This is a genomic window from Methanobrevibacter ruminantium M1 (genome assembly GCF_000024185.1).
Lineage (GTDB): Archaea > Methanobacteriota > Methanobacteria > Methanobacteriales > Methanobacteriaceae > Methanobrevibacter > Methanobrevibacter ruminantium.
Genome location: NC_013790.1, coordinates 1,286,543 through 1,517,228 on the forward strand (window position 1 = coordinate 1,286,543; position 230,686 = coordinate 1,517,228).

At 31.2% G+C, this 230,686-nt stretch carries 168 protein-coding genes and 1 pseudogene (1 of these 169 only partly in view); 105 read left to right on the forward strand and 64 right to left on the reverse strand.

Annotated elements, in window-relative coordinates; genetic code table 11:
- From MRU_RS04930 to npdG, 14 genes are all read left to right on the forward strand, one after another.
- Nucleotides 1-340, forward strand: the final stretch of a protein-coding gene (locus MRU_RS04930) for an Ig-like domain repeat protein (protein WP_012955781.1). It extends 8,414 nt beyond the left edge of the window; the window shows 340 of its 8,754 coding nt (coding positions 8,415-8,754); the start codon falls outside the window, past its left edge; the stop codon is at nt 338-340.
- A gap of 903 nt (nt 341-1,243) precedes the next feature.
- Nucleotides 1,244-2,086: a hypothetical protein gene (locus MRU_RS04935; RefSeq protein WP_012955782.1), complete on the forward strand. Its 843-nt coding sequence runs from the start codon at nt 1,244-1,246 to the stop codon at nt 2,084-2,086.
- A gap of 953 nt (nt 2,087-3,039) precedes the next feature.
- On the forward strand, nt 3,040-6,414 hold the full coding sequence (locus MRU_RS04945; RefSeq protein WP_012955783.1) for a helicase C-terminal domain-containing protein: 3,375 nt from the start codon (nt 3,040-3,042) through the stop codon (nt 6,412-6,414).
- Between the two features lie 551 nt (nt 6,415-6,965).
- The gene (locus MRU_RS12250; protein ID WP_083777669.1) at nt 6,966-7,043 is read left to right on the forward strand and encodes a zinc ribbon domain-containing protein; all 78 of its coding nucleotides are present in this window, start codon (nt 6,966-6,968) and stop codon (nt 7,041-7,043) included.
- A 186-nt stretch (nt 7,044-7,229) separates the two neighbouring features.
- On the forward strand, nt 7,230-7,727 hold the full coding sequence (locus tag MRU_RS04950) for a hypothetical protein (protein ID WP_012955784.1): 498 nt from the start codon (nt 7,230-7,232) through the stop codon (nt 7,725-7,727).
- 76 nt (nt 7,728-7,803) lie between these two features.
- Nucleotides 7,804-7,968, forward strand: coding sequence for a DUF2080 family transposase-associated protein (locus MRU_RS12255; RefSeq protein WP_012955785.1), 165 nt, complete (start codon nt 7,804-7,806; stop codon nt 7,966-7,968).
- 109 nt (nt 7,969-8,077) lie between these two features.
- The gene (locus MRU_RS04955) at nt 8,078-8,680 is read left to right on the forward strand and encodes a hypothetical protein (protein WP_012955786.1); all 603 of its coding nucleotides are present in this window, start codon (nt 8,078-8,080) and stop codon (nt 8,678-8,680) included.
- Nucleotides 8,681-9,103: 423 nt separating this feature from the next.
- Nucleotides 9,104-9,520, forward strand: coding sequence for a hypothetical protein (locus MRU_RS04960; protein ID WP_012955787.1), 417 nt, complete (start codon nt 9,104-9,106; stop codon nt 9,518-9,520).
- Between the two features lie 257 nt (nt 9,521-9,777).
- Entirely contained in the window at nt 9,778-11,034 is a 1,257-nt protein-coding gene (sstT, locus tag MRU_RS04965) for a serine/threonine transporter SstT (RefSeq protein ID WP_012955788.1), read from the forward strand.
- A 244-nt stretch (nt 11,035-11,278) separates the two neighbouring features.
- Nucleotides 11,279-12,751: a CCA tRNA nucleotidyltransferase gene (cca, locus tag MRU_RS04970; protein ID WP_012955789.1), complete on the forward strand. Its 1,473-nt coding sequence runs from the start codon at nt 11,279-11,281 to the stop codon at nt 12,749-12,751.
- Between the two features lie 238 nt (nt 12,752-12,989).
- Nucleotides 12,990-13,454: a MarR family winged helix-turn-helix transcriptional regulator gene (locus MRU_RS04975; protein WP_012955790.1), complete on the forward strand. Its 465-nt coding sequence runs from the start codon at nt 12,990-12,992 to the stop codon at nt 13,452-13,454.
- A gap of 181 nt (nt 13,455-13,635) precedes the next feature.
- Entirely contained in the window at nt 13,636-14,049 is a 414-nt protein-coding gene (locus MRU_RS04980; protein WP_012955791.1) for a hypothetical protein, read from the forward strand.
- A gap of 306 nt (nt 14,050-14,355) precedes the next feature.
- Nucleotides 14,356-15,294: a 3-hydroxyacyl-CoA dehydrogenase gene (locus MRU_RS04985; RefSeq protein WP_012955792.1), complete on the forward strand. Its 939-nt coding sequence runs from the start codon at nt 14,356-14,358 to the stop codon at nt 15,292-15,294.
- A 643-nt stretch (nt 15,295-15,937) separates the two neighbouring features.
- Complete coding sequence (gene npdG / locus MRU_RS04990) at nt 15,938-16,621, forward strand: NADPH-dependent F420 reductase (protein WP_012955793.1); 684 nt, start codon at nt 15,938-15,940, stop codon at nt 16,619-16,621.
- 167 nt (nt 16,622-16,788) lie between these two features.
- On the opposite strand, the gene MRU_RS04995 is transcribed toward npdG, so the two are convergent.
- Nucleotides 16,789-18,285, reverse strand: coding sequence for a transposase (locus tag MRU_RS04995; RefSeq protein ID WP_012954927.1), 1,497 nt, complete (start codon nt 18,283-18,285; stop codon nt 16,789-16,791).
- A 352-nt stretch (nt 18,286-18,637) separates the two neighbouring features.
- On the opposite strand from MRU_RS04995, the gene MRU_RS05000 reads away from it, so the two are divergent.
- The 3 genes from MRU_RS05000 to MRU_RS05010 all read left to right on the forward strand — a co-directional run bounded on the left by MRU_RS05000 (nt 18,638) and on the right by MRU_RS05010 (nt 20,732).
- Nucleotides 18,638-19,540: an SLAC1 family transporter gene (locus MRU_RS05000; RefSeq protein ID WP_012955794.1), complete on the forward strand. Its 903-nt coding sequence runs from the start codon at nt 18,638-18,640 to the stop codon at nt 19,538-19,540.
- A gap of 95 nt (nt 19,541-19,635) precedes the next feature.
- On the forward strand, nt 19,636-20,145 hold the full coding sequence (locus MRU_RS05005) for a nitroreductase family protein (protein WP_012955795.1): 510 nt from the start codon (nt 19,636-19,638) through the stop codon (nt 20,143-20,145).
- 65 nt (nt 20,146-20,210) lie between these two features.
- Nucleotides 20,211-20,732 (forward strand): nitroreductase family protein, encoded by a 522-nt coding sequence (locus tag MRU_RS05010; RefSeq protein WP_012955796.1) that lies wholly within the window; start codon nt 20,211-20,213, stop codon nt 20,730-20,732.
- A gap of 93 nt (nt 20,733-20,825) precedes the next feature.
- On the opposite strand, the gene thpR is transcribed toward MRU_RS05010, so the two are convergent.
- The gene (gene thpR, locus MRU_RS05015; protein ID WP_012955797.1) at nt 20,826-21,401 is read right to left on the reverse strand and encodes an RNA 2',3'-cyclic phosphodiesterase; all 576 of its coding nucleotides are present in this window, start codon (nt 21,399-21,401) and stop codon (nt 20,826-20,828) included.
- Between the two features lie 952 nt (nt 21,402-22,353).
- Between thpR and MRU_RS05020 the strand changes: the two genes are divergently transcribed.
- From MRU_RS05020 to MRU_RS11930, 12 genes are all read left to right on the forward strand, one after another.
- Entirely contained in the window at nt 22,354-23,154 is an 801-nt protein-coding gene (locus MRU_RS05020; protein ID WP_012955798.1) for a 2-amino-3,7-dideoxy-D-threo-hept-6-ulosonate synthase, read from the forward strand.
- Nucleotides 23,155-23,328: 174 nt separating this feature from the next.
- Entirely contained in the window at nt 23,329-24,459 is a 1,131-nt protein-coding gene (locus MRU_RS05025; RefSeq protein ID WP_083777638.1) for a 3-dehydroquinate synthase II, read from the forward strand.
- Nucleotides 24,460-24,826: 367 nt separating this feature from the next.
- Entirely contained in the window at nt 24,827-26,092 is a 1,266-nt protein-coding gene (gene hemL, locus MRU_RS05030; protein ID WP_012955800.1) for a glutamate-1-semialdehyde 2,1-aminomutase, read from the forward strand.
- Between the two features lie 254 nt (nt 26,093-26,346).
- A complete protein-coding gene (locus tag MRU_RS05035) occupies nt 26,347-27,060 on the forward strand; it encodes a DUF4012 domain-containing protein (protein WP_012955801.1) in 714 nt (237 codons plus the stop codon).
- Nucleotides 27,061-27,220: 160 nt separating this feature from the next.
- Nucleotides 27,221-27,859, forward strand: coding sequence for a class I SAM-dependent methyltransferase (locus tag MRU_RS05040; protein ID WP_012955802.1), 639 nt, complete (start codon nt 27,221-27,223; stop codon nt 27,857-27,859).
- A gap of 206 nt (nt 27,860-28,065) precedes the next feature.
- The gene (locus MRU_RS05045; RefSeq protein WP_012955803.1) at nt 28,066-29,304 is read left to right on the forward strand and encodes an MFS transporter; all 1,239 of its coding nucleotides are present in this window, start codon (nt 28,066-28,068) and stop codon (nt 29,302-29,304) included.
- Between the two features lie 234 nt (nt 29,305-29,538).
- Entirely contained in the window at nt 29,539-30,081 is a 543-nt protein-coding gene (locus tag MRU_RS05050; RefSeq protein WP_012955804.1) for a flavodoxin family protein, read from the forward strand.
- 241 nt (nt 30,082-30,322) lie between these two features.
- Nucleotides 30,323-31,111: a methanogenesis marker protein Mmp4/MtxX gene (gene mtxX, locus MRU_RS05055; RefSeq protein WP_012955805.1), complete on the forward strand. Its 789-nt coding sequence runs from the start codon at nt 30,323-30,325 to the stop codon at nt 31,109-31,111.
- A gap of 400 nt (nt 31,112-31,511) precedes the next feature.
- Complete coding sequence (uppS, locus tag MRU_RS05060) at nt 31,512-32,234, forward strand: polyprenyl diphosphate synthase (RefSeq protein WP_048812606.1); 723 nt, start codon at nt 31,512-31,514, stop codon at nt 32,232-32,234.
- 216 nt (nt 32,235-32,450) lie between these two features.
- Nucleotides 32,451-33,212 (forward strand): TatD family hydrolase, encoded by a 762-nt coding sequence (locus MRU_RS05065; protein WP_012955807.1) that lies wholly within the window; start codon nt 32,451-32,453, stop codon nt 33,210-33,212.
- 133 nt (nt 33,213-33,345) lie between these two features.
- Nucleotides 33,346-34,026, forward strand: a complete 681-nt coding sequence (locus MRU_RS05070) for a 2,5-diamino-6-(ribosylamino)-4(3H)-pyrimidinone 5'-phosphate reductase (RefSeq protein ID WP_012955808.1) — start codon at nt 33,346-33,348, stop codon at nt 34,024-34,026.
- 1,627 nt (nt 34,027-35,653) lie between these two features.
- On the forward strand, nt 35,654-35,800 hold the full coding sequence (locus MRU_RS11930; protein WP_012955809.1) for a hypothetical protein: 147 nt from the start codon (nt 35,654-35,656) through the stop codon (nt 35,798-35,800).
- A gap of 126 nt (nt 35,801-35,926) precedes the next feature.
- Here the strand turns inward: MRU_RS11930 and MRU_RS05075 are convergent, their stop codons facing one another.
- The gene (locus MRU_RS05075) at nt 35,927-36,598 is read right to left on the reverse strand and encodes a histidinol phosphate phosphatase domain-containing protein (protein ID WP_265101246.1); all 672 of its coding nucleotides are present in this window, start codon (nt 36,596-36,598) and stop codon (nt 35,927-35,929) included.
- A 429-nt stretch (nt 36,599-37,027) separates the two neighbouring features.
- On the opposite strand from MRU_RS05075, the gene MRU_RS05080 reads away from it, so the two are divergent.
- The 3 genes from MRU_RS05080 to MRU_RS05090 all read left to right on the forward strand — a co-directional run bounded on the left by MRU_RS05080 (nt 37,028) and on the right by MRU_RS05090 (nt 39,818).
- On the forward strand, nt 37,028-38,086 hold the full coding sequence (locus MRU_RS05080) for a pantoate kinase (protein WP_012955811.1): 1,059 nt from the start codon (nt 37,028-37,030) through the stop codon (nt 38,084-38,086).
- Nucleotides 38,087-38,169: 83 nt separating this feature from the next.
- Complete coding sequence (locus MRU_RS05085) at nt 38,170-38,703, forward strand: SAM-dependent methyltransferase (protein WP_012955812.1); 534 nt, start codon at nt 38,170-38,172, stop codon at nt 38,701-38,703.
- A gap of 398 nt (nt 38,704-39,101) precedes the next feature.
- Nucleotides 39,102-39,818, forward strand: coding sequence for a DUF4012 domain-containing protein (locus MRU_RS05090; protein ID WP_012955813.1), 717 nt, complete (start codon nt 39,102-39,104; stop codon nt 39,816-39,818).
- Between the two features lie 266 nt (nt 39,819-40,084).
- Here the strand turns inward: MRU_RS05090 and MRU_RS05095 are convergent, their stop codons facing one another.
- From MRU_RS05095 to hisD, 3 genes are all read right to left on the reverse strand, one after another.
- A complete protein-coding gene (locus tag MRU_RS05095; RefSeq protein ID WP_012955814.1) occupies nt 40,085-41,413 on the reverse strand; it encodes a BaiN/RdsA family NAD(P)/FAD-dependent oxidoreductase in 1,329 nt (442 codons plus the stop codon).
- Between the two features lie 318 nt (nt 41,414-41,731).
- Nucleotides 41,732-43,054 carry an aspartate--tRNA(Asn) ligase gene (gene aspS / locus MRU_RS05100; RefSeq protein ID WP_012955815.1) on the reverse strand — a complete coding sequence of 441 codons (1,323 nt, stop codon included), beginning with the start codon at nt 43,052-43,054 and terminating at the stop codon, nt 41,732-41,734.
- A 215-nt stretch (nt 43,055-43,269) separates the two neighbouring features.
- Complete coding sequence (hisD, locus tag MRU_RS05105) at nt 43,270-44,550, reverse strand: histidinol dehydrogenase (protein ID WP_012955816.1); 1,281 nt, start codon at nt 44,548-44,550, stop codon at nt 43,270-43,272.
- 726 nt (nt 44,551-45,276) lie between these two features.
- Here hisD and MRU_RS05110 point away from each other — a divergent pair.
- The 3 genes from MRU_RS05110 (at nt 45,277) to MRU_RS05120 (ending at nt 48,695) form a co-directional block, all read left to right on the forward strand.
- On the forward strand, nt 45,277-45,582 hold the full coding sequence (locus MRU_RS05110; protein ID WP_012955817.1) for a UPF0058 family protein: 306 nt from the start codon (nt 45,277-45,279) through the stop codon (nt 45,580-45,582).
- A gap of 492 nt (nt 45,583-46,074) precedes the next feature.
- Nucleotides 46,075-47,466 carry a 2,3-diphosphoglycerate synthetase gene (locus MRU_RS05115; RefSeq protein WP_048812425.1) on the forward strand — a complete coding sequence of 464 codons (1,392 nt, stop codon included), beginning with the start codon at nt 46,075-46,077 and terminating at the stop codon, nt 47,464-47,466.
- A 170-nt stretch (nt 47,467-47,636) separates the two neighbouring features.
- Entirely contained in the window at nt 47,637-48,695 is a 1,059-nt protein-coding gene (locus MRU_RS05120) for a tetratricopeptide repeat protein (RefSeq protein WP_048812426.1), read from the forward strand.
- Nucleotides 48,696-48,723: 28 nt separating this feature from the next.
- On the opposite strand, the gene MRU_RS05125 is transcribed toward MRU_RS05120, so the two are convergent.
- Entirely contained in the window at nt 48,724-49,164 is a 441-nt protein-coding gene (locus MRU_RS05125) for a C-GCAxxG-C-C family protein (RefSeq protein ID WP_012955820.1), read from the reverse strand.
- A gap of 458 nt (nt 49,165-49,622) precedes the next feature.
- Between MRU_RS05125 and MRU_RS05130 the strand changes: the two genes are divergently transcribed.
- The 5 genes from MRU_RS05130 to MRU_RS05150 all read left to right on the forward strand — a co-directional run bounded on the left by MRU_RS05130 (nt 49,623) and on the right by MRU_RS05150 (nt 55,550).
- Nucleotides 49,623-50,690, forward strand: coding sequence for an NYN domain-containing protein (locus MRU_RS05130; protein WP_048812427.1), 1,068 nt, complete (start codon nt 49,623-49,625; stop codon nt 50,688-50,690).
- A gap of 258 nt (nt 50,691-50,948) precedes the next feature.
- Entirely contained in the window at nt 50,949-52,151 is a 1,203-nt protein-coding gene (locus MRU_RS05135) for a hypothetical protein (RefSeq protein ID WP_012955822.1), read from the forward strand.
- Between the two features lie 181 nt (nt 52,152-52,332).
- Nucleotides 52,333-52,638, forward strand: coding sequence for a hypothetical protein (locus tag MRU_RS05140; RefSeq protein WP_012955823.1), 306 nt, complete (start codon nt 52,333-52,335; stop codon nt 52,636-52,638).
- Between the two features lie 293 nt (nt 52,639-52,931).
- Nucleotides 52,932-54,125, forward strand: coding sequence for a bifunctional ornithine acetyltransferase/N-acetylglutamate synthase (gene argJ, locus MRU_RS05145; RefSeq protein ID WP_012955824.1), 1,194 nt, complete (start codon nt 52,932-52,934; stop codon nt 54,123-54,125).
- 783 nt (nt 54,126-54,908) lie between these two features.
- Nucleotides 54,909-55,550 (forward strand): hypothetical protein, encoded by a 642-nt coding sequence (locus tag MRU_RS05150; RefSeq protein ID WP_012955825.1) that lies wholly within the window; start codon nt 54,909-54,911, stop codon nt 55,548-55,550.
- 379 nt (nt 55,551-55,929) lie between these two features.
- Here MRU_RS05150 and MRU_RS05155 read toward each other — a convergent pair whose 3' ends face one another.
- Nucleotides 55,930-57,114, reverse strand: a complete 1,185-nt coding sequence (locus MRU_RS05155) for an RNA ligase family protein (RefSeq protein ID WP_012955826.1) — start codon at nt 57,112-57,114, stop codon at nt 55,930-55,932.
- A gap of 349 nt (nt 57,115-57,463) precedes the next feature.
- On the opposite strand from MRU_RS05155, the gene MRU_RS05160 reads away from it, so the two are divergent.
- Complete coding sequence (locus tag MRU_RS05160; protein ID WP_012955827.1) at nt 57,464-58,075, forward strand: class I SAM-dependent methyltransferase; 612 nt, start codon at nt 57,464-57,466, stop codon at nt 58,073-58,075.
- A gap of 284 nt (nt 58,076-58,359) precedes the next feature.
- Here the strand turns inward: MRU_RS05160 and MRU_RS05165 are convergent, their stop codons facing one another.
- Together MRU_RS05165 and MRU_RS05170 are read right to left on the reverse strand one after the other, a co-directional pair.
- Entirely contained in the window at nt 58,360-58,749 is a 390-nt protein-coding gene (locus tag MRU_RS05165) for a hypothetical protein (protein ID WP_012955828.1), read from the reverse strand.
- Nucleotides 58,750-58,910: 161 nt separating this feature from the next.
- A complete protein-coding gene (locus MRU_RS05170) occupies nt 58,911-59,939 on the reverse strand; it encodes a cysteine peptidase family C39 domain-containing protein (protein WP_012955829.1) in 1,029 nt (342 codons plus the stop codon).
- Between the two features lie 947 nt (nt 59,940-60,886).
- Between MRU_RS05170 and argB the strand changes: the two genes are divergently transcribed.
- Nucleotides 60,887-61,765 (forward strand): acetylglutamate kinase, encoded by an 879-nt coding sequence (gene argB, locus MRU_RS05175; protein WP_012955830.1) that lies wholly within the window; start codon nt 60,887-60,889, stop codon nt 61,763-61,765.
- A gap of 223 nt (nt 61,766-61,988) precedes the next feature.
- Here argB and MRU_RS05180 read toward each other — a convergent pair whose 3' ends face one another.
- The 4 genes from MRU_RS05180 to aksF all read right to left on the reverse strand — a co-directional run bounded on the left by MRU_RS05180 (nt 61,989) and on the right by aksF (nt 66,823).
- Nucleotides 61,989-62,723, reverse strand: coding sequence for a DUF4013 domain-containing protein (locus MRU_RS05180; protein ID WP_012955831.1), 735 nt, complete (start codon nt 62,721-62,723; stop codon nt 61,989-61,991).
- 258 nt (nt 62,724-62,981) lie between these two features.
- Complete coding sequence (locus MRU_RS05185) at nt 62,982-63,725, reverse strand: SDR family NAD(P)-dependent oxidoreductase (RefSeq protein ID WP_012955832.1); 744 nt, start codon at nt 63,723-63,725, stop codon at nt 62,982-62,984.
- A 397-nt stretch (nt 63,726-64,122) separates the two neighbouring features.
- A complete protein-coding gene (locus MRU_RS05190; RefSeq protein WP_012955833.1) occupies nt 64,123-65,607 on the reverse strand; it encodes a class I adenylate-forming enzyme family protein in 1,485 nt (494 codons plus the stop codon).
- A 217-nt stretch (nt 65,608-65,824) separates the two neighbouring features.
- Entirely contained in the window at nt 65,825-66,823 is a 999-nt protein-coding gene (gene aksF / locus MRU_RS05195) for a homoisocitrate dehydrogenase (RefSeq protein WP_012955834.1), read from the reverse strand.
- 1,119 nt (nt 66,824-67,942) lie between these two features.
- Between aksF and MRU_RS05200 the strand changes: the two genes are divergently transcribed.
- A complete protein-coding gene (locus MRU_RS05200) occupies nt 67,943-68,410 on the forward strand; it encodes a HEAT repeat domain-containing protein (protein WP_012955835.1) in 468 nt (155 codons plus the stop codon).
- Nucleotides 68,411-69,910: 1,500 nt separating this feature from the next.
- Nucleotides 69,911-70,273 (forward strand): hypothetical protein, encoded by a 363-nt coding sequence (locus tag MRU_RS05205; protein ID WP_012955836.1) that lies wholly within the window; start codon nt 69,911-69,913, stop codon nt 70,271-70,273.
- Between the two features lie 111 nt (nt 70,274-70,384).
- Here the strand turns inward: MRU_RS05205 and MRU_RS05210 are convergent, their stop codons facing one another.
- Nucleotides 70,385-71,176 carry an alpha/beta fold hydrolase gene (locus MRU_RS05210; RefSeq protein WP_012955837.1) on the reverse strand — a complete coding sequence of 264 codons (792 nt, stop codon included), beginning with the start codon at nt 71,174-71,176 and terminating at the stop codon, nt 70,385-70,387.
- A gap of 292 nt (nt 71,177-71,468) precedes the next feature.
- Between MRU_RS05210 and nikR the strand changes: the two genes are divergently transcribed.
- The 8 genes from nikR (at nt 71,469) to MRU_RS05250 (ending at nt 81,131) form a co-directional block, all read left to right on the forward strand.
- The gene (gene nikR, locus MRU_RS05215) at nt 71,469-71,966 is read left to right on the forward strand and encodes a nickel-responsive transcriptional regulator NikR (RefSeq protein ID WP_048812429.1); all 498 of its coding nucleotides are present in this window, start codon (nt 71,469-71,471) and stop codon (nt 71,964-71,966) included.
- 180 nt (nt 71,967-72,146) lie between these two features.
- Nucleotides 72,147-73,082: a methyltransferase domain-containing protein gene (locus MRU_RS05220; RefSeq protein WP_012955839.1), complete on the forward strand. Its 936-nt coding sequence runs from the start codon at nt 72,147-72,149 to the stop codon at nt 73,080-73,082.
- A 59-nt stretch (nt 73,083-73,141) separates the two neighbouring features.
- Nucleotides 73,142-73,666, forward strand: a complete 525-nt coding sequence (hycI, locus tag MRU_RS05225; RefSeq protein WP_012955840.1) for a hydrogenase maturation peptidase HycI — start codon at nt 73,142-73,144, stop codon at nt 73,664-73,666.
- A 252-nt stretch (nt 73,667-73,918) separates the two neighbouring features.
- Nucleotides 73,919-75,058 (forward strand): ATP-grasp domain-containing protein, encoded by a 1,140-nt coding sequence (locus MRU_RS05230; RefSeq protein ID WP_012955841.1) that lies wholly within the window; start codon nt 73,919-73,921, stop codon nt 75,056-75,058.
- Between the two features lie 476 nt (nt 75,059-75,534).
- Complete coding sequence (locus MRU_RS05235) at nt 75,535-76,608, forward strand: glycosyltransferase family 4 protein (protein WP_012955842.1); 1,074 nt, start codon at nt 75,535-75,537, stop codon at nt 76,606-76,608.
- A gap of 261 nt (nt 76,609-76,869) precedes the next feature.
- Entirely contained in the window at nt 76,870-78,489 is a 1,620-nt protein-coding gene (locus MRU_RS05240) for a Mur ligase family protein (protein WP_012955843.1), read from the forward strand.
- 121 nt (nt 78,490-78,610) lie between these two features.
- The gene (locus MRU_RS05245) at nt 78,611-80,464 is read left to right on the forward strand and encodes a hypothetical protein (RefSeq protein ID WP_012955844.1); all 1,854 of its coding nucleotides are present in this window, start codon (nt 78,611-78,613) and stop codon (nt 80,462-80,464) included.
- Nucleotides 80,465-80,534: 70 nt separating this feature from the next.
- The gene (locus MRU_RS05250; protein ID WP_143714310.1) at nt 80,535-81,131 is read left to right on the forward strand and encodes a hypothetical protein; all 597 of its coding nucleotides are present in this window, start codon (nt 80,535-80,537) and stop codon (nt 81,129-81,131) included.
- A gap of 161 nt (nt 81,132-81,292) precedes the next feature.
- On the opposite strand, the gene dmpI is transcribed toward MRU_RS05250, so the two are convergent.
- Nucleotides 81,293-81,481, reverse strand: a complete 189-nt coding sequence (gene dmpI / locus MRU_RS05255; RefSeq protein WP_012955846.1) for a 4-oxalocrotonate tautomerase DmpI — start codon at nt 81,479-81,481, stop codon at nt 81,293-81,295.
- A 411-nt stretch (nt 81,482-81,892) separates the two neighbouring features.
- On the opposite strand from dmpI, the gene MRU_RS05260 reads away from it, so the two are divergent.
- The 8 genes from MRU_RS05260 (at nt 81,893) to MRU_RS05295 (ending at nt 91,006) form a co-directional block, all read left to right on the forward strand.
- Nucleotides 81,893-82,729: a hypothetical protein gene (locus MRU_RS05260; RefSeq protein WP_012955847.1), complete on the forward strand. Its 837-nt coding sequence runs from the start codon at nt 81,893-81,895 to the stop codon at nt 82,727-82,729.
- A gap of 118 nt (nt 82,730-82,847) precedes the next feature.
- Nucleotides 82,848-83,966 carry a CapA family protein gene (locus tag MRU_RS05265; RefSeq protein WP_048812430.1) on the forward strand — a complete coding sequence of 373 codons (1,119 nt, stop codon included), beginning with the start codon at nt 82,848-82,850 and terminating at the stop codon, nt 83,964-83,966.
- A 131-nt stretch (nt 83,967-84,097) separates the two neighbouring features.
- Nucleotides 84,098-84,556, forward strand: coding sequence for a dCTP deaminase (locus tag MRU_RS05270; protein ID WP_012955849.1), 459 nt, complete (start codon nt 84,098-84,100; stop codon nt 84,554-84,556).
- Nucleotides 84,557-84,636: 80 nt separating this feature from the next.
- On the forward strand, nt 84,637-85,782 hold the full coding sequence (locus MRU_RS05275; protein WP_012955850.1) for a glycosyltransferase family 2 protein: 1,146 nt from the start codon (nt 84,637-84,639) through the stop codon (nt 85,780-85,782).
- Nucleotides 85,783-86,098: 316 nt separating this feature from the next.
- A complete protein-coding gene (gene hisG, locus MRU_RS05280; protein WP_012955851.1) occupies nt 86,099-87,085 on the forward strand; it encodes an ATP phosphoribosyltransferase in 987 nt (328 codons plus the stop codon).
- A gap of 199 nt (nt 87,086-87,284) precedes the next feature.
- On the forward strand, nt 87,285-88,508 hold the full coding sequence (locus MRU_RS05285) for a nucleotide sugar dehydrogenase (RefSeq protein WP_012955852.1): 1,224 nt from the start codon (nt 87,285-87,287) through the stop codon (nt 88,506-88,508).
- 375 nt (nt 88,509-88,883) lie between these two features.
- Nucleotides 88,884-89,810 (forward strand): CBS domain-containing protein, encoded by a 927-nt coding sequence (locus tag MRU_RS05290; protein WP_012955853.1) that lies wholly within the window; start codon nt 88,884-88,886, stop codon nt 89,808-89,810.
- Between the two features lie 260 nt (nt 89,811-90,070).
- The gene (locus MRU_RS05295) at nt 90,071-91,006 is read left to right on the forward strand and encodes a deoxyhypusine synthase (protein WP_012955854.1); all 936 of its coding nucleotides are present in this window, start codon (nt 90,071-90,073) and stop codon (nt 91,004-91,006) included.
- 136 nt (nt 91,007-91,142) lie between these two features.
- Here the strand turns inward: MRU_RS05295 and MRU_RS05300 are convergent, their stop codons facing one another.
- Complete coding sequence (locus tag MRU_RS05300; protein ID WP_012955855.1) at nt 91,143-91,682, reverse strand: hypothetical protein; 540 nt, start codon at nt 91,680-91,682, stop codon at nt 91,143-91,145.
- 180 nt (nt 91,683-91,862) lie between these two features.
- Nucleotides 91,863-92,510: an orotidine-5'-phosphate decarboxylase gene (gene pyrF, locus MRU_RS05305; RefSeq protein ID WP_012955856.1), complete on the reverse strand. Its 648-nt coding sequence runs from the start codon at nt 92,508-92,510 to the stop codon at nt 91,863-91,865.
- A gap of 342 nt (nt 92,511-92,852) precedes the next feature.
- Here pyrF and MRU_RS05310 point away from each other — a divergent pair, with 342 nt between their 5' ends.
- From MRU_RS05310 to MRU_RS05320, 3 genes are all read left to right on the forward strand, one after another.
- On the forward strand, nt 92,853-93,623 hold the full coding sequence (locus tag MRU_RS05310; RefSeq protein WP_012955857.1) for an IspD/TarI family cytidylyltransferase: 771 nt from the start codon (nt 92,853-92,855) through the stop codon (nt 93,621-93,623).
- A gap of 132 nt (nt 93,624-93,755) precedes the next feature.
- On the forward strand, nt 93,756-94,778 hold the full coding sequence (locus MRU_RS05315) for an alcohol dehydrogenase catalytic domain-containing protein (protein ID WP_012955858.1): 1,023 nt from the start codon (nt 93,756-93,758) through the stop codon (nt 94,776-94,778).
- Between the two features lie 227 nt (nt 94,779-95,005).
- Nucleotides 95,006-96,016 carry a glycosyltransferase family 2 protein gene (locus MRU_RS05320; protein WP_012955859.1) on the forward strand — a complete coding sequence of 337 codons (1,011 nt, stop codon included), beginning with the start codon at nt 95,006-95,008 and terminating at the stop codon, nt 96,014-96,016.
- Nucleotides 96,017-96,272: 256 nt separating this feature from the next.
- On the opposite strand, the gene MRU_RS05325 is transcribed toward MRU_RS05320, so the two are convergent.
- The 6 genes from MRU_RS05325 to MRU_RS11405 form a co-directional block, all read right to left on the reverse strand.
- Nucleotides 96,273-96,599, reverse strand: a complete 327-nt coding sequence (locus tag MRU_RS05325; protein ID WP_048812431.1) for a hypothetical protein — start codon at nt 96,597-96,599, stop codon at nt 96,273-96,275.
- A 30-nt stretch (nt 96,600-96,629) separates the two neighbouring features.
- A complete protein-coding gene (locus tag MRU_RS05330) occupies nt 96,630-96,815 on the reverse strand; it encodes a hypothetical protein (protein WP_143714311.1) in 186 nt (61 codons plus the stop codon).
- 133 nt (nt 96,816-96,948) lie between these two features.
- On the reverse strand, nt 96,949-97,956 hold the full coding sequence (gene rfbB, locus MRU_RS05335; RefSeq protein ID WP_012955861.1) for a dTDP-glucose 4,6-dehydratase: 1,008 nt from the start codon (nt 97,954-97,956) through the stop codon (nt 96,949-96,951).
- A 25-nt stretch (nt 97,957-97,981) separates the two neighbouring features.
- Nucleotides 97,982-98,545, reverse strand: coding sequence for a dTDP-4-dehydrorhamnose 3,5-epimerase (gene rfbC, locus MRU_RS05340; RefSeq protein WP_012955862.1), 564 nt, complete (start codon nt 98,543-98,545; stop codon nt 97,982-97,984).
- A 146-nt stretch (nt 98,546-98,691) separates the two neighbouring features.
- Nucleotides 98,692-99,564 carry a glucose-1-phosphate thymidylyltransferase RfbA gene (rfbA, locus tag MRU_RS05345; protein ID WP_012955863.1) on the reverse strand — a complete coding sequence of 291 codons (873 nt, stop codon included), beginning with the start codon at nt 99,562-99,564 and terminating at the stop codon, nt 98,692-98,694.
- Nucleotides 99,565-99,583: 19 nt separating this feature from the next.
- A complete protein-coding gene (locus MRU_RS11405) occupies nt 99,584-101,065 on the reverse strand; it encodes a class I SAM-dependent methyltransferase (protein ID WP_012955864.1) in 1,482 nt (493 codons plus the stop codon).
- 135 nt (nt 101,066-101,200) lie between these two features.
- Here MRU_RS11405 and MRU_RS05355 point away from each other — a divergent pair, with 135 nt between their 5' ends.
- A complete protein-coding gene (locus MRU_RS05355) occupies nt 101,201-102,721 on the forward strand; it encodes a glycosyltransferase family 2 protein (protein WP_012955865.1) in 1,521 nt (506 codons plus the stop codon).
- Between the two features lie 175 nt (nt 102,722-102,896).
- Here the strand turns inward: MRU_RS05355 and MRU_RS05360 are convergent, their stop codons facing one another.
- Nucleotides 102,897-104,600 carry a CDP-glycerol glycerophosphotransferase family protein gene (locus tag MRU_RS05360; protein WP_012955866.1) on the reverse strand — a complete coding sequence of 568 codons (1,704 nt, stop codon included), beginning with the start codon at nt 104,598-104,600 and terminating at the stop codon, nt 102,897-102,899.
- A gap of 308 nt (nt 104,601-104,908) precedes the next feature.
- Between MRU_RS05360 and MRU_RS05365 the strand changes: the two genes are divergently transcribed.
- A complete protein-coding gene (locus MRU_RS05365) occupies nt 104,909-107,947 on the forward strand; it encodes a glycosyltransferase (protein WP_012955867.1) in 3,039 nt (1,012 codons plus the stop codon).
- A gap of 332 nt (nt 107,948-108,279) precedes the next feature.
- Here MRU_RS05365 and MRU_RS05370 read toward each other — a convergent pair whose 3' ends face one another.
- From MRU_RS05370 to MRU_RS05380, 3 genes are all read right to left on the reverse strand, one after another.
- Nucleotides 108,280-109,080 carry an acyltransferase gene (locus tag MRU_RS05370; protein ID WP_012955868.1) on the reverse strand — a complete coding sequence of 267 codons (801 nt, stop codon included), beginning with the start codon at nt 109,078-109,080 and terminating at the stop codon, nt 108,280-108,282.
- A gap of 240 nt (nt 109,081-109,320) precedes the next feature.
- Complete coding sequence (locus MRU_RS05375) at nt 109,321-110,646, reverse strand: glycosyltransferase (protein ID WP_012955869.1); 1,326 nt, start codon at nt 110,644-110,646, stop codon at nt 109,321-109,323.
- 227 nt (nt 110,647-110,873) lie between these two features.
- Nucleotides 110,874-112,880 carry a glycosyltransferase family 2 protein gene (locus MRU_RS05380; protein WP_012955870.1) on the reverse strand — a complete coding sequence of 669 codons (2,007 nt, stop codon included), beginning with the start codon at nt 112,878-112,880 and terminating at the stop codon, nt 110,874-110,876.
- Between the two features lie 471 nt (nt 112,881-113,351).
- Between MRU_RS05380 and MRU_RS05385 the strand changes: the two genes are divergently transcribed.
- From MRU_RS05385 to MRU_RS05395, 3 genes and pseudogenes are all read left to right on the forward strand, one after another.
- Nucleotides 113,352-114,122, forward strand: a complete 771-nt coding sequence (locus tag MRU_RS05385; RefSeq protein WP_012955871.1) for an ABC transporter permease — start codon at nt 113,352-113,354, stop codon at nt 114,120-114,122.
- 584 nt (nt 114,123-114,706) lie between these two features.
- Nucleotides 114,707-115,603: pseudogene (locus MRU_RS12235) on the forward strand (ABC transporter ATP-binding protein); the annotation flags it as partial.
- Between the two features lie 725 nt (nt 115,604-116,328).
- Nucleotides 116,329-118,782, forward strand: a complete 2,454-nt coding sequence (locus MRU_RS05395; RefSeq protein ID WP_012955873.1) for a glycosyltransferase — start codon at nt 116,329-116,331, stop codon at nt 118,780-118,782.
- 341 nt (nt 118,783-119,123) lie between these two features.
- Here the strand turns inward: MRU_RS05395 and MRU_RS05400 are convergent, their stop codons facing one another.
- The gene (locus tag MRU_RS05400; protein WP_012955874.1) at nt 119,124-120,722 is read right to left on the reverse strand and encodes a glycosyltransferase; all 1,599 of its coding nucleotides are present in this window, start codon (nt 120,720-120,722) and stop codon (nt 119,124-119,126) included.
- Between the two features lie 680 nt (nt 120,723-121,402).
- Here MRU_RS05400 and MRU_RS05405 point away from each other — a divergent pair.
- A complete protein-coding gene (locus MRU_RS05405) occupies nt 121,403-122,665 on the forward strand; it encodes a glycosyltransferase family 2 protein (RefSeq protein ID WP_048812433.1) in 1,263 nt (420 codons plus the stop codon).
- 248 nt (nt 122,666-122,913) lie between these two features.
- On the opposite strand, the gene MRU_RS05410 is transcribed toward MRU_RS05405, so the two are convergent.
- A complete protein-coding gene (locus MRU_RS05410; protein ID WP_012955876.1) occupies nt 122,914-124,137 on the reverse strand; it encodes a nucleotide sugar dehydrogenase in 1,224 nt (407 codons plus the stop codon).
- Between the two features lie 809 nt (nt 124,138-124,946).
- On the opposite strand from MRU_RS05410, the gene MRU_RS05415 reads away from it, so the two are divergent.
- From MRU_RS05415 to MRU_RS05445, 7 genes are all read left to right on the forward strand, one after another.
- On the forward strand, nt 124,947-127,628 hold the full coding sequence (locus tag MRU_RS05415) for an Ig-like domain-containing protein (RefSeq protein ID WP_012955877.1): 2,682 nt from the start codon (nt 124,947-124,949) through the stop codon (nt 127,626-127,628).
- Between the two features lie 427 nt (nt 127,629-128,055).
- The gene (locus tag MRU_RS05420) at nt 128,056-130,329 is read left to right on the forward strand and encodes an Ig-like domain-containing protein (protein WP_012955878.1); all 2,274 of its coding nucleotides are present in this window, start codon (nt 128,056-128,058) and stop codon (nt 130,327-130,329) included.
- Nucleotides 130,330-130,664: 335 nt separating this feature from the next.
- Nucleotides 130,665-134,546 carry a CDP-glycerol glycerophosphotransferase family protein gene (locus MRU_RS11195; protein WP_052292137.1) on the forward strand — a complete coding sequence of 1,294 codons (3,882 nt, stop codon included), beginning with the start codon at nt 130,665-130,667 and terminating at the stop codon, nt 134,544-134,546.
- A 213-nt stretch (nt 134,547-134,759) separates the two neighbouring features.
- Nucleotides 134,760-135,860: a CDP-glycerol glycerophosphotransferase family protein gene (locus MRU_RS05430; protein WP_338036736.1), complete on the forward strand. Its 1,101-nt coding sequence runs from the start codon at nt 134,760-134,762 to the stop codon at nt 135,858-135,860.
- Between the two features lie 393 nt (nt 135,861-136,253).
- A complete protein-coding gene (locus MRU_RS05435; protein WP_048812434.1) occupies nt 136,254-136,586 on the forward strand; it encodes a DUF2149 domain-containing protein in 333 nt (110 codons plus the stop codon).
- Nucleotides 136,587-136,644: 58 nt separating this feature from the next.
- The gene (locus MRU_RS05440) at nt 136,645-137,376 is read left to right on the forward strand and encodes a DUF2162 domain-containing protein (RefSeq protein WP_012955882.1); all 732 of its coding nucleotides are present in this window, start codon (nt 136,645-136,647) and stop codon (nt 137,374-137,376) included.
- A 132-nt stretch (nt 137,377-137,508) separates the two neighbouring features.
- Nucleotides 137,509-138,150: a MotA/TolQ/ExbB proton channel family protein gene (locus MRU_RS05445; RefSeq protein ID WP_012955883.1), complete on the forward strand. Its 642-nt coding sequence runs from the start codon at nt 137,509-137,511 to the stop codon at nt 138,148-138,150.
- An 88-nt stretch (nt 138,151-138,238) separates the two neighbouring features.
- On the opposite strand, the gene MRU_RS05450 is transcribed toward MRU_RS05445, so the two are convergent.
- A complete protein-coding gene (locus tag MRU_RS05450) occupies nt 138,239-139,120 on the reverse strand; it encodes a potassium channel family protein (RefSeq protein WP_012955884.1) in 882 nt (293 codons plus the stop codon).
- 348 nt (nt 139,121-139,468) lie between these two features.
- Here MRU_RS05450 and MRU_RS05455 point away from each other — a divergent pair, with 348 nt between their 5' ends.
- The 3 genes from MRU_RS05455 (at nt 139,469) to MRU_RS05465 (ending at nt 141,453) form a co-directional block, all read left to right on the forward strand.
- The gene (locus MRU_RS05455) at nt 139,469-140,308 is read left to right on the forward strand and encodes a hypothetical protein (RefSeq protein ID WP_012955885.1); all 840 of its coding nucleotides are present in this window, start codon (nt 139,469-139,471) and stop codon (nt 140,306-140,308) included.
- A gap of 78 nt (nt 140,309-140,386) precedes the next feature.
- Entirely contained in the window at nt 140,387-140,746 is a 360-nt protein-coding gene (locus MRU_RS05460; RefSeq protein WP_012955886.1) for a hypothetical protein, read from the forward strand.
- A 233-nt stretch (nt 140,747-140,979) separates the two neighbouring features.
- Nucleotides 140,980-141,453 carry a tetratricopeptide repeat protein gene (locus MRU_RS05465; RefSeq protein WP_012955887.1) on the forward strand — a complete coding sequence of 158 codons (474 nt, stop codon included), beginning with the start codon at nt 140,980-140,982 and terminating at the stop codon, nt 141,451-141,453.
- Nucleotides 141,454-141,796: 343 nt separating this feature from the next.
- Here MRU_RS05465 and uvrB read toward each other — a convergent pair whose 3' ends face one another.
- Nucleotides 141,797-143,752 (reverse strand): excinuclease ABC subunit UvrB, encoded by a 1,956-nt coding sequence (uvrB, locus tag MRU_RS05470; protein WP_012955888.1) that lies wholly within the window; start codon nt 143,750-143,752, stop codon nt 141,797-141,799.
- 610 nt (nt 143,753-144,362) lie between these two features.
- Here uvrB and MRU_RS05475 point away from each other — a divergent pair.
- Nucleotides 144,363-146,279 carry a hypothetical protein gene (locus tag MRU_RS05475; protein ID WP_012955889.1) on the forward strand — a complete coding sequence of 639 codons (1,917 nt, stop codon included), beginning with the start codon at nt 144,363-144,365 and terminating at the stop codon, nt 146,277-146,279.
- A gap of 205 nt (nt 146,280-146,484) precedes the next feature.
- On the opposite strand, the gene aroD is transcribed toward MRU_RS05475, so the two are convergent.
- Entirely contained in the window at nt 146,485-147,177 is a 693-nt protein-coding gene (gene aroD / locus MRU_RS05480) for a type I 3-dehydroquinate dehydratase (protein WP_012955890.1), read from the reverse strand.
- 240 nt (nt 147,178-147,417) lie between these two features.
- Here aroD and MRU_RS05485 point away from each other — a divergent pair, with 240 nt between their 5' ends.
- The 16 genes from MRU_RS05485 to MRU_RS05555 all read left to right on the forward strand — a co-directional run bounded on the left by MRU_RS05485 (nt 147,418) and on the right by MRU_RS05555 (nt 164,424).
- Entirely contained in the window at nt 147,418-148,143 is a 726-nt protein-coding gene (locus tag MRU_RS05485; RefSeq protein ID WP_012955891.1) for a hypothetical protein, read from the forward strand.
- 560 nt (nt 148,144-148,703) lie between these two features.
- Nucleotides 148,704-149,573, forward strand: a complete 870-nt coding sequence (sucD, locus tag MRU_RS05490) for a succinate--CoA ligase subunit alpha (protein ID WP_012955892.1) — start codon at nt 148,704-148,706, stop codon at nt 149,571-149,573.
- A gap of 131 nt (nt 149,574-149,704) precedes the next feature.
- Entirely contained in the window at nt 149,705-150,907 is a 1,203-nt protein-coding gene (gene hmgA / locus MRU_RS05495; protein ID WP_012955893.1) for a hydroxymethylglutaryl-CoA reductase (NADPH), read from the forward strand.
- A 144-nt stretch (nt 150,908-151,051) separates the two neighbouring features.
- Nucleotides 151,052-151,456: a hypothetical protein gene (locus tag MRU_RS12065; protein WP_012955894.1), complete on the forward strand. Its 405-nt coding sequence runs from the start codon at nt 151,052-151,054 to the stop codon at nt 151,454-151,456.
- A gap of 132 nt (nt 151,457-151,588) precedes the next feature.
- The gene (locus tag MRU_RS11715) at nt 151,589-151,744 is read left to right on the forward strand and encodes a hypothetical protein (RefSeq protein WP_012955895.1); all 156 of its coding nucleotides are present in this window, start codon (nt 151,589-151,591) and stop codon (nt 151,742-151,744) included.
- Between the two features lie 119 nt (nt 151,745-151,863).
- Entirely contained in the window at nt 151,864-152,328 is a 465-nt protein-coding gene (locus MRU_RS05505; RefSeq protein ID WP_048812435.1) for a hypothetical protein, read from the forward strand.
- A gap of 56 nt (nt 152,329-152,384) precedes the next feature.
- Nucleotides 152,385-153,098: a DUF116 domain-containing protein gene (locus tag MRU_RS05510; protein WP_012955897.1), complete on the forward strand. Its 714-nt coding sequence runs from the start codon at nt 152,385-152,387 to the stop codon at nt 153,096-153,098.
- A 378-nt stretch (nt 153,099-153,476) separates the two neighbouring features.
- Nucleotides 153,477-153,866, forward strand: coding sequence for a hypothetical protein (locus MRU_RS05515; RefSeq protein WP_012955898.1), 390 nt, complete (start codon nt 153,477-153,479; stop codon nt 153,864-153,866).
- 230 nt (nt 153,867-154,096) lie between these two features.
- Entirely contained in the window at nt 154,097-154,768 is a 672-nt protein-coding gene (locus MRU_RS05520) for a hypothetical protein (RefSeq protein WP_012955899.1), read from the forward strand.
- 180 nt (nt 154,769-154,948) lie between these two features.
- The gene (locus tag MRU_RS05525) at nt 154,949-155,467 is read left to right on the forward strand and encodes a DUF367 family protein (RefSeq protein WP_012955900.1); all 519 of its coding nucleotides are present in this window, start codon (nt 154,949-154,951) and stop codon (nt 155,465-155,467) included.
- A gap of 264 nt (nt 155,468-155,731) precedes the next feature.
- A complete protein-coding gene (locus MRU_RS05530; protein ID WP_048812436.1) occupies nt 155,732-155,878 on the forward strand; it encodes a 50S ribosomal protein L40e in 147 nt (48 codons plus the stop codon).
- Nucleotides 155,879-156,318: 440 nt separating this feature from the next.
- On the forward strand, nt 156,319-157,068 hold the full coding sequence (locus MRU_RS05535) for a geranylgeranylglyceryl/heptaprenylglyceryl phosphate synthase (RefSeq protein ID WP_012955903.1): 750 nt from the start codon (nt 156,319-156,321) through the stop codon (nt 157,066-157,068).
- 327 nt (nt 157,069-157,395) lie between these two features.
- Nucleotides 157,396-158,481, forward strand: coding sequence for a DNA double-strand break repair nuclease NurA (locus MRU_RS05540; RefSeq protein ID WP_012955904.1), 1,086 nt, complete (start codon nt 157,396-157,398; stop codon nt 158,479-158,481).
- Between the two features lie 93 nt (nt 158,482-158,574).
- Nucleotides 158,575-160,083 (forward strand): helicase HerA-like domain-containing protein, encoded by a 1,509-nt coding sequence (locus MRU_RS05545; RefSeq protein ID WP_012955905.1) that lies wholly within the window; start codon nt 158,575-158,577, stop codon nt 160,081-160,083.
- A 138-nt stretch (nt 160,084-160,221) separates the two neighbouring features.
- Nucleotides 160,222-161,613, forward strand: coding sequence for a metallophosphoesterase family protein (locus MRU_RS05550; RefSeq protein ID WP_012955906.1), 1,392 nt, complete (start codon nt 160,222-160,224; stop codon nt 161,611-161,613).
- 12 nt (nt 161,614-161,625) lie between these two features.
- A complete protein-coding gene (locus MRU_RS05555; protein ID WP_012955907.1) occupies nt 161,626-164,424 on the forward strand; it encodes an AAA family ATPase in 2,799 nt (932 codons plus the stop codon).
- Nucleotides 164,425-164,638: 214 nt separating this feature from the next.
- Here MRU_RS05555 and MRU_RS05560 read toward each other — a convergent pair whose 3' ends face one another.
- The 4 genes from MRU_RS05560 to MRU_RS05575 all read right to left on the reverse strand — a co-directional run bounded on the left by MRU_RS05560 (nt 164,639) and on the right by MRU_RS05575 (nt 170,070).
- Nucleotides 164,639-165,064 carry a hypothetical protein gene (locus tag MRU_RS05560; RefSeq protein WP_012955908.1) on the reverse strand — a complete coding sequence of 142 codons (426 nt, stop codon included), beginning with the start codon at nt 165,062-165,064 and terminating at the stop codon, nt 164,639-164,641.
- 715 nt (nt 165,065-165,779) lie between these two features.
- On the reverse strand, nt 165,780-166,853 hold the full coding sequence (locus MRU_RS05565) for a ribonuclease H-like domain-containing protein (protein WP_012955909.1): 1,074 nt from the start codon (nt 166,851-166,853) through the stop codon (nt 165,780-165,782).
- A 47-nt stretch (nt 166,854-166,900) separates the two neighbouring features.
- Nucleotides 166,901-167,209, reverse strand: coding sequence for a hypothetical protein (locus MRU_RS05570; RefSeq protein ID WP_012955910.1), 309 nt, complete (start codon nt 167,207-167,209; stop codon nt 166,901-166,903).
- A gap of 104 nt (nt 167,210-167,313) precedes the next feature.
- Nucleotides 167,314-170,070, reverse strand: coding sequence for a DEAD/DEAH box helicase (locus MRU_RS05575; RefSeq protein WP_012955911.1), 2,757 nt, complete (start codon nt 170,068-170,070; stop codon nt 167,314-167,316).
- 534 nt (nt 170,071-170,604) lie between these two features.
- On the opposite strand from MRU_RS05575, the gene MRU_RS05580 reads away from it, so the two are divergent.
- Nucleotides 170,605-173,172, forward strand: a complete 2,568-nt coding sequence (locus MRU_RS05580) for an ATP-dependent helicase (RefSeq protein WP_012955912.1) — start codon at nt 170,605-170,607, stop codon at nt 173,170-173,172.
- A gap of 349 nt (nt 173,173-173,521) precedes the next feature.
- Nucleotides 173,522-174,931, forward strand: a complete 1,410-nt coding sequence (locus MRU_RS05585) for a PD-(D/E)XK nuclease family protein (RefSeq protein WP_012955913.1) — start codon at nt 173,522-173,524, stop codon at nt 174,929-174,931.
- 151 nt (nt 174,932-175,082) lie between these two features.
- Here the strand turns inward: MRU_RS05585 and MRU_RS05590 are convergent, their stop codons facing one another.
- Nucleotides 175,083-175,763, reverse strand: coding sequence for a DUF169 domain-containing protein (locus MRU_RS05590; protein WP_012955914.1), 681 nt, complete (start codon nt 175,761-175,763; stop codon nt 175,083-175,085).
- Between the two features lie 442 nt (nt 175,764-176,205).
- Between MRU_RS05590 and MRU_RS05595 the strand changes: the two genes are divergently transcribed.
- The gene (locus MRU_RS05595; protein ID WP_012955915.1) at nt 176,206-176,946 is read left to right on the forward strand and encodes an exodeoxyribonuclease III; all 741 of its coding nucleotides are present in this window, start codon (nt 176,206-176,208) and stop codon (nt 176,944-176,946) included.
- Nucleotides 176,947-177,383: 437 nt separating this feature from the next.
- On the opposite strand, the gene MRU_RS05600 is transcribed toward MRU_RS05595, so the two are convergent.
- From MRU_RS05600 to MRU_RS05610, 3 genes are all read right to left on the reverse strand, one after another.
- On the reverse strand, nt 177,384-178,040 hold the full coding sequence (locus tag MRU_RS05600; protein ID WP_012955916.1) for a nucleotidyltransferase family protein: 657 nt from the start codon (nt 178,038-178,040) through the stop codon (nt 177,384-177,386).
- A gap of 143 nt (nt 178,041-178,183) precedes the next feature.
- Nucleotides 178,184-179,332 carry a hypothetical protein gene (locus tag MRU_RS05605; protein ID WP_143714313.1) on the reverse strand — a complete coding sequence of 383 codons (1,149 nt, stop codon included), beginning with the start codon at nt 179,330-179,332 and terminating at the stop codon, nt 178,184-178,186.
- Nucleotides 179,333-179,678: 346 nt separating this feature from the next.
- Nucleotides 179,679-181,010, reverse strand: a complete 1,332-nt coding sequence (locus tag MRU_RS05610) for a Mur ligase family protein (RefSeq protein ID WP_012955918.1) — start codon at nt 181,008-181,010, stop codon at nt 179,679-179,681.
- 371 nt (nt 181,011-181,381) lie between these two features.
- Between MRU_RS05610 and MRU_RS05615 the strand changes: the two genes are divergently transcribed.
- Nucleotides 181,382-182,470 (forward strand): M42 family metallopeptidase, encoded by a 1,089-nt coding sequence (locus tag MRU_RS05615; protein ID WP_048812437.1) that lies wholly within the window; start codon nt 181,382-181,384, stop codon nt 182,468-182,470.
- Between the two features lie 210 nt (nt 182,471-182,680).
- Here MRU_RS05615 and MRU_RS05620 read toward each other — a convergent pair whose 3' ends face one another.
- The gene (locus MRU_RS05620; RefSeq protein WP_048812438.1) at nt 182,681-183,823 is read right to left on the reverse strand and encodes an aldo/keto reductase; all 1,143 of its coding nucleotides are present in this window, start codon (nt 183,821-183,823) and stop codon (nt 182,681-182,683) included.
- 486 nt (nt 183,824-184,309) lie between these two features.
- Between MRU_RS05620 and MRU_RS05625 the strand changes: the two genes are divergently transcribed.
- Nucleotides 184,310-192,208 (forward strand): DUF3320 domain-containing protein, encoded by a 7,899-nt coding sequence (locus tag MRU_RS05625; RefSeq protein ID WP_012955921.1) that lies wholly within the window; start codon nt 184,310-184,312, stop codon nt 192,206-192,208.
- 1,926 nt (nt 192,209-194,134) lie between these two features.
- Here MRU_RS05625 and MRU_RS05630 read toward each other — a convergent pair.
- The 3 genes from MRU_RS05630 to MRU_RS05640 form a co-directional block, all read right to left on the reverse strand.
- On the reverse strand, nt 194,135-194,422 hold the full coding sequence (locus MRU_RS05630; protein ID WP_012955922.1) for a hypothetical protein: 288 nt from the start codon (nt 194,420-194,422) through the stop codon (nt 194,135-194,137).
- Between the two features lie 24 nt (nt 194,423-194,446).
- Nucleotides 194,447-194,626 carry a hypothetical protein gene (locus MRU_RS05635; RefSeq protein ID WP_012955923.1) on the reverse strand — a complete coding sequence of 60 codons (180 nt, stop codon included), beginning with the start codon at nt 194,624-194,626 and terminating at the stop codon, nt 194,447-194,449.
- Nucleotides 194,627-195,013: 387 nt separating this feature from the next.
- Entirely contained in the window at nt 195,014-197,083 is a 2,070-nt protein-coding gene (locus MRU_RS05640; RefSeq protein WP_012955924.1) for a hypothetical protein, read from the reverse strand.
- Between the two features lie 606 nt (nt 197,084-197,689).
- Between MRU_RS05640 and MRU_RS05645 the strand changes: the two genes are divergently transcribed.
- A complete protein-coding gene (locus MRU_RS05645; protein WP_048812614.1) occupies nt 197,690-198,490 on the forward strand; it encodes a DUF368 domain-containing protein in 801 nt (266 codons plus the stop codon).
- A gap of 110 nt (nt 198,491-198,600) precedes the next feature.
- Nucleotides 198,601-200,496 (forward strand): HEAT repeat domain-containing protein, encoded by a 1,896-nt coding sequence (locus MRU_RS05650; protein WP_012955926.1) that lies wholly within the window; start codon nt 198,601-198,603, stop codon nt 200,494-200,496.
- 343 nt (nt 200,497-200,839) lie between these two features.
- Here MRU_RS05650 and uvrA read toward each other — a convergent pair whose 3' ends face one another.
- From uvrA to MRU_RS05690, 8 genes are all read right to left on the reverse strand, one after another.
- Nucleotides 200,840-203,746 (reverse strand): excinuclease ABC subunit UvrA, encoded by a 2,907-nt coding sequence (gene uvrA / locus MRU_RS05655; protein ID WP_012955927.1) that lies wholly within the window; start codon nt 203,744-203,746, stop codon nt 200,840-200,842.
- A gap of 390 nt (nt 203,747-204,136) precedes the next feature.
- A complete protein-coding gene (locus tag MRU_RS05660) occupies nt 204,137-205,105 on the reverse strand; it encodes a zinc metalloprotease HtpX (protein ID WP_012955928.1) in 969 nt (322 codons plus the stop codon).
- Between the two features lie 269 nt (nt 205,106-205,374).
- Nucleotides 205,375-206,967 (reverse strand): replication factor C large subunit, encoded by a 1,593-nt coding sequence (locus MRU_RS05665; protein WP_012955929.1) that lies wholly within the window; start codon nt 206,965-206,967, stop codon nt 205,375-205,377.
- 65 nt (nt 206,968-207,032) lie between these two features.
- Nucleotides 207,033-207,977, reverse strand: a complete 945-nt coding sequence (locus tag MRU_RS05670; RefSeq protein ID WP_012955930.1) for a replication factor C small subunit — start codon at nt 207,975-207,977, stop codon at nt 207,033-207,035.
- A 558-nt stretch (nt 207,978-208,535) separates the two neighbouring features.
- Nucleotides 208,536-210,017 carry a zinc-ribbon domain-containing protein gene (locus MRU_RS05675; protein ID WP_012955931.1) on the reverse strand — a complete coding sequence of 494 codons (1,482 nt, stop codon included), beginning with the start codon at nt 210,015-210,017 and terminating at the stop codon, nt 208,536-208,538.
- Between the two features lie 313 nt (nt 210,018-210,330).
- A complete protein-coding gene (locus MRU_RS05680; protein WP_012955932.1) occupies nt 210,331-210,804 on the reverse strand; it encodes a hypothetical protein in 474 nt (157 codons plus the stop codon).
- A 375-nt stretch (nt 210,805-211,179) separates the two neighbouring features.
- Nucleotides 211,180-211,956, reverse strand: coding sequence for an ImmA/IrrE family metallo-endopeptidase (locus tag MRU_RS05685; protein ID WP_012955933.1), 777 nt, complete (start codon nt 211,954-211,956; stop codon nt 211,180-211,182).
- Between the two features lie 121 nt (nt 211,957-212,077).
- A complete protein-coding gene (locus tag MRU_RS05690; protein ID WP_012955934.1) occupies nt 212,078-212,419 on the reverse strand; it encodes a helix-turn-helix domain-containing protein in 342 nt (113 codons plus the stop codon).
- Nucleotides 212,420-213,153: 734 nt separating this feature from the next.
- Here MRU_RS05690 and MRU_RS05695 point away from each other — a divergent pair.
- Nucleotides 213,154-213,888, forward strand: coding sequence for a winged helix-turn-helix domain-containing protein (locus MRU_RS05695; protein ID WP_012955935.1), 735 nt, complete (start codon nt 213,154-213,156; stop codon nt 213,886-213,888).
- A 111-nt stretch (nt 213,889-213,999) separates the two neighbouring features.
- Here the strand turns inward: MRU_RS05695 and MRU_RS05700 are convergent, their stop codons facing one another.
- From MRU_RS05700 to MRU_RS11200, 8 genes are all read right to left on the reverse strand, one after another.
- Complete coding sequence (locus tag MRU_RS05700) at nt 214,000-215,199, reverse strand: tetratricopeptide repeat protein (protein ID WP_012955936.1); 1,200 nt, start codon at nt 215,197-215,199, stop codon at nt 214,000-214,002.
- Between the two features lie 98 nt (nt 215,200-215,297).
- On the reverse strand, nt 215,298-216,494 hold the full coding sequence (locus MRU_RS05705; protein WP_012955937.1) for a hypothetical protein: 1,197 nt from the start codon (nt 216,492-216,494) through the stop codon (nt 215,298-215,300).
- A gap of 263 nt (nt 216,495-216,757) precedes the next feature.
- The gene (locus MRU_RS05710; protein WP_012955938.1) at nt 216,758-221,398 is read right to left on the reverse strand and encodes a UvrD-helicase domain-containing protein; all 4,641 of its coding nucleotides are present in this window, start codon (nt 221,396-221,398) and stop codon (nt 216,758-216,760) included.
- 101 nt (nt 221,399-221,499) lie between these two features.
- On the reverse strand, nt 221,500-222,708 hold the full coding sequence (locus tag MRU_RS05715; RefSeq protein WP_012955939.1) for a cofactor-independent phosphoglycerate mutase: 1,209 nt from the start codon (nt 222,706-222,708) through the stop codon (nt 221,500-221,502).
- A gap of 378 nt (nt 222,709-223,086) precedes the next feature.
- A complete protein-coding gene (locus MRU_RS05720) occupies nt 223,087-224,103 on the reverse strand; it encodes a homoserine dehydrogenase (protein WP_012955940.1) in 1,017 nt (338 codons plus the stop codon).
- A gap of 11 nt (nt 224,104-224,114) precedes the next feature.
- Nucleotides 224,115-224,600, reverse strand: coding sequence for an amino acid-binding protein (locus MRU_RS05725; RefSeq protein WP_012955941.1), 486 nt, complete (start codon nt 224,598-224,600; stop codon nt 224,115-224,117).
- A gap of 102 nt (nt 224,601-224,702) precedes the next feature.
- The gene (gene gatC, locus MRU_RS05730) at nt 224,703-224,918 is read right to left on the reverse strand and encodes an Asp-tRNA(Asn) amidotransferase subunit GatC (RefSeq protein WP_012955942.1); all 216 of its coding nucleotides are present in this window, start codon (nt 224,916-224,918) and stop codon (nt 224,703-224,705) included.
- 285 nt (nt 224,919-225,203) lie between these two features.
- Nucleotides 225,204-227,015, reverse strand: a complete 1,812-nt coding sequence (locus MRU_RS11200) for an asparagine synthase-related protein (RefSeq protein ID WP_012955943.1) — start codon at nt 227,013-227,015, stop codon at nt 225,204-225,206.
- Nucleotides 227,016-227,436: 421 nt separating this feature from the next.
- Here MRU_RS11200 and MRU_RS05740 point away from each other — a divergent pair, with 421 nt between their 5' ends.
- Entirely contained in the window at nt 227,437-227,676 is a 240-nt protein-coding gene (locus MRU_RS05740) for a hypothetical protein (RefSeq protein ID WP_143714315.1), read from the forward strand.
- A gap of 442 nt (nt 227,677-228,118) precedes the next feature.
- Here the strand turns inward: MRU_RS05740 and MRU_RS05745 are convergent, their stop codons facing one another.
- The 3 genes from MRU_RS05745 to MRU_RS05755 form a co-directional block, all read right to left on the reverse strand.
- Nucleotides 228,119-229,255, reverse strand: a complete 1,137-nt coding sequence (locus MRU_RS05745) for a toxic anion resistance protein (protein WP_012955945.1) — start codon at nt 229,253-229,255, stop codon at nt 228,119-228,121.
- A gap of 114 nt (nt 229,256-229,369) precedes the next feature.
- Nucleotides 229,370-229,822 (reverse strand): hypothetical protein, encoded by a 453-nt coding sequence (locus MRU_RS05750; protein WP_012955946.1) that lies wholly within the window; start codon nt 229,820-229,822, stop codon nt 229,370-229,372.
- Nucleotides 229,823-229,900: 78 nt separating this feature from the next.
- Complete coding sequence (locus MRU_RS05755) at nt 229,901-230,410, reverse strand: zinc ribbon domain-containing protein (RefSeq protein ID WP_012955947.1); 510 nt, start codon at nt 230,408-230,410, stop codon at nt 229,901-229,903.
- Nucleotides 230,411-230,686: the final 276 nt, after the last annotated feature.

Consider the following 230,686-nt stretch of genomic DNA (forward strand, 5'->3'; position numbering starts at 1 on the left):
CCTCGGAGACGACAACTACACCGGAGCATTCGAAGTGGCAAAGATCACAGTCAATCTACAGACTCCAAAACTAAGCACTTCATCTAAAACCTATAAGGCAAGCGCTAAGACAAAAGCCTTAACTGCAACCCTTAAGACAGTAAACGGAAACGGAATAAGCAACAAGAAAATAAGCTTCACCGTAAACGGAAAAACCTACAGCGGAACAACCAACGACAAGGGAGTCGCTACTGTAAAGGTAAGCCTTTCCACAAAAGGAACCTACAGCTTCACAGCCAAATTCGCAGGCGACGACCAATTCGCTAAAGTGACTGCAAACGGAAAATTAACAATAAAATAGATTAATTGACAAGTTTGTAGATTTTAGACCAATGTCTAAAATCTACTGTCAATCTTGTAAATGAGGATGTTTTATTTGGATGATTTTCTAGGAATTTTTAAAAAACAAGTTCTTTTTTAGAAGGTGATTGGTGATTATAGATTGCCTTCTTATTTTTTTATTTTATTTTAATAAATTTTAAGCTTTTAAATGTATTAATTGATTTAACTATTTTTAGAGTATTTATTCTATTTATAATCTATTTTGGACTTTTTTTAGACTATTTAATTATTTTTAATACTTTTTCAACAATTTTTTGCACTGTTTTTCATTCACCCCTCCCTAGAACTATTTTTTCCAATTTTAAATTTTTTCACCATATTTTCTCAGTTTTTCAGCTATTTTTAGGACTCTCTTTTCCAATTTTCAATCATTTTAAAAAATTTTACAATATTTTTCCCTAATTTTTAAGCTGTTTTTTTTTCAAAGATTTTTACACCAAATCATAATCAATTTGCAAAATTTCCATCATTTTTCACCATATAAAAAAATCAGCATTTTATCATCCAATTATTATTTTAATTCATTTAATAAAATAAATCAAATTTTGCCTTTTATATTAACTTAAAACAATCAATATTCAATACCCAATCAATACATCACTTCTAAACAGCCATTCCACTTTTAAGTCAATATTGTTTTCATATCAAAACAATTTACTACTTTCAAGTCAATTTCATATCCTTAGGTCAATTTCACATTATCACATCAATATTGTTTTGATTTCGCTATAATTTACTATTTTCAAGTAAATTTTGATTTAACTGTGTTAAAGTTGTTTGATTTAAGAATAGATAGGTTTAAATACTTATTTGTACAAAATAAGATTACTTGAAAATTTTTGAAAAATATGGAGTCAATAAAATGTCTAAAGGATATCCCAATTTTTATGATAGGATGATGAAGAATATAGCATCCTATGATTTGAAATCATTCTTTTTATTCTTTGGACTGGATTGCATTCCATATTTTTCAATAGCCAATGAGGTAGTTGACGGAGGTTTGAATCTAAGCTTATTGGATTTGCCTGTTTGCACTTCAAAAGGAATTGTAAATTTTGAATTTCAATTTGATAGGGATGAGGCGGATGATAGGAGATTTATAAGATATGGCGTTCAATTATATGAGAAATATGGATTTCCAGTTATGTCTGTAGTGATAGACTTTAAAGCCCAAGAGGATGAGCCTTTTCCAATTGAAATAAGCAAGGGATGCGTGTTTACTATATATGTCAAATCGTTAAACGAAAGAAATCCGGACATAGTTTTAAATAATATAAATGATAAACTCGCAATTAATGAAAAACCTTTAGGTAAAGATCTCACAGGTCTAAAATTGCTTCCTTTTTTGGATTTGGATAGAAAAATAGAATTGTTGGATAAGGCTACTGAAGTCTTATTTTCCTTAGATAAGAATTTAGTTGGCTTACGTGAGATAAAACATCTTATGAGGGTTATAATGTTTTATTCCCATCAATGGAATTATGAGGAGAATTTGGATAGATTAGGGAGATGGTCAATAATGGTTGATGATTTAAGTCAGGATGCTGTTGTTCATTTTGGTAAAGTTAATAGAAAGAAAGGTAGAGAAGAAAGGTCTTATGAAGTTGCAAGATATATGATTGATGATGGCTTTTCAGCAGAGGATGTTTCTAAATATAGTCGTTTGGATCTATCAATTGTAAACCAGCTAATGCTAATGAAATAACTTTTCTATTCCTTTATCTTTTTAAAATCATTTTTTTTTTAATTTTTCTAATTTAATCTTTTTTTATAATGCCCTTCTTTTTTTTAATTGTAATATACAATAATTTTTATTTATTTTTAATAAAAATTATAATTTATGATTTATTTTATTTTAACATACATTAAGATAATTTAAATAAATAATAATTAATTAATAATAATTATTTCTATTTTTAATACATTTTAATCTATTTTATTAAATCATATCCTTATCATAAATTTTAATATGTAATAATTTTATAGAAAGATTTATATAATATTATTACAATAATATAAATTGTAGCTTGAATCGAAAGATTCAAACTCAAAACATATGTAATGGGTGACGTAAAGAGGGTGAATATGTATTGATTATATATTTAGTCTCTTGACTAGGCTTTTAATTTTCATGAGAGTTATATTTAGAATAAAAAACTTCATTTTGTTCTTTATAATTAAGTTTAAATATCCAACCCCCCCCCACTTATTATTTAAATTTAATATAATCTCATGAAGATTATTAGTTTTATTTATTACAAAATGCATTTTTTTATAGAAAAGATTATTTTTACTCAAACTTTAGTCTTTTCATATCTAATTTCTTCATCACATCATCATTTCAATTCAATTCATTGGCTGAGCATAATTTTTTCGTATCTAATTTCTTCATCATCATTTAAAATTCACATATTTTCATAAAAAATATTAGTTTGCTAATGCTCTCTCACTTCATTTATATATGAAAACTATTATAACATAATATAATCAAAAGTTCATTAATTTTTAACACACTTATTTGTCTAAACATATCAAATAATTAATCGCACTTTTAAATAAATCAATAGAAAAAAGTCATTATTTTATTAAGAAAAATTTTAGGCATAAAAGAGTCAAGATAATTATCAAATCAACATTAATTTTAAATAAATAAGAGTCATGTCAAGAAAAAGCAAAGAGAAATATGAGTGGGACTACAGCACCTACTCAAAGGTGGATCCTAAGGTAAGAAGCTACTTTCCGTTTGCCAAGGCTAGGCCTCAGCAGCTTGAGACAATCTCAGAAATCCATGAGGCCATAGAGAAAGGATACAAGTACATAGTACTTGAGGCTGGAACAGGTACCGGAAAGTCTGCAATTGCAGCCACCCTTGCCATGTGCTACGGCGATGCCTACATACTCACCATGACCAAGCAGCTTCAGAGGCAATATACAAAGGACTTTGAGGATTATGACTTTGCCCTTGTGAAGGGCAGAAGCAACTTCGATTGCCTGAAGTATATGGAAGAGGCAATAGAGGAAAGCTGTGACATGGGAAGATGCGTCCTTGAGGGGCATAAGTGCAGCTATAAGGTGAATCAGTTCAATCTCTATAAGAAAGACCCTGGGGAATGCTGCCCATACTTCCATCAAAGGGCGATAGCCCTGAATTCAGACATAGTCATCACAAACTATTCCTATCTCTTTGCCGAGCTTAACTTCAACAACGACTTCAAGGCCAAGAGGCTTCTCATATGCGACGAGGCACATAACCTTGAAAGCAAGATAATGGATCTGATTTCCCTTGAGTTCACAAGACGCCAGCTAAAGGATGAGGTTGGAATAAATCTCTCTAAGGAGACTCTGAAGGACCTTGATGAGAAGGGCTACACATCCTGGCTGCAGTTTATAAAGAGGGTCTGTGAAAGGTATGGGGATAAGAGCAAGGAAACAAAGAAGGCATTAGGCAAGCGAAAAAGCCTAACCCTTCACAGAAGGTCTGAAAACCTAAAAAGAAGACTTGAGGACTTTAAGAGGTTTTCAAATTACATTGCAATAGACCCGGACAATTGGATTATGGATTATGACCCCCACAGCCAAAAGCTTTCATTCAAGCCGATAAGGATTGACAAGTATGCAAGCGAGGTCCTCCTTAAGCATGCAGATGTCTGCATCTTCATGAGCGGAACCATCCTTAACCATCACCAGTTTGCAAAATGGCTTGGAATCGAGGAGGATGAAATCTATCCCATACGTAGAAAGTCTCCATTTGATATTAGAAGAAACCCAATCAGAACATACTCAGGCTTTGACATGACCTATAGGAACCTTGGATCATCTGCAAAAAGGTCAGTTCCTGTGATAAGGGAGATATTGGAAAGGCATAATGGGGAGAAGGGAATAATCCATACCGTCAGCTATCAGTGCAAGGAGTTTCTAAAGAAGGAACTCAACAATCCCAGACTTTTGGACCATGAGACAAAAGACAGGGAAAAGGTTTTGGAAAAGTTTAAAAAGTCAGATGAGCCTTTGGTATTAATAAGCCCATCCATGAACGAGGGAGTTGACCTGCCGGGAGACCTGTGCAGGTTCCAGATAATCTATAAGATACCATATCCTAACATTTCAGACAAGCAGACTAATATAAGAAGAAAGAAGGAAAAGATTTGGTATGACTATCAGACTGCAATCAATCTTGTGCAGACCTATGGCAGGGGAATGAGGTCAGAGGATGACTATTGTACTACATACTTCATTGACAGCAGGATAAAGAGTTATTTGAAGAGGGACAGCATTAGGAATAATCTGATTCCAGACTTCTTTAAGGAGGCTGTTGATGTGGAGGCAGCTGAGATTGAGAAAAATCCAATTAGAAAGGCTTCTGATGCCTCTGCTATTGCTAAATATGAGGGGTCAGAATTTTCTGATGGTTCTGATAATGATAAAAATTTAAAAATAGATGATTCCACTTCTAAATCTCAAAAGGACAGTAAAAACACTTTCAAAAAGTCTGATGTGAGAACAAAATATGCTTTAATGAAAAAGGGAAAAGACCTGGCAAGAACAAACAAGAAGGAAGCAATCGCATTTTACAAATCCCTATTAATGCATAAATGCTTTAAGAATGATTATTATCCATATAGAAAGCTTGTTGTCCTTTATGACAAGACAAAGGACTATAAAAACGAATTGGGACTAATCAAATTCTTCTTCAATAGGGGAATCCACTGTCCAAGACTCTACTATTTCTGGTTTTTAAACAAGCTTTTAAAGCTATCTGAAAGAGGATTGATTACTAAAGAGGAAATTAAAGAGCTTGAAAAAGAGTATATGTCAAAGGGATTTAAGAACAAATCCGTCCAAAGCAGCTCTATGATAATTGCAGATAGAATCGAACATTACTATGGAGATACATATGTGCTCTCAGAGCATAAGTTCAACAATAAGTTAAAGTCTAAGGAGATTATAGAAGAGGGAAAATACTTTGAGAGAACCGGAAACTACCAAAAGGCAATTGACTTATATTCAGAGGCAATATTCGACAGGCATTTCAATAATTACTCATTCTATCAAAGGATATGCTTCTCTTTGGAAGAGCTGGAGGATTATGAAAGGGAATTGGAATACATTAATTCTTATTTTGACAATGATAGTATCAAAAAGTCTGAAACCAGTGAAAAGTGGTTTAATAAGAGATTGGATAAGGTCAATGGGCTTTTGGAACTTAAGAATAATGAGAAAAACATATCTTCTGAGGTTAAATCTTCCGATGAAGATTCAATTTTAAACCCATCCAATATTGATTTAATGGAATACGATGATTCATTAAGTCTGGAAGACAATATCCAAAGAAAGATGGAACTTAAAGAGCATGCAATGGAACTTAGGAGAAATAAGAATTATTCAGAATTAATCTCTTTTTTAAATGCACTGACTAAAAACTCCTATTTTGAAAACGACTATTATCCATTCAGGCATCTATGTTCAATATATGAGCAAATCAAGCATTACTCTTCAATGAAGGATTCAATTAAGGACATGCTTTATGCAGATGTTTATTTAACTGACTATCAGCTAGTATGGCTAAAGAGCAAAAGGGAAATAGTTGATGCTCAGATAGGCCTTGATGATGTCCTATTCAATCAATGGATAGACCACTACAAGAGCCATGGGGCAAGAAACAAGTCAAAGGCCAACTCTCCAGTGCCTCTTGCAGACAGACTAATCAAAAAAGATGAAAATTACAATGTTTCAACTTCTGAGGAATTCGATTTCACCCAGAAGAAATATGAATTGACTGAAAAGGGAAGATCTTTAGAGAGAAAGGGAAGATATGAAGAGGCTGCTGAGTTTTATATGGATATAATTAAAGAGAAGAAGTATCACCATTATGACTTTTATAAAAGGCTTTGCTTCTCCTTGGATGAGATACCTGATTATGAAAGGGAATTGAAGGCAATCAAGTTGTATTATACCTGCCCTCCAATCTTTACAGATGATACCAGTGACAGATGGTTTGAAAAGAGGTTGGAAAAGGTCAATTCTAAAATCTAGACTTCAATTTTGAAGACTAATGTTTTTTTCTTCTGATTTTTCATCTGAAATTTTTAAGGGAATAATTGATTTTTTTATTTTTTTTATTAAATTTACTTGTTCTAAATTTTTAGAACACAAAGTTTATATACTTTGATACATATAATATAATTGTGGATAAAAAGTGTATGAAATTAATTTTAACTATATTTTCATATGTCTTTTTTAGAAAAAAATAAATAAAAACTTTCAATTTAAAATTTTATCAATAATTTAACAATAATTTTCATTTTTGGATAAATTTTTATTGATTAAATTTTTATGGTTTTTATTATATTTTTTTCAATAACAAATTAAAAATGTCATTGTCCAATGAAGAAAGAACAAGTTTATATACTATGAAGTTCAATATAATATTGTATAAGAAAATTAAAATTTAGGAATAAAAATTATTTGGATTGATTGTATAGAAAAATTAAATTTCCGAATAAAAATAATTAAAATTTCAAAATATCAATAGAGTAAAAGCAATTAAAGTTTCAAATACGATTTAAGATCAATGGTGTGATAAGATGTTTTGTCCGAATTGCGGTGGCTGGATTGATGAAGGGGATGTGATCTGTCCCCACTGTGGAATCCAGGTTCGCTAATATCAATTTCATAAAGGGGGTTAGTTTTATAAATTATCTTATATTCTAAGGGGGTGGAATATAATTTAATTTATAAAATTTTAATTACATCCATAATAATTTTCATTGTATCATATTTTCATTCTTGGAAGGTCCATTCATTTTTATGAGTGGATTTTCCCAAAAAAACAATTGAGGGGGTTTAAGATGGGAAAGATAACAAATAGAAAAGAGGCATTAAGCAAGAGAGACCAGATAGAAAAGCTTCAAGGGGAATCTTTTGAAGGTGACGACAACATTGACTGGTTTGGCAGAATCGAGGAGATAGTGATTGATGACGATTACTGCATCTATCAAATCGGCAAATATTCAAAATTATCTAATTATTACTATGATGACTTTGAGGAATATTCTAAAGAGTATGGCCAAGAGAATCCATTGAATCTTTGCTTTGAGGAAATAATTTCCTATTTGTCTAAGATCGTTCTCGGCGACTTTGGAGACAACGTCAAAGCCGAATGCATTGGCAAGGGAGGGATAGTTGAAGTGAATGGATTGAACTTCCATCCTGTTTCCCGGATAGACATTGCTGATTTGAATGGAGAAAGCTTTGTATATCTTTATGATGACAATGATCTCATTGCAAGAATTCCATTCTTTGACATAACCAGCTATAAGATAACTGCTCCTGAAGAGAGCGTTTAAATCATTTTATGGATTTTTCAGGGGAAAAAGTCTTAAATTATGATTATAAATTAAAATTATTCAAAATAAAACGAAATTGGGGGTTAATTGCATTAGAGTTGTAATAGACAATGCAGAAGAAAGTATAACAAAGGTGGCTAAGGCCCATGGAAATGGGGCTTTGGTGTTGGTTCCAAAACGATGGATCGGCAGGAAGGTACAGATAACCTTGCTGGAGGAAGAGGACAAACTGATGTTTTAATTAAAAACAAATTGATGTTTTAACTAAAAAAATATTCTAAAACAATAAAATAATTATTTGATCTCAAATATCCTTTTAAAGGAAAAAATTATAAGAGGGGGAATTTATTATGAACAGTTGTGCTGTTGATGTAAAAGAAAATAGTATTGAATCCGCAATGGGCATCAATACAAGTGAAAGCGATAGCTTTCAATTAAACACTATCAGTTCCGTTGATATTGGAGATAAATTCAAATCAAGCGGAGCAACAAACTATCTTGAAAGCATTAAAGCTTGGAAAAACATTGAAAAGATTATCGATTGCTTAGTCCCATCTGATTTGGAGGAAGTGTTTTCAATCTCTTCAAATAATAATTTCAAGATCAATTGGGATGAAAAGGCATTATATGATGTATTATACACAAATGAATCTTCCATATTTGTCCCATTAGGCTGTATGGAACAAGTAGGCAATGGATATTATATCATGAACCATAAGGATATGGTCTATTCTAATCCAGATGACTTCATCCATGAAAATGGTGTTTATGGATTGATTATCAGATTCGACAATAATATGATTCAATCCGAATATGCATATTGCGAATATAATTCCGGACTTTCCTTAGACGGAGAAAATTGTGACTTCGTTAAAATGGACTTTATATCAGGGGAAGACACCGTAGAAAATTATATTTTCGATTCTTTGAATGGATTTAATCTTTTTAATTAACTTTTTATTTTTTTAATTCTCATTCATTTTTAATTCTTGTTTTTTATTTAAATTATTTTTAATTTTAACACTTATTTTTCATTTTAACTTCATAAAATCTTATTTTATAAATTCAACTCTTTTTATTAATTCTATATTAATTTAAACAATAATTCATAATATTTCTATTTAAATAACAATTCTCCTAATGGTTTACTATTTATTATAAATATAAAAACGATTTTCCTTACGGTTTACTATTTATTAACAATGGTAAACCGTTTATATATGGTAATATATTGTAAACTCTTTTTATAGAGAATTTAGACAATTTTTCATAGTTAATTTTATATATAAAGAAATCTAAATAATAATTTACGAATTAATTGATAAAATGAATTGAAATTAAAAGGGTCGATAAGTAATTGAAAAAGGTGTATTTCTATGTATTATTATAAATTAGAGTCTTTTGACTATGATGAGCATTGGACGGCATTCTATGTTTCAAATAAAAAGTATTCCGACGATGAATTCAAAAAGATAGTTAAGGATGCTTATATTGAAACTTGCAAGCATATTTCAGAAAATCAAAAGCCAGTATCAAAATTTAACTATATGATTGATTCTGTCATTTTTGATATCTTGCAGGAAAGCGATAAAGATAAGAGTCAGCCATGCCACTATTTCAATAGGATATTAAAAGACAGGCACGATTTAATTAATTTGGACGATTGTTTAGATTCTAAATTGGAATTTGTTGAACAAAATGGCGGTAATGATAATTTGAGGGAGTTTTATGACAAAAGAAGTGAGTATATTCTTGTGGGTATATCAGATGATGATAATAAGGGATACATATAATGAATAATCCTTTATTATTTTTCCTTATCTGGAGCAATTTTAAAAATATCTAATTTAAATAAAGTTTAGGGGCATTAAACTTATTTAAAGCTAAAATAACATTTATTAATTCAAATAAATCCAGACTTTCTAATGTCCAATTAACAAATTCTTAAAATAAAAATTTTAATTATATATATTATGAAAAATAAAAATTTAATTAACTTAATTAATTAAATCTCATTATTAATTAGAATTATTTTTATTTGAGGAATTTTATGAACAAATATATTAAAAAATGGACAGAATCAAGTCTGATTTTAAAGATCATCGGTGGTTTGATTATCGGATCCGTATTAGGAATCCTTGTACCTCAATATAAGTTAATTGGACTTCCAGGAGAGCTATTTGTAACTGCTTTAAAGGCTATTGCTCCTATTCTTGTATTTATTTTAGTGGCTTCAGCTCTATCTAGGGCAAGCGAAGGAATAGGCAGTCGTTTTAAAACAGTAATTGTTTTATATTTATTTTCAACTTTCCTATCTGCTATGGTAGCTGTAACTGGAAGCTATCTCTTCCCAGTTGGCATGCATTTGACAGACGCTAGTGATGTGGCAGCACCTGGCGGATTGGGGGAAGTCATAAGTTCCATGCTTCTTAAGATCTTTGCAAATCCTTTGCAATCCTTATCTCAAGGGGATTATTTGGGAATTCTCTTTTGGGCTATTGTAATAGGACTATGCTTAAAGAAAATTGCTAGCGACAGCACATTGGATGTTTTCTCCGACTTGGCAGATGCAACCAGCTTGGCTGTTAGGGGAATTATTCAATTTGCCCCTATAGGTATTATGGGGCTTGTATTTAGTGCTGTATCCGAAAGTGGATTAAGCATTTTCATCCAATACGGTCAATTGGTCTTATTGCTTGTTGGATGTATTGCAACGGTTGCATTTGTAACAGACCCTATCATTGCAGCATTTGCCTTAAGGCGCAATCCTTATCCTCTTGTTTTGACTTGTCTTAAGGAAAGCGGAATAACTGCATTCTTTACAAGAAGCTCAGCAGCAAACATTCCTGTAAATATGAGGCTTTGTGAAAGATTAGGCCTTGACAAGGACTTCTATTCAATAAGTATTCCTCTAGGTTCCACAATCAATATGGAAGGTGCTGCTGTTACAATCACAGTTATGACCTTGGCAGTATGCCATACTTTAGGAATCAGCGTTGACTTGCCTACAACAATTGTTCTATGTATCATTTCCACTTTGGCGGCTTGCGGTTCCTCTGGTGTAGCAGGAGGTTCTTTGCTCCTTATTCCAATGGCATGTTCCCTATTTGGAATACCTTCAGACATTTCAATGCAGGCCATAGCAGTGGGATTCATCATTGGAGTTGTTCAGGACTCATGTGAAACTGCCCTTAACTCAAGCGGAGATGCATTATTCTCTGCAACAGCAGAATATCATGACAGAGTCAAAAGAGGGGAAGATATGAACTTCCTAGGTGAATTTGCTAAAGATAAGGCAAAACAATAAAATTTAACCTTTTTTATTTTTTTATCCATTTTTCTATTTTTAATCGTTTTTTATTTAATTAAAGAGTTTTATGATTGTTTTAATTATAATAAAATTAGAACAGCAACTATTCCACTTATACATAAAATAATGAATTACTTATCTTTAGAACAATAAATCTCTTAATTTTTATAAGAATTTTTCTAAAATTATAAAACTAATAAGAATCATAATTTAAACTAGATAAACTAAAGGAAAAATTACAATGAACTATGAATTTATACTAAATGATTTAAGGCCATCTCAAGAGGAGATTGATGCAGTAAACAAGACAACAGAAAAAGTGATAAGCTTTTTAAATAAGACCTGCAAAGAGGAAAATATTCCAGCACAGGCTTTTGCAGTAGGTTCAGTTGCTAAAAACACTTGGTTGAGTGGCAAATCAGATATAGACATATTCATACGTTTTCCTTTAAAAACTGATGAGGCAGTGCTTAAGGAAAAGGGCCTATATCTTGGATATAAAACAAATGATGCATTAAAAGGAAAGGCATCAGAGCATTATGCCTCACATCCTTATCTGACCTGTTTAATAGATGGAATCGAAGTGGATATAGTTCCTTGCTATTGGATTGAAGATGGTAGCCAACTTAAATCAGCAGTGGATAGAACCATCCTCCACACCAGATATATACAGAAACACTTAAAGAAGTCCCAAGAGGATGAAGTATTGCTTTTAAAGAAATTCATGGATGCCGTTGGCACATATGGCTCTGAATTCAAGACAGGTGGTTTTGCAGGCTATCTATGCGAATTGCTCATTCTAAAATACAGCACCTTTGAAGAGACCCTTAGACAGGCTCAGGATTGGAAGTTCCATACCAAAATCGATTTGGAAAACTATGGAACCTCAGACAATAAGCTCTTTAAAAATGACCCTCTTGTTTTCATTGACCCAACAGACAAAAACCGTAATGTAGCTGCAGCTTTAAGAATAGAGAGAATGCTTGATTTTATAATAGCCTCTAGAAACTACATCAATCTAATTGACAGCTTAGAGGATGCCGATGAGAACATAATAAAAGAAAAAGTCTTAAAATACTTCAGCCCACTTCTTAAGGAGAGATTCCAGGACAAATCAGTTAAAGAAATATCAGATGACATATTGGATGAGTTTAAAGACCGAGAAACTCAAACTTTAGTCATCAGTTTCCCAATTCCAGAAATGAATGCAGATGCTCTTCATCCTCAGCTTTTAAAGACAGTTGAATCAATATCCCATAAGCTGGAATCTGAAGACTTTTCAGTTTATAGCTATGACTATTGGACTGATGAAAAAAATCTCGTCATCTTCATAATTGAGCTAAATGTATTCAAGCAAAGCAAATATTACGTTCATGAAGGTCCTAAGGTTTGGAATAAGCTTGCATTTAATAACTTTTCAGCCAAATGGTCCCAAGAGTCTCTATATCATAAAGGGGAATTCATTGTCTTTGACAGGGAGCGTCAATTCGTTACAGCTAAGGAATTGGTTAAACACTTGCTTGAAAAGGATAATATTCATGAGATTAAGGTTGGAAAGAATTTAAGAAAAGCTATTAGCAGCACCCATACCCTTTGTGAGATTGATGAGTTTTTAGAAAATATTGATCAATTCATTTGTGATGAAGCAGATCAAAGGGAGTTTTTAAATACTTTAGATGATTTATTAAGGCCAGGCCAGTATCTTAAAAGGTAATCAGTCTTAAATGTTTTTTTTTTAAATTCAATGGCTTTTAAATATCTTTTAAAGTCTATTTAACCCATATTCTTTTTTTTAATCTAATCTTTTAAAGTCTATTTATCTTTTTTAAGTTTAAATCTTTAAATTTCTCTTTTATTTTCCCTTTTTTATCTTTTTTTAAGCATCTTTTTTATTTTCATCTAAGTTCTTAAATGAGTTATTTTTAAATAATTGATTAAATATATATTAATTGATGAATACTGAAAAAGAATTTAATACGACTGTTTATAATTATGACCGTTTAGGAGACCTTTTGTTTATTTTTCAAAAGAACCATAAGACCTATCTTAATAATCTCTTGGCAGAGTATGACTTAAATTTGATACAGGTATTGTGCATTTTAAAAATAGATAGTGAAGAGAATCTTAATCAAAAGGACTTATCAGATAGTTTATATCTAACAAAAGGAGCCATAACCAAAGCCATAAAGAAATTAGAATCTAATGGCATAGTCATAAGGGAGAAATCCCCTATCGATAAAAGGCATAATGTGCTTGCTTTATCAAAGAAAGGAGAGGATCTTATTCCAATCATAAATGACATAAATCAAGATTGGGAAAAGAGAATGGGTTTGGATGAGCTTTCTCCTGAGTTTTTAAAGACTTTTAAGGCCTTGGCTTTTAAATCAGCTGAGTTGAATAATGAAAAATTAGTTTAAATATTTCCTTCTTCATTTCAGTTTATTTTTGATTTTTAACGATATTTTTATTCTTTTTAATTATCTTATAATTTATATCCTTTTTTTAATTAATTATTAAATTAATACTTAACGAAATTTAGAAATGTTTATTTTTTAGTTTATTTAAAAATAGTACTATAATAATTAAGGAGGAAAATCAATGAAATTTAACAAGAGTTTAATTGCAATTTTTGTAATTTTGATTGTTGCTTTCAGTTCCATATCTGTCATTGCAGCGGAAGATGCAGAAGATGACAATCCTTATCATAATGGTGCTGTAATGAATGAACAGGAACCTGGATCTGGTGAAGATGATGACAATCCTTATCATAATGGTGCTGTAATGAATCCACAGGAACCTGAATCTGAGGATGATGACAATCCTTATCACCACGGTGCTCTTATGAATCCACAGGAACCTGGTTCAACAGATGATTCTCAAGCAGCAGGTTCATCTCAAGCAGATAGTTCAAATAAAGTAGCTCTTAGCAAATATCCTACTGGAAATCCATTAGTAGTTTTATTAATGTCCCTTTCCATCATTGGACTTGGTACTTTAAGAGTTAGAAAATAGGTTTATAATCTTTTAAATCTATTTTTTTTTATTTTTTTTTATCTTTTTTTGATTTTATCTTATTTTTCTGTTTTTTTTCTATTTTGAATATAACTTATTTTAATTCAATTTCAATTTTAATTCTTAAGTCTTTTTTTTAGCATATAATATGTTCATTTAGTTTTTTCAAATATTTATCTAATTTTATTCAATTATTTTAAAATTATTTAATAAGATTTAAATATTTTAATCAATAAAATAGTATACAAGTAAACTAATATATTTTAATAAATAGCATAGTTTATTATTGATTTTCTGGTGATTTAAATGAGCATAAAAAAAGTAGTTGTAGCTGGTGGAGGAGTATTAGGCAGTCAAATTGCTTATCAATCTGCATTCTGTGGATTTGATGTAACAGTTTGGCTTAGAAGCGAAGGTTCAATCGAAAGGGCAAAACCTAAGTTTGAAAGGCTCTTGAACATCTATTTAAGTACACTTGAAGCAATGAAGACTGATAAGTCTGCATATTGCAGAGGTTTAAGCAAAACAGCAGACCTAAGTGATGAGGAAATTGACAGCTTAAAGGAGCAGGCTCAAAAGGCTTTTGATAGCTTGACACTTACTACAAGCTATGAAGAAGCAGCTGATGATGCAGACCTTGTCATTGAAGCAATTGCAGAAGACCCTAATCAAAAGATAGCCTTCTATGAGGAATTGAGAAAATACCTTCCAGAAAAGACAATTCTGGTAACAAACTCATCTACCTTGCTTCCAAGCATGTTTGCTGAACACACAGGACGTCCTGAAAAGTATCTTGCATTCCACTTTGCAAATAACATCTGGGCTCAAAACACTGCTGAAGTGATGCCTCATCCTGGAACCAAACAGGAATACTTCGATGCAATTGTTGAATTTGCAGAGGACATCAATATGGTTCCGATTAAGGTATTGAAGGAACAGCCAGGCTATGTATTGAACTCTTTGCTGGTTCCATTCCTATCTGCAGGTCAGGCATTATGGGCAAATGAGGTTGCAGATCCTGAAACAATCGACTTGACTTGGAGGCTTGCTACAGGTGCACCTAACGGTCCTTTCCAAATATTGGATGTCGTTGGGCTTGTAACAGCATATAATATTGTAATTATGGATCCTAGGTCAAATGACCCTGAGACAACCCAGGGAAAAATAGCTGCAAAGCTTAAAGAGAAAATAGATGCTGGTGAAACAGGTATCAATGCAGGAAAAGGTTTCTACGAGTATGGATAGGCCTTTTTATTAATTTTTTCTTTTTTTTAATTCTCTTTTTTTATAATTTTTTTCTTATTTTTTTTTCAATTCTTTTTTTCCTTTTTTTAATTCTCTTTTTTTATAATTTTTTTCTTATTTTTCTAATTCTCTTTTTTTATAATTTTTTTCTTATTTTTTTAATTCTCTTTTTTTATAATTTTTTTTCTTATTTTTTTAATTCTCTTTTTTTATAATTTTTTTCTTATTTTTTTAATTCTTTTTTTTTAATTTTTTTCAATTCTCATTTTTTATAATTTTTCTTCTTAATTTTTATTCTTTTTATATTTTTTTAAATAATTATTACTCATTTGTTTAAACTATTGATGATTTTTATTCTATTGGGATTTTGCTAATAATTATATCGATTTTATTAAACTGTCCTATTTTTTTCTAATTTAATGACTATATTATTTTTTTTCAAATATTAAATTTTACAAAATTATATAAAATTAATAAAATATTAATCAAATGTTCATTAAAACTTATTTTTTACTAAACATTACAAAGTTAAACAATAAAAAATTTAAATAAAAAGAAAGATTTATAAATATTTTCTTATATAAATAAGAATAACGAATTTTTATAGATTTTATATAAATTCTGATATTTTAGGAGATATACTATGATAGTTAGTGTAATTGGTGGAACTGGTCCACAAGGTTTAGGAATTGCTCTTAGATTAGCAATTGAAGGTGTAGAAGTTATTGTTGGTTCTCGTAAAGAAGAAAAAGCATTAGATGTTGTTGCAGAAGCAAAAGAAAAATATGCAGACTATGACTTAAACATAAAAGGTTTAGCTAACGAAGATGCAGCTAAAGAAGGTGACATCTTAATCCTTACAGTACCTCTTGCAGCACAAAAGCCAACTGTTGAAGGAATTAAGGAATTTTGTACTGACAAGATTGTATTAGATGCTACTGTACCTTTAGAAACTGCAATCGGAGGTAAACCATTCAGATTCATAGACCTAATGGAAGGTTCCGCAGCAGAACGTACTGCAAGCATTCTTGATGGAACCGGAGCAAAAGTTATCTGCGCATTCTGTAACATAAGTAACTCTCACTTATCCAACATTCCAGAAGACATTGACTGTGACTGTTTGATTGCCGGAGATGACAAGGAAGCTAAGGAAATTGCAGCAGAGCTCATCAACAAGATTCCAGGTGTCAGAACAATCGACACAGGAATTTTAGAAAAATCCAGAATCATTGAAAAGATCACTCCACTTTTAATTGGATTAAACATAAAATACAAATCCCATTACGGTGGTCTTAGAATTACTGGAATTCCTAAATTGGATGAATAAGTCAAACTTTTAAAAAAAGTTTGATTAAAATTTTTATTTATTCATTCTTTTAATTTCTTTTTTTTTATTCATTTTTTTTATATTTTAATTTACAGGTCTAATTTTCATAATCAGTCTTTTTTTCTTAATTATGGGTGTCCGCCAAAATAAAATTTTGACAACACCAGTTAAAATATGGTTGCTCTGACCTCTAATTTCTCTTGGACAGAAATTTTCTCACAGAAATCAACTATATCTTCTTTATCATTTTTTATTTCTTGTTCTAAGTTAAATAATCGTATTAAATTATAAGCCACGGCATCTAATAGTATTCTTTCTTCTGTCTTTGTTTTTCCTATCACTACTTCGCTTTCTATATGGAATTGTTCCTTTAAAATGCCAAAAGGTCCTTCGACAGATGACCTTTTTGCATATTCTTCCTTATATTCCTCTGTTTCCATTTTTTCCCACATTGCTTTCTTTAAACTTCCGCCATATTCGGTGATTGTTCTGTGGGTTTGGGTGGATGAAAGGCAGTTTTCACGGCAATTGCAAGCCTTACAAGCACCATAATTGGAATATAAACGCTTAATTTTGTCTGGCTTGTCCAAATCATCATTTTTTTCAGTGTATTTGTTGAAAAAATACATTATTTGGCCTTCTGGACATTCAAATGCATCAATTTCAGGGAAGTATTTGAAGTGATCCTTGTGATATGGGTTCTTGTTCAATCTTCCGATTTTTTCCTTGGATTGCTTTCTATCTGGTATAACTCCATTTATTTGATTATCTGCAAGATATGATAAGCTTTCTTCATTCAGATAGATTGTATCTGCCAATACGAATCTTGGTATTACGTTTGTGTTGTTTATTGCCTTATCTACGATTTTTGGCAATTGGTAATGGTCTGTAGGGGCTTGTACGACGTTTATTGCACAAATCATTTTTGTATCGTAATCGACTGCAGATTGGATATTATAGCTTATTTGTGAGTTTCCTTTCTTGCTTTTCATCCAACGTGCTTCTATGTCGGTTACTGGCACTGATTTTTGACCAGACAGTGTGAATTGTGTTTTAATGTCATCCAAGAGGTATAATTTTTCTTGGTTGCTGATTTTTTTATTTTCAAGAATCTCTCGGGCCGGTTTATGGAGTTTATCTAGCTCTTCCTGACTTACACGGCCTCCTTCGAAGTAACGGGTTAATATTTCAGTTTCTTTTTCTGTGATCACTTTATTTTTTGAATTGTATGCTTTTTTGATGGTTCCGTCAATGGAAACTTCGTTGAAATCAGTGTAATCCACATCTGAAGCTTTTTTTAAGGTTGCTTTTAACAATTCATTGTAATATTTGCCGTATTTTTCTCTGTATCGTTGTAATGATCGTTCTGAAGGACAAATTCCATTTCCAACGAATTTATATACGTCATGATATTTTACCATGTCTGCTAAGAATCTCATACTATCAATATGCTCGATTTTAGCATAAATAAGCAATTTTAACATCTCTTTCACAGGAAAACTGTCACGCCCTTTCTTCTTTTTATTTTCTTTGATTCCTAAAAGAGGATAATATTCGTCAATGAAATCCACAACAAAACGAGAAATATGATCCTCTGGAATGTTAAAATCTAAAGTTCTAATGCCTAATTTTATTTGTTCTTCATCAGGAATTCTTTTAACCATAAATAACACCAAAATATTAACCCTTTGTTGATATTATTTATGTTTAAAGTAGTATATAAAGTTTACTATAATATTATTGCTTTATTTCATATTTAAAGAATAATTAACAAGTAAAAAATTTTTTCAAGGTGCAAGCACCAAAATTAAAAGAAAACAATAGAAAAAACATCGAATTTTAAAAAAATAACTAAAATAAATAACTTAAAAAATTGAAAATTTTAAACTTTTTTAAAAAAATAGCTTTTTGGCGGACCCTCTTATTTTTTGTTTTTTAGGTTTTAATCTATTACAGATTCAAGGATTCATTAATTTATTCAAAACTTTTATTATCCTCTTTTCTTAAACTAATATTATGAATATTATAAAAAATCTGCCTTTGGCAATAACCGGATTGATATTGGCCATTCTTTCACTTGGAAAGATATTCGCTGATTTCAGCGCCATATTCTTCATAATCGGCTCTATTTTAATATTTATGGTATTGCTAAAGCTTGTTTTTCATTTCAATGACTTTTTCAATGAGCTGAACAATCTGATTCCATTAAGCACATTCGGTACATTCTCAATGGCTCTTATGCTTTGGAGCACATATCTAAAGCCCTTATTCCTGCCATTGTCACAAGATATTGCCTTTGTGATATGGATTTTAGGAATAATAATTCACCTATCCATTATTTTGTTCTTTACAAACAACTATGTGCTTAACAATTTCAATATTGAAGATGTCTATGCAACTTGGTGGATCGTCTATATTGGAATTACCATGGCTGCAATTACAGCTCCAGCCCATGGCCTCTCAAAATATGGATTCATTTTCTTTGGAATAGGATTTATATTGATGATACCAACATTGGTTCTGGTCTCCTACAGATACATTAATTTTAAACAAATAGACGATCAAAATAAGCCATTCATTTGCATTTATGCTGCAATTTTATCAATCCTTATTGTAGGATACGTGAATGCTATGACAATAAACGGCACTTTTCTAAGCATTATCTACATAGGGGCAGTTATTTTTTATATTTTTGCAATAATTCAAGCATTCAAGTTTATAATAATTGAAAGATTGAAGTTTATGCCAAGCTTTTCAGCCTTTACATTTCCATTTGTAATAAGCGCAATAGCTACAGGGGAGGCCTATAAGTTCTTTGGACTTGATATTTTGAATTATCTCTTTTATATTCAAGCGTTTATAGCTTTGATTTTAGTAATATTTGTATTGTATAATTATTTGAAGTTTTTAATGAACTAGGAGAGTTAAAATAAATAAAATAAATAAAATAAGTTAAAAGTTAAATTAACAAAACAAGGGCTATTATTTCTTTGATAAAATTTTAGGGTGTTTAAATGAATGCAATATTTAAAAGAAAAAGCATAAGAAAGTTTTTAGATAAGCCAATAGAAGATGAAAAGATAGAAAGGCTTCTAAGGGCAGGAATGCAGGCTCCATCTGCCATCAATTCACAGCCATGGGAATTTATTGTGGTCCGGGATAAGGATTCCATAAAGACAATAGAGAATATGAGCCTCTATTCAAAGCCTGCCAAAACATCAACCTGCTGCATAATCACATTATTCAACAAAAAATACACTGATAAGTTTGATGATTACTGTTGGGTTGAGCAGGATATGGGAGCATGCACTGAGAATATACTATTGCAGGCAGTTGAAGAAGGCCTTGGGGCTGTATGGCTTGGAACATATCCTAATGAGGAAAGGGTGAATTATCTTAAAGAGCATTTTGATATTCCAGATAATGTTTATCCTTACTCTGTCATTGTTTTAGGATATCCTACAGAGGATTATCATGGAGAAAGTCGTTTTGATGAAAGCAGAATACATTATGAGACTTATTGATGGTTTGTTTATTTTTAATAGCTTATTTTAAGAAAATAATTTTATTTTATAATTAAGGTGATTTTATGGATTTATTAGATGTGATGCTTAAAAGAAGAAGTGTAAGAAGATATACAGATGAAGAGATTCCGGAAGAAAAGCTAAATAAAATATTGCAGGCAGGTATGCTTGCTCCAACAAGCAGAAACAGAAAGCCTTGCAGTTTTCTTCTTATAAATGATAAGGATTCCTTGGTGGAATTGGCAAATTCTAAAGAGCATGGTGCAGAGCTCTTAAAGGGTGCAAAGCAAGCTATAGCAGTAATTGCCAATCCAAATGTATCAGACACTTGGATTGAGGACTCCTCCATTGCACTTGCATTCATGCATCTAATGGCTGCAGAGCAGGATGTCGGAAGCTGCTGGGTTCAGATGCATCTTAGAAAGTCTAAGGATGGCCAGTGGTCTGAGGAACTTGCAAGAGAGATTCTTGGGCTTGACGACTACTTTAGAATAGTTGGCATATTGGCTCTTGGAATGGCTGATGGCCAGCCTAAGCCACATAGCCTTGATGAAATTGACTTAAATGATGTGCATATCTTGCATTAAAATTAAAAATTATGTTATTAGATGAAAATAAAGTAAATTTTGACTTTTTCCAAGTCATCTTTTATTTTTTAACAGATTTAAATTTAAATTGACTTATTCCAAGTCAAACACTCTTATATTCTCATAAATAGGTCCTTGAGGTGTCAATGTGCTCTTTTTAAGACATACCCTATTCACTGTCATGGATCCTATTTTTATATTCTTATTCTTTTCAATCACATCCCTTATCTCATTCTTGTTTTTAGGGCTTTTTACCCTTCCTATTGTAAGATGTGAAATGTAGTTTCTCTCCTTTTTGAATCCAAGCTTTTTAAACTCTTTATCAAGCTCCTTTTGAAGGTCTGTTATCTTGGAATCCTTATCTATTCCAAGCCAGAGAACCTTTATTACCTTCTGATTTGGAAAGCATCCGCAGTTTTCTATCTTAAGTTCAAATGAAGAATAGTTCTTTATTATCTTTTCAACTGCACCACTTATGTCCTCTACTATATCCTCATCGATGTTTCCAAAGAACTTTAATGTAAAATGCATGTTTTCAGCGGGAACATACTTGATCTTGGTGTCTGTCTTTTTAAAATCCCCTTGAACGTCTAATATTGGTGGCACTAGGCTTTCGTCAAGTTCAATTGCTAAAAAGCTTCTGATTGTCTCTTTTTCATTTGCTTTCATCAAATTCCTCATTTTTCTTTTTAGATATCTATATGTTTGTTTTAGTTTAATAATCTATATGTTTTGTTTATCGTATTTTTTCTTTTTTAATCTTGATTTTCCTTTAAAATTATTTTGAACAAATATTTTTATATGATTTCTAATTTCTTTTTATATTTTATCTTTTTTTCTTAAAAAGCGAATATTTATATATAATAGAAGAGAAATAAAAAATCAAAGGAGAGAATTAGTCTCTCCATTTGATTTGGAGATACAAACTAATTGTGCTTATCATCAATGAGATAATAGGCATTAGAGTTTGTATCTCTTTCTCCGCTATAATATATATCACCCCCTATAACAGTTTTAGGATAAATTCCTTGGAAAGTTCCCTTTAGGATTTAATCCCTTAGGAAAGATTCTTCAGAAAAAATCCATTCTAAACTTGCTACAATATTATTCTGTTTTTTTCTTTATATATGGATTTTGAGAGCATTTGAAAAGTATTATTGGCTAATTTTAATGTATAGTTTACTATTTAAAATTTTAAGTGTTTTGGTTTACTATTTATAATATATAGTTAATTTACTGCCTTTTTTTAATCATTTTTTTACTATTTATTCCATATGGTTTACTTTGGTTTTGGTTGGTTTACTATTTATTTTATATAGTTTACTTGGATTAGGGTCAGTTTATTATTTATTTCATAGGGTTTACTTTAATTTGAATAATTTTTTTCTTTTTCCATCATTAGATTTATATAATAAAAACTATAAATTATATTCATAGCATAAAAAAATACAACAATGTATAAAAATATACATCAGATAACATTTTTTTATAGTTTTATCACCGGTTTTAAAATAAAAAACCGGATAAAACAATAGTTTTAATAAAGATTATCTATATAATTTAAAATGTTATAAAAATTTTAATATAATTATTTTATAAAAAAATATAGGAGACTAATCTTATGACAACAAATATAGGTAAAAGAATTCGTTTAGAAAGAATTTTCAATAGAAAAACCGGAAGAACCGTAATTGCTCCTATGGACCATGGAGTGTCCAGCGGACCAATCAAAGGTATCATAAATATGGATAAGACCATTGAAGAAATCTCCCAAGGTGGAGCCAATGCAGTATTGATGCATAAGGGTATTGTAGAGCAAGGACACAGAGGATACGGAAAGGACATAGGACTTATTGTCCACTTGTCAGCAAGTACCTCCCTCAGCCCTGATCCAAACAATAAGGTAACTGTAACAACTGTTGAAAAGGCAATTCAGCTTGGAGCAGATGCAGTGAGCGTACACGTTAACATAGGCTCTGAAAACGAACCTGAAATGCTAATGGAACTTGGAGAAATCTCTGAAACCTGCAGCTACTGGGGAATTCCTCTTCTTGCAATGATGTACCCAAGGGGACAGAAGGTAGAGAACGAACACGATGTTGAAATGGTAAAGCATGCTGCACGTGTAGGCTCTGAACTTGGCGTAGACATTGTCAAGACCAATTACACCGGTGACCCAGACTCATTTAGGGAAGTTGTGGAAGGAGCATTGGTTCCTGTAGTAATTGCTGGGGGTCCTAAGATAGACACTGATAGGGAACTTTTAGAAATGGTAAGAGATTCTCTTGAAGTGGGAGGAGCAGGTGTAGCATTCGGAAGAAACCTTTTCCAAGCTCAAGAACCTGGAAAGATCACTAAAGCAATTTCTGAAGTAGTTCACAATGATATGGATGTAGAAGAAGCTTTAAAAATCCTCAAATAAATTTATGGATTGAAATTAAATTTAGATTTTAAAATTTCAAAAATTTATGGATTGAAATTAATTTAATTTTTTATTTTAAAACTTCTTAAATAATTTTAAGACTGAAATTTAGTCTTTATGGAATTAGAAATTAATTTATATTTATTTTTTATAAAAATCAAAGGAGATTAACCATTGCCAAATAAATTCGCTTGGATTATGTCCCCGAAAACATCATGGGACGATAAGAAAGAATTAATCACAACTGCACTTGAATCAGGAATAGACCATGTTCTTGACCTTGAAGACAGTGAAAACATTAGAAAGGTAGGTAACTTTAACATCATTTCCACAGAGGAAGACGCTGATGTATATTTAGTTGGAATAGACGGTGAAGGAGACGGCACCCTTGAGCTTAAAGACAATCTAAATGAGTCATCAGACTTAGCAAAAGCAAAGGAAGCTAAAAACAGTGGAAAGACAGTATGTGCCTATATAATCATTACAGACAAGCTCCATGAGCAATTGGCTGTAGTCTTAGGTAAGGTTGTTGATTATATAATCCTTGTTGGAACAGACTGGACTGTAATTCCTCTTGAAAATATCATAGCAGATCTTCAGAAGGAAGACGTCAAGCTTCTTGCTGCTGTTAGCAATGCAGATGACGCTCAAGTTGCAATGGAAACATTGGAAGTGGGCACTGACGGTGTCATATTTGAAGCACGTGACTTTGCACAGATAAAGGACATTGCAGGTCTGATAGACGAGCTTTCAACTGAAAGCTATGAATTAAAGGACTTGACAATAACCAATGTTGAGCCTGTAGGCTCTGGCGATAGGGTCTGCATCGATACAACAACCATGATGAGACCTGGAGAGGGAATGCTTATCGGCTCATATTCAAAGGCTATGTTCTTCATCCATAGCGAAAGCCTTGAAAGCGAATATGTGGCATCAAGGCCTTTCAGAGTGAATGCAGGTCCTGTGCAAGCTTATGTTATGGTTCCAGGTAACAAGACACGTTATCTCTCTGAGCTTGTAACTGGCGATGAAGTCTTAATCGTTGATAAGGATGGAAAGACCAAGACATCAATTGTCGGCAGATCCAAGATAGAAAAAAGACCTTTGCTCCTTTTGGAAGCGGAATATGATGGCATGAAGATAAAGTCATTAGTTCAGAATGCTGAAACCATAAGATTAGTCGATGAGAATGGAGAGCCTATTTCTGTTTCTAATTTGGAGAAGGGAATGAAAGTCAAAGGATTTATTGACGACAGCGCCAGACATTTTGGTATGGCGATTGATGAGCAGATTATTGAGCAATAAACTCAAGCTTTTCCGGGCCTTCGGCCGCAAACCTTGACCAAAATTTTTATCTCTACTTTGCTTTATATCGTCTTTTCTTTTTTTAAAACTTTATTAGAACTTATTTTTTTTAAATATCTATTTTATTTTTTCTTTTTTTATTTAACTTTATTATAACTTATTTTTTTAAATATCTATTTTATTTTTTCTTTTTTTATTTAACTTTATTATAACTTATTTTTTTCATAGGTTTGCCCTCTTTTTCTTTTTTTATAACTATTTTTATGTATACGAACAAAATATGCCACAATTAATTAAAAAATATATAAATCAATAAAACTAAAAATAAGATTAATTAAAACTAAATTAAATTAAAGGACTAAATATCATGAATCCTAAAGAATTATTTGCTGAATCTAAAACTATTATTCCAGGAGGGGTTAACTCTCCAGTGCGTGCATTTGAACCTTATCCATTTTTTGTAAAAGAAGCTAAAGGCTCTCATATCATCGATACAGAAGGAAACGACTATGTAGACCACTGTTTGGCATATGGGCCTATTCTATTGGGCCATAGCGACGATGATGTGATGGCAGACGTATATAATCAGATGAAGATGGGAACCGCTTACGGAGCTCCAACTGAAAATGAGGTCAAATTGGCTAAGGAAGTTATCGACAGGGTTCCATGTGCCGAGATGGTTCGTTTTGTAAACTCAGGGACTGAAGCCACAATGGCAGCCATTCGCCTTGCAAGAGGATTTACAGGCAGAAATAAGATTGTCAAGTTCGAAGGGTCATATCATGGTGCTCATGACTATGTCCTTGTAAAGTCTGGTTCAGGCGCTGCATGTCTTCCTGATTCAGCAGGAATTCCAGAGGACACCACTAAAAACACCCTTTCAGTTCCATTCAATGATGTTGAGGCATTAACAAAGCTTATTGATGAAGAAGGGGAAAACATAGCTTGTATTATTGTAGAGCCTGTAATGGGAAATATCGGCTGTGTAGAGCCTAATGTTAAATATTTAAAGTTCCTAAGGGAAATCACTGAAGAAAACGACATCCTTTTAATATTTGATGAGGTCATCACAGGATTCAGGGTCTCCCGCGGAGGGGCTCAAGAGTATTATGGAGTAAAGCCAGACCTCGTTACCTTTGCTAAGGTTCTTGGCGGAGGATTCCCTATCGGCGCATATGCAGGTAAAAAGGAAATCATGAGCTTGATTGCACCTGCAGGGCCAGTCTATCAGGCAGGAACCTTCAGTGGAAACCCTATATCCATTCAAGCAGGTCTTTCCACCCTTAATAAACTGGATTATGAGTTCTATGGAAACCTTGCTCGAAAGGGAGATTATTTAAGAACAAACATATCAGATATTGTTGAAGACTTGAATCTTGACCTTCAGGTAGTGGGGCTTGCTTCAATGTTCCAGATCTATTTCAATCCAGAGCCTGTAGTCAATTATGAGATAGCTAAAAAGTCAGATGCAAAGAGATTTCTGGTTTACTTCAGAGAACTTTTAAAGAATGGCGTATTTATCCCACCTAGTCAGTTTGAGTGCAATTTCATATCAGGTGCTCACACAGAGGAGGATTTGGATAAGACTGCTCAAGGGATAGAAAATGCGTTGAAGGTTGCTTGGCAACTATAACCAAGCTTTTTTGGCCTTCGGCCAAAAACCTTGACCAAAATTTTTTTTTATTCTATGCTTGTAACAGGATATATATTACAAGTGGTTAAATCTTAATTAAGTCCTTTTTTTCAAATTTAAGCTAATGGAAAATAATATATTGAATAAATTTTAAATATAAAAACAGTAATATTTTTGATATACATTTTAATGTATAATTTTTTTATGAATCATATTTATTGTTCATATTCTTAAAATTAACAAAGGGAGAGATTATGAATCGAAGATCAAAGTTAATAATTGCGATTTTAATAGTTATCATAATAGGTATTGCCGTTATTCTTTTCGGCAGTATGTTTGGTGGTGAAAAATTATCATCAGGTGATAAAGACATTTTAGTTTGTGCAATTGACGAAAGTGAGCCTCGACCAGGAATGGGGGCAGTTGATATGGCCTTTTTAGTACATATGAATGATGGAGGAATTACTAATTATACTCCGATTTATCCGCATGGAATGGTCCATCCGTCTATAGCCGAACCGGAAGAGTATCAGGCTATGGGTGCAGGGGAAAAACTGCTCTTGCACGATTGCTTCTATTGGGAAGACAAACAGCAGTGCATGCAATATGCAAAGGAGATTCTTGAATATAATACAAATTATTCCTGTGATGCAGTTATTGCAGTTAACAGTCAGGCCATTGATAACATCATCTCAGCTGCAGGTACCTTAAAGTATAACGGTGAGGAAGTCAATGCATCCGGTATTGATTTCATCAGGGAAGAGCAGAATACCATGGGAATGACCAGAGGAGACTCTGTAATGGTTATTGTAAATGCATTGATGCAAGCGGCTAAAGACCCTGATAAAAGGGATAAGATGATTAATGCTGCTGTAAGCGAATATACAGCCGGAAATATTGCAATGTATCCTGAAGGGTCTTTTATGGAATTGCTCGCTTCTAAAGGCTTGCAAGCCATGTTTGGGTAATCTGATTATTTAGATTGCTCATAACTTTTTTTTTTATTTTTTATTCCATGTCTAATTTTATTTTTTTATTATTTGAACTGATTTTTTTATACATTTTTTAATTATTCTCATATAATATTTTTAATTTTAAAAAATTATTACTTAAATTAGGATTGATTTAATGAACCAAAAGGACTATTGGAACAGCATAGCAGATAAAAAGGAATTTACAACTCCATTTCATCCTGAAATATTGGAAAATTATCTAAATAAAGATGATTTTATTGTGGATATAGGCTGCGGCTATGGCAGAACCTTAAGGGAGCTAAAGGATAACGGATATAGAAATCTTAGAGGCTATGACATTTCAGAAAAGATGATAGAAAGGGGAAAGAATGAAAATCCTGATTTGGATTTGAGAATAAAAGATCCCGACACAATCGATCTTGATGATGACAGCGTAGATGGAATCATTCTATTTGCAGTTCTAACTGCAATTATAGATGATGAAGAGCAAAAGGCTCTCATTGATGAAATATATAGGGTATTGAAGCCTGGAGGCATATTATATCTGAATGATTTCCTATTGAATGATGATGAAAGGAATCTGAAGAGATATGATGAATATAAAGATGAATTGGGAGTTTATGGTGCTTTCAAGCTTCCAGAAGGAGCTACTTTACGCCATTTCGATGAATCTTATATCTTTAAGCTATTTGACTCATTTGAAAAAAGGGAATATGAGCGTCAGATATATCCTACAATGAATGGACATACTTCCAATGGCTTTTATTATATTGGAGAAAAGAATATAGGTTAATATTCTCATCCAATAGTTTTTTTTTTTTAATCAGCATGAAAAAATTTTTTAGTTATTCAATTTCTTTATTTCTATTTTTCTAAATTTTATTTATTTTCAATAATGAATAATCATTCTTTAATTTGAATAAAAATAAATAATACATTTTACTAAAATATACATAGTAATAATCTTTTTTTTAATTTTTAAACTATAGGTGTAAAATTATGTTAATGAATGAACAGACAAAGCTTTCTAAGGATCATTATATGATTTTTGGCTTAAGTTGGGCCGGTTGGGTCTTTGATTTCTATGACCTTGTCCTATTTACCTTTTTGATTTCACAGCTTCAATCCAGCTTACATATAAATGCCGAAATGCTTGCATTATGCTTAGGATTGTCCCTATTTGCTACAGGATTAGGGGGAATCATTTTTGGAGCATTAGGTGATAAGTATGGTCGTAAGAAGGTATTGGAATGGACAATTCTTGTCTATTCGATAGGGACACTGCTATGTGCATTCTCATGGTCATTCTATTCTCTGGTTCTATTCAGATTCATCACTGGATTGGGAGTCGGAGGAGAATGGGCTACAGGCCAAATCTATATAAGCGAGACATTCCCTGATAATCTAAGGGCCAAGTTTGGAGCTTTCATGCAATCAGGAGCTCCTGTTGGAGTCATATTGGCTTCAATAGTAGGTGGAATGATAAGCCCTATTATTGGCTGGAGAATGACATTTTTGGTTTCCATCATTCCGGCAATCACCATTATCCTTATTCGAAGATATCTTAAGGAATCCGATGTCTGGATTAAAAATAAGGATGATTTTGTAAACAAGAACATATTTCAGGAGTTCAAGCAACTTGTTTCAAAGGAATACAGAAAGATATTCCTTATATCCTTGGTATTGTGCATATTCGGTATGTCTGCATATTGGTTTACCTATTCCTGGCTTCCAACCTATCTGGCAGAGGAGAGGGGCCTTGCAATGGTTACAACCTCCCTTGGAATCATACTGATTCAGTGCGGTGACTTTACAGGATACACAACATTTGGTTTTGTAGCTGAAAGAATAGGAAGGCGTCCTGCATTCACTATCTACAGTTTCATCATGGGAATAAGCATTGCAATGATAACAATATGCTGGAATCAGATAGATAAGGTCCCAGACCTTATAATGGTATTCATGTTCCTTACAGGATTCGGAACAGGATTCTTTGGAGGATTCGGTTCTCTATTCTCAGAGCTATTCCCTACAAAGATAAGAAATACTGGAGTTGGAACTGTGTTTAACCTTGCAAGGGGAGTTCAATTCATCACTCCTATGATAATCACTTTCGTTGGGGCCTACTATGACTTAAGTTATGGAATCGCAATAGCGGCAATATTCGCGTTCCTTGTTGGAATTTGGATATGGGTATTCCCTGAAACCAAGGGAACAGCCATCAATGATTTGGATTAGCTGATACTGAATAAAGAAAATGATATTTTTTCTTGAAAGAAAGTTATTTTGAATGGTGGTGAAAGTAGTTATTTTAACTATTATTAACCCCTAATTAAACTTAGCTCGTTTAAAAATGTTTTAAGTTTTGAAAAGACTTATAAATAAGCTAAAATAAATATTATAATAGTTATTTAAATAATAGATTATTTTTTTCATTATTTAAATATTATTTTACGTTTTGGAGGATTAAAAATGAAAATTATAGCATTATTGGCAAGTCCACGTAAAGGTGGAAACTGTGACGTCCTTATGGATGAAATGATTAGAGGAGCAGAGGAAAACGGTCATGAAGTAGTTAAATACTTCCTTGAAAAATGTGACATCGCTCCATGTAAGGCATGCATGTTCTGTGCTGAAAACCCTGACTGCGTACGTGAAGACGACGGAAATGAAATAATCAACGCATTGGTAGATGCAGATGGCGTAATCTTTGCAACCCCTATCTACTATGGTCAAATGTCCGCTCAAGGAAAACTCATTATCGATCGTTTCTATGCAATCGGACAAAACCCTGATAAGAGTCTTGGAGGCAAAGCAGCACTTATCTTCACTGAAAACCAACCTGAAGGCACTTACAAAGACTATATTGAATTAACCAAATTCTCCCCATTCACCTTTATGGGATATGATGTCATCGGTCATGTAGATGCTGGAAGCGCTGGCCCTGCAGGTATAGTCGCTGAAGAGCAAAAAGACAAATTAGAAGAAGCTTATGAGTTAGGTAAGCTCTTCTAGCAAGCTTTTTTGGCCTTCGGCCAAAAAACCTTAGACCAAAATTTTTATTTAGGTAATGCTTTACCTAAAATCTATTTTTTTCTTTCTATTTATTATTTAATCATTCTTTTAATTAAATCTCTTATTTCTTTATTTTTATTTATTGTTAAATCATTTTTCTTTAAATAATTCTTATTTTCAATTATCAGTTTCTAATTATTTTCATAAAACTATAAATCAAATAATAAATAAATCAACTATTATGATTAATATAGTAGCAGGCTTAGGTGAAAATGAAAACATCATATTGGCCTCAAGGCAACTGGAATCAATAGATGACTTAAATATCCAACTTGTAGACAATGAGGATGACTTATTTGATGCATTTAAAGATTCTAATGTTGGTGCGGTGGTAAGAGGCTCTCTAAAGGCTTCAAAAGTAATCAAATTAATAAAGCAATATAAGTCTGACTGTGAAGTAAACAGAGCCACTTATGTAAACACATCCAATGACCCTAACTTTAATGACTCCTATGAGTTTTTGCTTTCTCCTGTTGGAATAGATGAAGGCAAAAACATAGATGAGAAGATCACTTTAGCCATCCAGTCTGCCAATTTTATTCAATCTCTTGGAAAGACTCCAAAGATAGCTGTTCTTGCTGAAGGGAGAAAGGATGACTATGGAAGAAGCGAGAGAATAGATAAAAGCCTGAAGGAGTCTGAAGAGCTCACTCGACTTTTAGAGGAAAGATTCAATTCCCTTGACAATTTTGACAACAGCAGCGAGGATGTTTCTAAAAACTACCAGATAAAAAACTATTATATTCTCCTTGAGCAGGCAATCAATGATAAGTTCAACATACTCCTAGCAGGTGATGGGATTTTTGGAAATATAATGTTCAGGGCTCTTGTTCTTCTTGATAAATGGCCTAGCTATGGCGCTGTAACACTTGGAATAGATGAGATATTTATTGATACAAGTCGTGATCAGACTGTTGAAGGCTATAAAAGGAGTTTGGAGTTGGCATATAATCTTGCTAAATTAAAATAGTCTGTTCAGTGATTTAAATCATTAGATTTATAATCTTTTTTTAGTAATTTTTTATTCTTAGTTCACATTATATCTATAATCTTTTTTTAGTAATTTTTATTCTTAGTTCACATTATATCCTTCATCTTTTTTTAAATAATTTTTAATTTTAATTTCTTCTTAATCTATCGAATACTTTAATTTTTCAAAAGAAATATAAAACTATTTAAATTTATTTGTCTATATATATTATTAATAAAAATATTTGATTGGGAAAAAATTAACAATCAATCGAAATATAATAAGAACTGTCCTAATCAAGTAATATCTAATAAAATCAAATAAGAATTTAATAAATCAATTTTTTCGAGGAATCATTGTGCCACCACAATTTTTATATAAGATTTATGAAAAGCGCCTAATGAATGAGCTGGATCCAGATAGAATGCCTAGGCATGTAGCTATCATTATGGATGGAAACAGAAGATATTCCAGAATGAAAGGTGATATGGAAGTTATCAAAGGCCATGAATTAGGAGCAGACACTTTAGAGAAGGTTTTGGACTGGAGCATAGATTTGGGAATAGAGATAGTCACTGCATATGCCTTTTCAACTGAAAACTTTAACAGGCCAGAGCATGAAGTGGAAGGCCTTATGAGGCTTTTTGTTGAAAACTTCAAAAAGATCGTAGACCATGAAAAGATTCACAAGCATAAGGTCCGCGTCAAGGTTGTAGGCAGAATTGAGCTATTGCCAGATGATGTTCGAGAAGCGATTAAGGAAGCTGAAGATTCCACTAAGCAGTATAATGAAAGACTGTTCAACTTGGCAATCGGCTATGACGGCCGTCTGGAGATAGTTGATGCAATCAAGAAGATCTATAAGAAAGTGGAGGATGGAGAGATTTCCATTGACGATATAGATGAGAATCTTGTCAGCGAAAACCTATACACTGCAGGTCTTGAAGACCCTAGCCTTATCATAAGGACAAGCGGAGAGGAAAGGCTTAGCGGTTTCCTCTTATGGCAATCATCTTATTCAGAGCTTTATTTCTGTGATAGCCTATGGCCTGAGCTTAGGAAGGTAGATTATCTTAGGGCCATCAGGGACTATCAGGAAAGGGATAGGAGGTTTGGTGTATAGCTCAAGCTTTTTTCGCCTTCGGCGAAAAAACCTTGACCAAAATCTTATTTTTGAACTCTTGTAATAGGATATTTAAAGTTTTTTAGACTTTTTTTTAAATTTTTTCACTAGTTTTCAATGCATTTTTTTTAAAAATAACGAGTAAAAACTATTTTTTCTTATAGTTTGGGATAAAGAATCAGATATTATTATTTTACAGCTTAAAGGGATGAAATTATGATAGATACCCATTGTCATATAGATTTTGAAGAATTCGACGAAGATAGGGAAGAGCTAATCAAAAGGGCTCAAGACAAGCTTAATGCAGTAATCAACTCAGGATACAGTGTGGAAAGCAACAATAAGGTTCTAGAACTTTCAAAGGAATATAAGGATTTCATCTATCCTACATTTGGCTTTCATCCGGTTTCCTCTCAAAATTCTCCTGAAGAGGAGATAAGTGCAGCCCATAATCAGATCGTCACCCATCTGGATGATATTCTTGCTGTTGGAGAGGTTGGAATGGACTTCTATTACTGTACAGACAAGGCCCTTAGGGCTCGCCAGCAAGAGATATTCATGGGATTTGTAGAGATTGCAAATGAATATAATGTTCCTCTATTAATCCATGGACGGGACTGTGAGAGAAAAATCTTCAATCTCCTAAATGACTATGATGACATTCCTAAAGTAATTTTTCACTGTTATGGAGGCAGTCTGAAGGTAGCAAAGAGAATATTGGATAAGGATGACTATTATATGAGCTGTTCAACCATGGTATGCTATAGCAAGCATCATCAGGAGCTTTTTAAAAACATTCCTCTAGAGAGGATTCTTACAGAGACAGACAGCCCTTACCTTGCAATGACAAAGGAGGAGAGAAACGAGCCTGCCAATGTTGTCTATGCAGTTGAGAAATTAGCAGAACTTCATGAAACTGATGTAAGTGAGGTAGATGAACAGACTGAAAAGAATGCAAGATATGTGTTTGATATATAATTTTAAAGTAAGGATTAATTAAATTGATAAGTGTTAATTATAATTAATTTATTTACCTCTGAAATTAAGAATTGGTATATGATTTTTTGTTTATTTTTTTCTACGGATTAACAGATATTTAAGGCATGATAATATGAAACCTTATGTGATTTTAAATGCGGCTATGACATTGGATGGAAAGATAGCCACAAAGACAGGCAGCTCTGAGATTTCAGGCAAAGAGGACCTTGAGAGAGTTCACGAGATAAGAAAGAAAGTTGATGGAATAATGGTAGGGATAGGAACTGTCCTTGCAGATGACCCAAGGCTTACAGTCCATAAGATTAATGCAAGAAAGGAAGATAATCCAATCAGGATAGTTGTGGACAATAAGGCAAGGACTCCATTGAACTTCAGAATCTTGAATGATGATGCAGAGACTATCATTGCAGTGTCTTCCATTTGTGATGAGAGAAATGAAAATTGTGATGAAGAGGCTGTAAAAAGAGCTAAAGAGCTTGAAAAAAGAGTGAATGTATTTTATTCTACAGGGGAAACTGTTGATTTGGTAGAATTTATGGAATATCTCTATGATTATGGAATCAAGTCAATAATGCTGGAGGGAGGATCCACCCTTAACTTTTCAATGATTCGTGATGGTTTGATAGATGAAGTTAAGATATGCATTGCTCCTATGATTGTTGGAGGAAAGGATTCTAAAACTTTCTTTGATGGAGATGGCTTTGATTATATGAAAGACGCTGTACAATTGGAATTGATTAACAGCTTTCCATTAGGCAAGGACTTTATTATGGAGTATAAGGTTTTAAAATAAGTAAAAAGTCTATTGTTAATTTTAATGAAGTATAAGGTTTTAAAATAAGTAAAAAGTCTATTGCTTAATTTTAATGAAGTATAAAGCCTTAAAATAAGTAAAATGTCTACTTTATTAATTAATGAAGTATAAAGCCTTAAAATAAGTAAAATGTCTACTTTATTAATTAATGAAGTATAAAGCCTTAAAATAAGTAAAATTTTAAAAAATTGTGATAAAATTAGTAAAATAAGTAAATAGTAAATAATAAAAATAAAATTACGATTTTTAAGGTAAAAGCAAACAGTATTGTGTGTTGTGTTTGCATTTTACCCTTTTTTGATTTTTTGATTTTTTAATTGAGGTATCGTTGATTTACTTTTGATTTTTTCACCTCTAATCTTTTTTTCGATTTGATAGATTTTTTTCTTTTTTTTGATTTGTTTAAACTAGATTGAGAGATTTTTATTTGATTTGTTAATTTTAGCAATGTTTTGAAAAAGATGATTTTAGTTTAATTGTCCATGCTAAAATATTTTTTTTTTAAATATTCTCAAATCTTTTTATTAATTTTCAGACTAAATATTGTTTATTTAATCAATATCAAAATTCGACTGCTTAATTAATTAGATTAGGGCTAACTAATACCTTGTTTTTTTATCGCTTTTTTATCTTTTTTATTTACCTCCTATTTGGAGATATTTAGGAATTTTTTTCTTTTTTTCTTTGGGTCGATAGTATTCATTTTTTACGAGTCGATTTTCGACGCGTGAGTTATCCTAAATATCAGTTGATTTATTATTTGTTTTAATAGTATATAACTGTTTTGATATATTCAAACATTTTTATATTATACTAACATTTAGGCACACCTAAACATTTATATATGATAAAAACATACTATATGTAAAGATATTTAGGTATGCCTAAATTTTTAATAAGTCGGAAAAAAATCAAAAAATAAAATAAGAATACTGTCATTAATCACTCCAAAACAAGGGCTTATTAGATTGCTGCTTAAATAGTCTTTTTAAATAATCTCGGAGGTGAATGTTTGGGAAGAAGCAAAAGTGGTATTTGTGGAAAGAAACAAATTAAACCCAACAAACGCGAAAGAAAAAGAGATCCTAAAGTAGTTTCCTTTAGGAGATGAACTTTTACTGTCCTCTAAATAAAATAAAATATTAAGTATCTTCAGAACAAATCAAATCAAATCAAATCACAACACACATTATCCAAAATTTATTCACTATGTATTAGACCAAATCTAATTAGAGGAAAAGTTGAGTTTTTATTCAAATCAAATCAAAATTAATCAGGCCAATCAAAAAGAATCGTTTCTTTTTGGTTGCTGTCATTGATTATTAGATATTTTTTATAATTTTTACTAATTTTATAATTTTTACTAATTTTACAATTTTGTACTGTTTATTATAATTTTAATTAATTATTTTATGATTTTAGTCATAATGCAATGATTTAAATAATTTAAGAATCATATATTATTACATATTACATATATATTTAGGAATACATAACTTTTAGATGGCTATTTTTAGTCTATTTTAAATTATTATTATGATAATCATTAGTTCTAATTATTATCCGATTAAAAAAAAAGAATTCTTTTAACAATCAAGGTGAAACTATGGGAAATATGGCTGAAGCAAGAAGAAAGATGCATGAAAGAGATGAGAGAATAAAAAAAGAAAATAAGTCTGATGTCAAGAAGATTAGAAATTTCTTCTTCGGATGTTGTGATAATAAAGAAAAAAAGAAAGTAAAAGAGCATTAAATTAAACTGAATTAGCTATTTTTTCAAAAACAATTAATTTATCTCTTTTTTAATAAAAAAATAGTGTTTTTCTTTTTTTTTAAAAATTATTCTTGTTTTAGTAAAAAAGAAAGTAAAATGGCTTAATTAAATTTCAATGCCATTTCTCTTTAATATTTTTCTTGGATTGTCAATAGTTGCTTTTAGAATTTCCTCTTTGGTCATTCCAGCTCCTAATCCTATTTCAATTGATCTCTCAAAGGTAATAATGTCATCTGGAGAATGTGTGTCTGTATCTATGACAAGGTCATTTCCAACTTCCCTTGCAATGTTTGCAACATGACCGTTTCCAAGGCAGTGGCCTTTTCTTGCACTTATCTCTAAAGCCACATCGTTTTTCTTGGCTAACTCTGCTTCTTCTTTTGTTATGAGTCCTGGATGGCCTAAAATATCAATTTCCTTACAGTTTACTGCTGCAAAGTTGGTCCCTTCAACAACAGGCTCATTCAATGTCTCACCGTGGACTACAACTATCTTTGCACCAAGCTCACGAGCCTTCTCAGCAAGTGCAGGGATTGATTCGGTAGGTGCATGGGTTATTTCAGCTCCTAAAACAACGGTAATATCCCAATTTGAATTTATGTCATCAATTGCAGCGCTGATTTCAGGGATTGTGTTAATGTTTGAATAGTCAACATGATCTGTTATTGCAATTGCTTCATGTCCAAGTACTAAAGCTCTTCTAGCAAGTTCAGATGGCAATAGCTCTCCATCACTGAATAAACTGTGCATATGTAAGTCAATTCTTTTATGAGTCACTTATATTTCTCCTAAAGTATTTTTAATCTGTAAAATCTTTATTTAATAATCTTAAATTATTATTTTATTTTAATTTTCATTTCTAAAGATTGATTTGAAAATGGTCTTTTTTTTTAAAAAAAATTTTCATTTTAAAAAATTTGATTCGAAAATTATCTTTTTTTTTTAAAAATTTTTAAATAAAACCAAATTTATATTAGAAATAAGTTAAATATAGTTTATTAGTTAAATAATATAATTTTTATTCTTATAATTAATAAATTTATTTTATTACTAATTAAATTAGTTAAAAAATTTATTTATTCATTAATTAAATGAGTTAAAAAATTTAAAAATCTTTTATTGATAATCGTAGAAAAGTTTATAGAGAATTGTTATAAAAGTCTAAAAGAATTGTATAATTCTATAAAAATTGTTAGAAGTGTTAAAATGATTTCCGTATTTGTTCCGTCACATATCACTGGCTTTTTTAGTATTCATGACAATCCAGATCCTTTATTGAAGGGTTCCTTAGGTGCAGGTGTCCTATTGGATAAGGGGGTAATTACAGAGATTGATTTTAAAGAGAATTTTGATTTAGGCGGTGTAAATGATAATGATTTGAATCTTGACTCTTTGAATTCAGATGAGTTATTAATTATAATCAATGGCAAAAGGGACGAATATAATGAAGTAATCATTCTAAAAACCATACATCTAATGAAAAAAGCATTGGATAAAGAAGATATTTCCTTGTCCGGTGTGGTCATAAACCAAATAATCCAGGTTCCTATAGGATGCGGATTTGGAACTTCAGCGGCTTCAGCACTTGGTGTGGCGATTTCAATCAATGAACTATTTGATTTGGGGCTTTCTCTTGAAGAGTGCGGCCAATTTGCCCATTTGGCTGAAGTTGAACTTGGAACTGGCCTTGGGGATGTCATTGCAGAGCTGTCAAAGGGAATTGTCCTTAGAACAACGCCAGGGGCTCCAGGATATGGGGAGGCAAAATCCATAGTTCCTCATGAGAAGACTGGCTTTGGAGTCTTTGAATCATTAAATGCTGATTTTTATATAATCACAAAGTCTTTAGGTGAAATTTCAACAGCCTCTATCATAAGTGATCCTAAGCATAAGAAGCTCATTACTCAAGTGGGTGAGAAAACTGCTGAAGAGTTTAATAAAAAGGATGATGGAATTGTCATAGGTTCCAAATTTAAAAATAAGTTCAATGTAGCTGTTGACAGCGAATTCAATGAAGAAGAAACCATTAAAAAGTTTATGAAATCTTCTCTTTTCTTTGCTCGAAAGACAGGTTTAATCAGTGATGAGCTATTGGAATTGGTTCACAATCTCCATGGAAAGGTCATAGGAAGTTCTATGGCAATGTTAGGGAATACATTATTTGCAATTGCTACAGAAGAGCAGAAATTAAAGCTTGAAGCGGAATATTATGGGGAATTTGATTTCTATAAATTAGAAACCGAAGGAATTCGTATAATCAAATAATAAATCTGGAGAATTTGATTTTTATAGGTGTAAACTGAGAAATTTATGTTATTAAGAAATAATAATTTATTTGGGGTGAAATGATGATAAGATTAAGTTATGATATGCAGGTCTATAGAAAAGACTTAAGAGAAGTCCTAAAAAGAACAGACAATGTAGTTGAATTGGGATGTCATGTAGGCAAGACCAGTGAGCTTATTTTATACAAATTAACCACTGGCTCTCTTATTGGAATAGACAATAGTCCTGAAGCTGTTCAGCCTTTGGAAAGGCTTTCATTCCATCATGAAAACTTTACTCACATTATAGGGGATGTTCGCCGTCATGAGGTCTTAAAGGAAGTTACCGAACTCATAGGCCAATGTGATGTATTGTCCATTGATTTAGGTGGAGGATATCATCCAGACACTGTCTTTAAAGTCTATTATATTTGGGCGTCTACCTTAAAGCCAAGGGATGTCTTGATTAGAAATCAGGGATTGATTGACTTTGTCAATTCAGCAATAACTACAGAAGATATGATTTCAGAGCATGGCTGGCTTGAATCATGTGGAGATCAAGGAATTCCTCCTCAAATTAAGGAGTTCAGCTTATGGACAGATAAGTTGGATGACTGAACATTTATTTTGGTAAACTGTTTTTTAATCCTTTTTAAGATAATAATTTTAAATTATTATTTTTTTTAATCAGCCCATTTTTTTATTCAGCTCATATTTTTTTTAATTTTTTTTTTTAATCAAGATACTATTTTTTTTAATTTTTTATTTAACCCAATCTTAATTTTTTCAATGATTTTTAAAGTTTTTTGCTAAAAAAGGTCAAAATAATAAATACTTTTATAAATTAGAAACTATATATAATTATTTAATATATATTTTAATAATTTTTAAAATTAGTATTTTAAATATTTTAAATCGTTCAAAATGTCTGATTTTTAAAATATTTTATAATTAAATTACAAATAAGGTAATTTTTAATTATTCATTTATTTATGATTTTTATTAAGAGGATTAGCATGAAAAGATCAAAAAAATTAATTATAGCAATTCTTGTTGTAATCCTTTTGGGATTACTATTGGCAATTGCAGGATACTTCGTTGGTGGTCCTGACTTGTCACAAGAAAATAAAACCATTTTAGTCTTAGCTGCTGATAAATACGAGCAACCTAATGGTGGTTGTGATATGGCATACCTAGTTCGTTTAGAAAATGGTAGTTTAGCTAATTACACTCCTGTTTATCCTGGTGGAATGTATCACCCTTCACAATCAGCTCCTGGAAACCTTCAGGGCAATATGCTGCTTCACGATTGTCTGTGGAACGGAGTTGAAGACGGTATGCAATATGCTAAGGAGATTGTGGCATTCCATACCGGCGTTGAAGCTGATGCTGTTGTAGTCCTTTATGACGAGGGAGTGGACAATGTATTGGATTCCATCAGACCTATTGAGATTGATGGAGAGCCAACCAACCTAAGCGCAACTGACATCATTCGTGAAAACGATAATTATGCAGGTTATAAGGGTAACGAAGGTGTAACCGGAACCATGTCTAGGGCAGATGCTGTTATGGTATTGGTTAAAGCGGTTTCCAAACAAGCTAAAGATCCTGCTAAAAAGAGCGCCATGTTGCATGCAGCTTTAGATGAGTACACTAAAGGAAATATTGTAATGACTCCTAAAGGTTCTTTCACTCGTTTGCTTGCTACAAAAGGATTGGAAAGCTTTGCATAGTTATTATAATTCTTTAAAGAGTTTTTAATTCTTTAAAGAACCTTTTTTATTTTTTATTATTTCTATTATTTAATTATCAACTTTTTTTATTAATTTTTATTATTTTTGATTTTCTGTTTTTCTTATTTTATTTAGTTTCTTATAATACGAACTAATTTATCCTTTAAAAAAATTAAGATACTATTTTTAAATGGTTTAAATAGTATCTTTAGGGGTTATTTAATTTATTTTTTGCTTAAATGATGAATGTCTGTTTTTGATTATTTTTATTCGTTTTTTAAGCTATTAGCAGCCTCTTGACCTGCTAAGTATCCAGTTGAAAATGCTATCTGTAGGTTATATCCTCCAGTAGGTCCAGCTACTTCAAGAACTTCTCCTGCAAAGTATAATCCTTCCACATACTTGGATTCAAGTGTCTTTGCATCTATCTCCTTTGATTTGACTCCTCCAATGGTAACCTTTGCCAGGTCCATCTCAAGGGATTCTATCTCAAAGACATGCCTTTTAAGGTTTTCAGCCAATTTGTTCTTATCCTTTTTAGTAATGTTTGCCATAGTCTTCTTCGGATTGATGTCTATCTTCATTAGGAAATAATCAATAAAGTTATTTGGAAGGTATTTCTTCATATAGTTCTTTATTGCCATCTTTCCATTCTTCGGGCTGTCCTTTGTTATCTGGTTCTTTATATCTTCCTCTGTTAGATCTGGAGTAAAGTCGATTGTAATCCTGTTTGTAAAGAGTTCCAATTCCTCTATTTCATCTCTGCTCTTTAGGTTTAACTTGTCGTCAAGGACAGTTAAATCGGATTTTTCAAGCAATCTGTTGGACAAATCAATAATTGCAGGGCCTGTAAGGCCAAAGTGGCTAATCAAGATATCCCCTTTTACAGATATCTTTTTCTTCTTATCCTTAAATGAGACTTCAACATTCTCTAAAGTGAGTCCGGATAAGGTCTTAAGCAGAAAGTCATCAATATTGAATGAGACAAGTCCCGGCTTGATGTCTGTAATTGTATGATTCATGTGAGATGCTATTTTATATCCATCTCCATCGGAACCTGTATTTGGATAGGTGATGCCTCCTGTAGATACTATAATCTTTGATGCATTTAATGATATCTTTTCATTTTCTATTTCAAATACCGGTTCCATCCTTTCATTTAATTCATGCTCTATGTCTTGAGCATTTATTGGAGTATTGTTATACACATCTACCCCTAACTCTTCAAGATATTCCTCTAAAATGTCCAGTATGTCATGGGCATCTTCGCTGTCTGGGAAGACCCTTTTATTGTCCTCTTGGTGAAATTCAAGGTCTTTCTCTTCAAAGATGGCAAGTAGCTTGTCTTGTGGAAGTGTGTATAATGAGTGCTTTAGGAAGTTTTTGTTTTTATTGTAATAGTTAAGCTGATCGTGGATTGGAGTGTTGTTTGTTATGTTGCAACGGCCTCCTCCTGTTAAAAGAAGCTTTTTTCCTAAGCTTTCATTCTTCTCTAGAATGCATACTGCATTTGGGCCTAATATTTCTGCGGCTCTTATTGCAGCTATCATTCCTGCTGGCCCTCCTCCTATAATTGCTATCTTGTATTCTTTCATGTTATTACCTTGAATTTAGTCTTAATTTTTTAATTTTAATTTTTTTGTTTTTATAATTGAATAAGTATGATTGATTTTTATTATTTCATTGAAAATAAGAAAAATAGAATTGTTTTAATATGTTTTTAGTTTTAAAAAAAGAAAAATAATAAATAAAGAGTTTATCTTTATTTATTTAATTTTAATTGCTTTTGCAATTGTTTTTAAATTGTTTTTTTTTTTCCGATTAATTTAATTTAATTGCTTTTGCAATTTTTTTTTGATTGTTTTTACAATTGTTTTGTTTTAATTGCTTTTACAATTATTTGCTCAAATCAACTAAGGAGTTAATCTGTGTCTGTCTCTTGGGAAGAGAACAGTTTCTCTAATGTTTTCAACACCGGTTAAAACCATAGCCAATCTGTCTGCACCTACACCCCAACCTGCGTGAGGGGCCATACCATATTCAAATGCCTTGAGATAGCTTCCGAATCCATCTGGGTTTAAGTCCCTTTCAATCATCTGCTTTACTAAAAGGTCATATTGGTGAACCCTGATTGAACCTGAGGAGATCTCTAGGTTCTTATACATCAAGTCGAAAGCATGGCTGATTTCAGGTCTGTCTTCATAAGGCATTGCATAGAATGGCTTGATTGCTGATGGCCAATCGGTTAAGAAGTAGAAACCTTCTTGAGTGTCTCCTAAAGCTTTTTCAGCTTCTCTGGATAAGTCTTCTCCCCATTCCATATCGATTCCTTTAGAGTTGATGATGTCTACAGCATCGTCATATTTGACTTCTGGGAATGGTCCTTCAGGGATAGCGCTTAAGTCGTATTCTAAGGTTTCAAGCTCTTTTGCACAGTTTTCCTTAGTGGATTGGAGAACTCTGGTAATCATGCCGTCCAATACGTTCATGACATCCACATCATCTGCAAAGGAGATTTCACAGTCGATTGAGACTGCTTCATTCAAGTGTCTAAGGGTGTCGTGCTCTTCTGCCCTAAATATTTGTCCGATTTCAAATACCTTGTCGAATCCAGCTCCCATCATCATTTGCTTGTATAATTGAGGGGATTGGCCTAAGAAAGCTTCCTTTTCAAAGTATGTGATTGGGAAAAGCTCTGTTCCTCCTTCGGTTGCAGAAGCTACAAGCTTAGGGGTGTTGATTTCAATCATGCCCTGTTCGTCGAAGTATTGGCGAACTGCCTTAAACATGTTTGCCTTTATCTTGAAGATTGAGCTTACGTTTGCTTTTCTTAAGTCAAGGAATCTTGAGTTTAGTCTGGTATCGATTTCAGCCTTGACCTTTTCGGTTGGATCCATTGGCAATGGCTGTTTTGCAGGGTTTAGGATAGTTGTCTTGATTGGAATGATTTCCACGCCGTTTGGTGCTTTTCCTGCCTCTTGAACAGTTCCTTTGATTGCAACTACAGACTCTTTTCTAAGTGCCCTTAGCTCTTCAAGGATTTCTGCATCTACTTTCTTGCTTGGTGCGGTAATCTGTACCAATCCGTCTCTGTCTCTGATGATTACAAAGATGATTCCGCCTAAGTCTCTGATTTCATGTACCCAACCCATTATAATAACTTCTTCACCGCTGATGTCTGGGTTTACGTCTTTGGAATAATGAGTTCTTCTTAAATCGCGTAATAAGTAATCCACTTTATCGCCTCTAATTATTATAGTTTTTTAAATATCTTTTTAATTATAATCTTATTTTAAATAAGTATTTTAAAAAAGTTATTTTAAATAAATTTTAAATAAATATTTTAAATAAGTATTTCAAATAAGTATAATTGTAATTTTTATTAGTTTCTATTATTTTAATTATTATTTTAAAAAAATAATAATTTATTCTAGTTCGTTTTTGCTTATAACTATTCGTTTTTATCTAATCTTACTTTCACTGAATTTGCATGAGCATAAAAGCCTTCATATTCTGCAATTGGAATGACTGTCTTGGATAGCTCTTCAATACCCTCTTTTGTTATGGTCTGAACGGTAGGCTTTTTGATGAATGATTCGGTTGAAAGGCCTGAATACATCTTAGCTCCACCGCTTGTGGGAAGAACATGGTTTGTTCCAGAGCCATAGTCACCTGCTGCCACTGGAGAGTATTTTCCTAAGAATATGGATCCTGCATTTTTGATTTTATCAAGGATTGCATTGTCATCTTCAGTTGATATGATCAAATGCTCTGGAGCATAGGTATTTGTAAATTCAATGGCCTCTTCCATATCTTTGCAGAGAATTATATGTCCGTGCTTTTCCAAGGACTCTTGAATTATCTCTTTTCTTACAGCTTCCTTAGTGAATCTTTCTATAAGGTCGTTGGATTCTTCTGCTATTTTTTCATCATCAGTCACTAAAAAGCATGATGCTTCAGGGTCATGCTCTGCCTGTGATAGGAAGTCATGGGCAAGATATTCTGGAATTGCAGTCTTATCTGCAAGAATCAATACCTCTGAAGGGCCTGCTGGAAACTCAATGTCCACATCACCATAGACAAGCTTTTTAGCTCCTGTAACAAAGACATTCCCTGGACCTACAATCTTTTCAACCTTTTGGATTGATTCTGTTCCAAATGCCATTGCAGCGATTGCCTGTGCGCCTCCGCACTTGTAGATTTCATCTGCTCCCGCCAAGTCTGCCGCTACAAGTATTGCATCCAATATTCTTCCGTCGGCTCCTGGAGGGGTGCAGCATATGATTCTTTCCACTCCTGCAATCTTAGCCGGAATCACTTCCATTAATATGGATGATGGATAGGCAGCTCTTCCTCCTGGAATATAGCAGCCGACGCTATTGATCGGTCTGATTATCTGCCCTGCTGTGATACCTTTTGCCACTTCCATAGACCATTCCTCTGGAATTTGGGCCTTATGGAACTTTTCAATGTTTTGGGAAGCCCTTTTAAGGGCATCTATAAGATCAGTATCTAGATTATCATAAGCATTCTTGATTTCTTCGTCGGAAACTTGCAAATCATCTAATTCGCATCTGTCAAACTTTGCAGTGTATCTTTTAACCGCTTCATCCTTGTTTTCCTTTACGTCGGATAGGATGTCTTGAACGATGTTTAATATTTCATTGATGTCTGCCTGTGACCTTTTGATTAGCTCATCTGCAGTTTCTCTCTCATATCTTAAAATTTCCATCGAATCACTCTTGGATAATAAGTACTGTCAAATAAAAATTATTTAATAAACAATTAAAATTATATGCTGATTGCTTTTATCTTATCTTCTCTTAAGTTTTGATTTGATATGCTGATTGCTTTTATCTTATCTTTTCTTAAGTTTTGTTTTGATATGATAAAATTCCTTTTATTATAATATCTTATATTGTTTATTATGAATATTTTTATACATTATTAATTTTAACATTCATATTTTATATAGATATTGTTCAAAATAGGGTTCATATTAGTTTTTATCTCTAAAAACTTTTTTAAGAATATTAAAATTTTAACTAGTTTAACAAAAAGATTTATATTTAAATTCTTACAAAGAATAAAATATAAAAATTTATATAGTAAAGGGTAAATTTTAAATATAATTTTGATTAAAATAGTAATAGCAAAATCAAAAAGGCCAGGTATCTTAATTGGGATAAGTAGTATGGATTTTTAAAAGTTATTAAACTCAATTTGCACCATCCAATAAGTGAGAGGTAAAAGGATTATTGGATAGGCTGTTTGTTTTAGGGTATTTGGGTTTTGTTTTGTTGTATTGTTTTAAATTTTAATTTATCTGTTATTTTAATTCTAATTAAGCAGCATTTGTTTAATTTTTCATAATTAAGCTACATTTGTTTAATTTTTTAATTAAATAACTTATTATTTATTTTTATTAGAAATTTTAAAATATAGGGTAAGGTATTATATGTATAAAGATGAAATGATTCAATTACATCAATTTTTAGTATATGTTTTAAAATATTTAGACACAGATAATAATGCTCATGAATATATTGAGGAGTATCTTGCGCTTAACATAAGCCCTCATCATATTCACAGAACAAAAGCGGAGCATAAACAGGCAATCTTCGTTCTTTCAAACACTATTTCAGAAGTGATCTTGCATAAGGAAGAAGGTTCCATACCACCAAATGTATCAAATGCATTAAGGGATCTTGTTAGAAGATCTAAAAAGGAATTAAAGGCTGCTGAAGCAGCTCAATCAAAATAATTCTTTCTTTTTTTTATTTAAACTATTTTTTCTTTTTTACTTAATTTTTATTTCTATTTTTAGTTTTTTAGTTATTCTGTATTATCCTCTTTTTTCAGTATTTTTTCTAGAATAATTAGTTTATGATTAATACATTAATTTTTTTATAAGGTCATGATTAATTCATAAAATTTTTTATACGTTCATGATTAATTCATTAAATTTTTTTTATAAATCTTTACTTAGAATCATCTAAACTTAATTAAATTAATTATTATGGCTTCTTTCAATATCAAGTCAATTTAACACTTTCATATCAATTTTGATGGGAGTTAAATTGGATTTTATCAAAAAAAGCAAAATAATTTATATTAAAAAGTTTAACTAATATATATAATTTGAGGAAGTTTGTTTTAAAAGTTTAATTTTGTAGTTTTTAAACGATATTTTGAATATTACCATAAATCTATTGAGATAATGTGATTTAAAAATAGTTAATTAATAAGGAGAATAATTATGTCTACTCGTAAAGTTGTTTGTTTAGTGGATGGAGAGCATTACCTTCCGGTGACCCGTTCTGCTGTAAATTCCATTAATAGCATTGACCATATTGAAGTTGTGGCTCTTGTTTTTATAGGCGGAACTGAAAAGCTTAAATTAGGTGATGAGGAAGAGTATAGCGAACTTTTAGACACTCCCGTTTACTTTGGAAAGGATAAAAACCAGATTCCATATAAATTGATTGAAGATGTCATCAAAAAGCATAATGCAAATATTGTGATGGACTTAAGCGATGAGCCTGTTCTTGATTATGACAAGCGCTTTAAGATAGCTTCTGTTGTACTGTCCTGTGGAGTAATTTACAAGGGGGCTGATTTTGAATTTGAGCCTTTGACTCAATATGAAATAATGAAAAAGCCTTCCCTAAAGATTTTAGGAACTGGAAAGCGCATAGGAAAGACTGCAGTTTCAGGCTATGCTGCTCGATTGATTGACAAGAATAACTATAATCCATGCATTGTTGCTATGGGTCGCGGAGGTCCTGAAGAACCTGAAGTAGTTCATGGAAATGAGATTGAAATTAATCCGGAGTATTTGCTTGAGCAATCCAATAAGGGAATTCATGCAGCAAGCGATCACTGGGAAGATGCCCTTATGAGCCGTGTATTGACAATCGGCTCCAGACGCTGTGGAGGCGGAATGGCCGGCGATGTCTTTGTCACAAATATGGATAAGGCAGCTAAAAAGGCAAATAAGCAGGATGCTAAATTTGTTATCTTTGAAGGAAGCGGTGCAGCCATTCCTCCGATTAAGACAGACAAATCCATTGTTCTGGTAGGTGCAAACCAGCCAATAGGAAATATTCTCGGATACTTTGGTCCTTATCGCATAATGTTAGGGGATTTGGTTATCCTGACAATGTGTGAGGAACCGATGGCAAGCAAGGAAAAGATAAAGGAAATCGAAGACTTCATCCATAAGATCAAACCTGATGTTGATGTGATATCTACAGTCTTTAGGCCTAAGCCATTGTCAGATATTAATGGCAAAAAAGTTTTATTTGTTACCACAGCTCCTGAAGCGGTTAGGGATGTTTTATCAAGCTATCTTGAAGAGACTTATTCCTGTGAGATAGTTGGATTAAGCTCTCATCTTTCAAACAGGCCTCTTCTTCAGGAGGATATTGAAAAATACAAGGATGATGTCGATTGCATAGTGACTGAGCTTAAGGCAGCTGCAGTTGATATTGTCACTAAGGAGGCAATAGAATCTGGAATAGAGCTTGTATACTGTGATAATATTCCGGTTCCTATAAGCGATGACTATCCTGACCTTTCAGAGTCTATTCTAAAGGTGGTTGATGGGGCAATTGAAGAGTTCTCCTTTAATATGCTTTTAGATTAATTAACTCTTTAATTTCTATTAAAGATGTTTAAATGTTAATCATAACTTTTCTATTTCAATTATTTGGTGAAATGGGGTCTAAGATTCTTAATTATTTGGTGAAATGGGGTCTAAGATTCTTAATTATTTGGTGAAATGGGGTCTAAGATTCTTAATTATTTGGTGAAATGATGTCTCAAGATTCAAACAAAAATGATATAAATTCATACGATTTTCCATCAAGGGTGGAAAAGGCTTTAAAATTGATTCATACAGATTCTTTCAAAGCATTGGATTATTTTAATGAAATTCTGGATGATTTTTTCAAGTTCACACCTGATGAAATCAAGGAAAATAACTTATCTTCCCTTATAATAAATTCATTGAATGGAAAGGGTTCCATTTTAAATGCATTTGATAAAATCGATGAGGCTGAAGAATGTTTTGATATGGTTTTAAATGATTTTGACAGCCAAGATTTCACTTCCCTAATTAATAAGGCATTGATTTTAAGAAAAAAGGGACATTTGGAAGAATCTTTGGATTATTACGATGAGATAGCCAAATACTATCCTGATAAGAAAGAGCTTATTTTAGCTATGAAAAGTGAAGTTTATGGTGAATTGAAAATTAAGCTCTCTGATACCGATTTGGATGATTATAGCATTGAAGCAAAGGACTTAATTGGGAGGGGTCTTGCATCCCATGAGAATAAGATTGTTTTAGAAGCCTTGGATTATTATCAAAAAGCGATTAAAGCAGATTCAAGCTGTAAATATTTGGTCTTAAGCCTTATGGATGATGTTAAAAGGGAATTTTTTAAGCTCTTTCTCTATGAGGATATAGACATTGAAAAGGACGAGATTTCAAAGAAAAAAGGAGCTGTTTTGCATTACCTTTTCATTCAAAACAATCTATTCTATGCTTATATGCTAAATGAAGAGATCCTTGAAGAAAATAAGAATGACTTGTTTGCATTGAATGCAATGGGAATGATATTCTTCTATTTGGATGACTGTGACTTGTCTATTAGGTATTTCGACAGATGTAACACTATTGATGAGAAATATCTTTACCCATATCTTAATAAGGCCATTGCATTGGCTAGGGCTAAAAGATTTGATGAAGCTAAAGAGTCCTTTGGAAAAATTAAGGGATTGCCTAATCTGATTCGGGATCCAAATGAGGAAGAGTTGGACATTTTTAAAAGAACAATCATTTCAAACAGCATCTATTCCTTAGGATTTTAGTTTAAATCATTAATTCTTTTTATATGTCCTATTCTTCTTTTAATATTTTTTCAACTATCAATGTTGCAGATTCTACGAATTTTGGACAAAATTCGATAAAAAGATTATTCTCTTTAGCATAATTAACTCCTTTTTCAGTTCTTATATCACACCCTAATAATTCATTGCAAATATAAGAACCATTTGCTCTTTCAAATTCCTCTAAAAAGTCAGTGCACTTCTTATCAGATTTCAGTTTGCTATCTCTATCTCCAAGTTCGCTCTGACCATATTTTAAACCTAAAACCATCAATGCTCCACTACAAGCTCCGCAGACTTCGCCTTTACGCATACCGCTACCAAAACAAGCGGCTATTTTTAATGCTTGTTTCTCATCAAGGCCAAATTCTTTTGAAAAACTGCAAAAAACTGATTGGGCACAATTAAATTTAGCTTCAAATAATTCTAATGACTTTTCAACATGTGACATAAAAATCCCTCGAATTTTATTTTTTTAATTATTTATTTAGATTTTATATTATTTAATTTTTAATAAATCTTATTTTATCAGTTATTTTGTTAAAAATTAATATTTGCTTAAAATTAAGAATTTTGCTTAAATTTTTTCAATATTTGAGATTTTATTCAATAGATTTAAATATAGTATTAACTCATATTATTATTATAATATAATATAAACTAAGATTTTTAATATTTGCTCAAAAATGGGTCAAATATCTTATTAAAATAATGAATTAAATTCCAGAAGATTTTTTCAATGAAATTTATGGAATTAATGCTTGCAAATTTTAATATAGTAAAATCAAATGAAAAAATATTTAATTTATAACCATAAATTATTAAAATGATAAAAATATTTAATTTATAAATAAATTATTAAACTGATAAAAAATACAAATATCTAAAGAACTTTTAATGGGTGATAGTTTGAAAGTTATTATAGATGCAGCTAATGTGGCTCATTATCAAAAAGGGGAAAATTCAAAGGCTAAATTAAAGAACATTACCTTGGCTGTTAAGGCATTGGAACAGGGGCATCATGATTTTTTAATTATAGCAGATGCATCATTGCGTCATAATATTGATGATAAGGACACTTTTGTAAGGCTTGTTGAAGATGGAATCATCGATGAGGTTCCTATCGGAAATGTGGCAGATCACTATATCCTTGACTTGGCTTATGATGAAAATGCAAAGATTCTATCCAACGATAAGTTTAGGGACTTCATGTCTGAATTTCCAGATATCAACAGCATGAGGATTCCTTTTTCAATAAAGGACAATGAGTTAATATTAGGTAAGACAAAGAAACCTAAGAAGGTTAAAAATCTCTTGCAGAACATCTGTGATGAAATCTTAAATGAGCTTGAGCGCAAGCGTTGGGTTGTTTATAAGGGAAAGGAGACAACTAAGTTCACACCTTTGAATGTTGCAAAACAAGCCATTTTGATTTTAGACCAATCTGAAAGGGATGATATGTCCTCTAAAATCGAAGGAATATTTTCAAAGCTTCCTATGTTTGACAAGGTCATGGAAATGGTTGATGACGTAGAGACCTCTGTCCCTTATGTTATTTTTGTTCTTGTCCATCCTAAGGATTATAAGGCTGCAGTAAAGGATGCAGGTAATATTTCAGTCACTGTGGCAGATAGGTTAAGATTGGTTCATAAGCCTTTGATTGCAGTTAGAAATGACCTCTTTATTAAGCCAGGATATTTCGGATTGAATATTGTCCTTACAGATGAGGTGGAAGATATTCCTCCATTCAATATTGAGATTCAGACAAACACCTATGATGAGGTATTTATCAAGAAGAATTCCAGAAATATAGCAAGTACAATTGCTGGCAGATTAGGTTCCTGGAAGTTTCCATTTGTTTCAGTTAAGCCTAATATGATTTTGGAAAAACCTGGTGAGTTTGAAATCTATTTAGAGAAGAATTCTAAAAAGAAAAAGAAAGATAAATCTAAAGATAAGGATAAGAAGAAAAAATAGTTCCTTATTGGGAAGATAGTTAGAAAAGAATTCTTTAAAAATATCTTTTTAGGAAATAAATATTTTAATTATTTTTTAATTAATCTATTTATTCTATATTTTATTAATTTTATTTTAAATCATATTTATAAACAAGGAATGTTAATTTATATCATTTAAATAAGACATTTAAATAAGAAAAATTTGTTTAAATCATTTAATTTATCAGAAATTAATTTATATCTAATCATTTACTTATAACTGGAAGGAGGTTAGAAAATGGCTAATAATAGTGTATTAAGACGTATTGTTTCTCTAATTACCAAGCATAACATACTTAGTATAGGAACTAAGTATTTTCCTACTACAGAGCTTGAAACAGAGTATGTAGATATGTTCAATTATACTCAAACAATGCTTATGGAAATCGATAAAGCGAATATTACTACAGAAAGTATCTTCACTAATCTAGTTAGAGATGTTGGCCGTGAAAATATTCCAGAAAATCATAGCTTTTATGAATTGCTTCCCGCTCAAAACAAGATAGATGAATATGCCTTAGTAAGCAAGATCATCATGGGAAGTGACAGATACATGTATGTTGAGCTTTCAGAGCCTTCCTATATCATAGATTACTTCACAGACATTATCTTAAGGGAAAATGGGGAGATTATTGAAAGAAGCGAAACAGAGATTGTTTCAAGATTGATGTCTAAAAACGATGCAATAAGAATAGCCATCAAGCTTGTAGGGATTGGATTGGATAATAACATTCGTGTAAGGGCAGCAGCAGGAATGACTGGCGCTGCAGCCATTGAAAGATCAATCAAGTTCAATAAGGAAGTTGGAGATGTTCCAGGTGTGGCATTCACCAAATTAGGAGGGGAATATGCCCTTGTTTTAGACACTCCATTTAAATTGGGACAATCTGAACATGCAGAATATCAGCATTATCTATTCATTGACATAGTGGATTCCACTAATTTCATATCAAAGCATGGTAAAAACAAGCTTGTAGAGCTTATGACCAGCGTCAAGGAGTTTATGGAAAACTGTGAAGGTCATATTGAAGGCTACCGTGAAGGTGGAGATGACCTTATTGCTCGTTTCCCAAGTAAGGGAGTGGCAATTCGTGCAGGCCTTGACTGTGCATGGTTCATTCTAAATAATGGCGCAAAGGTCAAGATAGGTATTGGAAGAAGCAGAAGAGAGGCAGGAGAACGTGCAAACATTGCAGAGGGTATTAAAGGATTTGGGGCATTGACTCTAATCGTATTTGATTTGGCAAACGGATTGTATGCATATTATGTTCCATCAGACTTTTCAAGAACCTTGTGTGAGCTTTTCACTACCAAGAAAGGCAAGTTGGTAACTGCATTCCTGTTGGTATTTATTTTATGCTATTTATTGGCTGTTTTAGGCTTTGGCCTTTATGGAATTTTGGTATTTATTATTGTAGTGGCTTATTATACTTTAAAGTAGTTTGATTTTTTTTAATAAATGATTTTAGATTATGCTTAATTTAAAATGGGGTTTTATTTAATTTAGAATGGCTTTTTAGTTTAATAAGATAAATTTTAGGGTTTATTTAATTTAGAATAGACTTTAGATAGATTTAGTGATTAATTTTATAATTAATTTAAGAAATTGGATTGGTGAATTTATGGCAAATGAAGGTGGAGGACATTTAAAGACTATTTTGATGATTATAATCTTAATAGCTTTTATTTGTGGTCTTGCATTAGGAGTTTCAGTTATAATGGGAGGGGATGATAACTCTCAAACTGAATCTGAAGGTGTGCACTATGTTAATGTGACAAAAAACATTACTGAATATAATGAAAGCGGGAATCTTATTGAAACCGAAGATGGCACACATATAGAATTTTCTTCTTACAGCGACAATGTAACTGAAGGAGAAAACGTTACAGCCTATAATTCTTCAACAGATGCAGGGAATTTGTTTTAAATCCTTGCGTTTATTTTATTTTAAATTTTAAACCTATTTAATATATTAAATGATTTGTTTTAAATTTTAAATCTATTTAATTTCTTAAATATCATTTATTTTAAATTTTAAATCTATTTTATTTCTTAAATATCATTTGTTTTAATTTTATTATTCATTCATTTGATTATTTATTTTTAATATATTTTTTAATTTGATTTTTAAGACTTTTTACTATTTTAAAAAATAATTTTTTAGCTCCTAGAGGGAAGATATCATGGTCTAATATTAAAGGTTATTTGAAGGGAGGAAATATGTGCCTGGTTAATGGAGTTAGGGCTGCAGGTAGCCGCCAAGGCAAATACGGCCTAGCAGTTATAGAATCTAAAGACAGCAATGCCTCTGCCGTATTTACATCAAATAAGGTAGTGGCAGCTCCAGTTATTCATACAAAGGAAATGATTAAAGGCGGTAAAATATCTTTAGTCGTTGCAAACAGTGGAAATGCAAACTGCTTTACTGGTGAGGATGGAATAGTTGACTGTGATAAGACAATTGATTTTGCGTCAGGTATCACTGGAATCTCAAGATCTGAGATTGCAACAGCATCTACCGGTGTTATTGGTCGTAAGATGCCTATGGATATTATATTGCCATTGGTGGAAGAGTCCATTTCTAAATTAGAGCATTCAAATGAAGCATCTACAGATGCTGCAAAATCATTAATGACAACTGACACCTATCATAAGCAATTTGCTGTAGAGACAAGTATTGATGGGAAAAAGGTCACAATTGGTGGTGTAACCAAAGGAGTGGGCATGATTGCACCTAATATGGGAACCATGCTTTGTTTCTTGGCTACTGACGCTTCAATATCTGCTGAATATATCAATAAGGCCTTAAAAACAGCAGTTAATAAAAGCTTTAACATGATTGTAGTTGATGGTGATGAAAGTACCAACGACACAGCTATCCTGATGGCAAACGGCAAATCAGGTGTTGAAGTTGTAAATGATGGCGAGATTAACCCTGATTTCCAGGAAGCATTAGACTTCATCTGCATTAGCTTAGCTAAAATGATGGCTCGTGACGGCGAAGGAGCCACCAAGTTTATCGAATGTAAGGTGAATGGGGCTAAGGATGAAAATGATGCCATTTTAGCTTCTAAATCAGTCATAAGTTCTTCTCTTGTTAAGTCAGCTATTTTTGGCGGAGACCCTAATTGGGGAAGGATAGTTGCAGCAGTGGGATATTCCGGCTGTGAAATGGACCAGAATATGATAACTGTGATTATAAGTGATGACAATGGAAAAGAAGCCATTTTGGTAGATAAAGGTAAAATCCTTGCATTTGAAGGTACCCCTAACCTTGACTTGGCAGAAAAAATCATGCAGGAGAAAAATATAAACATACTTGTTGATTTATATCAAGGGGACGCATCTGCAACCGCTTGGGGCTGTGATCTTACCTATGATTATGTTAAAATAAATGCAGAGTACACTACTTAATCTGATTTATTTTTTCTTTTTTTTTATTTTTTAATCAATTTTGATTAATTTTTATTATATCCTTTTTTTATCAATTTTGACTAATTTTTATCATATCCTTTATCAAAAATATTGGCTTTTTATTGAAATTTCTTTTTCAAGTCCAAAAGATTGCTTAAATAGGGAAAAGATTTATAAAGGTTAAAAATAAATATATTATTAAGTTATTTTATTTAGTGTTGTTTATAAAAAATTAATGGATTCTATTAATTTTTTTTATTAAAAACTAATAATAATTTAATTTGAGATTTAAATATTTTTAATCAGACGATTAAAAGTTTTAAGTTTAAATTTATGCTTATTAATTAATACAACTAAAAAGGAGGATTATCATGGCTAAAGTTAAAGGTACTAACAAAAGAACCAGACCTAAAAGATCTTACAAAAAACCTGGTAGTAAAAAAGGAAGAGGAGTTAGACAAACCTGGAAAAAATAATTTTCCAGTTTAACTGTTTTCCTTATTTTTATTTAAATCTATAAGATTTCATCTATTTTTATTCTATTTAGTAAATTATACTATATACTTTTTTTTAAAAATTTTTTTAATTAAATTAATTAGGAGGTTTTATTTTGACTGAAGATGATAAAAATCCAAAAGAAAAATCAAAAAACCTTCTAAAAAGTTACTTTATATTTTAATCATACTTATTGTTATTCTTGCTGAGTGCTTTATCATCTACTATGACTATACTAGGAATGCCGATGACAATCTAATCACTGATGTTGGCCAGCAGATTCCATTTGTGAATGATTACTTAAACAATTCCGATACTAATGACGCTCTTGTAAAATTGCCTGCAAAGCAAATAGGAAAGAATGAGATTGGAACTGTGTCAATAGAAGGTCCTTATGGAAATACAAGCTCTCCTGTTAAAGTGGCATATATTCTAGGGCAGCATCCAAGGGAATTCAGCGCTCATGATGCAATTTATTACGCTTTACAAAACAACTCAAATGAACTTAATTATTCATATTATGTTTATAGAATCAATGTAACCAATGAAACAGCCGACTTTGAGCAGAGCAGGATGAATGGTCAATTGTTGGCTCAGGAGTTTGTAGTAAACGATTCAATTAACAAGAGCTATGACCTGGTTATTGACATTCACTCTTCAAATGGAGGATATATACAGGACCCTTATATATTCGCTCCTGTCTCTAGCGATCTTTTAGCATATGATGCTGCAAATAACATTACAAAGGCATTGCCTTATGTTACTTATTATGAGCCTGCTAGCTATACAAGTCCACAGTATTCTACAATTCCTCTTGAAGAGGGTGGAATTGCCTCTATCATATTTGAAATGAGAGGAAATCCGGACAATAGTTTAGAGCATCAGGCTGATGACTTTGTTAAGGCAGTGGATAAATTGGTTTTAAATTAGTTTAATTGGTTTTATATAATTTTTAACCATTTTTTATGCTTTAATTTTTTTTTATTATTTTTGCTATTTTTAATTTATTTTACTTATTTTTATTTATTTTATCTTTTTTCACTTATTTTTAGTTATTTTTAGTATTTTTTAGTTATTTTTTCTTATTTAACTTATTTTATCCTCTTTTAACTTTTTTGATTATTCAGTTCTTTATTTAATTTATTCGTTATTATGTGAATTATAATTTATTTTATAAAAAAAGCGGAGATTACTCTCCGCTGTTTTTATTATAAATTGATGTTTCTGCTTATTTAAAAGATATCTATTTTAATTAATGTTTTTTTTAGCTATTTTAAATAGTGTTTTTTACTTATCTAAATAAGCGTTTTTATTCACCAATCTTTAATAAGTACTTTCTAGACACGTTCTTGAAACTGAAGTTAGGATCAGTTGTCTTGTAGTAAACGAATCCTTCTCTTCTGCATTTCTTCTGTCCTTCACAAACCTCAGGGTCGTAGAACCCATCTGCAGTTAGCTTGAATTCTTCAAAGTCATCTGGAAGGATGTATTCTTCCTCATCAATAGGAACTGATTCTATTTCGTATTCGTCCCATAGCTCTTTAGCTTCACGGATGTCAAACATGCCCTTTTCGCTGTCAATCATATGGAAACAGAATAAATGGTTTTCGCTTAGCTTATGAGGGTTGTTTTGAATACTTGGTCCGCAGACTTCTCCTTGCCATGCTACATAAGAGCAGTCCTTATGCTTTTCAAGATAATCCTTAAGCTTGTTTTCAATGTCGTATTTAACTGCAACATCCCAAAAGTCAGTGTTTTCATCCTCAAAGACTCTTAAGTTACGTGAGCATACGTAAAACTCGTATTCCCTTTTTCCAAGTCTGCTGTTTGTAAGCTCAAGAATGAATGTTCCAGATGATCCTTCACATTTTTGTGTACGGATGAATGGAGTCTTGTCCTTTAGGACATCAGGCATGTTTTCGCAACGTTCTTGGTCGGTTTTGTGAACGTATTCAAACTTCTTAGGGAAGCTTTTGGAACCGTCCTTCTCATTACCGAAGATGAAAAACATTAGTCTCTTACCCCATTCTCTTTTCATAAGCCATTTGGCCCAAGGCTTTCTGAATAATGCCTTTCTGCGTCTAGCCATCTCTTCGTATTTGTTTGGACCATCGCTTTTACGCTTGATGTCCTTGGGGTTGGAGTAGGTAATCTCAAGAAGCTCTGTTACATCTGTTCCCACTTTTTTAGGGATTTCCACATCAAACTTGTCAAGAGGTAATGCAAGACCTTGAGAGATAACCTTGAACTTTCCAAGTCTCATTGTCTTGATTTTGAATTTTTTAGCTCTAAGGAACTCGGACCATTCCTTTTCAGGTACCTTTGAATCGATTTCAATGTATACGCAATGGTCACCTTCCTTAAATTCACCAATCTTTGCAATGCATGTCCATCCAAGGACTCCGATAAGCCCAATATTGTCTGCTCCTTCAATTGGCTTAATCCAAGCTACTTTCTCTACATGTGCTAAGGAACGTTTTCCATTGATAATCATTTTTCTCACCTTCTACTTTTTTTTAATCTTAGTTTATTTTAAAAGCATATAAATGGTCTAAAGCTTTTCCTTTATGGAAGGCTTTTGCAAAATTTATAATTAAATTGCTTTTATTGAATTATTAAATTGTTTGCTTTGAATTATTGTATTGCTTGATTGAATTATTTTTTGTCTTTTCCATTTTTGAATAATGATCATTTTTCGTTATGAAAACTATTATATATCAGTTAAAATAAATGTATATTTGGTGATTTAATAATCTAAATTATATTTTGCTTATTAAATTTAATCGATGTTAAATTATTTTATAGTTTGGTAATTAAACTACTCATTTAATTGGAGGAATATTATGGGAAATAAAACTGGACTTTTACCTGCTAATGGACATCGCATTCAGGGTAGGTCAAGCGAGTCATTTTTAGACGCTCGTGAAATTATTATGGAACTTGGACTTGAAGGAAATGAAGTTTTTATGGATGCAGGATGTGGAGACGGACATGCTGCAATAGAAGCTGTAGATATTTTGGATGATGATGCAACAATCTATGCAGTTGACATTTATGAACCGTCTATTGAAGACCTTCAGAAATTTGCAGTTGAAAAGGGTTATGATAATCTAATTCCTATATGTGCAGATATTCCTGATTATATTGATATTGATGATGATACTGTGGATATGATATTGCTTATTAATGTATGGCATGGATTCAAGGCAACCAGGAGAATGGATGAGGCTATTGAAGAGCTTAAGAGAATCTTAAAGCCTGGAGGCAAGATTGCAATCATGGACTATAAGAAGCAGGAAGCTAAACATGGTCCTCCTATAACTGTAAGAAGCAGTCCAGAAGATCTTGAAGAGGTCTTTAAAGAACATGGCATGTGTTTGTTCTCTTTAAATCCAGATACTGGAGAGGACATTCCTCAAGGCAAGTCACATTATTTGATTATATTTCAAAAATAGTTATTTTAACTATTTTTGTCTTTTTTTACTAATTATTCTTTTTTTATCATTTTTTTTATCGAGTACTCATTTTTTATCACTTTTATCTAGTTATTCTTTTTTCATCACTTTTTATCCAGTTATTCTTTTTTGCTGCTGTTTTTCTCTAATCATTATTATTTTTAGTTTATTCTTCTTCTAAAATTTCTTGTCCTTTTATATTATTTTTTAAATAAAAAAAAAGAAAAAAGAAAAAAATAGAGGAATAATAAGTTAAAATTTGAATAAAAAATTTCAACGATTTTTTATATTTCAGTAGCCTTTGTCACATTATAATAAAATTCATCAGGTTCTCCTTCGAGCCTTTGAGTGAATTTTAAATTGAATGAACCGTCTTTAGTGCTATTTATAGTGCTGGTATGCTTATCTAAGGATTTTCCATCGTTATACATCAATATATCGATGGTGATGTCCTTATAGTCTTTACCGTTTGCACTGCTGATGTTCTGATTAAAGGAATATTCCTTTTTAGAATCATCCCAAGTTGTCATAGGTTCCATGGAATAGTCAAAACTTTCAGTAAGCGGAGACAGTTGATTTACAACATTATTGCTTTCATTAATGAATGAAAAGCCAATGACAGCCACTAAAACGATTATTGCAAGTGCAATGCCTGCTTTGATTTTATTATCCATATATTTGCTCCCTTTTAGAAATTGTTTCAGTTAATCATTAAGCAATTTGCATTGGTGAAATTACTTTATTTGCTTGTTTAGCTTCTTATTAAGCAATTTGCATTGGTGAAATTACTTAAATCATAACTGATTTTAAGGAAATATAGATTTTATTTAATCAATTATTTCTTTCCTTTTACCTCATATTGGTTTTTGATGTACTTGTATTTGTAGATAGGTACTTTGACCTTATATTTTCCCCAACTAAGATGTTTTACCTTTACATATTCCCATGCAGAATAGGATACATGTCCATTGATGACTTTTGGTCTTAGCACCCATGAATAGGTGTTGATTAAGCCGTATCTCCATTCGGTCTTATAACCTACAAGCACTCTAACCCATCCTTTTCCTTTAACGTTTAAGCATTGGGATTGATCTAAAACCTTAATGTTTTTGTTGGATATCACATTTGAAACATTGGTTTTGTTCAATTCAGATAATAGGATTGCCTTTCCGCTAAAGAGGGAGTTGAATTCATCAATGCTCATATTGATGTTTCCCCTTGTTGAGTCAGCTAAAAAGACACTTTCTTCAGTTACTTTGCTTACTACAGTCCAGTGTTCTGCTCCATCAATATCCAAATGGACTATGGAGTTTTCAGCTAAGTCTTTAGATTGGATTTCAACTCCAACTGCAGAGAAATTGTAGTATCCTGCAGCATCGATTAAGGATTGCATATTGGTTCCATCCTTGCTGGTGTTGGTATGCTGGGATACTTCAGATAGGCTAAGGTTTAAGCCAAGCCTGTTTAATGCAGTTGCAAGGGATGCGGGTCCGCAGCTGTAGCTGTCTCCAGCCATCACTACACCTTCGGTGTCTTTAGCTTCCTCTTCAATAATCTCGCTTTCTCCATCATTATTATCTAAATCATTGTCTTTTAAGTTAGAGGAGGTTTGATTCTGACTTATTGAAGTCTTGTCATAGTTTGACTTATCATCTAAGCCATTAGAGTTTAGAGAGGAATCTGAATGCATGCCATTTGAATCTTGGAGGGAGTCAAGATAACTGGCATCAAGATTGTAGTTTTCATCAACTGAATTAATATCTCTTATGCTTAAGCCATTAGAGTCTGCAGCGCTAGCTTGTGAAACTAATAGGAAAAGGGATACTAAACAAACGATTAATATGCTTTTGCTTACTTTAAACATCTTTTCACTCCTTGTTTTTTTAACTCAAATCCATTCAATAGGGTCCTTAGAAAATAATGCTTTGATAGGATTTTTTTAATTTAAGTCTTGATTTAAGCCCCTTTAGAATTAAATCTTTTAGTCCAATCCTTTTTCGTGATTGTTCTTTTTAAGAATCAGATTTTTTTTATTGATCCTTTCGTGAATTTATTCTCTTAAAGAACCAAACTCTTAAGATTTAAGTTTCAAAAAGAATTTAAACTTTTAAGAATTAAATCTATTATTTTCTAATGAATAAAAATTCTTCAGGTCAAATATGATTATTTTATCAATAATCAAATCTTATTTTAGGATTTTTTCAAATCAATTTTTTTTTAAGAAATTTTTCCTTTGAAATGAACCCAAGTCAATTTTTAATTTTTTCATTTTCATATTTAAATTTAAGCATTTAGAGGCTTTATTTTAACAAGTCCATACAACTTTCACACTTTCGCACAATTTTACGAGATGACATCAATTTTTACTTCATTTAAGAATTAATAAATAGTTTAAATATGTAAATTTTGGCCTATTTTTTAGGGTGATTTTTATGTATAGTTTATTATACATTAATTGTTCTTATTTTATAAAATGGTTTGTTTGATTTGAAACTAAAATTTTTAATTTTTTTAATTCCTGAGTGAAAAATTTGTTCCTATAATTTAAAACTAGTATTCTTAAGGAGTTTTGTTTTTCATAATTGTAAAGATTTCATTATTTTTGCCTTGATTTTAAGTCATATATTTATACTATTATTAACAAATTTAGATAGTGATATTTGAATTGTGTAAAAATAGATAAATATTTCCTATCATTGATTTATGATATTTTTAAAACGGTTAATGAATCATACTTTAAATCGTTTAATTCCAATTTAAATTATTCTAATTAATTAAAAACAATCAAAAAAATTATAATTATGTGATAAAATGGAAAGCATTAATCTTTTGGTAGAAGCGCTACCTTACATTAAGAAATTTTACAATAAAAAAGTTATGATTAAGTATGGAGGCCATGCAATGGTAGATGCTGATGCAATGGCTTCTACAGCTCGTGATACTGTGCTCTTAAAATATGTAGGCATGCAGCCTATTGTTGTTCATGGAGGCGGTCCTGAAATTACCCGTTCCATGGAAAAATTAGGAAAAGAGCCTAAATTCATCAAAGGCCTTCGTGTAACTGATGAAGAGACAATAGACATTGTAAAGATGGTTCTTGTAGGTAGCATCAATACAGATATCGTATCTCAGATATGTCATCATGACGGAAAAGGAGCAGGATTGTCCGGTAAAGACAATAAGCTTATTCAGGCCTCTAAGACCATGCATGAGATTAAGGATGACGATACCGGTGAAATCGAGCAGATTGATTTGGGATTAGTCGGTAAGGTGGATAAGATTAACCCTGAAATCCTTGAGATGTATACTGAAAATGATTATATTCCTGTTATTGTCCCTATTGGAATTGCAGAAAATTCTAAAACTTTGAATCTCAATGCAGATACTGTTGCAGGTGCAATTGCTAGTGAAGTTGATGCAGAAAAACTTATAATTTTAACAGATGTTCCAGGTGTCTTAAGGGACCCTAATGACCCATCAACTCTCATTCAAAAGATCCATATTGATGAGGTTCCTCAGCTTATTGAAGAGGGAATAATCAGTGGTGGAATGATTCCTAAGATTGAGACTTGTGTTGAAGCCTTGAATAATGGTGTAAAATCAGCGCATATTTTGGATGGAAGAATTAAGCACACTTTACTTATTGAAATCTTTACAAAGGATGGAATTGGAACTATGATTTATAAGTAGAATTTTAAGCATTCTATTTATTATTATTTTATTTTTTTTATTATTCATTATCTTTTTTTAAGTTTTATTTTATTATTTATTTTTATTATATAGAGTTATATATGCTTATTTTAGCATATTATCTATATATTGTTCTTTTTTTTAATTTAAATTAATTTTCTATTTTATAAGTCAAAATTCATTATATTTCTCATTCTCTTGAATTCCAATGCTTTTAATTTTATTAGAATGCAAATTTTTCCAAATCTTCATCTGAAGATAAGATTCTTCTTAAATTTAATGAGATCAATCTTTTGGTGGACATTAGGGCTATTGGTGCCAAGAAGAATGCAATTATACATAAAACCAGCTCTATTGAAGTGAACATGCCCTTAACTAAATTGATGAATGTGGAAATTGTTAATGTTTGAGATATCATGGCACATATGACGATGGATATCATGTCCCAAAATCCAATCTTCTTAATGATTGCAATGATTTCCTTTAAATAGAATGCCTTAATAAACTTTCCATGGTGGAAATACCTGTTCAAGAGACCTCCAACCATCAAGAGATAAGTTCCTCCCCCTAAAACAAATAGTATTATGGCTATTGGAATATTATTTGCGCTTAATTGGGTTTTTCCAACACTAATGAATATGACCATTATATGGACATAAATGATGATGATAATGATTTTTTTAAAACCTTCCCATATCAGTTTTGGTATGGGCCTTAGTTTTGGAGGAATATTCTCTCCCTTCAATCCGCTATAAACGATTTTTGAACCGTATCCTGTTTGCAAAAAAAGTATTAAGAGTGCACCTATAAAAACAACTGTCTGCTGTGGGTCCTCTGGAAAAGGCAATTTCCTTCCTAAAGAAGCAATTAATAGAAGAAAGCCAATTACAATAATATTTTTCCAATCTCTGAATGGATACTTTAAAGCTTCTATGATGCTTTCAAATACTTTTCTCATTTTATTTTCCTATTAATTAGTTTCAATTTAAAAAATAGATTTTGCTTATTTTATTATTTAATTTAAATATTTATAAAATTTACTCAATTAGACTTATTTAATAATTTTAATTGGCGAAATAAAAATTAAAATTTTTAAAATTAGTTTTTGGAATTTTCAGTAGGTTGTTTTTTTTTGTAAGGTGTTTTTGTAAGGTGTTGATTAACTAAATAATCTTTAAAAAAAAGTAAAAAAAATAAAAAAGAGGTGAAATTAAGATTATATCTCGAATCCACCGTCACATTTAATAATTTGACCATCTAGGAAAGTACATTCGTCACTTGCAAGGAATAATGCAAGCTCTGCAATGTCTTGACCTTCACCGCATCTTTTGACTGGGCATTGGTCAATCATGTTTTGCAATGCTCCAGGGCCTCCAATGCTGTCTACCATTGCAGTGTGGATAAGACCTGGTGCAATACCGTTACATCTGATTTCAGGACCTAATTCCCATGCCATTGATCTGGTAAGTCCCATCATGGCGTGTTTGCTGTCTACGTATGCTGCGAATCCATGGTGAGCTCCAAAGGATGCTACTGAACAGGTGTTTACAATTGTTCCTTTTCCTTTTTCCTTCATTACAGGTACGCAAAGTTGAGTGAGGACCAATGCAGAGGTTACGTTAACATTGAATACCTTGTTCCATTCCTCAAGGGTAAGGTCCATCAATGGGGACATGCTTAATACACCTGCATTGTTGAATAGAATGTCAATGGTGCCGTATTCATCCATGGTTGCCTCATAGATTTTTGGTACCTCGTCAAGGTTTGCCATGTCGACGATTACATATATTGCTTCTCCGCCAGCTGCCTTGATGTCATCTACAACAGCTGCTGCTCTTTCTTCGTTTCTTCCGCAGACAACTACTTTAGCTCCTTCCTTAGCGAATAGTTTTGCAGATTCTCTACCCATACCGGAGGTTGCTCCGGTAATGATTGCTACTTTACCATCTAGTTTTCCCATTTTTTCTCACCTTTTAAATTAAACCAGATTCTTATAAAAGAATGTGATTTCTATTTAATAGTTTGTTTTATAAAATATTTAAATATTTTTAAATTTTCTTGGTGTTTATTCAGTATATTTTGTTTTTAAAGGTTTATTATACTTAAAATGGTTAAATAATTTATATTTTTGTTCAAAATATTTAAAAAAAGATAAAAAATATGGCATTAATTTATTAAAATAATGTTCAGTGTTTAATGGATGGTGATATCTGGTATAATTTATATGGTTTCTAAATGCTAATTTGGGGTTTTATGGTGTTTGATTATAAAAAAAGTAAAAAAGAAGAATTATTATTCTTCTTTTTTGAATTCTATAAGTTTTTTCTTCTTTTTGTGAATTCTTTATTTTATTCTTCTTATTGTGAAAACATCTCTCTAAGTTCCCTTCTTAAAAGCTTCCAACCATTTACTCTTGGAAGCTCATCCATAGTGAATATCTTTCTTGGAACCTTATATCTTGCAAGATATTCCCTTGAATATTCAAGCAGTCCCTCTGGATCTTCATCTTCTTTCCATACAACTGCAGCCACTGGAAGCTCTCCCCTATGAATATCATTTATGCTGAATATGGCAATCTCATCTACCTTAGGATATTTTATAAGGGTTTCCTCAACTTCTGTAGGATAGATTTTCCATCCGCTCATTACAATCATGTCTTTCTTTCTGTCTGTAATGAAAAGACGATTGTCCTCATCGATATAACCTATATCCCCTGTGAGGAACCATCCGTCTTCAAGGAATGATTCCTTTGTTTCCTTTTCCATTCCCCAATAGCCCTTGGCTATTGCAGGTCCTCTAAGCGCTATCTCTCCATGCTCATATTTATCTAATGTTTTGTTTGGATCATCCTCATCCACTATCTTTAGCTCTGAAAAGCAAACAGGATGTCCTACGCTTTCGTATCTGTCTGCTGTAGCATAGTCCTCAGGTCTTATTACAGTGCCTGTTCCTATGACTATTGATTCGGAAAGCCCATAAGCATTTATGATTGGGATATTATATTGTCCCATGAACTTTTTCCAGATCTTTCTATGAAGTGGGCCTCCTCCGCTTATTATCTCTCTGACTGTGGATAGGTTTTCTCTTTTTTCCTCTTCAAGGTTTGTCAAGGTGTGAATTACAGGAGGCATTCCAGAGAGAACGCTTACCTTCTCCTCTTCACATAATCTTAAGTATTCGTTTATCTCAAAGAAGTCCATTGTTATGCATAATGCTCCGGCTCTCAGTGCAGCTATTGCCCAAAGAATACCTACATGAGCCATAGGATAGATGCATAGGAATGTGTCATCTTCCTTATATGTCAATACGTCACAGGCATTGTGGATTGCTGTAAACCAGTTTCCATGGGTTAGCATTGAGCCTTTAGGCTTGCCTGTTGTTCCGGAGGTATATTGGAGTTGGCATAGGTCGTCCCATTCTGTTTCCTCTGCAGGTAAGACCTCGCTATCTTTAAAGCTCTCACAGTCCTCTATGATGTATGAGTTGATTTTTAGGTCTTTTATGGTTTCTCTTGCTTCATCATCTGTTATAATCAGCTTTGCATCGGAATCACTAATCATATAGTCTAATTCGGCAGAGGTAAGTATTCTGTTGGTAGGGATTGCAATTGCACCTATTCTCCATATTGCAAGAAGTGAGAATAAGTATTCTGGAGAGTTGTTTAAATAGATGAGCACTCTGTCTCCTTTTTCTATATTTTTATCCTTTAATGATTGTCCTATTCCTGATACTATTGTTAAAAGTTCTTTTGAATTGTATCTTAGCTCTCTATTTGGATAATAAAAGACTTCCTTCTCTAGTCTGCATGCATTAGCATCTAAAAATGTGGTTATATTTAACATATTTAGCCTCTATCTTTATTTTTAATTATTTTTTTGGGTTTTTTTTACTTATTAAGAATAATTTTAATTTTCATTATTTTTTGGTTTTTTTTTTTTTTTTTACTTATGAAGAATTATTTTTAATGTCTTTTAGCTTTCCTCATTAATTTTAATAGTATTTTATAATATCTGCGAGTATTTTTATTATTGATTTTATGTGTTTTCATAATCTTTTACCTTAGTCTAATTTCTCTATTTCTTTTATGACTTCATTTGCCACATCCATTGTCTTAGCATTTCCACCTAGGTCTGGTGTCAAGACTTTTCCCTTTTCTAGGACATTTTCACAGGCTGTTTTTACTTTACTTGCCAAATAATCCTCATTCAGGTATTCAAGCATCATTGAAACTGACAGAATCATAGCAATAGGGTTTGATATATTATTTCCTGCAATGTCTGGAGCAGATCCGTGCACCGGCTCAAAGAGCCCATGCTTGTCTCCAATGTTTCCTGATGGGGCAAGTCCCAATCCTCCTACAAGACCTGCTGAAGCGTCAGATAGGATGTCTCCAAAGAGATTGCTTGTTACAATCACATCAAACTCCTGTGGCTTTGTTAAAAGATACATTGCAGTTGCATCCACGTAATAGTCGATTGTTTTTATTTGTGGATAGTCCTTTGCCACATTGTAGAATGAGTCTTTAAATACGCCGTCTGTTTTCTTTAGCACATTTGACTTATGCACGCAAGTTACTGATTCCTTATTCAGTTTGATTGCCTCTTGAAATGCAAGCCTTGAGATTCTTTCGCTCGCCTTTCTTGTAATCACCCTATGGGCTATTGCCTTATCCTCTTCCAATCTTTCCTTTCCAGAGTATAATCCTTCAGTATTTTCCCTAACAATGAGAAAGTCCAAATCATCAAAGAGGCAGTCCACTCCCTTGAATGATTTTATTGGTCTTAAGTTGGCATATGTATCCAATTCCTGCCTTAAGGTGATAATCGGGCTTTTCTCTCCAGGTGTTGAAGTGATTGCTCCAAATAGGGTTGCCTTTGCATTTCTTGCAATCCTTATGGTCTCCTCAGGTATGGTTGTTCCGTTCTTATCAAAACATTCTCGACCTGCTTCAGCTTCTACGAAGTCGATGTTTAGGTCTAATGATTCGAGAACAGCCACTCCTGCCTCTGTCACTTCCTTGCCTATGCCGTCTCCATCAATTCTTGCAATTTTTATCATAAATCATAATCCCTAATTTTTTTAATATATTATATTATGATTTTATAAGTTTTAATCTTTTTTAATTTTAATCATCAATGTATATTTTTGTACATTTTTTTTTCATTTTGTAAACATTGCTTGGTTTTATTCTAAAGGAATCTTTTTATTTTGAATTTTTAACTTAAAAATATTCTTGTTCCTCTTATAAAGATTTCTGTTTAAATTTTATTAATTGGATATCTTCACTTGACATAAGTTGATTTTGTATGATTATTGAGTATATATTGTTCATTTTTTTATTCTTGCAGCAGTTTTATCATTCTTAGTTCCAGGATTAGGTCAAGCATATGCTGGTGATATTAAGAAAGGTATAATATTTTTCATAGTATTCTTAGTAATCATTGGATTATACGTGTACTTCTTGAATAAATACTTGCCTTTCAATATTATTGAATTGATTTTCGGTATTTACGCTGCTTACGATGGATATCAAATGGCAAAAGCTTAGAAATCTTTTTTCGAATGCTTTTATTATTATAAACTAATTTTTATTAATTTCTTTTTAATTTATTTTTACTATATTTTAATATTTTTTTTAAAGGATATTTTCATTTATTTCTTTTAGAAGATTTCATTTTTTCTTGAATCATTTTTTTACTATTCTTAATTACTTTTTTAGTTTAATTAAGTTCATTAAACCGAAGTTTTACGAAACCCATATGCAGTGAGCAAGAATTTAAGAGTTCTCCGTGAGCATGATTAGGCCTACGTCATAAATCCAACTTATTCCATGCCTAGACTGATAGGCTCAGTGAAAAGGGTCGGATATATGCTTCAGCTATTGTAGAAAACAAGAGTTTTTCAACAAAACACTGTTTCTTATGGCTATATGTAGATTTCATGGTTTTACTAGGATTTTCAAGTTTTTAAAAAAACATAATTTTAAATATTAGTTCGCATATATTAAAATTAACGATTATATTATTTTGACAATTGCAAAAATTTTAAAATTTTTGTTATGTTGACTCAGAATAAGAATAATAATAAAATATATCCAAATATGGATTAGATATATAGAATATCTAATAAAATATTTGAAAGATTCTTTTTAATAGTTATTATTAGGAGGGTAATAGTATGGAAAAATCTATTGATGAATTGATTTTGGATTTAAAGGATGAGGATGACTTTGTTCGTGAAGAGGCAATTGGCTCACTTGAACTTAAAGGGGAAGAGGCAGTATGCCCTCTCATTGAAGCTTTAGGCCAAAGAAATAAGGATATTAAAATAGGTGCCGCTCAGGTATTGGCAGCTATCGGGGATAAAAGAGCCATTCCAGCACTTGTGGCCACTTTGGGTGACAGAAACAAGTTGGTAAGAAGAGAAGCATCTACTGCACTTACCACCATGGGTGATGAAGCTATCGAACCTGTAATTGCAGAGCTTGACAATCCTAAATGGAGAGTAAGAGGTGCTGCATGCTGGGTCCTTGGTGCATTGGATGCTAAGGAAGCTCTTCCAAAGCTTGAAGAGCTATTGAATGATGAAAGCTCTTTTGTGCAATACGGTGCAAAGGATGCTATTAATAGAATAAATAATGGATAATTTTATTTATTCTTCTTTTTTATTATATTTTTCTTCTTTTTTTTTAAATAAATAATTATTCTTTTTTTTTAACGCTTTTTAGACTTTTTTCGAGATTCTTTTTGTGCTGTTTTTAAGATTTGGTGATAGTTTTCTTTTTAATGATGGGGCTATGCTTTTCTATAGACCGGTCTTTAGATGGTAATATAAAAAAAATAATATCTGATTATAGTAAGAAACTTGTTTAATTGTATTAAAAGGGTTTCAAAATAAAATATTTGATGATAAAAAAAAAGGGTTTAATCATTATGTTAATTTTTATAAAAAAAGAGATTTAAAATAATTTTAAAACTTAAAGTAAGGATTCAAAAAGAACTCTTAACTTTAAATTTTCCAACATCCTAGGAGCTAATGAAATAACTCTAAGTAATGTTATATTTTTAGACTATATAATATTAACTGATTTAATAAATAATTTTTCATTTATGAAAGGGGTTCAAAGATTATTATTTGGCTTTAAAAAGAGTTTAATACATTTTTATTAAAAAAGAGATTTAAAATAAGTTTAAAACTTAAAGTAAGGATTCAAAATGAATCCTTGGCTTTAAATTTTCTATCATCCTAGGAGTTAATGAAATAACTCTATGTAATATTATATGTTTAAAGTATATAATATTAACTGTTGAAGAAAAAACTACCCTATAAAAAATATAAAAACAATTATTTTTTTTAGTTCAACAACTGAATACATTTTATTTCATTAATAAAATGAAGATTTTGAGGATTTCTAAAGAGTATTTTAGAATCTTTTCAGAGTTGTCTTTCAAGAATTCTAATGAATCTTTTAGAAGATCATTGTTTATATTTTTCATTTTTTTCCTCCATTTTCGGATGATAGATATTTTTTTGTAGCAGGAAAAAACTTCAATTAATAATTTATTTTTATCATTAATAAATATAATGGTTTTTTTGAGATAAATATTGATTTAAAAGTGTTAAATTGATTTAATAATGTTAAATTGATATCATTTCGTAAAATTGACTTCATTTGGTAAATTTTACTTGAAAGTGTAAAATTGATGTCATATCGTAAAATTGGTATTAAGATATGAAATTGATTTTAGGGTGAAATCTTTAATGTCCGTTGAGGAATCATTAAAAGAAATGTAAAATGGGGTTTATTTTTATCCTATAAAAAAGTGGCAAATATTCTCACTTTTAAAAAAAATATTACTTTATGTTATGGCTAAATCGTATGGTATTGTAAAATGAGGGTCTTGATTTAAATGTGTGAAAAATCTATAAGTTTATAAAATATCATGTACAAAATATTAGTAAAATCAAAATCAAAATCAAAAATCGAAAGAATAGAAAAATTTTTTAAATCCATTATTTTTGTTTTAATTAATTAATAAGGTTTATATTTATGATAACAATTACAGTAAAAGAAGAGGAAGTCTTAAAATCAAAATAAAACAGCATGGCCAAGAGAGAATAGATGCCTCAGTCATTAAGGATGAGTTGGGCCTTTATGAGCACGACTTGAATGATCTCTTAAAAAGCCTTGAGGATAAGGGTCTTGTCCATTATGAAGGTTCCTATGTTCAGTTAAGGGATTTTGAAGGGGTAATAAATACTGTGGATTCAAAAGAGGATGTTCTTACAGCTGAACTGAATCAGAAGGAGAAAAAGTCCTTTGAAATAATCAAGTCCTTGGCAGATGAGAACAATTTGGTTTCAAGGTATGAGATAGAGGGCAATCTATTGTATGGTGATTTGAAGCTTACAGACTTTAGGATGTATCATATTATTCTGTCTTTGGAAAATAAGGGACTTATTGAAGCTGTCTATAAGCATAATGGGGACTATTATAAGATTTTATAGTCCAATATCTTATTTTTTTATTTTCTTTTATTATTTTATTTTTCTTTATTTTTTTATAACTAATTTCTTCTATCTATTTATAGATTTATTATTTTTTTTATTCAAAACTATTTATTCTATTTTTAACATAAATTCATTAATTATATCCAAGATTCTGCTTATATTTTTCCCAATAAGGACATTATGCTTGGTGTCTTCAAGAATTATCATTTCAGAATTATCAATATTATCATATATTTTCCTTTGAAGCTCCAGATCTGTCAGCTCATCATCAGCACCTGCAATCACAATTGTCGGAGCATCTATTGTATTTAGTTTGTCAGTTATGGAAAAGCTATATCCTGCCTTGATTCCTGCTTTTATTCCTTCAATGTTTGCAGTCTTTGCTCCTTCCTTTTTAACGTATTCCAATTCTACCTCATGCTTTTTTAGGACATCTTCAGGTAGCGTGTAAGGTAGAATTACATCAAAGAACTCTTCAAATCCCTGCTCTATTGCTTCTTCAAAGCTGTCAAATATCTCATTCAAATGGTCTGAAAACTCAGAGAAGCTTGACATTATTATAAGTCCATCAACCATCTTCGGATGATTTATTGCAAAGTCCAATGCCACATTTCCTCCTAATGATAGGCCAATCAGTACTGCTTTTTCTATATTCAAATAATTCAATAAATAATAAAGGTCCTTTTGGTATAAGTCGATGGTTATCTCTTTCCTATCATCACCAGACTCTCCGTGAGCCCTCAAGTCAAATGACAATGTTTGGTAATCTCCCTTTAGGCTCTCCTGGAGGGGCCTCCAATAGTTCAGGCTGTCTGAGAGTCCATGGATGAACACTATTGTTCGGCCTTCTCCTTCAAGATTATAGTTTAAAATTATGTTATTAACTTTTGCCTTATCCATAAAAATCATTTATTTTTCTTTTTTCAATTAACTTTATAATCTTCCTTGTTTTTATAATTAATTATTTTTTCATTGTCCTTATCTCTTTTTATTATAAAAGCAATTGAAAATTAATGAAATATTTTATCATCTAAATTTTTCAAAAAAATATCTTATTACTCATTCAATTTAACTTGGAAATTTAGTAATATTTATATTGTATAAAGTAATAATATAAACATAAGAATAATAATTTTTATGTAACGATTATTAAAATTTTAAATATTTTGATTTGTAGTTTTAGGTGTTTATTATGATGAGAATTAGTATGTCTTTACCAAAAAAGCTATTGGCTGAGTTTGATGAAGTTTTAAAGGATAGAGGTTATCAATCCCGTTCAAAAGGTATTCGTGACGCTTTAAGCGATTATATTTTAAGGTATCCATGGATGAATGAAATGGAAGGTAACAGGGTAGGAGTTATTACTGTTATCTATGATCATCATTTTACAGGAGTCATGGAAAACCTTGCAGACATTCAACATGACTGCATGGAAGAGATCAATGCAAGCATGCATATTCACATGACCCATAAGTACTGTATGGAAGTAATTGTCGTAAACGGTAATGTGACTCATATCAGAGAATTGGCAGAGAGAATGATGAGGCTTAAAGGGGTAGAGCATGTAAAGCTTACAAGTACTGCAAATGGTGAGTCTCTAGACCGTGAGCCAGGTCTTGAACACTCTCACTCACATTCACATTCTCATTTAATTTTTTTTTTAAAGAATTTCTTTTTTTTATTTTCTTAAATTAAATTTTATTTAGCTTTAAAATTTAATTTAAATTCTTTTTTTATTATTTTATTATATTATTATTTTTATTAGTTCTGTATAGTTAGTTATTTTTTCTAAGATTGATAGATTGATTGTTTTTTTTTAATTTGGAATTTATTTTTGGATTTTTAGGTTTTTTAATATGAAATTTAATGGTTGATTCTTATCACTTTAAGCTTTTTAAGAGATTATGAGCGTCTTGCCGTATTTAAGGAAGCAATTGATGAATTTGCTATTTCTAATTTAGATAAGGATTTGGATTGTTCAAATTCAAATGGCGATATAAATTCAGATGACGATAAAAAGTTAGATTGCTCTCTTGCATACGATTTAGGATGTGGAAGCGGAGTTTTAAGCTATTTAGCATCTGATTATTTTGATAAGATAATATCAATTGAGCAAAACAGGTCCATTTTCAAATGTGCAAATAAAAATTTAAAGTCATTTGACAATATTGAGGCTATAAATCAAAATGTTTTGGATTTTGACTTTGAAAACTATCCCAAGGCAGACTTAATCATCTGTGAGATGCTGGACACTGCCCTAATCGATGAAGAGGAAGTTCCTATCCTAAACCATTCAAAGAAATATCTAAAGGAAAATGGAAAAATAATTCCTCAAGGGATAATAAACTCAGCAGAACCTGTTTTCATGAATATTGATTATCTCCAGTATGAGGATGATGAATATCAGCCAATCTATGAGATTTTAGGAAAATCAGTTATTTATAGTGAGTTTGAATTCCTGGATGACATTGATGAGGACTTCTCTTGTATAATCGAATTTGAAATAGATGATAAATATTCAGATAAAAAAACAGATGCATCATTTGAAGTAGATGATAGATGTTCAGATAAAACCGATTATTTTAATAAGAGTAATGATAAAATAAAAGTAAATGGAATTAAACTGACAAGCTTTACCAAACTGAATGAAAATATCATCTGTGGACCTACTCCTATGTTAAATCCAGCTATGCTTGTTCCATTTGAAGAGATAGAGGTAAATAATGGGGATAAAATTAGAATAAGGCTATCCTATGTGATGGGTGGCGGAGTAGAGACCATAAAAACAGAAGTTTTAGATGTTTAATTTAAAGTTAGGATAAAAAGATCGTTGTTAATGGATTCTAAATTATTTTATGTGATATTATGTTAAATCTTGATGAAATCAGTGAGAATATTGATTTGTTTTTAGAGGACTGCAGCTCTCTTATTGTATTGGGGATAGGCAATGACATAAGGGGAGATGACGGTTTAGGCCCTTATATAATCAACCAACTGACTGATTTGAAAGAGAATCTATCTTTAAAGGAACCACAATCCTTAGAAAATGTCCATTTGCTTAATGGAGGCTCTGTTCCTGAAAACTTTACAGGGCTTATCAAAAGGATTGATCCATCTCATATCATAATAATTGATGCCACTTTAATGAATGAAGAGCCAGGATTTATTAAAATTGTTAATAAAGAAGACATTTCCAATGTAAGCATATCAACCCATTCCATGTCCCTTTCCTATCTTGTAAAGTACCTTGAAATTGAAATCGACTTTAAGCTAATTTTTATAGGAATTCAGCCTAAGGATATGGATTTGACCTTTGAATTGACTGATACAATTAAGAATTCTTCAGATACCCTTGTTGATTTGCTATTTTCCAAGTTTTTAAAGATTTAATATAAATTTTTATCTATTTTTATAATTAGTTTCTTAAAAGGATTATTTAAATTACTTTTTTTTAAGGATGAAAACTATATTCCATGTGATGATTTATAACTAATCATTGATAGTGACTTTAAGAAAAATGATGAAGTTGAAATTATAGATTAAAAAAAGTTTAAATCATAGATTAAAAATATATTAAATTGTAAATATTATTTAATCAATGAATTGCTTTTTAAAAAATTAATTTATAAATGGTCGTATTTTATGAAAGTTTTATTTATCGGATCAAGATTATATGATGACTTGGCTTATCATGTGGATGAGCTGGGCATAGAAAGCATAATAACAGAATCAAATGAAGAGGCTCCTCATTTGGACCTTGCAAGCAAATACTATATAGTCCCAAGAGGAATGGATAAGCCAATGGAAGTGGCTATTGAAGAGAAGGTCGATGCAATAATACCTCTTATTGGCATAGACCCTCCATTAAAGGACTTGGCTATTATGAAGGAAAAAATAGAAAAGGAAAATAATATTCCAGTGATTTCATCTAATTTCAATGCTGTGGACATCGCTTCCGATAAGATAAAGACCAAGGAGTTCTTTAAGTCAATCGGATTGAATGTGCCAGAGGCAAAGGTTCTAAATAAGGATGACTTCTCCAATGAGGGGGAGTTCTTGGAAAAATTAGGATTCCAATTCCCAATAGTCCTAAAGCAGGGAGAAGGACAAGGCGGAAAGGACATTTGCATAACAAGCCAGTTTGAAGATGTTTTACAATACTTTGAAAGCTTCAATCAGGCTTTGGTGGAAAACTTCATTGAAGGGGCTGAGGTCTCCATTGAAGTAATCGGATGGAATGGTGAATATTTGCCTTTGGTTCCGGTATATAAGGGAGATACTAGTTTAGAAGGCATACATCCGATAAAGAGGTTAAGATATGGTCCTTGTGACTTTGAGGCAATTGACAATGAAGAGTTCAGGCAATTGGCTAAAAAGATAGCAGTCAATTTAGGCTCTGAAGGAACAATCGATATGGATTTAATCTATTCAAGGGAAGAGAACAAGGTCTATGCAATTGAAATAAACACACGTCCAAGCGGCACAAGGTATTTATCCTATGCAACTACTGGACTTAGCCCATTAGGTCTTCTTGTTGACATTGCAGCTGGAAACTTTGATGTTAAAGATTTGGAAAATAAAATAAAGCATTATTATTCATTGGAAATACCTATAGGTGATTATGAAGGTCCTGCACCTAATGAACCTGTTAAGGAGTATGTAAATGGCAATTTCATTGTTCACGGCCCAAAAGGGTATCAAAGAATTACTATAAGAGGAAATACTCGTGAAGAAACCTATGAAATTGCTAAAGAGTTAACTGGCAATGATTACAGGTCTTAATCATTGCTTCTTTTATATTTTTTAATCTTTTCATTCATTTCTTTCATGATTTGTTCCATTTTTTTTTAATGAATAATTTAAATTTTCATATTTCTCTTTTTTTCACTAAATTTTTCATTTTATTTCTTAATAAACTAAAAAAATTTTTATTCTTCTTTTTTTTAGAAAATAAGCAAAAATTCTATCTATTTTTATCATGATATTATAATGTTAATATCATTTTTTCCATGATAATATCATTGTAATGTCAAATTATAAATAATATAAAAGTTATATCTTATAATAATATAAGAATATATAATCGATATTTAATAATTAATTATTCTTATGAAAAGTCCTTAAAAAACAATTAAAGGATGAATTATTTGATTTTTTTAAAATAATCTTTTTAAAATTACTTAATTTTGTTGTCGATTTATTGAAGTGGATTATTCATTTAAATGGATTATTTGCTCATTACTCTAAAGTGTGATAAAATGGATTTGAATTATATAATTGTATTGTTTGTTCTAACATTTCTTGCTACCGTAGCCTTCACTTACTTTGTAAGACATACTCTACGTGATGCAGATGTTTCAGATAGCCCTATTGTCAGTGAACATAGACATAAAGCAGGAACTCCCACCATGGGAGGAATAGCTTTCCTATTTGCCATTCTATTCATAGTGTCTATCTATTACAGAAATACAAATATTCTCATAGCCTCATTTATCATGCTCACAGGAGGTGTAATGGGTCTTCTTGATGATCTATTAGGTCTTAAGATAAAGGAATATCAAAAGGTCGTAAAGAATGTAAGCGATTCAGTTGTTCCTATAGGATTATTGGACCTTGGCCCTGGAGAAGAGGCAAGGGTAACCACCGACAAGGCTAAAAAACAGGTATATGGATATGTTGATGAAGGAAAATTGGAAATTGTTGCTGAAATTCCAATCAAGTATGAGCCAAGCGAAAAGACCAAGATCATCGTTCAGCTATTGCCTGGACTGTTTTTGGCATTGACTGGGGTTGTAACAACCCTTGGGGGATTCACTTTAGGCATTTTGGCTTATCCTATTTGCATAATCGCTATTCTTGGTTCAATCAATTCAATAAATCTCATTGATGGAATGGATGGATTGGCTGCCGGCATCGTTGCAATTGCATCATTCTCATGCTGCATTTATGCTTATATCTGTGGAAATATGGATATGATTCCTGCATTTGCAATTTTAACTGGAATATGTCTTGGATTTTTGGTCTTCAACAGATACCCTGCAAGCATATTCATGGGAGACACAGGCTCCTTTGTATTAGGTACAGGATATGCAGTTGCTGTCATCTTAGGGGACATTCCTTACTTTGGAGTATTGGCTTTGGCTGTTCCGATTGTATCAGTAATAATAAGCCTGATGCATAGGGCACATATAATAAATCTCCCTGTAGAGCCTTTGCATCACACCTTGAACTATAAGGGAATCTCTGAAGTCAAGATAGTCTTAAGCTATTGGCTATTGACCGTCCTTGTCTGTGCAATCGGCATACTTGCAAAGCTTTATATCTTTGCATAATTCTTTAATTTCTTTATTTTAAAAATTTAAATTAAGTTTTTTCTTTAATTTATTTATATTAAAAAATTTACTTAGTTTTTTTTAATTTATTTATTTTAAAAAATTAATTTAGTTTTATTTCTTTAATTTGTTTATTTTAAAAATTTAAATAATTTTTATTTATTTGTCGTTATTTTTCATTTTCATTAATTTAAGAACTTTATATTTAAAAATTAATTTATTTCTATCTATTTTCTATCAAAATCAGTTTCCGTGATTAATATGTCAAAAACATACTTTTTAAATGAATTAGCAGATTCAATATCCTCTCAAAAGACCTTTTCAATCGCTCAACTTGCAGATGCCATTGGAGGCAAGATTTATGGAGCAGATGACTACAAGTCTCCAAATGGATTTACAGGCATCTTTGAAACCTTAAACGAAGCTGTAGAAGGAGATATTGTAATTAGGCATTGGATAAACGGAAAAGGTGTTGAAATAGCTAATGATAAAAACGTTGCATGCATTATAACCCTAACTCCAAAGGAAGATGCCTTGGAAATGGCTTCAAAGCTCGCCTTTCCAGTTATTGTAGTGGATAGGATTGAATTTGCAAATGCATTTGCATTGAAATGGACAATTGATAACCTTTCCCCTAATACTCAAAGGGTAGTTATAAGTGGGACAAATGGAAAATCAACCAGTTCCCATTTGATTTATCACATTTTAAACCATTGCGGATATAATGTATTTACAAATACTGATGCAAAATCAGAATTCAATACACTAATCGACCCAATGGTTGCAAAGCTAATCTCAGAGCAGGTGATATCAAAGCAGGACTTTGATGTTCGCAAGTTGGACTCTGTAGCAGACCTAAAGAACCTGGATAGCGAAGGAAAGCCAATAAATAAAGGCGCCTTTGACTATATTGTTGTTGAAGTCTCAGAGGTTCAGGGCTGGGGAAGCGACCTTATGAAAGATCATGCCCAAATAATGTCTTCAGCAATCAATCCGGATGTAGGGGTTGTCACAAATGTTGCAATGGACCATATCGGCCTTGTAAACAATATAGAAGAGGTGTTCCATGAAACTTCAGGGCTTGTAAAGGCTATAAACAAAGGAGGAGTGGTCTTAAACTACGACGATGAGAATGTCCTGGCAATGAAGGATCTTGCAAATGATGGAGTAGACATATTCTTCACTTCAATGGAAAAGGATTCAATCCTAAATAATGATTATGACAATGATAAGAAGGTTTATTTTGATAGAAAAAGCAATGCAATAGTTTATGATAATAAAAATATCCTTAGATATGATGAGTTGCCCTTTACAGGAGAGCATTTTATCAGAAATATTCTATCTGCAATTTCAGCTTGTATATCTCTTGAGATTCCAATTGAAGACATCTGCGAAGGGGTAAAAACATATAATCCTTTAAGCAGAAGGTTTACACGTCTTTATGATGAGCCAATTGTTATTGATGACTTTGCACATAACCCCGACGGAATAAAAAATACCGTAAGGGCAGCATATGACTTGGCAGAGCAATTTGACAAGGGAGATTTATACATTGCATGTGCAATCAGAGGCTCTAGGGGTGAAACCTTAAATGGCCTTAATTCAGAGGCATTGGCTTTAGTCATTAAGGAATTGCGCCATAGAAATGATGATGATATAGAAAAAGACGAAAATGTCAAGAAAAGGGAAATATACCTAATCCTTTCTTCAAGCTGTGACTTGGTAGACCATCTAAACTATGTTGAAGACTTTGAGAGGGGATATATTTCCTTCTCTAATTTGGATAAGGAGCACATAAAATACATTCATTTCAATAAGCTCTACGGCGCTTTAGGATATATTATGAAAAAATGCATATGGAAGATGATGTTGTATTGCTGATTGGAGCACAGGGAATGGACCCTGCAGAAGATGTATTAAAGGATATTTTAGGTTATTAAAAAGTATTATAGAGTTTAAAGTTAAATTTTAATCTTCTTTCATTTAAAAAAGAGTTGATTCTATGGGTGAGTTTGTATTTAGTTTTTTAGAAGATCAATTTAGAGACATCTATCTTGACTGTGCAAGGATGGATAAGAATCTCATTGAAGGAGATGGTGTTGAATCAATTCTTATTGCAGGAAGAATCGCTGAAAAGATAACAAAAGCCATCTTTGTCTTTGAAGGCATAAAAGATAATGAAGATAATCAATATTTGAGGATAGAAAAGCTTTCCAATGCAAATATTCTTCCAAACAACATTAAAAATGACCTCTCCCAAATTAGAATACTAAGAAACAATGTCTACCACAATACCTTAAACAGTGACGGAAGCGGCGGATTTGCTTCATACAATGCTCCAAAATATGTTCAAAGCGGAGGATTGAGAGACTATAAGACAGGCTTTAATGAAATCAAGGAATATTCTAAAATATCTAAACAAAATTCTAACTCTAATTCTAACTCTAGTTCAAATTCAAGCCCTAATAACGAGTTCGGCAGTGAATTGACTGCAGCTCGTGAAGCCCATAAGCTTGTATTTAATGTCTGTGTCTGGTTTTATGTAAACTACTCTGGCGATAAGGACTTCATCAGACCAAAATATAAGCTAAGCAGAAGAACCCAAGATGCTGACTTCCTAATCAGACTAAAGTCAGCAATAAACGATGGAAACGACTTTATTAAATTGCGCCAAAACAATCCAAACAATGAGATCATTCAGATACTCAATGAGATTTACGTCAAAAAGGCTCCTCAAGAGCCAAAAGAGGAGCAGGTCTATGGCATAAACAATAAGGATATTAAAATCAGACAGCCTGATGTTCCTTATTCAAAGTGTTTAGGCATCTCTTATGATGATGAACTATTCATGTGGCATGCAGAGCATGGGGGAAAGGACTTAGGTCTTTTCGAGTCTTCCAAGGAAGCTTATGAGGCAAGGGAGATTTATATAAATTCCATCCCAATGCCAAGAAAGGTAAATGGAGCATATTCAAAGGCAAGAGGCATTTCATTCAGCAGAATTCAAAAGCTATGGTCTGCAAGCGTAAAGGGACAGATTATATCATATCATGGAAGCGAAGCTGAAGCAATCATGGCTCGAAAGAAATACTTAAAGTCTCATAACCTAGTTGACATTAAGGTAAAAGACGGATATAAGACAATCACCCTTGAAGAGAAGGCTAAATTGGAAGAGAAGATTAGACAAAAGAAGGAAAGTTCAAAATCTGATATTAAGACAATCCCTTCAAATTCAAATACAAAGGACGAGATGGAAAAGGAGAATATTCAAAAGATAATGGATGGCGTAAAGAAGCTTAAGGATGATTTGAATGAATCTAGTGCTTCTACTTATATTAAATCCAGTTCATTAAGCTCACAGTCCAGTTCTTCTGATTCTGTTTCAAGTTATTCCGGTTCTAAATCCAGTTCTTTAGGTTCCACTTCTTCTAGTTCTAAGTCTGGTTCTTTAAACTCTAAATCCACTTCAAATGAAAATTCCTCTTTTTATGACATTCATAACATAGGTTCAGGAGATAAAACTAAAAAGAAAGTTAAAATTGTAAATGGCTCAAAAGTCCAAGCAAGTCAAACAACTAAAAAAGTAAAGGTTTCAGCTGGAAATAGAGTTTCTAAAAAACATAAATCCAGTTCTAAGAATTCAACTGTTTCTAATAATGCAAATAGTTCTAAAAAGTCTAAATCTGTTGCCATTAATAAGAAAAAATCCTCTAAATATGAAGGTGTGTTCTATGAGGATGGATTGTTCATGTGGAGTGCAGAGGTGGACGGCAAGCATTTAGGTCTATTCTCCTCTGAAAAGGAAGCTTATGAAAAAAGGGAAGAGTATATTAAGAATAAGTCAAATAATAACTAATTTTTAACTTTATTATAAATATCTAAAAATATTCAAAAAATTAATACTTTTTTAAACTGCAGTGATTGAAATGATGTCTAAATTTAAATACTGTCCAATGTGCGCAGAGCCAAGAGCAGATAATTCAAAGTACTGCTCCAAATGCAATTTTGAATTTTTAACTGGAAAATATGTAAAAGTCCAAGAGGAAGAGATAAAAATCACTGAAAAGGTCTCCCAAGAGGAGTTTGTAGAATCTAATCAGCTAATACAAGATACAAGTCTTAAAATCAATGTATTGATAAGCAGGTATTTGAATTATTCACTAAGCAATAAGTTTAATGAAAACTTACCATTAAGTATAATAAGGGAATACATATCCAGCTGTTTAAACAGTAAAGTCCCATCTGACTTTGATGACAATTATCTCCAATCCTTAGATGCTCTTTTAAATGATGAGGGCTATAAAAATTCTATTAATCTTTTTCTTCAATGGATCGATGAGAACAGATCCCATCTGCCAGGGCTTGTATTGAATCAATACATGATTCCACATCAGAACAATGTCAATAGGATTGAAGAGATCCTTGATTTGGAGTTAGAGAAAAATGAGGATAATGATTTGTTCTTTGATTTATTGAATAAGTTTTTAATCAGTGAAAAAGAGTTTATAGAACGTTTAATTTAGATTTAATTTGAAAAAAAGAACAATATTAACTTTATCTTAAATTTTAAAAAAAGAATAAATAGCTAAATGATTAGCTATTATTTTAATTTATTTATTTTAATTTATTTATTTTAATTTATTTATTTTAATTTATTTATTTTAATTTAATTTTTTGTTTTTATTTAATCTCTATCTATCAATAATTTTCCACCTGCACCTATGTCCTCTCTTTCAAAGGCTTCTATAAGCACAGTAATTGTTTCAATAGGTAAATTGTAGGATTCTGCTACAATTTCACTAACTTTCTTTACCATTTCTCTTTTTGTCTCTACACTTATATTTGGATTTCCGGAAATTCTTACAACAGGCATTTTAACATCTCCTTTATATATTTATTTTTACCATCATAAATCTATTTTTCCTTTTTCATATCAATTTTGATTTGATTTAGTTAAAAAATATTGCCTTTTTCCAAATTTCTTTTTATTTTTTTAAAAATTTCATTTTGATGATTTGTTTAAAAAAATTTGCTCTTTATTTTAAACTTTTTATAGAAACTATTTTTTTATAAAAATCATTCATTTTTTTTTAAGTCAAAATTGATGTGAAAGTGTGAAATTGATTTCATATGGTGAAATTGTTTTCATTTTAATAAATTGATTTCACCTAATAAAAGTTGTATGAGATTGTTAAATTGATTTGAGAGTGTAAAAGTTGTATAAAGTAATATAAAAAGATTTAAATATGTTAAAGTCAAAAATAAAATCACTCCACTAAAAAAGGTGATTGAAATTTCAGACAAATTTTATGATAAGACATTCAAGTTATTCAGATACAAAAATTTTGAGAACTTATGCTCAAATTGCGGTATCTTCATTGAATTTGACGGTTTCAATGACAAGGAATTAGTGGATGATGGCGGCATAACTTATATTATGGATATTTCAATTAATGATAAAAGGGGATATTCAGTAATTATTGAATTTCAAAGTTCTGTTGTAGATGAAGCGGATATTGAACGCTTTATGAAATATGCCACTTTAACTTATATTCAATACAAAAAACCAGTTGAAATTTATGTTCTCAGTACCGTTGAAGAAAAGAATAGAGTTATTCGCCGAAGATGGAATTTCTTCAATGAGTTTACTATATGTGTCAAATCGTTAAAGTCTATTGATGGAGATAAAGTTTTAAATAGTTTAAAAAAGAAAAGCAGATTTGATGAGGATTTTACTGGAGATGACATTGTAGATTTGCTGACCATTATTTTTATGAAATCCGTAAAAACGACGGTTGAGCTATTGAAGGAAATCTGTCTATTGGTTAATGAAATTAACGCATTGGATGAAAAGGAATTGTATGATATCAAGACCTTTTTATTGATGTATGTTAAAAAATTCGTGGAAGATAAGCAAGAGGCAAGAATTTTGGAAGAGTTGATAGGAATGAGAAATGATTTGTTTGGTAGGACTTGGGCTTCCGTTAGAAATAGGGCATTTTTAGAAGGGGAAGCTAGAGTGGTTAGGTGTATGTTTAATGAAGGTATTAAAATTGAAGAGATTTCTAAAATTGTTGGCTTGGAGGAGTCCCAGATTTTGAAAATGATTGGGTCAAGTTAGGATTATATTATTTAAAATTTTTTTCTTCGCTTATGGATATTGTTTTGAATTATTTAGAATAATATTTATCTATTAAAATTCATAAATATACATACAACGAATATTTATGTGGTATGATATGAAAAGAAGAAGGTTTTATTTAATATTATTTATAATTCTATTGATTTTAGCAGCTATAGCAATCATAGGAACATTTTCAAGCTTCAGTGATGTTTCCGGATATGATTTGGGAAGTGATGACCTATCCATTGCCGTTACAGGGGATGTGATGTTCGGTCGTAAGATGCCGGGAGTCCTAGATTCCGGAGCAAGCCCATTCAGGAATGTTGAAAATGTTACAAAGTCTGCAGACATTTTGCTTGTAAACTTTGAAAACCCGGCTACATATTCCACCAATCCAGTGAAAGGGGACGTTCCTTTAAAGGCAGACCCTAAATATGTGCATCTGCTTGCTGAGGCCAATGAGATTGTCATTGCATCTCAGGACAATAACCATGCATTGGATTATGGGGATGAAGGATTGAACGACAGCATCAAAAACCTTAAGGATGCAGGAATCTATGTGATAGGAGCTGGAAACAATCTCTCTGAGGCATCTAAACCTGTAGTCATAGAAAAGGGAGATAGAAAGGTAACTGTTTTAAACTATATGGATGCGGATAACTTTGCAGAATATGCAAGCATCATGCCTCCGGCAACTGCAAACTCATCAGGATTCTGCGCATATGACAGCGAGCTTGCAAGAAAACAAGTGGCTGAGGCTCGCGAGAACGAATCCAGCATAGTCATTGCCTATATGCATTATGGAAACGAGTATAGCAGAAGCCCTAATGAGTATCAGATAAACATGTCCCATGAGCTGATTGACAGCGGTGCGGATATTGTGATAGGTTCCCATGCCCATGTGACTCAGGGAGTGGAGATGTATCATGGCAAGCCTATTTTCTATAATTTAGGTAATTTCATATTCGATCAGTCCAATCCAGCAACCCATAGGTCTTATTTCCTTAACTTGGATCTTCATGGTGACAATTGTACAGTGACTCTCTATCCGACTGTGATAGTTGGCTACTTGCCTCAATTCATGGATGCTGATTCAGCTAAGGCATTATTGGCAGAGTTGTATCCTCAATGTGACCAGCTAAAGGTAAATGATGATGGAACTGCTCAATTGACCTTTAAGTTAGGTAATATTACTGATAATTCCACTCAATCAAATGATGTAAGGCTGTATTAAACTAATATTTAATTTTAATATTTTTTTAATTTTTAATTTTAATTATTAATTTTTCAATCTTTTAATTTTTTTAATTTTTAATTATCTTTGATTTTTATATTTTTATTTTAATTTTTATTCGATGTGATATGATGCTTGGTGAAATAGAACTTAAAAAACTCTTTCCAGACTTTGAAGATTTAGTTCAACCATCTGGAATCGATTTAGAGCTTGATGAAATATTTATTCAAAAATCAGAGGGCTCCCTAATAGACAATGAGAAGAATCTTCCAGATATTGAAGCTATGGAAGGGCCAATCTATACCCTAAAGCCACATACTGCCTATTTGGCAAGCATTAGGAGGAAGGTTAAGATTCCTAAAGGATACACTATGTTATATCTGCCACGTTCTACCTTGCTTAGGTCATTCATTTCCGTTCAGACTGCTGTAGGGGACCCGGGGTTCTATGGGACCCTTATGTTTATGATCTATAATCATGGCGACTTCGAATACAAAATCAAGTCTGGAGATAGAATAGCTCAAGCCGTTGTATTTCCAGTGGAAGGCTCTGGAGAGTATAATGGCTCTTATCAGGAAGAGGAAATCTAATTATTTAAAAAATCATTATAAAGTTTTTTCAAGAAATTTTCATTATTCTAAAAGAAACTGCCCTATTGGGAGGATTTATCTTGGTTGAAATATCAATTGTAATTCCAGTCTATAATGTTGAAAAGTACTTAAGGGAATGCTTGGATAGCGCTGTCAATCAAACATTCAAGGATATTGAAATAATATGCATAAATGATGGCTCTACAGACAGTTCCTTAGATATTTTAAAGGAATATCAAGAGTCTGATGATAGAATTATCATATTCAATCAGGAAAATCAAGGTCCTGGCGCTGCCCGTAATCTTGGAATTAATAAATCTAAAGGCAAATACGTATATTTCTTGGATTCTGACGATTATTTGGAACTGAATGCATTGGAAAAGCTTTACAATATCTGTGAGGAAAAGTCATTGGACTTTGTACTTTTCAAGCTGCTTAACTTCAATGACAAAACTGGAAAAACCTTCCAAACAAAGTATTATAATATGGCTTTCCTAAATGATAGGATAGGAGATAATGTATTTTCATATAAGGATTTATATGATTGCGTTTTTAATTTGGCAGTGTCTCCACCAGCTAAGCTATATAAGAGAGAGCTTATTACAGATATCGATTATCCGGAAGGCATCATCTTTGAGGATAATGTATTCTTTTTAAAGACCCTTCTAAAGGCAAAAAGAATCTATTTCCTTGATGAGTTTCTATACAATCGCCGCAGGAGGGATGACTCCCTTACAAGCTCAGGATCTGATGATTATTATGATATAATTCCTTCAATGAATTATCTATTTGACATTTGTCGAGACCTAGATGATTTCGAACTCCTGAAGGAAGGATTGTATTATAAAAAGTTCAAGGAGCTTTATATAAGATTCTCCAAGGTCAATGATGTCCATAAAGAGGAGTTTTTCAATCTAATCAGAGAGGATTGCCTAAAGCATAAGGAAGAAATCGATGAGGATATAGCAAATGATAAGCTAAGGAAGAGATCTAAGTTCATATATGAATCTGTGCTTTCTTCAGATGACTATAAGGAGTTTCATTATAGAATCAGACTTTATGATAAGAATAAAGAGATAAATGACTTGAAAAAGGAAAATAAGTCTCTTAAAAATGAGAATAAAAAGCTTAAAAGTTCTAATAAAAAGTTAAAAAAGGAAAATAAGCATTTCAAGTCAACTAAGGCATATAAGGTCTGGAAAAAATATTCTAAAATTAAAGATTAATCTTTTTTTATACTATATTTTTTATTTATTTTCTACTATTTCTTTTTTTTCTTTTTTTTTTTTTTTAATTGTTTTAGCTAATTTCTCTTTTAAATTTAATTTGGATTGTTTTTTTTACTCATTATCCTTTTTAAATTATTTTAAGTCTTTTTTTAACTTTTAATATTAATTGAAGTCTTATTTTTTTATTAACCAAGTTAATCTTTTACTAATTATTAATTAATTTTATATATATTTAAAAATATATTTATTGATGTATGAATTATATGAATAATTATATGAAGTAATTATAAAAATTATAAATTAAGGTGTATATATGGTAGAAATTACTCTTGGTCTTCCAAAGGGAAGCTTAAATAATGTAAACAGAGGAAACACTTATCAATTGTTTGTAGATGCAGGTTATGAGGTAAGAGGATACGAACCTGGAAATGAATCTTATGAAATAAACATTTTAAATGACAGTGAAATCAAAGCATTCTTAACACGTCCACAAAGTACTCCTGTTGAGCTTAACAGGGGCATGGTGGATATTTCCATCGTTGGAGAGGACTGGGTTAAGGAGGAATCCGTCTTAAGCGATAACGACATAGTTAAAATAGGTGACTTGAATTATGGCGAAACTCGTTTGATTGTAGCGATTCCTAAGGAATCTCCTTATGACAGTCTGTCTGAATTCTTTAGGGCAAATGCAGATAGGGAAAGACCTATTCTTGTTTTCACAGAATATCCAAATCTCACAAGAAAGCATATCATGGAAAATGAGGCATATCAAGAGATTTATGGAGATGCAGTTCCTTTCGTCCAGGTAAGGGGATTAAGGGACGGAGACAATAAGAAGGTTCAAGTAATTAACTCTGACGGAGCCACTGAAGTCTACATTGCAAAAGGGGCAGACCTTATTGTGGACAATACCCAAACAGGAAGCAGCTTGAGAAAGGCAGGGCTAAAGGAGCTTGAAACCATATTGCATTCCTCTGCAGGACTCTATGCAGGAGTCTCATGCACCGAAGAGAAGATGGTAAAGGCTAAAATGATTTATGAACAGCTTTTAGGTGCAGTGACTGCAAGAAAATACTTTGACGTCAAGTTCAATATAGCAAATGAGGATATTGAAAAGGTGTCTAATTATCTAATTGAAAACAAGTTCTGCAGTCATGAGCCAACTGTAAATCATGGCTCAAGCTTTTCCCAGATCAATGTATTGATTCCTAAAAACATCTTCCCTGAAATGCTAGATGGTATCAAGGAATTGGGAGCAAGCTCAATTATAAGAAGCGATGTCAAGCAGTATGTTATTTAAATAACTAATGAGTGATATTGCTTATTTTTAATTTTAAATGATTAATATAAGAAATAAAGAGTTAATGGATATTTGATTCCATTTTTAATTTTTAACAATTAATACATGAAATAAATAGTTAATGGATATTTGATTCCATTTTTAATTTTTAACAATTAATATAAGAAATAAAGAATTACAATACAGGAGATATTCATATATGAAAATTACAGTTGCGGGTGTAGGATATGTAGGGCTTTCACTTGCTGTTCTGCTCGCTCAAAAACATGATGTTACAGCTATTACAACAACCGAATCAAAGGCAGAAATGCTAAATCAGTTCATAAGTCCCATTCAGGACGATGAGATAGAAAGATTCTTTAAGGAGGTTCGTGAAGGAGAGAGAACCCTTAATCTCCATACAACAACTGATAAGGCTGCCGCTTATGGGGATGCGGATCTTGTTATCATAGCCACTCCTACAAACTATGACGATGTAGGCAATTTCTTTGACACCTCTGCTGTTGAGGACGCTATCGAATGGACCCTTAAGGTAAATCCTGATGTCCTTATGGTCATAAAGTCAACAATACCTGTAGGATATACAGAATCTGTCCGTGAGAAGTATGGAATTAGAAACATCATCTTCAGCCCGGAATTCCTTCGTGAGTCAAAGGCTCTCTATGACAACCTCCATCCAAGCAGAATTGTTGTAGGCTGTGATGACGACCAGATGGAAGAGGGTCAGATGTTTGCAGATCTACTTCTTGAAGGCGCTAGAGAAGAGGAGAAAAGAGCAAACTCTCTTGAACAGGACATTCCAATATTGCTTACACACCTAACAGAATCTGAAGCTATCAAGCTGTTTGCAAACACTTACCTTGCTGTAAGGGTTAGCTACTTCAATGAGCTTGACACATATGCCCAGACCAAAGGCCTTGACACACAGATGATTATTGACGGAGTGTGCATGGACCCTCGTATCGGAGGCCATTACAACAACCCATCCTTCGGATATGGAGGATACTGCTTGCCTAAGGATACAAAACAGCTCTTGGCAAATTATAAGGATGTTCCTCAAACCATGATTGAAGCAGTTGTTCATTCTAATTCAGTTAGAAAGGAATTTATTGCAAATCAGATTATTTCAAGGAATCCAAAGACAGTTGGGGTCTATAGACTTACAATGAAGAGTAACAGTGACAATTTCCGTGCATCTGCAATACAAGATGTGATGAAAAGTATAAAGGCAGAGGGAATTCCAATAATTATCTATGAGCCAACATTAGATGATGGAAGTGAATTCTCTAGGTCCGAAGTAGTAAATGATATTGAACGATTTAAACGAGAAAGTGATATAATCCTTGCAAATCGTCTTGACTGTGATGTCCTTGGAGATGTTGCTGAAAAGGTTTATACAAGAGACCTCTTTAGAAGAGACTAATTAAGAATTAATAGGGGATTTAATCATTTAAATTCCTTAATATTATTTTTTTAACTATATTTTCAAATTATCCCTATTTTCATTTCTTTTTTTTTAAATTTCATTTTTGACTCACCACACCAAAAACCACAATCTCCAGAATCAAAACAATATCTTTTTATATAATAATTGATATAATAATTATAAATAGTTATAAATTAATGATAAATCATTATAAATTATTTAAATTTATCATTTAAAATTTTAATTAATCATTATAATTTATTAAAAATTTAAAAAAAATTATTAAATGCATTTAATAACTGTTCCAATGGATTTAAGTTGTTATTAACTGAGTAAATTAATGCTATAAGCTATTTGTTTTTTGGTGTCTATATGTTAACATCTGTTCAAAAGGAAATATTGCAAACTTTAATAAACCTGTATCAGAATTCTGATGGCAAGTCAATCAAGGGAGAAGACATTGCTGAGGTGATGAATAGAAACCCTGGAACCATCAGGAATCAGATGCAGTCTCTTAGAAGCTTAAGTTTGGTTAAAGGGGTCCCTGGACCTCGCGGTGGCTATAAGCCTACCATTGAAGCATATCATAATCTAAACATTTCTGTAAGCGACAGCAATGCCAAGGTTCCGGTATATAAGGAAAATAAAAAAATGGATGATGTTTCTGTTGCAAAGATTGAATTTACAAGCGTTCCTCACCCTGGGGAATGTGAAGCTGTAATAAAGGTATTGGGAAGCATTAAGGATCTCCATTTGGGAGACGTGATCCGTGTCGGACCGACCCCTGTAAACAATCTTGGATTAATCGGCGAAATCGTAGGAAGGGACGATATGGACAATATCCTCCTTCTTGATATCAGCACAATAAGGAGCATCCCTAAAAATACTGTATTTGACATTGCATCACTGGACCTTATTTATCTAAAGCCAGGAGATTCAATCAAGGACGCTGCATACCTCTTGTCCCACAATCAAATCGATGGAGCTCCTGTAATAACCGAAGGGGTAGCCATAGGCATGGTTTCATTGATTGATATCGTCAACGCATTGGCGGAAGGAAAGGAAAATGAGGACGTAAGGGACATTATGTCTAAAAGGCTTTTCTTTATTAATAAGGACACTTTGATAGCCAATGCAGTCTATAAGATGTATAAGTTCGGAATCAGCAGGCTGATAGTGGTTGATGACGAGCATGCTCCTATCGGCGTTGTAACTCGTACAGATCTTATTGAAACCATTACAAACTTTAAGAATTTCCCTCTTCTTTATAATATGGAGATGGATGAGGAAATGGAATGATTTTCTTTAAAGTTTGAATTTAATTAAAAAATTAATTTTGTTCCTATTTTTTAATTTTTTTATAGTATTTTTTAAAGATTTTTCTTTTTTTTTACTTTATTTTTATTCGTTTTCAGTGATTTTATATAATTTGAGTTATATTTGTTAAATTAGCTATTTAAATTTCTTATATTGTTAAAAAAGTGTTTGTTAGAAAAGGTTTAAATTTTATATTGTTAAAAAGTGTTTGTTAAATAAATTGTTGTAATTTTGGGGATTAAATGAAAGTTAATCAAATAAGCATAAAAAAAGATATGAAGGTAAGCGAACTCATGGAGGAGTTTAAGGGTTCTGGCGTATTGGGGGCTGGACGAGTGGCTAGAGCATCCAATCTGCTTGTAAACATGATAAACGACCCTGATATGGACATCTTCATGAGCATGGCAGGTCCTTTGGTTCCAGGAGGACTTAGATACATCGTAGGCGACCTTATTCGAAACAAAAGAATCAAGGTGCTGATAACCAGCGGAGCTAACATAACCCATGACCTTTTGGAGTCCTTTGGAGGAAGGCATTATCGTGACTTGGGATTTAATGATGAGGAACTGAATGATGCTGGAATTGGCAGAATATCTGATGTATACACCCAATCAGAGGACTTTGAAGTATTCGAGAGCGAAATAATAAAGATATTCGAAACAATATCCAAAAAGATCGATAACGATAAGGATAATGGAATAATATCAATTCAAAGGCTTTTAAAAGAAGTGGGTTCATTAATAGAAGACGAAAACTCCATACTAAGACTTGCTTATGAAAATGACGTTTCCATATTTGCTCCAGGGCTTATCGACAGCATGTTCGGTCTTCAATTATGGATGTTTACCCAAGACCACAAGCTTGTTGTGGACGCTGTGGGAGACATGCATTACCTATCAGACCTTGTATTCGAATCAGATAAGATCGGTGCAATAATGTTGGGAGGAGGCCTTCCTAAGCATTATACCCTTGCATCAAACCTATTAAAGGGAGGAATCGATTCAGGACTCCAGATAACTATGGACCGACCTGAAACCGGAAGCTTAAGTGGCGCCCCTTTAGAGGAAGCTAAATCATGGTCAAAGGCAAAGCACGGTTCTAATCTGGTGACAGTGGTTGGTGATGCAACTGCATTGTTCCCATTGATCTATGCAGCTGCTTTGGATAAAATCGACTGATTTTATCCTTTTTTTAAATTTTGATATTATATTTATTTTATTTTGAGATATATCTCTTTTTTTTCAATAATTTTAGTTATTAATGTCTGTTATATTGTAAATCTTGTTTTTATCTTATTCTTATCTTATTTTTTAATTATAAAATAAACTTCTCAAAAAGCACTCTTGCTATCTCATATGCTATCTCAAAGCATAAGAAGTAAACAAATGTCCAAATGTCCACAAGCCCAAATAAAGCAAGGGCTAAAATAACCACTTTAAGTGCAAACCTGTAATCAAAGAAATACATCAGAAACTTGCTTTTTTCATAGAGTATCTCATTGTCATTTCCCTTCTCATCGATTAGGGCTCCAGCCACACAAATCATTACGACAAGAATGGATGGACGACTGAATGCAGGAAGTCCAAGAAAAACAAGCACAATCAAAAATGAAAGCATTGTAACGACATGATGGATTCCATCCACCTTCTGTGCTAATATGTTTCCAATGAGTATTGCAATGAATATGCATGCTGCATCTGTGCTCATTGATGATGCAAGAGCTGTAAATGCTCCGCACACTATTCCAAATATGATTGCAAGTATCTTGTTGTTCTTCTCATCATACTCATCGTCTGAAATCTTCATAAAGAAACCGGAAGAGATGTATGATAATGCTATTATTGGGTTAAACAAATTATATCTCCTTTTATTTTTAGTTTTTGTTTAATTAAATTATGGGTTTATCTCATAACTATCATTAATTTTAATGGATATTTTAATTAAATTATATTAAAATTATTTCTTATAAATTTCAATAGATTGTGTATTTGAATCAATGCTATTTTTTTATATTTTAAAATTTTTTTAGTACACTTATTGTATTGAATCAATAATGTCCTTAGTAGCAGTTTCAGGGTCTTCCGCATTGTAGATGGATCTGCCAATAATAAGAGCATTTGAATATTTCAATGTCTCTTTAGGGTCTCCCCCTTGGGTTCCTACCCCTGGAGATATGATGAATGAGTCCTTTCCAACTATGTCTCTAATTTCAGACAGTCTGTCTGGTCTTGTGGATGGTGCAACGTAATTGGATATTCCCATTTCAACTCCCATTCTTGCAATATCGTCTGCATCCTTCTGTAAAAATCTGATTGCTCCAGGATGTGACATCTCGGTTAGAAGGAATACTTCCTTTCCATGGTCTTCAGCAGATGCCTTACAGGCCTCTACGCTGTCAGGGCCTACAAAGCCATGGCATATGATTGCATCTGCACCGGCATCAAAGGTGAGATTTGCTATCTTTTCATTGGTGGCTGGAATGTCTGCCACTTTATAATCGCAGATAACCTTATATCCAAAGTTTTCCTTAAAGAGCCCTATTGTCTTAAGTCCCTCTGCAAGTGTGAGGGGATATCCTATCTTTATTGTGTCTATGTATTGGTTTATTGATTCGCATACTGATTCGGCTGATGCTAAATCCATTAGGTCCATTGCAAGTATAATATTGTTTTTTACTTTCATTATATCACAGGTCTGATTTTGTTTTTCATATATTGTTTTGTTTTTAGTTTTATTTTAAGTTTTTTAAAAAAAGATTTATCTTGTAAATTTTTCGTATTAAAAATTGTTTTTATCTTCAAATTTTTCTATTAAGAAAATTTTTATCTTGTAAATTTTTTACTCTTTTTTAAAATACTCTTTTTTACCCCTTATATAAACTATACTTAGTTAATCTAATAGGTATCTATTTATAAGATTATAAAAATATATAATAGTGTATTTTAAAAAAAGTTAAATCGCTTAAGGTAATTAAGACTTATTTAGGTAAATAAAACCAATTTTTAATAATAAAGGAGAATAAAGATGATTTTTGCAGCTATCCTGGCTGGTGGGGTAGGAAACAGAATGGGCGAAGTGGATAAGCCAAAGCAGTTTCTAACCCTTGGAGACAAGCCTATCCTCATACAGACCGTTGAGAAGTTTTATCTCAACAGCAGAATCGATGAAGTTATTGTTCTATGCCATAAGTATTGGCTAAACCATACAAAGGACTTGATTGAAGATTATATTCCAAATGCAGAAAACATTGTGGTTGTAGAAGGGGGAGAGCTCCGTAACGACACAATCATGAATGCAGTTAAATATATAGAGGACAATCATGAGCTTAGCGAAGATGACATAATAATAACCCATGACTCTGTAAGGCCATTTGTAACCCATAGGATCATTATGGAAAACATAGAGAAGACCCAGGAAGTGGGGGCATGCGATACAGTGATTCCAGCTACAGATACAATAGTTGTCTGCCATGACGGCAATATCATAAGCGACATTCCTAACAGGAATTATATGTATCAAGGCCAGACTCCACAGTCATTCAAGATATTGAAGCTTAAGGAATGCTTCAATAAGCTCTCAGATGAGGATAAAAGGTCATTATCAGATGCAGCTAAGATATTCGTCCTCAATGGAGAGGAGGTTGCGATAGTCAAGGGAGAGGTATTCAACATAAAGATCACCTATCCATATGACCTAAAGGTGGCAAATACAATAATTGACGATGCAAAGCTCAATATCTCAGATGCAGAGACTGGTGAGTATAAGGTCAATCTATATGACTTCGGTGAGGAATAGTTTGAATTGTTTTGCTAATTAAATTATCGAGATTATTTATTTGAATAGATTTTTTTTTATTTATTTGTATAGAAGAGTTTAAATTTGTTATTTATTCTTATATGATTATTAAATGCATTTCGGGGTGAATATGTGATTAATATAGTATATAGGCTGGTGGCTCCTAAGCTCTTGGAGGAAGTTTATACAGAGCTTAATCTGGATGTTGGAGTTATAGTAAGGCCTAAATATCTATCAATATGCAAGGCGGATCAAAGGTACTATTACGGTAAGAGAGTCCCAGAGATCATTGAAAGCAAGTTGCCTATGGCTCTTATCCATGAGGCGGTGGGCACTGTTGTAAAGGACAATACAGGCAAATTCAATGTGGGGGACAATGTTGTAATGATTCCAAACATTCCTCGTGCAAGAGACAATATAATAAGCGAGAACTATATTCCGTCAAGCAAGTTCAGATCCAGCGGATATGATGGCTTTATGGAAGAGTATGTGTCTCTCACTGAAGACAGGCTTGTAAAGCTTCCAGATGATTTAAACATGGAAGTTGCTTCTTTTATTGAGCTTATTTCAGTGGCTACACATTCAATCAAGCGTTTCAAGCAGTTTTCCCACCAAAAGAAAGACGTGCTAGGAGTATGGGGGGACGGAAGTTTTGGATACATTACTTCCCTTGTTCTTAAGGTGATGTTTCCAGAGAGCAAGGTCTATGTCTTTGGAATGCATAGGGAAAAGCTTCATATGTTTACCTTTGTGGATGAAACCTTTTTGGTGGATGAGATTCCAGATAATGTTAGTGTGGATCATGCCTTTGAATGTGTTGGAAAGGCTAGCGCAAACAATGCAATCAATCAGATAATTGACATAATCAATCCAGAGGGCACCATTGCTCTACTTGGCGTTAGTGAGTTTAATGTATCAATTGATACTAGGACCATATTGGAAAAGGGAATTAGGGTATTCGGTACCAACAGAAGCGCTAGGGAAGACTTTGTTTCTGTAGTCAATCTCCTCGAGGAAAATCCTAATATGATTCACTATCTTGAGAGTCTTATTACTGAGATAGTTGAAGTGAATACCTTAAATGATATTAAAAGGGCTTTTGAGTCAGATAAAAACCTTAGATTTGGAAAAACTGTAATAAAATGGGAGATTTAATCTTTCATTCTCTTTTAATTAACTATTTAGAATATTTTTTCTTTTTAGGAGTGTTTTTTGCTTTTTTTCTGCTTTTTTTGTCACTCTTGCATTTTAACTGATTTTTGTTTTTTTTTATTTATTTATAGTAAACTTAATAAATTTTAAAAGACTATTTTTAATTAATAGAAAAAATTATTTTACTGAATTTTTTTTAAATAACTTTTTAAACCTGTTAAGTGATTAAAATGCATGAATATGAAATTAGTATTATAATACCAACATATAATTCTTCAAAAACAATTGAAAGAACAATTCATTCAATTTTAACACAGGATTTTAAAAATTATGAGATGGTTTTTGTAGATGATGCATCAAATGATGATACAGTAAGTTGTATACAAGAAACTTTAGCAGATAAAAAGGTAAATTATCAGCTTATTGTAAATAAAAACAATAAAGGTCCTGCCTATTGCAGAAATAGGGGAGTATTTGCTTCTAGAGGAAAGTATATTGTCTTTGTTGATAGCGATGATCTAATTCAATTTAACCATATTTCCTCATTGCATAATTATGTTAAATCAGACAATTTTGATTCCGCCTTTACAAAAGGAATAAAAATAAATAATCAGGATGAGCTTATAGATTTTAAAGTGGATAAATATGATGGCTTGATTCATTTGGCTCGTAAAAATAAGGGAATTGTTAGAGCCAAAGATTTGATAAATCTTGAATTGCTTATGAAAATTCCATTTTCCTTTGTATTGTTGATTTATGATAAGGAAATCATCTTAAATAATTCCCTAGAATTCAATGAAGATTATAGATATGGTGAGGACACTGATTTTGCACTTAGGTACTTGGCAAATTGTGGCAATGTTCGTGTAATTGATAAATATACTTATTTTTATTATCAAGAGGAAGATTCTATTTCAAGACAGGTCTCTTTGGATAGGTTTGAATCTGTAAAACTTTTTGAAAGTCTGGATTCCTATTTTAAAGAAGATGATTTGAGAGAAAAGTTGGTTCATTCAAGAATCCCTAGATTTATTTTTGGCAATATGAATTACTTCTTCTACAATGGATACAATAGTGAAGATGTTTTTAAAAAGATGGATGTTCTTGATTTATTTAACAAGTTAAGGCAGTTTAAGGTGTTTGAAAAAAGAGATTGGAAGTTTTATCTTAAGGTTAGATTGTTTTTATTGAATCATAGATTGTATTATAAATTGTGGTTAAGGTTTAAAAATAATCTATAATTTTTCTTAAAATTTTAAATAACTTGTTAAATTTATTATTTTTGTTTATTTAATATATCGCAGGTATTGTCTGTACTTCCATTGTCTAGTAAAATCATTTCATCATCAACATTTAAATTGTATCTACGAAGGATTCTATGATGTTGGATTCATTTTTCACTAGACTAATGGACACTATTTTCATTAAGTTTCTCCTTTTTTATGGTTTGCTTTTTTTTGAAAAATCGTTTAAAAGTTATTTATAAAAGATATAATTTTAAAATCTATTATAATTTATATTTCCATTTGACTGCATGGAATTAATAATCTCTTTAGAATTATTAATAAAGTAGTCACTCTTATTATAAGATACATTACTTGCGCTAATGTAATAATTCTTATGATTTTTCATAAAGTTAATATCTGCACTATATGATTCAGGAGTTTCTTTATATAAGAAGTATGCAGTAATTCCATTTTGACTAATGGTTTGATTAGAAGTGATATTTTTATCAGTTTCCAGTAAATCTTTTACTTTATTTTTTAAATTTCTAGAATCAGGAAGTTCACAAACTTTAATGGATATTTGATTTTTGCTATCCACTAATCTTACTTCTTTTTCGTTAATTCCTATTTACCAGGTAAAAATTTTGCTTAATTTGGTAAATGAACTACTGCCGATTTTAATATGATTTGCATCGTTAGCATTGTCCATGCTTGGACCTAAATCTAAATTAACATGAGTTAAAGTATTAATGGTGTCTAAACCATTATATGAAAAGTTAATACCTACATAAATAACAATTAAAATTGCAAGCAAAACATATAACTTTTTTAAATCATTCACTTAATTCACCTAATCATTTTTTCAATTCTGAAATTAATTTTGTTTTTTATTACTTTTTAATATATGCTTTTAAATATATATTGTTATGTTTATTGGTTTGAAAGAATTATTTTTTAGAGTACATCTTTTCATAATATTCTTGATATTCGCCGGATTTTACCTTTTCCATCCAGTCTTGATTGTCTAGATACCAGTGGATTGTTTCCACTATTCCTGTTTCAAATGTGTATTTTGGTTTCCAGCCTAATTCTTCTGTTATCTTGCTTGAGTCTATTGCATAACGTCTGTCATGTCCTAGTCTGTCTTTTACAAATTTTATTAGGCTTTCTGGTTTGTTAAGTTCCTTGAGAATGAGTTTTACTATTTCTATGTTTTGCTTTTCGTTGTGGCCACCTATATTGTATACTTCTCCTATCTTTCCTTTGTGGAGGACTAGGTCGATTGCTGAGCAGTGGTCGTAGACATGTAGCCAGTCCCTTATGTTTTTTCCGTCACCGTATATAGGAAGCTCCTTGTCTTCCAATGCGTTAGAAATCATTAGAGGGATGAGTTTTTCTGGGAATTGGTATGGGCCATAGTTGTTTGAGCATCTTGTTATGTTGATTGGAAGGTCGAATGTTTCTCCATATGCTCTTACCATGAGGTCTGCACCTGCCTTTGAAGCTGAATATGGACTGTTAGCCTGGAGAGGAGTTGTTTCGGTGAAATATCCTTCAGGGCCTAGGCTTCCATATACCTCGTCGGTGGATACTTGTAGGAATTTTTTGATTTGGTATTTATAGGCTGCATCAAGCAATACCTGTGTTCCGATTATATTGGATTTGATGAATATCTGCGGATCTTCTATGCTGCGGTCCACATGGCTTTCAGCTGCAAAATTGACTATGTAGTCTACGCTGCTTACAACAACATCAACAAGACCTTCATCCATGATATTTCCCTTAACAAAGGAATAATTCGGATTATCTTCAATATCTTCAAGATTTTCAAGGTTTCCACAGTAAGTCAAAGCATCTAAATTAACTATTTCATAATCAGGATACTTATCAAGCATATATTTTATAAAGTTACTACCTATAAAACCTGCACCGCCAGTAACTAAAATTTTTGTCATAAAAACACCTTAAATAAAATTAAATTCAAAAATCAGTTGGAGTCTCTTTCATCGGCTTCCATAATTTGTCCTTTTCAGATAAAATTATATCTTCTTCCTTAAGATTTCCCAATGGCCATTTTATTCCTATTTCTGGATCGTTCCATTGGATTCCTCCCTCATCATCTCCTTTGTAGAAGTCTGTGCATTTGTATACAAATTCTGCTTCATCTGATAATACTAAAAAGCCATGGGCAAATCCTTTTGGTATAAATAGTTGTTTTTTGTTTTCTTCAGAGAGTATTTCCCCTACCCATTTTCCATATGTGGGTGAGTCTTTTCTAAGATCCACTCCCACATCGAAGACTTCTCCTTTTATTACACGAACCAGCTTTCCTTGTGGCTGTGTGTATTGGAAATGGAGACCTCTAAGGACACCTTTAGATGACTTTGATTGATTGTCTTGAACAAAGGTTAAATCAATCCCCTCTGCCTTAAAGTCATTCTCATTGTAGGTTTCCATAAAGTAGCCCCTTTCATCTTCAAAAACGGTAGGTTCAACTGTAAATACACCTTCAATTTCACTTTTAACAATCTTAAACTTGCCCATTTTAACACCTTAATCTATTCTAATATTGCATGATATTTATGAATTAGTTATTTGAAATTTCTATGATAATTATGATTTTTGTACAATATGATTTTTGTACAATTATGTTTTTTTATAATTATGATTTTGTGACATTTATGAATTAGTTATTTTTTCATTTTTGCCAGTTTGATTAGATATTGCCCGTAATTAGTTTTTTTTAAAGGTTCGGCTAATTCGAGAAGTTTCTCTTTAGGAATATAACCATTTATAAATGCTATCTCTTCGAGACATGCTACATAAACGCTTTGTCTTTTTTGGATAGTTTCTATAAAATTTGCGGCTTCAAGCAAGCCGTCATGAGTTCCGGTATCTAACCAAGCCATGCCTCTACCAAGAAGTTCTACTTTAAGTTTTCCTCTTTTAAGATACTCGTCATTAACAGAGGTAATTTCTTTTTCACCTCTAAATGAGGGCTTAACATTTTTAGCTATTTCAATCACGTCATTATCATAAAAATATAGTCCTGGGATAATATAATTTGATTTTGGATTTTTAGGTTTTTCTTCAACGGATAAAACATTCCATTCATCATCAAATTCAACTACGCCAAAACTTTCTGGATTTTGAGTGTAATAACCAAAAATAACTGCACCTTCTTCAAGGTTCATAGCTCTTTTCAGTATTTCACTAAATCTATGTCCGTGAAATACATTATCTCCTAAAATAAGAGCAACATTATCATCACCAATAAATTTTTCGCCTATTATAAAAGCTTCAGCTAAACCATTGGGATTTTCTTGAGCTTCATATGAAAAGCTTATTCCTAAATTCTCTCCATCACCTAAAAGTTCTTTATACATAGGCAAATCCCTTGGAGTAGAAATTATTAATATTTCTTTAATTCCGGCAAGCATTAAAACAGAAATTGGATAATAAATCATTGGCTTATCATACAAAGGCAATAACTGTTTTGATACAGCTTTTGTAATTGGATACAGTCTTGTTCCAGAACCTCCAGCTAATACTATTCCTTTCATAAAATCTAATCCTTAAAAATTAATTTTTATTAAATATATTGCTTATTTTCCTAAAAGGAGCACCGAATTTCCAAGTTTTGGAAGATAAAATAGAGTTTTTTTCTTCTTCTAAATTCAATATTTTTTGCTCCAAATCATAATTAAGATTATTTAAATTTTTAATATCTTCTAGAAAATCTTTATTTGTTTTAGTCAGTAGCAAATTATCTTCTTTTAAACTGTCATTTTCATATGTCTTTGAGTAAATATCTCCATTCAAATTTTCAATAGTTTTTAAAGTCCTTTGATTTGCATATTCGAGATCATTAATTTTATTTTTTAAAGAAGATTTCTCATTGCATAAGTCATCTACTATTTTTTCTAATTCTATATTTGTATTGTTTATATTGTTTAATTCTATTTTTAAGTTTGTTTTATCGTTTGTAACCTTGTTTAGTTCTTTTTCTATTTCTGTTTTGGTATTGTTTAAATCCTTCAGTTCGTTCTCTAGGTAGGTTTTGTCATCTTTTAGATTATCTAATAGCTTTTCTAATTCCTTTTGGTTATTGGTTGAAATGATTAGTTTTTCTTTTAAGTCTATATTGGTGTTGTTTAGTTTGTCTAGTTCTTTTTCTATTTCTGTTTTGGTGTTGTTTAGTTTGTCTAGTTCTTTTTCTAAATTAGAATTAATGCCAGTTAAATCAATATTTTTTTTATTTAAAGAGTTATTCATATCTTTTAAGTTATTTATTTCAATATTCTTATTTTTAATAATGTGTTCCTGTGTAAATCTTAATTTTAAATAAGTTTTCTCTAAAAGCCCTATAACATCACTATCATAAAAAATTTGCAATATTGTTTTTTCATCACATGATTGACTAGGAAACAAAACACCAAATCCATAGAATGCATTTAAACAGAAGAATGATAAATTTAAATTAGTTTCATCTAAAAAATCTTCTATGGCTGTTAAGACTCCATTTTTAGGAGTATTCTCAAAAACTGCATTATTAAAAGTTGGATTTAAACCAATATCTCCCAATTCATTTTTATCTGGAAACATAGCCAAATTTTTATAAGGATGGCGAAATTCCTCAGGAATAAGTTCTGGATTATAATAAAGGTCTCTTCTAGCATATGGCCATGAAACATCATGAAAGATTATTAGCGGAAAATTATTTTGATCGAATCTTTTTTCAATTAATTTAAGCTCATTATAAACTGTATACCAGTTATGATCTCCATCAATAAGGACAGCGTCATAATCCTCTATTAAATTAAGCCCATTTAAACTTAATTCCTTTAAAAATTCGAATTTATCTCCATATTTATTTTTTAAAGATATGGGGTCAAAAGAAGAATCAGGATTTGGATCGATAACTTTTAACTTTGAATTAGTATAATAGCAATATTCTAAAATGTTTTTTGTATTTTCTCCTTTAAAACAACCGATTTCAACAATTACTTCTGGTTTAAATTCATAAAATAAAGGTAAAATTAAATCATTCCAAAATCTGTTCATGATAACACCTGATATTTATATAATAAGTAAATATATTTATTATAATATATATACATAATATGTAATCATAAGCATTTTGTATAAATTTTTAATTTTTATTATTTTTATTATTTTTATTTCAGATTCGGTGGTTTAATGACATATAAAGTAAGTATAATTATTCCAGTATATAATGCAGCAGAGTTTATTATTAGGGATACTTTAAAATCTATAGAAAATCAAACAATGGATTTTGAGGATATTGAAGTTATTTTAGTTAATGATTGTTCAACAGATAATACAGCGAAAGTAATTAATGAATATGCTAAAGAACATGAGAATATTGTTCCAATAAATCTTAAAGAAAATAACGGTCAACCAGGCATTCCAAGAAACATTGGAATTACCTATGCAAGCGCAGACTATCTTATGTTTTTAGATCAGGACGATACCTTTAAAAAGAATGCATGTGAAACATTATACAATAAAATATCAACGGAAAATGTTGATATGGTATGTGGTAACCACAATATCGTAAGCAATGGAAGATCTAACATTTGCTTTAACTTCGATTGGGCCGAAGAGGATGAAATTAAAATCAATAAGATTGACGAAAACCCAAATTTCCTAACAATGGGAGTTGCAGCATGGTCTAAAATATTAAGAAGGGAATTTGTCTTGGATAATAATTTGAAATTTACCGAAGGAGTTGGGGAAGATATATTCTTCTCAATCAGGGCATTGTTACTGGCAGAAGGAATAATTCTGCTTAAAAATTTCATCGTTGTGGATTACCTAGTTAGGGGGGAATCCCTTTCACACCAAGTCAATGCAGAATATCTTGATGAATTCTGTGAGTTTTACTTAAATTTCTTTAATTACTGTGAAAAAAACATAAAAAACGACAATTTATACCATCCTTTATTCAATGGCAGGCTGAACCATGTCCTATCCATGCTTTTCTTCGCTGATTTGTACTTTGATGACCTCTCTTGGGTATTAATCAAGATTCATGAATTGTTTAAGAAAGTGGCTGAGAAACCATTCGTTTTTGAAGATACTTCTTATAGAATCTTTTTTGATACATTGATAAAAGATGAATATCCTTTCGAAAATAGCATTAATATATACAGCGCCATTAAAAGTAATAGGGAAAGAAAATTTGACAAAGGAGTAAAATATCTAGAACAAGAAGCAAAACTCTACATTGACAATGGAAACGGATTTAATGAAAAGGATAGTATCATAGCAAACTATAAAATTTATGAATTCAATGAAGTTGAATTTAACCTAGAAAACTTTAAAAACATTAAAAGAATACGCTTTGATCCCATTACTTGGAATTTTATTAATTGTGTCATACATGAGATAAAAACAAACAATGGCGATTTGCTCTATGAAGCTATAAATTCCATCAATAGAAGAGAATTATATGGATTAAATAAAGAAGAACAATCATCAAATAGAAATTCAAAAGAAAATATAAGATATAAATCATCTGATGATTCTTCGGCTGAAGGAATAGCGGACATATTCTTAACAACTGATTCACAGTATTTATTATACGGCGATTTTAATAATCTCAAATCTATAAAAATAAATTTTGAAGTAAATCTCATTGATAATAATGAAGTAAGCAAAATAGTTGAAAATTTGATAGAAAACTATGACCATTAAAAAAGTAAAGGGCTTTCAGATGCCAATTTAATAGAAAATGACTAAAATTTAAAAAAGAAGGTAATGGATGGTGATTAATTAAAAGGAATTTCTAAATTAACTAATCTAAATAAATAAAATAATTAAAATAATCAAGATAATTAAAAAAGAAAAGTTATTCTAGAAGTTTATTTAATTAAGTTAACTCATTTTTAATATAGTCAAAAATTACTTTTGATGCACTGCCTAAATTGACATTGAAGTTTTTATTGAATATTTCTTCACGTTTTTCTTTTAGGTAATCATTTCCACCCACTACAACATCTTCAATAAATTCTTCTATCTTTTCAAAGTCAGACCCATCGCAATTATACCATGCATCAGTAATTTCTCCTTGATATCCGTCAAGTTCAACTCCTGTTTTATTTAAGATTAAGCCTGGCTTATTAGCAAATAAATATTCTGCTTTAAAGCTTATGCAATCGGTTATCATTGCATCGGCAGTGGCAAATAAGTCAAAATAGTCAATTTCCTCATGGAAGCGGGCATTAGGTAAACTTTCCCATTTGAAAAAATAATCATCTGCAAAGTTTTCATCAGCAATTCCTTGAACTCTCATATTAGTGTTAATATTACTTAGCACTTCCTTAAGTAATGGGTGTGGCCTAATAACCCATTCAATGTCTGGATGGTCTTTAGCATAATTATAAAAGAATTCAAAATTTTCATCAAATGTAGAATAGGATAAGCTGTCATCCATACCAGGTCTTGCTAATGTATGGTGAGGAGCCCAAATAATTCTCTTTTTATTTTCTTCTTTGCTGTAAATCCATTTATAATCCTCATCAGATTCTTCAAAATTAATTAAAGAGTCCATCCTAGCAGAACCTGCTAAGACTACATTACTTGATCCGACAATAGATTTTTCAGTAGAATTAATCAGATATTCTTCGGTACTGCAGAAAATTTTCCATGCAATTTCATTCCATCCGAAATTAAAGAATAAATCGTCTAAGTTGTCTTCTACAAATTCCCCATATGGGATATATGCATATAATATGTTGGATGGGAGATTACTGATTTTCATAGTTTTAGGGAAAATCCTCATATAAGGCAAGACATAAAATATTATATCTGGATTGCAAGTTGAGACTAAATCGATGCCTTCATTTTTTTCGAAGTCATATCCATCAATTACATTGTATTGTTTTTCTTTGAGATAGCTGAAAATTTGATAATGCTTATCTTTTGCAACATCTGTAATCTTTTGACTGTTTCCTAATCTGTGGGGAACCAAAACGATTTGAACATTAAACATATCATCGTTATCAAAATAGTTATATAAGTCTTTATATACAAACATCATTGCAGGTAAAACGAAAACAACATTGACTTTCTTGCCTTTGGACACTTTATCTCTAAGCAAGACTAAATTATCGGTTACTCTGTTTTGATAAATTAAATTTTTTACAGAAACTATCTCATTTTCCAGTTCTTCATATTCGCTTAAAGGCAATCTTCTGCCTTCTTTTTCTCCATATAACACATAATGGGCTAAAGGATTAAGGCTAGCTAGGCGAACATCAGGATATAATCTGAGATATTTGTCATTATTGAATTCAGGGCTTGGATTTCTGCTTTGCTTATAACCTTCATTTAGATAATGGGCCAAAGCATATTCTTCTGAAAGCTCTAAACCTTGGTTTGTTATATAATATTCAGAACTAAAAAGTTCACAGTCTTTTAAGTCATTGTAATATTTTAAATTTCGATCATAGCCAGATATATCCTCATTTTCAATATCCTCTAGAACTTTTTTATAATAATTATTTAAATTTTCAAAATCAGAATTATTAGATGATGAATTAAATAAAGATAAGAATTTATTTTTTATACTCATATTTTTACTCCTAAACAAATCATAAAACATTATATATTATGTATATTAAATATATATATAACTTATGTATAATTTTAAAAAATAGCATAAAATATTATGTGATGTGAATAAACAATAATATACATTTAAATGTACATTATATAATATTAGATTCGTATTATGATTAAAATTATTATATTAGATTATATTTTACATTGATAATTCTTAATTTTACATTTGATTAATCTTAATTTTACATTTATTAATATTTAATTAAAGTATTTTATTAACATTTAATTTATTATATAAATTTAGCCATGGGTGTAGTAATGAAAAAGAACAATTTTAATAAAAAGATAACTTTCGTCGCTAATTACTTTTGGACTAGCATTAAGGAAGGTTCAAAATCCAATTCTTATTTTAATTATGATAATTACCTAAAAAAATATCCTGATGTAAAGGAATCTGGAATGAATCCTTTTAAACACTATCTATTGCATGGAATTGATGAAGAGCGCAGTACTAATTTTGATGAAAATATTAATTCATACAGTTTAGTTGAAAATTCCGATTTATTTGATTATGAATATTACTGTGAAAAAAACAATCTGAAATTTGATTCCTATAGTAAAGCATTAATGCATTATCTTGAAAAGGGATATAAGAAAGGATACAACCCAAGTATAAAATTTAATGCAGAAGAATATTATGAAGTTCGTCCTGATGTTAAAAGGGCTGATGTAAACCCTTTAGTTCATTATTTAAAGTATGGAAAAATTGAAGTAACCTCAATGACTGAAAATTTAAATCTTAAAGAGTATCAGCTCGTTAAAAATTCAAATTTATTTGATTATAATTATTATATGGAAAAAAATCATTTGGATTTAAGAAACGAAACCGAGGCAATTTATCATTATTTGGAAATAGGTTATAAAAAGGGATATAACCCTAGCAATAAGTTCAATGGTGAAATTTATTTTAAGAAAAATCCGGATATTGAGGAATCTGGCTGGAACCCTTTAGTTCATTATTTGAAATATGGTCAAAAAGAAGAGCGTACTGATAAATGTGATAAAAACCTGAAAGAATATTCTTTAGTTAAGGAATCAGGATTATTTGATTATCAATTTTATAAAGATAAATATGATTTAGATTTAAATTCATATAAGCGCGGTTTAATTCATTATTTGGAATTTGGTTACAAAAGAGGATATAAACCTAGCAGAAATTTTGATGGGGAAGAATACTTAAAAAGATATCCTGAAGTTAAAAAAGCAGGATTTAATCCTTTAGTTCATTATTTGAAGTATGGTGTGAATGAGGAAAGAATAGGATTAAGAAGAATAAGCTTTAAAAATTTCAACAAGAACTATGATGTTGAAGCCATTTTAGAAAATATAGATAATGATGTTACAATCTTATTGAATGTTGAAGACTCAAACAACTTGAAAGAATGTATTGAAAACATTAAGAGCACCACTAAAGACTATAAGATAATTTTAATTCATGAAAATCTTGATGATGAGGATTTGGAATATATAAAATCCAATAATGATATAGAACTTTTAAGAAGGAGCCCTCATGAATCATTCATCAATGCATTGAATAATATATTGGACAATGCCAAAAATGATATCATCTTTCTTAAAAATAACATCAGAACTTTTGAGAAATGGATTTTCAAATTAACAGTTGCTGCATATTCAGATGATCGCATTGGATTTGTTAGCCCTATTTCAAATTATTCTACTGTTAGCCTAATAAATATTGAAGAAGATGAGAAATCAAGCGAATTTATAAGTAATATTTCAAAAAGAGATTATGAAGAATCTCCGTTACCTAATGACTCTTGTGTCTTTATAAAAAAGGATGTCTTTAAGGAATTAAAATTTGATGAAAGTTCAAACGAGGAAAATTGGTTTGCTACTTTTATAGACCGTGGATTAGAAAAGGGATGGAAATCAATTTTAGATGATTCAACATATGTTTACTATCAGTTTAATGAGGTAGAACCCCAACAAGCAGATGAATATGATTATTCAACTCCCTATGTATTAGAAAATAGGCCTTCAGTTAAATTTATTAATTCTGATGCATTTAACAACAGTTTTCAAAATATTCATGAGTATGCTGATGATAATCTTGAAGAGAATATTCAAGAAAAGACAAGGAAAAATATCCTATTTGCTATGCATTATGGGGGAGGAGTGGAATTTACAGTAAAAGATATTGTTAATGCGATAAAAAATGATTATGAATGTTATGTTTTAAGGGCATTTAAGAATAAAATGAAATTATATAAAGTTTTCAACGATTATTTTATTTCTATAAAAGAATTTAATATTAAATATCCTTGGACTCCTAAAATGATTCACAGTGATGAATATAAACAGATTTATTTTTATATATTGATTAATTATAATATAGACATTTTAGAAATCGATCATTTATTATTGCATACATTTGACTTGCAGGAGCTTGCAAAAAAACTGGATATTCCTATAATCCTAACATTGCATGATTTTTATTATATTTGTCCTTCATATTTCCTATTGGATGAAAATAATAAATATTGCGGTGGTTACTGTGGTGATCAACCTAGAAATTGCAGTACCAGAGTCACTTGGATTGATTTGCCTGCAAATATTGTTGAATGGAAAAATCAATGGCAGGAATATATGAAAGAACTATTTGGAATGTGTGATTATATTCTCACTGCAACAGACTTTACTAAGGATATGTTCTTAGAACATTATGACAGTTTAAAAAGTGATGATATAACAATTATAGAGCATGGTCGTGATTTAATACGTTATGATAATAATTATACAGTTCCTAATATATATCAACCGATTAAAATATTAATTCCTGGAGTTATAGGGCCTCATAAAGGCTTAGATTTTATTAAAGAATTGAAAGGATTTGATGACGACAATCGCTTGGAATACCATTTCATTGGACAAGTGGATGATGAATTGAAATCAATGGGCATATATCATGGTCCTTATGAACGGGAAGATTTCGCTAAGTGGGTGTTTAAAATTAAACCATCATTCATTGGAATATTCTCTGTCTGTGCCGAGACATATTCCCATACATTGACTGAATCCATATGTTCTGGGGTCCCTGTTTTAGCATCTAATCTTGGTGCTTTAAAAACTAGGATTGAATCTCAAGGGGGAGGATGGCTGGTAAATATTGATGATGCTGAAGAGACATATGAACAAATTTTAGATATTTCCAGTAAAAAAGAGGAGTATAAATTTGTAACGGAAAATCTAAAGGATATTAGGATTTCCAGTTCAGAAGAAATGGGAAGCAAATATAAGGAAATTTATGATAAGCTAACCAAGAAAGAAGATAAATGATATTTCTTTTTCATTTTTTAATGTTTGATTTGTTTTTGAAATTTATTTTTTTTTCTTCTTTTCTTTTTCATTTTTTAATGTTTGATTTGTTTTTGTAATTTATTTATTTTTTTTCTTCTTTTCTTTTTCATTTTTTAATGTTTGATTTGTTTTTGTAATTTATTTATTTTTTTTCTTCTTTTCTTTTTCATTTTTTAATGTTTGATTTGTTTTTGTAATTTATTTATTTTTTTTCTTCTTTTCTTTTTCATTTTTTAATGTTTGATTTGTTTTTGTAATTTATTTATTTTTTTTCTTCTTTTCTTTTTAATGTATGGAGCAATAATAAAGATTTACTCAATGAAGAAACGGTTTTTATGCTTGTTCTGTAAAAATAATTTTTGAATAAAATCTAAAGAGTCTTCAGAGTTAAATTTTTTTAGAATATTATCAATCTTGTCTAAAGATAATGTTTCTTTTTCTACAAAATCAAAAAGTCCACTTTCATTTTCATTGATTGAAGAGTTTTTAATCTCTTCAATAGTATAATCATTAATTGAATCATTTACAAAGTAAACATCTTCCTTCAATATTCTTCCAGGATTCCCTAATACATATGAATTTGAAAAAGCTTTAAACAGAGGTGGCAGAAAACTACATGGGCTAATTATTGATCCGGAACCTATTTTAACTCCTCTTGAAATAAATGAAGATTCACCTAATAAAACATTATCCCCTATAAATACGCTATTTGAATGGTTAATCCTACTGTTTTCATAATTATAAATTGGGTAATTATCTGAAGTTCTAATTTTTACATCACTTTCAACAATACAATTATCTCCAATGATAAGATTTTGATTTTCAGCAACGGAAATTGAAATTGAAGATCCGCAAGTATTATTTTTTCCAAGGAATAATGTGGAATTATTAAAAATAGTTAAATGAGAATTTACGCCTAGATTAGAACCTAAAAAAATTACAGAATTATTTCCATTGAAATCTATGTCTATATTTTCTAATTTAATATTGTTGCAACATAAAATATTATTTTTACCTTTAAAGCTTATATTGGAATCAATTAATTCTGGCATACCAATAATTTTATTATCTATCATTTTTTCGAATTGAGATTTATATTTTATAAATTCCATATTAACACCGAAAATCTTGTTTTTTTTTATCTTCCTTTTCTAATTAGTATTTTTGTTTTTTTTATATCGGTATTTGATTATTTACAATATTTTAATTTTTATAATTTTTATAATTTTTAATAATTTTTAAATAATTTTTATAATTTTTAATAATTTTAAATAATTTTTATAATTTTTAATAATTCGATTGTTTATATTTTTTAATTTCCAATTAAATTTTATAATTTAATTTTTAAATTATTATTTAATTTCCAGTAAATTATTATAAATTTGAATATACTCTATAGACATCATTTTTGTATCTTTTAAGTCCATAGTTTTGATATTATTTGCGATTTCTAGATATTCCTCCTTATTCTCAAATATTTCAGCCATATATTCATAGGCTTTTTTGGGATTATTCCTATCCACAATCCATCCCCCTTTATTTTTTAAAATTCTATCTTGGATCACTCCAATATTTGTACCTATTACAGGAATTCCGCAACTCCATGCCTCAGTAATGGTATGACAAAAAGTTTCAGGCCAAATTGAAAAGATTCCAACAAATGAAGGTTTAATTTCTTCAACTTTTTTATGGAATTCATCTCTTTCAAAAGTGCCGTGAGAAAAACCATATTCTTCAATTCCATCATGACAATTTCCTAAAAAATGAAATTCTATCAGATTTTTATTATCCTCTTCTTTGATTCTTTTAATCAATTGCGAACCCTTCATTATGTTTAAATGATTAGCTGGGCATAAGATTTTTATAGGTTTGTTTGATGAAGGGATTTCAAACATCTGTTTTTTTAATTTTGGGAAATCCCTGCCATGTTCAATAACTTTAAAGTTATTGTTATTGATGATATCTTCATTAGAGTATATGGATAAAAATAAATCTTTTACAAAAAAGGAAGTTGTTACAAAGACATTTATATAATTAAACATTTTTAAAACATTAACTCTCCATTCTGATATAAATTCTTTGGAATTTATATCGCTTAATGAATCCATAGGACAATAGCAATTTTTTTTATTATGAGAACATTCACCTGCGCAATAATTATAATTTTCATCTAATAATGTGTAAAATGGACATAAAAAATAAAAGTCATGTAGGGATAAAACAATAGGTATGTTTAATTTTTCAGCAACTTGCGGCAAATCAAAACTATGGTTAATCAAATGTCTTATATGGACAATATCTATGTTATAATTAACCAATATTTCAAAATAAATGTTGCTTAGCCAGGAATTATGGAAATCTTTTGCAGACCATGAGATATTATTTGTTTCTGTCTCTTCTGTTTCTACATTGATTCCATAATTTCTATGATATTTTCTTATTAATTTTAATTTGTTATTGGAAAAGCTAAATAATTTTAAGAACTTATTTTCAGCACTCAATAAATAAACATCAAATTCCTTTTCCACATTTTTCATCAAATCTTTATTTGTTAAGAAAGTACCTCCTGTAACTCCAGAATGTAAAACATATAAAATTTTTTTCATACAATCACTTTTTAGATTATTAGGTTTTTTCTCTCTAGATTCTTTTTGCGCTTTTGTTTTTGGCTTTTTCATTAGTTTATTCGGTTATTCGTTTTTAGGCCTTTTTTGGAATAGATTTTAATTTTCTCTTTTAAAGGAGGTCCTGGATTTTTTGGCTTTTTCAATATTTTTTGAAAAATTAAATGGTTCCTTTTTTCTTTCTTTTTTGAAACGTATTATTGATGGAATATCCTTTTCCAGAATATAGTTAAAAAGTATGGTATTATGTTGATAAACATGAGGTTTTAAACCTAATGCTGTTAAATTCTTGTCGAAACAAAATCACTTAAAATGGGGAAAATTCTATAGATATCCTCATCATTTAAATCGCTGCGATAAAACTGATTTAAATAAAAGTCTAAAATCCCTTCAGATCTAATTTTATATAAATTCATTTTTTCAATGTTTTCTGAGGATTTTTCAGAGGGAATGGTGCTGTTCTCCTTTAACTCATAGGATTGGGATTCAAAATCGTTATAGATATTGTATAAGTATTCTTCAGAAACAAAACCCTGAACTAAATAATCGTAAGAAACATTTTTTGTAAAAGACTTTTTGTTTAAGGTATGATAACAAATCAAATCATCCCATAAATAATCAATTCCATCAGCAGAAAATAATGCTTTAGAAATAAAAATGGCGTCTTCACCTAAAATTGTTGGAAAAATAATTCTGTTTTCAATTAAAAAGCTTCTCTTGAACAGTTTTGTCCAAATGGAAGGTGGCGGAAAAGCTATAGATCGGGGATTTCCATAAATATTTTTAAAATAGCCATGAAGTTCATTTGGATAGATAATCTTTGTAGGCAAATCCTCATCAACACTTGCATAAGTGCCATAAACAAAATCACAATCCTCTTCATTGATTGCATTATATAATTTTTCTAGTGCATCAATTTCAAAATAATCGTCATGGTCTAAAAATATCACATAATCTGAAGTAGATTCATATAAACCAATGTTTCTAGGGGTTCCAGGGGACCCTGTTCCTTCTTTTATATGGATAGCTTTAAAATTTTCATATTTAGAAGAATATTCATTTATAACAAGTTCGGTATTATCCTTTGAATTATCATTAACCATTATGACCTCAATATTCTCTAATCCAAAGGACTGATTTTCAATTGACATTAAAGTTCTATGAATGAATGTTTCATTGTTATATATTGGTATGACAACACTTATTTTGTAATTATTTGATTTGTTAGACTTATATTCCAAGTATTCTTGACTGTTTAAATGGAAATATCTTTCTTTATCGAAAATATCATAATCTGCTGAGGATAGCTTATATTCAGATAAGAAATCCAAATAATATTTGTTCTTATCGGAAATATCAAATATTAATAAGTATTCCTCTTTCAAATTGTTCTTAAAATCTTCTTTTAAATTATTAAATCCTCTAAAATCTCTTTTAATTAACCTATAAAATTCATCTTTAAGTTCTAGAGGGGATTTGTTAAACCATTCCAACAGCATGGAGAACGTATGATTAATAAGTTCCTTTTTAAAAATTAGATATTGGTCATTTTCTAAAAACACATCTAATACCTTATTTGTTGCCTTAACAATATCAAACTTCCTTTTATCAAATGTTTGAGTAACGGAGTCGGCATGGCGTCTTCTATAATATAAATGCTTTTTTAAAAATCCAAGACAGTTGGATTTAAATAAAGAATTGTAAAAAAAGGCATTGTCTTCAAAAAACATGCCTTCTGGGAAATAAAGATCATTTGAATCTAAAAATTCTTTTTTATATAATTTAGAAACAGGACAAACTGGTATTTTAAATAAAAATTCTTTTATATCGTTAAAATTAAAAATTGTATCTTCATCAATTGCATTTCTTTCAAAACACAGATGATTATATAATTCAGTTTCAACATAATTTTTTGAATTGTCCATATAATTAATCATTTGAAAAAAAAGCATATCCAAATCTTTTGATTTTGCATGGAAATATAGAAGTTCTAAAGCATTTTCACTAATCCAATCATCTGCATCAACAAAACTAATATATTCTCCTTGGGCTTCTTTTAATGCAGTATTACGTGCTGAACCTTGTCCTCTGTTTTCAGTGCTTATTATTTTTATGCGTTTGTCTTTTGATGCAAAACCATTTAAAATGGAAAGGGTTTTATCAGTTGAACCATCATTAACACAGATAATTTGAATATCTTTTAATGATTGGCAACAGACGGAATCCAAACATTCCTTAAGATATTTTTCACCGTTATATATTGGAATAATTACTGAAACTTTTGTCATTTAATCCCCGTATTTAGATAAAAATTATAGAAACTTTATATAAAAACAAATAAATATATTATATATTATTGAATTAAATATATAAAATATGTGGAATATATATGTAATGAAAAGAATATTAGAAATAAAAGGATATATGTATTAATTTTTTATTTATATCTCATTCGTGGATTAAAAACTGAAAAAATAATATTTTTATTGTTAGTTTGCTTAAAATATTATTAAAAATGAATACTATTGATTAATTTTTGCTTAAAATATTATTAAAAATGAATACTTTTGATAATTCTTGCTTAAAATATTATTAAAAAAATATTTTGATTAATATTTATGATCAATATTCTGATTAGGTTTAATTAAGAAAATAATTGATTAAATTCTAGAAAACTTCTAAAAAAATAATATATATGATTAAAAATATAATATAATTAATTTAAAAATTTAAATCTTATAAAAAATAGATGGGATAATATGGCACTGATTGAGAAAAACGAACTCTTCTTATTGGAGGAAATCGTAAAAAAGAATTTTGCAGCAAAATATAAAGATTCGATATTAGGGATATTTTGGAGTATTTTAAAACCATTATTAATCATGATTTTACTTACAATCATATTTTCAAACTTATTTGGCGGAAGCATTGAAAATTATCCAGTTTACTTTTTATCCGGAAAAATTATCTTTGATTTTTTTAATTCTGCTACATCAGTATCAATGATGTCACTTAAAGGCAATATAAACATTTTAAAAAGAACTGCTGCACCAAAACATATTTTTACGTTAGCAGGAGTCGTTTCAGAATTTTTAAATTTTTTAATTACCTTAATAATATTAATTGGTGTCATGATTGTGACCAGATCCCCATTTTATATATTGGAATCAATGATAGCAATAATCCCGATAATGTCATTAATCATTATGATTACTGGAATTAGCTTAATACTAGCTGTTTTATGTGTTTACTTTTCAGACATACAACATTTATGGGGCGTTATTACATTAATGTTAATGTATGCATCTGCAATATTCTATCCAATGAACATAATCCCTGAACCGTTTCACGGAATAATGATTTTAAATCCAATTTTTTGGGTTATAGGCCAATTTAGAATTCTTGTGCTATGGGGAACAATACCAAGTAGGATGAATATGTTGAATTTAGTTCTTTTATCAGTGATTATTTTAGTGTTTGGAATAATAGTTTTCAAGAAATTTGAGAAAAAGATTACTTTGAAATTTTAATTAGAGGGGATAGGATGAATCAAAAAAGAGATGAATTAAATTCTAAACAAAATATAAACTTGGATTCAGAAAATGAAATTTCCTCATCAGAAATTAATCTTAAGAAAAGAGATCCTCAAAATAAATCAGATTTAATAGCTCAGCAACGCATGAAAGCTAAAAGGGAATTAATTGAAAGATATAATATGTCTGAAAGTGAGGCTGAAAGTACTCTCAAAAGCATAGAAAATAAGGTAATGCAAAAGAAAAATAAAAAAATAACTAATGAAAAAGAGATAGAAATTAATTCAAATAAAGTTAGAATGGATGATAAAAATTGTTCTTTGGAGAATAGCGCTGGTGTTTCAGAAAACAAGGATAAAAATGATGAAGCTATAAAAATACAAAGCCAAAATTCTCAAATTGAAGGAGAATCTGAGGAAATTATTCCAGAGCATGTTTTAGAAAGACAAAATCCTAATAAAATTGATAATAGTGATTATGAAATAAATTCTGTTTCCGATACACTGCCTGTAATAGAGGAAGGGGAATCAAAGCCTATTCAAAATGCCGAGGATGAAATCGTAAAGAAAGAGCTTGTTGATTCTGTTTCTGATGTGGTGCCTGTTGTGGGAGAGAAAGAAGAAAATAATGAACCTATAATTAAGAAAGACGATTCATCAGATGTAGATGATGTCTTGTCATCAATAATTCCAGAATATCATCAGAAATCATCAATTGAAGTAAATAATGTTTCATTAAGTTTTAATATTGAAAATGATAAGATAGATAATCTTAAGGAATATATTATTCGTACCCTAAAAAGGACCAAAGAGAAAAAAATTAAATTTCATGCTTTAAACAATATCACTTTTAAAATCTATAAAGGTGAAAAAGTAGGGATTATTGGATATAATGGTGCAGGAAAAAGCACATTGCTAAATGTTATCACAGGTATTTATGAACCTGATGAAGGAAATGTGAAAACATATGGAAAAATTTCTCCATTATTGTCTTTAGGTGCAGGTTTTGATTATAATTATTCTGGAAGAGAAAATATCTACTTAAATGGAGCAGTTTTAGGTTATGATAAGAAGTTTTTAGAATCAAAATTTGATGAAATTGTGGAATTTTCAGAACTTCAAGATTTTATTGATTTGCCTATTAAAAACTATTCTTCAGGAATGCTTGCAAAATTAGGGTTCTCTATAGCAACAATTGTCGAACCTGATATTTTGATTATTGATGAGGTGCTTGGAGTAGGAGATGTGAACTTTCAGAAGAAAAGTAGTAATAAAATCAAATCTTTAATGGATGGGGGAACAACTGTTCTGCTTGTTTCACATTCTATTGTTCAGATTAGAGAGATATGTGACAAGGCTATATGGATTGATAAAGGGGAGCTAAGAGAGTTTGGCGAAGTTAATGAAGTTTGCGATCATTACCTTAAAGATGCCCAGAATGCCACTAAAAATCAAGTGAAAGATATTAGATTTAATTAAAATTTATTTATTTATTTATTTATATAATTTAGTTATATTATAAAATGAAATCGTTTTAATATATGGTTAATAATTGATTTGAATTATAGAATCTTCTTGACCATATTTATATATTAAAATGGGATTTGATAGATAATTTGGCCTTTATTAAATTTTAACAATCTTTATTTTTTCTTTTTTCTTTTATTACACTTGCAAAATAATTTTTTTCTAAAAGAAACGTTTTTTTTTATAGTTTAAACAGTGTTGCCAAAAAAATTTTTTTACTTAATAATTTTTAATATTTTTTTAGAGGGTCTGAGAAAGATTATCTATCAAATATGATTTATATTTAATATTTTTATGGTTTGATAGGTATTTTTCTTTTCCTTTATAATAATACTTATATTTTTATTTTATTTAAACAAATGAGGTCATCTTCATTGTTAAATTTATTAATAAGCTTTACATATATATTATGTGATTAAATGATACTCAAGCCTAGATACAATAAAGAAGACCTTAATTATCTTTTGTTAGATGAAATATTTAAAATTCTTTGTTCAAGAGATTCTAAAAAAATAATCGCTAAAATCATGCACTAAACATATAGTTTTGCTTCAACCAAAAATATATATTGAATGTAATTCATAATTTATCACATTAACATAAGAGCTATTTCTAAATTCTATTAAATTGATAGAAAAGCATCATATTAATTTTATTAATGTATAAAGTTGATTGAAATGAATTATAAAATTAGCATTATCATTCCAGTATACAATGTAGAAAATTACATTGAAAAATCATTAAACTCAATTATTTCACAGTCAATAGGTATTGAGAACCTAGAGGTCATATTAGTTGATGATAACTCTACAGATAATAGTGCAAATATTATAAAAAAATATGTTAGCAAATATGATAATTTTAAAGGAATATACTGTGACATTGGAAGTGGGTTCTGTGGCAGACCTAGAAATATTGGTTTAAGCTATGCTACTTCAGAGTATATAATGTATTTAGATTCTGATGATTGGTTAGAAGAAACTGCCTGTGAAGTATTATATAATACTATCATTAATGAAAATGCAGACATTGTTTGTGGGAGTCAAACAAGACTAGACAATGAGGGCAATAGAAAATTTTATTATCACTTATGGGTTACTACATTAACTGATCCGAATGAAGATTACAATACTCGAATGAAAACAACACAGGAAATTATAGACGATCCGAATTTTAAGTTAGTCGTTACAGATTTAGATAAAAATCCAAATATTTTAGGACATGCAAATGTCTGGGGGAAAATTTTTAAAAAGGACCTAATAACAGAAAATGAACTATCATTTCCAGAGGACATAGTTGCTCAAGATTCAGTTTTTTTATTAAACTCCTTTTTCGTTGCTGAAAAAATTGTATTTATAAACGACATAATTGTTCATTATAACAATTTACGTTGCGATGATGATGATAAATCCGCTTCCTATGTAAAAACTACTAAAAATCTATTTGGCAGAATCAAAGCATATGATTTAATGGATAATATTAGTAAAAAATTTTCAAAGGAAGAATTTTTCTACAGATATTTATTAGTAGGCAAATTAAATTACTGGTTTAATTCATTTTTAATGGATTCTAATATTAGCACATATGAAATTAAGCTTCTTTTTAAAAAATATTCTCATTTATTTAGTAATTGTTATAAATTTAATACAAATCTACGAAAAGATATTAAAAATATTTTTAAAGAAATAGATGAGGGAAATTACGATATTGCTGCATCAACTGTTTCAAAATTACAATCAAAATCATTTTCCGCAAGTGAAAACAAAATTAAAGTATCAGTAATTATTCCTATTTATAATAATGAAAAATTTCTAAGCAAATGTTTAGATAGTGTTATAAATCAAACATTGAATGAAATAGAAATAATTTGTATTGATGATGGGTCTTCTGACAATTCTATTGAAATATTAAATCAATACGTCCTTAAAGATTCACGTTTAAAAATTATATCTCAAGAGAATCTAGGGGCCGCTACAGCAAGGAACAATGGATTAAAAATTGCAAAAGGAGAATATATAGCATTTTTAGATTCAGATGATTGGTTGGAGCTAAATGCATTTGAAAAATTATATGAAAATATAACAACTAACAATTCAGATTTAGTCCTGTTTAACTCTATTGAACATAAGGAAAATGCTAATTTAAAAGAAAGAATTCATATAAAAAATGATTCAATCCCCGATTACAATTATTACACATTTAATTATAATTATAAAAAAGACTTAGTTATGAATGGATATTTAGATATTTGGTCTAAAATGTATAGGACTTCATTTTTAAAAGAGAACAATATTCAATTTTCAAACCATCAAATATTCAATGACATTCAATTTCACATAAAAACTATGTTAAATGCTAAAAAAATTTCTTATTGCCCAGAATTTTTATATAATTATTTAAGAATTAATCACCCTTCTCTTCAAAATAATCTTAGCTTGGGCAATGAAAGTTTTATTCTTTTAGATATAATAGATGAAATCGAAGACTATTTAATCGACAATGAATTTTATAATGAATTAAAATCTAATTTTATAAGATTTAAATTAACTGAATTGGAAAGTACGCTAGAAAAATTAGAAAATCCTTATAGAAATGAATTCTTTAAATTAATTAAAAATAACTTTAAGAAAATGCAATTGACAGAATATCAAAGAAAAGAATTACCTCCAGAGAACTATCAATTTTTTAATGATGTTTTAACATATGATTCATTTTTTGAATATGCTTTAAAAAACAGTGAAAAGGAACGACAGAAATTAAGTAATGCCTTAGCGGATAGTGAAAAGGATCGGCAGAAATTAAGCAATGACTTGGAAAATAGTGGAAAGGAACGGCAGAAATTAAGTGATGCCTTAGTGGATAGTGAAAAGGAACGAGAGAAATTAAGTGATGCTCTAGAGAGTAGTGAAAAGGAACGAGAGAAATTAAGTGATGCTCTAGAGAGTAGTGAAATTGAACGGCAGAAATTAAGTAATGCTCTAGAGAGTAGTGAAAAGGAACGACAAAAACTAAGTAACGACCTAAAAAACAGCGAAAAAGAACAGGAACTTATTAAAAAAGAATTTACATCATCCAATAGTTGGAAAGTTACAGAACCCCTTCGAAAAATCAGAAGAACAATTAAAAAATAAGCATATTTAATTATAAAATTTAAAGATTAATTATAAAATTTAGCCTTGTAGAAACCCTTTCTAAAAGAATTGCATATGTCTGGAAATGTTATAAGATACATCTTTTAAAAATAATAAAATTAATGCAAAATTTTTTAAAAATATTTAATTTGGAGTCCCTTTCAAAAAGAGAAATAAGGAGTGCTTAATTGAGTTGATTAAATACTCAATCTCTTGCGAAGATATCTTTTGTATATACCTTATCTGCAATGGGTTTCCTTATTTCAAAATGTTGATAGATGTTCCTGAAATTTAGAACGTAATCGAGTTTAATAGCTTAGGGGATTGATAATACTCTCTATTCAATAGTCATAGCGAGGATTAATTCTATTTAGGTAAAATGCATTTAAACATTGTAATTTGTCATTATGCTCTTTTAAAATAAATTCATCATAACTGTTTGAATTTAAAATATTTTTATATGCACTGAAATAGTGATAACTGGTTTTTTGGGATAAAAATTTAATATTTAAGTTTGATAACTCAGATTTAACGTTTAAAAAAGATTTTGAATCGCATTGATCCACTAATTTCATTAATTTTAGGACATCATCGTCCCTAAATGAATAATCATAAATTAAAGAATTGTCAACTTCTTTTATTCTCATATTTAATGTTTTTAAAACGTCCATATCTAAATTGAAAACATCTATATTAGCTAATAAACATAATTTATACGATTCCCGATTTAAAACATTCAGAATGGAATTGGAATTATTTAAAACATGATGTTCGACATCGGAAGTGAAATTGTTATTTTTGAAAAATTCCTCTTTAAAAATAACTGGTTTATTAATGGGGAAAATATGCTCTCCAAAAATATAATCATTCAGATAGTATTTCATATCTTGAAAGTCCGAAGCCAAAAATATTACGTTGTCTTTAAATTTAATTTTATCATGGCCGATGTCGCTTTTTCCACATATGATGATTTGAATGTCTTTTTCAGACTCAAGTCCATATGAACTGAAGATGGCGCGGATGATGTTGTAAATCTCCATTTTTTTAAGATTCTGTGAATCAATTAGAATTGTGTATTTGAATTCATTTTTTGAAAACGCATCTTTGAAAATATTTAGATAAGATAAATCCCATTCATTTATGCCAATATATTGTTTTTGGGTAGTGATGTTGTATTTCATTAGATTAAATGCATACTCTTCACTTGTGGATGAATTTAAAATTATGTCTTTTAAAGTGGTGAAAAACGAATCTTTTGGAAATTCTACAAATTTTTTAAAGAAGGTATTGAATAAATGAAATCCGTAGATTTCATTGGTATTTAAGCACTTTAAAAATATTTCCGGTGATTCTAAATAATCCCCAACATCGTTCCAGTTCACGATATTTGAATAATTGAAATGTTTTAGATATTGGTTATATTCTGGAAATTCACTAGCCAATAGTTTTTTAAGAAGTAAAGTTCCTGTTTCTGCATGATTAATATCTGAACCTCTTTTTTCGGAATAATCGAGTATTGTCTTTATAAGAGGATCTTTTGGGGGGAATCTAAACAGTGCATTATTTGGATTGGAGTAGATGTCCTCCTGTGTCTGGGAACCGATTATAATATCTTCATCGGAAAGCCTTTTAATTAAAAGCAGGTCCAAATCCAGCCAAGTGCCTCCATATTCATATAGACGTTTATATCTAAAAAGGTTGGCGAAGCCGGAATATGTTTTAAAACCTCCTTTATATCTAAAAATTTTTGATTTATCTAAAATTTCGTTTGCATCCCTAATACAAACGCCATTGGGAACATTGCCAATATGGTCATAAGTATAAAGAATCACATCATAATCGCACAATAAAAAAGACTTTAAAGATAGGTGGGCTAACTGCGATAGGTTATTGTCGTCATTATCTGGTATCCATAAAGTAAATATCTCATTTTTATCCATTGTTTCACCAAATGTTTATTAAATATGCAAATACAATATTAAGAAAAATTCCTATGATATTATTATAAAAATGGTAATTAATAAAGTTTCTCTTTATGTTCCTGTCAATATGGAGAAGGGCTTCATTTCTTCGTTTAGAAGATAGATTTCATGCTCTAGTATTAGAGAGATATTTTATTAATTAGAGAGTTGAAGGAATTGGGGGGGTTATGTGTTATTTAATCTTGATAATAAGAGTGAAAAGAATGATGTGCAGGCATCATACATTTTATTAAATCAAATCATACAAATGAAATTAAATTAATAAGAGTGTATTCAACTAGATAACTCTTCTAGAAAGATAATGTATTGGGAAAAGAAATCAAGAAATGATATGACAGCTCAAAATAAGTTTTGTAATGTTTATATTTGATAAATAACAAATATTAATATGATATTTTATTTAATTGATTATTGAAATTAATCGTCTTAATTTGTGGTTCTAGAACAATAGGTGCATAATTACAAAAACAATACAAAACAGTCCATTTCATAGATAAAACAATGATTTATTATCCATTTGGTTAAATACTTCGAGATATTAAAGAATTTTCAATCAGGTTTCAAGAATATTATATTTTCAATCGGTTTAACCTAATGCAAATTATGGCAGATATCAATAAAATTAGCAGAGGATTAACATGAAAATTATTTCCATTACCATAGTAAAAAATGAAGCAGATATTATAGAATCATTTATCCGTTACCATTTAAATATCTTTGATGAAATGTTAATTTTGGATAATGGTAGTGCGGATGAAACTTTATTAATAATAAATAATTTAATTCGGGAAGGATTGTCTGTTAATTTAATAGAAAGCAGTGATGCATATCATGTTCAAGATATAAAAATGACCAAATTGCTTCATCAAGCTGTTAATGAACATTCGGGAGATATTGTTTGTTTGTTGGATGCAGATGAGTTCATAATTTCTGATAACGGTCAAAATCCTCGCGAAATCATTAAAAAAATTAATGAAAATTATTATTATTTAATTAAGTGGATTACATATGTTCCAACAAATAATGATGACTATAATATAAAATTTATTCCAAAAAGGATAACTCATGTACGGGATGAAAGTTTAGAGCAATATTATAAGGTTATTGTACCTAAAAAAGTTGTAAATGATTTCAATGTTCGTGTTGAAATGGGGAATCATAATTTAAAATTCGATAATTTCAATAGAAATGAATTAGTTAAAAAAGATTTAAATTTAAAGATTGCTCATTTTCCACTTAGATCTATAGAGCAATGCATATCTAAAGTTTCAATTGGGTGGCCCAATATAATTGCAATAAATTTATATAACTTGTCTTGGGGTTTCCATTGGAAAATGCTTTTTGACAAAATTAAAGAAGAGAATGATATTTCGCTTGATGATTTAGAATTTTTTGCAAAAAATTATGCCTTGGTATCGACATCAGATGATATTCTAATAAAAAATCAACCAATCAATCTAGATTTTTGCGATAAGATAGAAATAAGATATGATTTTGAATATAATTACCTTAGAAATATTTTAGAAAACTATGCTTATTTTGCCGAAGAAATTGTTTCTTTCAAACGAAAATTAAAATCTGTTCCAATTTTAGATGACCGTTTCATTCTTAAATTGGCCTCTGATTATGACGTCATTGAAAAATCAGGATTATTTGATGTAAATTGGTATTGTAAAAGATATAGTCCTCCACGCAATATTCATCCTATAATTCATTATTTGCTTACATATAGGGAAAATATGAATGACCCTGCGGGATTTTTTTCAACGGAATATTATTTTAAAACACATGTTGATGTTGCAAATTCTGGAATGAATCCATTCGTTCACTATATTAAATATGGAAAAAAAGAAAATAGAAAAATTGCTTCCTCAAAATCTGAGAATTTTGGGGTTCAGTAATTATTTTAGTTTATAATGTTAAATCTGTTTTTATTAATATGGAGTAAACGACATTATCAAGAGCTAAAAAATTTAAAAGACAATTAAAAAAATTTCTTCAAAGAGAATCAGTAAAATATCAATTTAAACTCAATGTAATAATAGTTTAGTACATATATTGGATAGTATATGGGGTAGTCAAAAATTAAATTTTGAGAACATCCCATCAAAAGAAAAATAAGGAGTATTTAATTGAGTTAATTAAATACTCAATCTCTTCCGAAGATATCTCTTGTATATACTTTATCTGCAACATCACCGAGAATATCTTGGTCAAATCTGTTTGCAAGGATGATATCGCTTTCTCTTTTAAAGATATCTAAATCATTTACCACTTCTGATTTAAGGAACTCACTTCCATCATCCAATATAGGTTCATAGATGATTATTTTAATTCCTTCTGCTTTTATCATTTTTATAACATCCTGTATGGCGGATGCGCGGAAGTTATCGCTGTTGCTTTTCATAATAAGCCTATATATGCCAACTGTTTTTGGATTATTTGAAATAATCTGGTCGGCGATGAATTCCTTTCGCACAGCATTTGAATTGACTATTGCCTCAATTAGGGCCTGTGGAACATCCTTGCAATTTGCTAATAATTGTTTTGTATCCTTAGGAAGACAATAACCTCCGTATCCGAATGATGGATTGTTATAGTGTCCTCCGATTCTTGGGTCCATGCACACACAGTCAATGATTATATTTGTGTTAAGACCTTTGGTCTGGGCAAAGGTGTCAAGTTCATTGAAGTAGCTTACCCTTAATGCAAGATAGGTGTTTTGGAAAAGCTTGCTTGCTTCAACCTCTGTGAAGGGTGCTATTAGAATAGGAATATCCTGCTTTGGAGAATCAGATCTCTTTTCTTCCAATCTCACACCTTCCAAAAGAAGGTCTACAAACATTTGTGCATCTTCTTTTTGGTCGTCATCGCATCCCACAATTATTCTGCTTGGATGGAGCATATCATAAAGTGCCTTTGACTCACGGAGGAATTCCGGAGAGAATATGATGTTTTTGACACCATACTTTTCACGAACAGACTCGCTATATCCCACAGGTATTGTTGACTTAATGACCATCAAAACATCTGGATTGACCTTGAGAGTCCATTCTATGGCATCTTCAACAGCTGATGTGTCAAAAAAATGGTTGACATCATCATAGTTTGTCGGTGCTGCTATAATGACAAGATCCGCATTTTTATATGCAGATTCTTTATCAGTAGTTGTGTGAAGGTTTAATTTCCTTTTTCCATCACGAGTCTCCTTAAAAAACCTCTCAATCTCATCATCTCTGATGGGACTTATGAATTGGTTAAGTTTTTCTGCCTTTGATTCAGTAGTTGTAATTGCGGTTACATCATGTTTCTGGGCAAGCAGAATAGCAATAGAAAGCCCTACATATCCCACTCCCGCAACTGTAATTTTCATCAAATTCATCTCCTATTATAAAATATTTAGGGGTCTGACAAAGATTATGTATCAAACATGAGTTATATTTAATATTTTTATGGTTTGATGGATATTTTTGCCTTTCCCTGTAATAATACTTATGATTTTTATTTATTTAAAAAAATAAGGTCATATTCATCGTTAAATTTATTAATAAGCCAGTACATATATATTATTGTGATTAAAATGATGCACAAGCCACGATACGATAAAAAAGACTTAATTATATTTTGTTAGATAAAATATTTAAAATTATTTGTTCTAGAGATTCTAAAAAAAATAATGGCTAGAAATGGTTTTAAAAATATAAATGAACTGCTAATCATTATTAAAACAATAATCTTTAGCAATATTTTGAAATGGACATTTAAAAGGCTGTTAAAGCTTTAGAATATGATATGGGGTTTCAAAAAGGATTAAAGATAGATTTATCTTCTAAGTTCAGAAAAAAATTTATAGCAGAATATCCAGATTAGGTTTGTTGCTTTGGAAAATACAGTAAATAGTATCTTAAATAGTTTATTATTCATTATTTTATTTGTATTTTTTTAAAACTTTTTGATGGTGGTGGTGCTGTTTATTGTGTAGGCGATTATGGTTCTGTGGTTAATTGTAGTTTTTTCAGGTTTTTTTTATACTTGGCTGATATATTTAAAAAACATGTCCTCATAAATAATTTAATCTTGTTATTTATTAATATAATTATATATTAACATAGTAAAGTTCATATATTTTATAAATTATATATTTTATATATTATAAAAAAAATCTTAATAAAAGGAGATATTATGGAGATAAGATATAAAAATTTATTAAAAGTTTTTACTATTTTTCTTGTTTTACTCATCAGTTGCGGATTTGCCTCAGCAGTCAGTGATTTAGATGAAGGTAATTCTGCAAATATTGTTGATAATGGTGATTTATCATTATCTGACAATATGATGAGTGAATCTGCAGATAATTGTAAAAATTTGGAAACTATTGAGGAGTCTCATACTTTCAGTGAAAAAAACACTGTTAAAGACGTTTCATATGGACTTTCAACACCTATAGATGGAAATACTTTTGAAGATATCCAAACTGCTATTGATAATGCTGCTGATGGAGATATTATTGAACTTAATGGTACTTATTTTGGAAACGGGTCTGATATAAAAATTACAAAAGATTTAACAATCAGCGGAAATCTTGAAACAATATTGGATGCTAAAAACAAATCAGGTATTTTTTATGTTAACTCAAATAACGTAACTTTACAAAACTTAAAATTTTATAATTCAATAGTTCCTGAATATGGAAGTGCGGTTCATTTTTTAAGTAATGGTTCTGTGATTAATTGTACTTTTATAAATAATACTGCTGGTGGAGTTTATGGTACTATTGATTACTTTTGGTCTACTGGAGGTGTAGTATATTTGGCCAAGGGCAATGGCTCTGTGATTAATTGTACTTTTATAAATAATACTGCTAATGCAGATGGCGGTGCAATTTATTGTGGAGTTGATGGCGGGTCTGTGATTAATTGTACATTTATTAATAATACTGCAAAAGAGTTAGGGGGTGCCATCTATATTGGCGGCGGTCATGACGGTGGCGCTCATTATTCAAATGTTTATGATTGCTATGTAGATAATTGCGTATTTATTAACAATACTGCTGGTGAAGGTGCTGGGATTTATTATGGCGGAGGCGGTTTAATATTTAATTGTACTTTTATTAATAACACTGCTCGTTTTGGAGATTCAATTCTAGTAAATAATATGTATTATCCTAACACTGTGTCTGATATGAAAACTCTTACTATTAAGGAATGTGATTTTAAGAGTAATAAAGAGGGTTGGGGATATGTAGTAGTTAATTATAAAGCATACAAAAACACTATCTGTGGACTTTGTGAAATTATTGATTCAAATTTCTCTAATGAACAAGCAGAAGATTATATAAATATTTATAATCAAGGAAATATTTATTTGTCTGGAAACAAGATTTCATCTAATTACGCTACAATATCTAATGATTTAATAGCTTATGGTAATAATGCAAATATTACCTCACAAACAAGCCTTGTAATTTTGGATAATACTACTAAAAGTGTAGAAAAATATTCTCCATTTGATGTTTATGCAGTTCTTGTAGATGATCAAGGAAATTATATTCGTGATGAAAACATTAGTTTATTTATTGGTTCTAAGAATGTAACTGGCGTATTTGATAATGTAAACTTATTCAAATATCATTTAAATGATTTAAGTTCATTAAATTATAGAACTCTTGTTTCAGGCAATTATGATGGAGCAAAAGATTTGGTTGTTAAAACAGGCGTTTTACAGTTAGATGTAGAGGTCGATATTGACTTGGATTATGAGGATGATAATGTTATTATAAAACTTAAAGATTCTGAAGGAAATCCTATTTCCGGAGAGTCTGTTTCACTTTTAATAGATAATAATACTAGCTCTGTGAAAACTGACTCAAATGGTGAAGCTAAAGTTCCAGTTAATGAAATATCTATGGTCAAGGCAATTTTCACTGATGGTTTTGGAGTTAATGTCAGTTCCTATTTAGTGGTAAAAGCAGTTGAAAAGGTAAAACTTGTTCCAACTTTTGCCAATGCAAAAATTTCATTAGATGTTGAAGATAATTGCAGTGCTGTTATTGTCACTTTGAAAGATTTATCCGGCAACCCTATCAGTTCTGCAAAACTTGATGCACTTGTTAATGGTGCTGGCAAAACTTTAATCACCAACGCTTCAGGTCAGGCAAAAATTGATATTGAAGGTAACGCTACAGTGGAAGTGACTTATATTGATGCAGAGAATGCTAATGCAACAGTATCAAGCAGCCTTACTGTAATAAAGAATGTTGACTCAGTTCCGGTTATTCCAAATAGGACAGCCACTAATATCATTTGTAAAGATATGAATACAACTGCAGTAGCCAAACCGGATGGAAGAATAGGAAAATACTTCGAGGTCACTTTAGTTGATGTAAATGGCAAGGCATTAGCTAATAAATCAGTTAATATAGGATTCAATGGAGCAGTTTATAATCTTACAACAAATGAAACCGGGGGCGCAAAACTTCAAATCAACCTTGGATACGAAGGCAAATACACCTTTGCAATAGCATTCCTAGGTGACGACAACTATACTGGATCTTTTAAAGTGGCCCTTATTTCAGTAAGTAAACACAGTCCAAAACTTTCAGCACCTGCAAAAACATATAAGGCAAATGCAAAAACTAAAACAATTACCGCTACATTCAAAACATCAAATGGAAATGCAATCAGCGGCAAGAAAATAAGTTTCAACATTAATGGAAAAACTTATAGCGGAACTACAAACTCAAAAGGAGTCGCCAGTGTGAAGATAAGTTTAAACAAGAAAGGAACTTATAGTTGCACTGCCAAATATGCAGGAGATGGAATGTATAAAGCAACAAGCACTAAATTCAATGTAAAAATAGTATAAGAACACTAAATTGCTGTTCTTCTACTTTTTTTATTATTTTTGGATTTCAATTGTTTTTTTTTTAATTGGTTTATTGATCAATATTTTTTCAACATAATTTTTTTCTATTTTTATAATTTAACCTTATTCTTCTATTTTTTTAAGTTATAAAATGTAAGTTAAAAACATTTTTTTTGAAAAATCTTTCTTTTTTTAAAAATAAGAATTATTAGAACTTTTTTTAGGTTTTTTTTTATACTTGGCTGATATAATCTAAGAAAAAACATATACTCAATAATAATTTAATCTTGTTATTTTATTAATATAATTATATATTAACATAGTAAAGTTCATATATTTTATAAATTATATGTCTTTATATATAATAAAAGAAAATCTTAATAAAAGAAAATCTTAATAAAAGAAAATCTTAATAAAAGGAGATATTATGAAGATAAGATATAAAAATTTATTAAAAGTTTTTACTATTTTTCTTGTTTTACTCATCAGTTGCGGATTTGCCTCAGCAGTCAGTGATTTAGATGAAGGTAATTCTGCAAATATTGTTGATAATGGTGATTTATCATTATCTGACAATATGATGAGTGATTCTGCAAATAATTGTAAAAATTTGGAAACTATTGAGGAGTCTCATACATTTAGTGAGAAAAGCACTGTTAAAGACGTTTCATATGGACTTTCAACACCTATAGATGGAAATACTTTTGAGGATATCCAAATAGCCATTGATGATGCTCAAGATGGGGACACAATCCAACTAAACGGCACTTATCTTGGAAATGGAAGCCCAATAATTTTTTCAAAAAACTTAACTATTGGAGGTAGCGGCGAAACAATTTTGGATGCTAATGGATTATCTGGCATTATCAATTCGTCTTCTGAAAAAATTGTCTTGAAAGATTTAACATTTGTTAATGGGTCTGGATTCACAGTTGATTTGAGGGAGAATAATGGTGATAATTTAAAATATTGCTCAATAATTAATTGTTCCTTTGAAAAGTGTTATGGGGATAAAAATTCTGCCGTTATCTGTTTAAATGGATCTGGAATAATCTTAGATTGTGATTTTCACTATACTAATTGCACTATAAATATTATGGGTTCTGAGGATGTTTCCATTTTAAACTCTTCTTTTAATTATACTGGCGGATATGCTATCCATTCTAATTCAAGCACCATTGTTAAAGCATGTGATTTTTATTTCAATAGTTTCTTTGAAACATATTATGAGAATACTAATAAAGTGTACAATGGCAATATTGTTGACTTATGTAAGAATTCATCAATCAGTGATTGTATGTTCAAAGGCACATATTATGAAACAATTATTGATTCCCTAGTTGATTCCAATACTTATCAATTCAGCACACTCCATGTCTGTGATGAAGTTGATGTTATAAATTGTACTTTCATTAGATCTATAACAGAATTTTCTGGTTCTGCCATTTACCATTTTGGAAACGGATCTATAATCAATTGTACGTTCATTAACAATTCTGCTGGAGGAAGCCATGGAACTCCTTCTTACCTTTATACACAGGATGGCGTTGTATATATAGGTTCTGATGATTGTTTAGTTCTTAATTGTACTTTTATAAATTGTCATTCCAATACATTCGGAGGTGCTTTATATATTAATGCAAGAAATTGCTATGTTATAAATTCCACTTTCATTAAAAATAGTGCTTATGAAGGGGGTGCGATTTATCTTGCTCAAGGGGATTGTTATGTAATAAATCCTGTTTTTTCTAATAATAAGGCCAATCATTCACTTTATAATGATATTAACGATTTAAATGCTGTTTCATATGAAAATGACACCTCTGATGATAATCAGACTGAAAAGATTATTAACCCTTCAATTGAATTAGATTATTTGGATGATAATCTTATTATAATTTTCAAGGATATTGAAGGAAAAGCAATTTCTGGAGAGTCTGTTTCACTTATAATAAATAATAAGACTATTTCTGTGATAACTGATTCAAATGGAGAAGCTAAAGTTCCACTTAATGAGACTTCTATGGTTAAGGCATTCTATGTAGATGCCAATGGTTTGAATGTTAGCTCTTCCATGATGATTAAAATAGTCGAGAAAACTAATTATATTCCTATAAAAAGAAATTCAAGTTTTATTGATTGTAAGAATATGACTACCTCTGCAATAACTAACAGTAAAATTAGGGATGGGGAATATTTCGTTGTAAGCCTAAAGGATGCAAATGGAAAGCCATTATCAAATAAGCCAATCCAAATAGGATTCAATGGAAAAGCATATGACAGAACCACTAATGAAAACGGCTCTGCAAGACTTCAGATAAACCTTGCTTATGTTGGCACTTACACATTTGCAGTCTGTTTTTTAGGTGATGATTACTACAATGGATCATTTGTAGTGGCAAAAATTGATGTAAATGCACAAAAAGCCAGCTTAAATGCACCTTCCAAAACTTATAAGGCATCAACAAAGACAAAAGCATTAACAGCAACATTGAAAGATGCAAAAGGAAGATTGGTCAGCGGAAAGTCAATAAGCTTCACAATAAATGGAAAAAGCTATGTCGCAAAGACCAATACCAATGGAGTAGCCACAGTAAAGGTAAGTCTAAGCAAAAAAGGAACTTATAATTTCACTGCCAAGTTGGACAATGATAAAACATTCAAGACAACTGCATCAAGTGGAAAATTAGTAATAAAATAAATTATTCTTCTAGATAGACTTTTAGTCAAAATCTAGATTTTTTAATTTTTTTTTTAAAATTGATTCTTTAAATTAATCTTTATTTTTTCATTTCTTTTTTATTTCTTTTTTATTTCTTTTTTATTTCTTTTTTATTTTCATATTAATTTTCACTTGTATGGTTTCTTTTCGTAATTTTAATATTTTCTTCTTTTTTTAATATTTCTCTCCACAATTAAAAGTTATCTATTTATACTCTTAAAAATAGATATTATTATTAATAGACAAGTTTAATTTTTTTATAAATTATTTTTAATAATTCTAATTTATCTAATCAACTTTTAGGGGATAATAATTTGGGCTTTAGATTTTCAGTTGTAATGGCAGCTTACAATAGCGGAGCATATATCCAAGAGACTCTAGACTCACTAATCAATCAAAGCCTTGACTTTAAGGAAAACATCCAAGTTATTATCGTAAATGATGCAAGCAGTGACAATACAGAGTCTGTATGCCAAGAGTACATCAAAAACTATCCTAATAACATCATACTAATCAACAACAGAATCAACTGCGGCCCTGCCCATACAAGAAATGTGGGCCTCCATTATGCAGAAGGGGAGATAATCAACTTTTTAGACAGTGATGACTACATATCAAAGAAGACCTTTGAACGTGTAGATTCCTTCTTTGAAGACTTTGTTCATGTGGACATGGCATCAATCCCAATCAAGTTTGTAGGGTCCAAGCGTGGAGACCATCCATTAAACTATAAATATAAGGGCACAGGGGTCATAAATCTCCTAAATAATCCTGATGCCATACAGCTATCCTCTGCATCAGCATTCTTCAGAAGCGACATTCTTAAAGCTAGCCTTTTCAATCATTCCAGGTCTCGCTACGATGGATCTGTCTCTGTTGTTTACAATGACAACAGTCCTGTTTCAGATTCAATTCCTATGATATTCAATGAAAACCTATCAGTCTCTGAAGATGCTCTTCTAATCAATCAGATGCTCCTTAGAAACCCTCTTCTTGGAATACTCTCAAACTGCACTTATTTTTATAGGAAGAAAGCAACTGATAACACTTCCCTAATCTCTGATTCCGCCAATCACAGGTCTTACTTTACATCCAGAGTAAATAACTATATGATAAGGCTTATTAACGATTCCCTTGACCTTTATGGAAAGGTTCCAGAATTCATTCAATATGTGGTAATGTATGACCTTCAATGGATCATGGAGATAAGGCAGGTGGATCACCTATTGGACCTAGAAGACCTTACTCACCTTTATGACAAGCTAATCTCCATTCTATTCTATATTGGAGACAAGGTGATATTCAATCAAAGGTCCATCCCATCTATCCTAAAGTCACATATCCTTCTTCTCAAGTATTTCGGATGGGGATATCTTGATGATAAGACATTTAATTTTAAACAGATTGATAAAAAGTATTATGATGAGCATGGTAACCTCATACCATATATTGAAAAAGACCAACTATCTTTCATTATTCAAAAGTTGGAGTTAAATAAAATATATCTTGACATAGTTGATATTAAAAATATTAAGTCTAAAATTAATTTAAATAATAACAATAATGGCACTCCAGATGATGATAAAAAGGATGATGGAAAGAATAGTCATGATTTCTATCTTTCTTCTCAAGATGATGAAGACAGACAGGAGCTATATCTCTCTGGAATGATTACAAGCTTTTTCAACAGCGACTTCGACATCTATGCTATCGTAAGCGAAAAGGACAAGAGCAGCTCCCATATTCTTGAAAAGGAAATCAAGGTCAAAAAGATAAGCTATCCTCAGCGGGACAACCTTTCCCTTAACTTCAACTATGGATATAACCAATGCTTTGAGGTTAGGATACCCTTGAGCGAAAAGACAAGTAGAATTTCCTTCCGCATGGGCTTTAAGAGCCTGAATGAGGTCTGCAATTCCCTAGGCATTGAGACTCTCAGCGAGGATTCATTTGACTATATAAATCATCATGACCTTGCATTTTCCGGAGACCTTCTTATAGACTATAATCACACTTCACGCCTATCTCAGGTGTCCAACTATAAGATATCCAAGGATTATCTTATCCTGGACAACGGAAATCATATGATAGTTAGAAAAAGAAGCCTCCTAACTACTATAAAGTATGAATTGGTCACCTTTGCCTCTATCCTTGGTGAACGAGAGGAGGGCTGGAGAACCGGAATCCTTCTTAGGGCTCTTTACTTTATTCTTTATCCTTTCTATCGCAATAAGCGCATCTGGATATTTATGGATCTTCCATATACTGCCGATGACAACGGTCTTCAATTGTTCAAGTCTGTTCGGAATATGGACAAGCTTAAGTTGGAGGACTATAATAAGCTTTTGGACTTGGATGAAAGCCTTCTTTCACGTGAGAGGCATCCATACAAATACGAATTGTTTGAAGGCAAGGACATAGGTTTGGTAGGGCTTATAAAAAACGTATTTAGTTCTATAAAGAATGTATTCTCTAGGGATTCTGATGATGATGAAAATGGAAAGGTCAAGTTCATCAAGGGGGGCTCTTTAGGTTTGGATGATAAGTATGATGAGCTTGAGGATAATGGAGATTATTCAGATTACTTGAATGAGCACTTTGGATTTGCCGATGTGAATGAGGACTATTTGGACAACCAGGACATTCAAGTGGAAGGCTCTAGCTTTGAGGATGACATTGAGCATAGCTCCAAGTTCAGAAGGAATGTCTATGGAAAGGCCGGATTTGTTAAGTCATTCGATGCCAAAGTGGATGCAAAGTATAATGATTCTCTGAATAGCCTTGAGAATAGGTTTGATAAGAGAGTCAGCAATATAAAGACAAGAACAAGAAATGCAGATGTCAGGGAGAAAGTTGGCTTGTCTAGAGATAGGGATGACAATTTCTCCAAGGGATTTAGCCCGATTGACTTTATTTATGGCTTTGACTTGTCTAAGTTCCTAAGCGAAAACAGCTTTGTATATCTTGTGAATTATATATTGTATCGCATCTCTAAGCTGCTTTTAAGACCTAGAAAGATCAAGAGGATTGACAATAGAAAAATCAAGAAGTACTTTACTTTGGAGCAGTCTACAAGCCATTTTAATAATGTTCGCCATATGGAAAACCAGTATATTGCAAGTTCCAATAGGGATAAGCTTCGTAAATTGCTTGCCCGTGAAAAGCAGAGCAATGAGTATAATGCTCTTAAAAAGATAGGTCCTGTACTTGCCTATAAGTCATTGAAGCATAGGATCTATGCATTATATGCTGAGGTGATTGTCTCATCTCATCCTGATAACAATCTTATCTATCCATTCTATGGTAATTTCCCGCATGTGGCGGGCCTTGTTAAGGCTAAGACTGTGTTCCTTCAGCATGGAGTTACAAAGGATGATGTTTCATTCTGGCTGAATCGCTTTGACAAGAACCTTGACATGATCGTTACTGTATCTGATTTGGAAAGGGATTCATTCTTCCCACGTTTTGATGGTGATGGTGAGTATATTAGTTCTTATTATGGCTATGATAAAGAGACTGTCCAAGTACTTGGATTTCCTAGATTCGACTATCTTGAGAGTTTAGAGGATAAAAAAGAGATAGTGATCATGCCAACTTGGAGAAGGCAGTTGCATAACCTTAAAAAGGAAGAGTTTGTAAACACCAATTTCTTTAGGACATTCAATGCCCTTATAAATGATAAGGTATTGTTGGATTATTTGGATTCTCATGGATATAAGCTTGTATTTAAGCCACATCCTAACTTAAATAAGTATATTGGTCTTTTTGATAAGGATTCAAGGGTCGAATTTGACTTGAATGACTTGAATTTTGCTGAAAACAGTAAGGATGGGACTGCCAAATATGGATCTCGAAGATATGCAGATATATTCAATCATTCCTCTTTGATTGTTACAGACTTTTCTTCCGTTTCCTTTGACTTCGCCTATCTTAAGAAGCCTATCATTTATTATCATTATGATAATGACTATCACTTTGACAGCGAGAATGGCTACTTTAATTATGAGTCTATGGGCTTTGGTCCAGTCATAAAAAGTCATAAGGAGTTGGTTATGAGCATTATTGGCTCTATTGAGTCTGGATGCACAATGGATGAGCTTTATAAGGGTCGTGTTGATAAGTTCTTTAAGTATCATGATAGGGACAATTCAAGACGTGTTTATAAGGCCATATTGGAGATGGATAAGTATTATTAGTTATTTTATTCATGAAAGAAGTTTTATTTAATTTATTATTATTTTATTAACTTATTTAATCAGTTTTAGTTCATTAATAGGTTTTAGTTTATTTAATCAGTTTTAGTTCATTAATCGGTTTTAGTTTATTTAATCATTTTTAATTCAATTTAATAAGAATAATTAGTATTTGGAGTTGTTAAAATTTATTTCAAGCATAGAGTATATGGATTCATATTTAATCTATTTAGGATTTTTCCACTAAAAAAGAATAGAGTCTCATTTATCACTACCAAAAACGCTTCTTTTGAGAGCAACTTGCGTTATATCGCAGATGAGCTTAAAGGTCGCAAGACTTCAGATGGAAAGCCCTATGAATTTGAATTCATTCCAAAGGATGAGTTTTCATTGTCTAATATGAAGAAATTAGCCACCTCCAAGTACATTTTTCTAACTGACAACTTCTTTGCACTTGCCTTCATGAGATTCAATAAGAAGACAAAGCTCATTCAGCTATGGCATGGAACTGGAATATTCAAGAAATTCGGCTATGACCTTCTTGAGGATGAACAGAAGAAGACCATGCTTAAGTTTTCAAACAAGATCACCAATCTTATGGTCAGCTCACACAATGTGATTGACATTTATGCCCGCAATTTTGCAATAGATAAGTCTAAGGTTCTTCCTTTAGGGATTCCTCGAAATGACTATTACTCTCCAGAGCATCTGGATGAGGACTATGTAAGACAATTGAGGGGCGAGTTTGAACAGAGGTATCCTAATCTTAGGGGTAAAAAGATAGTCCTATATGCTCCCACATTTAGGGAAGACCCTAAATACAATGCTGTGTTTAATTATTTTGACATTGAAAAGTTCATTGATGAGCTCGGGGATGATTATATATTATGCATCAAGCTTCATCCAAACTACAATAAGTTTGCAGATAGTGCTAATAGGATTGACCTTGATGAGCTCACTGACACTTATAACATAGTTAACTTTACAGAATATAAGGATGAGCAGAAGCTTTTCTTAATCTCTAACATTCTTATTACAGACTATTCCTCTGTTATGGTTGAGTATACTCTTCTTAATAGGCCAATCATTCTCTTTGCATATGACTTGGACAATTATCTTGAAAATGAGAGAGGATTCTATTTCGATTACAGAAAGGAAGTTCCGGGCAGAATTGTAAAGGATACAGATGAGTTGGTTAGGGTAATCAGAGAGAAGGATTTTAATCTATCTAACTTGAAGGAGTTTGCAGAGTTTCAGTTTGATTATTTTGATGCATATAGCAGCAAACGTATTTTGGATTATGTTTTGGAGGAATAATTCGTTTAAACTGGATTAAAATGGATAAATTAATTTTAATTTTTAATTCAGTAGTCTTAATGCTCTAGACTCTTTTAAACACAATTTATACTTTTTTTAAGGTTTTTAATCACCGCTAGTTTTTATGCTTATTTAAGCATATTTTATATTTTTTCAACCTTGAAAGATAAATATATTAATTATTATAATAAATATAAAATTAGAGATTATTTTTATAGCTTGGATTCGAATCATAATTTTGGATTCGGCTATTTTTTATTTTTATAAAAATTAATTTAAGAGGTTTAAAATATTTTTTTAAATTTTTAATTCTAGTGGCTTAAGAGGAATTCTTTTGAGTCATTAAGTCTTAAATTATTGTTATAACTTTTTTCACAAATAAGAAGGTTTTATATGGTTAGAAAGAAAGCAAGACGTCGAAAACGGCAAGAGGAAGATCCTATGGCTGGAACTACAAACCTTGTGGATGCAATGCTTGTTCTTGCATTGGGATTTCTCATCTTTGCAGTTATCGGCTGGAACTTACAAAGCGTTATATTCAGTGATATGGACCCTCAGGAGCGACAGGCCACTATGGAGTCAATTAATCAAATCACTAATGTAACTCAAGGAGAACAGTTAAACAGTACTCCAGACACATCAAACCAGTCTGGAGAAGGTTATGTAGAACAAGGTAAAGTTTATAAGGATTCGAAAACGGGTAATCTGATTATGGTTGAAACTTAAACTTTTTAAAACCATGTCTTTAAATATTACTTTCAACTTTCTAAATTAATGTGATAATATGGAACTGATATTCAGCGTATTTGCAGTAATAAGCTTGGCAGCTATCCTGCTTCTAGGGATAGAGCTAGGATTATTATCAAAATTCTTTAATCTTTCATTAAAGAAGCATTTGATTCTTGTACTTGCTTATTCTATCATAATATTTGCAGTCATTGTGATTCTCTCTCCATCTTATGAGGCAGTCCTTAATTCAACATTCTATAGCTTCTATTATTATATAATAATGGGCTTTGTATGTCTTGCCCTTGGGCTTTTGACCCTTTTCTATTGGAGCAAGATGGAGTGGTATCCTCCTGCATTGAAATGTCTGCTGTATTTTGATTTTGTTCCTATTTCACTTAGTCTTATGCTGATTTCAACAGCTCTCATGGCTCCAAGCTTTGCATTTAAGGTACAGAACTTCTCTCTTAATCTTACTATGGTCAATTCAGGACTAATTCTGGTGGTTCTAATGGCTATATTGATGGTGATATTCTATCTATTTTCCGATTTTGTTGAGGATTATAGAGTGACTCATTATGCTATTATAATTGGAAGCTTGCTTCTTATATTTGCATTGGCATACTTTGTGCTGGGATTCATTATTCCAAATATGGCTCCAGTATTTGCAAATCCTTCAACAGAGTTGACTTTAATGCCTATTGAGTCAATAGTTGTTATGGTTGTTCTTATAGCATTATTGCTTGGATTGGGGGCCTTATTTAGAAAGAGAACTAATAGATTAGAATGATTTTTAAGATTTTTAATATTTCTTAAATCTGTTATTATTCGTTATTATTCGTTATTATTCGTTATATTCGTTTTTATTCATTTATTATTCATTATTTATTTATATATTAATTTATAGGTGATTATATTGGCAATGACAATTCCTGGTGGTGACTTCTTAACCACTGGACTTAATTTAATTTCACAAAGTCTTTTGATACCGGTAGTTATCATACTATTGGTTTTTGTTGTAGTTGTAGTGATTTCACTTGGAGGGCTTATCTATGAATACACTTCAAGGACAAAGGTATCTGTAGATGACGTGTCCAATCTGATTCTGGAGATTTCCGATTCAGGGTCTGTTGATTCCATGAAGTCTGCAATAGCAAACTCTCCGATTCCTAAGCTTCAAAAGGACATTCTGCTTAAGATAGCAAGCACAGGAAATATGAGCCCTAATACAAGAGAGGCATTTGCCCGTAAGCTCATCGAGAATGAAGAGGGGCTAACTGACAAGTCCCTTGAGATAACTGACATAATTACACGTATCGGCCCTACACTTGGTTTGATGGGTACTCTTATCCCATTAGGTACAGGTCTTGCAGCACTTGGCTCTGGAGACGTCAATACTTTGTCCGAGTCCTTGATTGTTGCATTTGATACAACTGTAGTGGGTATCGGTTCCGGTGCTTTGGCTTATGTTATTTCAAAGCTTAGAAATAGGTGGTATGAGGAATATCTATCTAATTTAGATGTTTTATCTGATGCTGTATTGGATTTTATGGCTAAACATTAGTTGAATTAGTTTTAAACTAATTTAAACTAATTCTTTTTTTTATTAATTATTTATTTTCAAATTTTTATTTAGAGCATAACTTCTTTTTTCATTTATTTTTCAAATTCTCATTTAAAATAACAATCTCTTCTTTAAGTTCCTTATTTAATTGTCTAGATTCTCTTAATTCCTCTTTCATTTCATTCAATTCTCTTTTAAGCTTTTCAACATCATTATTGATTTTATCTATTTTTTCATTTGCATTGTTTAGATTTTTCTTGTTGAAGCTTAAGTCTTCCTTTAGAAGCCGGATATTGTCGTCATTTTCTGTAATGTTAAAGTCCTTTGTGGCGAATACCTTTCTTGCAAAGTAGGAGGTCATTGCTCCTGTTATTGCTGAAAAGATTAGCACTCCGAATATCAATATTAAAATCCCTATTACTTTTCCAATATATGAATTTGGAAGCACGTCTCCATATCCTACAGTTGTGATTGTGGATAGGACAAACCATAGGCTGTCGAATATGCTGTTTATGCTTGGATCAAAGAGGTATATTCCAAGGGTTGATACAAGGATTACAAGAATGGCCAATCCTAAAATCTCATCAAGATGGGTCTTTTTAAGGAATACGTCAATTGTTTCAAAGAATTCCAAAAAGAGTCCGATTATCTTTAGAAACTTGAGAAGATTGAAAATGGTTAAAAAAACAGTAAGATTAGGAGCAAATGGAAGGAAAATCAGGTCAATAGGGATTCCAGCTAATATTTCTGTAGAGTTTCTGATGCTGAAGTGAATCTTATTTTCAGCGGTTTTGAATCTATTATAAAACTCATATATTAAAATAACACATAATATGGTGTCTATGGCTATTATTATATAATATAAATTATTTTCTATCTTAAAAACTAATGTGAATGTTATAAGGATTAAATCAAGCAATAGGTATAGTGACAATCCCATATTGAAGTAATTTGATAGTTTTTGATTCATTATTTCTGCTCCAGAACCTTTGAAATAAAATTACGATTTCCTTTGAAATGCTTTTATTTTTATTTTTTATTTATATTTTTTATTTTGTATAAGAAACTAATTAATCCTTTCTAATTTTTATCATTTTTTATCAATTTGAAATTGGCATGATGTAGAAAAAAATAGCTGATTATTTTACCTTCTCTCCGCCCTTTAAATTTGAATATTGTAAAAAAATATAGAAAAGTTTAAATCTATAAAACAATAATTATTATTAGTTAAAAACTATTTTATAAAAAAATATTATATTTTTTAACTGTTTATTTGTTAAATTTATAAATTTAGATAAATAATTGGGGGTATGAATGTATGCAACGTTCATTATTTGATAAAGTTAAAACATCCTTATGGATGCTTCCATCCTTTTTTGGATTGGTAAACGGCTTGGGATTTATCTATCTCGGACGAAAGAATTCCAACATCAAATGGACCATTGAAGGAATTGTCTATGAAATTCCTTGGTTAATCGCAATCCTAAACATCTTTAACCTTTCAGTTGCAATCACTGCATTTTCTTTAGGATCATTTATGGTTCTTATAAGCATTGTCCGCTCTGTAATGGTTAATTATGAATATCAGAGATTGCTTGATGAGGAATATGTGGTTCGTCCTTCTGTTGAAAGCGGTTCTCATGGTTTGGATAAGCAAATCAAGAATGGTCAATTCAACGAAAAGGAAGCTTCTCCTAAGGAAGAGAAAGTTAAATATAATCCTTATGACTTAAGCGGCATCGACAAGAATTATGATGGGAGAATCAAGTTCGACAAGTATAAGGCTGAAATCAAGGAAATGGAAAAGGAATTCAATGAGAAGAATGATAATGTAAAGGAATTGGTTGAAAAAAGATTCTCCCAATCTGGAATCACTTATGACCGATTCATGTTTATCATAAAGGATTCAGAGGACCTTTTCAATTCCCAGGCAGCCAATGCTTTGGATATGATTGATCTTGCTCCAGAATATACAGAGACAATCGATGCAGAGATAAGAAAGAAAATGGAAACCTTAAGGACAATCATTGAGAAAAATGATGAATTAAGGGATGAGTTGATCATTAATATGACAACTGAGACTGGTTCAGAGATGGAAATCAAGAATCTCTTTGAGGATATGGGACATCTGACCAGTTCCATTAAGCATTATGAATAAATAACAATATTTTGCTTTAGAGAGAATGATTGAATGGTAATATCATTATTGCCATTCGATTAATTTTTTGGTGAAAAAATGACTATGAAAACAGGGAGCGAATTAAAATTCAATGACGATTATGAATATATGACCTTTGATCTTGACCAGGAATTTCTATTGGGGGAATTAGGCCAAGATGAAATAAGGGACAAGATCATAACCGCTCAAGAGATATTGGATAATCATTTGGCCAATCCTTATGAGGCAGGCCAAGAGATTGAAATTGAGAATCCCTTTGAAAAGCCTATTCTAAGAAAGTACATCAAGGTAAATGAGGTGACTGAGGACATGATAGATATAATATATTATCAGGTCCGAAATCATTATGAAGTTTATAAATTTGTTACTTTGACTGACCCGGCTCATAGGGGACGTATTTTAATTCCTAAAGACTGATTTTCATTTCATTTTTTTAATTTTTAATTTTTTAACCTTTTTTTTTAATTTTCAATTTTATTTTTTCAAATTTTATATTTTTCAATTTTTTTTTAAACAATTTTATTATTTTTTAATAATTCTTTTTTTTCAAAAATCTAATCAATAATTTTATTAACACGTGTTAATAAATATAGGAATAAGAAAAAATAACTGTAATTTTTATTATTTGATTGATTTTAATAGGTGTTCTTATGCAATTTGATGAATTGATGGAAAAAGGAGATCAAGCTAGAAAGGATAGGAATTATGAAGAGGCTTTGGATTGGTATCAAAAAGCATTGAAAGAAGATAAAAGACGTAGCGAAGCTTGGAATATGAAAGCAAGTACATTAGGTCTCTTAGGTAGGCCTGATGAGGCTATCGAAGCTTTTGACAAATCCTTGGAGCTTGACTTTAATAACGAACAGACCTGGTTTTTAAAAGGAATGACCTTATTTGCTGTAGACAGGTTCAATGAGGCTGATTCCTGCTTTGATAAGGCTGTAAATTCAGACCCACACAATCCGGTTTATTGGAAGTATAAGGGAATGGTATTAAGCCAGTTAGGTCACAATCATGACGCCTTGGAATGTCTTGACAATGCATTGGAATTGAATCCTGATGATGAGGCTATTCTTGTATTCAGGCATACTGTTGTTGAAGCCATAGAAAAAGAAGATAATTAAGTTCTTTCTTTCTAAAATAAGTTTATATTTCTAAGTTTAGATTATTTTTTCTAAAATTAGTTAATATTTTTTTTATTTAGATTAATTTTTCTAAAATTAGTTAATATTTTTTTTATTTAGATTATTTTTTCTAAAATTAGTTAATATTTTTTTTATTTAGATTATTTTTTCTAAAATTAGTTAATATTTTTTTTATTTAGATTATTTTTTCTAAAATAATGTTATAAGTCAAATTATTGTTTATTCAATAAAATGACTTATTTTTTTTATATTTTTCTATTTTAAACATCTTAAATCTTTTTTTATCAAAATTCTTGTTTTTTACTTTTAAGATTTAAGATTTCTATTTTTTAATGCTCTTTAAGGCAACAATCTGATCTCTCAAGCTGGCGGCCTTCTCGAACTCAAGATTATTAGCAGCCTCTCTCATTTCTGCTTCAAGGTCCTTAATCAATAGCTTAAGTTCATCTTTAGGCATGCCTCTTAAGTCATCTCTTGATGGGGCTCTGTCGGCAAGCTTCTTCTCCTTAAGGGTTCTTTGTGTGGTCTTTGGAGTGATATTATACTTCTCATTGTATGCCATCTGCAGCTTTCTTCTCTTGTTTGTAATGTCCACTGCATTCCTGACTGAATCAGTCATCTCATCAACATACATCAATACCTCTCCGTCTACGTTTCTTGCAGCCCTTCCTATTGTCTGAATAAGGGATGTCTCAGAGCGTAAAAATCCTTCCTTATCTGCATCCAGAATCGCTACAAGGCCTACCTCTGGCAGGTCAAGTCCTTCCCTTAGGAGGTTTACTCCTACAAGGACATCAAACTCTCCCCTTCTTAGGTCGTCTATTATTTCAACCCTTTCCAGGGTATCAATCTCTGAATGAAGGTATCTTACCTTGATTCCAATCTTTGCATAATAGTCGGTCAGGTCTTCGGCCATTCTTTTTGTCAAAGTGGTTACAAGTATTCTTTGGTCATGCTCCACCTTTCGCCTTACTTCTCCTAGGAGGTCTTCAACCTGTCCCTTAACTGGTCTTATTGTTATTTTAGGGTCAACAAGCCCTGTTGGACGGATGATCTGTTCTACCACATTCTTGCTTCTTGATAGCTCATAAGGCCCTGGTGTTGCTGAAACATATAATACCTGGTTTTGGCTTGCTTCAAACTCATCAAATCTAAGTGGCCTGTTTTCCTTTGCTGATGGAAGGCGGAATCCATAGTTTACAAGTGTTTCCTTTCTTGCTCTGTCTCCATTGTACATTCCCCTAATCTGGGGAACGGTTACGTGGGACTCGTCTATTATTGTAAGATAGTCATCTGGGAAGTATTTAAGAAGGGAATAAGGCATGTCTCCCCAGTTTCTCCCTGAAAGGTGCATGGAATAGTTTTCGATTCCTGGACAGTATCCCATCTCCCGAAGCATCTCTAAATCGAATCTTGTCCTTTGCTCAAGCCTTTGAGCTTCAAGATACTTGCCCTCAAGGTTCAGCTCATTGAGCCTTGATTGAAGCTCTGCTTCTATGTCCTTAAGGGCTTGATCCATTCTGTCTGCACCTACTACAAAGTGCTTTGCTGGAAATATTACATACCTATTTATGCTTTCCTCTCTCATCCCAGTCACTGGGTTTATGAGGCTTATTGCATCTATTTCATCTCCGAAGAGCTCGATTCTTATTGGGGGAGTTCCATGAACAGGGTTTATTTCGATAACATCTCCTCTTACCCTAAACTGACCTCTTTCAAATGCAATGTCATTTCTTTCATATTGCATAAAGATCAGCTTTCTAAGTATATCTCCACGGTCGTAGATGTCTCCGACATTTATGGAGAATGCAAACTCCCCATAGTCTTCAGGGGAACCTATTCCGTAGATGCAGGATACGCTGCTTACTACGATGACATCGTCACGAGATAGGAGAGACTGTGTGGCAGAATGCCTCATTATGTCTATGTCCTCGTTTATTGAGGCTTCCTTGTCGATGAAAGTGTCTGTTCTAGGGACATATGCCTCAGGCTGGTAATAGTCGTAGTAGCTGACAAAGTATTCAACTGCATTATCTGGGAAAAAGACCTTGAATTCTTCATAAAGCTGTGCAGCAAGGGTCTTGTTATGTGATATGATAAGAGTTGGCTTCTGTACGTTTTGTATAATGTTTGCCATGGTATAAGTTTTGCCGGAGCCTGTCACTCCTAGCAAGGTCTGTTCGTGGAATCCCTCTTTGATTCCGTTTGATAATGATTCGATAGCTTGTGGCTGGTCTCCAAGAGGCTTATATGGTGATTTCAGTTTGAATTCTTTCAATTTAACACCTGCTATTTTTTTTTTTTTATTTTAATTGCTCATTTTAATTATTTTACTTATAATCTTGATTTAAAAATTTATTCTTCCTATGTAGAGATATGAATTTATAATTTTTTTAGTTTTATAATTTATTCTCCTATTAAAATTTATTCTCCAATATAAATTATCCTTTTAAAATTTTTCAGTATTATTAATATATTTTGGTCTTATATAAATTTAATTTTTTGATTAAAATTTTCATATTTTTTTCTATTTAAATTACTTGATTTTCTAAAATAATCTCAATTTAAATTTATTTTTTGTAAAATGAAATAAAAATTATTATATACTATAAAAACATAATCTAATTTATAATGTAAATTATTTTTACTTATTAAATATTGAGTAAAAGTTAATACTATTCCAATCTTATTAAAATAAGATTTTAATTATTATTTTAAATAACAAATGAATTTTAATAATAATTTTAGAGAATTGATACATTTAAGATAATTGCTAGAAAAATAAAGAGCATTAATCCTTTTATATAATTGCTATATGCGATTATGATTTTGTTAAACAATTATGGTAAATTTTTTAATTTATATTCTTAAAGGAGGATAATTTATTCATGAAATTTAAGAATTCACATATCTTACTCGTTTCATTAATATCCATTTTCCTATTGTTGAGCATAAGCGCAGCTTCTGCAGCTGACTCTGATATTGCAGCGGATGACAGCTCAGTGGATATTGTTGAAATAGAAGATATAAATATAAAAGAAAGCCACTATCTCTGTGATGATGCCTCTACTGGCTCAGAAGATCTAAGTGGTGATGAAAATACAAGTGCATCAGGCACTGATGACGCTACAGGTGGAAATGACACTGATGCTACAGGTGGAGATGACACTGGAAATGCTACAAGTGTAAATGGCACTGAAAATGTTACTGATAGCAATGGTACAAATGCCACTAATGGAACAAATGCAACCAATAATACCAAGTATGACGGTCCTGTAACCAATGCAACCATCATTCCTGTAAGCACTTCTGCTGATTATCAATATGGAAACTTCACATTCAAGGTAGTGGACAATGCAACCGGAGAGCCTTTGGCAAATCAAAAGATATCTGTAAGCGGAGTATATTTCTTTACATTTAATAACGGATCATCCATATCCACTACAAAGGTATTCACTACCAACAGCAACGGTTTGCTTGTCATTGCAAACAAGAACTTAAATAAGAACCTTGACACACTTGGTATGGTATATAATTTCACCGCTCTTGATGTGGGCAAATACGACCTTACCTTCAGCGGAAATGACAGCTTAAAGATTGTTGTCAACAATACCCTCCCAATCACTGTAAATAAGGTCAATGCAGAAATTAAGGCAAGCAACTTCAAAGATGAAGTTGGAACAAGTAAAAAATATACATTTAAGCTTGTAAATAAGAATACAGGTACTGTTATCAAATTAGCCAGCCTCAAGTTCCAAATCAAGTTAAACAGTTCAGGATATACAACCTATAATTCAACAACCAACCTTTCAGGTCAAGTGGGATATAACCTGAACCTTTTGGCCGGCACATATCCTGTTAGAATCGTCAATAATGATTCAAATCTAAAGGCTAGCACTGTAAGCCGCAATGTTACATTGACTAAAAAGGTAGGTGTACTCTCTGCAAGCAACAGAACTATCCTTTACAACTCAGCACCTACTGCAATAATCAAATTGACTGATAAGAAAACAGGCAAGGCAGTTGCAGGAGCAGTCCTCAAGGTCAGAGTATACACAACAAGCAAAAAATATAGCGATTTGGCATTTTACACTGACAATAAAGGACAAGTCAGCTTCAAGGCAGCATTAAGCTTAGGCAAGCACAAGATGATTATCAGCACCTTGGACAATAACTACACTGCAAGCAGCATTACCAGATATGTAACCTTAAAGAAAACCACTGGTAAGATAAGCGCTCCTAAAATCAGCGCTACCTATAAGTCTGGCAAATTGTATACAATTACCTTAAAGAATGCTAAAAACGGCAATGCAATGTATGGATCCACATTGAACATCAGGATCTTTGTTACAAGCAAAAGCTATTACAAATACACTGGCATGACTGACGGAAACGGTAAGGTCAATATCAACACCAGTTCCCTAAAGCCAGGTACTTACAAGGTTTCTGTATCTAGCGGAGATTCAGGATTCACTGCAAAGGCAGCTACAGGTCAAATAAAAATCACTAAGATACCTCTTAAGTTGTCCCCAACTGCATATAAGGAAAAATACAATTCCGGCAAAACCTTCAAGATCAAGGTAACTAATAAGAATACCAATAAGATCATTTCAGGCATAAAGGTAACTGTAAAGGTTTACACTTCAGCCAAGAAATATAAGACATACACTGTAAAGACCACTAATAAGGGTATTGCTTATTTGAAGGTTACTCAAAAGCCAGGAACTTATAAGACTGTAGTAAGTCTTTCTAACGCTTATTACTCAGCAAGTGCAGTAACTTCCAAGATAACTGTAACAAAATAGTTTTTTAAGAGAATTTCATTCTCTTTTTCTTTTTTTTTATTAAAATCAATTTTTGTTCGTATAATTGCTAATTAATTCTATTTTTCTAAAATGAGTTTTTTCTTTTATTTGAATCCTATAAAAAATGTTTTTTTTAAATTTTTAATAATATTATAATTTTTTATTTAAAAATAGTGATTAAAAGATTTTTATTGTTTTTTAAGGCTTATTCATTGTTCTCAAATTCATCAGTATTGATCAAGTCACTATTTAGCAAGACCCTCATTGTATCAATGTCTATCTGTCCAGGGGCTGTAGTGTCATTAGCCACAGCAAATGTGAAAGGGGCATTGAATTTAGATGCAATAACCCTTGTATAACTTCCTAATTCTCCCATTGAAATCGCTACAGTGTCATCAAAGTGAGATAGAATCGCTAGAACAGTAAGAGTGTCTTCTAAGTTATTTGGCATAACGGCTATCTTTGCAATGTCTCCAAGCTCTTTTTCCTGATTTACAATGTCAATCAAAAAGTCCAAATCAGGGGTCTGCTTAAAGTTATGATAGGAAATGATTGTTTTTACTCCAGTTTCTGTAATGGATTCAATAAGCTTTCGGTTTGTCTGAAGTTCAACGTCAACAAAGTCTGCCACATCTGCACATTCTCTTAATATGGCTATCCTGTCCTTATCGGTGCCCTTGAAGAATCCTCCTTCCCTTGTTGTTCTGTTTGTTGCAATTATTGGAAAGTTTATCTCTTCAATAATCTCCCTTACTAGCTTTGGATTAGGATTTTCCATGCCGTCTATTCGTAGTTCAAGAATATCTGCACCTTTTATGATGCAGTCTTGAGCAACAGATATCACATCTTCCTTTTTCTTTTGAAATATTGGAATTGCTATTTTGGTTTCGCTATACACTTTCCTTACCTCAATCAACAATAATAAAATCTTTTATAAAAAGTCTGTATTTAAATATATGTTCTTAATGGTTAAATACTTATAGAATAATTGGAATAATTTAGGATACTTTTAGAATAGTAATAGGATATTTGATTTTGAATAGATATCCTACTTTAATTTTAATTATTCGAATCTAAATTGAATGATTAAATTTAATAAATTTAATAAGCTATAAAAATAAAAATATAATTGATTATTATGAAAGTTGTAGCTATTGGTGCGGATATTTCAAACAATGATGTAAGCGTTTCCAAGTCATTGGTTGAAAATATAGAGAAGGACATTCCTAAACTCATTGATTTAGGAGCTAAAAGGGCAGCATTGACAAATGTCACAGGAGATGATGTGGTAATCTCTGCCTTTTGTGAAGATGATCTTTTAGAAACTGTCAATCGTGGAATTGCAGACATACTAAGGGCAAATGCAGAGAGCTTAGGTGACCTTGCTGGAGTTTCAGATGACCCTAGCAAGGCAGGAGAGGGACTCTCATATGCCGAGGCAAGCTTGAACGATGACGGCTATCAGGATGCAATTATCATGGCCTTTGACACCTATGGTGGAGAAGGCTTTGTAAAGGATGTTGCAAACTCTGCAATTGAGGCTGCAAGTGGCATGAAGTCTGTAATCGACGTTTCAGATAGAATAGGCTCAAGAACAGACATTCCAGGTGTTGGCTATGTGTCTGAAAATGATACAGATGATCCTGTTGTGGTTGTTTCAGTAAAAGACCTAGAACAGATAGCTGTGGTGGCTGGAGCCATGATTGGCGCAGCACTTGGATGCAAGAACACCTATCTTGTAAAGCGGCATACCCCATGCAATGTGCTTCCTGGAAGTGTGCTTGTATCTGTAACTGCATTCATGAATGGAAATATGATTGACCTATCTATACCATTCGAGAACAAAACAAGAATTTTAGGCTAAGTGTTAATTTAATTGATTTTAGCTACAATATTTTTCATAGTTTTTACTTTTATTTTTATTATTTTTAGTCTACTTTTTATTTATTTTTATTAAATTTCTGTGCAATATTTTGTGTTTTTTCACTTTTGTGCTTTTTTGAATATTCATTTTTGTGTTTTTTCACTTTTGTGTTTTATTGTAATGTTTTTTCTGTGTTTATTTGTTTTTGTGTTTTTTCACTTTTGTGTTTTATTGTAATGTTTTTTCTGTGTTTATTTGTTTTTGTGTTTTTTCACTTTTGTGTTTTATTGTAATGTTTTTTCTGTGTTTATTTGTTTTTGTGTTTTTTCACTTTTGTGTTTTTATGAAATTCATTTTTGTGTTGTTATGTTTTCACAACTATTAAATTTTAGAAATTGACTTATGTTTTACAATTTTTTTTCAAAAATAATGATTAACTATTTAATATTTAAAAACTAAATATATAATTGATTAATAACTTTTAAAAATATCAATAGTTATTTTAATTATTAAATCAAAATTATTTAAAAAATACATTTTAAAACTTGTTAGTGATTCATATGATAATTTTAGATGAAAATGTAAAATGTTTAGTTCAAGGAATTACTGGAAAACAAGGTTCATTCCACACTGAACAGATGTTAAAATACAATACAAAAATCGTAGCAGGAGTAACTCCAGGTAAAGGCGGACAAGAGATTCTAGGAGTTCCTGTTTTTGATTCCATTGAGGAAGCTAAGGAAAATACTGATGTGAATGCTTCAATTATCTTTGTGCCAGCGCCATTTGCTAAGGATGCTGCCTTTGAATCAATTGACCATTTGGATCTTGTAATTATAATTACCAGAGCCACATTCCCTATCCATGACACCATGGAAATCATGGCTTATGCAAAGGCTAAGGGAGTGACTGTCATAGGACCTAACACTCCAGGAGTAATCTCTCCTAAAGTGGGCAAGCTTGGAATCATGCCAACCCATATTTTCTCAGAAGGAACTGTTGGTGTCATCTCTAGAAGCGGTACCTTGACCTATGAGATTGCAAGTCAATTGAGCCGTGCAGAAATCGGACAGAGCACTTGTGTAGGAATTGGCGGAGACCCTGTTATCGGTACCCCTTACATTGAAGTCTTGCAGATGTTTGAAGACGATCCTGAAACCACTGAAATAGTCTTAATCGGTGAGATCGGAGGATCTGCTGAAGAGGATGCTGCAGCATACATTAAGGAAAACATTACAAAGCCTGTCGTTGCATACATTGCAGGTATCTCTGCACCTCCTGGAAAGAGGATGGGTCACGCAGGAGCTATCATTGCAGGTAATTCTGGAACTGCTAAAAGTAAAATGGAAGCTTTGGAATCTGCTGGTGTAAAGGTTGCTCGCAAGCCTTCTGAAATCGTAGAATACATTAAGGAAATTCGTGGAGAATAATTTCTCCATTTACTTTTTTTTATTAATTTAGTAATCTGATTAATCGATTAATCCTTATTGAGTAAATTTAATCTTATTTAAACTATAAAAATCTGTTTTTATGCTTATTTATATCTTTTAAGAGTGATATTATGGACAAGGAAGAAATCATTAATAAACTAATGGCTGGTGAAATGAAGCTTTATCAGATTGATAAATTCACAGAAAATGCTACAGAGGCTTTGGATATTAGAAGGGAATTTATAGAAAGACATTCCAATTGTGAGCTTAATCAGATAGCCAATTACACTTTGGATATGGAAAAGGCATTTTCCAAAAACATTGAAAACCCTATAGGAACCGTTCAAGTACCTATTGGAGTTGTCGGCCCATTAAAAATCAATGGGGAACATGCAGATGATGAATTCTTTGTTCCTTTAGCCACATCTGAAGGCGCTTTGCTTGCTTCAGTCAATAGGGGCTGCTCTGCTATTACAGCATCTGGAGGAGTCAATGCAAGAGTGATTGGAGATAAGATGACTAGGGCTCCTGTTATAAAGACAGATTCTGTTGTAGAGGCCGTTAAGGTAAAATCATGGTTTGAGACTAAGTTTGATGAGCTAAAATCCATTGCAGAGTCCACCACAAGCCATGGAAAGCTGGTGAAGATAGATCCTATCATAATCGTTGGAAACTATGTCTATCCTAGATTCGTATACTCTACAGGAGACAGCATGGGAATGAATATGGTTACAATAGCTACAGAAAAGGTTCTCTCTAAGTTATATGATGATTTGGGAGTTCATGCGATTGCATTAAGCGGAAATCTTTGTGTGGATAAGAAGCCTGCTGCAATCAACCTTGTTGAAGGAAGGGGAAAGACTGTAGTTGCAGACATATTGATTCCAGAGGAAATAGTAAAATCCAAGCTTAAGACAACTGCAAAGGCAATGGAAGAGGTAAACATTGCAAAGAACCTGATTGGATCTGCTGCAGCAGGAAGCATGGCTTTCAATGCACACTTTGCTAATATGATTGGTGCAATATTCTTGGCAACTGGTCAGGATGAGGCCCATGTTGTGGAAGGTTCCCTTGGAATAACAACAGCAGAGGACAGGGATGGAGACTTGTATTTTGCTGTAAGCATGCCGGACTTACCTATTGCAACAATTGGCGGTGGAACAAGGCTTGAAACAGCAAGCGAAGGATTAAGCATTATTGATTGTTTAGGTTCAGGCAAGGTCAATAAGTTTGCAGAGATTGTTATTTCAACTGTTCTTGCAGGTGAATTATCTTTAGTTGGAGCTTTAGCAGCTGGACATTTGGCTAAAGCACATCAAGAACTAGGCAGATAGTTGTAAATTATTATATTTGCTTGAATAATTAATTTAATTAATTATTTTTTTATTTTTTTATTTTTTACCTTTAGGCTTTTAGGTTTTTTTTTTAAAAACTTATTCAATCGTTTAAATTTATTTTGTTCTATATTAGTTGATATTATGTCTGATAAGGAGTATATTGATTTTAAAAAGGAATTTAAAGACTTTGCTCAAGATTTGGAAAATAGCAAGCCTATTTTTGATGATGAAGATTTGTCCTTTGATGATTTTGATAATCTCATAGGCAATATTGGAGAAAATAATCTTTCAGATGATTCTATTGACAGATATGGTTCAATAAATGATGATTTAGATAAATTGGATAGTCTTTTTGGAAGCGATTGTCCGGAAATCACTCTTGAAACAGAGAACATGCTAATGAATTTAAGCATTAAAAAGGATTATTCAAAGATTAAAGACTTCAATTTAAGAAAGAAAGAGTTTTTTAAGGATTTAAAGGATTTCATTGATGAATTTGAATCAACTGAAGAATCAGATGAATTGATGAAGTTTTATGATGATTAGTAGAAATTAAACAATTATCCCTTAATTTTCCATTCTTTTTAAAAAACATATATAATTATTTAAATAATAGGAAAACATATTAATAATTAACATTAACTATAGTTAAAAATAACTATGGAAATAGGTGATACAATGTGTAGTTCAGGAGGCCCAATGGCTGACCTTTCAATGAAAAAATTGAAAACAAAAAAATACAAATGTCTTGATTGTGGAAATGAATTTAAAGGATTAGGCAGAAAGGTAATCTGTCCTTCATGCCAAAGCGACAATGTTGAATTAAGAGAATAGATTTCTCGATTTAATTTAAAAGAGCAATATATTTGCTCTTTATTAACTTTTTTTTAAAAAAATCATTTATTTTATTTATTTTGAAATAATAATTAATTTTTACTGTTTTTAGTGATATTATGGATAATGAGATTAAGTTCAAGGATGATGAGATATTGTTCCTTCTTGGTGAAAGCGGCATGGTAGGAATAGCTAAGGCTGGAGAGGATAAGATGCTTTTTATAGGAACTCCAGACAATGATGAGATTGTTCAGTATCTTGAAAAGGATGATCTTATTGCAGTTTCCTCATTCAATCTTGGCAAGAAGTATGAAAAGGGGATAAGGTCTCTCATTTATCTTACCCGCGATATCGAATCTCCGATAATCGTTCTTCCAAAGAACCATCCCGCTTCAAAGCGACTTAAGATGGTCTTATCAGTTGGTGAAAACGTTAGGTTGGATTGTGGAATAATTCCTGGAACCCATCCAGAGCAGGATATATTATGCTCCTGTGACAGTTTATCTGGATTGAATATTGTGAAATCCGCCGATGGTGTTATAATAGAGGGAAATGTTCCTGATTATAAGATTGAGCCTTTTTGATTAAAATTTAAATAATTTAGCACTATTTATTTTTATGAATTTAGAAGATTGAAACTATGTTATTGCATGAACAGGCATTCCAGTTGATAGGTGAATCTATAGTTGTTTTAGTGGTTCTTATAATCATCATACTAATTATAGCCTTAATACTTGGAATCATACTCCTTAGAAGAAACAAATTGGTATTTCCTTCACTCATTATCTTTGTTGTGAATGTATTCTATTCCCCTTTGAAGAGTTTGGCTAATTTCTTAAGATTGGATGACGCTTTGGTTGACCATATTGGAATAGAGGTGAGGAATAAGGTAAATAAGCCAAAGTTTGACCAGATTCCTCCTGAAGAGAAGATAATCGTTCTTCCACATTGTCTTAGGTCTAGAGACTGTGAGGCAAGCCTTAAGGAAAGCGGAATCAAATGCACATTCTGTGGAAAGTGTGCAATAGGAACTATCAAGTCAAAGGCAGAGCCTATGGGATATAAGGTGTTTATTGTACCTGGATCCAGCTTTGTAAAGAAGATAATAGAGCAAAACAAGTTCAAGTCAGTTGTAGGGGTTGCCTGCCATGTAGATTTGAACCAGACCATGATGGCACTTTCAGACTTCTATCCTCAGGGAGTTCTTTTATCCACTTCTGGCTGTTTTGAGACAAGAGTGGATGTCTCTAAGGTCTTAAGCACAATTGGGTATTATGAGTATAAGGAAAAAAATAAATCCATTGATGATGAAAAGGACGACTCTGAAGACATAGGTAGGATAAAACCTAGTTAAATAGGTCTATTTTTATTATTTTATTATTTTATTATTTTATTATTTTTTATTTTTTTATTTTATTATTTTATTATTTTATTATTTTATTGTTCTTCTATATTTTTCTATTTATTTTAACTATTTTTCTCTTTTCTATAAATTCTATTTATTTTAACTATTTTCTATAAATTATAACTATTCTTTTTTTCTTTCTTACATCTTCGAATTTTCTAATCCTTTTTTTCTTTTTTCAATCAATCATTTGTTCAGTAAAATATGAATAGTTTTATATAATATGAATGATTATATATTTATAAGAAAAATATAACAATTGAAAAGTTTACTTGATTAATTACTAAATGATTTATTTAATTCAATTAAACCAATGAGGTGAATTATATGGAAGAAAACGAAATTTCTCCTTTCTTTACAATTAAAAAGATAAGAGAAGGAGACTCCATTCAATTGGATCAAAAATACATTAAGGTCAGATCAAATACAGACAAGGTAATTGCAATTCACTATAAGGCACCTATAGAAAGAACAATTGAACTTGAAATGTTCTTTGAAGATTATAATCCTATTGAAAGGTTAAATTACAATATTGGCGATACCGGTTGGGTAGGTGCAAATTTCAGAGGTCTCATCGATGGAAAGGACAAGTCCTTGCCAGTTGATTATGATTATAAGATATTGCTATTGGAAGAATATAAATGTTTAAGCAAGGTAGAGCTTAAACATGTAAAAAGAAGTTCTAAATTTAGGCCTAACTATACTATAGCTAAATAATCCTTCAATTTATAATCTGAACCTTAATATTATCTTTTTTTATTTTTAACCTTTTTATACTTTTTTTTAAACTTTTTTTCTTTTCTTTTATTTTAATTTTTAAGCAAAAATATACATTTTTTAATCTTAAAGAACATTACCAAAATGATTAATAATAATGAGATTAAAACTATACTTATTAAGTTTTAACTTAAAAAATATATTTTTCTAAAAATCTATGGAGGAAAAGCATGAATTCTAAAAAGATAGCAATTGTTCTTGGAATAATATTGCTTTCATTTGCAATTGTAGGCTCTGCATCAGCTTTTAACTTATTTGGCGGACCTACTACTGACTTTGACAATAAATTCATGTCAGGTACCTTTACAGGGGATGTAAGCAGAAACAATATAAGCACCAATGACTCCCTATCCGACTGGGTGGACTCCTATGAGGATAAGGAAAGAAATATCACTTATAATATGTCTTGCATTAAGGGAGGCTCATTCTTAACTGACCTATATGAATTGCAGGGTATGGCAGCTCCTGAAGTGAGGAATTTCAATGGTGAAGATTGGAAGGTCTATTATTCTCAAGCAGTTCCTACAACAGATGAAAACAAGACAGCTAATGAATCCAGTGTAATAAATGTCTACATCTGTGAGGCAGATGTGGATAATGTGACCTATATGATTAATATCATTGCATATGACAATGAATCAATTGACTGTGATGGCAGTCTCTACTGCGGATTCTTTAAGGATGACATTCAGCCTTTATTAGAGAGCATTACTCTTAAGGATGCTAAGAAGGCTCCGCAAATATATGATCTCTTGAATATGACTAAAGATGATTTTAAACAATTGCAGGATTATATAGAACAGGTCAAAACAGGAAATATTCCTGAAACTGCTGAAGGATAGATTTTATCTTTTTTAACTAATAAAACTGCTGAAGGATAGATTTTATTTGATTTAATTAATAATTATCATTTTTAATGATTTTTATTAATTATATTTTTTAATTTTTTGATTCTTAAAAAGAGAATTAATCATTGATTTTTTTAAAAAGCTAATTTTAATATTGTATTAGATGTTGATACTATGAAAGTCACTGTTTTTCATGCAAACGAATGCGATAAGAAGAAATGCACAGCCTTTAAGATGGAAAAGCAAGGAAAGTGCAGAATAGTCTATAAGATTCATCAGATTCCTCGTGGTGCAGTTGTATTGAATCCATTTAGCGAAAAAGCAGTATCCTTTGAAGATAGGGGGCTTGTAGAGGATAAGGGAGTTGTAGGACTTGACTGCTCCTGGAATAAGGTGTCAAAGTCTGCTAGTTTCTTCTCCTTGTCAAAGTATCACAGATCCCTTCCTTTCCTTATTGCTGCAAATCCGGTTAATTTCGGCAAGCCATGCATATTGTCAACAAATGAGGCGATAGCTGCCACATTCTATATAACTGGATTCAAGGAAGAGGCTAATCATATTATGGATGGATTTAAATGGGGCCATTCATTTATTGAACTAAATTATGACTTGCTTGAGGCTTATAGCTCTGTAAAAACAAGTGCTGAAGTTGTGGAGATACAGAATGAGTTCTTGGCTGCTCATGAGAAATGATTATGAATCATATGGAAATAGCTCATTTTAATCCCTTTTTCATTAAAAAGATTTATTATTTCCTCTCTTATTCTAATTTTAGGGTCTAAAAAAGCCAACATTTATATACTATTAAATTTATATATTTTATTAATAGTTATGATAACATTAAATTGTTTTTTCATAATTTATTCTTAAGACTTTTATTATCAATTCTTTTGAATTTTTATAAAGTATTTTAACCAATTATTTTATTTAATAAAATTAGCGATGGAGGATGTTGAAATGGCAAGATTTGAAGAAGCAGAAAACAGAATGTTCAATGTAAAAATCTGTTTAAAATGTAACGCACGTAATCCTGCTGGAGCTACCACCTGTAGAAAATGTGGTTACAAAGGTTTAAGATTCAAAGCTAAAGAACCTAGAGGATAGATTTATTCTATCCCAATTAATATCTTTTGATATTAATTCTTTTTTTAAACAAAAGGGAATTTATTAATTCTCTTTAGATTTTTACTATTTTTATTGTTTTAATTACTAAATACTCTTTTTATATACTATTTCTATTGATTTAACTACTTGTTCTTTTATATGCTATTTTTATTGTTTAACTACGTTTTTTTATATGCTATTCTTATAATTGCTAATCTCTCTTTTTCTATTGATTTATCCACTAACTCTTTTTCTATTTATAATCACTATCTTATTTTTTTCAATATCCCATTATTCCTTTTAAAAAAAATCACCCTGTTAAAGGTTTTTTTAAATATTTTAAAATAGTTTAAATACTAATAAGAAGAAAAATATTAATATATATAATTAAATTAAGTATCAATTTAATTAATTCCTAATAATTTTTTTAGTGTGATTTTATGGAAAATGTTGAGCAACATCTTAAAGAAATTTTAAAGACTCGCAAAATTCATTTAACTTTAATAGATCCTGATGAACAAAGCCCAGATGAAGCTGTCAATATAGCTAAAGAGGCTATTGCAGGAGGCAGTGACGGCATTATGGTAGGGGGCTCCACTGTAGACACTGCTGCTCTTGACGGAACCTGTAAAGCCTTATCTGAAAATATAGACAATCCGATTATACTCTTCCCTGGAAACATCAATGGAGCAAGCAAGTATGCAGATGCAATATTCTTCATGAGCTATCTCAATTCAAACAATCCTTACTGGATTATTGGAGCTCAAGCATTAGCTGCACCTGCAGTGAATAAGACAGGAATAGAAAAGATTCCAATGGGATATGTTGTTGCAGAGCCTGGCGGAACTGTGGGCTGGGTTGGAGATGCAAAGCTTATTCCAAGAAACAAGCCAAAGATTCCAGCTATCTATGCTATGGCAGCTGAAAACTTAGGAATGAGGTTTTTCTATATTGAAGCAGGATCTGGTGCAGATCAGCCTATTCCTCCTGAAATGGTTGCATATACAAAAAGGGCAACCAGCGACATAGTTCTTGTTGTGGGAGGGGGAATCCGTGACGGCATAGCAGCTTATACAGCAGCTAAGGCCGGTGCAGACATTGTTGTTACAGGAACTGTTGTAGAAGAAACTTCAGATGTTAAAGGTAAAATCCAAGAAATAGTCGCAGGAGTTCGCAAAGCTTCTGAATAGTTCTGTTTTTATTTTATCCTTTAATTTTTTCTTTTTTTTAACTTTTTTTTAGTTTATATATTTAAACTAATTTTTACTCTTCTTTTTATTCTATTTCTTTTATTATTGCTCTTTTTATTCTATTCCACTTATTATAATTCTTTTAAGCATTATTTTCTTTTCCATCCAATAATTTTTTATTTTAATATTAGTTTTCAAATGCTCTCTTTGACTTTATAAATGAGTAAGTTTAAATATTATATTAACTTATTAATAGTAATTTGAATAAAAATAATTCATATAAATCAATTATCTAAAACAATTTATAAATCAATTTAAGGTTTTATCATGTTAAATTCATTATATACTGAAGCCATCAATAAGAAAGGCCAACTGAAAGAGCCTCTTGAAGAGCTTAATGAAAGCAAGATAGATTTGGAGTCAAAATGGAATGATACGCCTATCATCCCCTCTAAATCAAATCATATAATAGCTGCAGGTGACGGAAGCTATAACAAGAAGAAATACCTGAACTTCAATTTCTATGCAGTTGCAGCGGAATCATTGATTTATAATCCCACTAAGGAGGAGAATAAGCTATCCTCTATAGAGTCTGTTGAATTGGACATAATGCCACACCAATCCTTCTTGGAAGACCGATTGAGAAACATGATGAGCATATTTGAAATCAAGACAGCAATCAAGACCTTTAGGGAATATGAAATCGATTATTATTTAGATGACGGCTCAATATTGGGAGATCTTATTAGGCCAATTCCTCTTGAGACCATCTCCTTTGAAAAGAAACAGGAAATTATTGATTCTGCCTATCTAAAGATTAAAAAAGGCTATGAAAATATGGACTCTGACATATCATCATTGAATTATAAGGAAGAGTTTAAGGAATTCTTTGATGATGAGGAGATTGATGAGCATGACTTAATTAGGCTTTTAGAGAACTTAGAGAACTTGATAGCATTGAAATATCTTTTGGAAAACAGAAAGAAGATTATTGCAATATCAAAGACCTCATCAAGCAATGAGCTTTTCTATGCTAACATTCCAGATATGGCAATTCTAGACCGATTCACAAGAAAGGAAGGCTTTTCTAAAGCCTATTATAGGAAGGTTTCATATAAAGTCAAGCATGACTTTCCAATAGAGAATGAGTTTTTCCGCAATCTTGGCTTTACAACAGTCTTTGCACGTCTAAAGGACTATAAGAACATCATAAAGATAGAGTTTCCTTATTATATTGATGATGATGAGGAAATAAAGAATATCCTCTCAATATTAAAGGATAATTCCACAGAAGGCTATCCATATCTTCTAAAGAAGGCACATAAGGATGTTGTAATTTCAAATCAGAATATGACAAGTCTGTCTAATGTAATAGGATTTTTAGACAAGTCTGGAAGGGAAATGTTGGATTAGATGTTAAATTTAAGTTTAAAACAATTAAATGAGTTATTTTGTTACTTATCATAATTATTATAAATTATTAAAAATTGAGTTAGAGGTTTAAAAATGATTGGAAGATGCATAGGGGAAACATCCCTAATTGAACTGAGCTTTATTTCTAAAGAGATGCCCCAAGTCGGCGAGTATGTCAGCATAGAGTATGATGGAAAGGTCATTTTGGGAATGATCGAATCAATGGTTAGAGGCAGCGTTTCATTGAATGATGACATATACGACCCTGACACCATAGAAAAGATACGTGAGATAGAGGGAGATGACTTTTACATAAAGGGAAAGGTGACAATCCTTGGAGATATAAATGACAATCTTAGGCTTCCACGGACTCCAGCACCTCCTGGAACTCCTATCTATAGGGCTTCATCAGAGATTCTAAAGGACATTTTTCAAATGGACAATTCACTTAAGCTAGGTCACCTGATAAGTAATGAAGAAGTTGAAATTGGAGTTAACATAAATAGTATGGTTTCCCGACACTTGGCAATTCTTGCAATGACCGGAGCAGGTAAGTCCAATACAGTTTCTGTAATCATTGACGGCCTTCTTGAGTATAATGGCTGCATGCTTATCTTTGACATGCATTCAGAGTATGTGGATGCAGAGTTTACAAATGGCGAGGTTAATGTAATAGATCCAATCATCAATCCTCAGCATATGGAATTCAACGAAATAAAGAAATTGGCAAACATTCCTTCAAATGCTCCCCTTCAGGAGAGATACTTCAGAAGGGCCTTTAATGAAGCTAGAAAGAAAGTTCAGGAAGGTGTTGCCAAACCAACAGATTTCATTGAAATTCTAGAGGATGTCCTTGTGAGCATGCATGAAAGCGAGCAGTATGAATCTGCCGATAAGAAAAAGATATTGGATGTAATGAATAAAATTGAAGACTTGAAGGTAAAGTATGATAAATTATTAAACACCAATGTGGGAGATATCCTAAAGCAATTGAAGCCTGGAATGGCAAATGTCTTGGATTTAGGACAAGTAGATGAGAATACTGCTGAAGTATTGGTTGCACATGTCTTAAGAAGGTCCCTTAGAAGCAGAAAGGCTTATGTAAAAAATAAGGATAAGTCTGCCTTATCCTATCCAATATTCTTCATAGTTGAAGAGGCCCATATTTTGGCTCCTCAAAACAGGAATCCAAATTCCAAATATTGGATTACCAGAATAGCTAGAGAAGGGCGTAAATTCGGTCTTGGACTTTGTTTGGTAAGCCAATCTCCTAAATCTGTTGATGCAGAGACATTATCACAAGCAAATAATATGATAATCCTCAGATTGGTTGAGCCAAAGGATCAAAGGCATGTTCAGACAGCTAGTGAAAACCTCAGTGAGGACCTTGTTCAGCAGCTGCCTTCCTTAAACATTGGGGAAGCTTTGGTTTTAGGTCTTATGACAAAGGTTCCAACCCTTGTTAAGATAAATGAGTTTAAAGGAAGACAAAGAGGAGGAGACTTGGATATCATTGAGCAATGGGCTTCTCAAAAGAAAGAGAAAAAGGAAACTTTGCAAATAGAATTAACCAGATTCAATGACTTAAGCGGAGGATATTAGTGAAATCTTTGTAAAAAAACTCCTTTTATAAAGTTTATAACAGTTATACCTATTTAGAGATTTTTACAAAGATTTATAAATAAGCAATAATTATTATTAGTAAAAAATTTTTAAAAAAAAATATTATGGGGGAATTTAATGCGTTTTGCACATATATCAGACAGTCATTTAGGCTGTAGACAATTCGGCCTATTGGAACGTGAAAAGGACTTTTATGAAGTCTTCAATAGGACCATAGATAAGATAATAGAAGAGGATGTGGATTTTGTAATTCATAGCGGAGACTTATTTGACAGTAACCGTCCATCTACAGAGGCATTGCTCACTTTTCAACAAGCATTGTTAAGATTAAACGAAGCAAAGATACCTGTTTATGCAATTGCTGGAAATCATGATTCCATATTAAGAAAAGGATCTTTGCCTCCACAAGTCCTATTCAAGGACATTGGACTTAATATAATCAGTCCGGAACATCCTGTTCATCAGTTAGGTGCTGTTTTAATCTGTGGAGTTCCATTTGCAACCAGTTCACAGAAGAATGCATTGGTTGAGAATTATAATATATTATCAAAAGTTGCAGACACCGCAGTTAAATCCATCTTGGTTTCACACCAAGGAATTAGCAAATGGATGCCTGAGGATAGCTATGAAATTGATTTGGATGATTTGCCAAAGAATTTTGACTACTATGCAATGGGTCACCTTCATAATTTCTATGTAGAGGACTATGGAAAAGGCAAATTGGTTTATCCGGGCTCTATGGAAATAAACCGTACAAGCGAATTGAATGATAATTTTAAGGAATTTGGAAAGGGTTTCTGTATAGTTGATTTAAGTGAGGACATTCCAACTGTTGAAAGGGTCACCATCGATCTCGCAAGGAAATTTTACAATGAAATTATTGAGTATGACAAATTGGATGAAAGGCTTTCTGTAATTGAGGAAGAACTTAAAACATTGGAAGTTAAACCAATAGTTGATATAACAGTTCGTGGCGGTGATTTTGAAAGCGCTGATGTCTATGAAAAGATTAATGAAAAAATTGGTAATGATGTTTTAAGTTTCAGACCTACATTCAAGCCAGATAATGTTTTAATAGGAGAAAATCAACTTGATGGGGATAAAACATTGGATCCTAAGACATTATTAAAGCAGACAGTTGATAAGAAATTTGCCCGAGAGGAAGTCACTAAATTGTCTGTTGATTTATTGGATACTTTATCTGAAAAAAGGATGGGGGAAGCCAAATATATCTCTGATGAATTTTATGATGAATATTATTATCATAAGGATGAAAATGAAGTCAGTTCCGAATCAGAGTATGGCGGTTCTGAATTAAATGTTAATGAACATAATGATGATGGTACTTCTCACTTAGAGTCTTCTGCTTATGATTCAGTTTCAGACAATTCATCCAGTTTAGATGACTATTTAAATAAGAACTTAGATTCTAAAGAAGAAGTATCCGATAAGGAAAAATCAAAGGAAAATCAAGTCAAGACCAAAGAAGTAAGTCTTGATAACTTTTAAAGGGGGCATAACATGATATTTAAACATCTTCAATTAAAGAACTTCAAATCACATGCAGACACTGAATTGGATTTGGATCTTGGCATAAGTCTAATCGTTGGTGAAAACGGTGCAGGAAAGTCATCAATATTTGAAGCCATATCCTTTGCATTGTTTAAGAATTACACAACCAACAACATCACCGATTTGGTTAGAACTAACAAGAATTTGGATGAAAAGATAGAAATGTCAGTTAAGCTAACCTTCCTTTGTGAGGGAAATGAATATATGGTGGAAAGGGGAGGCATATTATCTCCATCAAAGACCAAATCAAAGCCTAATTTCAAGTCAATATCAAATCTGTTTAAAATAAGCAATGGACGAGAGGATATCATTGCATCTGGAAACAAGGAAGTGGACAGGCAAATAGAAGAGCTCTTAAACATGAACTCCTCAACATTTCTAAATGCAATCTATATCCGTCAGGGAGAGATATCTGCCTTGATAGATGACACTCCAGCAAACCGTAAGAAATTGATTACCAAGCTCTTGAGAATTGAGGAATTGGAAACTGCATACAATAACATTCCAAGCATTATTGAAGAGTATAAAACAAGAAAGGCAGTATTGGAAAGCAATATTCGTCCGGAATCCGAACTTAATTTTGAGTTGAAGAAGGCTAAGGAAGACCATTTTAACTTAGATGACCAGATAAAAAAATCAAAAGAGGAATTTGAAGGCCTCAAGGTCGAACTTGAAAATATAAAAGAGGAAAAGGAAAAATTGGACAAGGAAAAATCTGATTTTGAATCTCTTAAATTAAAGCATGCTCATGAAGAGGAAAATCTGAGTGCTCTAAACAAAGGCAAGGAAGAGCTCTTCACTAAACTAAATGAGATCACAAGAAATGAAACAGAGATGGGCATTCTTAAGCCATTCTGCGAGAAACTTCCTATTTATAAAGAATTCAAAGAGTCCTTTTTAGCTTTAAATAAGTTAAAAGAAGATGAAGAGAATCATAAAAAGACCTTAAGTCAGATTGAAGAATATAAGACTGTCATTAAAGATGAGCAAGAAAATCATGAGAAATACATTGCTTTAGAAGGTGAAATAAAGGTCTTAAACAATAAGAAAATAGAGATGTCCTCTGAGATTAAAAATCTGAATGAATTGGAATCTCGCAAAGACACCCTGACTCAAGAGGTCAGTCTAAACAATCAAAAATTAGAGACATTCTTTAACAGTTCTAAATCTGTTCTCTCACAATTTGATCTTGAAGAGGAAATCAGCCCTATAAAAACCAATGATGACTTCAATAAATTGGAAAGTATTGTAGAAGACCTTAGAACTAATCTTAGAACTTCAATTGACAATACAAGCACTGAAATAGATAATTTAAAGAAGGAATCAATCAGTCTAAAGCAGGAAATAAAATCATTGGATGAGCCATTGGCTGATATTAAAAAGGTTGAAAACAAATGCCCTGTCTGCCAATCTGAAATTAGTGAAGATAAGAAGAATGAACTTATCAATGGGTATGAGGCCACAATATCTGGCAATACAAAGAGGATAAATGAAATTAATGGGTTTCTCCTTAAATTAAATGAGGATAAATCCTTGAATGAGTCTAAATTAAAGAGCCTTGATTCAATTAAAAACGATATTTATGCTAATAAGCATATTGTAGATGACCTTGACAAGTCCAATAAGACTCTTGAAACATTGGATGCTAAAATCAAAGAGCTTCAAGGGAAAAAGGAGGAGCTTGAAAGTTTAGATAAAATGATAGAATCCAAAAATGGAGAATTCATTGAACTTGAAGCCCATAATAAGAAATATCTGGAAGCAAGCACTCTTCTTAAGTCTTTCCCTGATGAAACTAAAGTCAAGGATGACTTATATGCAATATATGGCAAGATCAAGACTGAGGATGAAAAGCTTAAAACATATATCAGTTCAGATTCAGAGCTTTCTTTAAATATTACCTTGGAAGAGCTTGATGAGTCAATTGAAAAACTATCCGAAAAGGATAAGAGATATAATATCTTATTAGGTTCAGTTAAAGATAAGAAAGAGTATGAAGATAAATATGAGAATAAAAAGAAAGAAATCGAATCAAAAACTCAAGAGATTGAGGAGATTAAAAAGCAGATAGAATCTTCCAGCTATGATGAGGAATATTATAATCATGTAAATATCTTGCTTGAAAGGTTAAACAATAAATTCACTTATTATTCTCAGGACATTGCTGTTAAGGAGACTAATCTTGCCAATTTTGAAACTGTAATCAAGAATATTGAAGAGATCATTCAACAGAACAGAGAATATAAGGAAGAGTATATTGCAGTTACCGAATATTATAATCTCCTTGAGGACTTTAGAAAACTATACAGCAAGGACGGAATTCAAAGGGATCTTAAATCACAATCCAGACCGTTGATTCAGAAGAATACCAAGGATTTCTTTGATAAGTTCAGCTTCAAGTATTCAGATTTAATCTTGGATGATGACTATAACATTTCTATTTTTGGCCCTGAGGGTGAGGCGAATATAGATATGGTCAGTGGTGGTGAAAAGATTGCTATAGCTCTTGCTTTAAGATTGGGAATTACTCAAGCCATGTCTAAGGGTAATATTGAAACAATTCTTTTGGATGAGCCTACAATTCATTTGGATAGCTTCCGCAGACAGGAGCTGATCAATGTATTGAGGAGCATGTCTATAATTCCTCAAATGATTATAGTCACTCACGATACAGAGCTTGAGACTGCTGCCGATACTCTGATTTCAGTTGAAAAAGAAGAGGGAATTTCTAAAATTGAAAATAGTTAAAGCAGTAAATAAAATAGTAAAAAACTGTGAAAATAGTTAAAGCAGCAAAAAAATAGTAAAAATCTGTGAATATAAAAATAGTTAAAAATAAGTATTTAGTTATTATTTTAATAATTAATACTTATTATTCTTTTTTTTTTTAATTAATTGGTCTATTAATTGGTTCATTATTATTTTTCTTAAAAATTAGATTCCAATAAAAAAATAAGATTATTTAAATGTCAAAATCATCATCAAAGTCATAATCACCCATTATTATGCTTTTTATATCATCTATAATGCAATTTGCATTCCATCCTACAACGCTTTTAACCTTTTCTTCAAGCTCTTCTGGAACTATTTCCATACCATAAGGGCGCACTAAAAGCAAAGGAATATCAAATTCTTCTGATTTTTTAATCAAGGTATCAAATAGTTCCTTATTGTCATTGTAAAGACCAGACAATAAAACGATAATGTCTACTTTAGAAAAGAACTGTTCTCCAAATGGTGCATAGTCTCTTGCAAAGGATTCGGTCCATAAGAAGTCTGGCTTTGAGTATAATCTTTCTGTAAAGATTTTATATTCATTTTCAGAGTCAATTCCTTGTGTGATTATAAGATTAAATATTTTATTTACTTTTTCATCTTCTTCAAACATATTAGCACCACTTTTTTAACGATGATTATAATTTTGATAAATTAAATTATTTTTTTTTATTTTTGTTCTTATATTTCTTTTATTTTTTTAAATATTAAAGCATTATTATTTTTTTCAAATTTGTATGGGATTATTAATAAAATAATTCTAAAAATTGAAAAAAATTAATAAATGTTTGAAAACTGGTAAAAATTGTCTCAGAAATAACATTTCAAAAAAAAATTTAGTCGAAAGTGTATAAAAATTAACATTTCATATAAAAATTAGTCACATTTGTATAAAAAATAACATTTCATAAAAAAATATCTAAAAAAAATAATCTGAAAAACTTATAGAAATAGTTTAAAATGCAAAATAAGAAAAGTTTGAAAAAGAGAAATAAAAAGAAAGATAAAAATTAAGTAATTTTTTTATATGGGATAATTGATTTTTTAAATACTTAATTTTTATTCTTTAACTTAAGTTAGAGTCTTACCTTAAAAGGTTATCTTCATATTTATTATATAATTCATTATTTATAAATGTAATGCTAAATACACTAATATTTTTAATTATTTTATCATTTTGATAAATAATAATTCTTGATATATCGAATAAAGTTACTTTAATAATCTTTTTTAATATTGGGTAAATTTAATACTATTTATTATAATGTTATTACTAAAATATATTTAAAAAACTATAAATTACATTTTATTTGTCTTAAATCACTTAATCAAAAGGATTCTTCATAAATTTTCATTAAAAAACTGGCTAAAGATACTATATCCATACGATTGTGCTCAATTATTGGAATCAATGGACCAATATTATTTTCTTTTAAATAGCTTTGATAATAGTCTGGAATAAACGCTCCAGGGACATCATCTTCCCTTTTTATGCCAAACAGATTTTCTTCAATTGTGGTTAGTTTGCAGTTAGGTAATACATCTTTCCATAGATTGCGAGCCGGATATATAAGGTCGTAGTGTATCTGGTCAAGATTATAGTCCATTCTATAATAATGTGCCCTATTCTTGATATATGGTATATCAAAGCTTGCTCCATTATAGGTTACATGAACGCTTGCCTCATCCAGATGGGAAAGGTAAGCCTCTATCACTGCAGGCTCCTCCTCAATGTCCCTTAGGAGATATTGGTTGGATTCAATCCATTTGCCTTTTATCTCAGCAATTCCAATAAGGATGATAGGGACATTTGAAAGCCCTAAAGTTTCTATATCCATAAATTTAAGGTTAAACGGATCAAGGGAGCTTAATGCCTTAAGGGTTCTGTTCTTGTCAATCGGCTGGGAGTGATCCATAGGATATTTGGATGATTCCTTTAAAAGCTTGAAATCAGATACAAAACAGTTCCTTTCTATCCGATTCAATGCCTTTTGGGCCTTATGGGAGTATTTGTCATGTTGAAGAAGGTCATAGATTGTATGGTAGTTATTTTCCTTCAGTCTGGATTCGGTTTGATAGCCGATACCTGGAATTAACTTCAAATTTGAGGAAAGCTCATTCTTTATCTCATCTTTCTTATCCTCTAGGTGAAAGTCTAGCTTTTCCCTTCGCCTAATCCTTAAGGTCTCTCCATAGATGTTTTCAATAACTGAACTTCCTTCTATGTCCAAGAGGTCCCAGTCCTTGTATTTGTTCATAAGTCCAAGCTTTAGCTTATTATAGTAAGTTGGGGATGATTTCCTATACCTTTCTATGGCCTCTTTAGATGGATGTCCTGAAGATAATGAGTTTGATAGGATGCTTTTAAGGTATCTCTCATGTTCTGCTCTTCGAGATGTCATTTTATCTAGATTCAATCAATATGATAGTGTTACTGTAAACCATAAGTTTATTCGTTAAAATAATCAATATGGAAAGTTATATATGTATAAGGCAATTCACAGCAAGGCACTACATCCCTTGAAGTGATAGTAACGTTTCCATAGCTTTCAAAATAGTCTTCAACCTCTTTTCTAACATCTTTTACCTTATAAGGATCATGAACTCTAATGTTTCCTAAAAAACTGGTTCCTTTTGATGTTTTCATTACTGAAATTCCATCCATCCTATAAGGAAGTTCATGCTTTTCTAGGATTGCATTAATGTCTGTTGTGACTTTCTCTTGCAGTTCTTTTCTCTTTTCAGCAGTTAATTCCATATTATCACCTATTTTTATAATTTAGACTTTTTTAATAAAATTATAAATCTTTATTTCTATAAATTAACAATTTGATTATAGTTTAATTATCATTTAATAATCATTTAATAACTATTCTTCAACTCAAAGTAAAATTCATTAGCCAATTCATGAGCAGGCTCAATAGACAATGCCTTTTTAACAAAGGACAATGCTCCCATACTATCTCCTTGAATAAACAATATCTTACCAATGAGATAATAAGCATCTGCAGATTGATTGTCATAATTTATGATTATATCAGTTAGAATGTCTTTTGCAATTGAATAGTTTTCCTTATTAAACTCTTCCAATGCCTTTTCATATTCCTCTTGGGCTTCATCATCTTCTATCTCAATTTCAGCATTATCCGCTTCTCTTTCATCATCTATTTCAATTTCAGCATTATTTGGTTTTTTATCATATTCAACTTCAACATCAGAATGTCCATTTAGATTATCATAATCACTGTTTTCAGTATTAATTCTTTCTTCCTCTAATTTAGCAAGGTCCTCTGGGCTTAGCTTATTCATCTCATCCCACATATAATCTAAAATATATTCCGTGGCCTTCTTATGAAGTGGCTTATTATCATTGCCGCATTTTGGTGAATAAATGCAAGAAGGACATCCGTCCTTGCATTCGCAATTCTTAATCAGGTTTCTAGTTGATTTTGTAAGTTCGGTGATTAGGTCAATCGCCTTTTCACAGATTCCTATTCCTCCCTCATATCCGTCATAGATGAATATAGTCGCTTCCTGTGTGTCCTCATGGTAATTGGTTGAAAGTCCACCTATATCAAACCTGTCGCACATCACATGAAGGGGGAAGAGTCCAATCATAGCATGCTCTGTTCCATGAAGGCCTCCTGCAAAGACTTCAGTTTCATCCTTGTAGATTTCTTCAAGCTTGTCCTTAACGCTATCTGGGATAGTAAACCAAATTCCTTTAGTGTTGAACTTAAGTGGAGGCAGATCGATTATATATTCTCCAATAACCTTTGAATATTGCATCAGCTTATACTTAAAATAGTCTTCCTCTACTTCAAGTTCACCGAAATGGACTGTAAACTCTCCTATCCTATGCTTTTTAATCTTTTTGGTAATCTTGATGTTTGTTCTTTTCAATGCTATTGTATGGGCTTCCACATCCTTCTTTTTGACAAAGATGAAATGGCTGTCTAGATCAACCTTATTTACAATATAGGTCTGTCCTTGGTTTATCAGCACAGCTCCCTCGTGGGCTTCCCTGTACATATTGGACTTTTCCATATGCTCTATCACAGTTCTTCCATTCATCACTGTAAATATCTCATTTGAAATCTGGTCTAAAGAAAAGTTAAAGGATGGGCTGTCATCATATGGATAGATGTAGAATCCTCTGCTTTTTCTTAAATCCCTGTTTCTGACTATATTGTCAAGGAAGTCTTCTGTAACATTGAATTCCTCTTTTGCTTCCTCTAATGTAAGTGGAAGCTCGTTAGCAGCGCAGATGATATGGTTTTTAAGTAGCTTTTCATTGTTTAGGTCAATAACCACATTCTCATGAGGCTTGTCAAAGAAGAATTCCGGGTTTTTCATAAAGTACTGGTCCAGCTGATTCTCGAATGCAACCAAAATGACAAGGGACTTCTGATTTGTACGGCCGGATCTTCCTCCCTGTTGCCAGGTGGAAATCATGGATCCTGGAAATCCGGATATTATAACAGCATCAAGGCTTCCAATGTTTATTCCCAATTCAAGGGCATTTGTGGAGGTGACTCCCAAATAGTCTCTGGACTTCAATCCGTCCTCTATCTGCCTTCTGTCCTCTGCCAAGTAACCTGCCCGATAGGCTGCAATCTTTTCGACGTTTCGCTTTTTGACCTTTTCCATATCACGTTTTGTCCATAGTGCAATGAGCTCTGCAATCTTTCTGGATGAGGTAAAGCATAATGTCTGTATGTCCTTTAAAATCAGATACAGGAATATGCGCTCTGTTTCCATATGGACAGAGCGTGAATACTCATCCATGTCAAATTGGTCCTTGGAATCCTTTTTGATTGACTTATATGGATTGTACAATACAAAATCCTTCTCTCCGCTAGGGGAGGAGTCCTCGTCAATGAGTTCAAAACTCTCTCCTGTAAGCTTCTCTGCAAGTTCCAATGGGTTTGCAAGGGTTGCTGAGGACAATATGAATTTAGGTTCAGAGCCGTAAAACTTTGCAATCCTTTTAAGTCTCCTGATAAGAAACGCCACATTGGAACCGAAGATTCCCTTATAATAATGGGCCTCATCGATGATGATATACTTTAGGTTTGAGTAGAATCGCTCCCATTGGTGGTGCCAAGCCAATATATGATGAATCTGGTATGGGTTGGTCAAGATGATGCGAGACTCCTGTCTGATTTTATATCTTTTAGCCTTTGGAGTGTCCCCATCGTAAGGGTTTGGGTTTAGATCAAGGCCCATCTCATCCTCAAAGTTCCTTAGGACCTTCAATTGGTCGTAGGATAAGGCCTTTGCAGGGTAAATATATAATGCACATGCATCATTATCGCTAATAAGTTCCTCTAAGACTGGCAGGTTGAAGGCCAATGTCTTTCCGCTTGCTGTAGGGGTGGTTATTATGATGTTCTTATCTTCTCTTGTTTTTTCAATAGCCAATGCCTGATGTCTGTAGAGCTTTATCTTCTTATCCTCAAGATATTGGAGAATTCTTTTGTTTAATACATCTACCTTCTTATAGCTTGCATCTTTCCCTGGAATGGTTTCCACATATTCGATCTTTCTTCTAAAACGAATGTCGTTTTTGAATTGATCGATTTTGCCCATCTGCTTATCTTTGCTTTCGGTAGACATATTATCAGTTTCTTTTAATTTAATAGATAAATTAAGGATTTTTATTATTTTGGGCCTTTTAAGAGCTCTATTAAAAAAAATCCACTTCTTTTTTTAAAAGTTTTATCTTTATAATTTCTTTAATTTTTATCCTTTTTAAAAAATTTTATAACAATTATATATTTGCTTATTTTTCATAATAAAACTTATCATTAAGTTCATCATATTTTTCATCAAATTGATTTAATATTGTTATTTTAGTAAAAATATTAGTTTTCACATGCTCTTATGTAATCTTTATAAAGTATAAATACTAAAAGTAAATATAAGAATTGAAACAAAGTTTTAAGGAATTTTTATAGATTTTAAGATTGATTGAGTATTCATATTTTTAATGCTATATATCACACAATTTATTCAAATTTTATTCAATTAATCAATAGTTAATCAGTAGTTAATTATAGAATCTAATTAATTAAATAAGTTTATAAATCATTATTTTAATATTATATTGACTAAAAATATTTAAAAGAATTATATTATTGGGGTGATTATGTGATAAGTTACGAAGAATTTGAAAAGCTGGTTGTAGAGATATTAGAAAGGGATATCTCTTCCAATTCAGACCAAAAGGCCGCTATATCTGCTGATAAGTCACAATCCTTATTTATTGTAGCAGGTCCAGGCTCTGGAAAGACTACAGTTATGGTTTTAAAGATACTTAAATTTATTTTTGTAGATGATGTCCAGCCAAAGGAGATACTTGCAACTACATTTACTAAAAAGGCTGCTTCAGAACTATTATCCCGTATATTAAGCTGGGGAGATAAGCTTAAGAAAAAAATCCCTGTTTTTATTATGGATAAGGTAATGAATGGGGAAATGGCAGATGGCTCTGTTGTAGATAAGGTTAGAAAAATCGATTTCAATCAAATCAATGTAGGAACAATAGACAGCATAGCAGATGAGCTCTTAAGGGTCCATAGGGATGCAGGTACAAGCCAGCCTATTCTGATTGAGGATTTTGTTGCAAATTCAGTTATGATTAATGAATGTCTTTTAAAGAATGATATGTATTTGCATGAGTCCTTGCAGGAGTATTTGGCTGAGATAACAGGAAAGGAATCTCAAATTGACCAAAAGCCTAAGGTTAAAAACCTTACAGCCATGGCAGATATCCTCCTTAGCATTAAGGAGCATATATATTACAATATGGTTGACATTAATGATATACTGGCTGATACAAAGGATAATGAAAGGGGAAAGAAAATAGCATTGAATCTTATTATGGAATATGAAAAAACCCTTAGAAGTCAGAATATCTTTGATTTTGCCATGTTAGAGACTGAATTTTTAAACAGATTGAGTTCAGGTAAATTGGATAGCTTTTTAGATGATGTTAAAGTGATTTTAGTTGACGAATATCAGGACACCAATCTCCTTCAGGAAAGCATTTACTTTAGGATTGCAGAATCTGCCATTAAAAATGGCGGTAACATTACTGTTGTAGGAGATGACGACCAATCTTTATACAGATTTAGAGGAGCAAGCGTTGACTTGTTTACCAATTTCATTGAAAGAGTTTCTAGAATTGGCATAGAAGCGAAAGAGATAAATCTTAAGACAAATTACAGATCAACTGAAAACATCATTGACTTATGCAATGACTTTGTTGAATTGGATGATGAGTATCAGGATGCTCGTGTAAAGGAAAAGCCTAAAATCGTTTTTCCTAATCTTGATTCTTCTGAAGATACTTCAGAAAATGAATCTCCAGAAGACCTACCTAATGAGGATGAAATAGAAACCCAAAAGATTCCTGTTTTAGGCATGTTCCGTTCATCTGAAGAAAAGCTTGCAATGGATTTGACTAACTTTTTAGATGAACTAAACAGAAAAGGAAAAGTAAAGAGAAAAGTAAAGAGAGTCTTAAACAAGGACATCAATAAAAAACTAAATTCAGACAGTGAAGATGCCTTGGAAAGCTATAAGAAGTCTGGCTTTGAGCTTGCTCAAAGCGAAGGGGAAATCATAATAGAGCTTGATGAGGAGACAGGTTCCATAGATGATGTTGCATTTTTAACATATTCCCCTAAGGAAGTCACTCATAACTCTCGCAAATTCCCATTTATTCTTAAAAAACGCTTAGAACACCTTAGAACTCCAATTAGAGTATTCAATCCAAGGGGACAGGATCTGCAGGATATCGAATCTGTTGCAGTGTTCTGCGGGTTGATGCTTGAATGCATAGATCCAAACTCCTATTACCAGAATTCAAATAAAAAGCTTCCTCGCCTTGCAAGACGAAATATGTCTGTATGGAGAAGAAAAGCCCAATCATTCATCAAGGATGTAAATCCAGAGCCTCACTCTCCAATTTCCCTTGAGGATTTCATAATTCATTGGCAGGTAAGGCAGCCTTTCAATACAAACGGTTCAAAAGACCTGAAATGGCCTAAGGAAGCAGGCCTAATGGAACTTGCTTATAAATTGGTTACTTGGATTGAAGAGTTTCAGGATGATGACGAAGGACTGGTATACCTAAAGGCGATTACCCAAACAATCAATCAGACAAGCTTCTTTAATAAATACTCTTCAAACATAGTTTTCACTTCCCATGAGGCTGAAGAGGAATCAATCAATGAGGCATTGATGAACATATTCGTACCTATTGCCGTTGGGGGAGTTAAGATTGATGAAAACCTATTTGAAGTCATACCTCCAAACAGGTTTAATATAATGTCCATACATCAATCTAAAGGCTTGGAATTTCCTCTTGTGATTGTAGATGTTGGGTCCAGGTTTAAGAAGAATACGGTAAGGGAATCCAACCTAAGGTTTCCTAAAAAGGCAGACAAGTCATCAATCATTCAGGATAGAATACGAAAATACAGCAGCTTAGGTGAAAGCGAAAGGGATTCAAAGGATAGGGCCTTTGATGATCTTACCCGACTATACTTTGTTGCATTCTCAAGAGCCAAGGATGTTTTGCTATTAGTTGGTTTAAATCCAAATATTGATGGATATAAACAAAAAGATAAATTGCAAAAAATACCTAATGTTGCTTTAGGTTGGAATAGGGATGAAGAATTCATAGGGTTTGATGACATTTATTTAATTTAATTAGTCGTTATTTTGATTTAATTATATGAAAAATTGTATTGTGTTTTATTATTAATTAGCATTTTTCAGTTTTTCATAGATTAGACTAATCATTATTTTGTTATCATTTTGGATTATTAAATTGGATATTTCATTATAAAATTCAGAAGTATTAAATTTATATTAACTTATATGTTACTTATTAAAAATTATTAAGTAAATATGAAAGAATAATTAAATTTATATATTACTTATTAAAAATTATTAAGTAAATATGAAAATAATAATTAATATATATAACTTATTAAAAATCATTAAGCAAATATGAAAAAATATGGTCAATTAGCAGTCATTCAATTAAGGTGTAAAGATGAAACTATCAACACGTTCTAAAGAGTATATTATTCCAGAATATAGTCTAACTGGAGACTTATTGTCCTTTCTCACTTGCAATTTGCAATATCGCTATCAGAATAAGGGAAATCTTCCTCCTTCCATGCCTATTCAATTGTGGTTTGGTGAATTTATTCATGGAGTCATGGAAGAGGCTTATTTAAAATGGAATAACCTTAGTGATGAAGAAAAGAAGGATTTCAAATGGGATTGGGAAAGAGATATAAAGCCTATAGAGGATATAATCACAAAAAGACTTAAGGTAAAAGGCCTTAATCCTCCAATCAATTATACTGAAAATTATGGTCCTAAGGAAAACATGTACAGTGCCAGAGTGGACAGATCAATAAAGATTTGGGGACCTCATCTCTTTCCATTGATAGAGGATGCTGAAGTTTTGATAAAGGGCATTCGAGATATGCCTAAGGACAATGAAGGACATTCAAGGTCTGAGTATTATTCTATAAATGGGGTGATAGATGTATTAAGCTCAGTCAAGTTAGATGAGATATATTCAATAGAGAATGATTTTAATGGTGATAATGAAAAATCAAAAAATACATTCAAACAAACAACTTTAGATAGTTTCTTTGTTATTGATTCATGTGACATTGATAATGTTAGAGATAAATCCTCTAAGAAATCAGGAAATAAAATTTTAGAATATTTGGCTAATAATGAAGAGTTTAAAACTATTCTGGAAAATTTAGAAGATGATGAATATGAAATAATTATAGATTATAAGGGTATGAGAAGGCCTAGCGCTCCAAATAAAAATGATATTGATAAAAATAATATTCATTTGTTAAATGAGGATTCTAATGATGAAAACTCATTGGAAGATTATAAAACTTGGATTCAGCATGAATGGCAAATTTTAACTTATGCTTGGCTAAGATCCATGCAGGAAGATGCTAAACCAGTTATCTGTGGAATTATTTTCTATCTGAATGAATTGGTTCCTTCTACTGAGGATTTGTTATTGATAAGGGAAGATTTAGAAAACAATAAAACGGACATTCCTAGGCAATCCATTCCTAAGGACTGGGAAATATTAAAGAATTGGGATGAAAATGGTCCGAAGGCGATTCACGATGACTTGTCTAAAAAATTTAAGATGGACCGGTCAATTAGGATAATAAATATAAAGGAAGATTTAATAGATGATTCTCTATTGGAATTTGATGAAGTTGTAAATCAGATAGAAAGCTCTATGATTAGGGAATTAAATGGTTCTAAGATTAAGGAAGCTTGGAATGCAAATGCTGAACAGAGAACATGCAATGCTTGTGATTTCAGTACATTTTGTAATAAAAAAGATTTAGAAGAAAATACTAATGAGAATTCAAATGAAGAAGATAATAAACCTGTTTTTTCAGTTCCTTAAGACAAATTAATAGCTTATTTTTTTTAAAAAAAGAATTTATGATTTTTAATAAAAAAAGAGTGTATTATATATTTTTATTAAAAAGAGCGTTTATAAATTTTTATTAAAAAGAACTTTTATGAAAAAAGAAAAAAAGAAATAATTAATAAAATTATTTCATATTTGCAAATGCTTCAATGATTGGTTTTATATTGTCTCTGTGCATACCATAAGCAATTTCTTCATCTTCTATGCCAGCATATGCTCTTGAACCGCTACAGGCTAAAGTTGCATTAGGCTTGCCGCTAACATAAGGTCCGCTAACTGCATCTGCACATAATGACTGAATTCCAGCGAATTTTGCATTGAACATTTCACCGCTATTGTAGACAATAGCTTGAGTGATTCTCATTCCGTTTTTAGGATTTGCAATGACTACAACTACATCAGGAGCGAAATTAGCTTTTTCCAATGGCGCATATACAATGCCAAAGCTTCTTTCATCCTTTCTATAAATATTGTCAAGAACGCTTTTAGCAGTTTCAATAGATTCAAATCTGCCTAAATTATAGTATAATTCACCGCTTGCAATCTTAGGAGGAAGATCGATTAATCCCATTGCAGAAGCTCCGCCAGCACATCTTTGCTCTTCAGCAGTTGAATAGAATGATTCGCCTTTAGCTGCTTTTGTAATCATTTCACAGTGTCTTAATGATTCGTCAATCTTTTCAATACCTTCTGGAACTTCACTTTCATCGTTGATGAATTTAACTGCAACAGGCAATCTGCTAAGCTTTAGCTCATCAATAAATATTTTAGAATAATTAGCATTTTCATTAATATCATAATCCATCTAATCACCATAAACTGAATAATTAATACTATATTTTTTTATTATAGTATATTAAAGTTATGAATTATTATTCATATCTCTTTTTTAAAATCTAATAATTAATTCTCTTAGATTTATCTGAATATAGAATAAATCATTTTATTTATTTTATTCTTATATGTATTAATATATAGTAGTTATTTTTGAAAAATATTGTTTAAAAAGAATTTTTTTAATGATTTTCCTATAATTTAAAGTTATTTACTTATAATATTTATTTAAAAAATTTATTATCTGTTTAAAAAACTTTATATTGTTTAAAATATAATATTATATTGTTTATAAAAATTAAAATTATTTAATTAATTTTACAATATTAATAGACCTAATTTATTGAGATTATTTAATTAATTTTACAATATTAATAGACACTATTTTAATTGAAATTATAGGAAGAAAAATAATGAGCAATTTGAAAATTATTTCATGGAATGTAAATGGCATAAGGACTAGGATAAAAAATAAGGACATCAATCCTGTTTTAGAGAAAGAGCCTGATATTATTTTATTCCAAGAGACTAAAGCTAGCTATGAGCAAATGGATAAGAAATTCTTAAATAAGAATCCCTATGATTATTATTTCTTAAAAGGTGAAAGCGCTAGGACTGGCGGACTAGCAAGCTTTACCAATATTGTACCTAAAATAATCAAAAGATTCTTTATTAAATCTCAAGATGCATTCCATAGGGCATGTGTATTGGATTTTGAAGACTTTACATTAATTCATATTTATGCACCTGCTGGAACTGGTAAAAAAGCTAATTTTAATCAAAAATTAGATTATTTCAACAGTCTATTAAAATATGTAGAAAAGAATAAGGACAAGAATTTGATTATTGCAGGTGACTTTAATATTGCTCATAATGATATAGACATATCCAACAAGGACACTAAAGTTAGCTTCACCGATGAAGAAAGATCTGTTTTAGATAAACTTGAATCATTTGGATTTGTAGATGCCTTAAGATTATTCAATGAAGAAGAATCTTTTTCATACTGGAAAAATAAGGAAGAAAACGATGGTGCACGTTTAGATTATTTCTTTGTTTCTGAATCTCTTAAGGATAAGGTTAAATCTTCTTCTATATTAGTTGATGTTGAAGGTTCTAAACATCTTCCTATTGAACTTGAAATTGAGATTTAATTTTATTTTTTAATTTTCTATAATTTACTTGTTTATTTTTTATTAAACTTTATTCTTTTTTCTTAATTTTTTTTTATCTTTTTTTTATTTTTTCCATTAATTTTTTTCTAATTTTTTTTATCTTTTTTGCTATTCTATTTTTTCTTTTTTCTTTCTTTTCTTTCAACTTTATTTTTCTCATTATACCTTAAAATTATATATAACTTAATAATAATTAATAAGTAATTTAATAAATAATATATATTACTTAATGAAATATAATAAGTAAATTAATTAATAATATATATTACTTGATGATAATCAATAAGTAAATTCAATATTATTATAATATACTTAATGAAATTCATTAAGTAAAAATTTAAAATAATAATTATAAAGAATCTTTTTAGTAAAAAATATTATAAAATAAGTAAATAAATATCCGATTTATAAAAGCATCATAACAAGCTTTCATAATCTGAATAATAATTTATATTAATTAACTCATCAGGATGATTCTCTTCAACTCCATAAAATTCAAAGCCATCTGCAAAGATTTCTCTTAATATTGGATTTAAATTGTCATCCTTGTCTTTAATATAATCAATTAATTCACATCTGCTTGCAGCAAAAGGCATCCCTAATCCTTTAGCAGTGTCTAATTTACCAATATCCAAACGTCTTAAAACAGAAATGGTCTTATTAGGATTGGAAGAATTTAAAATAGAATCTAAAATATTATTAAAAGTAGTTGAACTGACAGTTGGTTGATCTGCAGTTACACAAAGGGCGATGTCTGAATTTATATTATTTAATCCATTTAATAAAGAGACAGATAATCCTACATCAATAGGATTATTCATGACTATCTTTATTCTTTCATCATCAATATCCTTAATTAAAGGTAATATTTCGCTGCTATAATGACCTAATACAATTGCACATTCTTCTATACCCTTTGTATTCAATACATTATCAATTGTTGTTTCTATAACAGTTTTTGATTTAAAGGGGAGTGTAAGCTTATTCTGCAACGGAAGATTCCTTTTCTCTTGATCTTGTCTCATTCTAGAATTTTTTCCTGCTGCAGTTATGACTGCTGAAACACTTAGCATAATATTACCTAAAATTAAATATTAAATATTAAGGATGAATATTCAGTATAATTGTTTTTTTTTAATAGATTAAAGTTTTTCTACTATTTAAACTAAAAATTATATTAAATTAAATCAAAGTATATTTTTAACTAGTTTTTTTTCTAAATAGTAGTTCCTGTTTCTGTACTGTTGGTAGTGGTTACATTATTTGGAATATATTCAACTACATCTGCATATATTGCCATTCCAGTACCGGCACCTTCAGTCCACATATTGATTTGTATAGGATAGTCAAGAGTGTTGGTAACTCTGATTCCAGTTGAAGGACTGTATCCAAAGAGTACAGCATCTTCACCATAATCCATACCTACAGGCAAACTGAATCCTAAAGCTAATACAGCATTTCTTAAAGCTCTTGCTGGAGGACATACACCGTGTGTAGCCATTCCAGACTGTGCATTTGCTTCTTTAACAGCACTGAAATAAACTCCTTCCCTTCCACATCCAGAGGTATTTGCAGGAATTACAGTTCCATTCCATGCTGTAACGAATTGTCTGGCATTATATTCTCTGTTTGCATCGTTATATTGAGGGTGTGAACCTAAGTATGTATAGGTGCTGCTTACAACAGTGCTATTTACATTGTCTTTATAAAGAATTACTGGAGAGCCTCCAGGGTATTTGATTGAATAGTTATAAGCTTCAGGGAATTTCTCTTTAAGCTCAGTTGGAGTAATGTATGAACGGTTATCGTTAAGACCGTCAATACAGAATTCTATATTGTATTTGGAACCAACTTGTGATGTATTATACCAATATTTTATTGTCTCTTCACTTACCATGTCTCCTGGAAGAGTGTCATTAGTTATGTCATTGGCATTAATGTGTTTTATGGTTTCATTTGTCTTGTTGTTAATGATGTCAATACCACCTTCAACAATCACCGCTTGTGTGTATGGGGTATTGAATCCATATAAAAAGTTTCCAGGTTCAACAATGTTGATCTGGTCTTTTTCAATATCGATATAAGCAGGACCTTTGATTCCTTGAATCTCGCCGGATTTAGTAATGTTTCCGGTTACAAGTTCAGATGCAGGGGTAGGTACCACTCCTGTGGATATTGAGAAGAATGCATCTGCAATGTCTCCTCTTAAGATTTGATCAGTCAATGCACCTATATCTGAAACTATAGGGTACTTGTTTATTTTGTTTTTGTCAATTATGTTATCTCCATTGAAGACAGTGGATCCATTCTCATATTTGGAAATTTCAGCCATGTTTTGAGTATTATGGTGACTTGTCATTGCCATGGAGATAGGTATTAGTAAAATTATTATTACAATTAATGCAATAAAAATCTTAAAAGATGTTTTTTTGAATAATCTTGGCATGCTATCTTTACACTCCCATATTTTTATTTAAATCAATTTATTTGTGAATATAATCATTTATCATTTCCTTTTGTTTTTTTATCAATTTTTAAAGATAAATATGAAATGTTTATCCATTTTGGGATTTTTTTATTTAATTTTATCAATTATTTTAGATAAATATGAAATGTTTATCCATTTGGGATTTTTATTTAATTTTATTAGTTTTTATAGAATGAATTTATAAATTTATTGTTCTAAATAAGAATAGTAAGAGATTATCTCCTTAATCGCACTCATAATCACTTTCATTTATCGAATCAGCAATTTCTCTTAATCTATCCTGTATTTTAATAATGGTCTCTTGACCGTTTCCTCCTATAAATATAGCAGGGTCATGTGAGAATTCTGCAACAAATGCAACTATCTCATCCAGATTATTGGCTATTTCGATTCTTCCATCATAATTCAGCAGGCCTAATCTGTAGATTGCCTGATCTAGGGTATCCTCAAGTCCAGGGAATAGAATGATTGCATCGGGATTTGCATTAACAACTTCATTTAAGATGTCCAATCTATGATTCTCATTATGCCTTGGAGTTCCAATGAAGATTGCAGTGAAGTCAACTTCATCAAGAATGACCTTAATCGCATCTGAATTGTCGGATTTTCCTATATAGATTGTGCAGTCATTTAGCTTAAGAAGCTCTAATCTTCCTTTTACAGGTTTAAAGTTTTCTAGGCTTGTTTTAATGATTTCCTCATCTATCTCAAAAACATTTTCATTTATGTATTCGGATAATGATTGGCTTAATCCTGCATTCAATCTATTGAATCTGCCGAAAAGATCAATTTCATAATCTGTTTCGCCGTATTCTATGGTATTTTTAGAAATGCCAATAAATTCTTCCTTAAAGCTCTCTGGAAACTCGGGGTTCTTATTTAAAAATATTGTTTTATCTTTGAAAAACTCCTTTAGGGAATCTTTATATCCTTCCATTGAACCGTGAACGTCCATATGATCATTTCCCATATTTGTTAGGGCTATAATGTCAAAGTCAAAGCAATATCTGCAGAATCCGACAGTCATATCACAAACTTCAATAAGCAAGACATCATATTCTTCCTCATCTGCTTCTAGGATAAGGTCATAATAGCCTTCAAAGCCTCCTCCACCATTTCCTCCGACTAAAACATTTTTGCCGGCATTTTCTAGGATTTCCTTAATCATGGACACAGTGGTTGTCTTTCCATTGGTTCCGGTTACTCCAATTGTAAAGATATCCCTATGCTTGGTCTTAACGTCACATAGGAGTTTTCCAGAGTTTTTATAATGCTCTGCAATTCTGCTTCCCCAAATGCTAGGGCTTAATACAACTGCATCAGCGGAATTGATGATTTCCTGATTGTTAAATCCTAAATCAATGGTTAGATTATCCTTTTGGAAAGTGATTTTATCCTTAGATGGAGATACATTCACTTGGGCAAGGCTTATAGGCAGATTGTCCATTTTGATATTGACATTCAAGTCACTTGCATAAACATCCCAATTATGTTTTAATAGGGAATTCAATGCTTTTTTCCCTTCTACGCCTAAACCTATTATAGCAGCCTTCATTATCTCACTTATTTTTAAGATTTTGCTAAATCATTCGTTCGATTAAATACTAATAATATTAAATTAATATAAAAATGTTTTATATTAATTTATATTTATGTTAATTATTATTAATAAATTTAACATTTCGTAACTAGAGAAACTATTTATAGGGTATAGTTTTGAATGTGTTTAATTCGATTATTTAAGAAAATTTTATAAATCAAATTATCTATTTTTAGGATATTGTTTATTGTTTAATTCGATTATTTAAGAAAATTTTATAAATCAAATTATCTATTTTTAGGATATTGTTTATTGTTTAATTCGATTATTTAAGAAAATTTTATAAATCAATTTAACTAATTATATATTATATGAAAGGTGAAATGATGACATCTGATGAAAAAATTAAATTAGTAGAAGAACTCTGTATGACTCCAGGTATCTCTGGGTTTGAAGAAAAGATTGCAGAGATTATTAAAAGAGAATTAAAAGATGTAGCAGATAAAATTGAAGTAGACAAGATGGGAAATCTAATCGCTACTAAAAAAGGTTCTTCTAAAAAAGGACCAACCGTAATGTTGGCATCCCATATGGATGAAATTGGTTTGATGGTAAGCTATATCGACGATAATGGTTACCTTAAGTTTGCAACCATTGGCGGAATCAACGATCAAATGCTTATGAACCAAACAGTTGTTATCCATTCCAAAAATGGTGATGTGACTGGAGTTATCGGTTCTAAGCCACCTCATGTAACCAAGCCTGAAGAGAAAAAGAAAGTTGTTCCATATGATGAAATGTTTATTGATATTGGAGCAAAGGATAAGGAGCAAGCTGAAGAGATGGTTTCCATTGGAGATCCAATTACATTTAAAACATGGTTTGAAGCATTTCCAAATAATTTAGTAATGTGTAAGGCATTGGATAACCGTTTAGGCTGTTATGTCATGATGGAAGTCTTAAAAAGAGTGGATTCCAAAGCTACAGTATATGGTGTTGGAACAACCCAAGAGGAAGTTGGCTTGAAAGGTGCAAAAGTAACTTCATATAAGTTAAACCCAGATATGGCATTTGCTCTTGACGTTACCTTATCCGGAGATCACCCTGGAATAAAACCTGAAGAGGCTCCTGTTGTTATAGGAAAAGGACCTGCTGTAATCTTAATCGATGCAAGCGGCAGAGGAATAATTACTCCTAAATACATTAGAGAGCTTTTGATTAACACTGGAGAAAAAGAAGAAATTCCATACCAGCTTGAAGTAAGTAGTGGTGGTACAACTGATGGTACAGCAATTCACCTTACCAAAGAAGGAATTCCTACCGGTGTATTATCTGTTCCAACCAGGTATATTCACACAACTGTTAGCGTAGCAAGTATGGATGATGTTGAAAATACAATTCAATTGATTGTAGCTGCTATAAACAGTTTAGAAATAAATTTTAAATACATTTTCAGTATTTTAAATACTTTTTAACTTTTAAGTATTTTTACAGTATTTTAAATACTTTTATAATTTTTTAAGTATTTTTAGAATAATTAATTTATTCTAAATTCTTTTTTTTATTTTTCTATATTTTTCTATATTTTTCTTTATTTTTTTTTATTTTTCTATATTTTTCTATATTTTCTTTATTATATTTCCTTAAATAATCTTAATAAATTATTTTTTCCTTTTTTTATTGATTTAATTACCATAAGGACTAAAACCCTCTTGGAAATGCTCACACAATTTTTCTAATTCTTTTGGAATGTTTATTTTTTGAGTGCAATAATCTATGCAGGTTTCACACTGTGTGCAGTCGCTTGCTGGAACCTTCTCATCAGCTAACTTATCAAAATACAATCTATAGATATTTGATTCTTTCTGAACTTTATGGTGATTGTATAATCTAAAGTACTCAGGAATTGGAATCTCTAACGGGCATGCCTTAAGACAGTATCCGCATTCGCTGCATGGCACTGCAAGATTTTCTCTTAATTTATCTGCTTCTTTAAGCAAGAAGTCAAATTCCTCTTCGCTTAATGGTTTGAAGTTTTCAAAGGTATTGATATTATCGATTAAGTCTTCCATTTTGCTCATCCCACTTAAAACTATTTTCACATGTTCAAGGGATGCACAGAATCTCATTGCAAAGCTTGCTATTGAAGCGTCTTGACTAAGCTCCTTGAAATCATTATTTATTTCTTCAGGTTGGTTTACAATCACTCCTCCCTTTAATGGTTCCATCACATAGACATCAAGGCCATGCTCTACACATAAATCGTAGCATTTATGGGCTTCGATAGCTGGATCTTCCCAATCCAAATAGTTAAGCTCCAATTGCACAATGTCAATGTCTTTAGCATATTTATTAAGGAACTTTTCTAACAAATCGGAATTCTCATGGAAACTGATTCCAATCTTCTTTGCTATGCCCTTTTCTTTCATATTCTTTACATATTCAAATGTATTATGTTCCTCAGCCAGTTCTAGCCATGGAATATTAATATTATGTACAAAAAAGACATCAAAATAGTCGATTCCAAGCCTTTCAAGCATAGTATTTACAAATTTCTCATTGTCTTCTTCACTTGTAAGGGCCCAAGTAGGCATCTTATCACAGATAAGGAATGATTCGCGAGGATATCTTTCAACAAGGGCTTTTTTAATTGCAATCTCGCTCATTCCATTATGATATGCATAGGATGTGTCAAAATAGTTAAATCCTTTTTCCATATAGGTATCAACCATCTCATTAAAGTATTCTTGGTCAATTGACTGTGGATTGTTTTCATCCTTTAGGGGCAATCTCATACAGCCAAAACCAAATTTAGATTTGTATTTCATTTTCTTTACTCCAAACATTATCCATTGTTATATATATTTATGTATCTAAAGTTTTCATATATATAAATATTCATTTTTCTTAAAAATTTCTTTAATTATATTAATTTATTTTAGTTATCTTAAACAGATTAATGTTATTTTTTTAATATTTGTTCAATAAATTAAATATGCTTATTGAAATTTAATAAGGATTGTTAAAACTTAAAATAATTAATGCAAAATTTATTATTTTTTAATTCAATTTTAAATAAGTATTTAAATAAATATTAGAATAATTTTACTATTACAAACCTTTATAAATTACAAAGACTATAAATAATATTGTATCAATTATTATAATACTATCGATAGGTATATTAATAAAAAGAAGTCCTTTCGAATAGTTATTAAAAAAAATTAAAAGTATATCATCATGATAATTAGTTTTATTTTCTAAATTAAAGCAACTAATAATTAGATTTATTTTCTAAAGCAAAGGGATAAATAATGAAATTTAGAACACCATCAAAGAAAGACACCAATAAGGATATTGAGAAGGAGTTTAAAAACTTAAGAAAAGAGCTCTTGGATCTAACCTTAAGAAACCCTCTTCTTAACTTTAAGGCTAGAAACCGAAATCTCAGTATTATCAATCAATCTCCTATAAACATCTATAGGACCCTTGTTTTAGAGAATAAAAAGATGTTCTTTCAAGCAAATAAGAAAGAAACTAAAAAGTCAAAGGCCCATGCATTCATAGATGAGGCTAAGGAGTTTCTATCACAGGAAAGCGATAAGACCTTAAAGGCAGACTTATCACCTAGTGAACTTCAAAAAAGACTCTTTTATATAGATCAGCAATCTAAGACAATGGTACAGGAGCAAGGTTACAATATCCTATACATTGCAATCGGATTTATCGAATGGATTGACAATAAGAAGCCAAGACAAAAGAATTTAGCACCTCTCATTCTTATTCCAGTTGAAATGGAACGTAAAAAAGTTGGAAACTCTTTTTCATTATCTTGGACAGGTGAAGACTTACAGAACAATATTTCTATTCAAGCAAAGCTAAGGGAAATCGGCATAGAATTGCCTAAGTTTGAACAGACTTCCTATGTGGAAGGGGTTAACCACTATCTGGAAAATGTAAGGCAGGCAATCAGGCCATTTCCAAAATGGGATGTAAAATATGACATAGCATTAGGATTCTTCTCATTCACCAAGTTTGTAATGTATAATGACTTGAATCCGGAAAGTTGGGATGAGAACATCGACTTGACAAAAAATGAGCTTATTCAAGCAATCTTCAACCCAAGCAAGAATGTATATGAAGATACCTTTGAAGAGGATGATGTAGATGAAAAGCTCCATTATAAGACAATGTATCAGGTTTTGGATGCAGATTCCTCCCAGATTGCAGCTATTGAAAATGTAAAGGCCGGACATAACCTTGTTGTAGAAGGTCCTCCTGGAACCGGAAAGTCACAAACCATTGTAAACTTGATAGCTGAGCTTATTGCAGAGGGGAAAACCGTTCTTTTTGTAAGTGAAAAGATGGCTGCACTTGAAGTGGTAAAAAGCAGATTGGATAGCGTAGGCCTTGGCAAGTTTGTATTGGAGCTTCATTCACATAAGACAAGACGAAAGAAATTCCTTAAAAACCTTCAAAAAGCCACTAATGTTCGCTCAACAAGGGATTTAAAGTTAGATCAAACATTAAGAAAGCTTGAAAACCTACGTGACCAGTTAGATCAATATGCAGAGATAATTCACCGTCCTATGGCAAATGTCAAGCTCAGCCCATTTGAACTCTATGGTATGAAGGAGTCTTCAGAGGATTATTTCTCCCGCCAAAATAGGTTATTGCCTTTGGTTAGGTTTGACAATCCAGAAGATATCACCATGAAGGATCTGGATGATATAATCATATCATTGGAAAACCTATCAGAGCTCTATTCAACAATATCAAAAAACAATCCTTGGAGCTATTGCAATCCGAAAAGCTTGCTTCCAGCAGATTTAAGGGAAATAGAACAGCTGATAATGGATACCCTCGAGGCACTCACTGACTTTAGATATGAGATGGACATAATAAATGAGGTCTATGGAATCAAGGTTCCAAATACCCTGCAGGAATATGAAGATTCAATCACTGCATTAAGCCTATTAAATAGCGAGACAGTTAACCTTATTGACAGCTCCATCCTATTGAATAGGGAGTGGTATAGCAATCCTGAACAGGCACAAATTCTAATCAAGCTATTGGCTTCATATCAGCAATCATCTAACCTCTTTGATAAGTTTACAGATTATCTTCTCATTGCTGATTTGGATACATTGATTCAAGACTTGAATAAGGACTTGAATAAGAAATTTAGGCTCTTCGGCGGAAATTCCCATAAGGATGAGCTAAGCAGATTATATAAGGGCCCTGTTCCTAGTGAAAAGGAAGCCTTAAATGACCTTATTAAGGTACGTAAAGAAATTAAAGTTAGACAAAGCTATAATGATAATGAAAAACTTGGAATCAGATACTTTGGAGATTTATGGGGCAAGAATGCCAATGTTCAAGAGCTTAAGGAAGTTTCAATCTGGATGAGAAAGTTCACACATCTTTTATCTAATGGCACATTCAATGAAAATACCGTTAAGATGCTTTCTAATGAAATATTCCACCCTTCAATAGATGATGGAATCGATGAATATATTGAAAAAGGCAACAGATTCTATGAAAGCCTTAAGAAACTGGAATCCAAACTCAATCCGAGAAGCAAGATTATATTTAAGAAGGAAAGCGAAGATGTTCCATTTGACAAGTGGGAAATTCAACTTAACAAATGGAAAGGACAATTGTCAAGCCTCCACTTATGGTCACAGTATTCCAATACCAAAAGGGCATGCATGAACACTCATGCTTCTATTTTCATCAAGACAGTTGAAAAGAGAAATATCAAAAAGGACGATGTAAAGCCACTGGTATTAGGTAATTTTGCAGACAGTCTCTTGAATATTGTATTTAGTGAAAATGAGATATTGGCAGGATTCATTGGAGAATTGCATGAAAACCGCATTGCTGACTTTAAGGATTTAGATCGAAAGATCATCAATCTAAACCGAAAAAGAATATTCAATAAACTGAATAGCCAAATCCCTAAGATTTTCGGTGGAGCAAACGACCCTGAAGCAAAGATCTTAGCTGGAGAATTCACTAGAAAAAGCGGACACTTGCCAGTTAGAACCCTTCTTGAAAAGGCTGGAGGAACAATCAAAAAAATCAAGCCAGTCTTTATGATGAGTCCATTGTCAATTGCACAGTACCTCGACCCTACAAATCCTAAATTGCAATTTGATGTTGTCATTTTCGACGAGGCAAGTCAGGTTAAGCCCGAGGATGCATTAGGTGCATTCATGAGAGGAAAGACTGCTGTAGTTATGGGAGACACTCAACAATTGCCTCCTACAAGTTTCTTTGATCAGATGACAGACAGCGAAGGGGGAGAGGAAGTGGCAACCGCTTTGGATATGGAAAGCATTCTTCACTTATGCAAAATGTCATTCCCTGTCAAGATGCTTAAATGGCACTACAGAAGCCGCCATGAGTCTTTAATCAATATTTCCAATAGGGAATTCTATGATAATGAGCTCTTGGTCTATCCTTCACCTTGCCATAATGACCCTGAACTAGGACTTAAATTCCATTATAATCCAAATACAGCATATCATAGAGGAGAAGGCTCTGCTAACCCATTGGAAGCAAAGGATGTTGTAAAGGAAATATTCAGACACTTTGAAAAGTATGGCGATAAGAAGAGCTTAGGTGTTGGAACATTCTCTGTTGCTCAAAAGAATGCCATATTAGAGGAATTGGAGATTGAAAGAAAGAGCCATCCTGAATTTGAACCACTATTTTCTGATAAGAGAGAGGAAAGGTTCTTCGTAAAGAACCTTGAAACAATTCAAGGGGATGAAAGGGATGTCATTCTAATAAGCGTAGGATATGGATATGATACAGAAGGTAAGATGTCCTTAAACTTCGGTCCTCTAAACCAAGACGGTGGAGAAAGACGTTTGAATGTGCTTATTACAAGGGCAAGGGAAAAATGTGTTGTTTTCACCAATTTCAGAGCCCATGACATTCATCTAACAGCAAACCCTCCATTTGGGGTTAAGTCTCTACAAAGCTTTTTGGAGTATGCTGAAAACCTTTCACAAAATCAGTTCATTGACCAAGAAGAGGATGAGGAGGCTCCATTTGAGGATGCAATCTATAATTTCCTAGCAGATAACGGATATCGGGTCGATAAGAGAATCGGTTGTGCAGGATTTAGAGTGGATCTTGCTATAATTGATGAGGAGAATCCGGGAAAATACCTCCTGGGAATCCAGTGTGACGGCCATAATTATGCTTCAAGCAAGGTAGCAAGAGACAGAGACAGACTAAGAGAGCAAGTATTAAACGGATTAGGATGGAAAATCTATCATATTTGGTCAACAGACTGGTATAGAAACAGAGACCTAGCCAGAGCTAGACTCTTGGAGCATATTGAGAATACAATAATCACTACAAAGGTTAATGACTTGAAGTCAAAGATTCATGATGCTGAATCAATGCAGATAAATCCAGTCACTACTGTTGTTATTGATAAGAAAAATAAGGAGAAAGATTCTGATGATGATTCAGACAGTGATAAAACTGATAAAAATAAAGAAAGCCTTATTAATAATTATTTAAAAGATTTAGAAGATGAATTTGGAGACAATAGTGATAAAAAGGACAATAATAATGAAGATGATGATTCTAATAATGATGATGGAGGATTAGTCATTGATTCAACTGATGATTCTATTGACAATCCAGATGATGGAGGATTAGTCATTGATTCAACTGATGATTCTATTGACAATCCAGATGATGAAGGGTTAGTTATTGATTCAGATACCAATTTAGGTAGTGAAGAGTTTGATATTGGTTCTGATTCTGTTTTAGATGATGATTCTGATGATGAAGAGTTTGGTGTTGATTCTGATTCTGATTTGGATGAAGAAGAAATCATTGAAGATTCAGAAATTAAATTAAGCGACACTCTTAATACTGATTTAAAAGATGAAGACATTTATGAACCTGAAATTGAATTAGATGACAATTCTGATTCTGATTTGGATGAAGAAGAAATCATTTATGAAAGGGAAATTCAATTAAAAGAGGGTTCTGATTTAGATACAGAAGATGAAATTATTATTGAAGAAAATAATAACAATGGTTCTGATATTGATTTAGATTCAGATGATGTAACTGTATTTGAATTAAGTGATGAGGATTCTAGTTCTGATTCAGATGATGTGACTGTATTTGAATTAAGTGATGATGATTCTAGTTCTGATTCAGATGATGAAGAATTAGATAATGATTCCAATATTGATTTGGAAGATGAAGAATCAGATGATAATTTCACTCTTGATTTGGAGGATCAATCAAATAATCTGATGCCAAAAAGCACTATTGATAAATCTGAGTTTTTAAAAGATTTATATGGTGAAGATGATGATTTAAGTTCAACTATTGACGAAGAACCGAAAATACTTAATGATAATAATGAAGTTATTAATAAATCTTTTGATTCAAAGGATAAAAAGAGTTCTAAAAATATTAGCAAATCTGAGCTTAAAAATCAAGAAAAAGCTAAATCTAAAACTAAATCTAAAACTAAATCTAAAGCTAAACCTAAAAATAGAAATCAAGAGATTAAAAATATTGAAAACGGCAAAATTAAAAATGATGATTCTAAAAAAGAGCAGAATAAACCAAAATCTAAAAATAGGTCTATACTAAATAGATTAAAGAATATTGGTGGAGGTTTGGGTTTATCAAGATCAGAAGAATCTGAAGGTAAAGAATTTATTAAGGCTGAAGATAAAAAATCAAAAGAATTTGTATCCGATGCCAAAAAGTCAATAAAAAGAAAAGACAGAAAGGCAAAAGATAAGGATTCCAATGATAAAAAAGAAATAAATAAAAAACTTAATAAAGAGCAAAATATAAAAAATAATAAAGATAATATTGTTGAATCAGATAAAAAACAAGAGGAAATTAAAGAAGAAATTCAAAAACCTGTTCCTAAATCTAAACCAAATAATACAAAAGAGTTAATTAATCAAAATAACAAAACCATTGAAGAATTAGAAGAATATATTAATAATAGTTCAAATAATTCTGATTTAGAATTTGATGGTGCTTCTGATATTGATTTAGAAAAAGAAATTATTTCAGAAGACAAAACTAAATTAGACGTAGAATCAGATATTCAAATGGATGATGAATATGTGATAGTTGATGATTCTGAATTGGAAGACGAATTTGAGTTTATAGAAGAATTAGATGATGATTCTGAATTGGAAGACGAATTTGAGTTTATAGAAGAATTAGATGATGATTCTGAATTGGAAGATGAAGAATTTGAATTTATTGATGATTTAGATGATGATTTTGGTTCAGAAGATGAATATGAACTAGTTGATGATTCTGAATTGGAAGACGAATTTGAATTAATTGACGATTTAGAAGAAAAATCCAACAATTATGATAATGAAGATATTAATCTTAAAGAAGATAGTGAATATTTAGAAAAAGAAGAGTCTGAGGATATTATGAGACAAAAGGAAAGTGTTTCAAAAAGAAAGGTTGAGCATGAAATCATTGATGATTCTCTAGATGTTATTGTTCCTATAAGTGCTGAAAGAAGAGCAGATGAATATAATAATTATTCTGAAGATGCTAATGTTATTATTCCAATTCAAGATGAAGAGGAATTTGAAGAGGAATATTATAATAATGATTCTCAAGTTGATTCTGAAGAGGGAATTGATGAATTGGAAGAATTAATCTCTGAAAACATTAATTATTCAGATGATGATGCTAGAGAAGAATTCTTAACAAATAAAGAGTCTAATCAAGAAAGTGAAGAAGATTCTTACTATTACAGCGCAGTAGGAATTGAAAATTCACTTAAAAAGAATGCTGTTCAATATCCAAAATCAAGCAATAGGAATAAAAAAGGCATTGTAGGTGCTGTATCTAGCTTAAAAGATGAAATGCTTTATATCAATGCTTCAATTAAAGAAATAGAAAACCCAACTGAAAGAGAAAAAATCTATGTGATAGACCCTTCAGAAGAGGAATACTATAATCAGCCAGATGATTCTATTTACTATAATGATTCCCTTAGTGAAAATAAGGAAAGATATGCTAAATCAAAACAATATGAAGATGAAGTTGAAGTCATTTCTCCGGTATCAGATTCTGATGAGGGAGAAACAGGCCATATTCAATCTGATTATATTGAAAGAAAAGCTGAAGACAGTTCTAAATCTAGTTCTGAATCCTTATTTAGTCCTAAAAAACATGAATATTTGGATAAAATTAAGGAATATGCTGCTGAATCTGAATATGAAGAGGCAGCTGAAAACCCTACAATAAGTCCAGTTCATACTGAAATTGAAGAAAGTGTTGAATCTTCTGTAATTAGCCCGGTTCATACTGAATATGTTGAAACTGTTGAATCTTCTGCTATCAGCCCTGTCCAACAGGAATATGACAAAACAGAGGAACCTTCAACCATAAGTGCTGAAGATCAAGAAACAGAGTTTATTGATGATATTCTTTTAGAAGAAGATGAATTATCAAATATTCAAGATACTGATGACTCTGCTTTAGCTGAAGAAGAACCGGAATCTATAGAAATAGATGATGATGAATTTGAAAGCATTATCACTGATGTGGATCAAGATTATCAAGAACTTGAAAAAGAGAGAATAAAGGAAGCTAATGTATTAAGTGCAGTAGATAATACCAGATTAACTCCTACCGGCAAATTAGAAGATTATATCGTGGCATATAAGGAAATTGATGATGTCATTATCAAAAGTGCCACAGAAATATATGATGATGAGAAGAAAGTGGCTACTGCAGTTATGGACATTGTAAGTGCAGAAGGCCCTATTCATGTAGATATGGTTATACGCCGGATTAGGGAAAGCTGCAATCTCTCTAGAGCAGGCACTAAATTTAAGGAAGCTATATTTAAGGCAATTGACCGCAATGAATCTCATATGAATCTTATAAGAGAAGAGGATTTCTTATTTATAGATTATGACCAAATTGCAGTTAGAAAAAGAGATAAACCTAATATAGACCTTATTTCTGATTTGGAAATAGAAAATGCTATAGATTTGGTATTAAGCTTTGAAAAATCATTAAAGGTTAAGGAATTAGCTAGAATCGTTTCTAGAACCTTAGGTTTTAAATCCACTTCTAAGAAAACTTCAGCTAAGATTTTAGAAGTCATTGATGTTATGATCGGCAAAGAGATTTTAGTAAATGTTAATGATAAAATAGAATTTAGATAATTTGCAAAACAATAATTCTATTTTATTTTTATTTTTTTCTATTTTTTTCTATTTTTTTCTATTTTTTTCTATTTTTGTTTAGAATATTAATTATAATTTTTAATTTTAATTAGATTATTTTGGTTTAATATAGTTATATATAGTAAACTCGATTTTAAGCCATTTTTCAATAAAATTTTAAATTCTACTTTTTATATTTTTTATAGTTTATAGAATAAGTATATATTTAATTAAGCATTATTTTTATTATTTTATATATTGTATTAAATTATTCAATTTAGAACTATTGCATATATATGTGCTTATTAATTTAGATAATTTTAATCAATTTTTATTAGTTTTTTAATTCTATTATTATTGATTAAATTGTCATAAATAAAAAAATTCTATTATGATAAATTTTTATCTGTTTAGCTAAATTAGAATCATGAAAATTGCTTTTTAATTTAGCTGATAATTAATTAGCCTATTAATATTATTACTTTTTTTGTTATTTTTATTACATATGTATTATTTTTTTCTTTAAAAGTATTACTTGAAAATATGTAAAAGTATTAAAAAATTGATAAAAAGTAATACTTATTTTTTCTAATAAGTAATAAAAATTTCATAAAAATTAATACTTTTTTCATTCAAAAAGTATTACAAAATTGATTAAAAGTATTATTTAAGTATTAAAAATTTAATAAAAAGTATTACGAAAAAGTAATAAAAATCTCTTAAAAAGTATTATTTTTTTAGCTAATAAATTTTAGATTTATTTGTCCTGTTAAATAGGAATTTTGATAATTTTCTATTTTTAAAAATTTTAATCTGGATAATTTTTGATCTTGTCCTGGAGAAAATATTTTCGATTTATTTTTTCAAAAAAATTAAGATTTTTCCAAGATTTTGAAATTTTCTAATTTTTTTAAAAAATCTGAAAAATAACAAAAAAATGTTTCATTAAATACAAATTATTTCTATATCTATAAACTAATTGTAAAAGTTTCATAAGTATGAAATAATTTCAATTTATAAAAACATATTAAAAAAATAGTTTTAATATGATAAAATAATTTCAATAGAATAAAACAATATTTTAATTTCATCATAATAAAACTTTTTCAATATATGCAAACTAAATATTGTTTATAATCTTTGAAACATTTTTCATACATACAAACTAAAATAGTTTAGAACTATAGAAACATTTCTATAAAGTATAAACTAAATTATTACTTAATAATAAAAAAAGTATTATAGGTATATTTCAAGTGTAAAAGAAAAAATTTTTCGAAAATTTTTAAAAATTGCATAAAATAGTAAAAAAACATTATTACATATACATCAAACGATTAATTTTTGCTATTTTAAAACAATAATTATTTAGAAAAAATCCTACTTCGTTATACTGTAGTATAACGAAGTAGAAATTTCAAAAAATTTTCAAAAAAGTCCCCTAAATCATATATTTTCAAAAATTGTTTGTCGATTTTTTTTCATAAATTTCGAATTTTGTTTTAATCTTATGAAACTATCAAAAAATAGTTTTTATAATATCAAACAAACAGAATTTTGTTTTAAGTATATGAAACTTTTGAAAATAGTTTATGTTATATGAAACAAATAGAAATTTTGTTCATCTTTTATAAAACAATTAAAAAAAGTTTTCATTATATGGAACAATATTCTAAATTTTGTTTTATATTTGCGAAACTATTAAAAATAATGTTTTTATTATATGAAACAATATGATTTTTGTTTTAAATAAATAAAACAATTAGTTTATTTTCATAAAATAAATAATTTTAAAATTTCCAGATAATAAAAATAAAATAAAAATAGAATAAAAGAGTTATTAGAAAATGATTAATAAATTAAAATAGAATAAAAGTATTTTTAGAAAAAATAAAATTTCAGGATTGAAAAAAAAAGAGAATAAATTTAATCAGAATCAATCTTTTCTAGCTGATCTAACTCTGAGTTAAATTTATAATCCTGAAATTGATAATATTTAAACCTATAAGGCATTTTAGATTTTTTAGGTTTGCGACTTTTAGGCTTATTTTTATTTTTTTGCCTATCTAATCTAGCTCTTTTCTTGTCTCTGTTTCTTTGAGCTCTCTCTTTATGAGATAGCCTAGCTAGAGTTTTCTTTTTACGTTCATTAGGAGATTTATATGTTTTCTTATGGGCTAATCTCCTTCGAGTATGGATAAGAGTGATTGACATTTTAAAACCTAAATATGAAGATAATTATAATTTTTCTATTTTTTTATCTAAAGTAGATTGGATCTCATCAATTCTATCAACAACTACACGAATTGCCTGTTCTCCGTTTCTTGTAGGATTAATTCCTTGTTCTACTAATAATGCATCTCTAATATCTCTTAATCTGTCAATTGAATCAATTTTCATTATTGTACTGTAAAACATATTATCCACCAATTTAAATTATATTGAGTCTATTTTAATCATTTTATTTTTCTAAATAATTGCTTTTTTAATACAATTAAATATATGATTTTTCTAATATTAATAGTTATTAGAAATTATAGAAAAATTATTTAATTCAAATTATATTTTTGATAATATTGAGTTATTTTCTTTAAATAGATTATAACGCTAGAAATTTTATATAAAAGAAATTTAGAAAAAATTTAAGAGATATAATAATTTTAAATAAAAAAAGTAAAATATTAATTGGATAAAATTTAGGAAATATAATTAATTTTACTAAAAATAAGTAAAATATTTGATTTATAAAAAAATAAAAAAAGAGAATTATCTTAAAAAAATAATAAGATAATTTTTATTTAAATTTTATTTAACTTCAATTATACTAATCACAGTATCTGCAACATATCCTGCTGTCTTATTTATATAAGAAGAAATCACAGCATAATCACCTGGCAATAAATCTGTTATGGTTGCATAACCATTATCGCCGGTAGTTACATTATATTCCATGACATTGCAAGGAACAGTATTGTTTAAACCAATGCTTAAACCATTTACAGCATATTTAATGAAATTATTAGCCATTTCTGTAGCTGTTCTTCCATATACATAATCCATATCATAATCATTTAGATATGTTCCAGGATATGACAATCCAGTGAAGTTTTTAGGACTGTAATCATCGTCATGAGCTCTTTCAAGCCATGTATCTGTAGCTAGGTTTCTTTGAGTGTGAGTGAATCCTAATACAACTTCATTATCGTATTTCTTCAACAGATTCTGATACCAACTTGCTGCCATGTCAACAAACATACCACTGTCCACACCACCGAAGATACAGAAAATACAAACATCAGAGTAAGCTCCCATTGCATCTGTACAATGAGCATTCGGACCGATATTTGAATTGATAATTACTTTATATCCTTTGGATTTAAGGACTTCTCCAATGGATTTAATAAATTGCGAGTCTGTTGCTTTGTTATAGATGTTATCAGAATTGATAACAACAGTCTTTTTAGTAATAGGCAATCCAGATCCTACACTACGATTTACTGTAGCTGCAGTAATCTCAACTGTCTGATTTGCCAATGGATTACTGTTCATGTCGGTTAATCTGACAGAGTATTCTCCAAGAACGGTTTGATCTTTTGCTATGATTTTAGCAGTTGCATTATTCAAGACATTAATCTTTAATGATTTGCTGCTTGCATAGTAACTGTTTGTCTTAGCAAAGTTGAGTTTTATTGTGTAGTTTCCAGGATTTTCCTCTATCTTCAATGCGACTTTACCATTGGAGTCTGTAGTTTTTGTATAATTTATATTAGCTAAAGTAATTTTAACCTTTTGGTTTGAAATTCCTTTATCTTTGCTGTCTTTTAGATATGCATAGAAATATTTTCCTCTTTTCACTGTTGAATTTTCAACTGTAATCTTGGTTTTTTCAACATAAGAGGTAATAGTGACTGATTTTGAGCTTGCTGAGTAGGATGTTGATCCTGCGAAGCTTGCTTTTACTGGGATTTTTCCAAGTCTTGTATTTATTTTCAGGGCTACTCTTCCGTTTTTGTCTGTTTTTAGGTTAAAGTAGATTTTGTCGAATTTCATTACCACTTTTTGCCCTGAGAGTGCATTTCCGTCACTGTCTTTTAGATATGCATAAATATATTGACCTCTGACAACTGAAGTACTTGGAATTGTCATGACTGTCTTTAAGGTATATATTTTTATCTTTTTGGATAAAGACTGGGAGTTATATGTTTTATCTCCAGCAAAATTGATTTTTGTTGAGTAAGTTCCTGTCTTTAAACTTAATTTTAGGCTTGCTCTGCCATTTTTGTCTGTAGTAACGGTATATGTTTTTCCAGAGATGGTAATGCTTATCTTCTTATTTGAAAGGGCATTGTTGTTTTTATCCTTTAAATAAGTGTATAGGTTTCTTCCCCTTACAACACTTGAGCTTGAAGTCAATTTTGTATTGACTTTAGCAACAGTTAAAGTAAAGTCTTTTCTGGAAGCGCTATAATTATCGCTGCCATCATATATTGCTGAAAAAGCATATTTGTTTGGATTAAGTTTAATGTCAAGTGCGGCCATTCCATTTGAATCGGTAGTTCTTGTATAAGATGAATTTGAAAATTTAAATATTACCTTTTCGCCGGAAATGCCATGATTGGAACTGTCTTTTAAGTAAATGTATAATTTATCTCCTTTTACCACTGTAGAGTTTTTGAAAGTTAATACAGTAGGAGATTTTGCAGATTTAACTGCATAACTTGTATAAAAGCTAGTTTGTAAAATTACATCGTCTACGCTTAAATCTTCAGTTAATAAATTATTTGATTCAAGCTCTTCGTTAATTCCTGATACTATTTCAGATCCTGAAGCATCATCTGATGCATTATCAGAGCTATCTGTATTACTGTTTGACAATTTTTCAGAGTTGTCTGAACTGTCTAAACTAATAGTATCACTACTATCTGATATATTTTCATAGGTTACAAGATTAGTATTTTGTGAGTCAGTAGATGAAATTATATCAGTTTCATTTATTTCTGTCGCTGAGACTGCACCAACGCTAATTACTAAAATTAGACATAAAAGTGCAATAATCAGAGTAAAATCTATCTTTATCGATATATTTACACCTCCATATCGAAATAAAATCTTGTAATTAAATTTATATTTTTTATCTTATATATACTTTGGGGCTAAAAAAAGTCATAGAGGGCTTTAAATTTATTTTTACTTAATTTTTTTTAGTTTTCTTAATTTGTTTTATTACGTTAAAACTAACTCCATTAGCTTTGTTTTTTGTATCTTTATTTAGTTGTTTAGATTAAGACTAATTTATTAGTTAGATATTTAAAATTTAAAATACAAATATAATATACAAATCTTAATTTAAATATAATTAAAAATCTTAACTTAAATAAAATATATAAAAATATTTATAAATTTAATAATTTATTATAAAGAGGAATTTTAATGAATTTTAACTTAAAAGACATGATTTTAATTTTTATCAGAGGTTTCCTTATGGGCTCTGCAGATACAATTCCTGGAGTCTCTGGAGGAACCATCGCATTAATCACAGGTATATATGAACGTCTAATCCATGCAATAAGCAGCATAAAATTCGGATTTATAAAGCCATTAATCAAATTGGACTTTGCCGGATTTAAGGAAAAGCTCTTTGAAGAGATTGATTTTGAACTATTCATACCTCTTGTTTTAGGTATAGGTATTGCAGTTTTAACCTTATCCAAGGTAATAAGATATCTTCTTCAAAATTATACAGCATATACATTTTCATTCTTTTTAGGCCTTATTTTGGCTTCTGCCTATATTTTATACACCAAATTGGATGAAATCAATATAAAGCTTATCATATTAACAATAATCGGTATAATCTTATCATATATATTTGTAGGGTTAAACCCAATTGCAGCTAACCATAGCCTAATTGTATTATTCTTCTCTGGTATGATTGCCATTTGCGCTATGATATTGCCTGGAATTTCCGGATCATTCTTATTATTGCTTTTAGGACAATATGCATATATGCTAGATTCATTAAATTCATTAAATTTCACTGAAATCATTGTCTTTATTGCTGGAGCATTCATAGGAATCTTAGGATTTTCCAAAATCCTTAATTACCTTCTTGAAAACTATGAATCTGCTACAATGGCCTTCCTGATTGGAATAATGATTGGTACCTTGAGGCTACCTTTCAATCAGATCACAAGCAATTTAACTGGATCTTGGTTAATCTGCTTGATTTTAGCTATAATTGGAGTTGTCTTAATAGTGGTCTTAGAGAAAAAGCTTAGTTAAACTTTTAATTATAATTTTAAAAAAAAAATTAGGCATTATTTAAAATTGAAAAAAATTATTAAAGTAATTCTTTTAATCTTATAACTTATGTTAAGTGTCATGGTGTTAAAATGGGATTATTTGGTTTCTTAAAAAAGGATAAGAAGGAAAAATCAAATAAAAAATTTGATGAAGAATCTAATAAGGATTTAGATGAAGCTATAGAAGAATCAACTGATATGATTAAAAAAGATTCTGATTCTAGTAAAGATAAATCAGAATCAGATGATTCTAAATCTAAAGAGTCTAAGGATTCTAAAGAAAAAGAATCTAAATCTAAAGAGCCTAATGATTCTAAATCTAAAAAATCAAAAAATAAAGAATCAAAGGATTCTAAAGAAAAAGAACCTAAAAAGTCCAAATCCAGACTATTTAGACGTTCTAAAAAGTCTGAAGATAGCATCGACTTCGATTCCATAAAGCACTTAAGCAAAGAGGATATGCAAGAGGCTAAGGAAAAACGTCTAAAAAAGGATTCTAGAACCAAAGAAGAGAAACTCAAGGATGAAACCTTTAGGCAAATAGCAATGAACCATAGCAATAGAAATAACCGTCTTGCAGCAGTTATGGAAATAAAGTCCCAAGATATATTGGAGGATGTATGCCTTGACCATAAGGACAGATTTGTTAGAACCATTGCAGCTTCACGAATCACAGATCCGAATATCCTAGAAGAGATAGCCTATAATGCCAAATACACAGATGTTCGCCAAATCGCCTTTGATCAGTTAGGCCAAGTTGAAAATGTATTTGCAGAGATAGCAAAATATGATAAAAAAGGTAAAAACCGCTTTGCAGCAATAAATGAAATTGATGATGAACTTATATTAATGGATATTGTCATCAATGCCAAAGATAAAAAGGTAAGGATAAAGGCACTTGAAAAGATAAATAATGCTGAAATATTGGCTGAAATTCTAAAAAACACCAATGATAAAAAGATAACCAACCTAATCGTTGAAAAGGAAAGCTTTGATAATGAGGAAGTCCTCTCTAGAATAGCAGAGGATGAAAGCTATGACAAATTCATTAGAAGCGAAGCAATAAAGAAATTAAATCCAGATAATGAAATAATAAGGGAGATAGCAATCAATGATTCAAATGAACATGTCCGATTGATAGCTATTGAGAAATTAGAGGATGAAGATGATCTTAATGAAATAGCCTTAAATTCAGAATACTCATCATCTCGTTTGCAAGCTGTTAAAAAAATCAACAACCAAGAGATATTAAGTCAGATTGCCTTAAATGATGAGGATAAGTTTGTTAGAATGGAAACTTTAAGCAAGATAGATGATGAAAAAATACTATTTGAAGTGTATAATAAAGATTCAGATGAATTCGTTAGAAGCGAAGCAATCAAATACATCAATTCTCCTCTTAATTTAGCAGACATTGCAATAAATGATGACAATTTAATAGTATCTAAAAATGCTTTAAATAAAATCTTCAGTCTTTATGAGGAAGGTGATTTTGAAGAGGATCTGGATGAATTGCTTGGAAAAATAGCAATTAAATCAAATAAAGATGAGATATCTGAATTGTCAATCAAATCCATTGAAAAAGAGGATGTTCTAGAGCATATTGTAAACGAATCTAAAAACACTAATACTTTATTGCTTGCAGTTGACAAGATTAAATCTGAAGACATATTAAAGAATATCTCAGAGTCAAATGAAAATTCCAAAATCCGAGTCAAGTCCGTTAGCAAGATTAAAGACAAGGACAATTTAGAAGATATTGCTTTAAACGGCAATTATAATGATGCAAGAGTTGAAGCCATAGTAAATGTTCATAATCAGGAGATATTGTCTAACTTGGCCTTAAATGATGAAGATTCCAAGGTAAGGGAAGCTGCTTGTAGGAATCTTAATGGATTGAATACTTTAAAAGAGGTTTTAGCAAAAGACACAGATGAATACGTTCGTAAAATTGCTAAAAAGAGATATGATTTGATTAGTAAATAATAAATTGAAAAAATAGTTAGTATAAAAAGAAATAGTTTTTTAGTAAAATAAAGTGAAAATTGTTATTTTTAATTAAAAAGTTAAAAAGAAATAGTGTTTTTTAGTTAAATAAGGTGAAAATTGTTATTTTTAATTAAAAAGTTAAAAAGAAATAGTGTTTTTTAGTTAAATAAGGTGAAAATTGTTATTTTTAATTAAAAAGTTAAAAAGAAATAGTGTTTTTTAGTTAAATAAGGTGAAAATTGTTATTTTTAATTAAAAAGTTAAAAAGAAATAGTGTTTTTTAGTTAAATAAGGTGAAAATTGTTATTTTTAATTAAAAAGTTAAAAAGAAAATAGTTAGCTATTTAGCACTATTTTCTTCAACTAACTGCTTTGCAAGAGCAGTTCTATTCTCATTTAAAACTACTTTTAAGAAATCACCAGTATATGTTCCAGATTCAGCAATCTCTTCAGGTGTTCCAGTTGCAATGACTTCACCGCCGCCATCTCCACCTTCAGGACCTAAATCAATAATATAATCCGCTGTTTTAATAACGTCAAGGTTGTGTTCAATAACAACAACAGAATTGCCTGCATCAGTCAATCTGTCTAAAACATTCAATAATTTCTTAATGTCGTCAAAGTGAAGACCTGTAGTAGGCTCATCCAAAATATATAATGTTTGGCCTGTGCTTGTCTTGGAAAGCTCCTTAGCTAATTTTACCCTTTGTGCTTCACCACCTGACAATGTGGTTGCAGGCTGTCCAAGCTTTATATATCCTAATCCTACATCATATAATGTCTGCAACTTTCTTGCCACTCTTGGAATATTCTCAAAGAACTCTAAAGCTTCTTCAACAGTCATTTCTAATACTTCATAGATGTTTTTGCCTTTAAATCGGATATCCAAGGTTTCTTCATTATATCTCTTTCCTTTACAGACTTCACAAGGAACATAAACGTCAGATAGGAAATGCATCTCAATCTGTATGATTCCATCACCGAAACAGGACTCGCATCTTCCTCCCTTTACATTGAAACTGAATCTTCCAGGTTTGTATCCTCTTGCCTTGGCTTCAGGAGTTTCAGCAAAAAGCTCCCTTATAGGAGTGAATACCCCTACATAAGTTGCAGGATTGGAACGTGGAGTTCTGCCTATAGGTGTTTGGTCAATTCTAATGATCTTATCAATGTTTTCAATGCCTTCAATGGAATCATGCTTTCCAGGATGCATGTATTTCTTATTTATCTTTGTAGAAAGGCCCTTATACAATACCTGATTTATCAGGCTGCTTTTTCCAGAGCCGCTGACTCCTGTAATACAAGTGAATAGTCCCAATGGAATCTCAACATCAATATCCTTTAGGTTGTTTTCCCTTGCACCTTTGATGGTGAGGAAATTGCCGTTTCCGCTACGTCTGTCCTCTCTGATTGGTATGAATTCCCTTCGAGATAGGTATTTTCCTGTAATGGACTCTTCTGATTCCATAATCTCTTCAGGACTGCCTTCTGCAATGATCTTTCCTCCATGCTCACCAGCTCCTGGGCCTATGTCAATGACATAGTCTGCAGATAATATGGTTTCTTCATCGTGCTCCACAACAATCAGGGTATTTCCTATGTCTCTTAGGTGCTTTAAGGTTTCAATAAGCTTTACATTGTCCCTCTGGTGAAGGCCTATGCTTGGCTCATCTAGGATATATAGAACCCCAACCAGACCTGAGCCTATCTGTGTAGCGAGGCGAATCCTTTGGGCTTCCCCTCCGGATAATGTTCCAGAGGATCTTGACATTGTAATGTAATCCAATCCCACATCAACTAAAAACTTCAATCGGGCCTTAATCTCTTTTAGAATCTCTTTTCCAATATACATCTGCCTTTCTGTAAGCTCCAGTTCCTGGAAGAACCTATAGCTTTCCTTGATTGATAAATCACATACGTCTATGATTGATTTGTCCCCTACAGTTACAGCCAATACTTCAGGGCGAAGCCTCTTTCCTCCACAGACTGGACATTTTAAGTCACTCATGAATTTAGAGATGTATTTGCGGTTATAATTAGATTTGGTTTCAAGGTACAGTCTTTCCATTCTTGTGATAACACCTTCAAATTTACGATTCACCCTATATGATCTGTTTCTTCTTTTAAAGGCAAATGCCACCTTTTCATTTGAGCCATATAATAATATATGCTGATGCTCTTCGCTTAAGTCCTTGAAAGGTGTGTCCATGCTAAAGTTGAAATGTTCAGCTACAGCCTGTAACATTTGGTAATAGTAGTTTTCCTTCTTATTTGACTTTGACCAAGGAACTATGGCTCCTTCATTCAATGAAAGATTTTTATTGGGAACGATTAGGTCTGGATTCATTTCCATCTTTGTTCCAATACCATTACATTCAGGACATGCTCCCTGCGGAGCATTGAATGAAAACATCCTAGGTGTCAATTCTTGAAAACTTATGCCACAGTCGGTACATGCAAAGTCTTCAGAATATGTTTTTTCGTACTCGGTTTCATTTCCTTCACTATCCCTTCCATTAAACATGACAGTCACTATGCCTTCTGCAAAATTACAAGCTGTTTCTACAGAATCTGACAACCTTCTTTGGAAGTCTGTTCCTTCCCTTATTACAAGGCGGTCAACAACCAAATCTATGCTATGGCGGAAGGTCTTTGCAAGCTCAATTTCCTCATCAAGCCCACGGATTTCACCGTCTATTCGGGCTCTGACAAATCCGTTTTTTCTGAAGTCTTCCAATATGTCCTTATGCTCCCCCTTACGGTCTTTAATGACTGGAGCTAGCACATGAATCTTTAATCCTTCCCCTTCTTCTATTATGGATTCGGTTATTTGACCTATGGTTTGATGAGAGACTTCCTTTCCACAGTTTGGACAGTGTGGAATTCCTATTCTTGCATATAATAAACGTAAGTAGTCGTATATTTCAGTAATTGTTCCTACAGTTGATCTTGGATTTACTTTTGTAGTCTTTTGGTCTATGGATATTGCAGGTGAGAGACCTTCTATATAATCCACTTCAGGCTTTTTCATCTGTCCTAAAAATTGTCTTGCATAAGCAGATAATGATTCTACATATCTACGCTGTCCTTCAGCATAAATGGTATCAAAAGCAAGTGTAGATTTGCCGGAGCCACTTAATCCGGTTACTACTATGAATTGATCACGTGGAATGGATACATCAATATTTTGAAGGTTATGTTCTCTTCCACCCTTTAATATGATGTTTTTTCTTTCTGAACTCATCATTTCACCCTAATAATAAGAAAGTCATATTTTAATTTATTTTATCGAATAAAGGATAATTATAATTTTTTATTTATTTATAAATTTATTTTATCGAATAAAGGATAATTATGATTTTAATTTATTATATCTTATATAAATAAGATTAGCAAGAGCGCTTGCAAACTAATATTTATTTAATAAATTAAAATTGTTTTTATTTATACAAACAATTTAATATTAGTTTTAACTATTATATAAAATTAATGATTTTTAAAAATGATTTGATTAATGAATTTAATAAAAAAAGAATTTAATAAATTATTTAAACAATTTATTGAATAAAATAATTTATTCGCTTAAAAAATATTATTTGGATTGGTTTAATAAAAAAATAAAAAAGAATAAGAAGATTTAATTCATATCAGCTAATCTTTTTATTCTTTTAAGCATGTCTGGATGTGTAGAGAGCATTTCCATAATCTTATTGGAACCTGAAATCTTTACATTATTGTTTTTTAACTGATCCAATTCTTCTTTGCTAATAACTCCATCGCGATTGAAGTCAAGCTGGGATAAGTCATTGATTTCATTTCTTGCATTGCTGATATCAGTTAAGAAAAATGCTTTGGTTCCTTCAACATCCTTGATTTCTTGCTCTGGAATCCTTGCAGCACCATAAACAAGCTTATAAAGAGCTGAAGCTAATTTTTCAGGTTGGCATCCAAGCTCTACGCTTCCAGCATCTGCATAATATTCCCTTACTCTTGAGATAAAGAGTACAATCAATTGGCCTAGGAAGTATGCAATCAAAGCTAAAAAGCCGATTAATGCTCCTCCGCCATTGTTGTTGTCTCCTCCACCTCCGGAGAAGATTAAAGAGAATCCTAAATAATAGCAGATTAATGGTATGGCACTAACAACAGTTGTAATGGCCATATCATTATGTTTGATATGGGATATCTCATGGCCTAAGACCGCCTTAAGCTCATCATGGTCAAGAAGGCCTAATATTCCTTTGGTTACACATACATGTCCGCTGCGTTTGGATCTTCCATATGCAAATGCATTTGGCACCATGGTATTTGAAATGCCTACCTTAGGTTTTGGAATGTTTGCCGCTTGAGCTAATTCCGCTACCATTTGGTGCAGTTCAGGGGCTTCGCTTTCGGATAAGTAATGAACCCCCATAGAGCTTTCAACAATCTTTGGACCGAATATGTATTGGAGGAATAGGACAAATAGTCCTGCAATTGCGTAGAATCCGTAGAATCCTCTGTATCCTAGGAAATTTCCTGCAAGCATGATCAGTACATAAACCAGACCGAACATGACAGCCATAGAAAGCCATAATCGTAATTTAAGTTTCCATGTCCCTTTCATATTATAACTCCTTTTTTTATTATAAAATTAAGCAATTCTGATATAAATATTTATTTATTTAATTTTAAGATATTCAAAAAAGTCATATTCTAATTAAAACTAGAATTAAGTGAAATTTGAATAATTCAATTAAAACTAGAATTAAGTGAAATTTGAATAATTCAATTAAAACTTGAACAAGAAAATTAAATATTCAATTAAAACTAGAATTAAGTGAAAACTGAATAATTCAATTAAAACTAGAATTAAGTGAAAACTGAATAATTCAATTAAAAACTAAATAAAGTAGTCTGACCTTTTTCTAGTTTTTCCTCTGTCTTTTCCTTTTTATCTTCATCTTTATCTTTTTTCTCCTCATTATCAGCATCATTTTTTCCTTTATCCAATCTTGATTTGGAAGGCTTTAAGGAAAATTCATTTGCTATTTCATCCAATTCATCATCTGAAATATTATTTAAATCTTCCTTAATTGTTATATCTTCAATATAATCCTCATCAATCAAGTTCTTATTAAGATTATTGTCTGCTAAATCTGCTTCAGATGGAACATTGGCGAATATACCTTTTTTAATGCTGTTACGCCACTCTTCTTTTTCTTCTTCTCTCATTTCCGCTTTGACTTTTTCCATAGCAGTTATGACCTTTTTAGGTATCTTTTTCTTTCTGAATCTTTTAATTTCATCCTCTTCAAGTTCTAAAAAGTCTGATATCTGCCAAGCGGTTACGTCATCTTCAAACATTATTTCAAAGTATGGGAAAATGGTATAGGCGACCTGTAATGAAACATGCATTTTCTCTTCCATTTTAGCTGCAATCCTATCCCTTAATGCCCTTTGTCCACGGGTTCTGCCCATCAATGTAAATGCCATAGGGCCTGTTACCCTAGTGAATTTTTTATAGGTCTGCTTTTTGGATAAGGCAACACCTGGACCCATAAAGTCTGAAGCATATCTCCAATAGCCATAGTTTCTACTGCTTCTGGCCCTTCCAAAGAATAGGTCTGCCTTGCTTATCATTTCATAGGCATCCTTGATTTCCTTGTTATCTTCATATTCCCTTGGAATGTTTTCTGCAATATATTCCATAACCAATGTAGGATCTTCGTTGTTTTCCCTTAGGGACCTTTTTACATTGATTGCATTTGTGCTTTTTAGGACTCTTGTAACAGTGTCTATTACTGTAGCTGTATTGTCCTTCTGGCCGGTTGTATCAAGGGTTTCTTCTGTCAATTCCCCTCCGTTTTCAACCAATGCCTGCAAGGTATTGATTGCAGAACGCAAGTCTCCGCTGGAGCGTTTTGAAAGCTTCATAAGCACATCAGGGTCCACTTCGATTCCTTCATTTTTAAGGACAACATCACGAAGGAACTTATTGATTGTAGGTGCCCTGATCTTGTCCATCTTGATGACTTGTGCATTCTTCTTGATTGTAGTTAACTTATTGCTATAGAAATCATTTGCCATCATTACAATAGGCTGTTTGCTGTTTTTAATGATCTTATTTAAAGCGCTGGTTCCGCCTCTGTCATTGGTTCCGTGGATACCATCCACCTCATCCATTATAATCAGTTTCTTGTTTTCACCAAATAGGGATTTGGTAGTGGCTGATTCTCCTATTGTGCTCATAAGGACATCCTGAGAACGCTTGTCACTTGCATTCAACTCTATGTATTCGCTGAACTCATTGGCTATGATATGTGCTATAGTGGTCTTTCCGGTTCCAGCAGGTCCTATCAATAATAAGGGCTTTTGCGGATTTCCATCCTGCCATGATTGAAGCCAGTCCTCTATGACCTTCTTTTGTTTGTTGTTACCGACAACTTCCTTAAAAGTCTTTGGCCGGTATTTATCTACCCATAACATAATTTTAACCTAAAATATAAAACTTAAACTTAAAACTAATATGAATAACTCATCAATTGGCTTCATTATAAAAACTTAGCAAGTAAAGCTTCCAATTGGATTCTTGGGTTTGCTCCTTCCCTGATTCTAAAGTCAGTGTCTGCAATTGCCCCAATCAATTCCATATAGACTTCACCGCTCATCTTTCCATCCATGACTCTGCCTGCAACATCCTGATAGATCTGGTTTACCATATCCTCTCCGCTTGTGCCCTGAAGAATCATAACATCCCTTAAAATATTACGGGATTCCATGAACTTGCCTCTTAAGGCCGCATCGACCATTTCCTTAATCTCTTGAGGTCTTGCCTTAGTTACAACCTCATAAACATGGTCTTCGGTTATGTTTCCAGTGGAGGCTGCAGACTGAAGCATATTTACAGACTTACGCATATCCCCTTCGCCGAATAGGACTATGGTTTCTATGGCCTTTTCTTCGTATTCGCATCCTTCAGCCTCTGCAATGTATTTTAATCTGTCTGCAATCTCTTCAGCCTTTATTGGTGCAAAGCGGAATATTGCACATCTGGATTGAATTGGGTCAATGATTTTTGAAGAATAGTTACAGGAAAGTATGAATGAGCAGGTCTTGGTATACATTTCCATTTCACGTCTTAACGCATGCTGAGCGTCCTTTGTCATATTGTCCACTTCGTCTAAGAAGATGATTCTAAATGGAGCCCCTACAGGTTTCAATCGACAGAAATTCTTAATGTTTGTTCTTACTGTTTCGATTCCCCTTGCATCAGATGCGTTAAGCTCTAAGAAGTTTTGTCTCCAATAGTCCCCTAAGATTGCCTTTACAAGTGCAAGTGCTGAAGTGGTCTTACCTACACCTGCAGGACCTGTAAACATTAAGTTTGGCATGCTTCCTTGATCTACGTATTTCTTTAGGCTTTCTACGATATGCTTTTGTCCTACAATGTCGTCTAAAGTTTGCGGTCTATACTTTTCTACCCAAGGTCCTAACATAATAATCACTTAAATTAAATTTAATCCCCTAAAATTTCAGTTATTTTGTTCTATGTATTTAATATTAGTTTATCTGTTTATTTACAGACAGTTTATCATTATTCGGCTTTTATTTTGATTCTATAATCTTCCTTAATTTAAGAAAAATTATTGAATTTTTAGTAAATCTTTAGAAAAATAAAGATATTTTATACTATTTATTATATGATTTTCATATTTTTTAAAACTTATTATTTTTCAAATCAATATTGATTTGATATTGTAAACTTTTATATAATAGGACCTATCTTTTTTATTAATTGGGGTAAAAATTGATTTGAAAGTGTTTTTTCTGATTATAAATTTAACAAAATTTCTTGAATTAAAAATAGAAAAAATAGTCATTATAATAATTTTAAAAGAAATAAGAATAATAAAAAGAGAGTTTAATTTAATTTAAAGAATAAGAATAATAAATAAGAGTTTAATTTAATATAAAAGTAAAAATTAATAAAAAAATAAAAAATTAAGATAAATAATTATCTTAATTAAAAAATAGAAAACAAATTGTTATCTAATTTAGATATCAACAGATTGTGGCATGTCTCCTGTAACTGCATAGTTTAAGACAACTTGGCCGAACAATTCAAGCATCTTATTTGGAGAAAGATCCGCTTGACCTTTTACGCTCACTCCAACATAATTAGGAACTTGATTATTGCTGTCAATCCATGAGTGGACTCTGTTTGCAATGCTGATATAGTCAGATTGGGAAATAGACTGACTTTGGTCTTCTCCAGATGGACTAGATGCAGAACTGACAGAATTAATCTTAATTGGAGAGAATACGCCATTGTTGACATTCAATATATATTCACTGAAAATGTCAATGCATTGTGCTTGTGTAAATACATTTCCTTTATAACTTATAGAAGAGAAGCGGTAATTATTATTTGCAGCTTCTTGAGCAAGATTTGGAACATCTGTCATTTCTATTGTGTCAGAAATAGTATCATCTCCTTTATTATCATCAGTTGTGTCATTTAATGTATTGTCTGTATCTTTTCCTGAATCTGAATTATTGTTTAAGTCATCAGAATCATTTAAGTCATCATTCTTGTTTAAATCATCTGAATCGTTTAAGCCATTCTTGTTTAAGTCATCAGAATCATTTAAATCAGAATCATTTTGCTTATTATCTATTACAATCACAGAATTATTATCATCATCTGTATTATTTATCTTACTGTCAATTGAAGTTAGGTTATCATCAGTTTTCAAATCAATTGAAGTATCGTTCTTTTTATTATCATCACTGGTTTTATTGGTCTTTTCAGTGTAAACTTTACTATTGTTTGTTGAATTTGTCTTTTCACTGTAGACTTTGTCTGAACTGTTTGTAGTGTTAGTCTTTTCAGTATATGTCTTAGCTGAACTGTTAGTTGCATTTGTCTTTTCAGTGTTGACTTTTGCTGAACTGTTTGTAGTGTTAGTCTTTTCAGAATAGACTTTTGTTTTATTTGTATCGTTATTGCTTGTTTTATTATTGTCTGTCTGATTTTGAACAGTTGCAGTTTTTGTTTTATTTTCAACAGTCTGATTGACAGTCTGATTGTCTGTTAGGTTGTCAGTCTGGTTTTCTGTAAAGTTATCACTTTGAGTTTGGCTTACATTGTCATGATTTACGCCATAATTATTTAAGTTTGTATCGTCATATGTGTCATTTGCCAAAGGGATTATTGAATTGATCCCATTATTGCCGTCACCACCGAAAATAGCCACTCCTGTAACAGCGCCGATAGCCAGTAAAATAACTAAAGCGCAGATTATAGGTATCTTGTATGTACTAAAGAAAGAATTGCTTGTATTTTCTTCTATAATTCCTTTTTTAAATGTATCTACAGGGCTTAAGGTAGTACCACACTTATGACAAAATTTGGAATTTGGCTTATTTGCAGTGTTACAATTAGGACATATTCTAGTTGTATTCAGCTGCAAACCACAATTTTTACAAAATTTTTCATTATCATCGTTTACTGTATTACATTTTGGACATATCATCTTTTTCACCCCCTGTATTAATTTATAAAAATACAGAGATTGAATATATTATTCAACAATATTATTATGTTATTCCCTATTTAAATATTATGGTTTTTGATTGTCCAATGTTAAAATTTGAATAGGATTTTAGTAAAAATAGTTAAATGTTATTGTAATTTAGATAAAATAAATAAAAAAATAAAGAGTTATTGTGAAAAATGAATTACTCACTAAAAAACACTATTGAAGATAAAAAAAGAGAAATTAAGAGAGATAGATTACTAAAAAAACACTTTGAAAGTAAAGAAAAGAAAAATTAAGAGAGATAGAATTAATACTGATTTAATTCATTGAGTATGCCATAGAATTCATCTGTTGATATAATTTTTTTGTCTAAAAGATCATTTAAAATGTCTTTAGTGCCAATGCATTTTATATCATACTTTTCCAGATAAAACTCAATTGATTTTGGATTATTGAAAGCAAGTGTCTTTTTATTCTTGACTGCAAGTGCAATGGAGGAAGCTTCGCTTTCGCCTAATATTTCATTATCATAATTATTGATAATTTCATAATAAAGCTCGAAAACAGCCGTGTTTAAGTTGATTTCCTCTATTTTAATAAATTTCTTATCAATAAGTGTATTTAAGTCGTCCCTTATGTATTGTGATATGCTTGGATTGGATAAATTATTATAAACCTTATTAGAGATTATAATTCTTTTAAACTTCCTTTCCAACAAATCAGATCTTCTTACCTTTAAAAAATTCAACAGACAGTCTATATTAAAAACAATTGATTTCATAATCACCCACTCTACATACAGTTTTTTTTTAAATTAAACCTTTGTGCCCTTAAAAATAAGCATTTTGCTTATTTTTTAACCCTTTTAAAAATACATATGTATTTAAAAATTAAACATTTACAGTAAAAATTAATAATTCTGGCGAATTATTAATAAAAATTAAACCTTTACACTTAAACAAATTAAATTTGTTTAATTTTAATAAGTTTTAACTTATTGTGATTTATTTAATAAGTTTTTAAACCATTATTTTAATAAGTTTAAACCTATTAAGAGTCCCTTTTTTAAACTTAAAAAGTTTTATAATTTGTTTCAATCGACTTAATTATAAGTTATTTCATTTGCTTTAATAAGCTTATTTGAATTTAACTTATATTATAAGCCATCATTGAAATTGAAAGTTAAATCACTCCTGAAAGCATCTAAAAGCAATTCATCTCTTTTTCCACTAGATATTCTCTTATTCGAGAAGGCTTTTTCAACCGATCGAATATATTTACCTAATGAATAGTACTTTTTAGATTCCTCGGATTGAACATATAGATCATCGCTGAATCCATTGATTCTGGCTTCATAACCTATAAAAACTTTCCTAAAATTTATGCATTCTTCTTTTGTAATGAATTCCTGTTCTTTTAATCTAAATAACGTTGCATGGTGGCTCATCTGGAAGAACTGTTCTGCACGAATGGTATCCTCCAAGGTCCATTTGCCAATATTATTTGTTTTATAATAACGCTCTAACCCCTCATAAGGCATTATTAAATAAGAAGCAAATATATTAGCTTCTATTTCAGAGTCATCCTTATTTGAATCTTCACAGATAATTATGTCCTCCTTATCCTCTTCAAATAAAAGATGGTATAATTCATGTGCTAAGGTGAATCTTTGCCTTCCCTTAGACATGTTTGAATTTATGCATACAACCATGTCATCGGAATCACATTCTTCTTCTAATTCCTTTTCATTGAAAAGATTAATATTTTTTATGCACATGCCGCTTGTATTTTCAGACATTGGATAAAAAATGATTGTTAAATCGGGTAATTTGGATAATACAATAGAGAATAGGTCTATTGGACTGTATGGGTTCAACTCCCAATCTCTTCTCAATTCGACAGCAAATGAATTTAGTTTTATTCTATCTCTCATCTAACCACTTAGAATTTTTTTTAGTGATTTTATGAATTCAAATAGGAATGGAACATAATATGGGCTAAGAGTTAAATAATAAGCAACAATTGCTTATTAAACTAACTAATAATTTTCTGCATTATTCTTCAGACTCATCATCTTCGTCTATTTCGTTTAAAAAACGCATGTTCAAGACAATCTTATGTACTGAAGAAATGCAATCCAAATCTTCCCTTGCAGCATTCTTTGATCTAAAGGAAAAGTTTACTGCATTATATTCGTCATCTTTACAAAGAATATAGGAATCGGTGCATCCGTATAATGCACAAAGCTTATCCAGCAATGACAGGTTCAGGTTTCTGTTTCCAGCTTCTATCTGGGATAGGAGTGGCTGTGAAATACCTAAATAGTTAGCCAAGTCAGATTGAGACAATCCTTTTGATTCTCTTAATCCTTGTAAACGTTGTCCTATTTTTTTCATTGATCTCACTTAACTAATTCTATTATTATTTTTGTAATAAGAATATATAAATATTACGATATAATTATTACAAAAAAATTTTAAAAAGATTTCAAATTATTAGTTGAAATTTTAATTTTTTCATTTAATTAATTGTTTTGAAAAATATGATTTATATAAAATTTATTTTTGATTTATTATCGATTAGATTTATTGTTTTGATAAATAAATTGTTTAAATAAAGATAATTTTTTTATCTTTTTGTAAAAAATTATTACAAATAGCCATAGTTTACTTATGGCTTTATTAAGTTTTACTATAAATTTACTATAGTTTACCTATGTCTTTATTATACTTTTACTGTATATTTGCTATAGTTTACCTATGTCTTTATTATACTTTTACTGTATATTTGCTATAGTTTGCTTGTGTCTTTATTATAGTTTTTCATTTTTCTTATTTTTTTAACTATGCTTTTAATAATGTTTTAATAGAAATTTACTAACTTTTTACTAGTTTTTTATTTAGTTTTTAATATGATTATATTAATGATTTATTCTTAATTTAGTAATATTTTATTAAATTTGTAATAATTCTGAATGCATTAATTATTAGTGTCCATTTATTATTTGTATTAGCAAATAATTTTAATATTTAAATGCCATATATTAATATAAGAATTAAATTTAGATGATTTATTTTAGATGAATATTTAGAATTTATTAATATTAATAAATAGTTTATAAGGCGATATTATGGCAGTTCCTGAAATAAATGAATTATTTTTACCATTGCTTAAGACAATAAAAGATAAGGATGAATATAAGGTAAAGGACATTACAGATGAGGTTATTGAAATAATAGAAATCTCTGAAGAGGATAAAAACATTACCTTGCCTAATGGTGAAACATTGATAGAATCTAGAATCAGCACAGCTAATACATACCTAAGAAAGGCTGATCTAATTGAATCAAACAGATTCCTTTACTATAATATTACTGATGAAGGATTGAAAGTCCTTGAGGAAAATCCAGATGAATTGAAAGAAGAGGATCTTATGGAAAACTCTGCTTTTAAAGAGTTAAAGGATGTTTATACTCATGATGATGTAACTGAAGAGATTCCAAATCCACAGGACGCTTTAAAGGCTTCTCTACAAAAGCAAATGGAAGATGTCAGAGCGGAAATCTCCAATGATGTAATTAAAGAGAATGAGGTTAAATACTTCAGGCCTAAAAACCAAAAGGAAAATGATGAAATCTATGAAATCAGAAGCCGCAGGGCCAATCTAAAAGATGATAAGGATAAATCCAAAAGAAAATGCCATGACAAGCATCATGGACACAAACACCATCATAAACATAAGTATATTGTCTATAAGGAATTCTCTCCTGCAGATGAATTGTTAAAGTATGCAGAACTCTTTGAGAGAGGTTATTTAACTAAAGAAGAGTTTGATAAGAAAAAAGAAGAATTATTGAAATTATAATTCTCTTTTTTACTTTTTTAGTTTATTTCTCCATAGCAAATTAACTAGTTTTGAAAATTTTTAACTAACTTTTTCTTAAGAATACTTCTTTTTTTTTAACTATTTCTAATTTTAAAACTCTTCACAGTAAATATTCACAGCATTATCAACCACTTCATCTTTCTTCCTATTATAAGCCTTCTCTAAAAAGAAAGACACTTCTGTTCCTTCATAGATAAAGCTTTTATCATCCTGGAATTCACGGGCATTAAAGAAATAAGACTTGTTTCCGGATTTTATAAATCCATTGTTGTTTTCAAAGACCTTAGTTATCTTACCATATTGTCTTTCCTGGCCTATGAATTTTAAGCTGAGCCAAAGGGCAGACAGTTCCTTATGGATTGATTTGTAGTCAGTATTATCAAGATCCAACTCATATGAAGCCAATTCCTCATCCCAGCCTTCCTCTTGGGTCCAGTCCTTGGCATTGCGTATTACATAGACCAAGTACTTATGCATGATATATTCATCTTCATAGCCTTTGGCCTTTAAAATGTCTCCAATCAATAGATACAATTTCAATTTGCTTTCTACCTTGCCGTCTGGAGATAATGCAGCTCTAGCAGCCCATTTGGCAGAGGAATCAAGGTCTTCTTTTAAATAATAGTTTTTAGCTATTTCATGATAGATGAACCAATCGTTTTTAACCTTAACGATTTCATCCAAATATTCTAAGGACTTATCGTATTCTCCTAATTCCTTATAGGACTTGGCTATTTTGTATTTGAACCAATAGTCATTGAAATTATTAAATTCTGGAATCTTTTCCAAGGCCTCATTGGATAGCCTTATCACATCATCGTATTTTTTAATTTCAAAGAGCCCTTTGGTTATCTGGAGATACCAGTTTTCCTTGTTTGAATTGTATTTATGAGTGTCATCCCTTTTAGCCTGATTATTGCTTAAGTAATCGGGATTTAACTTATCAGCCCATGCTATAAGCTTATATGCATTGTTGTTAAATGTGATATTGTCTGAATAGAATTTCATTAGCTTAAGTATGGAAATGGTATAGGAGCAAGGCTTTTCCCTACGGGAAGAGTTCTTTTGCTTTGCATATTTGGTCAGTTCCTTGACATATTCCTCCAATTCAGCTATTGTGCTTGCATTCTTGACTCTTGCAAAGTATATGTCCCATGCATATCTTTCCTTATCTATTTCAGGTAGTTCTTCACCAGATTCTAAGTAAGATTGGTAGCATGATAAGGACTCTTCATACTTCTTTACTTTATTGTATTCTCTTGCCTTTTCTAAATCTACTTTTGAACTCATTATTAATCCCTTTTTCTTATTTTTAAAGTCTTTGTCTATTTATCTAAAATAATTCTTTATATGTTTAAGTCTAAATTTTTAGTTATAATCTTTAATATTTACTCATCGTACTGATAATCACCATAATAAATATCCTCATTTAAGTCAAATGGCTCTTCATCTTCCTCGTCTCTATTGAAATAGATATTAGCTGTTCCATCTAGATTATTCAAGTCATCAAAATCTATGCCCTGGTTTTCTATCTCTTCAAGTTCCAAGTCATTGAACTGATAATATTCATCATACTCTCTGTATTCTTCCCTGTCTAAATAAGCTTCTATTGAATTATTAATGGCTTTCTTATCCTCTAAAAGAGATTCCAGATATGAATCTACCTCATATTCATACCTTTCCATTTCCTCTAGCTTATTTGAAATTAGAAAATCAATCTCTCCTTCAATGTTTGAATTGATCTCCTCATCAAAGCTAATAAGATTCTCTAAAGAGTCATATGGGTCATCTTCAATTAATGTTTCAAGCTCTGCATCTAATGGAAGAATGTTTTCCAAATAATCCACAACTATATTGTCGCAATCATCAAAATCCTCTATGAAAAAGGGTTCATCGTATTCAGGACCATCACTATTTATAATATCCCATTCTGGAGAGCGGTCAATCTCATTATAGGAATCGGCTTGGCTTAAAGCAAAATCGATAGTGTCCATGTCCTTATAATCCAAATAGTCTGAAAAGTTATCTACCTCATGCATGTTGCCATAATCGATGTGATTATTGATTGGACTTGACTGGTAGGCCTCAAATTTTGATTCTATGGACTCTTCATAGTTATTATAATGCATCTCATCTAAAGATTCAATATGGTCATAGTATTTCTCTTCCACATCATCGGGACTTATCTGGTTTTTATACTCATCTGCATAGTAATCCAATTCTTCTTGTCTTTCCTGTTCATATTTTGCAATGATCAAATCAAATATTTCCCCTTCATCCTCATAATCTTCTATAAAGGATTCTATATTATCTTCTCTATATTGATTATCATCGATAAATGAATCTATTTGATTCATGTAATCCTCATAATCCTTGATTAATGAATCAAATTCAAAAGACTCCAGATTTTCATCATAAAAGTCAACTAAATGATTATAATCCTCTTCTTTTTCCTCGTAAAAATTGAATAGATAATCAAAATCATCTTCAATATTAGATTCGATTGATTCGATTTCATTTCCTTCAAAATCAGCATATTCTTCATTTAAAAAGACAAATATGTCAGTATCGTTATAAAATTTCAAAATAAAACCCCATGGTAGATATATATTTTATATAAAGGCATTTTGACAATAATTAAAAATTTAAAGTAATTTGATGTATTGGTTGGTTTATTGCAGTATGATACTTGTTTTTAAACAATCTAATATCACATCCCCTGTTTGATTATTATATATTATATTAAAATCATATATAAAGTTTTCTAAAATTATTTGAGATTAAATAAGTTAAAGTTTTATTTAAAAATAGACAGGAAATAGTCATTTTTACAAATAAAACCATATAATTAATTGTTTTCACAAATAAAACTATATCTGCAGAATGAACATTCAGAGAACTCGTCATAACCTTTTGAATGGAATTCCTCATTCCTAATGTTAGATGCAATTTCCCTAATCTTCTCTTCTCTTTCATCCCTCTCTTCTTCATTTAGCTCAAAGTCAAGCATTTCAAGAGATTTGATTGCATATATCTGCAGCTTATCAACAACTGCATCATTATACATTGGATCATCCTTTAAAGCTAAAGCATAAGTATATAATTGCTTTTTATATTTCTCTTGAGCTTTTTTAGAGATGTTTTCAGTTGTCTTATAGTCTAAGATAACAATTCCATTATCTGTTTTATATAATAAGTCAATGGAACCGATTAAAACAAAATAGTCCTCTCTATTGATGTCAAATTGATATTCAGAGCCAATGATATCAAATCTTCTGCCATAATTGTCCCAATATTCAAAGATATTTGATAGAACATAGTCTATAGGAGTTTCGTCACGGTCTATATTAGGGCTTTCCATATAGATTCTCTTGACGATTTTAATGATTTCATCTCTTGAAATGAGAAGTTCATTGTCTATTTCTCCAACTAATTCTCCTTCTTTTTCATCCTTTCTTTCAATGATTGTCTTATTTATTTCCTCTAAGGAATTGTGATTGATATTTCCTTCAGTAATTGCTTCCCTATCTGAAATCTTGAACTTATAGTTGTAGGCTAAATGATACTGGAAAGGACAGGATTCATAGGTCTGAATGGAACTGTAGCTTAAGGTTAGCTTCTTGTCATCCTCTATTACAATAACATTTGGAATCTTCCTTTCATCTATTACCTTGTCGATTTCGGTAGGTTCAATCTTTATAATTCCATCATATGCATTGATTAAATTGCCAAGATGGTCCTTTTTCTTATTGATGAAGGATAATTTCTCCTTATATTCAATCTCTTGGTTCTTATAGTAGAATAACATGAAGAAGAGTTTGGTTTTCTCCTTGAGCTCTGTTCTGTCATTTAGGATTGACATATGCCTAATATTATCAATCTCTTCAGATTCCATTATCTTAAAGAGAAGTTCCAGTTTGGCAAATTTGTCATCATTAAATAGAGATTCAATCAATTCCCAATTGATTATGAAGTCCTCACAAAGCTTTGGACTTCCAGCTTCCAGAACCTTTTCTCTTAAGAGTGCCAAATCTCCAATGGAGTTGACTGAATCATCCATAAGCACTTTGCTGAGTTCATCCAAGTCCTCTTTTATCTTGTATTCCTCATAACTGCTTATACTATATCCCATGTCATATTTCTTGTCGAATTCTTCAGTGTCTTTAATTAGCTTGATTTTATAATCCAAGTATGATTTTTTATTGTTCAACTCTTTTTCTCGCTTTAAGATCTCCTTATTTGATTCCATGGTTTCTTTGTTTTCCATTATTTCAGACTCGATTGACTGGAGCATGCAGTACAATGCATTTAAGGCAATTTGATTCTTGCTGAGGGAATCATCTTCATTGCTTTCAATGGCCCCTTCAATGATTGATTGGATTTCCATCTTATATTTGAAGTGAATTTCAGACATTGAATCATTTAAGTCATCATCTTGAAGCTCCTTAAGCTTAGATAAGAGCTTTTTGGTTCTCTTTAGTGATTTTTCTATATCCTCACCTAATCCTGCAATTTCATTTTCAGTACGGACTAATATGTCTGATAATGCTTCTTTATCTTCAAAGTAGTCTTCTATAGGTTTATTATTACTACTTAATGAATCTATGGATGTATTATCGTTATCTAATTCTTTATCAATAGTTGAATCATTGATTATATCCTCAAAACTATTCTCAGATTCATCAGAATCCTCATTATTTTCACCAATGTCAAAGTCATTCAAGAACATATTCTTTAAATCATCCCTTGTTAATCCACTATCCTCATCAAGATTGAATAAGTCAATAAGATCATCCATAATCTTATCTTCGTATTTTAAGTCTTTTATCTTCCATTTTATTTCAATGGAAAGTTCTTTCAATTGCTTATTTAGAACCTTAATCTTTTTATGATCTTTAATAAGAGGCTTCAATTCCTTAAGTTCTGCCCTTATATCTTTTAACTCATCATTCAAGCTCTTAAGAAGGAAGGATAAATCATTAACATCCTCTTTTTTCATCAGCTCATCAAGCTCATCCTTAATACTACTTATCTTTTCCTTTAGCTCGATTGCTTTGATTTCCTTTTCCAAGGTCTTGGAATAAGTGGTCTTTTTAGGATTTTTAAAGTTTTTAGATAAAATAAGAAGGTCCTGAGCCCTGGTCATAGCCACATAGATATTCCTTTCCTCTTCCTCATAATGGAGTGTGACATCATCCTTATCAAGGCTTTTATATCTTAGGCATTCCCTTGGAGTGTAGAATACAGCGCTTCCATTCTTATATTTGGTTTCTCTTAGGTCTTCATATTCCCTTGGGAAAGATGAGTCGTTCAAGCCTGCAAGAATGACAACTGGAAACTCCAATCCCTTGGACTTATGAATGGTCATTATGTTTACGCCATTTTCATTTTCAATGTCATAGCTGTAATTCTTGATATTAGAGTTTAAGAACCAGTAAAGGCCTCTTATGTCTCTGTTGGATATGATGTTTTCATATTCGTAGATGATTTGGGTAAAAAGCCCAATATAATCCAAAGCTTGCTTGTTTTTAGGGTCAAATATATAGTCTTCACTTAAGAAACCGCATATCTCAAGGATCCTATAATAGACATTCAATATGGTAGGCCTTTCATCAAAGTCCTTATCATCACCGAATATTTCAAATTTAAGCTCATTCAATTGATTGAAGAATTCTAAATCATCTTCATTAGTAATTCCATATTCTCTAAGGGTTTTATTTGTTAATACAGGTTTAGGATATTCCTTAAAAACAGCATCAAGAACTTCATCTTCAAGCTCTAAAACTCCCTTATAGCTTCTTTTTGTAAATCTATTCCCTGTGATGTCATTATAAATTAATTTAGCATAATTAAAGACATTTTCTTCAAATTCCTTTTGCTTTTCAATCAATATTTCCTCTGTTTCAGAGGATAATTTTATAAAGGTCTGCTTAAAGTCTGCATTTGTAAATGCCCTTAGGTTAAGCCAGTCAGCTTCCCAGAATGTGATTATTGGAGTTTCTTGAGGGTTATCGTCTTCAATTATGAAATGCAATAGAGTTAAGATGGATTTTATCTCATCCTTGTTTTCAAGGTCCTGCAATCCCTTTACCTGAAATGGAATGTTCTCATCATTGAATACGTTGATTATGTCTTTAGAGGAAGTGAGGACAGATCTAAGCAAGACGGCAACATCATTGTAGTTTTTAATCTTTTCCTCATCCTTAAGTCCTTTGATGATTTTGGCAATGCTTGCCGCTTCCATTTCCCTTTCTTCGTTTTCTATATAGTAGATGTTTCTTGACTCTTTACGGGCCTCTCTTAAATTCTTTCTAGATTTTTTACCCCTTTGCATCTTTATGTATTGTTCACTGAACTCAATAATCTCATTAGTAGAGCGGTAATTGACGTTTAATCCAACTTTTTTACAGCAATATTTATTATCAAAATATTCAAAGTAATTTTCCAAAGCCCCTCTAAATCCATATATACTTTGGTCCATATCTCCTACAGCAGTAAATGAGGATGTTATTTTCTTATCAGAGATTTCCGCTTCATCTAGTTCTAATTCACTAATAGGGGGACAATCTTCTTCAGCATCATCTTTACTTTTTTCTATGGGATTTAAAGCATTTTTCATTAATATTTCAAATATTTCAATCTGTACAGGGTCTGTATCTTGAAACTCATCAACAAGAATGTTTGTATATTGGGTTTCTGGGTTTTCCTTTAAGTATTCAAGAGCCTTTACCTGAAGGATGTTAAAATCAAGATAATTGTGCTCATCTAAAAGTTTTTTATAGATTGGATATGCCTTTGCCACTTGAAGGTGCAATGCATTATACCAGGAATCTGCATAGGCATGATAATCAGTAGCAGTTTTCAGATTCTTTTTCTTTTTATCAAGATCTATCTTCTTTCTTGGAAACTTGCCGGTTTTTCTATATTCTTCGTTTACAAAATCAATATAATCTTGGGAAACTGGTTCATTCTCCTTTATCCATTCTACCAGTTTTTCTGTATCCACATCAAAAGTAGAATATTTGTCAAAAGCAGCCACTACATCCTTTACCTTTCCTCTAGTTAATGTAGACTCTCTTTTAAACCCAAGTCGTTCTCTATTCTTATATATGAACATGTTCTTTTTTGTTCCATAATCATCATCAAGGATTTTATAGGTAATGTTAGTGTTTTCGATTAATAGTTTATAACAAAAAGAGTGTACAGTGGATATCTGCATTTGATTGATTATATCCACATCAAAATAGTCCATTAATCTTTCTTTAAGCTCACGAGCTGCCTTATTAGAAAAAGTAATTATTAAGAATGATTCTGGGTCCATTTCCTTTTCTTCTACCAGGTACCTTACCCTTTCGGTAATAACTCTGGTTTTACCTGAACCTGGACCTGCTTCAATCAAGAGAGGCTTTTCGCCATAGTATGTGACAGCTTCCTCTTGGTATTCATTTAGTTCAAATTCTGTATTCTGGTTTTCTGCTATAGTTTCCATATTTTCCCCTTTACATTATATTGATTTTTTAAACCATAAAACAAAAATAAAAGCTTTAAACATTAAAATAAGAAAAAGAATAATTATTTATATTAAAATAATTATTCCAATAGCAATTTTAAGAGATTACACCCTGTCAATTCACCAAGAGAACCCTCTTTAACACTGTCCTCATCATAGACTTGGACATCATCTGGCTCATCTACAGTTGAATAGATGGCAATAGGGACCATATCTCTTGTGTGGGTTCCAACATCTATTGGAGTAGGATGATCCGGCAAAACAGCTATCTTAAAGTCACCATATTCTGGAAGTGCCTCAAGTAGAGGGGCTAATATATGTTTATCAATATTTTCAATGCCTCTGACCTTTTCCTCTAGGTTTTTAGCATGGCCTGCCTCATCAGGTGCTTCTATATGAACAAATACAATGTCATTATCCTTTAAGGCATCAATTGCATATTCTCCTTTGGCATTATAATCAGTATCAAAGAATGCAGTTGCTCCTGGAACATCTAGGTTAGTGCATCCTGAACATACGCCTAATCCTTTAATTAGGTCAACGCCAGTTATTACAGCTCCCTTTAGGCCATAAACTTCTTTCATGCTTGGCATTGCAGGCATTGTTCCTTGACCCCAGAACCAAACCATATTGGAAGGCTCTTTTCCTTCTTCAATTCTCTTAAGGTTTACCGGATGGTTTTCTAGGGCTTCCTTTGATTCCAGCATTATTGACTTAACTTCATCTGCAAAGGAATCAAACTCTATCTTATCAGCGATTGTCTCTCCAACAAAGTCATGTGGAGGAACCATGTCCAATTTAGCTAGCTTTTCTGCATTTTCCTTATCATTGTATACAAATAAGTGTCTGTAGCTTACTCCAGGATAGAACTTGCCTTTAAAGCCAGGATACTTGTCATTGAAGTATTCATTTAAGTACTCCATAAGTTCTGCAGCTTCCTCAGAGGATATATGTCCTGCATTTGAGCTTGCCATAAGGCCGTCACGTTCTGTGATTGTATTGCAGCGGAAGACCACATCTCCATCTTTGGTTTCAACTCCCATGCTTGCAGCTTCCAATGGTCCTCTGCCTGTGTAGTATAGCAATGGATCATAGCCGAATATGCTCATGTTAGCCACATCAGAGCCTGGAGGAAGGCTTTCTGGCACATTTTGAATAAGGCCTGTACGTCCTTCTCTAGCTATTCTATCCAATGCAGGCTTTTCTGCTACCTTAAGTGGAGTTTTTCCATCTATCTCTTCTATAGGATAATCACTAGCACCATCTTCTATAACAATAACATATTTCATTATAAAACTCCTATTTTCTTAAATTCCTGTTGATATATTGAATAAAATCCTTATAATCAGTTGTTTGTTGTTGATTTTTGAATAAATCATTATAATAATCTTGTATTATTGAATAAAAACTTATAATTTTTTGCTGTTGATATATTGAATAAAATCTTTTTAATCGTTCTGTTGTTGAATTTGAATATAATCTTTATAATCTTATTTTGATTGATTAAATCTTCTTTAGTTAAGTGTAAAAAGTTTATCAAATTAACTCTTAAAATAATATTTAATTAAAAAAGAGTAATAATTTTATTTATTTATCTAAAATAAACTATAATAAACTTTTAAATCAATTTAAAATTAATTCTTAAAAAAAGTAAGAATAAAGAATAATTACTTATTCTTTATAATATTAATCAAATCTGTAAGCATGGCTGAAGCGGTTTCCAAGGAACCTGCACCTTTACCCATTACAGTGATGTCATCTGCAAGGTCTGTTGTAATGTTTGCAAGGTTCAAGGTACCGTCTATTGCAAATGGACTGTTTTTCTTAACAAGTCTTGGAGATACCTTCAATTGTTTTCTGGACACTTCACCAATCAACTTGACATAATAGCCTTCTTCCTTGGCCAGATTGATTGCCTCTAATGAAACATCTGATATTCCCCTAACTTCAACATCATCATAGGTTGCATCGATTCCTAAAACAGAATTAGCCAAGATTACTACCTTACATGCTGCATCAATACCCTCTACGTCTTGTGTAGGGTCAGTTTCAGCAATACCTAATTGTTGGGACTCTGCTAAGGTATTCTCATAGGTCATGCCTTCTGTTGTCATTCTTGAAAGGATATAATTGGTTGTACCGTTTAAAATTCCTTTTATTGAGCTGATTCCACAGCTTGCCAATGTTTCCTGACATAGGTTGATTATAGGCATGGCTCCGCCGACTGAGGCTTCAAACTTAAAGTCGACTCCTGCCTTTTCCTTAGCTTCAATTATTTCCTTATAGAAAAGTGCAAGGTGTCCCTTATTTGAGGTTACAACATCCTTTCCATCTGCAAATGCCTTCAATGTCAAGGATTTTGCAGGCTCTGCATCTACAATATTGGTTGGAGTTGCTTCAATGAGTACGTCATAGTCAACTGCATCTAAAATGTCAATTCCAGAGATGTCGCTTCCATATTCAGGATAGTTTGCTAATTTGCCAGTTTCCTCTTTAGTCTTAAGGAGCAATTCCTCATCCAAACCGTCTTGGCATATTGCAGAGCTGGATGAATCACCAGCTGCAACTACTTTTAGGCTTATGCCAAACTTCTCATTGATCATTTCCTTTTTCATGGATATTGCACGTGCAACACCTTGGCCTACAGCGCCAAAACCGATTAATACAAGTTTACATTCATCCATAATATTCCTCCTTAGACCTCATCAATCACTAAAAAGTCCTTCTCTTTAGCAATTTCCATAACCTTATCATAGGCTATTTCCCTTTTTCCTAAATCAAGCTCGATTGTAAGCAGTGCAGTTGATTTGAGTTCGCCATCTAATTTTAATTGTAAATCACTTACGACAAGTCCTTCCACAGCGTTGATCTTATCGACGGTGTCTCTTAAGTCAGTGTCTATGATATGTCCGTAAAGGATAGTGCTTAGCTTTTCCTTCTTGATTGTATCATCCACTTCTATAAGGTTTACTCCCATCTCCTTAAATTTATCAACAACTGCTTGAAGGTTTTCCCTTTCTCCTTCAAGAGCTATTTGAACAGGCACTTTGCCTTCTTCAGTTCTTATCTCTCTTTTGTGTACAATGGTTACCAGATTAGCTCCAAGCTCACCAATAGGGCCTAATATGGAAACCAATTGTCCAGGAACATCCAATATTTCAAGAATTAAGTTCATTCTCATAATATATCCCTCTTTATGTTTACAATTAATTTAGAATAACTTCATCTAATTTATTAGAATTAATTTAGAATAATATAACTAACATTAACTAATCTCAACCGTTTAACCAGTCCAATCTGCTCTTTTTACAATAACATTACCATCTTTGTCAGTTCTAGCATTTCTGACAATTTTACTAGCGTCCTTTTCTTCAGATTCATCTTCACGATTAAGATTAAGGTTATCTGTAATATAATAAGTTCCTTCCAATTCTGGAACTTGATCCAAGGTTTTTGAAAATTCTTCTAATATTTTTTCTGCATCTTTTTCAATTGCCATAAAAATTCTCCAATAAGTTTTTAAAAAACCTTTAAATTAATTATTCTTCCATTTAATTAATTTTTTATATCTTTTTAAAAATCCATTAAATAATTTAAAAGTTTATACTATAATACTATTTATTAATCAATATTAATATACTTTTTTAGAATTTTTTTTATCAAAATCAATATTTTTAGTGAAAATTAGAATAAAAGAACATCTTCTTAGTGAAGATTAGAATAAAAGAACTTATTTTTAGTGAAGATTAGATTAAAACAAACAATAGGAATAATTGATTTGACTCTAATGTTTTAAGGATTCTACAAACTCTTCAATGTTAAAGCTTCTCAAAACTTTCTTTTTTAGAATCTTATTTATGCCAGAGCCGTATTGAGCAGCCTTCTTAGGTCTGTCTGCAATATATTCAGCCACTCCAATGTCCTTAGCCAAGTCCCTTAATATATGCTTTCTAAGAAGGTCATCACCATCTTTTATCTTGAATTTCCCTGGAATATCCAATGCAAGGCTAATTACATCCTTATCTAAAAACGGAACCCTTAGTTCTACCCCATTGGCCATTGCAACTGCATCATCCCTTTCAAGATTGACGTGATATATGTTTGCAATGTCATGATATATCTCTTCATCCAAGTCAAAATATGCATCAAATAGAGTGTGATTATCAAAATGTTTCAGATATCTGTTATATCCACCAAAGAGCTCATCTGCACCCTGTCCAGATAGAGCTACCTTTATATTATCTTCATGGATTGCCTTAGTTGCAAGGTATATGGTCATTCCAACGCCAAGCTTCATGATGTTTGGGTCTTCTATGGCAGTCAGCACATCTGGAACGCTCTTTCTGATTGTATCTTCATCTATAATTATTGTCTTTAAGTCTAAATCTAAATCTTTGGCAACCCTTTTGCTGAATTCGATATCCTGTGAGTTTTCAAGTCCTACTGCATATAGCCTTATGTTTAATGGCTTAACATTTTCTGAAAAGTCATTTGATGATTTGCTATTTTCTAGTGAATTATTTGATGGATTGCTAGTTTCCCCCAAACCATTTAAAAACACGTTATCCAAATCTGAAGATTTATTATTAACTGAATCAATTTGCTTTTGCCTTTTTTCTGCAATGCTCTTTAGAATGACCGCTAAAATAGTACTGTCAACTCCTCCAGAGAATATAAGGCCTATATCTACTATGTTTTCAACACGCTTTTCAACTGCCTCATATATATCATCAGCCAAGAGCTCTTTATAAACATCATAGGTATCTTTAGTGTCCAAATAGGATTTATAGTCATCAAATGAAGATTTAAGCAATTTAAAGTCAGTATTTATGATTTCATTTATCAAATCATCATCTAAATCAATTTCTTCAAAGTTGTATAGAATGGATCCTGGCTTTAAATCCTTTATGTCACTATCTTCAAATCCAGCCTTCCAAAGTGCTTTCCTTTCAGATGCAAATCCTTTCAGATTATCAGTTACAGCATAAAATAAAGGCTTTACTCCAATGGAATCTCTTGATATGGCCAAATCATCATTATCCTTATCATATATTGCAAACGCATAGTCTCCATCCAATTGACCTACGACTTCTTTTACAGATTCTAAAAGAGGATTTTCCTGATTGCCTGAATTTGTCTCTTTATAATAATATTGAATCAAATTAGCCAATAGTTGACTGTCACTTTTGGACTTTACATAATTTTCATTGTTTTCCTTTAGAAAGCTTTCAAGCTTATTGAAATTATATATCTCTCCATTGAATATGAATACAAGATTATCCAATATGATCGGCTGTCTGTTTTCATTGATATTGTCTGTTATTTCTCTTTTTTCATTGATTAGATTAAATATGGACAATAGATTATGTCCAAGGCCTATTGTAGAACATTGATTGGAATCATTATCTTCCATAGATGATTCATTGAAAGATTTTCTATTATCTAAAATGAAATTATTTTCATAGAGTGATTCAGATGAACCCTTATTGTATAAATAATATCCGCTTGAATCCATTCCCCTATGTTTAGTAGATTCCATCATAGAAAATAGTAATTCTTTATTAAAATTTCCTACCAGACCTATACAGCCGCACATAAATTCACCAATTATTTATTTTATTTTTATTATTTTGATTTAATTACTAATTTAATTTATTATCTTTTATTAAGTTCTATTTTAATTACACCTACTTTTAATTAAAATTATGATAATTTTTGTTCAATAGGAATCAATATTAAAGATTTAATATTGAAATTTTTATCCCTAATAGATTTCATTTATTATTTTTATTTTAATTCTTTTTATAATTAATCAATATTCAAACTTAATTATCCTATTTTTATAAAAACATTAGTTAAATACCACCATTTTATCAAAAGGTATATAAATAAAGAGGATTAAATATTTAGGTATACATAAATATTTTTTAGGTATACGAAAATATTTCTGTAATATTAAAATTATTTTTAAATTTTATAGGTGTACAAAAATGGCAAAGAAAAATATATACCTTGCAATGATTCTTTCTTTTTTCATTCCAGGTTTAGGTTTAGCGTATGACGGTGTAGTTAAAAAGTTCCTAGGATATTTTATTCTGGGATTGATTTTTATTGGACTATGGTTTTACTTCGGTATGCCTCTAGATGCTGAGATAAGCAATACAGGTTTCTGTTGTTACTTGGCATATATTATCGTTTGGATCTTTGGTTTATATGATACTTTAAGAACCACAATCGATATAAATAGGGGAGAATAAGCATATTCCTTTTTATTTAATTTTTTAACTCACTATATCATTCAGATTTTAATTTTAACTTTTTTTTATTTTTTTTATTCTTTTTTAAGCTATTTTTAAATACTTTTTATTATTTTTTTAAGTTCTTCTAGAATATTTTTTATTTTTCTTTTTTAGCTCTTCTTGAATATTTTTATCAAACAATCAAGATTTACTTTTTATTCAATCCTCAAATTATCATTTATTCTTATTTTCAAAACTATGCTAATATTATAGCATCATAATTATGAGTAATCTTGAATCAGTTAAGTTATTGGATTGATTAAAGTGTATGATTAAGTGAATTTATAAGAATTAATAAAAAAATAAAGATGGATGTATAATAAAAAATAAAATAAATTAAAAAAATAAAGTCAAATTAAAATTGAATGGTTTTAAAAAAGAAAGAAAGGAAACAGAATAATTATTGGGTATTGTTTCCGATTTCAATTTTATCAATGACCTTTTGACCTTCCTGAGCCATTTCATTAAATGCAATAATGGTCTCTTGCATTTTTGGAAGAGCTTGCTGTTTGTAATTGCTTACATCTTCAATTGCAGCTAATGCCTCATTGAATGAAGTCTTCAATACTTCAGGAGAGATCATGGTTTCAGAAGCTGTCTTTTGGATTTGACTTCCTTGCTCCCTTAAGATCTTTGAAGTGGATTCGATAACGTCTTCAGTGGTTTCATTTAGGACCTTGATCTTATCCATTGCAATCTTTTGATTGTACAATGCGCTTGCAACCATTACACCGGTTCTAAGAGCGGTTACAGTTACGTTTTTAGCACGGGAGATACCGCGGATAAGCTCCTTGTTGTTTCTTCTGACTACATTCAAGGAAACGATACCTTGCTGGTTAACAACAATCATCTGTTGCATGTCCATTATTCTTTGTCTGAGAGGGAATAAAACCTCTTCCCTTACAAAGTCAATCTTGTATTGGTCAACCCCTTGGATTTCAGCGTTTCTGATTTGAACCTCAATGGATTCGTCCATTTCCTTTGCAAGCTCAATGTCGGTCATGAGCTTTTTGGTCAATTCCCTAAGATAAGTTTCCTCGGATAAGAGGGTTGTATTGTCATTCTGCAAGACCTTGCTACTGTTATCTAGGGATTCGATGATGTTTCCAATAACGACTTCAGCCTTTTCGTATCTGTCAAAGTATTTTCTCACCGGATGGAAAAGGTTTCCGAGGAATCCTGTTCTGGTGAAGTCCACTTTGCTTGGGTCTAAAGCCTTGACCTGACGGTTTAAGTCAGCTAACTTGTCACCTACATTGTCAGCTTCTGATCCTCCTTTGGACATCTCTTTAAAGCGTGTGCTTAAAAGACTGTTTTTAGCAGAGGAACGGTTAATGGCATTTATACCAAAGTCGTCTAAAGGCTTGATGATTCCTTCCCTTTGGGCTGCATCATCAAAGTCTGCTTCAAAGATAGCGATAGCGTTTTGCTCAGCTTGCTTCTTGATTTTGTCATTAGGAATTGTTTTTTCCTCTTCTTGGAAACTTTTTTCAACTTCTTCTTTAATTTCTTCTACATCAAGACTAAATTCAGCCATATCATCACCTTTTACATAGCATAATTATTAAATGAAAGTTATTTTAAAAATTTAAGTGTTTTGTTATTTTTTCTATTGAATTTCTAAATATTATTTATTTAAATTATTTTTTTATTATTTGTAGTATTTAACAGAATCTATAAGAGAATCCATGCTTTCTAGAACAGATATGTTTCTTTGATTTTCATTTGAATCCGAAAGGGATAAATTAAGAACCAAATCATCATATAAGGAATCTGTCTTATCAATTATTGATATCAATGATTTAAACTTCTTCTGCAGTAGCTGATCTATCACCACATTGTTCTTATATGAGAGCTGTATTATTGATAGGATTGACTTATATTCCTCATTGAACATCTTTTCCAGATGGAAAACAATATTCAAGAGCCTGTCATAGTTATAATTTGTATATTGATAGTTTTCTTCAATCAAATTGCTTAGTTTTGCCTTTTTTGAGAAGAATTGCTGATTCAAATCAAACAAGGCTTCCTTATATAAGTCAAGACTTTGAAAGTCTCCCTCAAAGTTCATGTCCTTTATCTTCTTTTTTATCTCTTCAGTCATTTTACCAAGTTAAAAAATCTTCAATAAAGAAAAAACTGTTTTAAAAGTCATAATCCTTTACAGAATCAATATAAAGCTCTAAAAGTCATAATCCTTTACAGAATCAATCAGATTTTTCATATCATCCAAAACGATTTTAACTTCATTTTCAGATTCTTCCTTATCCCCCATATTTATAATCAATTCATTGATCAGGTCATTCATCTGATCTATGATTTTCTTTAGAAGGTCTATCTTTTTCTTGATTTCAGTTTCTATCTTTGGACTAAGTTCGGTTACCAGATTGATAATGTCAAGTATTGATTCAGCTTCCCTGAAGAACAATACCCTGCAATTATCAATTTCCCCTATAAATCTATGATAAGTCAATTGTGGCGGTGCGAAACGTTTTTCTACAAGACTCAGCACTTCCTTTTCCTTCTTTTCATATTCATCCCTTAGCTCTAATACCTGCTCTTTGTATTTGCTTAAGGGAAGGGAAACGGACTGATCGTCCACATAGCCGATCTTGACCCCGCAATTGGGACAGAAAACATCATCGCTATGTAATTTATAGCCACAATAAATACAATGATTATATCGTTTCATAAATATCCACTACTAATATTATATTCTTGATTAGATTTATAGCTTATTACAATCTTTAACTTATAAAATTAGCGATTCAATTACTAATTTCAACCCCCTTAAAACATTGTATACATATAGTATTTATATTGTTATATATAAAGTTTTTGTTTTTTTAATGTCCTTAAACTTTTGGACAATTAAAAATTTATAAAAAATTGCTTATTTTTATAGAATTTTTAAAAAAATTCATATTTATTTAATGTGATTAAAGTTTAAGAACAAGTTAAAATAGAA

What these genes read in the sequence shown, in the direction of transcription:
- MRU_RS04935 (WP_012955782.1), top strand. Translation starts at nt 1,244, where the DNA reads ATGTCTAAAGGATATCCCAATTTTTATGATAGGATGATGAAGAATATA.
- MRU_RS04945 (WP_012955783.1), top strand. Translation starts at nt 3,040, where the DNA reads ATGTCAAGAAAAAGCAAAGAGAAATATGAGTGGGACTACAGCACCTAC.
- MRU_RS12250 (WP_083777669.1), top strand. Translation starts at nt 6,966, where the DNA reads ATGTTTTGTCCGAATTGCGGTGGCTGGATTGATGAAGGGGATGTGATC.
- MRU_RS04950 (WP_012955784.1), top strand. Translation starts at nt 7,230, where the DNA reads ATGGGAAAGATAACAAATAGAAAAGAGGCATTAAGCAAGAGAGACCAG.
- MRU_RS04955 (WP_012955786.1), top strand. Translation starts at nt 8,078, where the DNA reads ATGAACAGTTGTGCTGTTGATGTAAAAGAAAATAGTATTGAATCCGCA.
- MRU_RS04960 (WP_012955787.1), top strand. Translation starts at nt 9,104, where the DNA reads ATGTATTATTATAAATTAGAGTCTTTTGACTATGATGAGCATTGGACG.
- sstT (WP_012955788.1), top strand. Translation starts at nt 9,778, where the DNA reads ATGAACAAATATATTAAAAAATGGACAGAATCAAGTCTGATTTTAAAG.
- cca (WP_012955789.1), top strand. Translation starts at nt 11,279, where the DNA reads ATGAACTATGAATTTATACTAAATGATTTAAGGCCATCTCAAGAGGAG.
- MRU_RS04975 (WP_012955790.1), top strand. Translation starts at nt 12,990, where the DNA reads ATGAATACTGAAAAAGAATTTAATACGACTGTTTATAATTATGACCGT.
- MRU_RS04980 (WP_012955791.1), top strand. Translation starts at nt 13,636, where the DNA reads ATGAAATTTAACAAGAGTTTAATTGCAATTTTTGTAATTTTGATTGTT.
- MRU_RS04985 (WP_012955792.1), top strand. Translation starts at nt 14,356, where the DNA reads ATGAGCATAAAAAAAGTAGTTGTAGCTGGTGGAGGAGTATTAGGCAGT.
- npdG (WP_012955793.1), top strand. Translation starts at nt 15,938, where the DNA reads ATGATAGTTAGTGTAATTGGTGGAACTGGTCCACAAGGTTTAGGAATT.
- MRU_RS04995 (WP_012954927.1), bottom strand. Translation starts at nt 18,285, where the DNA reads ATGGTTAAAAGAATTCCTGATGAAGAACAAATAAAATTAGGCATTAGA.
- MRU_RS05000 (WP_012955794.1), top strand. Translation starts at nt 18,638, where the DNA reads ATGAATATTATAAAAAATCTGCCTTTGGCAATAACCGGATTGATATTG.
- MRU_RS05005 (WP_012955795.1), top strand. Translation starts at nt 19,636, where the DNA reads ATGAATGCAATATTTAAAAGAAAAAGCATAAGAAAGTTTTTAGATAAG.
- MRU_RS05010 (WP_012955796.1), top strand. Translation starts at nt 20,211, where the DNA reads ATGGATTTATTAGATGTGATGCTTAAAAGAAGAAGTGTAAGAAGATAT.
- thpR (WP_012955797.1), bottom strand. Translation starts at nt 21,401, where the DNA reads ATGAAAGCAAATGAAAAAGAGACAATCAGAAGCTTTTTAGCAATTGAA.
- MRU_RS05020 (WP_012955798.1), top strand. Translation starts at nt 22,354, where the DNA reads ATGACAACAAATATAGGTAAAAGAATTCGTTTAGAAAGAATTTTCAAT.
- hemL (WP_012955800.1), top strand. Translation starts at nt 24,827, where the DNA reads ATGAATCCTAAAGAATTATTTGCTGAATCTAAAACTATTATTCCAGGA.
- MRU_RS05035 (WP_012955801.1), top strand. Translation starts at nt 26,347, where the DNA reads ATGAATCGAAGATCAAAGTTAATAATTGCGATTTTAATAGTTATCATA.
- MRU_RS05040 (WP_012955802.1), top strand. Translation starts at nt 27,221, where the DNA reads ATGAACCAAAAGGACTATTGGAACAGCATAGCAGATAAAAAGGAATTT.
- MRU_RS05045 (WP_012955803.1), top strand. Translation starts at nt 28,066, where the DNA reads ATGTTAATGAATGAACAGACAAAGCTTTCTAAGGATCATTATATGATT.
- MRU_RS05050 (WP_012955804.1), top strand. Translation starts at nt 29,539, where the DNA reads ATGAAAATTATAGCATTATTGGCAAGTCCACGTAAAGGTGGAAACTGT.
- mtxX (WP_012955805.1), top strand. Translation starts at nt 30,323, where the DNA reads ATGATTAATATAGTAGCAGGCTTAGGTGAAAATGAAAACATCATATTG.
- uppS (WP_048812606.1), top strand. Translation starts at nt 31,512, where the DNA reads ATGAATGAGCTGGATCCAGATAGAATGCCTAGGCATGTAGCTATCATT.
- MRU_RS05065 (WP_012955807.1), top strand. Translation starts at nt 32,451, where the DNA reads ATGATAGATACCCATTGTCATATAGATTTTGAAGAATTCGACGAAGAT.
- MRU_RS05070 (WP_012955808.1), top strand. Translation starts at nt 33,346, where the DNA reads ATGAAACCTTATGTGATTTTAAATGCGGCTATGACATTGGATGGAAAG.
- MRU_RS11930 (WP_012955809.1), top strand. Translation starts at nt 35,654, where the DNA reads ATGGGAAATATGGCTGAAGCAAGAAGAAAGATGCATGAAAGAGATGAG.
- MRU_RS05080 (WP_012955811.1), top strand. Translation starts at nt 37,028, where the DNA reads ATGATTTCCGTATTTGTTCCGTCACATATCACTGGCTTTTTTAGTATT.
- MRU_RS05085 (WP_012955812.1), top strand. Translation starts at nt 38,170, where the DNA reads ATGATAAGATTAAGTTATGATATGCAGGTCTATAGAAAAGACTTAAGA.
- MRU_RS05090 (WP_012955813.1), top strand. Translation starts at nt 39,102, where the DNA reads ATGAAAAGATCAAAAAAATTAATTATAGCAATTCTTGTTGTAATCCTT.
- MRU_RS05095 (WP_012955814.1), bottom strand. Translation starts at nt 41,413, where the DNA reads ATGAAAGAATACAAGATAGCAATTATAGGAGGAGGGCCAGCAGGAATG.
- hisD (WP_012955816.1), bottom strand. Translation starts at nt 44,550, where the DNA reads ATGGAAATTTTAAGATATGAGAGAGAAACTGCAGATGAGCTAATCAAA.
- MRU_RS05110 (WP_012955817.1), top strand. Translation starts at nt 45,277, where the DNA reads ATGTATAAAGATGAAATGATTCAATTACATCAATTTTTAGTATATGTT.
- MRU_RS05120 (WP_048812426.1), top strand. Translation starts at nt 47,637, where the DNA reads ATGTCTCAAGATTCAAACAAAAATGATATAAATTCATACGATTTTCCA.
- MRU_RS05125 (WP_012955820.1), bottom strand. Translation starts at nt 49,164, where the DNA reads ATGTCACATGTTGAAAAGTCATTAGAATTATTTGAAGCTAAATTTAAT.
- MRU_RS05135 (WP_012955822.1), top strand. Translation starts at nt 50,949, where the DNA reads ATGGCTAATAATAGTGTATTAAGACGTATTGTTTCTCTAATTACCAAG.
- MRU_RS05140 (WP_012955823.1), top strand. Translation starts at nt 52,333, where the DNA reads ATGGCAAATGAAGGTGGAGGACATTTAAAGACTATTTTGATGATTATA.
- argJ (WP_012955824.1), top strand. Translation starts at nt 52,932, where the DNA reads ATGTGCCTGGTTAATGGAGTTAGGGCTGCAGGTAGCCGCCAAGGCAAA.
- MRU_RS05155 (WP_012955826.1), bottom strand. Translation starts at nt 57,114, where the DNA reads ATGATTATCAATGGAAAACGTTCCTTAGCACATGTAGAGAAAGTAGCT.
- MRU_RS05160 (WP_012955827.1), top strand. Translation starts at nt 57,464, where the DNA reads ATGGGAAATAAAACTGGACTTTTACCTGCTAATGGACATCGCATTCAG.
- MRU_RS05165 (WP_012955828.1), bottom strand. Translation starts at nt 58,749, where the DNA reads ATGGATAATAAAATCAAAGCAGGCATTGCACTTGCAATAATCGTTTTA.
- MRU_RS05170 (WP_012955829.1), bottom strand. Translation starts at nt 59,939, where the DNA reads ATGTTTAAAGTAAGCAAAAGCATATTAATCGTTTGTTTAGTATCCCTT.
- argB (WP_012955830.1), top strand. Translation starts at nt 60,887, where the DNA reads ATGGAAAGCATTAATCTTTTGGTAGAAGCGCTACCTTACATTAAGAAA.
- MRU_RS05180 (WP_012955831.1), bottom strand. Translation starts at nt 62,723, where the DNA reads ATGAGAAAAGTATTTGAAAGCATCATAGAAGCTTTAAAGTATCCATTC.
- MRU_RS05185 (WP_012955832.1), bottom strand. Translation starts at nt 63,725, where the DNA reads ATGGGAAAACTAGATGGTAAAGTAGCAATCATTACCGGAGCAACCTCC.
- MRU_RS05190 (WP_012955833.1), bottom strand. Translation starts at nt 65,607, where the DNA reads ATGTTAAATATAACCACATTTTTAGATGCTAATGCATGCAGACTAGAG.
- aksF (WP_012955834.1), bottom strand. Translation starts at nt 66,823, where the DNA reads ATGATAAAAATTGCAAGAATTGATGGAGACGGCATAGGCAAGGAAGTG.
- MRU_RS05200 (WP_012955835.1), top strand. Translation starts at nt 67,943, where the DNA reads ATGGAAAAATCTATTGATGAATTGATTTTGGATTTAAAGGATGAGGAT.
- MRU_RS05210 (WP_012955837.1), bottom strand. Translation starts at nt 71,176, where the DNA reads ATGGATAAGGCAAAAGTTAATAACATAATTTTAAACTATAATCTTGAA.
- nikR (WP_048812429.1), top strand. Translation starts at nt 71,469, where the DNA reads ATGATGAGAATTAGTATGTCTTTACCAAAAAAGCTATTGGCTGAGTTT.
- hycI (WP_012955840.1), top strand. Translation starts at nt 73,142, where the DNA reads ATGTTAAATCTTGATGAAATCAGTGAGAATATTGATTTGTTTTTAGAG.
- MRU_RS05230 (WP_012955841.1), top strand. Translation starts at nt 73,919, where the DNA reads ATGAAAGTTTTATTTATCGGATCAAGATTATATGATGACTTGGCTTAT.
- MRU_RS05235 (WP_012955842.1), top strand. Translation starts at nt 75,535, where the DNA reads ATGGATTTGAATTATATAATTGTATTGTTTGTTCTAACATTTCTTGCT.
- MRU_RS05240 (WP_012955843.1), top strand. Translation starts at nt 76,870, where the DNA reads ATGTCAAAAACATACTTTTTAAATGAATTAGCAGATTCAATATCCTCT.
- MRU_RS05245 (WP_012955844.1), top strand. Translation starts at nt 78,611, where the DNA reads ATGGGTGAGTTTGTATTTAGTTTTTTAGAAGATCAATTTAGAGACATC.
- MRU_RS05250 (WP_143714310.1), top strand. Translation starts at nt 80,535, where the DNA reads ATGATGTCTAAATTTAAATACTGTCCAATGTGCGCAGAGCCAAGAGCA.
- dmpI (WP_012955846.1), bottom strand. Translation starts at nt 81,481, where the DNA reads ATGCCTGTTGTAAGAATTTCCGGAAATCCAAATATAAGTGTAGAGACA.
- MRU_RS05265 (WP_048812430.1), top strand. Translation starts at nt 82,848, where the DNA reads ATGAAAAGAAGAAGGTTTTATTTAATATTATTTATAATTCTATTGATT.
- MRU_RS05270 (WP_012955849.1), top strand. Translation starts at nt 84,098, where the DNA reads ATGCTTGGTGAAATAGAACTTAAAAAACTCTTTCCAGACTTTGAAGAT.
- hisG (WP_012955851.1), top strand. Translation starts at nt 86,099, where the DNA reads ATGGTAGAAATTACTCTTGGTCTTCCAAAGGGAAGCTTAAATAATGTA.
- MRU_RS05285 (WP_012955852.1), top strand. Translation starts at nt 87,285, where the DNA reads ATGAAAATTACAGTTGCGGGTGTAGGATATGTAGGGCTTTCACTTGCT.
- MRU_RS05290 (WP_012955853.1), top strand. Translation starts at nt 88,884, where the DNA reads ATGTTAACATCTGTTCAAAAGGAAATATTGCAAACTTTAATAAACCTG.
- MRU_RS05295 (WP_012955854.1), top strand. Translation starts at nt 90,071, where the DNA reads ATGAAAGTTAATCAAATAAGCATAAAAAAAGATATGAAGGTAAGCGAA.
- pyrF (WP_012955856.1), bottom strand. Translation starts at nt 92,510, where the DNA reads ATGAAAGTAAAAAACAATATTATACTTGCAATGGACCTAATGGATTTA.
- MRU_RS05310 (WP_012955857.1), top strand. Translation starts at nt 92,853, where the DNA reads ATGATTTTTGCAGCTATCCTGGCTGGTGGGGTAGGAAACAGAATGGGC.
- MRU_RS05320 (WP_012955859.1), top strand. Translation starts at nt 95,006, where the DNA reads ATGCATGAATATGAAATTAGTATTATAATACCAACATATAATTCTTCA.
- rfbB (WP_012955861.1), bottom strand. Translation starts at nt 97,956, where the DNA reads ATGACAAAAATTTTAGTTACTGGCGGTGCAGGTTTTATAGGTAGTAAC.
- rfbC (WP_012955862.1), bottom strand. Translation starts at nt 98,545, where the DNA reads ATGGGCAAGTTTAAGATTGTTAAAAGTGAAATTGAAGGTGTATTTACA.
- rfbA (WP_012955863.1), bottom strand. Translation starts at nt 99,564, where the DNA reads ATGAAAGGAATAGTATTAGCTGGAGGTTCTGGAACAAGACTGTATCCA.
- MRU_RS11405 (WP_012955864.1), bottom strand. Translation starts at nt 101,065, where the DNA reads ATGAACAGATTTTGGAATGATTTAATTTTACCTTTATTTTATGAATTT.
- MRU_RS05355 (WP_012955865.1), top strand. Translation starts at nt 101,201, where the DNA reads ATGACATATAAAGTAAGTATAATTATTCCAGTATATAATGCAGCAGAG.
- MRU_RS05360 (WP_012955866.1), bottom strand. Translation starts at nt 104,600, where the DNA reads ATGAGTATAAAAAATAAATTCTTATCTTTATTTAATTCATCATCTAAT.
- MRU_RS05365 (WP_012955867.1), top strand. Translation starts at nt 104,909, where the DNA reads ATGAAAAAGAACAATTTTAATAAAAAGATAACTTTCGTCGCTAATTAC.
- MRU_RS05370 (WP_012955868.1), bottom strand. Translation starts at nt 109,080, where the DNA reads ATGGAATTTATAAAATATAAATCTCAATTCGAAAAAATGATAGATAAT.
- MRU_RS05375 (WP_012955869.1), bottom strand. Translation starts at nt 110,646, where the DNA reads ATGAAAAAGCCAAAAACAAAAGCGCAAAAAGAATCTAGAGAGAAAAAA.
- MRU_RS05380 (WP_012955870.1), bottom strand. Translation starts at nt 112,880, where the DNA reads ATGACAAAAGTTTCAGTAATTATTCCAATATATAACGGTGAAAAATAT.
- MRU_RS05385 (WP_012955871.1), top strand. Translation starts at nt 113,352, where the DNA reads ATGGCACTGATTGAGAAAAACGAACTCTTCTTATTGGAGGAAATCGTA.
- MRU_RS05395 (WP_012955873.1), top strand. Translation starts at nt 116,329, where the DNA reads ATGAATTATAAAATTAGCATTATCATTCCAGTATACAATGTAGAAAAT.
- MRU_RS05400 (WP_012955874.1), bottom strand. Translation starts at nt 120,722, where the DNA reads ATGGATAAAAATGAGATATTTACTTTATGGATACCAGATAATGACGAC.
- MRU_RS05405 (WP_048812433.1), top strand. Translation starts at nt 121,403, where the DNA reads ATGAAAATTATTTCCATTACCATAGTAAAAAATGAAGCAGATATTATA.
- MRU_RS05410 (WP_012955876.1), bottom strand. Translation starts at nt 124,137, where the DNA reads ATGAAAATTACAGTTGCGGGAGTGGGATATGTAGGGCTTTCTATTGCT.
- MRU_RS05415 (WP_012955877.1), top strand. Translation starts at nt 124,947, where the DNA reads ATGGAGATAAGATATAAAAATTTATTAAAAGTTTTTACTATTTTTCTT.
- MRU_RS05420 (WP_012955878.1), top strand. Translation starts at nt 128,056, where the DNA reads ATGAAGATAAGATATAAAAATTTATTAAAAGTTTTTACTATTTTTCTT.
- MRU_RS05435 (WP_048812434.1), top strand. Translation starts at nt 136,254, where the DNA reads ATGGTTAGAAAGAAAGCAAGACGTCGAAAACGGCAAGAGGAAGATCCT.
- MRU_RS05440 (WP_012955882.1), top strand. Translation starts at nt 136,645, where the DNA reads ATGGAACTGATATTCAGCGTATTTGCAGTAATAAGCTTGGCAGCTATC.
- MRU_RS05445 (WP_012955883.1), top strand. Translation starts at nt 137,509, where the DNA reads ATGACAATTCCTGGTGGTGACTTCTTAACCACTGGACTTAATTTAATT.
- MRU_RS05450 (WP_012955884.1), bottom strand. Translation starts at nt 139,120, where the DNA reads ATGAATCAAAAACTATCAAATTACTTCAATATGGGATTGTCACTATAC.
- MRU_RS05455 (WP_012955885.1), top strand. Translation starts at nt 139,469, where the DNA reads ATGCAACGTTCATTATTTGATAAAGTTAAAACATCCTTATGGATGCTT.
- MRU_RS05460 (WP_012955886.1), top strand. Translation starts at nt 140,387, where the DNA reads ATGACTATGAAAACAGGGAGCGAATTAAAATTCAATGACGATTATGAA.
- MRU_RS05465 (WP_012955887.1), top strand. Translation starts at nt 140,980, where the DNA reads ATGCAATTTGATGAATTGATGGAAAAAGGAGATCAAGCTAGAAAGGAT.
- MRU_RS05475 (WP_012955889.1), top strand. Translation starts at nt 144,363, where the DNA reads ATGAAATTTAAGAATTCACATATCTTACTCGTTTCATTAATATCCATT.
- MRU_RS05485 (WP_012955891.1), top strand. Translation starts at nt 147,418, where the DNA reads ATGAAAGTTGTAGCTATTGGTGCGGATATTTCAAACAATGATGTAAGC.
- sucD (WP_012955892.1), top strand. Translation starts at nt 148,704, where the DNA reads ATGATAATTTTAGATGAAAATGTAAAATGTTTAGTTCAAGGAATTACT.
- hmgA (WP_012955893.1), top strand. Translation starts at nt 149,705, where the DNA reads ATGGACAAGGAAGAAATCATTAATAAACTAATGGCTGGTGAAATGAAG.
- MRU_RS12065 (WP_012955894.1), top strand. Translation starts at nt 151,052, where the DNA reads ATGTCTGATAAGGAGTATATTGATTTTAAAAAGGAATTTAAAGACTTT.
- MRU_RS11715 (WP_012955895.1), top strand. Translation starts at nt 151,589, where the DNA reads ATGTGTAGTTCAGGAGGCCCAATGGCTGACCTTTCAATGAAAAAATTG.
- MRU_RS05505 (WP_048812435.1), top strand. Translation starts at nt 151,864, where the DNA reads ATGGATAATGAGATTAAGTTCAAGGATGATGAGATATTGTTCCTTCTT.
- MRU_RS05510 (WP_012955897.1), top strand. Translation starts at nt 152,385, where the DNA reads ATGTTATTGCATGAACAGGCATTCCAGTTGATAGGTGAATCTATAGTT.
- MRU_RS05515 (WP_012955898.1), top strand. Translation starts at nt 153,477, where the DNA reads ATGGAAGAAAACGAAATTTCTCCTTTCTTTACAATTAAAAAGATAAGA.
- MRU_RS05520 (WP_012955899.1), top strand. Translation starts at nt 154,097, where the DNA reads ATGAATTCTAAAAAGATAGCAATTGTTCTTGGAATAATATTGCTTTCA.
- MRU_RS05525 (WP_012955900.1), top strand. Translation starts at nt 154,949, where the DNA reads ATGAAAGTCACTGTTTTTCATGCAAACGAATGCGATAAGAAGAAATGC.
- MRU_RS05530 (WP_048812436.1), top strand. Translation starts at nt 155,732, where the DNA reads ATGGCAAGATTTGAAGAAGCAGAAAACAGAATGTTCAATGTAAAAATC.
- MRU_RS05535 (WP_012955903.1), top strand. Translation starts at nt 156,319, where the DNA reads ATGGAAAATGTTGAGCAACATCTTAAAGAAATTTTAAAGACTCGCAAA.
- MRU_RS05540 (WP_012955904.1), top strand. Translation starts at nt 157,396, where the DNA reads ATGTTAAATTCATTATATACTGAAGCCATCAATAAGAAAGGCCAACTG.
- MRU_RS05545 (WP_012955905.1), top strand. Translation starts at nt 158,575, where the DNA reads ATGATTGGAAGATGCATAGGGGAAACATCCCTAATTGAACTGAGCTTT.
- MRU_RS05550 (WP_012955906.1), top strand. Translation starts at nt 160,222, where the DNA reads ATGCGTTTTGCACATATATCAGACAGTCATTTAGGCTGTAGACAATTC.
- MRU_RS05555 (WP_012955907.1), top strand. Translation starts at nt 161,626, where the DNA reads ATGATATTTAAACATCTTCAATTAAAGAACTTCAAATCACATGCAGAC.
- MRU_RS05560 (WP_012955908.1), bottom strand. Translation starts at nt 165,064, where the DNA reads ATGTTTGAAGAAGATGAAAAAGTAAATAAAATATTTAATCTTATAATC.
- MRU_RS05565 (WP_012955909.1), bottom strand. Translation starts at nt 166,853, where the DNA reads ATGACATCTCGAAGAGCAGAACATGAGAGATACCTTAAAAGCATCCTA.
- MRU_RS05570 (WP_012955910.1), bottom strand. Translation starts at nt 167,209, where the DNA reads ATGGAATTAACTGCTGAAAAGAGAAAAGAACTGCAAGAGAAAGTCACA.
- MRU_RS05575 (WP_012955911.1), bottom strand. Translation starts at nt 170,070, where the DNA reads ATGTCTACCGAAAGCAAAGATAAGCAGATGGGCAAAATCGATCAATTC.
- MRU_RS05585 (WP_012955913.1), top strand. Translation starts at nt 173,522, where the DNA reads ATGAAACTATCAACACGTTCTAAAGAGTATATTATTCCAGAATATAGT.
- MRU_RS05590 (WP_012955914.1), bottom strand. Translation starts at nt 175,763, where the DNA reads ATGGATTATGATATTAATGAAAATGCTAATTATTCTAAAATATTTATT.
- MRU_RS05595 (WP_012955915.1), top strand. Translation starts at nt 176,206, where the DNA reads ATGAGCAATTTGAAAATTATTTCATGGAATGTAAATGGCATAAGGACT.
- MRU_RS05600 (WP_012955916.1), bottom strand. Translation starts at nt 178,040, where the DNA reads ATGCTAAGTGTTTCAGCAGTCATAACTGCAGCAGGAAAAAATTCTAGA.
- MRU_RS05605 (WP_143714313.1), bottom strand. Translation starts at nt 179,332, where the DNA reads ATGGCAATGACAAGTCACCATAATACTCAAAACATGGCTGAAATTTCC.
- MRU_RS05610 (WP_012955918.1), bottom strand. Translation starts at nt 181,010, where the DNA reads ATGAAGGCTGCTATAATAGGTTTAGGCGTAGAAGGGAAAAAAGCATTG.
- MRU_RS05615 (WP_048812437.1), top strand. Translation starts at nt 181,382, where the DNA reads ATGACATCTGATGAAAAAATTAAATTAGTAGAAGAACTCTGTATGACT.
- MRU_RS05620 (WP_048812438.1), bottom strand. Translation starts at nt 183,823, where the DNA reads ATGAAATACAAATCTAAATTTGGTTTTGGCTGTATGAGATTGCCCCTA.
- MRU_RS05625 (WP_012955921.1), top strand. Translation starts at nt 184,310, where the DNA reads ATGAAATTTAGAACACCATCAAAGAAAGACACCAATAAGGATATTGAG.
- MRU_RS05630 (WP_012955922.1), bottom strand. Translation starts at nt 194,422, where the DNA reads ATGTCAATCACTCTTATCCATACTCGAAGGAGATTAGCCCATAAGAAA.
- MRU_RS05635 (WP_012955923.1), bottom strand. Translation starts at nt 194,626, where the DNA reads ATGTTTTACAGTACAATAATGAAAATTGATTCAATTGACAGATTAAGA.
- MRU_RS05645 (WP_048812614.1), top strand. Translation starts at nt 197,690, where the DNA reads ATGGGCTCTGCAGATACAATTCCTGGAGTCTCTGGAGGAACCATCGCA.
- MRU_RS05650 (WP_012955926.1), top strand. Translation starts at nt 198,601, where the DNA reads ATGGGATTATTTGGTTTCTTAAAAAAGGATAAGAAGGAAAAATCAAAT.
- uvrA (WP_012955927.1), bottom strand. Translation starts at nt 203,746, where the DNA reads ATGATGAGTTCAGAAAGAAAAAACATCATATTAAAGGGTGGAAGAGAA.
- MRU_RS05660 (WP_012955928.1), bottom strand. Translation starts at nt 205,105, where the DNA reads ATGAAAGGGACATGGAAACTTAAATTACGATTATGGCTTTCTATGGCT.
- MRU_RS05665 (WP_012955929.1), bottom strand. Translation starts at nt 206,967, where the DNA reads ATGTTATGGGTAGATAAATACCGGCCAAAGACTTTTAAGGAAGTTGTC.
- MRU_RS05670 (WP_012955930.1), bottom strand. Translation starts at nt 207,977, where the DNA reads ATGTTAGGACCTTGGGTAGAAAAGTATAGACCGCAAACTTTAGACGAC.
- MRU_RS05675 (WP_012955931.1), bottom strand. Translation starts at nt 210,017, where the DNA reads ATGATATGTCCAAAATGTAATACAGTAAACGATGATAATGAAAAATTT.
- MRU_RS05680 (WP_012955932.1), bottom strand. Translation starts at nt 210,804, where the DNA reads ATGAAATCAATTGTTTTTAATATAGACTGTCTGTTGAATTTTTTAAAG.
- MRU_RS05685 (WP_012955933.1), bottom strand. Translation starts at nt 211,956, where the DNA reads ATGAGAGATAGAATAAAACTAAATTCATTTGCTGTCGAATTGAGAAGA.
- MRU_RS05690 (WP_012955934.1), bottom strand. Translation starts at nt 212,419, where the DNA reads ATGAAAAAAATAGGACAACGTTTACAAGGATTAAGAGAATCAAAAGGA.
- MRU_RS05695 (WP_012955935.1), top strand. Translation starts at nt 213,154, where the DNA reads ATGGCAGTTCCTGAAATAAATGAATTATTTTTACCATTGCTTAAGACA.
- MRU_RS05700 (WP_012955936.1), bottom strand. Translation starts at nt 215,199, where the DNA reads ATGAGTTCAAAAGTAGATTTAGAAAAGGCAAGAGAATACAATAAAGTA.
- MRU_RS05710 (WP_012955938.1), bottom strand. Translation starts at nt 221,398, where the DNA reads ATGGAAACTATAGCAGAAAACCAGAATACAGAATTTGAACTAAATGAA.
- MRU_RS05715 (WP_012955939.1), bottom strand. Translation starts at nt 222,708, where the DNA reads ATGAAATATGTTATTGTTATAGAAGATGGTGCTAGTGATTATCCTATA.
- MRU_RS05720 (WP_012955940.1), bottom strand. Translation starts at nt 224,103, where the DNA reads ATGGATGAATGTAAACTTGTATTAATCGGTTTTGGCGCTGTAGGCCAA.
- MRU_RS05725 (WP_012955941.1), bottom strand. Translation starts at nt 224,600, where the DNA reads ATGAGAATGAACTTAATTCTTGAAATATTGGATGTTCCTGGACAATTG.
- gatC (WP_012955942.1), bottom strand. Translation starts at nt 224,918, where the DNA reads ATGGCAATTGAAAAAGATGCAGAAAAAATATTAGAAGAATTTTCAAAA.
- MRU_RS11200 (WP_012955943.1), bottom strand. Translation starts at nt 227,015, where the DNA reads ATGTGCGGCTGTATAGGTCTGGTAGGAAATTTTAATAAAGAATTACTA.
- MRU_RS05740 (WP_143714315.1), top strand. Translation starts at nt 227,437, where the DNA reads ATGATTCTTTCTTTTTTCATTCCAGGTTTAGGTTTAGCGTATGACGGT.
- MRU_RS05745 (WP_012955945.1), bottom strand. Translation starts at nt 229,255, where the DNA reads ATGGCTGAATTTAGTCTTGATGTAGAAGAAATTAAAGAAGAAGTTGAA.
- MRU_RS05750 (WP_012955946.1), bottom strand. Translation starts at nt 229,822, where the DNA reads ATGACTGAAGAGATAAAAAAGAAGATAAAGGACATGAACTTTGAGGGA.
- MRU_RS05755 (WP_012955947.1), bottom strand. Translation starts at nt 230,410, where the DNA reads ATGAAACGATATAATCATTGTATTTATTGTGGCTATAAATTACATAGC.